Here is a 165779-nt window from a genome sequence, read left to right on the forward strand (position 1 = left end):
GCGGGCGCCGTCGAGGTCGCCGCCCAGCCGCTTGCGCAGCCGGTTCCACGCGACGCCCACGCCGATCGCGTAGGCGAGGCCATACGAGGCGGCCATGCCGGCCACGGCCCAGCGCGGGGGAAGCAGGAGGAAGCAGAGTGCTGAGGCCCCGGCGTTGACGGCGGCCACGATGACCGTGTTGTAGAACGGGGTCCGGGTGTCCTCGTACGCGTAGAAGGCGCGCAGCACGACGTACTGCACGGAGTACGGGATCAAGCCGAGGCCGAAGGCCATCAGCATGTAGCCCATGTTCGTGGCCGCGCCGGTGCCGGAAGAGCCGAAGATCAGCGTGCACATCGGGATGCCGAGCGCGACCAGGCCGAAGGAGATGGGCACGATCGCGACAGCGGTCGTCCGCAGCCCCTGGGAGATGTCGTCCCGGACCGCACCACTGTCGCCCTCGTGGGCCGAGCGCGAGAGCCGCGGCAGCAGGGCGGCCATCAGCGAGACGGTGATGATGGCCTGCGGGAGGCCCCAGATGAGTTGGGCGTTGGCGTAGGCGCTGAAGCCGGTGCCGGGGATATCCGTGTCCGCGACCGCCGAAGTGGCCAGCTGGATGACGAGGAGAGCGCCCGCCTGGTTGGCGAGGACGAACAGGATCGTCCACTTGGCGAGCATTGCGGCCTTGCCGAGACCGTGGCCCTTCCAGTCGAAACGCAGCCGCAGCCGGAACCCGGTCTCGCGCAGGTACGGGATCATCGCGAGGGCCTGCACGACAAGGCCAAGCAGCACGCCGATGCCGAGCAGGCGCTGGCCTTCCGGCGGGATGTTCTCGACGACCATCCCGGAGTTCGCCGAGGTGCCGTACACCCAGAGGAACAGACCGAGCGTCACGATGATGACGATGTTGTTGAGGACCGGGGTCCACATCATCGCCCCGAACTTGCCGCGGGCGTTGAGGATCTGCCCCATCACCACGTGGATGCCCATGAAGAAGATCGAGGGCAGGAAGTAGCGGGTGAAGGTGATGGCGACGTCGTTGGCCGCGGGGTCATTGGCGACCGGCACCGACAGCGCGCTGACCAGGAGCGGCGCTGCGAACATCGCGAGCGCGGTGAGCACACCGAGCGCCACCATGACGAGGGTCAGCAGGCGGTTGGCGTAGGCCTCGCCGCCGTCGTCGTCATCCTTCATGGCACGCACCAGCTGCGGTACGAAGACTGAGTTGAGGCCGCCGCCAACGGTCAGGATGTAGATCATCGTAGGCAGCTGGTACGCGACCTGGAAGGTGTCGCCCAGGAAGTTGGTGCCCAGTGCCGCGACGATCAGCGCCGAGCGGATGAAGCCGGTGAGACGGGACACCATCGTGCCGGCCGCCATTACGGCGCTCGACTTCAGCAGGCCCGACGCGCGCCCGCCCTTCTTCGCCGCGTGCGCGGGGGGCTCGGATGCCGGCTCCGAGGGCTGGGGCTCTGATGCCGGACCGTGTCCCGCGGGTGGTGCGTGTGCTGGCCCTGGCACGGACGGGGGCTCCAACGGCGACTGTGCGCCGCTCTGCTGCTGGTCCCGGAAGAGATACGCGAAAGCGTCTGGCTCGTGCCGCTCCTCGCCGGCCTGGGTCACCAGGTCGTCGACGCCGACGAATTGGGTTGTACGGGCGTCGTCGCCGTACGGGAGGTACTGCGTGGGGCCGTCGGGCTCGGGCGCCGGGGTCTGCGCCCACACACGTGGATCGGGGGCGTACGGGGACTGCGGCGGCTGGGCGTAGAGCGGCGGCTGCGGCTGATACGTGCCGGGCGGCGGCGGGGGATGCGCGGCACGGTCGTAGAGCGCCTCGGCGACGGGGTCCTGGGCGGAGAGGTCCTGCGCCCGGTAGGGATCCTGGGCGTAGGCGTCCTGGAAGTACACGTCGGCGGGGGGCTGCGGAGGAACCTCGCCCGGTTCCGGCGGGCCCTGCGGCGGGCCGTCGGGGTAGCCGGAACTCCCCGTGCCCTCACCGCGGTCACCGTCGTACGGCGCGTTCATGGTTACCCCACCTCATCGTCCCCGGGCCCACCGGCCACGACCTTGCTCAACGGTCCACTCTCTCACCCGTGCCGGACGGGTCGGTGATTTCCGGTGCGATGTCCGGTGAAGGGTCACTCGGGTGCTCCGGGTCGGCTGCCCTCGCCTCGGCGTCGGACGCCTCGGCTGGAGCGTCGTCGGCTTCGTCGCCCTCGTGGATGCTCTCCGATTCCTGATCGGCCTGGCGGGCCGCCGCTCGTTTGCGCTGCGTGTACATCCGGAATCCGGCGAGCACGAGCAGCAGGACACCACCGGCGATGACCAGCATGACCGTGGCGGTGATCTCGGTGACCTTCACGTCGAAGTCGATCTTGGGGCCGTACGCCTGGCCGTCCTCCGTGAAGAGCTGGGCCTCCACCCCCGTCTGGCCGTTGACGTGGGCGTTGGTGGTGAACTTCACCGACTGGCTGTGCCCTCCGGAGACCGCGACCGGCTGCTCGTCGTAGACGCCGTCACCGATGCTCAGGCGGCTCGGCTGCTTTGAGGTCAGACGCAGTACCAGATGATCGACGCCCTGGACGAGGTTGTTCTGCACGGTGACGGGGATCGTGGCGCTGCGGCCCGACAGCTTCGCGTCGGACTTGTCGATCAGTCTGACGCTCTCGGTGAGCCCGACGAGATACGTGTTCACACCGTCGCGGTACGCCGTAGCGTCGGTGGTACGGCCGCGCCAGGACGTGGACATCGCCCGGTCCAGGGCTCGCCCGAAGGGAGTGACCACGCGGGACTTGTCCGCGAGGATCACCTGGAAGCTGTCGAGCTTCGTCTGCGTGCCCTCGAGCTGCACGAAGGCCCACTTCGGCAGCTCCTGCTTAAGCAAAGAGGAGGGGTACGCGGACACCGACGGGACCTGTGTGGTGGCGCCTGGGTCCGGCTTGGCCTTCGTGGCCGTGGACAGGTCCGCCGACTGCGACCAGTTCCCGCCTTCGAGCCCCGTCAGCGCCTGCGCCATTGTCTGGGCCTGACTGGCGGTCGGCATGCGCTGGGGTGCGACAACGACGCTCCGCTGCTTGCCCGGATCCTGAAGCGTGATCATCAGGCTCTGCGCGAGGAACTTCTGCACGGCGAGCGTTGAGTTGCCGGCCATCGTCATGTCGCCCTGGAACGCCGTCGACAAGCGGGCGTCCGCGACCACCGCGGTGGTGCCGCCGCCGATCGGTCGGGCCGCGGAAGGCGTGTACAGCAGGCCGCCTGTCTCCTTCAGGCTGTCGCTGCGGGAAATCACGGTGTGCGCGCCGGCGGAGGTGGCGACCTTGACGATCGACGGGTCGATCGCGCCGTTCGCGGGCCAGGCGTAGTCCGTGCTGGGAGTTACGTGGAGGATCGACTCGACCGTGATCGAGGCCACAGTGGTGGCGTCCTTGAGATGGCTCAGTGACCCGGTGACGCTCTTTCCGTTGTGAGCCAGCGACGCCAGGTCCGGGTCGGCGAAGGGCAGGGCGACGACTTCCTGACCTTCGACCGCCTTCTCCAACTCGGCGAGCCACTGCTTGGCCACCGACTGATGCGTGCCCGCCGTGGTGGTCGTGCTGGAGCCGTTCACCTGGACCCGATAGCCGCGCGTCATCGCGTCGACGGAAGCCAGCAGGTCCGGGTCGATCACCCAGGTGACGTCGAGTTTCTTGCCGAGCGTCAGCAGCTGCTGCAGGCGGCCGCCGGGGGAGATCTCAGTGGCCAGGTCGTCGTCCTTGAAGACGGGGGTCTGCTGCTCGTTCGAACCCGTCTCGGCCGTCATGTGGGAGGTGGAGATGAGCGGCCAGAGGAATGTTGTCCTGGACTTCGTGTCCGCGGCGTCGGGCTGCCACGGCAGGAACGTCCGCTCGATGCCGAGGATTTGCTCGTACGGCGCGGCGGTGGTCCGGCCGGAAAGCGTGACACCGAGCTGGTAGACGCCGTCGGAGCCGAGGGCCAGCTTGTCGACGGGGACGGAGATGCTGAAGGTCTGCGCGACGCCCGGTGCCAGCTTGGAGACCTTCTCCTCGTATTTGTCGTCGGCTTCCGTGCCCGCGTAGGGGTTGTTCTGCGCGGCGTCGTCGATCGCCGAGCGGCCGTTCATCGTCGGGCCCACCCGCAGGCCGACATGCGCGTCCGTGACCGACTGCTTGCCCTTGTTGACGATCCTGCCGGAGACGGTGAGCGTGTCCCCGTCGGAGGGGACGCTGGGGGCGAGCGAGTTCAGGGAGACGTCGACCGTGTTGGACCCCGTGGCCTCGGCCGCCTCCGTACGTACGTCGGCGTACGCGGACGTCGACGCGGGCAGCTGGAGAATGCCGGCCAGCAAAGGCGCCCCGGCGAGCAGTGCTCCGGTGCGCCGGAGCCACCGGCGGGCAGGTGAGGGACTCGTCCCCTGGAAGTCTGCCGCCTCGGCCACGCGCTCGCCCGTCCCTCGTCGTCGTCAGTGGTCGTCGGAATGTGCGTCCACGCATGGTAACGATGCGCGCTGAGGGTAAGTGCCGCGGTCCGCCTCACAAGATCGGGCGAAGAGGGCGGACTGTCCTGCTATGTATACGTATCAAGGGTGGCGTCCCCGTACGGATCGGCGCAGACGTCTGTGCACGTTTAATGGAGGCGCCCGCGGTCGTCCGGGCCACGTACCCTTTTCTGTTGTGCCGAACGCCAACGAAGACAATCCCAGTGCACTGAGTCAGGTGCAGAGCCGCGCGGTGAGCGAACTGCTGCGGGTGTCCCCCGTCGCCGATGATCTCGCCCGCCGTTTCAAGGAGGCCGGGTTCTCCCTCGCCCTGGTCGGCGGCTCGGTCCGGGACGCCCTCCTCGGCCGGCTCGGCAATGACCTGGACTTCACCACGGACGCCCGCCCCGACGACGTACTGAAGATCGTGCGGCCCTGGGCGGACGCCTTGTGGGAGGTCGGAATCGCCTTCGGTACGGTCGGGGCGCAGAAGGATGCCCGCGTCGGCGATGTCGATCAACGCTTTCAGATTGAGGTGACGACGTACCGGTCGGAGGCCTACGACCGGGCGTCGCGCAAGCCCGAGGTGTCGTACGGCGACTCCATCGAGGAAGACCTGGTGCGGCGCGACTTCACGGTGAACGCGATGGCTGTGGCGCTCCCCGAGAAGGAGTTCATCGATCCGCACGGCGGGCTCGACGACCTCGCCGCCCGGGCTCTGCGTACTCCGGGCACTCCCGAGGAGTCCTTCTCCGACGACCCGCTGCGGATGATGCGCGCCGCGCGCTTCGCCGCGCAGCTCGACTTCGAGGTGGCGCCGGACGTTGTCGCGGCGATGAAGGGCATGTCCGAGCGCATCGAAATCGTCTCCGCCGAGCGGGTGCGCGACGAGCTGAACAAGCTGATCCTCTCCGCGCACCCCCGCAAGGGGCTGACGCTGCTCGTCGACACCGGTCTCGCCGAACGTGTGCTGCCCGAACTGCCCGCGCTGCGTCTGGAGCGGGATGAGCACCACCGGCACAAGGACGTCTACGACCACAGCCTGATCGTGCTGGAGCAGGCGATGGCCCTGGAGGAAGACGGTCCCGACCTCACCCTCCGCCTCGCCGCGCTGCTGCACGACATCGGCAAGCCGCGGACGCGTCGCTTCGAGAATGACGGGCGGGTCTCCTTCCACCACCACGAAGTGGTGGGTGCCAAGATGACCAAGAAGCGGATGGCCGCGCTCAAGTACTCGAACGACCTGGTGAAGGACGTCTCGCGGCTGGTCGAGCTGCACCTGCGCTTCCACGGCTACGGCACCGGGGAGTGGACGGACTCCGCGGTCCGCCGTTACGTCCGTGACGCCGGCCCGCTCCTAGACCGTCTTCACAAGCTGACCCGCTCCGACTGCACGACCCGCAACAAGCGCAAGGCCGCCGCGCTCTCCCGTGCCTACGACGGCCTTGAGGATCGCATTGCCCAGCTCCAGGAGCAGGAAGAGCTGGACGCGATCCGACCAGACCTCGACGGCAACCAGATCATGGAGGTCCTGGGCGTGGGGCCCGGCCCGGCCATCGGCCAGGCCTACAAGTTCCTGCTGGAGCTGCGCCTGGAGAACGGGCCGATGGAGTACGACGCGGCGGTGGCGGCGCTCAAGGAGTGGTGGACCGAGCAGGGCTGAGGGTGAAGAGCGGGGTCATGTTTCACGTGAAACATGACCCCGCTCCCCACAGAGCTGGACACGCCTAGGGGCGGTGTTTCACGTGAAACACCGCCCCTAGGCTTCGCATCAGGTCCTACTTGTTGTCCGCCAGGCAGAGCACGAAGGAGTCGGAGCCTTCCTTCCACGAGAGGGCAGCGGTTGCCCCCTCGACGGATTGGCAAGCAAGCTGCGACAGGCTGGAGCCGTCCTTCTTCTCCAGAACCTTGTGGGTGGCCTTGGAGTCGCCGCAGTCGAGCTTCTCGACCGTGGCGTCGGAGGCGGAGCCCGTGTTCCGCAGGCAGTCGCCCGCTTTGAGCTTTGTGGCGTCGTCGCCGCCGAAGAAATATGTGCCGGCAGCGATGGACAGGACAGCCACAGGGATTATGAACCGCAGGTACTTCTTGAAGCCCCCACGCGCCGGAGCTGCCGGAGGCGGAACCGGAGCTCCTTGATTGAAGTACGGAGACTGCTGGGGGTTCCCGGCCTGTGGCTGGCCGTACGGATTCCCACTCGGGGGCTGCCCGTACGGGTTCTGCCCCTGGGGCGGCTCGCCCTGAGCGTACGGGTTTTGGCCCTGGGGCGGCGGAGTGGTCACTTGGGGGTCCCCCTCGAACGTAGGAGCGCGTGGCGCGAAATAAGACGCACGTAAGGTACCGGCCACCACGGGCAATTCTGTAGCCCGAAGTGACTCTGTGGCATTGATGTGACACTTACTGCCGTTCAAAGCGGGCCATAAGCACAGCTACTGCCGCGTAGATAACGGCGACCGTGACCACCAGCGGGACTGAGCGGCCGTCAGGAGGCAGCATCAGGGCGGCCACTGCCGCGGCGCCGACGAAGGCGACATTGAACAGCACGTCGTAAACGGCGAAGATTCGGCCGCGGAAGCCGTCGTCGACGGACGACTGGACGACGGTGTCCGTGGCGATCTTCGCGCCCTGGGTGGTCAGACCCAGAATGAAGGCCGCGATCAGTATGGAGACCTCGGCGAACGGCAGCCCGAGCGCGGGCTCCAGAACCGCGGCGGATCCGGCGCAGGCGACGATCCAGCCGCCTGGCCCCAACCGGCCGGCCGCCGCGGGGGTCACCACGGCCGCGGCGAAGAAGCCCGCTCCGGAAATCCCCACGGCAAGGCCGAGGAGGGCAAGCCCGTCGTCGTCCGGGCCGGAGGACCAGGCGTACCGGCAGAGCATCAGCACCATGACCGTCAGGGCGCCGTAGCAGAACCGCATCAGCGTCATCGCGGTCAGCGCCCAGGCGGCCTCCCGCCGCGGTGGCTCGGACAGGTGGCGTGCGCCGGCCGCCAGGCCGCGCGCCGTGCCGACCAGTGCCGCCTTCAGGTGTGGCTGGACCAACTCCCTGTCCGGTCCGAGCAGTTCCGGAGGCAGGCGCAGCGACGCGAAGGCCGAGCACACGTACAGCGCCGCCCCGACGAGGACGACCGCCGCATCGGAGTCCGAGGCGACGAGGCGTACGACGAAGGCGAGACCGCCGCCGAGCGTCGCGGCGAGCGTTCCGGCCGTGGGCGAGAGGGAGTTGGCCATCACGAGCCGCTCGGAGTCGACCACCCGGGGCAGCGCGGCGGACAGGCCCGCCAGGACGAACCGGTTGACCGCGGTGACGCACAGCGCTGACGCGTAGAAGAGCCAGTCCGGCACGCCGCTCAGCATCAGCACGGCCGTCAGAGAGGCCAGCAGAGCCCGCAGCAGGTTGCCGTACAGAAAGACCTGGCGGCGCCGCCAGCGGTCCAGCAGGACGCCCGCGAAGGGGCCGACGAGGGAGTACGGGAGCAGCAGTACCGCCATCGCGGAGGCGATCGCGGCCGCCGATGTCTGTTTTTCCGGCGAGAAGACGACATACGTGGCGAGCGCGACCTGATAGACCCCGTCGGCGCCCTGCGACAGGAGCCTGACGGCGAGAAGGCGCCGGAAGTTCCGGAAGCGCAGGAGTACGCGCAGGTCACGTACGACAGCCATGGGGCACAGCCTCACACACGGGGAGGGTCCCCGGACCTACGACCCGGGGACCCTCAACAGACCTCAGCGCAAGCAGCCTTAGCGCTCGACCTCGCCCTTGATGAACTTCTCGACGTTGTCGTAGGCCTCGTCGTCGAAGTACTGGACCGGCGGGGACTTCATGAAGTAGCTCGACGCGGAGAGGATCGGGCCGCCGATGCCGCGGTCCTTGGCGATCTTCGCGGCGCGCAGGGCGTCGATGATGACACCCGCGGAGTTGGGGGAATCCCAGACCTCGAGCTTGTACTCCAGGTTCAGCGGAACGTCACCGAAGGCGCGGCCCTCGAGGCGGACGTACGCCCACTTGCGGTCGTCCAGCCAGGCGACGTAGTCGGACGGGCCGATGTGGACGTTGTCGGCGCCCATGTCGCGGTCGCGGATCTGCGAGGTGACGGACTGCGTCTTCGAGATCTTCTTGGACTCGAGGCGGTCGCGCTCCAGCATGTTCTTGAAGTCCATGTTGCCGCCGACGTTCAGCTGCATGGTGCGCTCGAGGCGGACGCCGCGGTCCTCGAACAGCTTCGCCATCACGCGGTGCGTGATGGTGGCGCCGACCTGCGACTTGATGTCGTCGCCGACGATCGGGACGCCCGCCTCGACGAACTTGTCCGCCCACTCCTTGGTACCGGCGATGAAGACCGGCAGAGCGTTGACGAAGGCGACCTTGGCGTCGAGGGCGCACTGGGCGTAGAACTTCGCCGCGTCCTCGGAGCCGACGGGCAGGTAGCAGACGAGGACGTCGACCTGCTTGTCCTTGAGGATCTGGACGACGTCGACCGGGGCCTCGTCGGACTCCTCGATGGTCTCGCGGTAGTACTTGCCGAGACCGTCGAGCGTGTGACCGCGCTGAACCGGGACGCCCTTGTTCGGGACATCGCAGATCTTGATGGTGTTGTTCTCGCTGGCACCGATGGCGTCCGAGAGGTCGAGACCCACCTTCTTCGCGTCGACGTCGAAGGCGGCGACGAACTCGACGTCACCCACGTGATAGTCGCCGAACTGGACGTGCATCAGACCCGGCACCTTGGACGCCGGATCGGCGTCCTTGTAGTACTCGACGCCCTGAACCAGCGAGGCGGCGCAGTTGCCCACGCCGACGATGGCTACGCGAACCGAACCCATTCCGGTTGCTCCCTGTGTGTTTCGGTGAAGCCCTGAGCGGACTTCACGTGGCAGTGTCATCGGACGGATCCGGCCCGGGAGTGTCCCCGGGCCGGGGCAGGCCGCCCGACTCCCCAGATGTGCTGTCCTGCTGAGCGGAGCCGTCGGATCCGGGACGCTGCTGGTCCCGTCCGGCCCGCTCGCTTTCGATGAGCTCGTTCAGCCAGCGCACTTCGCGCTCCACGGACTCCATTCCGTGGCGCTGGAGCTCAAGGGTGTAGTCGTCGAGGCGCTCCCGAGTACGTGCCAGAGAGGCACGCATCTTCTCCAGGCGCTCCTCGAGGCGGCTGCGACGGCCTTCGAGGACCCGCATCCGTACGTCCCGGGACGTCTGCCCGAAGAAGGCGAAGCGAGCGGCGAAGTGCTCGTCCTCGTACGCGTCGGGACCGGTCTGCGAGAGCAGCTCCTCGAAGTGTTCCTTACCTTCCGCCGTCAACCGGTAGACGATCTTGGCGCGACGTCCTGTGAGTGGCGCTGCGAGAGCGTCCTCAGGGGCGTTCCCCGGTTCCTCGATCAACCAGCCGTTGGCGACCAGCGTCTTGAGGCAGGGGTAGAGCGTCCCGTAGCTGAAGGCACGGAACACACCCAGTGATGTGTTGAGTCGTTTCCGCAGCTCATAGCCGTGCATCGGGGACTCGCGGAGCAGGCCGAGGACGGCGAACTCGAGGATCCCGGAACGCCGGCTCATCGTCGCCTCCTCTCTGTCGCGGCCTTGCCGAGACGGTCTTTATGCCGTGCTGATGTATCGACTCGATACATCAGCACGATAGATCGGTCCTTCACCTGCGACAAGAGGGGACGCCGTGAACGGCGTCACATCACCGATTCTCAGGAAGCAAGTTGCCTGTTTTGGGGTGACCTTCGGCCCTCGGCGGGTTTTGACGGTGCGTAGTCTGTGCGCCATGCAGACCACCGGGAACCGAGTGACGCCTGGGGACGTCCTCGTCCTCGGTGCAGTACGGGTGAATGCGAGAACGACCGCATCCGTACTTGGGGGGGACCGGAAACCAGTTGCCGTTTCCAGGCGCGCCAAGGTGCGCCTGCCCGAGGAGTAATCGTTCGATGAGCGAGCACCGTCGCAAACCGCCGCAGCCGCAGGGCGGCGGACGTGCCGCGGCCCGACGCGGCCAGACCGGTTCGTCCTCCAGCCGCCGTGCGGCACCGCGAAGCGCCACCGGGTCTCCTTCCGACTCCTATGGGTCGGGGGGTGAGGATCGCCCATTCGGTAGCCGTGCCGAGGCCCGACGGGCGGCACAGAGAAGCAGTGGCGTCGGCCGACGCAGAGCGGCCGACGGCGCGGGGCACGGTGGTGGCGGCCGCCGCGGTGGTCCCGGCGGGCCGAACGGGCCCGGACGGGGTCGAGGTCGTGGGTCCGTGCCGCCCAAGAAGCGGATCATCGACTATCCGCGGGCGGGCAAGTACGGGGCGGGACGTTGGGTGCCCTCGTGGAAGCTCGTGATGGGCACGTTCGTGGGCTTCTTCGGCAGCCTGATGGCCGTGGCGGGCATCGCGTACGCCATGGTGGGCGTCCCGACCGTGGCCGACACCGCGAAGGCGCAGAACAACGTCTACTACTGGTCCAACAACAAGCCGATGGTGTCCACGGGCGGTGAGACCAACCGCCAGATCATCAAGTACGAGCAGATCCCCAAGGAGATGCGGTACGCCGTCATGTCGGCCGAGAACAAGACGTTCGAGACCGACAGGGGCATCGACCCCATGGGTATCGGCCGGGCCTTCTTCAACATGGCCACGGGCGGCCAGACGCAGGGTGGCTCAACCATTACCCAGCAGTACGTGAAGAACGCGATGCTGGACGACCAGTCCCAGACGCTCTCCCGGAAGTTCAAGGAACTCTTCGTCTCCATAAAGGTGGGCGCTCAGGAGCCCAAGGAGAAGATCATGGCGGGGTACCTGAACACCGCCTACTACGGTCGCACTTCCTACGGCCTCCAGGCGGCCGCTCGCTCGTACTTCGGCAAGGACGCGACCGAGCTGAACGCGAGCGAGTGCGCCTTCCTCGCCGCCGTGCTGAAGGGCCCCACGTACTACGACCCCGCGGGAGCGGAGTCGATCGACCCGGCGGCCACGCGTGAGGCCAACACGGATCGGGCCAAGAAACGCTGGAAGTGGATCCTTGGGGAGATGGTCAAGGACGGGCACCTGAAGGCCTCGGACCTCGACGAGTACAAGGAGTTCCCCAAGCTCCAGAACCCACGGTCCAAGGCTGAGCTGGGCGGTCAGATCGGCTATCTCGTCGACCTGGCCGAGGGATACGTCATCAACAACGTCCCCGGCATGACCAAGGAGAAGCTCTCGAAGGGTGGCTACGAGATCCACACGACCTTCGACAAGAAGAAGGTCGACCAGCTCGAGAAAGCCGTGAAGAAGGTCCGCAAGGAGAACATCAACACGAAGTTGCGCCCCAAGACGGACACGCACGTCCAGTTCGGCGGGGCCTCCGTGGACCCGAAGACCGGCGCCATCGTGGCCATCTACGGCGGTGAGGACGCCACCAAGCACTTCACCAACAACGCCAACGACACCGGTGCCGCGGTCGGCTCGACGTTCAAGCCATTCGTCCTGGCGGCCGCCATGAATGACGGCAAGCGCGACCCCGACCTTGATCCCACCCAGGCGCAGGACGAGCGCACCAAGGTCTCACCGGACAGCTTCTACAGCGGCAAGAACAAGCTCAAGATCAAGAATTACGACGGCAGCATCTGGAAGAACGAGGACGACAAGGAGTGGCTGCAGACCAACGACGACGACGAGTCGTACGGCACTCCGCCGGACTACCGGATCGACCTGCGTGAGGCGATGAGGGTCTCGGCGAACTCCGCCTTCGTGCAGCTCGGCATGGATGTCGGTCTCGACAAGGTCAAGCAGGCTGCCATCAACGCCGGCCTCAGGCCGGACAGCCTGACAGGTACCAGCTTCCCGTCCTTCTCCATCGGTATCTCCGACCCCAGCGCGATCCGCATGGCCGGCGCGTACGCGACGTTCGCGACCAGCGGCGAGCAGAACGACCCGTTCTCCGTGAGGCAGGTCGAGCACGAAGGGGATGTGAAGTGGGAGCACAAGAGCCAGACCAAGCAGGCCTTCACCGAGGACGTCGCCGACAACGTCACCGACGTCCTGAAGACCGTCGTCGAGGACGGAACGGGTACCTCGGCCCAGCTGGAGGGCCGCGAGGTGGCCGGCAAGACCGGTACGACCGACGGCAACAAGTCCGCCTTGTTCGTCGGGTACACGCCGCAGCTCTCGACCGCGGTCAGCATGTACCGCATGGACGACGACGAGACCAAGAAGCGTGAGTTCCTGAAGATGTACGGCACGGGTGGCCAGAAAACGATCCACGGCGCCTCGTTCCCGGCCGAGATCTGGCACGACTACATGGAGCAGGCACTCAAGGGCGAGGACGCGATCGACTTCCCCGAAGCCAAGCCCATCGGGAAGGTGGTCAACGACGTTCCGAGCCCGACCCCGACCCCCACGCCCACCGAGACCGTCGAGGAGACGACTGAGCCCCCCGCGGAGCCCAGCGAGCCCGAGAACTCTCCGTCGCCCTCGGTGAGTGAGACAGTCTGCAACAACCCGTTCGACCCCAACTGCGTCGATGACACGGGTGGTACCGACTCGGGCGGAACGGACACTGGAGGCACAGACGGAGGGGTGTCCGCCTCACCTACGGAGTCCGACGACAGCGGCAACACCAGAGGCAACGGCAACGGCGCCATCTTCGGAGGACCGACTGGGTAGCCGCCACCGCGGGTGTTTCACGTGAAACATCCACAGTGAGGTGTTTCACGTGAAACGAGGGCCGCCGCACCGACTCGGTGCGGCGGCCCTCGACGTATCCCTAGGCGCGTACGGCAGGATGTGCGACATGCCCAGCGCAGAGACGACGCGAGCGAGCGCGCATGAGCCAGATCTGGTACGCCCGACCAAGGAGGACCCGGTCGCCGCGACCGGCAGTGAACTGTTCGGCGGCCCCATCGGACGGCGGGCACTGCTCGGGATGAACTGGTGGACTCCCGTGCGAGTCATCGCGCTCGTCGCGATCGGCGTGTTCGCCCTCGGCATGGTGCAGAAGCTGCCCTGTTATGACGGGGCCTGGTTCTTCGGGGCCAGCTCGCAGTACACGCACGCGTGCTACTCGGACATCCCGCACCTGTACCAGGGGCGAGGCTTCGCCGACGGGCTCGTGCCGTACTTCGACAAGCTCGAGGGCGACATGGAGTACCTCGAGTACCCGGTGCTGACCGGAGTGTTCATGGAGGTCGCCGCCTGGCTGACACCGGGCAGCGGCAGCATCCAGGACCAGGAGAAGGTCTACTGGATGGTCAACGCAGGGATGCTGATGGTGTGCGCGGCCGTCATCGCCGTCTGCGTGACCCGCACTCACCGGCGGCGGCCCTGGGACGGTCTGCTGGTCGCTCTGGCGCCCGCCTTCGCACTGACAGCAACCATCAACTGGGACCTGCTGGCCGTCGCTCTGACGGCCGCCGCGATGCTGATGTGGTCGAAGGGCCGACCCTTGGCCTTCGGCGTCCTCCTGGGGCTTGCTACAGCCGCCAAGCTCTATCCCGTCCTGCTGCTCGGGCCGCTGCTCATGCTGTGCTGGCGTGCGGGCAGGTGGCGAGAGTTCGGCACCGGCCTGCTCGGCGCGGCCGGCTCCTGGCTGGTCGTGAATCTTCCCGTGATGCTGCTGGCGCCCGAGGGCTGGTCGAAGTTCTACACGTTCAGCCAGGAACGCGGCGTCGACTTCGGCTCCTTCTGGCTGATCCTTTCCCAGCGTATGGAGACGCCGCTCGCCACCGACACGGTCAACACGTTCGCCACAGTGCTGATGCTCGCCTCCTGCGTGGGTGTCGCGGCACTCACGTTGACCGCTCCACGCCGCCCGCGCTTCGCCCAGCTGGCGTTCCTGATCGTCGCGGCCTTCATCCTCACCAACAAGGTCTACTCGCCGCAGTACGTGCTGTGGTTGGTCCCGCTCGCGGTGCTGGCCCGTCCCAAGTGGCGGGACTTCCTGATCTGGCAGGCGTGCGAGGTCGCGTACTTCCTCGGCATCTGGATGTACCTCGCTTACACGACCAGCGGCGACGCCCACAAGGGGCTGCCGACCGAGGGGTATCAACTGGCCATCGCCGTCCACCTGTTGGGGACGCTGTACCTGTGCGCAGTGGTGGTGCGCGACATCTTCATGCCGGAGCGGGACGTGGTGCGCCGCTCCGGTGACGACGATCCTTCGGGCGGGGTGCTGGACGGCGCGGAGGACGTCTTCGTCCTGGGCCCGGCGGCCCATCCGCCGCGGCACGCGGCGCACTTCGACGGGCCGTACGTGGAGTGGGGCAGCCGGAACGGCCATAAGGACAGCGGTTCGCCCTGAGCGAACAGGGCGTAGGCAAACCACGCAAAAGGCCGTACACGGACTCCGTGTACGGCCTCTTCGCTGTGGCCGGGTCTCTGTCGTCCCCTGCCGGTCAGCGCTCCACGATCCGGTCGAACTGCGTGGTGGTGTGCCGCAGATGGGCCACCAACTCCTCGCCGACCTTTGGTTCCGGGGCGTCCGAGGGCACGAACAGGATCGAGACCTGCATGTGCGGGGGCTCCGCGAACCAGCGCTGCTTGCCGCCCCAGACGAACGGCGAAAGGTTGCGGTTGACCGTGGCGAGGCCGGCCCGGGCGACGCCCTTGGCGCGCGGCATGACGCCGTGCAGCGCTTTCGGAGCTTCCAAGCCCACTCCGTGCGAGGTGCCGCCCGCCACAACCACCAGCCAACCGTCCGAGGCGACCTTCTGTTGGCGGTAGCCGAAGCGGTCGCCCTTGGAGACGGGAGAGACGTCCAGGACGGCTCCGCGGTACTCGGTCGCCTCGTGGTCACCCAGCCACAGCCGCGTGCCGATACGGGCGCGGAAGCGGGTCTGCGGGAACTGCTGCTGCAACCGCGCGAGTTCCTCGGCCTTGAGATGGCTGACGAACATCGTGTGCAGCGGCAGACGAGCCGCCCGTAGCCGGTCCATCCAGCCGATGACCTCCTCGACGGCGTCCGAGCCGTCGGTGCGGTCCAGGGGCAGGTGGATCGCGAAGCCCTCGAGCCGCACGTTCTCTATGGCGGTGTGAAGCTGGGGCAGGTCCTGCTCGCTCACTCCGTGCCGCTTCATGGAGGACATGACCTCGATGACGACGCGGGCGCCCACGAGGCCGTAGACGCCGTCGATCGATGAAACGGAGCGGATGACTCGGTCGGGCAGTGGTACGGGCTCCTCGCCCCGTCTGAACGGCGTCAGCACCAGCAGGTCGCCGCCGAACCAGTCCTTGATCCGCGCGGCTTCGTACGTCGTGCCGACAGCCAGGACGTCGGAGCCCAGGCGTGTGGCCTCGTCAGCAAGCCGCTCGTGGCCGAAGCCGTAGCCGTTGCCCTTGCAGACGGGGACGAGACCCGGGAACTGCTCGGACACGTGCTTGTGGTGCGCCCGCCAGCGCGCGGTGTCGACGTAGAGGGTGAGCGCCATGGCCGGACCTGGAACCTTTCTGGTGGCAGCGGTGTATCAGAGGTATGAAGGCACATTCTGGGGCGTCAGCGGCGCGACATGTAGATGTCGAGCGCCTTGTGAAGCAGCTTGTTGAGCGGGAAGTCCCACTCGCCGAGGTATTCAGCGGCCTGCCCGCCGGTTCCCACCTTGAACTGGATGAGGCCGAAGAGGTGGTCTGTCTCGTCCAGCGAGTCGGAGATGCCGCGCAGGTCATAGACGGTGGCGCCGAGCGCGTAGGCGTCGCGCAGCATCCGCCACTGCATCGCGTTCGAGGGCCGGACCTCACGACCAATGTTGTCGGAGGCACCGTAGGAATACCAGACGTGGCCGCCGACGACCAGCATCGTCGCGGCGGACAGGTTCACGCCGTTGTGGCGGGCGAAGTAGAGCCGCATACGGTTGGGGTCCTCGGTGTTGAGGGCCGTCCACATGCGCTGGAAGTACGAGAGCGGGCGGGGCCGGAAGTGGTCGCGCGCAGCGGTGATCTCGTAGAGGCGCTGCCACTCCTCCAGGTCGTGGTAACCGCCCTGGACGACCTCGACGCCAGCCTTCTCGGCCTTCTTGATGTTGCGCCGCCACAGCTGGTTGAAGCCCTTGTGGACGTCCTCCAGCGACCGGTTGGCGAGCGGTACTTGGTAGACGTAGCGGGGCTGTACGTCGCCGAAGCCGGCCCCTCCGTCCTCACCTTGCTGCCAGCCCATGCGGCGCAGCCGGTCGGCGACCTCGAAGGCGCGCGGTTCGATGAAGTCGGCCTCGATGTCGCGCAGGCGCTTCACGTCCGGGTCCTGGATGCCTCTCTTGATCGAAGTGGCCTCCCAACGCCGGATGATCACCGGCGGGCCCATCTTCACGGAGAAGGCGCCTTGCTGCTTGAGGTGCGCGAGCATCGGATCCAGCCACTCGGTCAGATTCGGCGCGAACCAGTTGATGACCGGGCCCTCGGGCAGATAGGCGAGGTAGCGCTTGATCTTGGGCAGTTGCCGGTACAGCACGAGACCCGCCCCGACCATCTCGCCGGTCCTGTCGTCGAACCACCCGAGGCTCTCGGAGCGCCACTCCGCCTTGACGTCTGCCCAGGCCGGGACCTGCATGTGGCTCGCCGCGGGCAGACTCTGGATGTACGCCAGATGCTGCTCTCGGCTAATGGTCCTCAGGGTCAGGCTCATTCGGGGCGCTCCTCGGGCTGGTGTGTCCCCATGGGAACAGGGGCTCCGGCTCTCGCGCCGAAGCCTACTGTGCCCTGCGAGCGCCCCGGCTGGCTGTATGAAACCGCCCCGGCCGATGCGTGGCCGGGACGACGAGGGGTGTTGTGCCGATGCTGGGCCGGTGGTTGGGAAGGCCTAGGGCAGGCGGCTCCCGACGGCCTCGGCGGCGGTCAGCCGATGACACCGCCGAAGAGGCCGCCGTGCGCCATGCCGAGAAGGAAGCCGACGGCCGCGGCCCCGAGGCCCACGATCAGCCCGAAGCGTTCCCGGGTCGTCTCGGAGACGAACTGCCCCGCCGCACCGGTGAGGATCCCCACCAGTCCCGTCCATGAGCTGAGCAGATGGAGGTTGTGGAACATCGCCGTGATGAAGGCCGTCGCTCCGAGCACCAGCGTCACGGCGAGCAGCGTGTCCTGGAGCGGATGGGGCTTGTGGTCGGTGGCGAACAGGGAACCGACGTTGTTGGGTCGCAATGCCTGTGCCATGGGGCACCTCCTGCGGAAGGCGGCGCATCGTAGCGCCATACACACCCGACGTGTACAGATTGGCGGTCCTCACCCCCGGATTTCAACCGGAAGCCCGGGTACGGGTAGTCTGTACGGTCTGCATCGGTGTCTACCCAGGCCACGGCACGATCCCCCGCTCAGTTCGCTGATCGACGGGCCCGATTGTCAGTGGCGGCCGATACCGTTGCGTACGCATCACAACCCTCCTGCCACGGAACGACCGTGGCCGTTGAGTCCAAAGGAGGTGGGTTCCACATGCGTCACTACGAAGTGATGGTCATCCTCGACCCCGATCTTGAGGAGCGCGCTGTCTCCCCGTTGATCGAGAACTTCCTCTCCGTTGTCCGTGAGGCCAACGGAAAGGTCGAGAAGGTCGACACCTGGGGCCGTCGTCGTCTCTCGTACGAGATCAAGAAGAAGCCCGAGGGCATCTACTCGGTCATCGACCTGCAGGCCGAGCCTGCGGTCGTCAAGGAGCTCGACCGCCAGATGAACCTGAACGAGTCGGTCCTCCGGACCAAGGTCCTCCGTCCCGAGACCCACTGAGCTCTCCCGCTCAGCTGATCTCGGGCATCGAGTAGCAGCACCAAGCAGCCAGCAGCAAACCCGCCGAGAGGTTCCCAATGGCAGGCGAGACCGTCATCACGGTCGTAGGCAATCTTGTCGACGACCCCGAGCTGCGCTTCACCCCTTCCGGTGCGGCGGTCGCGAAGTTCCGTGTCGCGTCCACCCCTCGCACCTTCGACCGTCAGACCAACGAGTGGAAGGACGGCGAAAGCCTGTTCCTGACCTGCTCGGTCTGGCGTCAGGCGGCGGAGAACGTCGCCGAGTCGCTCCAGCGAGGCATGCGCGTCATCGTGCAGGGCCGGCTGAAGCAGCGGTCCTACGAGGACCGTGAGGGCGTCAAGCGCACGGTCTACGAGCTGGACGTCGAGGAAGTCGGCGCCAGCCTGAAGAACGCCACGGCCAAGGTCACCAAGACCACCGGTCGAGGCGGCCAGGGCGGTTACAGCGGCGGCGGTGGCGGCGGCCAGCAGGGCGGCGGCTGGGGCGGAAGCTCCGGCGGCGGTCAGCCGCAGGGCGGCGGCGCTCCCGCCGACGACCCCTGGGCGACCAGCGCTCCTGCCGGTGGCAACCAGGCCGGCGGTGGCGGCGGCTGGGGCGGAAGCTCCGGCGGCGCCGGCGGTTCCGGCGGTTCCGGTGGCGGCTACTCGGACGAGCCCCCCTTCTAGGCCCAGTGCCGAAGGTGGGCCGTACCCACACTTCTTGATCACACAGGAGAAACACCCATGGCGAAGCCGCCTGTGCGCAAGCCGAAGAAGAAGGTCTGCGCTTTCTGCAAGGACAAGGTCACGTACGTGGACTACAAGGACACGAACATGCTGCGGAAGTTCATTTCCGACCGCGGCAAGATCCGTGCCCGCCGCGTGACCGGCAACTGCACGCAGCACCAGCGTGACGTCGCCACGGCTGTGAAGAACAGCCGTGAGATGGCGCTGCTGCCCTACACCTCCACCGCGCGATAAGGGAAGGGTGACCGACACATGAAGATCATCCTCACCCACGAGGTCTCCGGCCTCGGTGCCGCGGGCGACGTCGTAGACGTCAAGGACGGTTACGCTCGCAACTACCTGATCCCTCGGAACTTCGCGATCCGTTGGACCAAGGGTGGCGAGAAGGACGTCGAGCAGATCCGTCGTGCTCGTAAGATCCACGAGATCGCGACCATCGAGCAGGCCAACGAGATCAAGGGCCGCCTCGAGGGCGTCAAGGTCCGCCTGGCTGTCCGCTCCGGCGACGCCGGTCGTCTCTTCGGTTCCGTCACCCCGGCCGACATCGCCTCGGCGATCAAGGCTTCCGGTGGCCCCGACGTCGACAAGCGCCGCATCGAGCTGGGCGCGCCGATCAAGACGCTGGGCGCTCACGAGACGTCCGTCCGTCTGCACCCCGAGGTTGCCGCCAAGGTCAACATCGAGGTTGTCGCAGCCTGACGGCTGCGCTCGGCACATCTGAGAGAAGGGCCGCACCCCGAGTGGGTGCGGCCCTTCTTCGTTTTGGTCAGGTCTTCTTGGCTCGGGCTTGCGAGCTTGCTGTGAACTGACCTCGCAGACTGAGGGGTGCATGTTTCACGTGAAACGATGCGAACCCGTCCTCTGGAAGTGGTGATGTGGTGGAGCGTTGCCCCGGTTTCACGTGAAACAGTTACCGCGTGGCGCCCGTGACGATCCAGCGGCCCGAGCGGGTGCGTAGCCACAAGGTCAGCATCCGTACGGTCATCATCAGGGTCATCGCTCCCCAGACTGCGGTCAGTCCGCCGCCGAAGGCGGGCACGAGCAGGGCCACCGGGGCGAACACCGCCAGGGTGAGCAACATGGCCCACGCGAGATACGGGCCATCCCCCGCACCCATCAGCACGCCGTCGAGGACGAAGACGATGCCGCAGATCGGCTGGGAGAGCGCCACCATGAGCAGCGCGGGCAGTGCTGTGTCGTGGACGACCGAGTCGCTGGTGAACAGCGGGAGGAACAGGGGGCGGCTGGCGATTACCAGCCCGCCGAGTACGATCCCGACGGTGATGCCCCACTGCACCATGCGGCGGCAGGCCTCGCGGGCGCCCTGGGCGTCGTCTGCGCCGAGATAGCGCCCGATGATGGCCTGCCCCGCGATGGCGATGGCGTCGAGGGCGAAGGCGAGAAGGTTCCACAGTGACAGGATGATCTGGTGGGCGGCGACGTCGGCGTCTCCGAGGCGGGCGGCGACAGCGGTGGCGATCATCAGGATCGCGCGCAGCGAGAGCGTGCGGACCAGTAGCGGTACGCCGGCCTGAGCGCAGGCGCGTATCCCGGCGATGTCGGGCCGCAGAGACGCCCCGTGCTTCCGTGCTCCGCGGACCACCACGAGGAGGTACACGGCGGCCATGCCGCACTGGGCGATGACGGTGCCCCATGCAGAGCCGGCGATGCCGAGATCCGCGCCGTAGACGAGGCCCGCGTTGAGGGCGCCGTTGGCTACGAAGCCCGCGATGGCGACGTAGAGCGGGGTCTTCGTGTCCTGGAGGCCGCGGAGGACTCCGGTGGCGGCGAGTACGACCAGCATCGGGGGGATGCCCAGCGCCGAGATGCGCAGATAGATGGTGGCGTAAGGGGCGGCGGTGTCCGAAGCGCCGAAGAGTTCCACCAGGGCGGGTGCCGTGGGCAGGGCGATGGTGATGACGGCGGCGCCGAGCAGCAGGGCGAGCCAGATGCCGTCCATGCCCTGGCGGATGGCAGTTTTCATATCCCCCGCGCCTACTCTTCTGGCGACGGCGGCCGTGGTGGCGTACGCGAGGAAGACGAAGATGCTGACGGCCGTGACGAGGAGGGCCGAGGCGACGCCGAGACCGGCGAGCTGCGCCGTGCCGAGGTGGCCGACGATGGCGGTGTCGGCAATGAGGAAGAGAGGCTCGGCGATGAGCGCGCCGAAGGCTGGAACGGCCAGCGCGACGATCTCTCGGTCGTGCCGACGCCGAGCGGCCTTGGGCGCCGCGGAAGCCTGTGTCATGCGCATCAATCTAATCTTCCACAGGTAAGAGATGCAAGCGTCTTGTGCCCCTTACTTCCGATCTCCTGGAAGGCGTCGTCTCGCGCCTTCCGCGGAGATCTTGGCTCGACTGGGAAAGTTTTTCTTCTGCACAGCCAGTGGATGGTAAATCTGCAGGTCAGGGGCGATATTGAAAAGAGGCTGAGGGCTTGTTCACAGGCCTGTCCACCGGATCGTGCACAGGTTTCGCGGGGTTCTCCACAGCATCGGGGCCGTCGTCCACATGGCCTGTGGATAACCAGATTGGCTGAAGGTGCCCGCGGGCCTACCTTGGTGCGACGCCCACTCCCTCCTCCGCCCACGGAAACCTCGCAAAGCCGACGCGTCAGAACCGGAGTCGGGGCGTCTCAGTTGTCAGTGTCGTGCCGTAGGAATGAGGGGCACGGCGAGGTCCGCTCGGCGGACGGGAGGAGGTGGCCCGGTGAGTATTTCCGAACCCTTGGACGATCCGTGGGCCGACAGCGGTCCCAGTGATCGCCTGCCCGCCTCCCGCCAGCGCCGCGATGGTGGCCGGGGTCGAGACGATCAACACGACCGCGGTCCGGACAATGCCGCTTGGGACGGCGGAGGCTCGTCCTTCGAACGCGTGCCCCCGCAGGACCTGGACGCCGAGCAGTCCGTCCTCGGCGGCATGCTGCTCTCGAAGGACGCCATCGCCGATGTCGTAGAGGTCCTCAAGGGCCACGACTTCTATCGGCCCGCCCACGAGACCGTCTACGGCGCGATCCTCGACCTGTATGCGAAGGGCGAGCCGGCCGACCCGATCACGGTCGCCGCCGAGCTCACCAAGCGCGGTGAGATCACCAAGGTCGGCGGCGCCTCGTATCTGCACACCCTGGTCCAGACGGTCCCGACAGCGGCGAACGCCGAGTACTACGCGGAGATCGTGCACGAGCGCGCGGTGCTGCGCCGCCTGGTCGAGGCCGGTACGCGCATCACGCAGATGGGCTACGCGGCCGACGGCGACGTGGACGAGATCGTCAACAGCGCCCAGGCCGAGATCTACGCGGTCACCGAGCAGCGCACCACCGAGGACTATCTGCCGCTCGGCGACATCATGGAAGGTGCGCTCGACGAGATCGAGGCGATCGGTTCGCGGTCGGGGGAGATGACCGGGGTGCCGACCGGCTTCACCGACCTCGACCAGCTGACCAACGGGCTGCATCCCGGCCAGATGATCATCATCGCGGCCCGTCCCGCCATGGGTAAGTCGACACTGGCGCTGGACTTCGCGCGGACCTGCTCGATCAAGCACAACATGCCGAGCGTGATCTTCTCGCTCGAAATGGGCCGCAACGAGATCGCGATGCGTCTGCTGTCGGCCGAGGCACGCGTGGCCCTGCACCACATGCGATCCGGCACGATGACCGACGAGGACTGGACCCGTCTCGCGCGCCGGATGCCGGACGTCTCGGCTGCCCCGCTCTACATCGATGACTCCCCGAACCTGTCGATGATGGAGATCCGTGCCAAGTGCCGTCGCCTCAAACAGCGCAGCGACCTGAAGCTCGTCGTCATCGACTATCTCCAGCTGATGCAGTCCGGCGGCAAGAGGTCCGAGAGCCGACAGCAGGAAGTCTCCGACATGTCGCGAAACCTGAAGCTCCTGGCCAAGGAGCTCGAGCTGCCGGTGATCGCTCTGTCGCAGTTGAACCGTGGCCCCGAACAGCGCACGGACAAGAAGCCGATGGTCTCCGACCTGCGTGAATCCGGCTCGATCGAGCAGGATGCGGACATGGTGATCCTGCTGCACCGCGAGGACGCGTACGAGAAGGAATCGCCGCGCGCCGGTGAGGCTGACATCATCGTGGGCAAGCACCGTAACGGACCGACGGCCACGATCACGGTCGCTTTCCAGGGGCACTACTCGCGCTTCGTCGACATGGCACAGACCTGATCGCGGTGGTTGCAGGTTCTCAAAACCCGGGCCATTTCCAGGTGGAACGAGAAGAACGGGAGCTGGGCCACACCTTGATCGAACGAGCTCAGCGCGCCGCGGGATAGACCGGCCCCGTTCGGTGCCGAGGTCGCGGAGGCTGTCCCCACGGCCATGGCGCACTGCGGCAACGGCTGATCCGTAAGACGGTGGTGGGCAGAGGTGGCCAAGCGCTGCCTGCCCCAGGTGACCTGCCCGTACGTCGACCTTCCTGTCCGGTGTGCGGGCAGGGCCGTACGACGGTGCTTGGCCGATCGCCGCGATCAGTCGAGCGTCGTGGAAGACGCCGCCCGGGTCGCCTAGGACGCCCGGGTCGCCGAAGGCGTCGAGTCCGCGGACCTCAGCAGCGTCGCCGGCACCCCTACCTTCTTCATCAACGACCGCAGACACTGCTGGGGCTGCCGCGGCTGCCGCGCCAGCCCCAGTGGCTGGGCAGCTGGTTGCCTGGTCGTATTCGGTTACATTCAGCCGGGTTGGAAGAACGCGAGCATCTTCTTGCTGGCGTCCGGCGCCATCAGCAATTCCTGTATGTCCGCGGACATCCGGGCGGCAGCGCTGGTGCGTTCGAACATCTCGCGTTCGTATTCTTTGACGGCGGCGGGAAAGTCGTCCGGGTGCGCGGCCAGCGCGAGACCGAGCATGGCGCCGTCGAGCAGCGCCATATTGGCGCCCTCTCCCACCGGCGGCATCAGGTGCGCGGCATCGCCGAGCAGCGTGACGCCTGGCGCCGACGGCCAGGTCAGGCCGACCGGGAGAGTGGTGATCGACCGCGGCACGACCGTGTCGTCGCAGGCCGCGATCAGCGCGGTGAACCGTGAGTCCCAGCCGGGGAGCAGGTCGATCAGCCGCGCCCGGGCGGCGGCCGGGTCGTCGAACGGGATCCCGCTGGTAGCGAACCAGTCCTCGGCGGTGTTATAGAAGCTGAGGCCGATGCGAACGCGGCCGTCGCCGTTGCGCTGCGCCGCCAGGGACAGTCCGTTGCCGAGCACCCAGTAGTTGCCGCGCCCGACCATCGCCGAGAGGTCGGGGTGCGTACGGTCGATGTTGGGAATGCCGACCTCGACGACGTTATGGCCGATATGCGCCGGGCGGGCGTCGGTGACCAACGCCCGGACTCGGGACTGCGCGCCGTCCGCGCCAACCAGCAGGTCATACGTCGTACTGCTGCCGTCGGCGAAGTGCAGTAGGCCGTTGTCGGCGGATTTGAACGCGTGCCCCCAGCGCACCACGTCGTCGGGGAGGGATTCCAGCAGTAGGTTGCGCAGATCGGCGCGGTCGACCTCGGGTCGCTCAAGCGGAGCGTCGTCGGGCGTGTCCTCCTGGAGCAGGAGGGTGCCATCCGGCTCGAGAAGACGCATGTCCTGACCTTCGCCACGGGCAATCGCGTAGAACTGGTCGATCAGACCGGCCTCGAGCAGCGCCCGCTGGCCGGAGTGGATGTCGAGCATGCCGCCCTGACCGCGGGCACCGCGTGACGATTCACGTTCATACACGACGGAATCCATGCCGTTCACGTGCAGCACACGGGCGAGAACCAGGCCGCCGAGGCCGGCTCCGACGATGGCAATGGTCATGGTTGCTTCCCCTTCGATACGCCGTACTGTTCGATACACTGTATGATTCGATGCGATGTATTGTTAGCGGCATGTTGGTGTGGGAGAGGCCGGAGCCACCGAATCGACCCGTGCCGGCCCCGTTGAGCCGGGAGCGGATCGTGCGAGCTGCGATCCAGCTGGCCGACGCGGACGGGTTGGACGCGGTGTCGCTGCGCAAGGTCGCAACCGCGCTGGACGTCCGTCCGATGCGGCTGTACGGCTACATCGCCAGCAAGGAGGAGCTGCTCGACCTGATGGTCGACGCCGTTCACGCCGAGATTCGGCCGGGCGGAGACGGCTGGCGGGAGGTGCTCCGGTCTCTTGCCGAAGCCACTCGGCACGCCGCTCACGAGCACGAATGGCTCGCCGATCTACTGGGTGGCCGACCCCAGCTCGGGCCGCACGCGCTGGCCAGTGGGGAGACCGTGGTGGCCGCACTGGGCGACGTCGACGTGGACGCCATCATGCCGGTGGTCGCCGCAGTCAACGCGTACGCGATCGGCGCAGTGCGTCGGGAGGTCGCCGAGCGGCGTGCCGAGCGGGCCACCGGGATGGACGAGAAGCGTTGGCAGGCCTCACTCGGTCCCTATCTGGAGCGGACCTTCGCCACCGGCCGATTCCCCGTGCTGGCCTCGGTGGTGCGCGATGCCGCCCATCTGGACGCCGACCGCACCTTCCGGATCGGCCTCGACTTCGTGCTCGACGGCATTGAAGCCCGCATCTCAAGGTGACGCGCGACCGGAAGGACCGGACCGGTACCGCCCATAGCGCCAGGTCTGCGCTGACGCGTTGAGACGGCGCAACATCACCAAAGTGTGCGGAAACTGAAGAAATGCCACGGAACTGAGATTCCAGCCGCATCACATTCTTGAGACAACGAGGAATCCGCTGGTCAGCTGAGATCAACACGTCACGCGATTTGGGACCTATAGTCGTCGTTGCAGGGCCTCGTCAGTTGTTGTAGAGCAGCCCCCAGGCGACCGTCGCCAATCTGCGCCAGGCGGCCGGCTTCGACCCGACAACCCACGGCTGCGCGAACTCGTCCGTACCCTCACCGAGCACAGCACGGACTTCACCCGCCTTGCCCACCGTGCGCGCCAAGACCCAGGACGCCAAGCGATTTCTCCACCCGGACGTCGATCCCCTCACCCTCACCTACCAGGGCTTGGACGTACGCGACGCCCCGGCCAGCAGCTCGTCGTCCACCACGCCGAACCGGGCAGCCCCAGCACCCAGGCCCTCAATCGCCTCGGCTCCATCCACGCCACCCGGGGCCAGGCCGAACCCTGGCCCCACAACTGGTAGCCGACGCACATGGAGATCGGCAGCAATGGTGACCCGGCAATCTTCAGCTTGGCGCGACCGGGGTCAGAGACAAGGGCCCGGGGGCGATGCAGATGTTCGCGTGGTCTCAGGCACTGAGCAAAGAACCCAGGTCACAGCATCGTCACCCGACAACGAAGCTGAGGACCTACACGGTCGCCAGTCGAGGCGGAAATGCGCTCGACGCAGGACGTCCGAGCAGGTGCACTTGGGCCATGACGTCACCTCAGGAAAAGCTGCTTCCCGCCACGCGCCGGGCTCTGCTGCACCGGATCGCCACCGCTCAGGCCGAGGGACGGGCGCCGTCGCTGGTGGCGGCGGTCGTCCGGGGCGGGAAGGCGGTGTGGCACGGGTCTCGCACCTCGGTGGACGGGCACGGGCCGGACGAGAACGTTCAGTACCGGATCGGTTCGATCACCAAGACGTTCACCGCCGTCCTGGTGCTGCGGTTGCGCGACGAGGGCGTACTGGACCTGGGCGATCCGCTGGAGAAGCATCTGCCGGGCACCGGTGCGGGGGAGGCGACGATCGCCGAACTGCTAGCGCACACGGCCGGGTTGGCGGCCGAGTCACCAGCGCCCTGGTGGGAGCGCACCCCCGGATCGCTGCGCCCCGAACTCGCCGACGTGCTGGGCGAACAGCCGCACAGGCTCCCCGTAGGGCGGCGGTTCCACTACTCGAACCCCGGCTATACGTTGCTGGGCGCGTTGGTCGAGGAGCTGAGGGGCGCTCCGTGGGAGGAGGTCCTGCGGAGCGAGCTGCTCGAACCGCTGGGACTGCACCGTACGAGCGCCCAGCCGCAGGCTCCGCATGCGGGCGGTTGGGCTGTGCACCCCTGGGCGGATGTGATGCTGCCGGAGCCTGTCGAGAACCTCGGGCGGATGGCACCGGCCGGGCAGCTCTGGTCCACCGCAGGCGATTTGGCGCGCTTCGCAGTCTTCCTCGCCGAGGGGGACCCTCGCGTACTGAGTGCGGCGTCCGTGCTCGAAATGCGTACGCCCGCCGCGCCGGCGGAAGCCGAAGACGTGGCGGCCGGTGCCGCCTACGGCCTCGGCATGCAGATTCAGTACCGTGACGGCCGGAACCTCGTGGGGCACAGCGGGTCCCTTCCAGGCTTCGTCGCCTGTCTCACTATCAGCGTCGAGGACGACCTCGCCGCCGTCGTGCTCGCCAACTGCACCTCCGGCCCTCTGACGGCGACGGTCGCCGCCGATCTCGTACGCATCGTCGCCGAGGCCGAGCCCCGGATTCCCGACCCGTGGCGGCCGTTGCCCGAAGTCGACCAGTCCCTACTGGAGTTGACGGGCCCGTGGTACTGGGGCACTCACGTCGCCGCGCTACGCCTCGCGGCCGACGGGGGTGTCTCCTTCGGGCCTTTGTCGGGCAACGGTCGCCGCTCGCGCTTCCGGGCGAACGGTGACGAGACCTGGACGGGACTCGACGGTTATTACGCAGGCGAGCTGCTGAGGGCCGTGCGGCGTCCCGACGGGTCGGTGAGTCACCTGGACCTCGGGTCCTTCGTGTTCACGCGGCAGCCGTACGAAGAGGGGGCCCCGGTGCCGGGTGGGGTGGACCCCGAGGGGTGGCGCGGGATCCGGTAGGCGCTGCCTGCCGGGGAGCGTTGTGTATGAGGATGCTCCTTTGCGAGGAGAGGCGTTGTGTTTCACGTGAAACACAACGCCTCTCCTCGCAACAGGGGCGTATGGAGCGGCCGTCGCCGGGGTTCGCTCGCCTCAGAGCTGCAGTTTGAATCCCACGTGCGATGCCGTGAAGCCGAGCCGCGCGTAGAAGCGGTGGGCATCGGTGCGGGTGGCGTCGGAAGTCAGCTGCACCAACAGGCACCCCTCGCGCCGGGATCGGTCGACGGCCCACTCTATGAACCGTGTGCCCAGGCCGCTGCCGCGTTCGTCGGCATGAACGCGTACGCCTTCGATGATCGAGCGGGTCGTGCCCTTGCGGGACAACCCGGGAATGATCGTGAGCTGAAGGGTGCCAACGACGCGGTCCTCGCGCACGGCGACGACCAGGTGCTGGTTCGGATCGCCGGCCATGCGCTCCAGCGCAGTCAGATATGGAGTCAGGTCGTCCGGTGACTCCCGCTCGGCACCCAGCGGGTCGTCGGCGAGCATCGCGACGATGGCGGGGACATCGTCCGCGACGGCCGGTCGTATCTCGAGCTCTCCCATGACAGCAGCCTACGCACGCTCTGTGGACGCGTCCTATGCGGGCGTGGGCATGCTCGCCGACTCCACGGCGCGGACCAGTGGGGCCAGTTCGGAGTTCTTGGCCGCTTCGTCGAGCGCCTCGCGCAGGGCGGCGTCGTTGGTGGGCCGGGCCTCGGCGAGGAGCTTGAGCCCCGCCTCGCTGACGTTCGTGTAGATGCCGCGGCGGTCGGTCGGGCAGAGGTAGCGCGCGAGCAGCCCGCGGTCCTCGAGCCGGGTGACCAGGCGTGTGGTGGCGCTCTGGCTGAGCACGACCGCGTCGGCGACCTGCTTCATCTGTAGATGGCCGCCGTCGCCGTCGTGCTGGCGGCTGAGGACATCGAGCAGGGAGTACTCGCGCACGCTCAGCCCGTGCTTGGACTGCAGGGCGCGCTCGATGTGTGCCTCGATCCTGCCGTGGAGCAGGGAGAGAGCGCACCAGCCCTGGGCGAGGGCGGTGAGTGCGGGGTCCGTCGCTGTCATGGCGTTTTCCTCCGTCCCGGAGCGGCTGAGAACCAGGATAGAGCACAACGGCGATAGTGCGCGCTTGCATGTAGTCGGCGTATGCAACTATTGTGAGCGCACCTAAAGCGCTCCTGCAATCATCTGGAGGTTCTTCCCATGCCTCTCGCGCTTCTGGCCCTCGCGATCGGGGCCTTCGGAATCGGCACCACCGAGTTCGTGATCATGGGCTTGCTGCCCGAGGTCGCGAGTGACTTCGGGGTCTCGATCCCCACCGCCGGGTTCCTCGTGACCGTCTACGCGCTCGGCGTCATGTTCGGCGCGCCGCTCATGACCGTCCTCGGTACCAAGGTGTCCCGCAAGCGGATGCTGATGCTGCTGATGGGGCTGTTCATCGTCGGCAACCTGCTCTCCGCCGTCGCCCCCGCCTTCTCCGTCATGCTGGTCGGCCGCGTGGTCGCCTCACTGGCGCACGGTGCGTTCTTCGGCATCGGCGCGGTCGTTGCCGCTGACCTCGTCGCGCCAGACAAGAAGGCCGGGGCCATCGCGATGATGTTCACCGGGTTGACCGTCGCCAACGTCGTCGGCGTACCGCTGGGCACCTTCGTCGGGCAGTCCGTCGGCTGGCGCGTCACCTTCACGCTCGTCGCGGCACTGGGCGTCGTCGGCCTCGCGGGCATCGCCAAGCTCGTCCCCGACATGCCCAAGCAGGAAGGCGTGCACCTGCGCCACGAACTGGCCGCGTTCAAGAACGTCCAGGTGCTGCTCGCCATGGCGATGACCGTCCTCGGCTTCGGAGGAGTCTTCGCGGCGATCACCTACATCGCGCCGATGATGACAAATGTCGCCGGCTTCGCGGATGGCTCCGTCACCTGGCTGCTCGTGCTCTTCGGCCTAGGCATGGTCGCCGGAAACCTCGTCGGCGGCAGGTTCGCCGACCGCGCTCTGATGCCGATGCTGTACGTCTCCCTGGGCGCCCTCGCGGTCGTACTCGCCCTGTTCACGCTCACCGCACACAACAAGATCGCGGCGGCCGTGACCATCGCGCTGATCGGTGCCTTCGGGTTCGCCACCGTGCCACCGCTTCAGAAGCGGGTGCTCGACCAGGCGCACGGCGCTCCGACGCTCGCCTCGGCCGTGAACATCGGAGCCTTCAACCTCGGCAACGCACTCTCGGCCTGGCTCGGCGGCCTGGTCATAGCGTCCGGCCTGGGCTACACCGCCCCCAACTGGGTCGGCGCCGTCCTCGCCGCCGCTGCCCTGCTGCTCGCCGTGCTCTCGGCAGCGCTGGAGCGCCGCGACGAGGGGCCCAGTCTGGTCGTCGCGGGCGTGGAGTCGGTGGAACACAAGGCCGCCCTTCACCACTGAGCCACTGTCCGGCTGACCGCTGACCGCTGACCGCTGTCTGGCCGACCGGTTGTCGGGCTGTCGGGCTGTCGGGAGGATCTGCCCAGAAAAGAGCACAGGAGCTCCCGGAAACGTCGAAACGCCTGCCCCGCCGGGGCAGGCGTTTCCCTTCGGCAGTGCAGTTCACCCGCAGCTACCCCGCGGCCGCAAAGCCCTCCGCCGGCTCACCGCCGGTCGCCAATCGCCCTGGTTGCTCAGCCTGCCGCCACCGTGAGGGGAGCGAACCGCCGTGTCCAGTCGCCTGGCAGCTCCGCGATGCCGTACGTCATGACCGTGTTGAAACTCGTGGGAGCGAGTCCGCGTTCTTTCACCCACGCCAGCAATTCCTCGTGCCGTACGTCGATGTCGGTGCGCAGCAGGCGGTCGGTGTGAGCGGCCAGTGAGGCGATGAGCGCCTTCGCCGTCTCCGTGTCCTGGGCGATCAGTGGACCCACGACATGGTTGGTCATGTTGGGCCACGCGGCCGCGTACCCGATGATCCGGCCGTCCTCCTCAGCGACGCGCAACTGGTCGGCGAAGGCGGGCAGCCGTGCGATCACGTGCGTGCGGTCGGTGCCGAACACCTCCTCGTCTAGGCGAAGAATGGTGGTCAGATCCTCGGCCGTGGCCGGACGCGTGATGACCTCGGGATCCGGCCCGCCGGGAGTGAAATGCCCGCGGACCATCTCGGCCCGGCCGGTGGTCTTGAAGCCCAGCTCTTCGTAGAGGGGACGGCCGTACGGGGTCGCGTGCAGGGTCAGCGGGGTGGGTCCCAGTTCGGCGACGACATGACGCATCAGTCGGCGTCCGACACCCTGGCGGGCATGCCGCGCGGCGACCAGCACCATGCCGATCGCCGCGAGATCGGGGCGGTCCTGGGACCCGTACCTGGTCACCACACAGACGCTGACGAGGCCGCCGTCGGGGTCATCGATGCCGTAACCCATGCCGGCCGTGAGTAGCAGGCCCCACTTGTGTTCTTCGCGGGGCCAGCCCCGGTTCTCGGCGAGGTCGGCGCAGGCGGAGAGGTCGCGAGGGGTCAGACGTCGGATGGGCAGAGAGGCGGGGGATGGAGTCGACACGCAGGTCAGGCTGTCTGACGGGCGGCCCCGGCGTCCACCGGTTTGCGGGCAGCCGTACGGATCCTTTGCCCGCGTCGTGTCAGTCCCCAGGGCTTGAGGATCGAGATCACTGTCATGAAGAGGTACGCGGACAGCGAGACGATCGGCCCCATCAGTACGTCACCGGGGTCGGGCAGCGCTCCGCCCGCCGAGACGGCGGTAGCCGCGGAACCGACTCCGGGGCGCAGAGCGAAGACAGTGGCGGTGGTCGTGGCCAGGGTCAGCCAGAACTTGGTGTAGACCCACCGATGCTTCGCCAGGCCCCAGGGCGTGCCCAGAGACAGCAGTAGGCCGCTCAGGAGCGCAAGGAAGGCAAGGGGAAGCAGGAGCCAGTCGGCGAAGAGCTTCATGGCGCGGACGGAAGCCTCCACGGTCACCGGGGACCCGGTGGTGGTCGCGGTGATCCCGAGCGCGAGCAGCCCGAGCGTGAGCCCGAGCCAGCTCGCGGAGGCGGCTACATGGACGACTAGGGTGGCCCGGCGTACGGGGCGGCTTAGTTTCACGTGAAACACCGTGCCGGGTGCGAGCGGTCGGGGACGTCTGACAGCGGGAGTAACCCCACGTACTAGCCTCGGCGTACATGACGAGACTTCATCTCTTCGATCTGGACGGGACGTTGCTGCACGGGACCTCTGCGTCCGTGGAGATCTCCCGGCAACTCGGGCTGGAAGGCGAGACCCTGGCGCTCGACGAGGCGATCGGCGCAGGGCTCATAGGCCCGCCGGAGTACGCGACGCGGGTGCACGCCCTCTGGACGGACCTGACCGAGGCGCATGTGGCAGCGGCTTTCGCCGGAGCGCCCTGGCTGTCCGGCATCGAGGACGTCTGGGCGCGGATCAGGGGGAGCGGCGACTACTGCGCTGTCATTTCACTCTCGCCCTCGTTCTTCGTCGAGCGGCTGACGGGGTGGGGCGCGCACGCGGCATACGGATCGCAGTTCCCGGCGGTGCCGTTCACCGAGCCGGTGGATCTGGCGGGGATTCTGAGCTCGGCGGCCAAGGTGCGGATCGCGGACCGGCTCTGTGGAGAGTTCGGGGTCGACCGGGCCGACTGCGTCGCGTACGGCGACTCGATGTCGGACAGGGACCTGTTCGGAGTGGTTCCGGTATCCGTCGCGGTCAATGCGGATCAGCATCTGGCGGGCCTCGCCACCCACTCCTACGTGGGGCGGGATCTGCGGGATGCCTATGAATTGGTGCGGCCTGCCCGGTAATTGAAGGAATTGATGGTCCGGCCCCTACCAATTCCTGATGTAAGGCAGCAGGGACTTGTGCGGCGGACCGCGGCCGGTATGGTCGACTCCGGTTCGTGTCCGGGGTGATGTCCGCAGATCCCGCCAGGGCGAACGTGGGGCAATGCAGCCTAATGGGACGGAGAGATCGAAGACCTGCATTTCCGGTTACGCGGCCGGGGCGCTGGAGCGTGGTGGGAGGCTGCGATGGCGGTGGTGCGGCCAATGTCACATTCTCGGTCTACTTGTCCGTAGGGTGCAGGATTTTCGGGATTCAACGTGGCCGCATTGGCCGAGGATGCGAAACGGAAAAAAGCAAGCAGTCTGCGGGGGAAAGCAGGCAACTTCCGACCGAGGAAGTGCGCAGACCGACTGAAAGATGCTCGAGGCGAGGCACACCATGGACGCTCCGACCACCGCGTCGGCCGACAACGGCACTTCAGGGGGTAGCGGCGGAGGCGGCTGGTTCACGCCGCACAAGCCGCCGGAACCGCCCGCGGGCGGCGAGCAGGAGACGACTGAGGGCGGCCGCCGCCTGGCCGGGCTGCGCCCCGTGGGCAGGCCCGCGACGGACAACAGCGAAGTGGCGCGGCAACGAATATCGCCGGCGGCGGAGCCCGACTCGGACGCCGGCCCAGCCGATGCCGGCACCACCGATGCCGACGCCGACCATTCAGACTCCGTCGGCACCATTGCCGCCAGCGTTACTCCTGCCGGTCCGCCCGAGGCGCTACCCGTCATGCCGGCTCTTCCCGGGCCCCCTGCCCCACCCAAGTCGGACCAAGCACCCCGCGTCCCCGACCAGCGGTCCGCTCCCGGCGCTGCCTTCGCACCTGCCGCTGTCCCCGTTCCGGCCCAGGCCGCCTCCCCCGACGCCGTCCTCATCCGCCGCACCATGGCCGAGGTGGGCCCCGTCGCCGACAAGGTGACCTCGTACTTCTACGCGCTGCTCTTCGTGCGCCACCCGGATCTGCGCACGCTGTTCCCCGCCGCGATGGACACTCAGCGGGACCGGCTGCTCAAGGCGCTGCTGACCGCGGCCGAGCACATCGACAACACCGAGGTGCTGGTCGCGTATCTGAAGAACCTCGGCCGTGGCCACCGCAAGTACGGCACGCGTCCCGAGCACTACCCGGCCGTCGGCGAGTGCCTCATCGGGTCGCTCAGCCGGTTCGCTGAGGCGATCTGGGACAAGGAGACCGAGGCGGCCTGGGTCCGGGCGTACACGACGATCTCGCAGGTCATGATCGACGCCGCGGCCGCGGACGAGCTGCGCGCCCCGGCCTGGTGGTTCGCCGAGGTGATCTCGCACGATCTTCGAACTCCGGACATCGCCGTCGTCACGGTCCGCCCCGACCAGCCGTACCCCTTCCTCGCCGGGCAGTACACAAGCCTGGAGACCCCCTGGTGGCCGCGGATCTGGCGGCACTACTCGTTCGCCTCGGCGCCCCGCTCCGACGGTCTGCTGTCGTTCCACGTGAAGGCGGTTCCGGCGGGCTGGGTCTCCAACGCGCTGGTGCACCGCGCCCGTCCCGGCGACACCATCCGTCTGGGCCCGCCGGCCGGTTCGATGACCGTCGACCACACCACCGACAGCGGGCTGCTCTGCCTGGGCGGCGGCACCGGCATAGCCCCCATCAAGGCACTCGTCGAGGACGTCGCCGAGCACGGCGAGCGGCGCCCGGTCGAGGTCTTCTACGGAGCCCGCACCGATCACGACCTGTACGACATCGACACGATGCTCCGGCTCCAGCAGAGCCATCCCTGGCTCGCGGTGCGCCCCATCGTCGACCAGCAAGCGCACCTCCAGCTCCCCGACGCCGTACGCGAGTACGGGCCGTGGAACGAGTTCGACGCGTACCTCTCGGGCCCGCCCGGCATGATCCGCAGCGGTGTGCACGCGCTCAGAGACAGCGGGATCCCGTCGGAACGGATTCGGCATGACGCGGTGGAGGAACTTGTCACGACCGCGGAGTGACACAGGGCCACGCGGACCGGGAACGGTCCCGGGGCCACGCCAATACGGCGTCAGCCAAGGTCAGGCGCATGCATCGCCCGTACGCCCTCAATGTTCCCGTCGAGATAGTGCCGCAGCGAAAGCGGCACAAGGTGCACGGAGGCGATTCCCACCCGGGTGAAAGGGATGCGGACGATCTCGTACTCGCCGGTGGGCTCCTCGATCTCGGGACCGTGGCGCTGTGAGGGATCCATGGATTCCAGGCGGCAGACGAAGAAGTGCTGGACCTTCACACCGGTCGCGCCTTCGTCCTCGCCGATGTGCTCGACGGTGTCGACGAAGCAGGGCACCACATCGGTGATCTTGGCGCCGAGTTCCTCGTGCACCTCACGATGGAGCGCGTCGACGACAGTGGAGTCCTCCGGCTCGACCCCGCCACCGGGCGTCAGCCAGTAGGGATCGACGCCGGGCTTGGTCCGCTTGATCAGGATCAGGTCATCGCCGTCCAGCAGGACGGCACGGGCGGTGCGCTTGACCACGGGTCGGACGGTCATGGGAGAAATGTGGCCCGGTTGGTTCCACGTGAAACATCTCTCTCAGGACCAGTCGGTGGCGGCGTGCAACAACCACTCGTGTGCCCGCGCGATATGCGGCATGGCCAAGGTTCCGGTGCGCACTACCAGGAAGTACGTGCGTAATGGAGGCACCGCCGGTTCGATCAGTGCCACGACTTCCCCGCGCTCCAGGGCCGGTGTGCACAGATAACGAGGCAGCACGGCGAGCCCCGCTCCTGTGGTGGCGCAGGCGAGCACCGCACGCAGGTCCGGGACGATGACAGTGCCCGAGGCAGCCGGTCGGCAGTCAAAGACGGAGGCCCAGTAGCGGGCGACGAGCGGCAGCGACTCGTGCACCTCCACCACGGGGAGGTTCTCCAGCATGGGCGCACCCTTGCGGCGCAGCTTGCCGGAGCCGATCCGGGCGGCCCAGCGGGGGGCGGCGACCAGGACGTGCTCCTCGTCGCAGAGCGGAGTCGCCGTGAGCAGGGCGCCACGCGGACGGGCCGTACTGATGGCCAGATCGTGATGCCCGGCGGCGAGCCCTTCGAGCGTCTCCTCGGCGTTGCCGAAGGAGGCACGCAGCGCGAAGCCCTGGCCGTCGTCTCCGGTCAGCTCGGTGAGCGCGGGCAGAGCGCGTTCGGCGGTGAACTCCGGGGGCCCGGCGAGATGGAGGGTACGTAGGGAGGAGGCCTCGTCGAGCCCGGTTTCGGCGATCTCCACGAGCGCGTCGAGATGCGGAGCGGCCTTGTGGGCAAGCTCGTCGCCGATGGTCGTGGGGGTCACTCCGCGGGCCTGACGCAGGAAGAGGGGGCGCCCCAGCTGCCGTTCCAGGGTGCGGATCTGGGAGGTGACGGCCGGCTGCGAGAGGCCCAGGAGCGCGGCGGCGCGGGTGAAGGAGCCGGCCCGGTGCACGGTCACGAAAGTGCGCAGCAACGCCAGATCCACGGTGCCCCTCCCCTCGCCAGCTCCTCAGAAGCCCCCAACTATAAATAAGTCGATAGGTCTCTGTCGCTACTGTGATTGGACACTGACACAGAGTCAACTAGCCTTGGTCGCGCGGTTCTTCGCGCGCAGAACCGGGACGGTCCGAGCCACGAGGGGGGAGGCTCGGACCGTCCGTCGTACGTAGCGGCGCCACGGATCTGTCGCTTGATCGGCCGCTCGGCGAGCGCTGATCAACTGCTCGGAAAGCGTTTACTCCGCCGACTCGTCGAGAGCGCGCAGCACATCCGCCACCAGGTCCTCCGGATCCTCGGCACCGGCCGAGAAGCGGATGAAGCCCTCCGGGACCGCGTCGCCGCCCCAGCGGCCACGCCGTTCCGCCGTGGACCGCACCCCGCCGAAGCTCGTCGCCTCGTCCACAAGGCGCAGCGCGTGGAGAAAACGGTCGGCACGCGCGCGCGTGGGCAACGAAAACGAAACCACACACCCGTAGCGCCTCATCTGCTGCGCGGCGATCTTGTACGAGGGGTCTCCGGGAAGCCCCGGATAGCGGACCTCGATCTCCTCGGGCCTGTCCCTCAGAGCCTCGGCCAGCGCCAGCGCGTTGGCGTTCTGTCGGTCGACACGCAGTTGGAGCGTGGCGAGGGAGCGATGTGCGAGCCATGCCTCCATGGGGCCCGGAATCGCCCCGGCAATCTTGCGCCAACGTCGTACGGAGGCCATCGAGGAGGCGTCGCCGCCCGCAACGTACCCCAGGAGGATGTCCCCGTGCCCGGTGAGCTGCTTGGTGCCGCTGGCCACGGAGAAGTCGGCGCCCAGGTCCAGTGGGCGCTGCCCGAGCGGCGTCGCCAGGGTGTTGTCGACGGCCACCACACAGCCACGTGCGTGTGCCGTCTCGACGAGCCGCCGCACGTCGCACACGTCGAGCCCCGGGTTCGACGGGGTCTCGAGCCACAGCAGCTTCGCGCCGTCGAGAACCTTGAGCTGGGCGTCGCCGCCGGTCGGCGCGGTGCGCACCTCGATGCCGTACGTCTCGAGTTGCGCGCGGACGAGCGGCAGTGCCTGATAGCCGTCGCTGGGCAGCACGACTGTGTCGCCGGCGCGCAGCTGCGAGAAGAGGACCGCCGAGACGGCTGCCATGCCGGAGGCGAAGACGAGCGTCTCGACGCCGTCCCGACCCGGCGCCTCCAGGTCGCCGATGGCGCGCTCCAGGTGGGTCCAGGTCGGGTTCTCGTCGCGGCCGTAGGTGTAGGGGCCCGTGGGCTCGCCCGGCAGATGGAAGTGGGCGGCGAAGACGGGGCCGGGGAGGGTCGGCTCGTACTTGACGGGCTCGGGCAGCCCCGCTCGTACCGCGCGTGTGCCGTCACCTGCCCCTTCAAGGGAATCGGTCATGCTGCCTGTCCGCCCATTCGTTCCTGAACCGCGGCGAGCAGGCCGGGGCTCGCCGCCTCCACCATCTCAAGGCACTCCTCGAAGCGGTCCGAGCCGCCGTAGTAGGGATCGGGGACGTCGAGGTCGTGGCCTGCGGAAGGGTCGTACGAGCGCAGGAGCCGGACCTTCTCCGCGTCCGCCGGTGTGGGGGCCAGGCGGCGCAGGGCCTGCAGGTGGCCGGCGTCGAGTGCTATGACGAGGTCGAGCCGGGAGAACCAGTCGGCCCGGAACTGACGGGCCGCATGGCCGCTTTCGTAGCCGTTCGTCTCGAGGACGGAGACGGTGCGCGGGTCGGCGCCGTCCCCCTCGTGCCAGCCGCCGGTACCGGCGCTGTCCACCTCGACAAGGCCGTCGAGCCCGGCCTCCGCCACACGCGCGCGGAAGACGGCCTCGGCCATCGGGGAGCGACAGATGTTGCCGGTGCAGACGAAGCAAACGCGATAGGACATCAGGGTCGCTCAGTCCTTGTCGGGGAGGACGACGTTCAGCGCCCAGGAGACGATCGAGATGATCAGGCCGCCCAGGACGGCGGTCCAGAAGCCTTCGACGTGGAAGCTCAGGTCGAGCTTGTCCGCCAGCCACGAGGTGAGCAGCAGCATCAGGGCGTTGACCACCAGGGTGATCAGGCCGAGCGTGAGGATGAACAGGGGGAAGGTGAGTACCTTCACAATCGGCTTGACCAGGAAGTTCACCAGGCCGAAGACCAGCGCCACGAGCAGCAGGGTGCCTATCTCCTTGCCCGTGCTGTCGCCGGTCAGGGTGATCTTGTCGAGCAGCCATACAGCGACTGCCAGGGCGCCGGCGTTGGCGATCGTCTTGACTACGAAATTCTTCATGTGTCTGATCGTGACAGAAGAGATCGCAGACGAGCACTGGCAGAGGCGGACAAGGTCGATGAAGGCATTCCGGCTGGACGAACTGGAGGCGGAGCGCGCCGCCAACGACGGCGCGTATCTCCAGTTCCTGCGTGAGAAGAACATGTCGGTCGGCCTGTACGCGCTGGACGCGGGCGAGCAGGACCCGCAGCAGCCCCACCGCCAGGACGAGGTGTACTTCGTCGTGAGCGGCCGCGCCGCGATCACGGTCGGCATGGAGACGACCCAGGTGGCGCGCGGCAGCGTCGTGTACGTGCCCGCGGGAGTGGCCCACAAGTTCCACCACATCAGCGAGGATCTGCGGGTTCTCGTGGTCTTCTCTCCGCCGGAGAGCTGACGTCCGTCTCAGGGTTCCCTAAGGGAACGGTCAGGGGAGGACAAGGGGTGCGAGGCCCCCGCGGACACCCCTGTCGCCCATAACATCGGAGGCAGGACATTCAAGACCCGTCAGCATTCACAGCGGGCGGACACAGCACTCGGAAACGGGCAGAGAGACAAGGAACTAGGGCGATGCGAGACATCTTCGCGGGGATGCCGTGGTGGGTTAAGTGGGTCGCGGTGCCGGTCATCGCCCTGGTCGTGTTCGGCGGCCTGATAGCGAGCGTCGTCGGCTTCGTGATCGGACTGCTCTTCAAGCTGCTGGTCTTCGTGGCGCTGGTCGGAGGGTTGATCTACGTCGTGCGGAAGTTCATGTCGAGCTCGTCGTCCAGGGGCGACTGGTAGCGGCGTCGCGAGAGGGGACACGGGCCAGTTTGCGCCGGCAACCGGCCGCCGGTAACAGGAATCGATGGTTCCCTCGGCCGAGGGAAGTTTTCCGGACTGGCCGTCTGTGAGCGGTGACGGGCGGTTAAAGTCCGGAATTCGACGCGGGGTTGATCCCCGCGAGCGGCGCACAGACCCCTCCCGTGTTACCCCCGCACGGGCGGCCCCCCTCGCGCTCCGGGAGTGACCCTTGGCCACGGTTGACACCGCACCCGCAGGACCGCACACCCCGTCCGTCGATCCGCACCCCACGACGCTCATCGGATCCGTGCAACGCGCGATGCGCCTCCTGGAGTGCGTCGCCCACCATGAGCACGGTGCGCCCGCCAAGCAACTGGCCAGGGAGGCCGGGCTCGCCCTCCCCACGGCGTACCACCTACTGCGCACCCTCGCCCACGAGGGCTATCTGCGCCGCGAGAAGGGGCTGTTCTTCCTGGGCGAGGCGGCCGAGCTGCTGAGCAGCAGTGGCGCCCAGCAGAAACGTCGCAGCACCGTCTCCGAAGCACTTGCGCAATGGCGCGATTCGATCGGTGTGCCCGTGTACTACGCGGTCTACCGAGCCGGCGAGATCGAGCTCCAGTGCGTCGCCGACACCCCGGGCAATCCGGCTGTCGAAGAGTGGGCCGACTTCCGCGAGACGGGTCACGCCCACGCGATCGGCCAATGCCTGCTGTCCCAGCTCGACGAGGAGGACCGCCGTGACCACCTCGACCGCCATCCCGTGCAGTCCATCACTCCATACACGGTGCGTGACGGCCACGCCCTGCTGCAGCGCCTGCAATCGACGGGACGAATGCAGCCCGTGATCGAGCGTCAGGAGTACGCGCTGGGCACGGTCTGCGCCGCGATTCCGATCACCGCGGGTACTACGGCCGCCACGATGGCCATCTCCCTGCCTTTGCGTCAGGCAGACCGGCTGCTGCCCGCGGCACGGCGGTTGCAGAGCGAGATCGGAAGGCTGCTGGGGACACTCGCCATCTCTATCACCATCTGAAAACTCACTCCTTGTGATCTGGTGTGTACGTTCAGCAAGATGCCAGCAGTCAAGTGGATGATTCCCGGCCAGTCGACGGCAAACGACGGGGTAGGCGATGCGCGAGTCGGTAGTACAGGCAGAGGTCATGATGAGCTTCCTCGTCTCGGAGGAGCTCTCCTTCCGCATCCCGGTGGAGCTGCGCTACGAGACCTGTGATCCCTATGCCGTGCGTCTGACCTTCCACCTGCCCGGTGACGCCCCGGTGACCTGGGCTTTCGGGCGGGAACTGCTGATCGACGGAGTGGGCCGGCCGTGCGGGGACGGCGATGTGCACATTGCCCCCGCCGACACCGAGGGGTTCGGCGACGTACTGATCCGGCTTCAGGTGAGTGGCGATCAGGCGCTGTTCCGCTGCGGTACGGCGCCACTGGTGGCCTTCCTCGACCGCACGGACAGGCTGGTGCCGCTGGGGCAGGAGCGTTCCCTCGCTGACTTCGACACGCACCTCGACGAGGCGTTGGACCGCATCCTGGCGGAGGAGCAGAGCGCGGGATGAGGCGGTACGAAACTCGATGCGGCGCAACGCTTCCACGCCGTACGTCGACCTGCGCGAGCCCCATGCTTCGTGCCTCTGCATCGGCGTGCGGGAGCCCAACGCTTCCTCCACGACACCGTGGATTGCCGTAACGCATCTCCTCGGCCGGCCCCCGAGGCGGGGCGGCTTCAGTGCTTGCGGCGGCGGCCGCTCCCACCGCGCAGCGGTGCCTTGGTGCCTGGCTGAGGCTGCGGCAGGGGCTGTGCCGGGGCCGCGGAACCCGGGCGGTCCGCCGAGACGACCAGAGCCGCGAGAGCCGTGGTGACCGGCACCGAGGCGACCAGTCCGATCGAGCCTACGAGCGTGCGCACGATCTCCTCGGCGACCAACTCACTGTTGGCCACCGTCCCCACGCTGCTCTGCGCGATCGAGAAGAGCAGCAGCAGTGGCAGCGCGGCGCCCGCGTAGGCGAGGACGAGTGTGTTGACGACGGACGCGATGTGGTCGCGGCCGATACGTATACCCGCGCGGTACAGCCCGCGCCAGCCCATCGTTGGGTTTGCCTCGTGCAGTTCCCAGACCGCCGACGTCTGCGTCACCGTCACGTCGTCGAGCACACCGAGCGAACCGATGATGACGCCCGCGAGCAGCAGACCGCTCATGTCGATGGACGGATACAGACCGTGGATCAGACCGGTGTTGTCGTCCGTGTTGCCGGTCAGCGCGGCCCAGCCGATGAACAGCGAGCCGAGCAGCCCGATCAGCAGTAGCGACAGCAGCGTGCCGAGTACCGCCACCGACGTACGGGCCGAGAGCCCATGGCACATGTACAGGGCGATCAGCATGATGGCGCTCGCCCCGACCACCGCTACGACCAGCGGATTCGAGCCCTGGAGGATCGCGGGCAGGATGAAGAACGTCAGGATGAGGAAGCTGACGGCCAGTGCGATCAGCGCCATGACGCCACGCAGGCGGCCCACCACGACCACGGCGAGGGCGAAGATGCCGGCGAGGAGCGCCATGGGGAGCCTGCGGTTCACATCGGTGACCGAGTACTGGAGCTCCTTGGGGGCGTCGGGCGCGTACGCCACGATCACCTCCTGGCCCTGCTTCAGCTGCCGCGAGGAGTCCGGCTGGATGATCTCTGTGAAAGTACGGCCCTTGTCCTTGCCGGTGTCGACGCGGACCGTCGCTTTCTTGCAGGTGCCGGACGCCTGTTGCTGCGCGGATGAGCCCTCGGCGGTCGACGTGTCGCCGGTCGGGGGCACTCCCGATGCGTTCACGGACTTGCAGTCGACCTCGTCGACCTTGGTCACCGTGGCCTGCTGGGTCTGGCGGTCGAAGCCGACACCGGTGCGTTCGTGCCCGGGGGCGCCGCCCGGCCAGAGCACCGCGAGGCCGACGACGACCGCCGCCGCGAAGGGGATCAGCACCGCCGCGATGACCTTGCGCAGGTGCATCGAGACAGGCGTGGCGGGCCCGTGACTGTGCGAGTGGCCGTGACTGCCACCGCCGGGTCCCTCACCGCCGCCGGGTCCGTCGCCTCCGCCACCCGGTCCGGGCCCGTCGCTTCCGTGTCCATGTCCGCCCCCGTGCCCATGGCCGTCGTGGCCGTGTCCGTGTGGGGGTTCGGACGGCGGGCGTGGGGGCTGTTGCATCGTGGTCACCGACCGATCATCGCAAGAACAGCGGAGGCCCACTGTTCACCGCGCCACATCTGACGCTAGCGTGGAGGCACCTTTGCACACGCGGGAGCTCGGAGCACCGGGCTGAGAGGGCGCTGACCTCCGCATCCGCGATGTTTCACGTGGAACATCGCCGGGCGGAAAAATGCTGCGTCGACCGCCGAACCTGTTACCGGGTAATGCCGGCGTAGGGAGTAGGTCTCATGACCAACAAGGACGTACGCACGCCTGCCTCCAGCCAGACGAACGGGGCGGTCGCCCCGGACGACAGCGGTGAGGCGTCTGCCTCACCCGAGAACGGCGAGAGCGGGAAGTCCATCGGCTGGCACAAGGCGTATGTCGAGGGCTCGCGCCCCGACCTGCGGGTGCCGGTCCGTCAGGTGCACCTCACCAACGGCCAGTCGGTCACTCTGTACGACACCTCCGGCCCATACACAGATCCGACCGTCGACACCGACGTACGCAGGGGTCTCGCACCCCTCCGTGAGAACTGGATCATCGCGCGCGGCGACACCGAGGAGTACGCGGGCCGTCCCGTCCGCCCCGAGGACGACGGGATCAAGCACACCTCGCCGCGCGGCGGACTGCGCAACCTCGACGCGGTCTTCCCGGGGCGTCCGCGCCAGCCTCGGCGGAGTCGCGACGGGCAGGCTGTGACGCAACTCGCATACGCCAGGCAGGGCGAGATCACGCCCGAGATGGAGTATGTGGCCGTCCGGGAGAACATTTCGTCCGAAGTCGTACGCGAGGAGATCGCGGCGGGCCGGGCCGTTCTGCCGGCCAACGTCAACCACCCGGAGATCGAGCCGATGATCATCGGCAAGCGGTTCCTGGTGAAGGTCAACGCCAACATCGGGAACTCGGCGGTCACCTCCTCCATCGAGGAGGAGGTCGAGAAGATGACCTGGGCGACCCGCTGGGGGGCCGACACGGTCATGGACCTGTCAACCGGCCGTAACATCCACACGACGCGTGAGTGGGTGCTGCGCAACTCCCCTGTCCCCATCGGTACGGTCCCCCTCTACCAGGCGCTGGAGAAAGTCGACGGCCGCGCCGAGGAGCTGACCTGGGAGATCTACAAGGACACGGTCATCGAGCAGGCTGAGCAGGGCGTGGACTACATGACCGTCCATGCGGGCGTGCGCCTGCCGTACGTGCCGCTCACCGCGAACCGCAAGACCGGCATCGTCTCGCGAGGGGGCTCGATCATGGCCGCCTGGTGCCTGGCGCACCACAAGGAGTCGTTCCTGTACGAGAACTTCGAGGAGCTCTGCGAGGTCCTCGCCGCGTACGACGTCACGTACTCGCTCGGCGACGGTCTGCGGCCCGGGTCGATCGCGGACGCCAACGACCGTGCGCAGTTCGCCGAGTTGGAGACGCTCGGGGAACTCAACAGGATCGCGAAGCGTTTCAACGTACAGACCATGATCGAGGGCCCGGGGCATGTCCCGATGCACAAGATCAAGGAGAACATCGACCTTCAGCAGGAGATCTGTGATGAAGCTCCGTTCTATACGCTCGGCCCGCTGACGACGGACATCGCGCCGGCGTACGACCACATCACCTCCGGCATCGGTGCCGCGATGATCGCCTGGTGGGGCACGGCCATGCTCTGCTACGTCACGCCCAAGGAACACTTGGGCCTGCCCAACCGTGACGACGTCAAGACGGGCGTCATCACCTACAAGATCGCGGCCCATGCAGCGGACCTCGCCAAGGGACACCCGGGCGCACAGGAGTGGGACGACGCGCTGTCGGACGCCCGCTTCGAGTTCCGTTGGGAGGACCAGTTCAACCTGGCCCTGGACCCGGACACCGCCCGTGAGTTCCACGACGAGACGCTCCCGGCCGAACCGGCCAAGACGGCGCACTTCTGCTCCATGTGCGGGCCGAAGTTCTGCTCGATGAAGATCAGTAAAAGCATCACAGAGCAGTTCGGTGGTACGGCGGCTGCGGGTGCGTCGGCTGAGGAGGTCGCTGAGGGGATGCTGCAGAAATCGAAGGAGTTCGCGGCGAGCGGGAACCGGGTCTATCTGCCGCTGGCCGACTGAGAGCAGGAGGTGATGCCCCGAGGGCTGGGGCATCACCTCGCCTGCGACTCGGAAAGGCAGTCCTTCGGCTCTCCGAGCTGGGCAGACTGACCGCATGACAGCCAGATCAATGAGCAAGGGCGCCAACTTCCCCGTCAGTTCTTCCGCGGTGCGTGCCGAGCTCGCTTGGCACAAAGGGCCTGGCGTGCCTGACGCCGATGCCTCGGCACTGCTGCTCACCGCGGAAGGACGCGTTCGTGACGACGGTGACTTCGTCTTCTACAACCAGCCGCAGCATGCGTCCAACGCAGTACGGCACATCGGAAAAAAGACGGTCGCCGGTGTTACGACAGACACCGTTGAAGTGGATCTGCGTTCGTTGGAACCGGCCGTCGAGCGGATCGTGCTGTGTGCGTCGGCTGACGGCGGGACGTTCGGCCAGATGTCCGGACTGATGCTGAGGCTGCTCGACGCCGGGTCGCAGATCGAGCTTGCGCGATTCGGCATGGAGGCCACGACAGAGACGGCGTTCATCGGCGGCGAGCTATATCTGCGGGACGGCCGGTGGAAGTTCCGTGCCGTCGGGCAGGGATACGCTTCCGGGCTCGCCGGGCTGGCCACTGACTTCGGTATCACCGTCGACGATGATTCCTCGGCCACAGCCGCGTCCACTCGGCCGACCGCACCCGTGCCGGAACCGCCCGCCCCGTCGTCCGTGGCACCTACCGGTCCGCGACTGGGCAAGGGCGAGGAACAGCTGCCTGTGGATATGCGCAAGCGCCTGTCTCTGCGCAAGGAGCAGGTGGCGGTCAGTCTGCGAAAGCACGGAGCAGCTGGTGTCACAGCTCGGGTCATCCTGGTCCTCGATGCTTCCGGCTCCATGTCATTCCTGTACTCCAGGGGCGTCGTGGTCGACGTGGTAGAGCGCATGGCCGCCGTTGCCGCGCAGTTGGACGACGACGGTGAGATGCAGGCCTGGACGTTCGCCTCGCAGGCAGCCCGACTGCCTGATCTGCGTTTGGGGGAGCTGCCCGACTGGCTGCGGCTCCACGTCAGAGTCGGCGAACTGAGTCTCTTCCGCCGAAGCAAGAAACCGCGGAGGGGGCTGGAAGCCGGTCAGGTGGACATGCGGGCGGTCGGTATCCAGAACGAGGAACAGAAGGCGCTCGCCCAAGTCCGTGCGTACGTCCGTGAGAACCCGACCGCTGCCCCCACTCTGGTGCTGTTCTTCTCCGATGGAGGCGTCTACCGGAATGCAGCGATCGAGCGGGAGCTTCGGGAAGCGGTAGAGGAACCGATCTTCTGGCAGTTTGTGGGTCTCGGGCGGTCCAACTATGGCGTGCTGGAGCGATTCGACACCCTGCCGGGCCGTCGGGTCGACAACGTCGGATTCTTTGCTGTGGACGACATCACCACAGTCCCCGACCCGGAGCTGTACGACCGGCTTCTGTCCGAGTTCCCGGCCTGGATCGCTGCCGCCGGCCAGGCAGGCATCCTCTGATCCGGCCCTGTTGGGCAGTCGCTGGGGTGCAGTTTTCCTCGGGTTCGCGGCCGCGGGGAATTGGACGCACCTGCCATTGGCGGACTGAGACCGGAGGGCTGCCTGCCGCCTTCTCCGAGGCCTCGATCACGACGGCCGGGGCCTCGCCGGGGACCGCAATGCCCTGCCGCAGGCCATAACGGTAGAGCCAAGATCGCGCTTGGCGTGATCAACATCCCTACTCTGCCTGGCATGGGCGGTCGGCTGGCGAGCCTACGGTCCAGTACGGAGAGCCGCCCGGCCATCCTCGGCGTGAGAACACCAGATGATCATCATCGAACAGAACCACGCGAACCTTGTGACGGACTTCATATTCGCGACGATAGGCCTCTGGAATCGGGCGGAAGACCGATCCGACGACGCTACCTGCTCCGGGCAGGTATGCACGGCTTCTAGCCGGGCCTGGCAGGCGTGCGGCGTGCGGGATCCGGCCGCGGGCTATGGGGCAGGTCTCCAGGCGTGGGCGTGGCCAGGGCGCCGTCGGTACGAGGCCCGCCTTGGTCAGGCCGGCCCCGCATCCGGGCGGGCTAGGAGCAGGGCGCCGTACGCCAGTCGGCGGGATCAGCCGCTTGGGTGCGCCCCGGTCGGTGACACGGTTTCGCCGGGCGCAGTTGCGCGGGATCGACCAGGGCAGCGCTCCGGGCTCCGGTCCGCGGCCTCGTGTCGCGGACCGGGATGCCCGTGCGGCTGTCGTTCCGTCGAGGCGAGGCGTCGGCAGCCCGGGACTTGTCGGCGGCCCTCGCTCCCGCCGGTCTCCCCCTGGGCGGCCTGACCTCGCTCCCCTGCGGAACCCGGCCGGGCTTCGTCGCTGTTCGAAACCGGTCGGTCCTCGCTCCGCAACTGGAAACCGGCCAGGCTTCGCGCCCCTCTGCTCAGCCCCAGCCAGCCCCTGATTCCTGCTCGTACCCGGTCGGTCCTCGTGCCTCCGCTCGGACCCGGCCGCTCTCACCCTGCTGCTCGGACCCGGCGAAGGGCCGGGCCCCGGACCGTCTCAGTCCGGCTGGTGCTCCGGCCCCCCGAAGTCCGGGCTCGAGAAGTCCGGGCTCGAGAAGCTGGGGCGGGAGCCCTCTTCCGGGCCGCCGTCGGGGCTGCTGAAGCCCGGCCGGTTGTAGCCGAGTTGGGGCATTCGGCTGGTCGGCGCCGACGGCTTCCTACGGCTGAGGGCGGCTGTGCCGGGGTCGGCGAGTGCCTCCCTGAGGAACGGCAGGATGCCGCGCTCCAGGAGGGCTTCCCGCCAGGCGTCCCTGGCCCGGGACACTTCCTCGCTGCGTTCGCCGTGCGCGTCTGCGTGGAGTGAGCTCGAACCGTTGCGCAGGGCGGTGAGCAGAAGGCCGACCGCGGCCACCAGGATCGTGGCCGCGGTGATCGCGCCGAAGACCCACCCGGTGGTGAGGAGGGTCTGGGCGATCGCCGGCTCGGGGTCGAGCATTTTCAGGATGTAGCCGACGAGCAGGAAGATCGCCGCAGCCGTGCCGGCCAGGACGGGGGCGAGCACCGCGACGACGGCGGCGGCGCCCGCCCCGGCCGTCTCGGCGACCTCCCCCAGGGTGGTGGCGACCCCCACCGCGCCCGTGGCCGGATCCGTGGAACCGGTAGACCCTTCGCGGACGGGAGGGGTGGACGGCGCCGGCTGGCGCATTTCCTCGCGGACCTTCACATAGTGCTGGTACTCGGTCGCCGCGGCCGCCGAGATGAGAGCGGTGGCGTTGAGCGCCATCGTGCGCAGCTGTTCGGGGTTGAGTCGCTGGCCGACAGCGGCGAGTTCCGGACGGTGTGCTGCGGAGCGCAGCGCCTCATCGAGGATCCGCTCGTACTCTTGGCGGTCCTCGCTCAGCAGGTGCTGCGGAACGCTGTTCATGTGCATCCCCCGATGCTCCGTAGGGCTTGGGGCTCGGCATGCTGACGAGCCGTCGGGCAGAAACGGAGGGGAGCCTGCTACGGATAAGCCGATGGTAGAGCGGCGACGGCACGCGGTGACAGGGGGTTTCCAGAAATTGCCCCTACGTCCGCGCTGTCCTCCACGGGAGGACGCCTGCCCGATGAACGCTCAGCTATCCAGCGGGAGTTGCTGGACCAGCAACTTTCCGGCCATGGTCACGCCGCCGTCCATCGCGATGGCGAGCCCGTCGGCGTACACATGCGGTCCTTCGACCACGGGCCCCGCGGAATCCTCGCCGTCCTCCGACCCGACGTCGCCCAGTAGGTACGGAATGGGGCTGTGACCATGCACGATGCGGGATCCGCCGTACACGTCGAGGAGCTGGTGCACGGCCTGCGCGCCCCCGTCGTCGCGGAACGCGAAGCGCTTGGTGAACTTGCGGAAGAGGTCCCAGCACTCGTCCGCGTCGTTGCGCGTGAGCGTTTCGCGGACGGTGTCGTTGACCGCTTCGGTGGAGTCGCCGTAGTCGAGATAGGCCGTGGTGTCGGAGTGCACCAGGAGGTGCCCGTCCGCCACCTCCATCGCGTCGAGGCGGGACATCCACTGCAGATGATGGTCCTGGAGGCGCTCCATGTCGGTCTTCTGGCCGCCGTTGAGCAGCCAGGCCGCCTGGAAGGTGGCCGTACCCGCCCCGGAGTTGACGGGGGTGTCGCCGAACCGTTTGGCGCCGAGCAGCAGCAGCTCGTGGTTGCCCATCAGCGCCTTGCAGTAGCCGCCGGCCGCCGCGGCCTCCGCGGACAGCCGCATCACGAGATCGATGACGCCGATGCCGTCGGGTCCGCGGTCGGTGAAGTCCCCGAGGAACCACAGCCGCGCGGTCCCTGCCGACCAGCTGCCTTCGATGTCGATGAGCCCTTTTTCGCGCAGCGCGGCGACGAGCTCGTCGAGATAGCCGTGCACGTCGCCGACGACGTACAGCGGCCCCGGCCCTTCGGTGGGCTGGGGGACCGGTCCGGCCTCGGGATCGACCGTCACCTGAAGCGTGTCGCCGCGGTTGATGACGGGCAGATCGCGCTGCGTCGGCGTGTAGCCCTCCGCCTCCTCGGCCGGTCTTGCGACCTCGCCGGGAGGTGTCTGCTGCGCATAGGGATTCTGCCCGCCGTACGGATCGGCGGCCTGGTCGTACACGTCAGCAGATTGCGCGTACGGGCCGGGGGACTGCGCGTACGGACCGGCTTCGTGGACGTACGCCGGTACGCGGAAGTCGCGCACCGTCGGCGTCCGCATCTCGGGTCCCTGACCGGCCCCCTGAGTCATCGACCCCTCCACCACCATCGCGCCGCATCTGCACCGCATCGGACTGCCTGGTCGCAGCGGCCCGCGGTGTCGTCCGCCCATCATAGGAATGCGGATCGCGCCATGTGATGACCCAGGGGTGGTGAATACGAGCGGAACCCCAGTTCATCGTGGTTTTCTCCCGAATTGGGAGGGGCTTTCCCCGCCGGATGTCATCCCTTCTCCGGCGATCGAGGCGGGTTGACGGTCGTGCGCGGCGGCCGCCGCTCGGAAGACGTGCGCACGATCAGCTCCGTCGGTATCACCTGCTGGACCGGTTGGTCTGATTCGACCCCCTCGATCGCGTCGATGAGGAGCTGGACCACGGCCGTGCCGATCCGGCGTGGTTTCAGCGAGAGCGTCGTGATGGGCGGCTCGGTACTGGCGTAGACGGTGGACTCGCTGCAGCACACGAGGAGCAGGTCGTCCGGTACGCGCAGACCGTAACGGCGGGCCGCCGCGAGGAGGTCGGTGCCGTTCGGGTCGAACAGCCCGTACACGGCATCGGGCCGGTCGGGCCGGGCGAGCAGCCGGTCGGCGGCTACCGCTCCCGCACACGGATCGTGCGCGGGATAGGCCTCGTACACCGGATCCTGGCCCACGCGCTCGCACCATCGGAGGTACGCGGTTGTGGACAGGTGCGTGTATGTGTCCGTGGTCGTCCCCGTCAGCAGGCCGATCCTGCGTGCCCCGGCGGCGGCCAGGTGATCGAGGATGCCCAGGACCGCGGCCTCGTGGTCGTTGTCCACCCAGGCGGTCACCGGCAGCGAGCCGGCCGGGCGGCCGTCCGAGACCACCGGTAAGCCCTGGCGGACCAGTTCGCTGACGACCGGGTCGTGGTCGGAGGGGTCGATGACCACCGTCCCGTCCAGGGCCACGTTCGACCACACGTCGTGGCGCGATGTCGCGGGGAGGATGACCAGGGCGTAGCCCCGGGCGAGCGCGGCCGAGGTGGCGGCTCTGGCCATCTCCGCGAAGTACGCGAACTCCGTGAAGGTGAAAGGTTCATCCCCGTACGTCGTCACGGTCAGGCCGATGAGGCCCGACTTGCCGGTACGGAGGGTTCGGGCCGCGGCGGAGGGGCGATAGCCCAGCCGGTCGGCGACCTCGCGGACATGGCGTCGGGTGGCGTCCGGGAGCCGCCCCTTGCCGTTGAGCGCGTCGGACACTGTCGTAATGGAGACTCCCGCGGCCGCGGCCACGTCTCTGATGCCCGCCCGGCCCGGCCTGCCCCCCCGGCGTGAAGTCTCCGACCGGCTCACCTGGTGCTTCCCTGCTGCTGTCATGGCGAGCCGATAGTAGGGCTCATGCGGTGGGGTAGTGCGGACGCATATTCACTCGTTGACAGGCACGTTTCTGCATGGTCATAAACAGTCAATTGCCTTGGAAAACAAGAGAGTTGACCGTTGTGTGGGTGGTACGTCACTTGTCGGCGCGCATGAGCCTGCCAAATCGGCCATGTTTCGAAGAGGTCTCAACTCACCTTCACGAGGGATGCGCGCCACGGCGCGAGCCACCGGCGCGAGCCCCGACAGGGGGCACGCCCCCTCTTTCGTACGCCTTCGTGCGCTGATGCCCGGGAGTGCCTACTCGGTCGGTCCCGAGCCATACGCAGCGGCGCCGAATCCTCTTAAGGTGAGAAGCATTGGAAGCCGGTGATGGTCACGAGGAGGACTGCGGTGAGCGAGACGAGCCCCAAGCTGCGTGCCGAGCTGGAGGGTATCCCCACGTACAAGCCGGGGAAGCCTGCCGCGGTCGCCGGCGGTCCGGTGGCGTACAAGCTGTCCTCCAACGAGAACCCGTATCCGCCGCTGCCGGGCGTGATGGAGACCGTGGCCTCGGCCGTCGGGTCCTTCAACCGCTACCCCGACATGGCGTGTACGGCGCTGATGAGCGAGCTGGCGGACCGGTTCGGGGTGCCGCAGGCCCATCTGGCCACCGGCACGGGTTCGGTGGGCGTCGCCCAGCAGCTGGTGCAGGCGACCTCGGGACCGGGCGACGAGGTGATCTACGCCTGGCGGTCCTTCGAGGCGTACCCGATCATCACCCGGATCAGCGGGGCGACGTCGGTGCCGGTGCCGTTGACGCCGGGGGACGTGCACGATCTCGACGCGATGGCGGACGCGATCACCGACCGGACGCGGCTGATCTTTGTCTGCAACCCCAACAACCCCACGGGTACCGCGGTGCGCCGGGCCGAGCTGGAACGGTTCCTCGACCGGGTGCCGAGCGATGTCCTTGTCGTCCTCGACGAGGCGTACCGGGAGTTCGTCCGGGATCCCGAGGTGCCGGACGGCGTCCACTTCTACCGCGAGCGGCCGAACGTCTGCGTGCTGCGTACGTTTTCCAAGGCGTACGGGCTCGCCGGGCTGCGGGTCGGCTTCGCGATCGCCCATGAGCCGGTGGCGGCGGCGCTGCGCAAGACGGCCGTGCCCTTCGGCGTGAGCCAGCTCGCGCAGGACGCGGCGGTCGCCTCGCTGCAGGCCGAGGACGCACTCCTGGGCCGGGTCGGCTCGCTGGTGTGCGAGCGCACACGCGTGGCCGACGCGCTGCGGGGGCAGGGCTGGACGGTGCCGGACACGCAGGCGAACTTCGTGTGGCTGCGGCTCGGCGAGCGCACGCTCGACTTCGCCGCCGCGTGCGAGCAGGCCGGGGTCGTCGTGCGGCCGTTCGCCGGCGAGGGGGTTCGGGTGACGGTCGGCGAGACCGAGGGGAACGACATCTTCCTGAAGGTGACGGACGGGTTCCGCAAGGAGCTGTAGCCGGCTGATGAGCGGTTCGGGCTCTGGAGCGGTTGGCGGGCGTCCGGGAGGTGGGGGCGGGGTGGGTTAGGTGCGTCGAGGGGAGAGGTCGGGCCCAGGGCGAAGTCTCCTCCGTCACGTTGCCCGCCCCGCCGCATACCCTGGCCAGCCACTTCGCGCCAGAGGTCCAGTCGCGCACTCCTTGGGACCCCCCGCCTGTCAACAGTCGAACGGGTATGCGTCATAATTGCTTGTGAATGTGAACGCGTTCACAAGCGTGTCCCGGTTGATCCCGTGATGTCTGTGACAAGCGGGTCAAACTGCCGCTGTCGCCACGGCGATGTAAGGAGACTGACGACGTGGAATTGGCTCTGGCGCCGGAGACTCTGGCGCGATGGCAATTCGGCATCACCACCGTCTACCACTTCCTCTTCGTCCCCCTCACGATCTCGCTCGCCGCGCTCACCGCGGGCCTGCAGACCGCCTGGGTGCGCACGGAGAAGGAGAAGTACCTCAGAGCGACGAAGTTCTGGGGAAAGCTCTTTCTGATCAACATCGCGATGGGCGTCGTCACTGGCATTGTGCAGGAGTTCCAGTTCGGCATGAACTGGTCCGACTACTCACGCTTCGTCGGTGACGTCTTCGGTGCCCCCCTCGCTTTCGAGGCACTGATCGCCTTCTTCTTCGAGTCCACCTTCATCGGCCTGTGGATCTTCGGCTGGGACAAGCTGCCGAAGAAGATCCACCTGGCCTGCATCTGGATGGTCTCGATCGGCACGATCCTCTCGGCATACTTCATCCTCGCGGCCAACTCCTGGATGCAGCACCCCGTCGGCTACCGGATCAACGAGAAGAAGGGCCGGGCCGAACTCACCGACTTCTGGCTGGTTCTGACCCAGAACACCGCGCTCACCCAGGTCTTCCACACCCTCTCCGCGGCCTTTCTCACGGGTGGCGCCTTCATGGTCGGCATCGCCGCCTTCCACCTGGTCCGCAAGAAGCACATCCCCGTGATGAAGACCTCGCTGCGGCTCGGCCTGGTCACCGTGGTCGTCGGTGGCATGCTCACCGCGATCAGTGGTGACCTCCTCGGCAAGGTCATGTACGAGCAGCAGCCCATGAAGATGGCCGCTGCCGAGGCGCTGTGGGACGGTGAGGCGCCGGCGCCCTTCTCCGTCTTCGCCTACGGCGACGTCGACGCAGGCCACAACAAGGTCGCCATTGAGATCCCGGGACTGCTGTCCTTCCTCGCCAAGGACGACTTCAGCTCGTACGTCCCCGGTATCAACGACGTCAACAAGGCCGAGCAGGAAAAGTACGGGCCCGGCGACTACCGGCCCAACATCGCCGTTGCCTACTGGGGCTTCCGCTGGATGATCGGCTTCGGCATGACGTCCTTCGCCATCGGTCTGGCAGGACTCTGGCTGACCAGGAAGAAGTTCATGCTGCCGCAGCACCTGCGGGTGGGCGACGACGAGGTGCCGCATGTGGTGCTCCTCAAGAACAAGGCGCTCGGTCCGACGCTCACCAAGTGGTACTGGCGCATCGCGATCCTGACCCTGGGTTTCCCGCTGATCGCGAGCTCCTGGGGCTGGATCTTCACCGAGATGGGCCGCCAGCCGTGGGTCGTCTACGGCGTCTTCCAGACCCGCGACGCGGTCTCCCCCGGTGTCTCGCAGGGCGAGATCCTCACCTCGATGATCGTCTTCACGACGCTCTATGCGATCCTCGCCGTCATCGAGGTCAAGCTGCTCGCGAAGTACGTCAAGGCCGGTCCGCCCGAGCTCACCGAGGCCGACCTCAACCCGCCCACGAAGATCGGCGGCGACTCCCGAGACGCCGACAAGCCGATGGCCTTCTCCTACTAGGCCCAGGGAGCTGCTGAGTCATGGAACTTCACGACGTCTGGTTCGTCCTCATCGCCGTCCTGTGGATCGGCTACTTCTTCCTGGAGGGCTTCGACTTCGGGATCGGTGTCCTCACCAAACTGCTCGCCCGGAACCGGGCCGAGAAGCGGGTGTTGATCAACACCATCGGGCCGGTCTGGGACGGCAACGAGGTGTGGCTGCTGTCGGCGGGCGGAGCGACCTTCGCCGCCTTCCCCGAGTGGTACGCCACGCTCTTCTCCGGCTTCTACCTGCCGCTGTTGCTCATCCTGGTCTGCCTGATCGTGCGCGGAGTCGCCTTCGAGTACCGGGCGAAGCGGCCCGAGGAGCAGTGGCAGCGCAACTGGGAGAACGCGATCTTCTGGACCTCGCTCCTCCCGGCGTTCCTGTGGGGGGTGGCCTTCGGCAACATCGTGCGTGGCGTGAAGATCGACCAGGACATGGAGTACGTGGGCAACCTCTGGGACCTGCTCAACCCGTACGCGATCCTGGGCGGCCTGGTGACACTGACGCTGTTCACCTTTCACGGGGCGGTGTTCGCGGCGCTCAAGACCCTCGGTGACATACGGGAGCGGGCGCGGAAGCTGGCTCTCGGACTCGGCCTGGTGACGGCCGCGCTCGCGCTGGTCTTCCTGGGCTGGACCCAGGTCGACAACGGCGACGGCAAGAGCCTGGTCGCGTTGGTCGTGGCGGTGGCAGCGCTGGTCGCGGCGATCGGGGCGAACCAGGTGGGGCGCGAGGGCTGGGCGTTCGCGTTGTCCGGTATCACCATCGTCGCCGCCGTCGCGATGCTCTTCCTGACGCTCTTCCCGAACGTCATGCCGTCCTCGCTCAATGACGAGTGGAACCTGACGGTCACCAACGCCTCGTCGAGCCCGTACACGCTGAAGATCATGACTTGGTGTGCGGGGATCGCGGCGCCGGTCGTCGTGCTCTACCAGGGCTGGACGTACTGGGTGTTCCGCAAGCGGATCGGTACGCAGCACATCGCTGAGGCCGTGCACTGAGATCGCCGCTCACTCGGCCGATGAGTCCGAAGGCATGTTTCACGTGAAACATGCTTGTTGAGAAGATGGTGTGTTTCACGTGAAACGCACCGGCTTGAACCGAGGGTGTGTTTCACGTGAAACCGATCGACCCGCGACTGCTTCGATACGCCCGAGCCACCCGCCTCTTCCTGATGGCGGTCGTCGGCCTGGGGGTTGTCGGGGCAGTGCTGGTCATCGCTCAGGCGATGCTCATCGCCGAAGTGGTGGTCGGAGCCTTCCAGCACGAGTTGACGGTCTCCGAACTCCACGTGCCCCTCTTGCTGTTGGCGGCCGTCGCGGGCGGCCGGGCGCTTGTCTCCTGGCTCACCGAACTCGCCGCACACCGGGCGAGCGCGGCGGTCAAGTCGGAGTTGCGGGGGCGTTTGCTGGAGCGTGCGGGTGCACTGGGGCCGGGGTGGCTGAGCGGGCAGCGGACCGGGTCGCTGGTCGCGCTCGCCACGCGAGGGGTCGACGCCCTGGACGACTACTTCTCGCGCTATCTGCCGCAGTTGGGGCTCGCGGTGGTCGTGCCCGTGGCGGTGCTCGCGCGGATCGTCACCAAGGACTGGGTATCGGCGGCGATCATCGTCGGTACGCTGCCGCTCATCCCGATCTTCATGATGCTCATCGGCTGGGTCACCCAGTCCCAGATGGACCGTCAGTGGCGGCTGCTGTCGCGGCTGTCGGGGCACTTCCTGGACGTGGTCGCCGGACTGCCCACGCTCAAGGTGTTCGGGCGGGCCAAGGCGCAGGCCGAGTCGATCCGGCGGATCACCGGGGAGTACCGGCAGGCGACCATGCGCACCCTCCGCGTCGCCTTCATCTCGTCCTTCGCGCTTGAACTGCTCGCCACGATCTCGGTCGCCCTGGTCGCGGTGACCATCGGAATGCGGCTCGTCCACGGCGAGATGGCTCTGTACGACGGTCTGGTGGTCCTCATCCTCGCGCCCGAGGCGTATCTGCCGCTGCGGCAGGTGGGGGCGCAGTACCACGCGGCGGCCGAAGGGCTGTCCGCCGCCGAGGAAATCTTCGCGGTACTGGAGACACCGGTGCCGGCGTCCGGGAACGAGATCGTGCCGGCCTCCGGCGGGATGCGCTTCGAGGGCGTGACGGTCCGGTATCCCGGGCGGTCCTCGGATGCGGTGTCGGACGTGTCCTTCGCGGTCGAGCCCGGAGAGACCGTGGCGCTCGTCGGACCCAGTGGAGTGGGCAAGTCGACGCTCCTGAACGTGCTGTTGGGCTTCGTGGAGCCCGCGTCGGGGCGGGTGCGCATCGGGGGAGTCGATCTCGCCGACGCCGACCTGGAGCAGTGGCGCTCGCAAGTCGCGTGGGTGCCGCAGCGGCCTCATCTGTACGCCGGGTCCATCGCGGAGAACGTACGGCTGGCGCGGCCGGACGCGGACGACTCCGCGGTGCGGAGGGCCCTGGCCGATGCCGGGGCCCTCGAGTTCGTGGACGCGCTGCCCGACGGGGTGCGGACGGTACTGGGCGAGGATGGTGCCGGGCTGTCCGCCGGGCAGCGCCAAAGACTCGCTCTGGCACGGGCGTTCCTCGCGGACCGGCCGGTGCTGCTGCTCGACGAGCCGACGGCTTCCCTGGACGGGGCGACCGAGGGCGAGGTCGTGAAGGCGGTCCGGCGTCTGGCCGTGGGGCGGACGGTGCTGCTCGTCGTGCATCGGCCGGCGTTGCTGGGCGTGGCGGACCGGGTGGTGCGGCTGGAGCCGGGGGCGCCCGTCGAGGTGTCGGGCTCTGGGCGCTCCGGCGGTGCGGAGGTGCGAGGCTCCGACGTGGTGGCGACGCTGCCATCGGCCGGCGAGGAAGAGGCGCCTCTGCCTCCGGAGAGGCGGGACGGCGTGCTCGCTCGCGTGCGTGCCCTGGCCGGGCCTCGGCGCGGGCGGCTCGTACTGGCACTCCTGCTCGGCAGTCTCGCGCTCGGGAGCGCCGTCGGTCTCATGGCCACGTCCGGGTGGCTGATCTCCAGGGCCTCCCAGCAGCCCCCCGTGCTGTATCTGATGGTCGCCGTGACGGCCACGCGGGCGTTCGGGATCGGGCGGGCCGTCTTCCGGTACGCCGAGCGGCTGGTGTCGCACGACGCCGTGCTGCGGATGCTCGCCGACACCCGGGTCGCCGTGTACCGCCGGCTCGAACGCCTCGCGCCCGCGGGGCTGCGTACCGCCCGGCGCGGTGACCTGCTCTCGCGGCTGGTCGCCGACGTCGACGCGTTGCAGGACTACTGGCTGCGCTGGCTGCTGCCCGCCGGAGCCGGGGTCGTCGTGTGCGCCGGCTCCGTCGGGTTCACCGCCTGGCTGCTGCCCGAGGCCGGGGCCGTCCTCGCCGTCGGCCTGCTGGCGGCCGGGGTGGGCGTCCCGCTGGTGACCGGCGCCGTCGCGCGCCGTGCGGAGCGCCGACTGGCCCCCGCACGCGGTGTTCTGGCGACCCGAGTGGCCGATCTCCTCACCGGGACACCCGAGTTGACGGTCGCGGGTGCCCTGCCCGCACGTACCGCCGAGGCGCGGCGGGCCGACGCCGAACTCACCCGCATCGCCTCGCGCGCCGCCACCGCCACCGCGCTCGGCGACGGACTCACCGCACTCATCTCCGGGCTCACCGTGGCGGCCGCCGCGCTCGTCGGCGCCCAGGCGGTCGCCGACGGACGCCTCAGCGGCGTGACGATGGCCGTCGTCGTCCTCACCCCGCTCGCCGCCTTCGAGGCCGTCCTTGGGCTGCCGCTCGCGGTCCAGTACCGGCAGCGGGTGCGCAAGAGCGCGGAGCGCGTGTACGAGGTACTGGACGCTTCCGAACCGGTGCGCGAACCGGAGCGGCCGCGGGAGGCGTCCGAGTCGCCGTTCCCGCTCGTCGTGAAGGACCTGGCCGCCCGCCACGCCGGGCAGGACCGGGACGCGCTCGCCGGGGTCGACCTGACGCTCGAACGCGGGCGCAGGATTGCCGTCGTCGGGCCGTCCGGGTCCGGAAAGACGACCCTCGCGCAGGTGTTGCTGCGGTTCCTGGACGCGGATGCGGGGGCGTACACGCTGGGTGGCGTGGACGCGTGGGGCATGGACGGTGACGACGTACGGCGGCTGGTCGGACTGTGTGCCCAGGACGCGCACCTCTTCGACAGTTCGGTGCGTGAGAATCTGCTGCTCGCTCGGAAGGGTGCGACCGACGAGGAACTGCGGGATGCACTCGGGCGGGTGCGGCTGCGCGAGTGGGTCGACGGGTTGCCCGACGGGCTCGACACGCTGATCGGGGAGCATGGGGCGCGGCTGTCGGGCGGGCAGCGGCAGCGGCTCGCGTTGGCCCGTGCGCTGCTCGCCGACTTTCCTGTGCTCGTTCTCGACGAGCCCGCGGAACATCTTGATCTGCCGACGGCTGATGCCCTCACCGCTGATCTGCTGGCCGCGACCGAGGGCCGTACGACGCTGTTGATCACGCATCGGCTGGCGGGGCTGGAGGCCGTGGACGAGGTGATCGTGCTCGGGGAGGGCCGTGTCGTGCAGCGGGGGGCGTATGCGGAGCTGGTCGGGGTGGCTGGGCCCGTGCGGGAGATGTCGGAACGGGAGAGCGAGTCGGAGTCGTTGGCCGTCGCGAGGTAGGGCTTCGCGAAGGATGCTGTGCGCTTTCTGTGGGTCGGGTCGTGATGAGGCCGCGGGTTGTGGTGGTCCTACAGGGTGGTCGCGGAACAGGCCCGCCGGCTCTCGGAATCGGCGGCCGGGCTCATGCTTACGCGGCAGGCACGCAGCGCGACCCGCGGAAGTACCCCGGGCCAGGCCCCTGTCCGGCCCAGCGCGGTGCGCCATCCGTGACAACTGGTCCCTCAGGTGGACGACTTGAACAGGACCGGGGCGCCCCCGCGCGACACGATCCGTGTCATGCGCTCACTTCGCCGCCATCCTCTGTTCGTCCCGGCGCTGCTGTGCGCGCTGGCCGTCCTGGCGGCCCGGCCCCCGGCGGCCACAGGAGACGCCAACGGGTCGGGCGGCGTCAGCGCCGAGGTCGTGCGGCTGTACGAGGAGGCGTCCCTGGCGACGCAGCAGTACGAGGCGGGGCGCCGGGAAGCGGAGGTGCAGCGGGGCCGGGCGCAGCGGCTGGAACGGCTCCTCGCCCGCGAACGGCAGGCCATCGCCACGCTGCACGGGGACCTCGGCCGGATCGCGCGGGCCCAGTACCGCAACGGCGGCGGGCTTCCACACACCGCGCAGTTGCTGCTGGCGGACAGTCCGGAGGAGCTGATGCGCGGTCAGCGTGCCGTCTGGCAGGCCGATCTGGCGGTCAACAACGCCGTCACCAAGAGCCGCCGGGCCGAGGCACGGCTCGCCGCCGATGAGGAGAAGGCCGCGTCGGCCTGGCAGTCGCTGGAGCGGCGCACCGGCGAACTCGCCGAGATCAAGAGGGGGATCGAGCAGAAGCTCGAAGAGGCCCAGTGGACGCTCCAGAATCAGGCGGACACCTCGGTCGCGGCGGGCGCGTGCCGGGGCGCCGTCCGGCTCGACCAGCCGCGAACGGGCTTCACACAGCCGTGGGTCGCGCCGGTGGAGACGTACGGACTCTCCGCGGGATTCGGCAGCGGCGGTGAGCGCTGGGCGAGCCGGCACACCGGACAGGACTTCGCGGTGGCCATCGGCACACCCGTGAGGTCGGTGGGCGAGGGCCGAGTGGTGAAGGTGTCGTGCGGCGGCGCGTTCGGCATCGAGGTCGTGGTGCGGCATCCGGGCGGCTACTACACGCAGTACGCCCACCTTGCCGCCGTGACCGTCGAGCAGGGGGAGCGGGTGGCTACGGGGCAGTGGGTCGGCCAGTCGGGCACGACCGGCAACTCGACCGGGCCGCATCTGCACTTCGAGGTGCGCCTGACGCCGCAGCTGGGGTCGGCTGTCGATCCGCGAGAATGGCTGGCCGAGCGCGGAGTTCAGCTCTAGGTGCGGTAAGGGCGGCGGTGAGGAGCGGTCTCCGGGAGCCCGTCCATTACTTCCGTTACCGATGTGTCCGGTTACCGACGGGCCCTGTCACCGACAACTGGTTACCGACGCTCCGCGAGTATCCGCTCGATCACGACCGCCACGCCGTCCTCGTTGTTGGCGACCGTGCTTCCGGAGGCCGCGGCGATCACGTCGGGGTGTGCGTTGCCCATCGCGTATGACGCGCCCGCCCAGGTGAGCATCTCCACGTCGTTCGGCATGTCCCCGAAGGCGACGACCTCCTCGTGCGAGATGCCGCGCTCGGCGCAGCACAGCGCGAGCGTGCTGGCCTTGGAGACGCCGGGGCCGCTGATCTCCAGAAGGGCGCTGGGGCTGGAGCGGGTGACGTTGGCCCGGTCGCCGATGGCCAGGCGGGCGACTGTGAGGAAGTCGTCCGGGGCGATCTCGTGGTGGTACGCGAGGATCTTGAGCACCGGCTCGTCGGCACCGGGGGCGTCCGGCGCCAGGAGTTTCTCCGCGGGGGCGAGAGTGTCGGGGATCTCCATGTGCAGCTTGGGATAGGCCGGCTCCTGATAGAAGCCGTATGTCTGCTCGATGGCGAACACGGTTCCCGGCGCGGCCTCCCGCAGCAGCCGTACGGCATCGAGCGCGTTCTCCCGCGCCAACTCCCGGATCTTGACGAAGCGGTGGCTACCGGGGCCGCCGTGCAGGTCGACCACGGCGGCACCGTTTCCGCAGATGGCGAGGCCGTGACCGTGGACATGCTCGCTTACGACGTCCATCCAGCGAGCCGGGCGGCCGGTCACGAAGAAGACCTCGATGCCGGCCTCCTCGGCGGCTGCCAGAGCGGCGATGGTGCGCTGCGATACGGACTTGTCGTCGCGCAGCAGGGTGCCGTCGAGATCCGTGGCGATCAGCCGGGGCGGGAGGGTGGAGGCCGGGGTCCCGGGCCGTCGGGTCGCTGAGGTCACCTCGCCATTCTCCCGCATATACGCGCACGGGCGTGCGGCGGTCCGCACAGGTGAGTGACGTACGCCCTCACCTGCAACGGTCCCGTACCACCTCACCTGCGACTTTGTTTTCCGCGCCCCGGAAAGGGCAGCCCTGGGCGAGCCTCAGATCAGCTGCGCGACCGCCTCCATCGCGATGTGCTCGAAGACCTTCTCATCCGCCGCGAAGTCCGAGTCCGGGATGGGCCAGTGGATCACGATGTCGGTGAAACCCAGCTCCATGTGCCGGCCCGCGAAGTCGACGAACGCGTCGAGGGACTCCAGCGGACGACCGCGGTCCGGGGTGAAGCCGGTGAGCAGGACCTTGTCGAGCTCGGTCACGTCACGGCCGACCGCGTCGCACGCGGCGGCCAGCCTTGCGGCCTGGCCGCGAATGGCCTGAACAGACTGCTCGGGAGTGCCCGTCTCGAACAGCTTCGGGTCACCCGTCGTCACCCACGCCTGCCCATGCCGGGCGGCGAGCTTCAGCCCGCGCGGCCCGGTGGCGGCCACCGCGAAGGGCAGCCGGGGGCGCTGGACGCAGCCGGGGATGTTGTAGGCGTCGCGTGCCGAGTAGAACTCGCCGTCGTACGACACGGAGTCCTCGGTGAGCAGCCGGTCGAGCAGCGGTACGAACTCGGCGAAGCGGTCGGCCCGCTCGCGCGGTGTCCACGCCTCCTGGCCGCTGCTCAACAGCGTCGTGGCGTCGAAGCCGGAGCCGCCCGCGCCGATGCCCAACGTGATCCGGCCACCGGAGATGTCGTCGAGCGAGATCAGTTCCTTGGCGAGGGTCACCGGGTGCCGGAAGTTCGGAGAGGTCACCAGCGTGCCGAGGCGCAGCCGGTCGGTGGCGCCCGCGGCGGCGGTCAGCGTCGGCACGGCGCCGAACCACGGCCCCTCGCGGAAGGTCCGCCACGCCAGATGGTCGTACGTGAATGCGGTGTGGAACCCGAGCTGCTCCGCGCGCTGCCACGTAGCACGCCCTCCCTCGTGCCAGCGGAGGTACGGCAGGATCACGGTGCTCAGACGCAGACTCATGCCTCAGAGCCTAAGCGCAGTCGCGGGGCACTCCCGCGTCGGCAGATCGGTGAAGGCGGACGCCGCCGGAGAGTGAGGATCGGGCGCGACCGGGGTCGGGCAGAGCTGTGCGCGGCCGGTCAGCGCGGGGCGGGAAACCGTAGGTAGCGCGGCGGAACGGCGGCTGTAAGCCAGACGCCGTTGGCGCTGACGTGGAAGATATGGCCGTCGCGGTGCATGGCGGCGGCGTCCACGGAGAGCACGACGGGGCGGCCGCGGCGGGCACCGACACGGGTCGCGGTCCCGCGGTCGGGCGAGAGGTGCACGTCGTGCCGGTTCATGGGTCTCAGGCCCTCGGCGCGGATCGCGTCCAGGCTGCCGGCAGCGGTCCCGTGGTAGAGATACGCGGGCGGCGTGGCCGGGGGCAGACCGAGGTCGACCTCGACCGAGTGGCCCTGGCTGGCGCGGATCCGGGTGCCCTCGATCGCGAAGCGCCGCTTGTCGTTGTGGGCGACCACGTGGTCCAGCTCGTCCCGGGTGAACCGGAAACCATGCGCCGCCGCCGCGGTCATCAGTGTCTCGATCTCGACCCAGCCGCCCTCGTTCAGCGTGAGCCCGATCCGCTCGGGCTGATGCCGCAGATGCTTCGAGAGGTACTTCGACACCTTCACGGTGCGTCTTTCATCCATAACGCGTTCGGACATGGCGCTTTCATCCAAGGTGCTTTCGTTCCTGTCGCTTTCGTTCATCCCGCCAGAGTGCCTGGCGAGACGCTGATCACGCATTTGATTAAGTGCCGCAGGTTTGATCCACAGCCAAGTGCGTTATCCACAGGGCCAGTTGATGGTTCTGTGGACAACTCACAGGCGTTTTAGGATGGTGCGTTAATATTGTTCGCCTTGGCATGGTTTGCGGCGAGTGTGTCCAAGGCCCGTGCCTGGACCTCCCGTTCGGTGGCCACGGCGATGAACTCGGCCGCGTTCTCCGCGCCAACCAGCGCATCCACCGCGTCCATTGTCGCCGCGGGGATCGCCACCGATCGCGCCTCTTGCGTATGTACCTGGGGCTGCCCCGTGCCAAGATGCCGGCGCAGATGCCGGTTGGCGAACAGCCGCATCGCCCGGGCGAGTTCGGCGTCCACGGTCTGCCTTGCGAGCGGCCGCAGCCGACGTACGAGTGCGGCCGCCTCGGCCGCTTCGGCATCGCTCGGCGGATGCTCGCCGAGATAGCGGGCGAAGACATGCTCGGTCGTGAACTCCAGGAAGCGCGCGGCGATGTGCTCCACCTGGCCCCTCAACTCCCGCAGATGAACCGAGATCGCGGACAGCGGAACACCCGCCTCGTACAACTCGGCCGCCACAGCCAGCTCTTGAGGGCTCGGCACGAGGAACGTGTCTTCCTGCCCTGGAACGCGTTCGAGCACTCCGAGATCGACGGCGTCGGCCACCGCAGCGTCGTCCGGGGTGCCCCCGAAGCGCTCGTCGAGTTCGGCCCGCGAGATACGGACCGCCTCCTCGTCCGTCCACGGCCCGTCGACCTCGGCGACCAGGCCGAGCACGCCCCCGAGGCCCCGGCCCGCGTCCCACGCCTCCAGGAGCTCCTTGATGGAGGCCAGCGTGTAGCCGCGCTCCAGCAGGTCGGCGATCTGGCGCAGCCGTGCCAGATGCGCGTCCGAGTACACGTTGGCGCGGCCGCGCCGCTCGGGGCGGGGGAGCAGCCCGCGGTCCTGGTAGGCACGGATTGTCCGGACCGTGGCACCGCTGTGGTGCGCCAGGTCCTCGATCCGGTACGCGACGCCGACCGGCTCGTCGTTCACGGCCCCTGCCTTCCCGTGTCCCTACGCGATCGTTTCCCGTGTTCTTACGCGATCGCCGCCCGGCCGATCGCTCCCGCGGCCGCCCGAGCCGCTGGCGACCGTGCCAGATACTCGACCGCCCTGCGCATCGAGCCCTCCCGCGACGGATGGTACGAGCGCCGCAGATAGCGCGGTACGGCGGAGCCGAGCTCCTTCCACGTGGGCAGCAGCCCCCTGCGCACCGCCCGGTTGTGCGCGCCGAGCGAGTAGCGCAGCCGGCCCGCGAGCTGCGGGTCGTGGCGTACGAGACAGGCGGCGCCCCATGCCCACATGTAGAGCATCACGGGAGCCGTGACCGCCATGCCGGCGACCCGGCGCGCGTACCGGGCCGCGCCCTCGCCGCCGCGGTGCTGGTACATGTCGAAGGCGACCGCCCGGTGCTCCACCTCCTCCACGCCGTGCCAGCGCAACAGGTCCAGCATGACCTCATCGGCCCCCGCGCGGTCGAGCCCCTCGGAGGCCAGCACCCAGTCGCCCAGCACCGCTGTGAACTGCTCGATCGCCGCGATCACCGAGAGCCGCAGGCGCAGCCACTCCAGCGCCGCTATCGGTGCGCCGAGCGGTGGAGTCTCGCCGAGAATCTTCCGGAAGAGGAAGTCGACGTGCTTCGTGTACGCGGCCGTGTCCAGGCGCTGCGTGGCCAGGTGTGCCAGCACATAGGAGTGCTGCACGCTGTGGGTTGCCTCCTGACCCATGAAACCTTTGACGTCCTTGAGGAGTTCGGGGTCGCGAACCAGCGGCAGGCCCTCCTTGAAGATCTTCACGAACCACCGCTCCCCCGCCGGCAGCAGCAGGTGCAGCACGTTGATGACATGGGTAGCGGTCGGCTCGTCCGGTATCCAGTGGAGCGGAGTCCTGTCCCAGTCGAAGGACACCCGACGAGGCGTAATTTCGTAGTCGTCTCCGTTGTCACTCACAGCGGCGGCTCCATCCGTGCGATCGCGCGCAGTGCCCTGGGCGTGAAGCGGGACATGAGGTGGGCGCCGCGCGCCTCCGGGGTCACGGGCACCACCGCCTGATTGCGGACGACCGCGCGCAGTACGGCGTCGGCGACCTTCTCCGGCGGGTAGTTGCGCAGTCCGTACAGCCGCGCGGTCTTCTTCTGGCGCCGCTTCTCCTCGTCGGCGTCGACCCCGGTGAAGTGCGCGGTCGAGGTGATGTTGGTGTTGACGAAGCCCGGGCAGATCGCCGAGACCCCGATGCCCTGCCCCGTCAGCTCCGCGCGAAGGCACTCGCTGAGCATCAGCACCGCCGCCTTCGAGGTGCTGTAGGCGGGCAGTGCCTTCGACGGCTGGTACGCGGCCGCCGACGCGGTGTTGACGATGTGGCCGCCCTGTCCGCGCTCGGCCATCTGCTTGCCGAAGAGCCGACAGCCGTGGATCACGCCCCACAGGTTGACGTCGAGGACCCTCTTCCAGTCCTCCGGGGTGGTGTCGAAGAACGAGCCGGACAGCCCGATCCCCGCGTTGTTCACCAGCACGTCGACCACCCCGTACTCGGCGGCGACCTTCTCGGCGAGCTTCTCCATGGCCTGCTCGTCGGAGACGTCGACGGTCTCGGCCCAGGCCGCGGGGGCGCCGATGAGGCGGGACAGTTCCGCGGTGCGGGCCGCGCTCTCCGCGTCCCGGTCGACGGCGATCACCCGCGCGCCGGCCTCGGCGAACGCGAAGGCGGTGGCCCGCCCGATGCCGCTGCCCGCGCCGGTGACCAGCACGAGTTGCCCGCCGAAGCGGTCGGCGTACTTGCCGGTCGCCACCGGCGCGGGCCTCCCGCCCTCGACACCCCTCACGAACTCGGTGATCCAGGCGCTCAGTTGGTCGGGACGTGTGCGCGGCATCCAGTGCTTGGCCGGGAGCGCGCGGCGCACCAGCTGCGGAGCCCACAGTTCCAGTTCGTCGTAGAGCTTCTCCGACAGGAACGTGTCCTCCAGAGGCGTGATGAGCTGCACGGGCGCGTGTGCGTGCGCGTCGGTGCGCGGCTTGCGCAGCCGGGCTCGTAGGTTGTCCCGGTACAGCCACGTTCCATGGGCCGCGTCCCTGGGCAGCGACGGCGTCGGATAGTCACCCGCCGGCACCTTCTCGAGCCGACGCAGGATCCTCGGCCACTGCTTGCCGAGAGGGCCGCGCCAGGCGAGTTCGGGCAGCACGGGCGTGTGCAGCAGGTACACGTACCAGGATTTGGCGCTCTGGCCGAGCAGTTGACCGACCTTGCGCGGCGTCGGCCGGGTCATGCGCTTCTTGATCCAGTGCCCCAAGTGGTCGAGCGACGGCCCGGACATCGACGTGAAGGACGCGATCCGCCCCTCGGTGCGCTTGACCGTGATGAACTCCCAGGCCTGCACCGAGCCCCAGTCGTGCCCCACCAGGTGCACCGGCCGGTCCGGGCTGACCGTGTCCACGACCGCCAGGAAGTCGTCCGTCAGCTTCTCCAGCGTGAATCCGCCGCGTAGGGGCTGCGGCGCTGTGGACCTGCCGTGGCCCCGGACGTCGTACAGCACCACATGGAAGCGCTCGACGAGGCGTGACGCGACCTCGGACCACACCTCCTTGGAGTCCGGATAGCCGTGCACCAGCACCACCGTGGGCTGCGTGGGGTCGCCCAACTCGGCGACACACAGTTCGACTCCACCAGTGCGCACCCAGCGCTCGCGCGCCCCCTGAAGCGTCACTTGTCCTCCGCCCAGCGCCGCACGTGCGGCAGATCGTCGTCCAGCCAGAACGCGCTCTGATCAGGGTCCTTGGAGTCGGTGACCACCAGGATCTCCTCGAACTTCGCGCCCGTACCCCGGAATCCGAGATGCGGCTCGACCGCCCACAGACCCGGTTGGGGCGGATGGTCGGAGAACCGGTAGGGCGACCACAGGGGGGACCAGCCGTCGCGGTGACCGTGGATCGCGTCGCTCGCCAGGCCCTTGAGGGACTGCGCGCCGAACCCGAACAGGCGCGGCGACCAGCGCCGCTCCCTGACCCGGTCGACCTTGTGTGCGATCACCCCGAAGGGGTACGCGCGATGCCGGTTCGCGTAGCCCTGGCGGACCATGAGCCGGTCCACATCCTCGTAGATCTCGCGCAGCGGTCGCCGCTCGCGCACTTCGCGCAGGATCAGCTCGCGGTGCGCCTCCAGGTCGGCGAGCAGCCTGTCCTGCACCGGATTCAGCCCCAGCGAGCCCGAATACCCGATGTCCGCCGTGTAGCCCTTGTGGACCGGAGCCAGGTCGAGGATGAACGGCATCCCCGGCTCCAGGCGCTTGTTGGTGGGGAAGAACTGCAGCGGTATACGGAAGTCCACGAACGCCGTGCGGTCCCCGAACCAGGCGAAGGGCAGATGGAACCAGTCCCGCACCGAGCGCTCGCGCAGCCATTCACGCTGCATCCTCGCCGCCTCGCGCTCGGTCACGCCCGGCTTCAGCTCCGCCGCGACCGCCTCCGCGCACTCGTAGGCGAGGCGCTGCACTTCCCTGAATCCGCGCAGCTCCGCGGTGAGTTCGCCCGGTGAGGGTGATGGTGAGGCCACTGCCGCTGCGGCTGCTGAGGTCATGCCACCGTCCGTCCCATGTCCGGCGTGCGCGCTACGCGCTCGTAACTTGACACTGATGAATGTGACAATTGTTGGCGGCTGCGTCAATAGGCCCGCATGCGACCTGTGGAAAACCGGGCCTATGTGGACAACCGGGCCGACGCGACAACCAAGCGGACGGTGGCCGATCACCGCCGGTTGTTCGACCTCAGGGGGACCCTTACGGGCCCGTACGACTGGAGAGGGACGCCGATACAGCTCCCAGGTCTGACGACGGTTGTGGCCTGCGCCACTACCTTCGAAACGTGACTGTGATCGCGACCGAAAGCCTGAGCAAGCGGTTCCCGAGGGTGACCGCTCTTGACCGGCTCTCCGTGGACGTCGGACCCGGTGTGACCGGACTCGTCGGAGCCAACGGAGCCGGCAAGTCCACACTGATCAAGATCCTGCTGGGTCTGTCCCCCGCCACCGAGGGCCGAGCCGAAGTGCTCGGACTCGATGTCGCCACCAAGGGCGGCGACATCCGTGAGCGGGTCGGCTACATGCCGGAGCACGACTGTCTGCCGCCCGACGTCTCGGCCACCGAGTTCGTCGTCCACATGGCGCGCATGTCCGGTTTGCCCCCCGCGGCGGCTCGCGAGCGCACCGCCGACACCCTGCGCCACGTCGGCCTCTACGAGGAGCGCTACCGCCCCATCGGCGGCTACTCGACCGGCATGAAGCAGCGCGTGAAGCTCGCGCAGGCTCTCGTGCACGATCCGCAGCTGGTCTTCCTCGACGAGCCGACCAACGGCCTCGACCCGGTCGGCCGTGACGAGATGCTCGGTCTGATCCGCCGCATCCACACCGACTTCGGCATCTCCGTCCTGGTCACCTCGCACCTTCTCGGAGAGCTGGAGCGCACCTGCGACCACGTCGTGGTCGTCGACGGTGGCAAGCTCCTGCGGTCCAGCTCCACCACGGACTTCACCCAGAGCACGGCGATCCTCGCCATCGAGGTCACCGACACCGACGAGCACCCCGACGGCACCCGCGCGGTGCGCGACGTGCTCAACGCGCGCGGGATCGACACGCACGACGGCAGCGGACTGCCGGGCGCGGGCCACATCCTGCTGCTCACCGCGGAGGGCGAGGAGACGTACGACGTCGTACGGGACGTCGTCGCCGACCTCGGCCTCGGCCTGGTCCGCATGGAGCAGCGCAGGCACCACATCTCGGAGGTCTTCAAGGACAGCGACGAACAGGCCCTCAAGGACAGTGGCGCGCAGGCCCCCAGGGACGGCGACGAACAGCGGAAGGAGGCGGTCGGCCATGGCGGTTGAGCAGCCCCAGGCTCAGGCCCCGGTTCGCCCGGGCGAGCAGAGCCGGATCCACAACATCGGCTACCGCAACTACGACGGTCCGCGCCTGGGCCGGGCGTACGCCACCCGCTCGCTCTACTCGCAGTCCCTTCGCGGCGCGTATGGCCTGGGCCGGTCGGTCAAGTCCAAGGTGTTGCCGATGCTGCTCTTCGTGGTGATGTGCGTACCCGCGCTGATCATGGTGGCGGTCGCGGTGGCCACCAAGGCGAACGACCTGCCCGTCGACTACACGCGCTACGCGGTCATCATGCAGGCCGTCATCGGCCTGTACGTGGCCTCCCAGGGACCGCAGTCCGTCTCCCGTGACCTGCGCTTCAAGACCGTCCCGCTGTACTTCTCGCGCCCCATCGAGACCGTCGACTACGTACGCGCCAAGTACGCGGCCCTGGCCTCGGCGATGTTCGTCCTCACGGCCGCGCCGCTGCTCGTGCTCTACGTGGGCGCGCTGCTGGCCAAGCTCGACTTCGCCGACCAGACGAAGGGATTCGCACAGGGACTGGTCTCCGTGGCACTGCTGTCGCTCCTGTTCGCCGGCATCGGCCTGGTCATCTCGGCGATCACGCCGCGCCGAGGCTTCGGCATCGCGGCCGTCATCGCTGCCCTGACCATCTCCTACGGAGCCGTGTCCACCGTCCAGGCCATCGCCTTCGAACAGTCCAGCAGCTCGGCCGTGCCCTGGCTCGGCCTCTTCTCGCCCATCACCCTCATCGACGGAGTGCAGACGGCCTTCCTCGGCGCCAACTCCGCCTTCCCCGGAGGGGAAGGCCCCTCGTCCGGACAGGGTGTCGTCTACCTCATCGTCGTCCTGGGGCTCATCGCGGGCTGCTACGGCCTCCTGATGCGCCGCTACCGAAAGGTCGGACTGTGACCACGCTCACCATCGACCACGTCTCTCGCTGGTTCGGCAACGTGGTGGCCGTCAACGACATCACCATGACGATCGGCCCAGGCGTCACCGGCCTGCTCGGCCCGAACGGCGCCGGAAAGTCCACCCTCATCAACATGATGGGAGGCTTCCTCGCCCCCTCCACCGGAACCGTCACCCTTGACGGCCGGCCGACCTGGCGCAACGAACAGATCTACAAGCAGATCGGCATCGTCCCGGAGCGCGAGGCGATGTACGACTTCCTCACGGGCCGCGAATTCGTCGTTGCCAACGCCGAGTTGCACGGCCTCGGCAAGAAGGCCGCACAGAAGGCCCTCGCCACGGTCGAGATGGAGTACGCGCAGGACCGCAAGATCTCGACGTACTCCAAGGGCATGCGGCAGCGCGTGAAGATGGCCTCAGCGCTCGTCCACGACCCGTCCCTGCTGCTGCTCGACGAGCCCTTCAACGGCATGGACCCGCGCCAGCGCATGCAGTTGATGGGCCTGCTGCGGCGCATGGGCGACGAGGGCCGCACGGTGCTGTTCTCGTCCCACATCCTCGAAGAGGTCGAACAACTCGCCTCGCACATCGAGGTGGTCGTCGCCGGACGGCACGCGGCCAGCGGCGACTTCCGCCGGATCCGCCGCCTGATGACGGACCGCCCGCACCGCTACCTGGTGCGCTCCAGCGACGACCGCGCGCTCGCGGCCGCCCTCATCGCCGACCCGTCGACGTCCGGCATCGAAGTGGACCTCCAGGAGGGCGCGTTGCGCATCCAGGCGGTCGACTTCGGGCGCTTCACGGCACTGCTGCCGCGAGTGGCCCGCGACCACGGCATCCGGCTGCTCACGGTCTCGCCGTCCGACGAGTCCCTCGAGTCCGTCTTCTCGTATCTCGTCGCGGCGTAGGAGGCCAAGATGTACGACCCCACAGTCGCCCGGCTCACCTACCGCGGCCTCCTCGGCCGCCGCCGGGCCCTCATCCTGGGCGCCCTGCCCGTCCTGCTGATCGTCATCTCCGTGGCCGTACGCGGCTTCACCGGCGCCGACGACCAGGTGGCCGCCGACGTCCTGGGCGGGTTCGCGCTCGCCACGATGGTGCCCATCATCGGCGTCATCGCGGGCACCGGCGCGATCGGCCCCGAGATCGACGACGGCTCCGTCGTCTACCTGCTCGCCAAGCCGATCAAACGCCCCACGATCATCTTCACCAAACTGATCGTCGCCGTAGCCGTGACCATGGCCTTCTCGGCCGTCCCCACCTTCCTCGCGGGGATGATCCTCAACGGCAACGGACAGCAGATCGCCGTCGCCTACACGGTGGCCGCGCTGGTCGCCTCCATCGCCTACGCCGCTCTCTTCCTGCTGCTCGGCACCATCACGCGGCACGCGGTGGTCTTCGGGCTCGTCTACGCGCTCGTGTGGGAAGCCCTCTTCGGAACCCTGGTGTCCGGGGCACGCACACTCAGCGTCCAGCAGTGGGCGCTCGCGGTGGCCCACAAGGTCACCGGCGGAGACCTCGTCACCTCGGACGTGGGGCTGGCGACGGGCACGGTGCTGCTGGTCGTGGTGACCGTGGCCGCCACCTGGTTCGCGGGGCAGAAGCTGCGGACGCTGACGCTGGCCGGGGAGGAGTAACCGCTCCGGAGAGTCGGGGCGGCTCCACGCGCGCGTGACCGCTTTTCAGGTGCACGCGCGCGTGGAGCCTCTTTTGATCTTGAGATCGGCTTTACACGCGTCACGGCACACTTGTCCGAGGGGATGCACAGCGAGGAGGAACGGGGATGGCAGCGCAGGCACCGCGGAGCGACGGACAAGGGTCCGGCGACGGGCAGGGGGAGTCCGAGGACTCCTGGGACGACCTGGTCCTGGACGATGACTTCATACGGTCCGCCGAGACGGCCGAGCCGTCGGCGCGCGCCCGTATGCTCGCGGCCCGTTGGCGTGACGGCGGGCCCGATCCGCAGCCCTGGCGGTCCGATGAACCACCCGCGGGGTGGTTCTTCAGCAAGGCACGCCGACGCAGGTGGCGCCGCCGGTAGTGGTCAGTAGTGGTTCTGGGGGCGCCACTTGAGGTACGGCGCCCCTTTGGCCGTGGACGCTCTTTTATTCGGTGGCGTCCAACTCGGCGTACAGGCACAGTAGTTATGTCCGAGTCGCCGGGTTCCGCCGGCGCCGCATTCTGGGAGAGGAGCGCGACGATGCCCGTCAGCAGCAGTTCGTCGAGCTCCCAGCAGGGCAGCCCGCGGCGGCCTCCGGAGTAGTTACCCCTCCGTCGAGTCCGCTCCGCAACGGGGAGCTGCCCGGGGCGGCCGCTTCGAGCGCGTGTCTCGCGCGGGCCGCCTTCCCGGAGGATTGGCCGAGCGGTAAGGCACCGGCTTGCTAAGCCGTGGTCGGGGTTTTCCCCGCGCGTGTTCGATCCACGCATCCTCCGCAATCCGCACGACAAGCAGCATGAGAGCGACCCCGGCGCACAGCGACGACAGCTACCAGCCCGGCAGTCGTTGCCTAGCCCAGCAACCTCTCCAACACCACCGCGATCCCGTCCTTCTCATTGGACAGGGTCATCTCGTCCGCCACCGCCTTGAGTTCCTCATGGGCGTTGGCCATCGCCACCCCGTGCGCGGACCAGGCGAACATCGGGATGTCGTTCGGCATATCGCCGAAGGCAATCGTCTCAGCGGCCTTCACGCCCAGTCGGCGGGCCGCCAGGGACAGGCCCGTGGCCTTGGAGAGGCCGAGGGGGAGAATCTCCACTATGCCCTCGCCCGCCATGGTGATGCTCACCAGACCGCCCGCCGCCAGCTGTGCCGCGGCCGCCAGTTCGTCGTCGGTGAGGCGGGGGTGCTGGATGTACATCTTGGTCAGCGGGGCGGCCCAGAGTTCCGCGGTGTCGGTGAACGGGACGGTCTGCAAAAGGCCCTGCACCTGGTAGCCGGGGCCGATCAGCACGTCGCCGTCCAGGCCGTCGCGGCTCGCGGCGAGGGCCAGCGGGCCGACCTCCGCCTCGATCTTGGCGAGCGCCAGCCCGGCCAGCTGCCGGTCGAGGGTCACCGACGTGAGCAGACGATGCGCCCCGGCGTCGTACAGCTGCGCGCCCTGACCGCACACCGCGAGCCCCTCGTAACCGAGTTCGTCGAGGATGTGCCGTGTCCAGGGCACTGCCCGCCCGGTGACGACGAGGTGCGCGGCGCCCGCCACGGTGACCGCGGAGAGCGCTTCACGCGTGCGCTCGGAGACCGTGCCGTCGGAGCGCAGCAGCGTTCCGTCGAGGTCGGTCGCGACGAGCTTGTAAGGGAAGTCCCCGGACGAGGGGGCAGCGGCGCTCACTTGGCGACCGGCTCCAAGATCTCCCGGCCCCCCAGATACGGCCGCAGCACTTCGGGTACCCGCACGGAGCCGTCGGCCTGCTGGTGGTTCTCCAGGATCGCCACGATCGTGCGCGGTACGGCGCACAGCGTGCCGTTCAGCGTCGCGAGCGGCTTGACCTGCTTGCCGTCGCGCATCCGGATCGACAGGCGGCGCGACTGGAACTCGGTGCAGTCGGATGTCGACGTCAGCTCGCGGTACTTGCCCTGGGTCGGGATCCACGCCTCGCAGTCGAACTTCCGCGCCGCCGACGAACCGAGGTCGGCCGACGCCACATCGATCACCCGGAACGGCAGCTCCAGCGAGGTCAGCCACTGCTTCTCCCAGTCCAGGAGACGCTGGTGCTCGGCCGCCGAGTCCGCCGGGTCGACGTACGAGAACATCTCGACCTTGTCGAACTGGTGTACGCGGAAGATGCCGCGCGTGTCCTTGCCGTGCGAGCCGGCCTCGCGGCGGAAGCAGGGCGAGAAGCCCGCGTACCGCAGCGGCAGCCGGTCGGCGTCGATGATCTCGTCCGAGTGGTACGCGGCCAGCGCCACCTCGGACGTGCCGACCAGGTAGAGGTCGTCCTTGTCCAGGTGGTAGACGTCCTGCGATGCCTGGCCGAGGAAGCCGGTGCCGGCCATCGACTGCGGGCGGACCAGCGCCGGCGTCAGCATCGGCGTGAAGCCGGCTTCCGTGGCCTGCGCGATCGCCGCGTTCACCAGGGCGAGCTCCAGGAGCGCGCCGATGCCGGTCAGGAAGTAGAAGCGCGAGCCCGAGACCTTGGCGCCGCGCTCGACATCGATCGCGCCGAGCGTCGTGCCGAGCTCCAGGTGGTCCTTCGGGTCGAAGCCCTCGGCCGTGAAGTCGCGGATCGTGCCGTGTGTCTCGAGCGTGACGAAGTCCTCCTCGCCGCCGACCGGGACGTCGGGGTGCACGAGGTTGCCGAGCTGGAGGAGGAGCTCCTGGGTCTCTGCCGCGGCCTCGTCCTGCGCGGCGTCGGCCGCCTTGACATCGGCGGCGAGCTGGCCGGCCTTCTTCAGGAGCTCGGCCTTCTCGTCGCCGGAGGCCTTGGGGATGAGCTTGCCGAGCGACTTCTGCTCGGAACGGAGCTCGTCGAAGCGGACCGCGGACGACCTGCGCCGCTCGTCGGCGGAGAGCAGGGCGTCGACGAGTGCGACGTCCTCTCCACGGGCGCGCTGCGACGCACGCACACGGTCGGGGTCCTCACGGAGCAGGCGAAGGTCAATCACCCCTCAAGGCTACCGGTGCGGGGTTCCGGCTCACGACCCGGTATTCCGATCTGCCGCTTCTGTCACGCTTTGGGAGAATTGATACACTCTGTCAATAAAGGGAGCGCGGATCCCCGAAATGGGGCAGCCGGGATTCGGTGAGTTGACTCGATTCCCTTGTGGGGAACGGGACTTGGGAGCCGGGTTGTCCACAGAGAGCCATCCCTCCGAAGGGTTATCCACAGGCTGTGCGAAAGATCTGTGGACATCGGGAGTGATCACTCCGAAAGCTGTGTGCGGGGCGAGGAATTCCCGAGTCAAACCCTCTCCGCACCCACTTTCGAGTGGAAATCGTTCGCCCTAAGGGATTGGTCAACGGAAACGGGTGGACGAAGGGTGACCTGCGGGGCTGTGGACGCAGTTGCGGGTCGCAGGCCGATTTGTCGACTGAGTCATGCTTCGTTGTCGACTTGTCCCCAGGTCGAGAAGCGCGCCTGTGGATAACTTCTGTGGACAGAGACAATCTGCAGGTAGGACCGGCTAGAAACGGCCGTCCTGGCAGCGCGCCACCCAGTCCGCCGCCGTCACGAACTCGTCGTCCGACGTCCCCGGCAACGGAGTTCGCACGTCCTTCACTCCGATGTCCGCGCGCGGATACGAGCCGAGGTACCGCACCTGCAGGCAGACCCGCCTGAGTCCCATCAGGGCCTCGGCCACCCGCCGGTCGGAGATGTGGCCCTCGGCGTCGATGGCGAAGCAGTAGTTGCCGATGCCCTCGCCGGTCGGCCGGGACTGCAGCAGCATCAGGTTGACGCCGCGTACGGCGAACTCGCCCAGGAGATCGCGCAGCCCACCGGGGTGGTCGTCGCTCTGCCAGATGACCACGGACGTCTTGTCCGCGCCGGTCGGCGCCGCGGGCCGCGCGGGCCTGCCCACCAGGACGAACCGGGTCTGCGCGTTCTCCGCGTCGTGGATCCCGGTCTCCAGTGGCACCAGGCCGTACTTCTCCGCCGCGAACTCGCCCGCGAAGGCCGCGTCGTAGCGCCCTTCCTGCACCAGACGGGCGCCGTCCGCGTTGGAGGCGGCCGACTCCCAGATGACGTCCGGGAGGTTGTTCTTCATCCAGTTGCGCACCTGCGGCTGGGCTGCGGGGTGCGCCGTGACCGTCTTGATCTCCGAGAGCTTCGTGCTGGGCCGGACCAGCAGCGCGAAGGTGATCGAGAGGAGCACCTCGCGGTAGATCATCAGCGGTGCGCCGGCGACCAGCTCGTCGAGCGTGGTGGTGATGCCGCCCTCGACGGAGTTCTCGATCGGAACGAACGCGGCCTCGGCCTCGCCGTTGCGAACCGCGTCGAGCGCGGCGGGAACGGACACCATCGGGATGAGCTCCCGGGTGGCCGCCTCCGGAAGCGTCCGCAGGGCGACTTCGGTGAAAGTGCCCTCGGGGCCGAGATACGCATAGCTGGCTGGCATGGCCTCACCCTAATGGGCCTTGCGAAACCGGGCTCAAGCTTCCGGCCCAGGCGTCACAAGGCGTGGTTCTCATCCCTCCAGCAACTTCTGCCCCACGTACTCCCCCTTCGCGGCCCCGCCCGGCACCGCGAACAGGCCACTCGCCTCGTGCCGGATGAACGTGGACAGCGCGTCACCCCGGTCGAGCTTGCGCTGCACCGGAACGAAGCCGCGTACCGGATCAGCCTGCCAGCAGACGAAGAGCAGGCCCGCTTCCGGTACACCGTCCGCGTCGATGCCGTCGTGGAAGGAGAACGGCCGACGGAGCATCGCGGCGCCGCCGTTCTGGTCGGGCCGGGTGATGCGGGCGTGCGCGTTGATGGGGACGACCAGCTTGCCGTCGGCCCCGGTCTTCTCCAGGTCCATGTCGGTCGTCTCGGTGCCGCCGGACAGAGCCGCCCCGTCGGACTTCCGTCGCCCGATCACGTCCTCCTGGTCCTTGACCGAGAGCTTCTCCCAGTCGTCGAGGAGCATGCGGATGCGCCGTACGACGGCGTACGAGCCGCCCGCCATCCACGACGGGTCGCCCGCGTCGGGCACGAAGATCCGCTGGTCGAAGTCGGATTCCGATGGCTTCGGATTGCGCGTGCCGTCGATCTGGCCCATCAGATTGCGGGCCGTCATCGGGTGGGCGGTGGCGCCGGGCGAGCGGTTGAAGCCGTTCATCTGCCAGCGCACCCTGGCCGCCCGGCCCGCGTCCTTCTGGAGCGCGCGCAGGGCGTGGAAGGCGACGAGGGCGTCGTTCGCGCCGATCTGCACCCACAGGTCGCCGTTGCTGCGCGCCTTGTCGAGGTGGTCCGAGGAGAAGTCGGGCAGCGGGTCGAGGGCGATCGGGCGCTGCTTCTCCAGTCCCGTACGGGCGAAGAAGCTGTGGCCGAAGCCGAAGGTGACCGTGAGGGAGGAGGGTCCCGCGTCGCGCGCCACGTCCGTGTCGTCGCTCACGGCCGCCTCGCCCGCCATCAGCCGCTGTGCGGTCGCCGACCAGCGGCGCAGCAGGGCCGCCGCCTCCTTGCGGCCCGCGCCCGCCGACAGGTCGAAGGCGACGAGATGGCCGCGTGCCTGAAGGGCGGTCGTGATACCGGGTTGATGTTTCCCGTGAAACATCACCTCGTCCGCGCCGAGCGAGGTGAGGGGCGCGGCCTGGTCGGCGGAGGGCGCGGCGGCGTACCCGGCGGCCCCGCCCGCCGCGCCGAGCGCGAGCCCGGTAGCACCGGCGGTACCGAGCAGGCGGCGCCGCGAAATGACGCCCTTGGAAGAGGGCTCTTGTGAAACAGCCTCCCCGGGAGGGCCATTTTCGAAAGTCGTCTCCATAGGAGAGGCCTTTATACGAGTGGCCTCTTCGGCAGTGGTCCCCGATGGGGACGTCTCCGGAGTGGACTGGTCAGCCATGGTGTCGTTCAGCCGATCTGCGCGTTCTTGTCCACGGTCACCTGGTCGATGTCGGAGGTCCGTACGGTCACCGCGACCTCCCAGTTGCCCGCCATGGGGATCTGCACCCCGCTCGCCGTCCAGTGTCCGGTGGCGATGCGGTCGGGAACGACGGGCAGTGGCCCGATGTCCTTCGACTGAAGGGTGAAGGCGACCTTGACCTCGGGAATGTCGAAGGCCCTGCCGTTCGGCCGCTCCACGAAGAGGTGCATCTCGTTGGCGCCGACGCGGGCCGGGTCGAGTTCGACGCGTGCGACACCCTTGCCGTCCTGGCCGCCCGTGTCGAACGGGATGTCCAGGGACAGCGCTCCGGTCTCCGGCGACGCGGCGGCGGCGGTGGCGGCCTTGGCGTCCTCCTCCGTACGCCCCGGTTCGGTGGACGTCAGCACGGTGGTGACGGCGAGCAGGACCACGGCGACGCCCGCCTCGGCGAGCACCGAGCGGCGCAGGCCCGAGCGGAGCGGATCGGCGTCCCGGAGGCGCTTCTCGCGCGCGGTGGCCACCGCGGCCCGCTGTCGGGCCAGTTGGGCGGCACGCTCGCTGTCACCGCCACCCACCCGCGCGGCGGCCGGCTCCTTCTCCCTGGACTCCTTCTCGGCCGTACGCTCCTCGTCGGCTGAATCCACTGCATCCGCTGAATCCGTCGTGGCGGCCACCGTGGTCGCCACGGTCTTCGAAGCGGGTGCCTGCGCCAGCTGGGAGGTCCAGCGCCGCGAGATCCACGCGATACCGACGAGGACGACCACCAGGCCGACCTTGACGAGCAGCAGCTGCCCGTACGACGTCCCCGTGAGCGCCGACCACGAACCGACCTGCCGCCACGACTGGTAGATCCCGGTCGCGGCCAGCACGGCCACGCTGGCGAACGCCACGCGAGAGAAGCGGCGTACGACGGAGGGCTCGATGGACGGTGTGCGGTAGAGCGCCACGAGAAGCGTCGACAGACCGCCGAGCCAGACGGCGACGGCGAGCAGATGCAGCACGTCGACGGGCATCGCGATCCCCGTCTGGATACCGGCCGAGGCGTGCTCGGCCATCGCCCAGGTCGCGGCAAGACCCGCAGCCACGACGAACCCGCCGATGGCGAGCCCGAAGGCCAGATCGCCCTTCTCCTCGTCGTCGTCGCGCTTCTCATACGCCCCGAAGAGGACGGCGATGAACAGCGCGGCCGCGGCGAGCAGCAGCAGCCGCGAGACCAGCGCCGCGCCCGTCTTGGTCTGCAGCACCTGGCTGAGCAGGGTCAGGTCGAAGATCTCCCCGACCTTCCCCGAGCCGGTGTACGAGCCACGCAGCAGCAGCATGGCGAGCGTGGCCCCGGTGAGCGCGAGCCACCCGGACACCACGAGCCGTTGCACCGGCCGCACCCCGGCCCCCCGCTGCCAGCAGGCCAGCACGAAGGCCGCACCGCCGACCAGGAGGATGAATCCGGCGTAGGAGACGTAGCGCGCGAAGCCGTAGAGCCCGCCCACGACTCCGCCGCCCGCTCCCTGATCGGAGACCGAGACGGAGGTCTTGGAAGGCGCGCCCACGGAGAAGGTGAAGGCGCCGGCGACGGGGTGGCTGTCCGCCGACACCACTTGGTAGGTGACGGTGAACGTGCCGTCGGGCAGGCCCTCGTGCAGCCGCACGGAGTAGGTGTTCGTGCCCTGCTCGCCGGTCTTCCCGGTGTCGACGCGCTTGCCCTTGGGGTCGAGCACGCGCACCGAGCCGTCGGACATCGCGACGCTCTCGGAGAAGGTGAGCGACACCTGGGCGGGCGCCTCGTCGACCACCGCTCCCTGCGCGGGGTCGCTCCCGGTCAGCGCGGCGTGCGCGGAGACTGGCGCGGCCCCGGCGAGGAGCGCGCCGGTGACGGCGAGGAGCAGCAACAGCAGCGTCCGGACGCGGGGAGCGATGGTCTGACTCAACGGTGGCCCCTCCCTCAGTGGTGCGCCGTCGAAGACGACTTCGCGGACGACTTGGTGGACGCCGTCGGCCGGTAGGTGGCGGACTTCACCGGCATCTCGATCTTGATCGGCTCGGACTTCGTGAAGTGCAGCTCCAGGGACACCTTCTCGCCCTCCTTCGGCTTGCGCTTCAGCTTCTCGAACATCAGGTGGTTGCCGCCGCTCTCGAGGACGAGCTCGCCGTGGGCGGGGATGCCGAGTTCGTCGACCCGCTCCATCGACTGTCCGGTGGTTTTGTGGAGGGTGACCTCGCCGGCGATGTCGCTGGTTACGGAGGACAGCCCGTCCTCGTCGTCGCTCTCGTTGGCGACGACCAGGAAACCCGCCGCCATGGAGTCCGAGACCGGCTGCGGCATGTACGCCGAGCCGACGGACAGTTCGGGCCCCGACGGGCCGGAGTCCGCGTCGCCGCAGCCCGTCAGGGTCAGAGCGGCGGCTATGACGAGGGCACCCGCGTACGCCGTACGACGCGTCACGGCTTCTCGCCCTTGATCAGCTTGGGGAGGTCCTTGGTGTAGTCGTCGACGGTGGCGTCCTCGCCGTACAGCACGTAACCGCCGTCGGTCTTCGGCGAGAACGCGATGACCTGTGTGCCGTGCATCGAGACGGGCTTGCCGTCCTTGTCCTTCGTCGGCGCCTCGATGGAGATGCCGAGGGTGCGGGCGCCGCCCTGGATCGTGGGGAAGTCGCCGGTCAGGCCGACGACGTCGGAGTCGATGCCCTTGAGCCACTTGCCGAGCGCGGACGCGGTGTCCCGCTCCGGGTCGGTGGTGACGAACACGATGCGGAGCGAGTCCTTTTCGGCCTGGGACAGCTGCTTGTCCTGGGCGAGCTGCTTCTTGGCGACGGCGATGTTGTTCATCGTCAGCGGGCATACGTCGGGGCAGTTGGTGTAGCCGAAGTAGATCAGTGTCGGCTTGCCCTTGGTCTCCTTGCGGAGGTCGTACTTCTTGCCCTGCGTGTCGGTGAGGACGAGGTCCGGCTTCTCGAACGGCTTGTCGAGGACCGTCGCGGCCTTGGCCGCGCCGGACTCGGCGGACACGTCGGCTACGGCCGTGCCGCCGGCGTCATCGTCACCACTGCCGCAGGCGGAAAGGGTCAGAGCGGCCGCGGCGAACAGGGCGGCCATGGCGTACGTCTTCTTGCGCATAGAAAAATGTCCCAGATGTGAGAGCTCCGGTCCGCACCGGGGGTCGTACAAGACCGTACGACCCCGCGGCGCGCACCAGAGGAGTGCTTGGACGTCAGGCGCTGGTGCGCCGACGACCGGCCAGAACGCCGAACGCGACGCCCGCCACGCCGACGACGATGCCCACGACGCCCAGCACGCGGGCCGTTGTGTCGCTGCTGTCGGAGGAGGAGGCCTCCGTGGTGGACGTGTTGGCGGCGGCCTTCGCGTCGTCGGCGTCATCGGACGTGTCGGAGGCGGCGGCGCCGTGGTGATCGGCCTCGGCGGCGGACAGCGCGAGCACAGGAGCCGGCGCCTCGGGCTCTTCCTCGCCCTCCTTCGGGGTCTCGATCCAGCGCACGACCTCCTTGTTGTCGTACGTCTGGATCGCCTTGAACACCAACTCGTCGGCGTCCTCGGGCAGCGCGCCGATGGAGAGCGGGAACTTCTGGAAGTAGCCGGGCTGGATGCCCTTGCCGTCGGCGGTCCACGTGACCTTGCTGACGGCCTCGTCGATCTTCTCGCCGTGCAGCTCCAGAGGCTTGTCGAGCTTGCTCGTGGTGACCTTGGCGGTCCAGCCGTCCACGGCCTCGGGCATGACCGAGGCGAGGGGGTGGTCGGTCGGGAAGTTCACTTCGAGCTTGGTGGTCGAGGCATTGTCGCGCTCGTTCGGCACCTTGAAGTTGACCGTCGCGTACCCGCCCTTGGCGGCCGTGCCCTCCGGTTGCACGCTGACGTGCGCGAAGGCAGGGGCGGACAGGACGAGGACGGCCGAGGCGGCGGCGACGCCGGTGGCGGCGATGCGGGAAGCCTTCATGGCAGAGAGCACTCAACTTTCAGCACTGGTTCGGTGAAAGAACGGGGTTGCGCGTGCGAAAGAGCGGGCACGCGCGCGTGCCGCACGACGGCGTCCCCCAGGAGTGGTGCGTGAGGAGGTGTGCGTCGCGTCAGGCGGCGAGGGCGAGGACGTCGCCGGACGGCGGACCCCGCCGGATCACCGAGTGCTGAAGAGCGGTCGTACGCAGGACCGGTGGCGCGAGCTCCGGGGTGACCGCTGCGCGCGGTGCCGGCTCGGGCGTACCCGGGAGGCCCGCCAGAAGGGCGCGTAGGAGCGCGAGAGCCCCGCGCAGGGAGACGAGCGCCCCCTCGGCGACGCCGTGTGCCGAGAGCCGCAGCAGGCGCCGCAGCGCGATGTCCCCGCGGCGAAGCAACCACCCGGTGGCGACGGCCGCCAGAACGTGGCCGAGGAGCATCGGCAGCGACGGCAACACCGACGCGGCGGATCCGCCGGCGGTTGACAGGGCGCCCGCCTGCTCGTGCATGGCGTGCCCGGTGCCCGTCCCGCCTGTGCCTCCCGTCCCGCCCGTGTCGATCCGCGCGTCGGCGAGGATCCGCTGTGCCTGGGCGGGGCTGAGCGGCGCGAGGGACGCGCCGCACAGCAGCCGTGCGGCCCGGGCCATGAGCGAGGCGTCCACGCTCCCGGACGCCGTTGCGGAAGCTGTTGGCGTCGTCGCCATGCCGTGCTGGCCGAGCCCGAAGAGAATGTGCAGCGTGGCCTGGCCGACCGTGAGCAGCGCGGCGATGCCTGGCAGCGAGCACTCTCGCCGGGCGAGCGGCGCCGCGACGGCGAAGACGGCGAGGAATCCGACGCCGAGTGTCCACACCGGAACCGTGGCGCAGGAGGTGATCGCATGACCGGCAGCGGCCAGCACGACACAGGCCGCGGTGAACACCGCGGCCCTCAGAACCCGGAGATCACCTCCGGTGCGCGCGTGCTGGTGGGGGTCAGTCATGGCGGACTCATCATCGCACTGGGCTCACCCGCGCCACACGGCAGGTCCGCAAGGTCCCGTACGATCCGGAAGATCACATTCTGGCCTGAGTCGCCCCCTAAATACACCGACCGAAGTCGTCGGCACATCCCCCGTATGGGCGACATCACGTCAACTACGTGCTTACACCCGGCCCCTTGCGGCAATACGTAACGGTATGTCGAGCCGCGGCCAGGAGGCTGGAGCATGAGCATTTGGTGGTCCCTCCATCTCCGGCGTGAGGCGGCGAGCGTGCCGCTCGCCCGGCGCCTGCTGCTCGGCACGATGGAATCCGCGGGGGTGGATCCGGATATTTCCTATGATCTCTCCGTCGCGCTCAGCGAAGCCTGTGCCAACGCCGTCGAGCACGGGGGCGACTCCGCCCGTGACACGTCCACCGGGGCCTACAGGGTGACGGCCTATCTGGACGGCGAGACGTGCCGCATCGAAGTGGCCGACTCGGGACCCGGCTTCCCGTCCGGACGAAGTCGCGCCCCGCTCCGTCCCGCCCCCAGCGAGGCCGAGCACGGCCGGGGCCTGTGTCTGATCGAGGAACTGGCGGACCACGTCCACATCGGCAACAAGCCCGGCAGGGGCGGCGCGGTGGTCAGTTTCGACAAGATGCTCAAGTGGCGCGACGACAGGCCGCTGGTGGCCACGTGATGGGTGCCCTACCCGTTTCCCGAGGAGAGCGCTTCTCCGAGTGCCCTCCCTGAGGGCGACGGTTTTCCGCCGACTTCGGCTTCCCCGGCACTCTCAGCGTCCTCACAGCCGCTCCCCACGTGCTTGACGGTTGCCGTCCCTAACTTTCCCGGCATGACGGGAAGCCACAGACACCAGACGATCACCCGGCGCCGCGCGATCGCGGTCACCGGAGGCGCGGCCGCGGCCGGCGGGCTGGCGATCGCCGGATACCAGTCCGCGTTCGCCGACGAGACGGCCACCACGGCCACTACGGAGGCGGCCGCCACCAGCGCGCCCGCCAGTTCGACCAGTTCGAGCAGCGGTACCTGTGTCCTCATGTCCAGCGTCACGGAGGGTCCGTACTACCTGGACGGGGCCCTCGTGCGGAAGGACATCACCGAGGGCAAGAGCGGCGTCCCGCTGACGCTGCGCCTCACCGTGCAGGACACCACCGAGTCCTGCGCCCCGGTCGCGGGCGCGGCCGTCGAGATCTGGCACTGCGACGCCTGGGGTTACTACTCCGGCTACACGACGGCCAACCCCGGCGGCTCCGCGCCCGCCGAGAGCGAGGACGGCTCGACCGCCGACGACAAGACGTACCTGCGCGGCTACCAGATCGCCAACGCCAACGGGGTCGTCAAGTTCGAGACGATCATCCCCGGCTGGTACACGCCCCGGACCTGCCACATCCACGTGAAGGTGCACACCGGCGGCGAGAAGGAGGACGGCACCTACGAGGGCGGCAAGCTCAACTTCACCGGACAACTCTTCTTCGACGACGACATCGCGGAGCAGATCTTCGAACTGGAGCCGTACTCCGAGCACAGCGGCACCTGGACCAAGCTCGACGACGACATGGTCTACGACGGCGGAGGCGCGGCCGGCGGTCTGCTCACCCTGGAGCCCGTGCACAAGAAGGACCCCTCCAAGGGCTACAAGGGGTACCTCACGCTCGGCATCGACCCGGACGCGGAGAACTCCGGCGCGGGCGGCGGCGACGGCGGTGGTACGCCCCCGAGCGGTGCGCCCGGTGACGTCCCCAGCGACGCTCCGAGCGCGTCGGCCTCCTCCTCCGCCTCCTCCTCGTAAAGGCTCACGTCGATGAGCAGCCCCGAGGACGAGACGTTGGCGCGGGCCGCCGTGACCGCCCTGACCGGACATCTCGCGCTGGCCCCCAAACCCGGACTGCCCGACCCGCGCGACCTCGGCGTCCGAGCGACAGGGCAGGACCACTGCTCCCTGCGCTGGTCGGCCAAGGCGCTGGCGCCGGGCCTCGCGGCGATGGCGGCCGCCGCCCGCCGCACCGGCTCCGCGACGCCCGAACTCCGGGCGGAGCTGGGCGCGATCGGGCGGTCCACCGAGCACTCGGTGGCCCTGGCGGGTGGCGGGCACCGCGGGGCGCTGTGGGTGCTCGGCCTGCTGGTCGCCGCGGCGGCCCTGGAACCCCGGGCCACAGGGCGCGACCTCGCCGCGACCGCCAAGCGGATCGCGGCGCACCCCGACCGGCGGGCGCCGCGACGGCCCTCCCGTGGGTCGTCGGTCTCCGCGAAGTACGGCGCGGCCGGAGCGAGGGGCGAAGCGAGGGCTGGATTCCCGCACGTACGACGGGCGTTGGAGACGCTGGGCGCGGCCCGTTCGGCGGGCGTCCCCGAACCGTACGCCCGGCTCGACGCCCTGCTCACTGTCATATCCACACTCCAGGACACGGAGTTGCTGTACACGGCGGGCCCGCACGGGCTGCGACGCGTCCAGACGGGTGCCCGCGGCGTCCTCGAAGCGGGCAGCACGTCCACCGAGTCGGGCCGCGCGGCACTGGCCGCCTTCGACGACGACCTCCACGCGCGCGCGTGGAGCCCTCGCGGCAGCAGTGGGCTGCTCGCGGGGGCCCTGTTCGCGGACTCACTGCCGGCGGTGGTCAGTTCACCGGCACGGGTGGCTTGACGCGGGTGGCAGCGGGCTGGTTGTCGCCCGTCGCCAGGCGCACCATCGGCGTCATGCGTACAAGGCCGCCTGCATCAGCTCCCCGGGGCGAGCCGTTCGGCCGTGTACGCCCTTCCTCCCGAAGAGCCCGTTCGAGCTCGATACGGACACCGATGCTTCGGTACGCCTCGGGCACGGTCAGGTCGTCCGCCTGGCAGTACAGGCCCGGCTCGACGGCCAGGCAGATACCGGCTCCAGCGCGCCGTCCACGTACGCCTCCGTTCGCGCGGCCGCACACGCTCGACAAGCCCTTGACCAGACCCCCACTCGATCAGCTTCTCGGCCAGTACGCGCTGCGACGTCGCAGTACATGGCGCCCGGCCGCGATGAGGATTCCTGGGCCTCCAAGGGCGTGGAATATCGGACCACAGCCAGTCACAAGCCAGGTTTGCCCAGCGCATGGGAATCGGTAGCGGTGACGCGTCTCGGGGGCGCGGAGAGCATCAGTACTATGAGTGCGTCTTTGGTTGAGTCGTATGGCGCCTGTTCGGCGCTGGGAGGATCACGGATCCTAGCGACTTATCAGAGAAATTACCTGACGACCAAGAGGTGATATCAATGGAATCTTTGTTTCCTCAGATCGATTACCAGCCGCGTCTTTCGCGGTTGCGCGCGTCTCTGCAATTGGACGAGGGCTCCGCGTATCTGGCCACCGATCTGACAAACATTCGGTACCTTTCGGGTTTCTCTGGCAGTTCCGGGAAGCTCCTTATTACGGCCGATTCGGCGGTTATGTTCACCGATGGCCGATATGTCGAGGCAGCAGAGGCTGAGGTGCCGAGTGGATTGGTGTCCGTGCACGGCGGTGACCGGGCTGGCCAGTGGACCACCATGGTTGAATCCGTAAAGAATTTTGCGAAATTGTTCTTCGACGCTCACGACATGACTGTGGACTTCTTCCTGGATATTCGATCGGAGCTGGGCTCGGGGGTCGAAATGGTCGACTCCCGCCGCGCTGTGGAGAAGCTCAGGATTATCAAGAGTCCAGCCGAGATCGCACGCATGAAGGCGGCGGCCCAGATCTCCGGAACAGCCTTCTCCGCTCTGCCGTCCCTCCTGAAAGAAGGGGTAACCGAAAGGGGGGTGGCAAGTTTCCTCGAAAAACGAATGATCGATCTGGGAGCGGAAGCACTCGCCTTCCCCTCGATCGTCGCATCGGGCGAGAATTCAAGTCGGCCGCATGCGCATCCGTCGAATCGGAAGGTCCTGCCGGGAGAGCTCGTGGTAATCGATTTCGGTGCGCGAGTGGACGGTTACCATGCGGACATCACCAGAACGATCTGGGCGGGTTCACTCGACGATGCTCAACTCCGCATGCACCGAGCGGTCGTGGAGGCAAATGCCGCTGGAGTCGCGGCTGTTAGGCCTGGGGCCACTCACGCAGATATTTTTCGAGCGTGCCGTAGCGTACTGTCGGAGTACGGTTACCAAGAGCCGCCGGCTCATCCATTCGGTCACAATCTCGGACTCTTCATTCACGAGTTGCCGTTTCTCACCGACAGCGCGGACGAGCCGCTGATGCCGGGGCAGATCATAACGGTCGAACCCGGAATCTACTTCAAAGGATTTGGCGGAGTCCGGATCGAGGACATGGTACTGGTAACGCCCGAGGGTCACCAAATGGTTTCTGATGTTCCCGTCCAGACAGTCTGAATTCCCCGGCCCTCATTAGCGCCGATCGAAAACCAGTGCATAAATCGCCTGGTTGTCGGCGCTGTCGATGGTCCACTCGAAGGACTTGCGGGCGTCATCGGTCTCTACCGGCTGGACAGGGGAAAGCGTGCACGTACCCGAGTCCAGATCTGCGACGAAGCCACGAATGTATGAGGCCGGAGCCGCGAAATCCACCTTAACCGTCAGTCTGTCGACGTCGCGGGCGAACATGGCTGCGAAGGGGTACCACATAATGTCGGTACCGGGAGTCATGGCGCCGGGCCAATCGTGTTTGTGCTCAACTACGAAAGTCTCTCCCCGCTTCAGTACTGTGGGGAACATGATGTCGATGAGCTGCAGCAGTCCGAGGTCGAGGTTGGACCGAATTGCCAAAGCTACGTCCCCGGCGTCGCGCTTCAAGGATGCGGCGTTGACCGCGAACTCCGAGAAGTGAAGTACTGAACCGCCGATCAGCAACATAGGGCAGCTGTCGACATCGAGTTTTGATGAATTGCGGCCCTTGATGGTGATTACATTTTCCACGTCGCGCGCGGTTATGCTGCTCTTGCAGATTATTTCTTCAATGTGTAGAGATTTATTAGATCCCCAGTAGGCATCCACAGCTCTCTGGCTCAGTATCGTGGCGCGGATCCATGATTCCGTGAAGGGTACCTGGACGGTTTCAGAGATCGCCGAAATGAGTGCCTCTACCGGAGATGTTGCCATCTTCGTGGAGTATGCGACATAGATTGCTGCTGCCCACCCGGTGAGACCGCAAAACAAAAGTGCGCCTATAAGGAGCGGTACCGTTGGGATGATATCGCGCAACCCCAGCAGAGTTCCGATCAGGGAAATTGCGGCTATGGTGGCAGCGAGCAATCTTCCAACGAATGTCCGCAATACATTTTGTCTGCGCAAGCGTCCTGTACCCTGTTCTGGTCAGATATAGCTGTAACAGATACTCAGGAGAAGTAGCGGAGTTTCTACAGGACGTCGCTGATGGGGAATGATGGCGCTCTGGAAAGCGATACCGAGCCCAGGGCGGCTAAGTGGCAGGAGCATTCCACCTGGAATGAAGCCGCCTCCCGCCCTCGATAGAGTCAGCAGTTCATGCATGTCCTGCTGCTCGAGATGCGGATGTATCTCTACGGTTGTCGCCTCACCGGCGATTAAAAAAAGAAAATTGAGATCGCAGCCCGGACGGTCTGTGTGGCACCCTACAAAGGACCCGAGTCCGTACGCCAAGTACGTGGATGACGAGAATTTCACGTCCCTGCCGGCAGAAGATGCTACCTGTGCCATCATTGACGTCGATGTTGCCAATGTAGAGGCACATTCGTCGCCGGCCGCAGAAGCGAAATCGAAAGGCGAGGTGAGCCTACGGTCCTTGACTCTGATGCCATATCGAGGACTGGCAATGTGAGTGAAATTGCTAGACGCAGCTTCGACTCGAAGAGCCTGTAGGGTCGAGTCATTCAGGTGATGGCCACCCGAATGGGTGAATCGTTGCGGTGGAGGGGAATTCCTGCTCTCTACCGTCACTTAATCCACCACGATGTCCCAGTACTGCTCTGCTTCCTCGCCGAGTATTACTTCTGGACCGTTGGGGTTGAGTTGCAGATCTTGTCGATCTGGACTTAGTTCAGCGATTTTCAGGCTGAACTCTTCGAAAGTCACATCATCCATCGTGGCCCCCTCGACGTTGCTCCCTGGGGGGAGATTAGTGAGGGTATGACGATGCGTCAATACCATTTCCACTGGATCTAGGCGTATTTGACCGGTGCGTTGTTGACAGCCGACGGCCTTGAGTAGAAATTATGATCTTGATGAAGAGCCCATCACAGGCGGACGCTACGCCTGTGAGCTGCGGATGTACCCGGTGTCCATGAGGGCGGCTGGCCTCCCTGTTCGCACTCACCGGCGTTAGGCCGCCGAGGCTGAGGTGGGCCAGCCCGTCCGCTCCTGCCGCCCCGGGACACCCTGCACCCCATGCAGCCGTTGGTTACGGCCGGACATGCCATCCGGGAACCGGCGCCAGCCAGGCCCCTGGCGGGCATCGATCTCGCCCTGGTCTGCTCATCTCGACCGTGCACCGGATATTAGGTGCCGCAGCTTGTGCCGACTGGCTTCCTGGGGTGTCCCAACAGGCCCGGTAATCCGCCGCTACGAGGTCAGTGGCCCAGCAGTCTCAGCTGCCGGCTGGTCCTGTTGAGGATTTCGCCGCCGTCTTGGGTACACACCATGATGTCCTCAATCCTTGCCCCGTGGAGCCCGGGCATATAAATGCCTGGCTCTACGGAGAACGCCATGCCCGGCTCCAGCTCCAGATTGTTGCCAGAGACGATGTATGGATCCTCATGCGTCTCCATCCCGATACCGTGACCAGTGCGGTGGATGAAGTACTGCCCATAGCCGGCCTCGGTGATGATCTCCCTGCCGATATGGTCCAGCATCTCCGCGGTCAGCCCCGGACGCACGGCCTCTGTCTGCGCACGCTGCGCGCTCTGGAGCACGTCGTAGTACTTCCGGAACGCCGTGCTCGGCTCTCCGATGCAGTAGGTGCGCGTCGAGTCCGAGCAGTACCCCTGTGATGTCGTTCCGCCGATGTCGACGACGACCGGCTCACCCACGTTGATCGTTCTGTCGGACAGCTCGTGATGCGGGCTGGCACCGTTGGGGCCCGACGCGATGATGACGAAGTCGACGCTGCTGTGGCCCGCGTCGATGATCGCGGCAGCGACGTCTGCGCCAACCTCTCGCTCGGTCCGTCCCGCGACCAGCCATTGGGCCATGTTGTCGTGTACGTAGTCGATTGCCGAGGCCGCTTCACGCAGGGCGTCGACCTCGTCCGGAGTCTTTCGCATCCGGAGCTCACGCAGTACAACCCCGGCCAAAGACTGCTCGGCGGAGGGCATCGCGCTGCGGAAGGCGAGCACTTTCTCGGCCCACATATGGTTGTCGAGGCCGACGCGGAGGGCTCCGGTGGGGAGTCTCCCAGCGACCATCGCATAGGGGTCGTCGGTCTCGTCCCAGCTGGTGATCTCTATGCCCAGTCCGCCTGCAGGGGACGCCTCGGCGGCTGGCTTCTCCAACCTGGGTACAAAAAGAAACGGTTCCGGACCCGTAGTGGGGAGTACGAGACACGTAAGCCGCTCCAACGGGAGCGCGGCATAACCCGTCAGGTAACGGAGGTCAGGACCTGGAGAAACGAGCAGGACGTCAATACCTGCTTCGGCGGCAGCGTTCTGGGCTCGCCGAAGACGGTCTGGGGGGCGCCGATTGAGGGATCCGATCTTCACACGGTCACTATAAGACGCTTCGGTTTGCCGACCCCGACGCGCGGCTCGAAGCAGGCGTGAGGGCAGCTCGTGAGCCGCGACGACTACGCGAAGCGGGCCGCCAGCACGACCACGTCCTCCGAACCGCCAGCTCTGTCGAGCCCATTCGGTAGAACCGTACGCAGCACATGGTCGACCAGCATTTCCGGGTCTTCCCGGGCGGCGCGCGGCGCGGAGTTGGCCGCGGCGTGCAGCCGGGCGAAGGCGCGGTCCATGGGATCGCCGGTGTTCAGCAGACCATCGGTGTAAAGGAGCACTGTCTCGCCGGGCTCCACGGTCAGTTCGACGCTCGGCGCCTCCCAACAGGCGAGCATCCCCAGGGGCGCCGACAGTGACGTCTCCGCGAACTCCGTACGCCGCTCGCCGATCACCAAGGGCGGACTGTGCCCGGCCCCGGCCAGCGTGATCTTGCGCAGCGCGGGCTCGCAGTACGCGAACAGGGCGGTGGCGGAGCGGGCGGGCTCGGTCAGCCGCAGCAGCAGTTCGAGGTCGGACAGGACGGCGACCGGGTCCTCTCCCTCCATCACGGCGTACGCCCTCAGGGAGGCCCTCAGCCGTCCCATCGCGGCGATCGCGCTGGGCCCCGACCCGGTGACGGACCCGACGGCGAGGCCGAGCGCGGCGTCCGGCAGGGGCAGTGCGTCGTACCAGTCGCCGCCGCCACGCGGCCCCGTGCGGTGCCGGGCGGCGAGCTGCACGCCCGAGACCCGGGGCAGCCGCGAGGGAAGCAGCTCTTCGGAGATCGTCGCCATGCACGCGCGCGTGCGGTCCAGTTCGACCAGATGGGCCAGGTGCTCGGCCGCGTAGCGCGCGTACAGGCCCACGAGGTGCCGCTGGCGCTCGACGGGCTCTGCGGGCTCGTCGTAGAGCCACACAGCGGCGCCCAGGCGGCCCGCCGACTGTGTGGACAGCGGGAGCGCGTAGCTCGCGGCGTAGCCGAGCCGGGCGGCGACCTCGCGGTGCCGCGGGTCGAGCCCGTCCTCGGAGAGGAGATCGGGCTGGGCGATCTCGCCCTCACCCCCAGGGAGTCCGTCGAGGATCTTCCCGTACGACATGGAACTGCGCGGAACGGTCTCGATGTGACCGAGATCGGCTCGGGCCAGACCCAGGCCGATGGTCGTGTCCGGACCCAGGCCGTCGCCCGGTTCCAGGACTACGAGACCGCGCTGGGCGCCCACGAGGGCGGCTCCGGCGCGCAGCAATTCCTGGAGTGCGTCCGACAGTGAGGCGGTGCGGACCAGGCGCTCGGTGAGTTCGTGCAGGGTCGTGAGATCGGAGACCCAGCCTGCGAGTCTGTCCTGCAGAACGGCACCGGGGGCGTTTGGAGAAGTGGCCGAAGAGGTACCCGTGGCGGCAGGCGCGGGCGCGACAGTGTGTGTGGGTGACGGAACCGTGGCATCGATTCCGGCCACTTTCGGAAGGTGAGGGGCGTTCATGGCGTCCGGCTTTCCGACCGGTGCGTATTGCTCAATAGCATCGCAAACCCCCATGTCATTCTGCGCCGCTAGCAGTGTCTCCACATGTACACGCACTCGTGAGGGGATGTCCAGCATTGTCCTGCTGGGATTCCTGGTGTCCATGGGGCTACAGTTGAAATGTAAAGTTGGCTTAAAACCGCTTCGAGTCACGGCTTATTGCGGTCGACTGGCCTTGTTCGACGGAGCGTCACAGCGGTCGTGATGGGTACGTACTCGGTGAAGGCCAGGGGTGATGGGGATCGTCCCGGAACCTGGCGACGGACCCGGGCGTCTTAGCCACCGACGACCGTGCCCCATCCTCCCGTGGCGGAGGCGGCGAGAAAAACGCGGGACAGCAAAACGCCAGGCGCCGCCACCCCACGCCATGCCCGTGCTTTTGCCAGACGCAGTATGGCCGCGGACGCAGCCAATGCTCGGCCCATAGGGGTTCCCCTTGTCCCTGACAGGGGTGTGATGCGCCAGTAGGTACGCACAGTGAAGTGATCGACACATGGTGTGATGTGGTCCTCGGTGTTGCCAGGCGTGCAACGGAAAGGAACGAGCGCTCATGCGCGAGATCCTCGGAAGGCGACGCAGGCTCCTGTCCAAACAGAACGGCGGGAAGTCTGAGATGCTCAGCGCGGCCCTGACCTTCGCGACCGCATGGCAGTGGCCCGTACTCCCGGGTGTGGCACCGGATCCGCAGGGGCGGGCCCGATGCGCGTGCCCCGACCCGGAGTGCACGGTGCCAGGTGCCCATCCCTTCGACCCCGGCCTGCTCGCGGCCACCACCGACGAGCGCATGGTGCGCTGGTGGTGGACGAACCGGCCTGCGGCGCCGATCGTCCTCGCCACCGGAGGCCAGGCCCCGTGCGCGGTGAGCCTGCCCGCCCTGGCCGCCTCCCGCGCGCTCGCCGCACTCGACCACATGGGGATGCGTCTCGGCCCCGTGATCGCGTCCCCGACGCGCTGGGCGCTGCTCGTGAAGCCGTACTCCCTGGAGCAGCTGGGCGAGCTGCTCTACGCCAAGGACTTCGTGCCGGGCTCGCTGCGCTTCCATGGCGAGGGCGGCTATGTGGCCCTGCCCCCGTCCGAGACAGGCCTGGGCCAGATCCGCTGGGAGCGAGCACCGCTGCCCGGCTCCGCGGCTCCCTGGGTGCCCGATGTGGAGGCCGTGGTGGACGCTGTGGTGGAGGCGCTCACTCGTTCGGGTGTGAGCGCACCCGAGTTGTAGGGGAATCGGGCGCGCGGCGAACCGCGCGCCCGCCCTCGCTCGTTATCGTCCCCTCCATGAACCTTCGCCTGATGGCGCTGACGGGCGTCGTCGCACTCACGGCCGCGCTGCCGCTGGCCGTGGCCTCCGCGGGACCTGTGGGCGACGGGGGCCCCGCGGCAGCACGTACGTCCGGTCAGACCGTGCGTGCCCCCGAAGCGCGTACCGCCGACGATGCGCGTACCTCCGAACCAGGTGCCTCCGCCGACGTCCGTACCTCCGGTCGCGTCGACGGCAAGGCGCCCGAGCCGCGTTCAGCCTCGACCGTGAGCCCCCTGCTGCTCGGTCTGGGCCTCGCCACCGCCGCTCGCTGCGGCCCCGACCTCGCGTCTCCCAACGGCATCGAGGCGCAGACCTGCGTGTTGACGCAGGGGCGGGACACCTGGGCGCGTACGTACTACCGCAACGTGACGGGCGACGACCTCACGTCCGTACTGACCCTCATGGGGCCCGGTGGCCGCACCGTGCGGATGCACTGTGCGGTGGGCGCGGACGACGAGCCGGCGGTGTGCGAGACGCCGCGGGAGCGCACTACGGGGGACGCGCGGGCGTACACGGCGGTCGTGGAGTTCGCGGCGGCGGCCGACAGGCCGCTGCTACTGCGCTCGGGGAGCAACTCGCCTACGCAGACTGCGCGTTGAGGCATCCGTCGACGGCGGACCGGAATCCGGGAATGGAAAAACCCGGTTGCTGGCGACGGGGGATGCACCAGCAACCGGGCTGATGGAACGGTAACAAGAGATCGGCGGTTCGCAAATTCGAACTCCGCTATTCGGACACCGATTTACCTGTCCCAACGAGGAGTTGTGACAGAGGTCACCCCTCCAGCGAGACGTCTGACCGGCTGACCGGTCGGTCAGCCGGTTCTGCGGATCCGCTGTGTGTCAGCTGAGTGTGACCTGGCGGTTGGTGAGACCGCCGCGCGCCCGGCGCTCGTCCGCGGTGAGTGGCGCGTCCGTGGTCAGTGCGGTGGCGAGCCGCTCGGCGAACTCGGTCGCCGGCTTCTCCACGTCGTCGGCGGTGACACCGGTCGGCAGGTCCCAGACCGGCACGGTGAGGCCGTGGGCACGGAAGGAGCCCACGAGGCGCGTGCCTTCCCCGAGGCTCGAACGGCCGGCCGCGTGCAGCCGCGCGAGAGCGTCCAGAAGCCGCTCCTCAGGGTGCGGCATGACCCAGCGCAGGTGGTTCTTGTCGGGGGTCTCGCACCAGTACGCCGCGTCGACGCCGGAGAGCTTCACCGTCGGGATGGCGGCGGCGTTCGCCCGCTCCAGGGAGGCGGTCACCTCCGTGGTCGCGTTCTGTGAGTCCGGGACCCAGAATTCGAAGCCCGAGTGCACAACTGGCTCGAACGCGCCTTCGGGGTCGATGAGGTCCTGCAACCGCGGTCCGTCGGCCGGGGCGCGGCGGCCCTGGACCGGAGTGCCGGGCTCCGCGGTGAGCGCGCGCTGGAGGGTGTCGGCCAGATCGCGGCTGATGTCACCGGACGCGGTGTCGTTCTGCAGGCCGATGAGGACCGAGCCGTCGTCGCGGCGCAGCGCGGGCCACGCCATCGGCAGCACGGTCGCGAGCGTGACGGACGGGACGCCCTCCGGGAGGGACTCCCTCAGATGCAGCTCGACGGTGGCCGCCGGCACCAGCTCGCGCAGCGCGACCCAGTCGGCCTCACCCGGCAACCCCTCGAAGGGGCGCTGCACCAGCTCGGTCACGGCGTGCGAGGCGGCCCGCCCGTGACAGGCCTTGTAGCGGCGACCGCTGCCGCAGGGGCAGGGTTCACGTGCTCCGACCACTGGCACGTGCTCATTGGTGCCTCCGGCACGGGCGCCATCCTTCAGCTGAGGCTGCCTGGCCTTCGTCTGGGGTCGCTTCTTGGCCATCGTGGATGTCTCCCGGTTACGGCTCGTCTCGTACGGGCGCGAGCCTAGCCGCTCGTACGAGGAGCCACGGGACCCTGTGGACAACCCGCCGAGTCGTCCCGGAACCGGTACTGGTGCCTCGGTTCGTCCCGGAACCGATGCCTCAGTCCAGGTCGTCGAAGGCGCCCCCGAAGGCCAGGTCGGGTATCGCGGACACCGACGGGGCCGTGACACGCGCGGCGAAGTCGTCGTGGCGGTGCTCGGCGTGCGCGTCCTTGTGCACGACCACCCACACCGTGACCTCGCCCTGGGCGTCGTCCCGGACGCCCCAGTCGTCGGCCAGCGCCGTGATGATGTTCAGCCCGCGGCCGCCGTGCGCGGTGACCGAGGGCGTGGCCGGAACCGGACGGGTCGGACCACCGCCGTCCGTCACCTCGACCGTGAGCCTGCCGCTCGGTTCCACTCGCCACGCGGCCCGGACGTCACCGTCGCCCGCCAGGGCGTCGCCCAGCGGCCTGCCGTGTCGGCAGGCATTGCTCAGTAGTTCGGAAAGGATCAATACGGCATCGTCGATGACCGTTTCCGCCACACCGCCGGTCCGCAGCTGAGTCCGCATCCGGTGTCTCGCATCCCCCACGCCCGCAGGGCCATGGGGTACGGCCATGCTCGACGACGTGGGCACCTCTTGTGCCACCACCAACGCCACCCCCGAGACCTCCTTCGCCCCACGCCACGGTGTGGATGCCCCTCTGGACTGGACCGGAAACCGGCCAATGCACGTGCAGTGACGCACTCGTAACGATCGAATACGGACCGAACGCGCCGGAGCACTCCCTGTAACCAGGTGGCCGGATTTCGACAGTGTGGCCGAGATCTCAAGATCCAGGAAGTCCGGGACAGAGGAGGTCCCAGGTCAGTGGCTCAGCTGTCGCAGCACCGCGCGCGGGCGGTTGGTGATGATGGCGTCGACGCCCAGGCCGACACAGAGATCGACGTCCTGGGGCTCGTTCACGGTCCATACGTGAACTTGATGGCCCGCCCGCTTCAGGCGCTCGATGTACGCAGGGTGATTGCGCACGATCCGCATCGACGGGCCCGCGATCCGGACACCCGCGGGCAGCCGACCGTCACGCAGCCGGGGCGAGACGAACTGCAGCAGATAGACCGTCGGCAGCGTCGGGGACGCGGCGCGGACGCGGTGCAGCGAGCGAGCCGAGAAACTCATGACACGCACCGTCGATTCGGCGGCCGAGGGCGGGGCGTCCAGGCCGAAGTGCTTCAGAAGGACCAGCAGGCGCTCCTCGACCTGGCCCGCCCAGCGCGTGGGGTGCTTCGTCTCGATGGCCAGCTGTACGGGCCGGCCGGCGTCGGCGACGAGTTCGAGCAGGCGCTCCAGCGTGAGGACGGACTGCTGCTCCCAGGACGGGGGCCGCTGCTGCTCCCAGTCGGGCGCCTCGTCGCGGTTCTTCCAGGAGCCGAAGTCCAGGGCGGCGAGGTCGGCGAGCTCCAGGGCGGAGACGGCACCGCGGCCGTTGGAGGTGCGGTTGACGCGGCGGTCGTGGACGCAGACGAGATGCCCGTCCGCGGTCAGCCGTACGTCACACTCCAGGGCGTCGGCGCCGTCCTCGATCGCTTTCTCGTACGCGGCCAGGGTGTGCTCGGGGGCCTCTTCGGAGGCCCCTCGGTGGGCGACGACCTGGGGCAGGTGCTGTCGTGCGTGGGTCACCGCGTCATGGTGCCATCGTGAGCGGGTACGCGTGGGGGCAGCGGCGCTAGACGTGCGATGGTTTTGTCAGACCTGTCCGATATAAGTGAAGATCAAGGAGTCACAGGGACCGCTTATGGCGCCCTGACGTCCCGTGGGAAAAGCTGACGGCATACAACAAGCACCTGCACAGCTGAATCGCGCCGGGTCATGAACACGTGTGAGCGACGTCGTGAACGCACGTGAGTGAGCGTGACCGAATGCGACCTGAATGAACAGCCGTGGATCGAGAGGAAGAGCTGTGAGCACCGAGAACGAGGGCACTGAGGTACCCCCGGCCCCGTCTGCACCCCCTGTGCCGGTGGACACTCCCGCTGCTTCCGTGCCTCCGGAGCAGGCGGCTTCGCGGGAGGCGGGTCCTACGGGTCCCTATCAGGGAGAGCCGTCCCACGGGGCGGCCTCCTCCCGGGAGACGGCCGCTCAGGGGAGTTCTCAAGGCGGCGCACCGACGACCACGTTGCCGCCGGTGCCCCCCGGTGCGCCCGAGGGTGCCGCGCCCGCTCCCGAAGCGGGCGCTTGGCCGCCTCCTCCGCCGACCACGCCCTCGTACGCGGGCGGCGGTGGCTCTGGGGACGCCTGGGGCGCCTCGTACCAGCAGCCCGCGCCCAAGTCGGGCGGCGGGCGCGGCGGTCTGATCGCCGCCATCCTCGTGGCCGCGCTTGTCGCGGGCGGCGTCGGCGGCGGCGTCGGCTACTGGGCGGCGGACCGCAACGACACCTCCACGGATTCCACGACGGTGTCCGCCCCGCAGAGCGGCGGCGATCTCAAGCGCGACGCGGGCACCGTCGCGAGCGTGGCCGCCGAGGCGCTGCCGAGCACCGTCACCATCGAGGCCGAGGGCAGCAACGGCGAGGGCGGCACGGGAACGGGCTTCGTCTTCGACACGCAGGGCCACATCCTCACCAACAACCACGTGGTGGCGGAGGCGGTCGACGGCGGCAAGCTCTCGGCCACCTTCTCGAACGGCAAGAAGTACGACGCCGAGGTGGTGGGCAACGCCCAGGGCTACGACGTCGCGGTCATCAAACTCAAGGACGCCCCTTCGGACCTGAAGCCGCTGCCGCTCGGCGACTCGGAGAAGGTCGCCGTCGGAGACTCGACGATCGCCATCGGCGCCCCCTTCGGCCTCTCGAACACGGTGACCACGGGCATCGTCAGCGCCAAGAACCGTCCGGTGGCCTCCAGCGACGGCAGCGGCGGCACCAAGGCCTCGTACATGAGCGCCCTGCAGACCGACGCCTCGATAAACCCCGGCAACTCCGGCGGCCCGCTCCTGGACGCGAACGGCTCCGTCATCGGCATCAACTCGGCCATCCAGTCCAGCAGTGGCGGCCTGGGCGGTACGAGCCAGTCCGGCTCCATCGGCCTGGGCTTCGCGATCCCGATCAACCAGGCGAAGAGCGTCGCCCAGCAGCTGATCAAGACTGGCACGCCCGTCTACCCGGTGATCGGCGCCTCGGTCTCCCTGGAGGAGGGCACCGGCGGCGCGACGATCAGCAAGGAGGGCCCCGACGGTTCGGAGGCCGTCACCCCGGGAGGTCCCGCCGACAAGGCCGGCCTCAAGTCCGGCGACGTCATCACCAAGCTCGACGACCGGGTGATCGACAGCGGTCCCACCCTCATCGGCGAGATCTGGACCCACGAGCCCGGCGACACCGTCAAACTCACCTACACCCGCGACGGCAAGCAACAGACGGCCGAAGTGACCTTGGGCGAGCGCAAGGGCGACAGCTGACCCGTTAGTCTTGTCCCCGCGCCGATCTCGTGTCGGCGCGGGGTGGGTTGCCCGAGCGGCCTAAGGGAACGGTCTTGAAAACCGTCGTGGCAGCGATGTCACCGTGGGTTCAAATCCCACACCCACCGCGCAGGTCAGCCTGGGTGCTGGTCAGAGCTGGTCAGAAGGGGTGTCTCTCGGTGAGAGACACCCCTTCGGCGTTCGAATCAGGTCCACGGTTTTCTCTCCCCGTGCGGTTTCTCCTTCGTGCCGCGGGTGAACAAGTCGCAGATGGCGCGTCCACGACTGCTACAGCTCGTAGTCCCGGGCCAGCTCCTCCCAGGAAACGCCGCGGAGCGCGGGATCGGCGTCCTGGCCGGACGGGACGGTCGGGGTGGGCTGGAACCAGACGACCGTGAGGGCCGAGCGGTACAGCATGAGGTCGTGGTCCGGGTCCAGGGCGGTCGAGCGGCACGCTCCGATGCACGCCACGGGCGGCAGCACCTCGACGGGGCCGAACGGGCCGGCGTACTGCTCCGGGTACTCGCGGGGAGGCGGGACGAGGTGGACCGGCCCGGTGGAGAAGGCGCGTTCGGCGGTCCTCAGGAGGCTCTTGATCTTCATGTCGTTGACGGGCTTGCAGGGATAGCCCTCCAGCATCCCGCCGTACGTCGAGGAGAGCCGCAGCTCGGCGAGCTCGATCGAACGGCCGGACGAGAGGACGACGCGGGTCAGCGCCATGGGGCACACCCCAGGGCGGCACTTCGTCGGAGCTTCGGGGATTTCACGGCCGGTGTTGCCCTGTCATCCGTGCCGCCGAGGTGATCGTCGAGCGGGCCTCCCGTTCGGTGAGCCCGGTGCGGACGGCGGCGTCGACGAGCGCCTCGGTCAGCTCCGGGCCGATGCCGTTCTCGTACGCCCGGCAGGCGGCCCAGTAGAGGCGGGTGTTGCGCTGGCCCTCGTGGGCGGCGAGGACGAACTGGACGAGGCCCTGGCCCTGCTGGCCCGTTGAGGCGGGGGTGGAGTGGCGGGGGCGGGGCGGCGGCATGAGGAGGCGCAGGAGGGACGTCGGGCAGGGGGCGGGCGCCAGGTGGGCGGTGCCCGGAGCCGTGCTGTAGGCGCCGTGCTCGGTGCGTGAGCCGGGGCCGACGAGGTAGCCGCCGGCGCCGCGGATGTCGATGCCGGGGGCCAGGCGGCCCGCGGAGTTGGGGACGACGACGTCGGGCGGGCCACTCAGCCAGACGTGCCGACCGCCGCTGGGGGTCAGTACGACGACCGTGGCGGGGATCGTGAACAGGTGGCGCAGGGCCAGCTCCCGGAGGGCCGCTGACGAGTCCGTACCCGACTTGGTGTCGAGGTCGATGCCGATGAGGTGGTGCGGCTCCAGGCCGCAGGCGATGCCGTAACCGGTGGCCCAGGGGGCGGCGGTGAAGAGCTCGCGGATGCGCCGCGGATCGGTCGAGGCGTCGTACACACCGTGTCCGAAGCGGCCGCACTCGCCGTGGCAGGGCGGTGCCGTCGGGTCGTCGCGGTGTGGTGAGCGCAGCGCCGGGAGCTTGGTCCGGGACAGCGGGATGACGGCCAGTCCGCGTTCGGCGGCTGACAGGGCGTGTGCGAGGGCCAGCGTCGTGGCCTGCCGGTCGATGGTGGCCATGACTCCATTTTCGTACGAGTGTTCGAAAAAGGGAAGAGGGCGGCCCCGGTGGGCGGCGGGAGGTGGAAGGGGGTGGCGAAGGGGCTGTGGGAGGGGAGGGGAGCCGCCTGGAGAGATTGGCTGAAAATGTGCCGAAACGCTTCGTCCCTTGCGGCGTATGGGATTGAGATGCCCATGCCCTCCTGAGCTGCGGTTTCGGCGCTGCGATGGGGGTTTATCGACATGTCCTCACGCTTGCGAGCGAATAGTGGCTTCCGGGGTGGTTCGCCGGGGATTCGGTGGGCAATTCTGATGTCGCGACGTCGTGACCCACACCGAGGCGGTCGGCCAACTGCCTGGGAACAAGCCGTACTTGGCCGGCCCTGGCCGGTGCGTACTTCCGCTTCTGGAGGAATAGACATGGCAAGCATCCGTACCGCCCGCGTTCTCGCCGCCGTAGCCGCCTTGCCGCTCGCGGCCGCCCTCTTCTCGGGTGTTGCAACGGCCGACAACGGCGCCTTCGCGGACAACGGATCGAACGCGGCTGTGGCGACGGTCGATGGCGGCGGTGTCGGTGGTGACAACTACGGCACGTCGTCCACCACGCAGCAGCAGGCCGTCGGCTCCGGTGCCTCGAACCAGAGCAACACGGCTCAGGTGAACGGTTCCGCGTTCACGGCCATCGACCAGTCGAACGAGAACATCGCCGTCAACTTCACCGAGCTCTGGTGAGCCCGCGGCTGTCGGGGACTGGAGACCCCCGGCGGTCGTACGCCTCCCTAGTGGGGTGCTTTGTGGGGTGGTAACGCGTCTGTGCGGCGGTGCTTCGGTACCGCCGCGCAGGCGTTTTCGCGCATCTACGGGTGCCTGGCGCGTACGCGCACGCATGTGGCGCGTGGGTGTGCCGCATGTGGGTCGGGCGGGCGCCCCTGGCCCCGGCGGTCAAGGTCTCTGACCTTGACAGTCGACCTTATCTGACGGACAGTCAGAAACCCTTGTCGTGTGAGGTCCGGGAGGGCCGTCGTCGTGCATCTCGCCCCCACCGAGCGCCAGCGACGGCTGCGCGCCGAACTCCGTACGTACTTCCGGGCCGTGATGCCGGACGGGCCGCCCCCCGCCGACTCCGGGCGACAGCGTGCGCTGCTGCGCAGGATCGGCGCCGACGGGTGGCTGGGGCTGGGCTGGCCGGTCGCGTACGGGGGCCAGGGGCGCGGCGCCGAAGAGCAGTTCGTCTTCTTCGACGAGGCTTATCGGGCGGGCGCTCCGGTCTCCATGGTCACGCTGAACACGGTCGGGCCGACGCTCATGAAGTACGGCACCGAGGAGCAGAGGGGCTTCTTCCTGCCGCGGATTCTGCGCGGGGAGCTCGTGTTCGCGATCGGGTACAGCGAGCCGTCGGCGGGGACGGATCTCGCGTCGCTGCGGACGCGGGCTGTGCGGGTGGGAGAGGAGGGCGGCCTCGAGCGTGGCCTCGGGGCAAGTGGCTCCGAGAACGGCGACGAGAGCAGTGGCGGCGGTGAGTGGCTCATCGACGGGCAGAAGGTCTTCACCTCCAACGCCCAGTACGCCGACTGGATCTGGCTCGCCTGCCGTACGGACCCCGAGGCGCCCAGGCATCAAGGCATTTCGATCCTGCTTGTGCCCACCGACGCCCCCGGGTTCTCGTGGACGCCCATCGAGACAGTGGGTGGGCTGACCACAACGGCCACGTACTACGACGGAATCCGGGTACCGGCGGCCAACCTCGTCGGTGAGGAGAACGGCGGCTGGGGGCTCATCACCAACCAGCTCAATCATGAGCGGGTCGCGCTCGCGGCGATCGGCATGCAGGCCGAGGACTTCTACGCGGCCGCGCTGATCGCGGCCAGTACGCCCGATCCAGTGACGGGGCGGCGCAGGGTTGACGAGCCGTGGGTTCGGTCGAGGCTGGCCGAAGTGCATGCCCGGCTGGCGGCAACGCGCCTGCTCAACTGGCGTTTGGTGGGGGATGTCGGGGCCGGCCGGCTGGCCCCAGGCGATGCGAGCGGCGTGAAGTTCCTGGGAACCGAATCGGCGGTCGCGGTGTATCGAATGTGTACGGAAATTGTGGGAGCGGACGCGCTGGTGCGCTCCGGTTCGCCGGGTGTGTTCGGGGACGGCGAGCTGGAGCGGATGAACAGGGCGGCGCAGATCAACACGTTCGGGGGCGGGGTGAGCGAGGTGCAGCGGGAGATCGTGGCGACGATGCGGCTCGGCATGACGAGGGGGCGGCGGTGAGCGCGGGGACGGCTTCGGGCGCAGGCGCGGATGCGGCGGCGGCGCGTGCGAGTGGCGGCGCTGCCTCGAGCGGAGAGGGGGCTGCCGCTGCGAGCGAGGGCGGGCACGGGGAAGTGTACGAGGACGTGTACGCGCGGTTGAAGGCCTACGAGGGACGGGCGTCCGCCGTCGGGGGCGTGGGCAGGGATCGCGTCAACGAGCCGATGATCCGGCACTGGTGCGAGGCGATGGGTGACACGAATCCGGCATATGCGGGACCGGATGCCATAGCGCCGCCCACCATGCTCCAGGTGTGGACGATGGGGGGTCTGTCCGGGCACGGGGGACGTTCGGAGGCGTACGACGAACTGCTCGGGCTGCTCGACAGCGCGGGGTACACCTCGGTCGTCGCCACCGACTGCGAGCAGGAGTACCTGCGGCCGTTGCGGCCCGGAGACGAGATCACCTTCGATGCGGTGATCGAGTCGGTCTCCGAGCGCAAGACGACCAAGTTGGGCACGGGGTACTTCGTCACGACGCGGATGGACGTACGGGCGGGCGGCGAGCCTGCGGGGACGCATCGGTTCCGAATCCTCAAGTACGTGCCCGCGGTTCGGGGACGGAGCGGTTCGGGGGCAGCGACGGCGGTTCCGAGGGCAGCGGAGGAGGCGGCGCCGGGAGCGTCGGGGACTACGGCGGGACCGGCGACCGGGGAGAAGGGCGCGAAGGCTTCACGGCCCCGCCGGCCCCGTCCTGTCGTCAACCGTGACAACGCCGGCTTCTGGGAGGGCGTGTCCCGGCACCGGCTGCTCATCCAGCGCTGTGACGGCTGCAAGGCACTGCGCTTTCCCTGGCTGCCGGGGTGCAACGCGTGCGGGGGCCTGGAGTGGGACACGGTCGAGGCGGGCGGCGCGGGGATCGTCTACTCGTACGTGGTGATGCACCACCCGCCCTTCCCCGCCTTCACCGTGTCCGACCATGCCGCCGGCGAGACGGGACCGTACGCGGCCAGGCCGTACGCGGTCGGGCTGATCGAACTCGCCGAGGGCGTGCGGATGATCAGCAACGTGGTGGGGGTGCCGTACGACCGCATGCGGATCGGGATGCCGGTGCGACTGGAATTCGAGCGGGTGGACGAGGAGCTGGAGCTGCCGGTCTTCCGAGCCGTCGAGGGGGCCGGTGGCTGACATGGACTTCACGCCCACGGAGGAGCAGGCGGCGGCCCGCGACCTGGCCGCGAGGATCTTCGGCGACCTGTCCACGCACGAGCGGCTGACCGCCGTCGGGACCGGCAGTGACGCCGAGCTGTGGAAGGCGCTGTGCGAGGCCGGGCTGCTGGCCGCCGTCGAGGACATAGGGCTCCTCGGGCTGGTGCTCCTGCTGGAGGAACAGGGGCGGACGACGGCCCAGGTGCCGTTCGCGGCGAGCTGTGTGTACGGGCTGCTGGCGGTGTCGGCCCATGGTTCGGCTGAGCAGCGGGAGCGGCTGCTGCCGGGGATCGGGGACGGGACGGTGGTGGTGAGTGGGGCCCTGCCCGCAGCTGTCGTACGGGTGGGCGCAGACGGGGAGTTGAGCGGAGTTGTCCCTGTGGTGCCGTGGCTGCGCGACGCCACGCATGTCCTCGTCGCGGACGACGAACGGCGACTGTGGCTGGTGCGGACCGCCGACGCGATGAGGGTGCCCTCGCGCATGGGGGTCCCCCCGTTCGAGCGAAGTAGGGAGCAGGGGAGAAGCCGAGCGTGCGGGAGCGAGCCCGTCGAGCTGACGGCGCCGTGGTCTGCGGGGCGGCTGACACTGGACGGCACGCCGGCCGAGCGGCTCGGTGGCCCCGACGGGGACGACGCCGGGGCATCCGACGCTGCTGCGGCATACGACGACGTGCTCGCCACCGCTCGCATCGCCTTCGCCGGGCTGCAGGCCGGAGTGTGTGCGGGTTCACTGGCCCGGGCGGTGACGTACACCAACTCGCGCGAGCAGTTCGGGCGGCCGCTCGCGGCCAAGCAGGCGGTCCAACTCCGTGCGGCCGACGCGTACATGGACACCGAGGCGATACGGGTGACGGCGTACGAAGCCGCGTGGCGGCGGGACGAGGGGCTGGACTACGCCACGCACGCGCTGACCGCCGCCTGGTGGGCGTCGGAGGCGGGGCAGCGCGTCGTGCACGCGGGCCAGCATCTGCACGGCGGCATGGGGGCCGACCTCGACCATCCCGTGCACCGGCACTTTCTGTGGGGGCGGCAGCTGGACGCGTATCTGGGGTGCGGGAGCGAAGTGCTGCAGGAGTTGGGCGAGTTGATCGTGCAGGGAGAGGCGGAAGCATGAACACCGACGTCGGGCCGGTGCGGGTCGGGGACGCGCTGCCGCCGCTGGAGATCGAGATCACCCGCACGCTCATCGTCGCCGGGGCGATCGCGTCGCGTGACTACCAGGACGTGCACCACGATGCGGAGCTCGCGCGGCAGAAGGGTTCGCCGGACATCTTCATGAACATCCTGACGACCAACGGACTGGTCGGCCGCTACATCACGGACCACTTCGGTCCCAGGGCAGCGCTGCGGAGGGTGGCGATCAGACTGGGTGCGCCCAACTATCCGGACGACACGATGGTGTTGACCGGCACGGTGGAGGCGGTCGAGGGCGACACCGCGACGATCCGGGTCGTGGGAACCAATGGCATCGGCAGGCACGTCACGGGGACAGTGATGGTCACCGTCCCGGAGGAGGGCGCGGCGACCGGCGCGGCTTCGGGGGCTGTTCCGGCCAGGGGCGCGGTCACCGGCGGGACCTCAGGCATGGCTCCGGTGGGGGGCACGGTCGTCGGCGACGCGGCTTCGGGTTCGTCAGGGGGCCGACCATGAGCGTACGGACACGGGACACCCTTGGCGGGCGGGCGGCGATTGTCGGGATCGGGGCCACCGAGTTCTCGAAGGACTCGGGGCGCAGTGAGCTGCGGCTCGCGGTCGAGGCGGTGCGGGCCGCGCTCGACGACGCGGGGCTCACGGCGGCCGATGTGGACGGGATGGTGACGTTCACGATGGACACGAGCCCGGAGATCACCGTGGCGCAGGCGGCAGGCATGGGCGAGCTGTCCTTCTTCTCGCGCATCCACTACGGGGGCGGGGCGGCCTGCGCGACCGTCCAGCAGGCCGCGCTCGCGGTGGCCACCGGGGTAGCCGAAGTGGTCGTCTGCTACCGGGCGTTCAACGAGCGGTCGGGACGTAGATTCGGTTCCGGAGTGCAGCGGCGGGAGCCGTCGGCCGAGGGCGCGGCACTCGGCTGGTCGCTGCCCTTCGGACTGCTCACACCCGCGTCGTGGGTGGCGATGGCCGCCCAGCGCTATCTGTACACGTACGGGCTGACGCCCGAGGCGTTCGGGCATGTCGCGGTCGTCGACCGCAAGTACGCGGCCACCAACCCGGCGGCGTACTTCCACGGCAAACCGATCACGCTCGCCGACCACGCCGCCTCGCGCTGGATCGTGGAGCCGCTGCGGTTGCTGGACTGCTGTCAGGAGACCGACGGCGGTCAGGCCCTGGTCGTCACGTCGGTGGAGCGGGCGCGTCATCTGCGGCATTCGCCCGCCGTGGTCACCGCGGCCGCCCAGGGCGCGGGGCGGGCGCAGGAGCAGATGACCAGCTTCTACCGGAACGATCTGACGGGGCTGCCGGAGATGGGCGTGGTGGCACGGCAGTTGTGGCGCACGTCAGGGCTGACGCCGGCCGACATCGACGTGGGGATTCTCTACGACCACTTCACGCCGTTCGTGCTGATGCAGCTGGAGGAGTTCGGGTTCTGCAAACCGAGCGAGGCCGCTGACTTCGTCGCCGAGGAGCGGCTGCCGTTGAACACGCACGGAGGACAGCTCGGGGAGGCGTATCTGCACGGGATGAACGGGTTGGCGGAGGGGGTACGGCAACTGCGTGGGACGTCCGTGAACCAGATACCCGACGCCCGCCGGGTGCTGGTGACCGCGGGAACGGGGGTCCCCACGTCGGGGGTGATCCTGGGTTCGGACGATCGGGGCTGATTCGCGACGCGGTAAGGGAGGCGGGGGCGCTGGGCGCTCGGTCGGGGCCGGGGTTCTGCTCCGTGCCACGCGCGCCCGCTCGTGCACGGAGAGGTAGGGGCACACCTGGGCTTCCCGTAAGGTCCGGGGAGGTGCTTGGGCGGGCACCACCCGAGTGAGGTCTGGGAAGCGCGGGGCAGTATGGCTGACTGGCCTCGGCACGGACTGCCCCTCGGGCCCCACATTGCACGTGTGTACCGCGTGGCAACGGCACGCCTCTAGTCCTTTGGACCTGTTGCCGAACGAGGTCGTACTACTCCTGGACCACTCCAAGTTCCGGGCTACTGCCAGGGGAGCCGTCTCTCAGGGGTGAACCCTCAGGGGGCCGGGCCCCCGCGTCCACCTTCAGGAGGTGGGGCCAACCCCCTTCCTACAACCTGAGGCGGACACGGCTTCGGGACCTCCGGCCGATCCGCTGGAGTAGGGGGCGCTCCTAGCGTGGAGCCATGACCACAACCGTCTGCACCAGCGCTTCGAATGCGGCGACGCGGACTCTTGCGTACCCGTCGTTCTCCTCGTACGTGAGGGCTCGCCAACCGGTGCTGCTGCGTACCGCGCGCTCACTGACCGCGAACCCGAGCGACGCGGAGGATCTGCTGCAGACCGCGCTGACGAAGACGTACGTCGCGTGGGAGCGGATCGAGGACCACCGGGCGCTCGACGGTTATGTGCGGCGGGCGTTGCTGAACACGCGGACGTCACAGTGGCGGAAGCGGAAGGTCGACGAGTTCGCGTGCGACGAGCTGCCGGAGCCCGAGGCTCCGCCGGCCGGCGATCCGGCGGAGCAGCAGGCGCTGCACGATGCGATGTGGCGCGCGATCATGAAGTTGCCGGCGCGGCAGCGGGCGATGGTCGTACTGCGGTACTACGAGGACCTGAGCGAGGCGCAGACGGCGGAGGTGTTGGACGTGTCGATCGGTACGGTCAAGTCGGCCGTGTCGCGTGCGCTGGGCAAACTCCGCGAGGACCCCGAGCTTGGTCCCGTGCGCTGATTGGGGTGATCGACCTCGCGGTGATTGATCGCGTGCCGCGTGCGGTGATGGGCCTCGTGCGGTGATCGGCCTCGCGGCGATTTGGTCGCGCGGTGAATTGGTATGGCGGGGACCTGCTGCCAGGCGCCGCTCGGGACGGGACGGCCGAAGGCGGAGTCACGGCCGCGCTGCCACTGCTGATTTGGCACGGCGCCGTCAATGAGCACGGCAGCCTCGGCCTCCGCGGCAGGACGGGCCGGCCGCGGGACGAGCTGGCCGCCGGACGGGCTAATCAGACCGGCTCTTGATCGATCATCTCCGGGAGTAGTGACATACCGCACGGTATGTGAGCAGAATCAGGCCATCCCTTACCACCGCGTAGGCAATGTCGCCCCGGGAGGCCGCCCCGTGCAGAGCACGATGCAGGACGTACCGCTGCTGATCTCGAGGATCCTGACCCACGGGTCAACCATCCACGGAGCGTCGCAGGTGATCACCTGGACCGGTCAGGGAGAGCCGCAGCGGCGCTCCTTCGCCGAGATCGGTGTCCGGGCGGCCCGGCTGGCACACGCGTTGCGCGATGACCTCGGCGTCCGGGACGACGACCGGGTCGCGACGCTCATGTGGAACAACGCCGAGCACGTCGAGGCGTACTACGCGATCCCCGCCATGGGCGCGATCCTGCACACGCTCAACCTCCGGCTGCCCCCCGAGCAGCTCGTCTGGATCGTCAACCACGCCGCGGACCGCGTGGTCGTGGCCAACGGTTCGCTGCTCCCCCTTCTCGCGCCGCTGCTGCCGCACCTCAAGTCGGTCGAGCATGTGGTCGTCTCCGGCCCCGGTGACCGTTCGTTGCTCGACGGGGCGACAGTGCAGGTGCATGAATACGAGGACCTGATCGCGGTCAAGCCGGACAGCTACGACTGGCCCGAGCTGGATGAGCGCCAGGCCGCGGCCATGTGCTACACCTCCGGAACGACGGGCGACCCCAAGGGCGTCATCTACTCGCACCGCTCGGTCTACCTGCACTCCATGCAGGTCAACATGGCCCAGTCGATGGGTCTCACCGACCAGGACACGTCCCTGGTCGTGGTCCCGCAGTTCCATGTGAACGCGTGGGGGCTGCCGCACGCGATGTTCATGACCGGCGTGAACGTGCTGATGCCGGACCGTTTCCTCCAGCCCGGCCCGCTGGCCGAGATGATCGAGAGCGAGCGTCCGACGCACGCGGCCGCGGTCCCGACCATCTGGCAGGGTCTGCTCGGGGAACTCAAGGCCAAGCCCCGGGACGTCAGTTCGCTGACCCAGGTCACCATCGGCGGCTCCGCGTGTCCGCCGGCGCTGATGAAGGCCTTCGACGAGCTGGGCATGCGCGTCTGCCATGCCTGGGGCATGACGGAGACCTCGCCGCTCGGCACGATCGCGCGGCCTCCGGCCCAGGTGGTCGGCACGGAGGAAGAGTTCGCGTACCGCCTCACGCAGGGGCGTTTCCCGGCGAGCGTCCAGGCCCGGCTGACCGGCCCGGGTGGCGAGCGGCTGCCCTGGGACGGTGAGTCGGCGGGCGAGCTGGAGGTCCGCGGCCCGTGGATCGCGGGCGCGTACTACGGCGGCGCGGGCGCCGACGTCCTGCGCCCCGCCGACAAGTTCAGCGAGGACGGCTGGCTGAAGACCGGCGACGTCGGAACGATCAGCCCCGATGGCTTCCTCACCCTCACCGACCGTGCCAAGGACGTCATCAAGTCGGGAGGAGAGTGGATCTCCTCGGTCGACCTGGAAAACGCCCTTATGGCTCACCCGGACGTCACCGAGGCCGCCGTCGTCGCCGTCCCGGACGACAAGTGGGGCGAACGCCCGCTCGCCACCGTCGTGTTGAAGGAAGGCTCAACCGCCGACTTCGACTCCCTGCGTACGTTCCTCGCCGACGAGGGCAAGATCGCCAAGTGGCAGCTCCCTGAGCGCTGGACGATCATCGAGGCGGTGCCGAAGACGAGCGTCGGCAAGTTCGACAAGAAGGTGCTGCGCAGGAAGTACGCGGCAGGCGAGCTGGACGTCACGCAGATCTGACGGCTGACGGCTGACGGCGCGTAGGTTTGACGGCTTTGGTTGGTATGTGAGGTGGGGCGTTTTTTCCCGCGAAACAAAGCCCCACCTCACATGTGCGCACAATCCTGTTCGTAGCGTCGTGCGCGCTCAGTTCGTACCGATCCGCGCCAGCAGCTCGACGATCCGGCTCTGCACCTCGGGACTCGTCGACCGCTCGGCGAGGAACAGCACCGTCTCCCCCGAGGCCAGCCGCGGGAGTTCGGTCTGGTCCACGGCGGCGGTGTAGACGACGAGCGGAGTGCGGTTGAGCTGGCCGTTCGCACGCAGCCAGTCGACGATTCCGGCACGTCGGCGGCGTACCTGCATGAGGTCCATCACGACCAGGTTCGGCCGCATCTGCCCGGCCAGCGTGACGGCGTCCGCGTCGGACGAGGCCCGCGCGACCTGCATCCCGCGGCGCTCCAACGTCGAGGTCAGCGCGAGCGCGATCTCCGCGTGCTCCTCGATCAGCAGGACGCGCGGCGGGTGCTGGTCGCTGTCGCGAGGGGCGAGGGCCTTGAGGAGTACGGCGGGGTCGGCGCCGTACGCCGCCTCGCGCGTCGCCTGGCCGAGGCCCGCCGTCACCAGGACCGGCACCTCTGCGGCGACGGCGGCCTGGCGCAGCGACTGGAGTGCCGTACGCGTGATCGGGCCGGTGAGCGGGTCGACGAAGAGCGCGGCCGGGAAGGCGGCGATCTGCGCGTCGACCTCCTCGCGTGAGTGCACGATGACGGGCCGGTAGCCGCGGTCGCTCAGCGCCTGCTGGGTGGTGACGTCCGGCGCGGGCCAGACCAGCAGCCGACGCGGGTTGTCCAGCGGCTCCGGGGGCAGCTCGTCGTCCATCGGCTGCGGCTGGGGCCGGTTCGCGACCTCGACCGCGCCGCCGGGGCCGTCGAGCGGCTCGGGGCCTTCGTCGGCGTTCTCGTCGGGGGCCCCTATGGCGTACGAACGGCCGGTGCCCTCGGTGGCGTTGGCCAGCCGGGACTGCGGTCCCGTCTGCGGGTGCGGGCGAGCAGCCGCCTCCGGCTGCTCGGCGACGGGCTCGGGTCGGGTGCCGAGTTTGCGACGACGCCCGGAACCGTTGGTCGCGTGCGGGGGAGGCGTAGGGGCTTGGGGCTGCGGGGCGGCTCCCGCCTGCACCGCGGCCTGCCCCTGGGCCTGTGCGAGGCCCAGGCCCTGGGGCGGCGGCTGGGGCGCCATGGGGGCGGACTGACTCGGCCGGGGCTGCTGCGCGTCGTTCATACGGCGGCCGAAGGGGACGCCCTGCCCGAGCGTACGGACACTTATGGCGCGGCCTTGCGTCGAATTGGGGTCGATCGCCGGCGCCGCCGGCGCAGGCGCCTCGGCGGGGAGGGGCTGGGCCGCGCGCGGCTGCTCCGGGGCCTGCGCTTGCTCCGGGTCCGCCGCCGGGGTGTCGGCCGTGCCCGGCCAGGGTTGGGGAGCGGTGGCGTGTTCCGGCGGTGCGGGTACGGGGGCTCCGGCGCCGGTGGTGTCGACTGCTCCGGGCCAGGGCTGGGGTGGTGCCGGGGCCGCCGCGGGGGGTTGGGGCGCGGTCGCGGAGGGCTGGGGCGCTTGTGGTTGGGCGGTTTGCGCGTGCTGGGGCGATTGCGGTTGGGCCGGCTGGGCCTGCGCGGCTGTGGGAGCGCCCTGGGCTGGGGGGCCGGCTGTCGGAGTTCCGGCTGCCGGGGCTGAAGGGACTGAGGGGTTGGTGCTCTGGCCGAGGGCGGTTTGCGGAGGGAGGGCCTGGCCTGGGGCGTCCGGCTGGGGCTGGGGCAGGCCCTGGGCGGGAACCGCTTGCCCGGGGACAGGAACGCCCTGAGCGGGGACGCTCTGACCCGGGGTCCCCTGGGTGGGTACGGAGACGGGCTGGCCGGGGGCAGCCTGAGGGGGCGTGTCCTGTACGGGGACGCCTTGTGCGGGGGGCAGTTGTCCGGGCAAGGCGTGTGCAGGCATCGCCTGTCCGGGCGCCGCCTGTACGGGAACGCCTTGCGCCGGGCTCAGTTGTCCGGGCGTGCCCTGCGCGGGAACGTTCTGCGCGGGGCTCAGTTGCCCGGGCGCCCCTTGGCCAGGAACTCCCTGCCCAGGAACCGGCACGGCTTGCCCCGGAGCACCGGGAAACCCCTGCGCAAGCCCCTGTGTCACCGCTTGCTGTCCAGGAACTCCCGCCGCCGACACTCCCGCCGCCGCCGACACTCCCGCCGTCGCCGGCGCCCCGGCGGCCCCGTCCACCTCGTCCGGCCCTCGCCGAGCCCGTCGACGCCCACCGGGCGCCTGCACAGGATGCGGCTGGGGCGGGGTGTGATCTTCGGCAGGGTCGCGCAGGGCCACGTCGTGGCGCCCGTTGTCGGCTTGGTGACCAGGCCCCTCGGCCTGCTGAGCGGCGTATTCGGGAGAGCGGTCGGCCTCGGCCGGCGGCAGCGCGAACACCGCACGAGGCCCCGCCTCCTGGGCAGCCGCACGCTCCGCCGCGGCGGCCAGCGCCCGCCGACGCCTACCGGTCGGCTGAGCCCCGCCACTGTCGCCATCACCGCTACCGACACCACCCACACCACCGGTAGCACCGGCACCCGCATTCGCGTCCGGAGCCGCGGACGGAGCGGCGGGCAGCGCAGCCGGCAGCGCCTGCCGCTCGCCGTCGCGTCGCGCACGTCGGCCACCACCGGGCGCGGGTACCCCCGTGGGCACGCCCTGCGGAGGTACCGTCGCGCCGAGCCCCGTAGCCGCGGTACCGGCCGCATGCTCCGCCGCGGTCACGACCGCGCCCTCGGCGACTCCGCCCTCGGCGGCGACCTCGCCGCCCTCGGCCGGACTCGGCCGCCCGCGCCGTCGCCCGGTCCCGCCGGACGCCTCGGCGCCGTCATCGGCGGCGTCCTGCGCACCCTGAGCCGGAAGCGGCACCTGCGCCGCTTCTCCGGCGGCCCGCCTGCGCCGCCCCGTGGGCACGGCCGTCTCCGCCGAGGGCCCGACCTCGCTCTCCAGGAAGGCGTCGACGGAAGCCCGCCGAGCCCGCCGCCGCCCGCCCCCCTGCGGCGAAGCCGGCTCACGCAGCGCGACCGCGGACCCGACCCCACCGGAGGCGGAACCCCCGGCCTGGTCAGCACCCGAGTCGGAGACCGAGCCCGGATCGGAACCCGGGACAACGACCGCACTCGCGTCCGCTCCGGCCCCGGGAAGGGCCCCGGGAGCCGGAACCGCCCCGGCCCCACCCCCGATCGGCACCTCGAGAACGAACGCACTGCCGCTCATCCCCGGCACCTCATGCGTCTGCAGCACGCCACCGTGCGCGCGCACGATCCCGCGCACGATCGGTTCGTGCACCGGGTCTCCCCCGGTGTACGGCCCGCGCACCTCGATCCGTACGACCTCACCGCGCTGCGCCGCCGCCACGACGACCGTGTTGTCCATGTAGCCGCCGGCCGAGACCGGCGCGTTGCCCGTCGAGTCGACGCCCGCGACGTCCGCGATCAGATGCGCGAGCGCGGTCGCGAGCCGCTGCGGGTCGACCTCGGCCTCGATGGGCGGCGCGTGCACGGCGAACTGCACCCGACCGGGCCCGATGAGCTCGACGGCCCCGTCGACACCGGCGGAGACGACGGCGTCGAGCATCACTTTCGTACGCGTGACACCGCCGGTCCCGGAATCCAGGCTCTGGTAGGCGAGCACGTTGTCGACGAGTGTGGTGATGCGCGAGTAGCCGGCCGAAAGGTGGTGCAGCACCTGGTTGGCCTCGGGCCACAGCTGCCCGGCATCGTCGGCGGCGAGGGTCGCCAGCTCGGTCCGCAGCTGGTCGAGCGGTCCGCGCAGCGAGCGCCCCAGCACGGCGAGCAACTGCTCGTGCCGCGCGGCCAGCGCCTCGTACCGGTCCTTCTCGCGCTCGGCGAGCGCCGCGTACCGGTCGTCGCCCGCGGCCAGCTCCTCCTCATGCTGCTCGCGCAGCTCGGCGAGCTCCCTGGCGTGCTCGTCCCGGAGTGAGGTCAGCGCCTCGGCGTGCTCCTCGGCGGCCCGCTCGAGCTCCTCCTGATACCGCTGCGCCTCGGCTTCCTTCTCCTCGGCGAGCGTGTCGTAGGGCCGCCGGTCCATGAACGTCATCACGGCTCCGACGAGCTGGTCCCCGTCTCGTACGGGTGCGGTCGTCAGGTCGACCGGTACCTTCTCGCCGTTCTTCGCCCACACCACCTGCCCGCGCACCCGGTGCTTGCGCCCGGAGCGCAGGGTGTCGGCGAGCGGCGACTCCTCGTAGGGGAAGGGCTCGCCGTCGGCGCGCGAGTGCAGCATCAGCGGGTGCAGTTCCTGCCCGCCCAGGTCGCTGGCCCGGAAACCGAGTATCTGCGCGGCGGCCGGATTGACGAGTACGACCCGTCCCTCTGTGTCCGTCCCCACGACACCCTCGGCGACGGCCCGCAGGATCATCTCCGTCTGGCGCTGCGAACGCGCGAGCTCGGCCTCCGTGTCGACGGTGCCGGAGAGGTCTCGTACGACGAGCATCAGCAGCTCGTCGGCGGCGTAGCCGTGACCGTCGTACGCCTGCTGCCCGTTCTCCAGATGCGCGCTCGTGACCTCGACGGGGAACTCGCTGCCGTCGGTGCGGCGGGCGATCATCCGGGTAGGCCTGGTACGGCCGCTGGCGTCGACGATCTCGGGCCGCCGCATGGTGCCGGGGATGAGCCGGGAGTCGAACTGCGGCAGCAGATCGAGCAGTCCCCGCCCGACGAGCGCGGTGCCGGGGGCCTCGAAGGCCTCGAGGGCGATGGTGTTGGCGTTGACGACCGTTCCATTGGCGTTGACCAGCACCAACGCATCGGGAAGCGCGTCCAGTATGGCTGCGAGGCGAGCAGCGCCTCGGGATGGCCTGCTGCTCACGAGACGCTTCCTCCCTGTTACCGCACCTTTCCGACCGCGGGGGCCATCTTGCCAACCGGTCCGCGACGTGTCACGCGAGGGAGTCTACGGGCAGTGGTTGCGCCGGCGACCCCGGATGAGAGGGAGGTCGCACGCAGAACGGACGCAGAACGGACGCAGAAGACACGTAGAACCTGTGACCACGCATTTCGCCACCCGGAACACGGAACCATGCTCCGACCCGGTTTCGCCCGTCCTCCGCCTGTTCCTCCACTCGTCCCCCGTTTGCGTTCCGTCCGTGCTCCACCTATGAACCGAGCTTCGGAAGTACGGGAACGAGGGCGTCCCACCGCGCGATCTCGCACCCGTCACCGCGCTCGTACGTCGCGTCGACGGGCCGCCCGGCCCAGGTCCCCGTGACCCGCGCGGTGGCCGGACCGCCGTACTGCATCGTGCACATCCCACCAGGCGGGGCCGGCGCGAAGGGGTCCTTGCCCCAGGAGGTCCTCCGGTCCATCTCCTCGCAGGCGGCCTGTGCGTCGGGATGACTGCCGCCCACCGGATGACAGTCCAGCTCGTACGTCCCGTCGTTGCCGTCGCCCGCGTCGCGCACGGTCACGGTGAGGTGGTCGGTGTCGTCCGCGCCGCTCACCGGCGGGGGCATGAGGGGAAGCGATGCGGCGAACGCGGCCGAGGGCGCCGCGGACAGCGCGGCGAGGGACGCGGCGGCCGAGGCGACGGCGGTGAGGGCGAGACGGTGCAGCATGGGGAGCTCCACGGGGATACGGGTGGAATTGTGGGATGTGGGCGGAATCTTGAGGGACGTTGGCGGCACGGTTGGAGGCACAGGTGGAGCGGTGCCGGACGTCCTGACGGATCTCTGTCCGTCGGGTGCGCGTCGGGTGTCCGTAGGAGGACGTGCCCCATTCCTCTAACGGCCGTCCACCTCGTGACGTTGCGCCGCGAGAAGGGCTTTGCCCTTGGCCCTTTCCGCCTAGTACCGTGGGGGGCGATTGGTGACACCCCACTCGGCTGTGTCATCATCTGGACGCACCACTCGCGCTCGCGCGGGGGGTTGTGCTGGAGGCGTCGCCTAGTCCGGTCTATGGCGCCGCACTGCTAATGCGGTTTGGGACTTCAATCCCATCGAGGGTTCAAATCCCTCCGCCTCCGCCGAAGATCCCGAAGCCCCGGTCATCGCAGACCGGGGCTTCGGCCGTTCCTTGATCGTTTCCGGGTCGCGGCAGGCCTGCCCGCAGGTGGCGTCCGGGCGGCTTCTGGGCCGTTTTCGCAGGCCAGGCCGGGTGCGACAAACGGATTTCGCCTCACGCCGCCAGTCATGTAATGTTGTTCCCGCAACGCCGACCGGGCCGAAAAGCCCAAGAGGAAGAGCAAAGACAACAGAACACACAAGCACTCGTAGCTTAACGGATAGAGCATCTGACTACGGATCAGAAGGTTGCAGGTTCGAATCCTGCCGAGTGCACAGCAGGCCAGAGGCCCCGTGGAGGAATCCACGGGGCCTCTGATTTTTGCGTTGACGGCAGTGATTGACGGCAGTGATTGACGGCAACAGTCTCTAGCCGTGACTAGTGCGACTGTGAGTCGTCGGTGCACGCATCTTTTGTGGAGCGGTCGAGAGTGTGCGGCTGGCCGGTGCGTGCCCGCCCGCCTCCGGCTCTCATCACGGTCCTGACCGTGAGTCTGGATCATCGAGGGTCTGCGTAGGTGAGGGCCGCTGTCGCTTCGGAGTTCCTTCGTCTCCGTCGGGGCCATCCTCACTGTCAGTGGGCGTCGGTATCTTGGTGTTGAGCTCTTGCCTGAAACACATGATGTTGTAGTGGACTCCCCGTTTCCCAGTACATGTTGGGGTGTCCTTGCTTGCTGACGGATCGTCTGGGGTGCTTCACTTGATCCGCCAAACCAAAGCAGGCCCCAGCCGTGGCCCAACTTGAGGTTGGGCGCGTGGATGGGGCCTGATGTTGGTCGCGCCTTCGGACCCTATCGCCGTCTCTTGCTTCCTCCAGGATGGCCGTCCTGCACGTCCGATCTCGGAACGGATGTTTCATGACAGGGCAGCCCAACATTCGGGACGTGTCGAAGCGCGACGACGGCTGGGCAGTGACGAAGCCTGGGGCCGAACGAGCCAGCGCTGTTCTGCCGACTCAGGCTGAGGCGGCCGCGCGTGCCAAGGAGATCCTGACCAACGACGGTGGCGGAGAGCTGCGCATCCGGGGCACGAACGGTCAGGTGCGAGAGCAGAACACCGTCCCGCCGGGCAGTGACCCGAAGAAGTCGAAGGGCTGATCGCGATGGACAAGGGGCCGGGCTTGGTGCCCCTCCGCCTCTGCGCAGCGGCTGGCCGCTCAGCGCCGTCGGGTCGGCACGCCGAAAGGCTCACGAGCACTGGGCACTTCCGCCAGGCGGTGTTGCGCCCCGGTACGGCCTTGGGCTCGGGCGGCGGGCGGGGCGGACCGTGGTCCGCCCCCCCCGGCCGGTTCAGGGCTTCTCGCCGTCCCGGTCGACGAGGGACTGGGTCGTCTTCATCTCGCAGAATGTGACCTCGCCCTTCTTGCGCGAGGGCCCAGCCGGCGAGCCGTCCTCATGCTTCTCCTCGTAGTCGCGCACCGCGACCGACTGGTTCCCCTGGTACTGGAAGGTGTCGGGGTCGAGGAGGTACTCCCGGCGCTGAACGGCCTTGCTGCCCAGGTCCGGGTATATGGCGATGGCGTCATGCCCCATGGGGTCCTTCACCAGGTGCGGGACCACCTCGATCCCGGGGTCCGCGGCCAGGGCCCGGTACAGCTTGGCCATCCCCTGCGGATGCACGGGATAGGCCTCGTCGAGGGTCGCCAGGAGCGCGAAGGTCTCGAGCTGCTCACCCGTCAAGCCGGTGTCCTTGCCCATGGGGAACATGTCCGCCGCCTGCTTCCGGATCTCGGCGGGGTCGTCCGGCAGCGAGGCGAGCAGGCGATACAGCCGCCGCTGCGAGGGCTCGGTGTCGCCGTCCTTGTCGTCCTCCCTCACGGGGCTGTCGTACTGGACCCACTCCTCGCTCACCTCGGGCTTGGCATCGGGCGCCGCGTCCGACGCTCCGTATTGGCACTGCGCGGTCTTCAGGTAGACCCACTGGCCGTCGCGCGGATGCAGATCCCGCTGCTGCGACACCACTTCCGCCGCCTGCTCCAGGAGTGCCGTCGCGGACGTCAGGTCGGGCTTGGCAGGCTGCACCCCGCGCTCGGGTCCATCGCCACCGACGAGCATGGTCACCAGCACCGCGATGGTGATCACCGTCGCGGCGACCCCCGCAGTCGTCACGCGCCAGTCCAGCCGCATCCTGCGGGCAGAACCCTGCTGCGCTGCTCCCAGCAGCTTCTGGCGGCCGGAAACCAGCCGCACCCGGTCCGGCGTCGGCGCATCGGCGCGCAGCTCATGCATCTTGGTCATGTCATCCATGGGTTACCGCCCCGTTGTGGTCGCTTACGAGGGTGGGGTCGGCGCCGAGCGCCGTACGCATCTTGCGCCGCGCCCGGCTCAGCCGGGAGCGGACCGTGCCGACCGGCACCCCGAGGGCGTCGGCACACTCCTGGTAAGTGAAGTCCGCCCAGGCGACCAGCAGCAGCACGTGCCGGTCCTTCCCGGGCAAGGCCGCGATCGCCCCGGCCAGCGCCTGTTGCGAGGCCTCGGCGGTCACCCGCTCGTCGGCCCGTTCCGACCAGGACTCGGCCACCGGGTCGACGCCGGTTCGAGCCAGCGCCCGCAGCGCCCGCACTTCGGAGCGGCGGTGGCTGCCGATGAGGTTGCCGGCGATGCCGTAGAGCCACGGCCGGGCACTGGCGCGCGCGACGTCGTAGCGGGCGCGGTTGCGGAAGGCGATGAGGAAGGTCTGCGCCGTGATGTCGTCGGCGTGACTGTCGCCCAGCCGACGCATCACATACCGGTGGATCTCGGCGGCGTGACTGTCGTAAAGCCTGGCGAATACCTCCGGCCGCTCCAGGGATTCCTGGATGACCAGCGCGTCGTCGGTGGGTGGATCCCCCACGAGGCCCTCGCTTCTTCGTGTAATAGGAGTGGAGTGCATTCCATTCCCTGTTGTCCGAAGCGGCCAGGAGGGTTCACGCGCAGGTATTGAACCTGCCCATACCGGCGATCACCAGCGCGATGTCCAGCAGCTTTGCGGCGTTCGCACTCTCGCGGAGGAACAGCATCCCGCTGGCGGCGATGGGGGCGGTCCCGACGCCGGCCCAGATGACGTACACCGTCCCGACCTCGAGCGTCTTGAACCCCCGTAGAGATAGTTGTAACTCAGTGGACACGGACGCATGTGTGCAACCTCGTTTGATGCTTGACGGTTCCGTCTTCGGGTTGCTGTCGGGGAGCACGTTGGGGCGGAGTTGAGGCGGGCGGGCCGAAGAACCGTCGTGGCGGCGGTGCGCCGCCGTTCGGTGTTGACGGCAGCTCTGACGGCAACGACGGCACACAGTGGCCGATGATCACGAACCGCGGCGCGCATCTCATCCTCGCCGCCTCTGCGTGGATCTCCATCGGCATGCTTGTCAGCGGTTGCACCGAACCCGAGTGCGAGCCGTTCAAGCTGCGGGTCACGGAGGTCATCGCGACCATTCAGCGCGACGGTTCGTACAGCCTCGAACCGGCTCCTGTGCGGCCTGCGCCCAACGGTGGTACGGGGTACGTCATGCCGCAGGAGCTGGGCTGACGGCTCGGGACTGACGGCTTTCGGTTGGTGGCTTTCGGTTGACGGCGGGTGGCCGGCGTCGGATACGAGCCGCGTTGTCAGTGCCGACCTTTACGCTCGCAAGTGATGGCACAGGTGTGGAAATGCACGGGGCTTCGGTGGGTCGGGGAGAGCCCTGTGCTGGTGTGGGACGGGGGGGCGTCGTAGTGCGTTGTCGTGGGGGAAGAGGGTCGCGTTCGCCGTAGTCGAGGGCGGCGTGCGGAGGTGTGTGGGGGCGCGTGGGCATGGCTGTCCTGTGAAGGCCGTGGGCGGCGTGGGAGGTATGGGGGCCGTCGTGTCCGGGCGGAGCGTCGGCGCGCGGTGTGAGGAGTGCGGGCGGCTGGATCGGGCTCACTCGGTGGCGGCGGACACTCTTGCCGACGACCCCCGGCCCTACTCCGTCTATCTGGCGTGGTTCGGGCCCGGGATGGTCAAGGTCGGGATCACCGCGCTGGAGCGCGGGTCCGCCCGGCTACTGGAGCAGGGAGCCGTCGTCTTCAGCTGGCTGGGGGTGGGGCCGTTGATGGCCGCGCGACGGAGTGAGGAGTTGTTGCGTACGGCGCTGGGGGTGCCGGACCGGATCGCGTACGACGCCAAGCGGGCCGTGCGGAGTGCGTTGCCGGAGAGAGGGGTGCGGGTGGCGGAGGTTCGGGAACTGCATGCGCGGGCCGTGGAGCTCGGAGGGTGGCCGGAGGCGCTGGAGCGGATGCCGTTCGAGGCCGTCGATCACGGAGGAGTGTTCGGGTTGGGAGGGTTGCCGCCGGCCGTGGGTGTGGTCGGCGAGTTGGCGGCCGGCGGCGTCGTGAGTGGGGAACTGGTCGCCGTCGCCGGGCCCGATCTGCATCTCGTCACCGGGCGCGGGGTCGTCGTGCTCGATACGCGGCTCTTGGCCGGGTGGGAGTTGACCGGAGCCGAGCGGGATGAACTCACCATGCCCGTACGGGAGTTCGGTGGCATCCAGGATGGGCTGTTCTGAAGGGGCTGCGGGATCCGAGGCGGCGGAGGGAAGGAGGGCCGGGATGGTAAAGGGATCGATCCCTTGTGGATCCCCTTGCGCAAAGGCGCTGGACTCAGTGCGAGCGCCGGGCCCAGAGTGGGCGACATGAGCGATCAACTCATTGCGCCTGTCTCCGCACAGGAACCCCCGTACTACGCCGTCGTGTTCACCTCGGTGAAGAGGGAACGGGACAGCGGGTACGGAGAGACCGCCGAGCGGATGGAGGAGCTGGTCAAGGAGATCCCGGGCTACCTCGGAATGGACCAGGCGGGCTCCCCGGGCGGGCTGGCCATCACCGTCGGGTACTTCCGGGACGAGGATGCCATCAACGAGTGGCGGACCGACCTCGAGCACCGCGCGGCGCAGAAGCGCGGACGCGCAGAGTGGTACGAGAGATACACCCTGCATGTCGCCAAGGTCGAGCGAAGCCATGGGTTCCAGCGTGAGCCGGGCTGAGGACACGGAAGGGACAGAGTTCAAGGAAGGGGTTGAGGGAACAGAAGGGGCTGAGGACCTGGAAGGGCTTGCAGGCGCAGAGGGCGGTGCGGTCGCGAGCTGGGACGAAGTCGCAGGCGGGGATGAGGTCGCAGTCGGGCATGAAGCCGCCGGCGGGGGTGAGGTCATGGATGGGGATGAGGTCAGCGACGTACGCCGGTTCTGGGAGCAGCTCGGTCTCCCCGGGCTTGTCGACGTCCACACGCACTTCATGCCCGAGCGCGTGCTGCGGAAGGTCTGGGCGTACTTCGACGGGCTCGGGGCGCTGACCGGTGGCGTCGCGTGGCCCATCACCTATCGGGCGGAGGAGCTTGAACGGGTCGGGCTGTTGCGGGAGTTCGGAGTGCGCGCCTTCACGGCGATGCTCTACCCGCACAAGCCGGGCATGGCCGAGTGGCTGAACCAGTGGGCCGTCGACTTCGCCCGCGGGACGCCGGACTGCCTCCATACGGCGACCCTGTTCCCGGAGCCCGGCGTGGCGGCGTACGTGCGGAAGGCCGTGGACGAGGGGGCGCGGGTTTTCAAGGCGCACGTCCAGGTGGGCGCGTACGACCCCGGTGATGAACTGCTCGATCCCGCCTGGGGATTACTCGCCGAGGCCGGGATACCTGTGGTGATCCACTGTGGGTCCGGGCCCGCCCCCGGCAAGTACACCGGGCCGGAGCCGGTCGGGCGGGTGCTGGCCCGGCATCCGCGGTTGCGGCTGGTCGTCGCGCACATGGGCATGCCGGAGTACGAGGACTTTCTCGGTCTCGCGGAGCGGTACGGGGAGGTGCGGCTGGACACGACGATGGCGTTCACGGACTTCAGCGAGCGGTTCGCGCCCTTTCCGCGGCGGGCGCTTCCCCGGCTGGCCGGGCTCGGTGACCGGATCCTGTTCGGCTCCGACTTTCCGAACATCCCGTATCCCTGTGTCCATCAGCTCTATGCGCTGGAGCGGCTGGGGCTCGGGGACGAGTGGCTCCGGGCGGTGTGCCATGACAACGGGGCGCGGTTGTTCGGGGTGTGAGGGCGGGACGGGTCAGTCCGTGGCTATCAACAGGTCTTCCTCCTTCCCCTCGTCCTCTTCCAGCCAGCTGATGCTCACCGCCCCGTCGGCGATGTCACGGATGTCGAGCCTGGCGTAGGCGAGGTCCTTGGGCACGGTCAGGCCCGACAGCCGCAAGGTGTGGAGCAGGCGTCCGGTGTCCACGTCGAGGACGAGCAGCTCGGCCTGGGTCCGGCTGCCCCTGTCCGCGTTCTTGAGGATCGGCCGGCGTACGACGTACACACGGCCGTCGGCGATCGCGGGGGCCCCGTACTCCTGGCCGGAGGGTGCGCGCAGCCGCCAAGCGACGTGCCCGTCCTGGACGTCGTAGGCGCTCAGGAGGGTGTTCGAGTCGATGTGGTAGATCTCCGGGTCGATGTTGGACACCGCGACGCCGCCCGCGGCTGTGATCGAATGCGCCCACTTCACGGAGAAGTCGGCGCGCTGAGAGACCCCGTCGCGGTTCACGTCGAGCAGGTGGACGGTCTTCGGAGTGCCCGGGGCAGGATCGGGGACGACGAGCGTGTGGTCGTCGCCCCTGAGCGGCGAGTCCGCCGGTTCGGTGCGCCGCTGCCACAGGACGTCGCCTGTGCGGTTGTCCACGCCGAGCAGGAGGTCGTAACGCGTCTCGAGGCTCATCACGTTGCAGCCCACCAGCACGGTGCTCAGGTGGTCCGGGAAGTCGTACGCGTCGAAGACGCTCACGTCGGCACAGGACCTGGGTGTCTTCGCCGTCCACAGGCTCCGGCCGTCGCGCTCGGAGACGGCGAGCACAGCGCCCGTCGCGTCGGTGACGGCCCGGCCGTCGGCGAGACTCACGAACGTACTGCCCGTGCGGCGCTCCGTCTCCTTGCGCCACCGCGGTTTGCCCGTGCGCAGGTCGACGCCGACGAGGTTCCCGTCCCGGAACTCGATCACCACGGTGTGTTCCAACACGTCGAACGTCGGCGCGGTCGTTTCGAAGTCCGTGTACCGGTGCTCGTAGCGCCAGTACTCCTTGCCGGTCCGCAGGTTCACGGCCCTCACACCGAAGTCCGTCGACCGTATGCCCAGCCCATGCACCGGGACGTCGCCCGTCGTGCGGCGTATGACGTGGTCGGGCGCGACCGGCGCCTCGGCGGCGAACGCGGCGGGGAAGGGGCCCATTGCGCCTGTCACCACTTCGCGCTTCTCGTGGCTCTGCACCTCGCGCTTCTCGTGGCTCTCTGCCGGTTGGAACAGCGACGCCGCCGCCAGGACCAGGGCCATCTCCGCGGCCAGGATCACCCAGCGTGACGCATTGAGATTCGGCTCCGTCAGCAGACGCACAGGTCTGTCCCCACCAGCCACAGCAGCCCCCACAGGCCAACGCCCTGATCACCATGATCCGGCGGCTGACGGATCTTCCCCCACCGGCGTGCGCCCGGGCAAGGATTCCCAGGCGTTGCCTGAGAGACCCCTGTGTGTTTCTCAGGAAATTCACAGGTTCCCGAAAGCGTGCTCTCAGAGGCGCCCACCAGTGTGTGGGATATGACCACGACCTCGCCCCAGGGGCGCACCGAACTGCTGAGGCCGGACGGGAGCCCCGTCCGAGTGCTTGTGGTGGACGACGAGCTGTCGATCACCGAGCTGCTGTCCATGGCCCTTCGCTACGAAGGCTGGCAGATCCGCAGCGCGGGTGACGGAACGGGTGCGGTGCAGACCGCCCGCGAGTTCCGGCCCGACGCCGTGGTGCTCGACATGATGCTGCCCGACATGGACGGGCTGACCGTCCTCGGGCGGCTGCGCCGGGACCTGCCCGACGTGCCCATTCTCTTCCTGACCGCGAAGGATGCCGTCGAGGACCGGATCGCCGGGCTCACCGCGGGCGGCGACGACTATGTCACCAAACCCTTCAGTCTCGAAGAGGTGGTGGCGCGGCTGCGCGGGCTGATCCGCCGTTCCGGTGCCGCCGACCGGCGTTCCGACTCCATGCTGGTCGTCGGGGACCTCACCCTCGACGAGGACAGCCACGAGGTGTCGCGGGCCGGCGACAACATCCACCTCACCGCGACCGAGTTCGAGCTGCTGCGCTTCCTGATGCGCAATCCGCGCCGGGTGCTCAGCAAGGCGCAGATACTCGACCGCGTGTGGTCGTACGACTTCGGCGGCCAGGCCAACGTCGTCGAGCTCTACATCTCGTACCTGCGCCGCAAGATCGACGCCGGGCGTGAGCCGATGATCCACACGCGGCGCGGCGCCGGGTATCTGATCAAGCCCGCGACGTCGTGAGCGGGCGACGACGGCCGCGGACGCAGCGGCGCCGACAGCCTCTGTCGCACTGGCGCCGACAGCCTCTGACGCACTGGCGTCGACAGCCTCGGACCCTGCGGACGCGGCTCGTCGTCTCGGCGGTCGCGCTCATCGCGGTGGTGTGTGCGGTGATCGGTACGGTGACGACGATCGCGTTGGGCGAGCATCTGTACGATCAGTTGGACAGCCAGGTCAAGGACGCCGCCAAGCGCGCCGGGGGTCCCCCGCCGGATGAGCTCCCCGGGAACCCGAGTGACGCGGACGGCGACTCGTCGGCGAACTCCGCGGGCTTCTCGACGGGCGACGAACTCGTCGACTTCATCACCAAAGGGCCGACGCAGAAGGACACCATCGCCGCCGAGGTCGGCGCCAACGGCGGGATCACCAGGGCGGTCGTCGCCGAGGAGGAGTCCACCAGCGGCGCCTTCGAGCGCATGAAGGCCGAGGAGCTCAACGAGGCGCAGCTGGCCGCGCTCGGCTCCGTGTCCAAGACCGGCATCCACACCGTGGACATTCCGGGCATGGGCGAGTACCGCGTCAAGTACACCGGCGGCGGTATCAAGGGCGACTACTACGTCGCCCTGCCCACCGAATCCGTCACGAGCACCATCAACACCCTGATCCTCGTCGAGGTGAGTGTCACCGCCGCCGGCCTCGTCGCCGCCGGAATCGCCGGCTCCGTTCTCGTCACGGTCGCCCTCCGTCCCCTTCGCAAGGTCGCCGCCACCGCCACCCGCGTCTCCGAACTCCCGCTCCACAGCGGCGAGGTGACCCTCAACGAGCGCGTCGCCGAGTCCGAGACCGACCTCCACACGGAGGTCGGGCAGGTCGGCGCCGCCCTCAACCGCATGCTCGACCACGTGCACGGAGCGCTGCACGCGCGCCAGGAGAGCGAGACGCGGGTACGGCAGTTCGTGGCGGACGCCAGCCATGAGCTGCGTACGCCGCTCGCGTCCATCCGTGGATACGCCGAACTCACCAGACGGGGACGCGAAGAGACCGGACCCGACACGAGACACGCCCTCGGCCGGATCGAGTCCGAGGCGGGCCGGATGACCGGCCTCGTCGAGGACTTGCTGCTGCTCGCGCGGCTCGACGCCGGACGGCCCCTGAGTTACGAGCACACCGACCTGTCACCGCTGGTCGTGGACGCCGTGAGCGACGCGCGCGCGGCCGGGCGCGAGCACAACTGGCGGCTCGAGCTGCCCGACGAACCCGCGCTCGTGCTGGCCGACGCCGCCCGAGTCCAGCAGGTCATGGTGAACCTGTTCGCGAACGCGCGTACGCACACGCCACCGGGTACGACGGTGACCGCACGCGTGCGCGGGCAGGGTCCGTGGGTGTGCGTGGAGGTCCAGGACGACGGGCAGGGCATCCCGCCCGACCTCCTGCCGCACGTCTTCGAACGGTTCGCGCGAGGCGACTCGTCGCGTTCGCGCGCCTCCGGATCCACCGGGCTCGGACTCGCCATCGTGCAGGCCGTCGCCTACGCGCACGGCGGTGCCGTGACCGTCGACAGCGTGCCCGGACGCACGGTGTTCACCGTGCACCTGCCCGCGCTCGCGCCCGAAGCAGACGGAGCGCACGGAGTACACAGGGCCTCAGGAATGGGGGCACACGAGTCCTTCGGAGCGTTCGAAGACTCCCGCTCTCATGCGTCCTTCATGTCGTAAACGAATTCGCAACCGTACTCACAGGCACACCACAGCACGACCACATGGGTGCAACAGGGCGCTTGACGACAGTCGTTGTCATGCGAACCGAACCTTCTCCCGGCAATCTGCCGGCGCGGGAGCACCTCCCGGCCGGAACTGCCGGTACGCCTGTCCTGGACGTAGTGATCCCCGTTTACAACGAGGAGAAGGACCTCCAGCCGTGTGTGCTCCGACTGCATGATCACCTCGCGCGCACGTTCCCGTACGCGTTCCGCATCACCATCGCGGACAACGCGTCCACGGACGCCACATCGCTGGTGGCCGCGCGGCTGGAGGCGGAGATACCCGAGGTAAGGGCCTACCGGCTGGAGCAGAAGGGACGCGGCCGGGCGCTGCGTACCGTCTGGTCCACGTCCGACGCGCCGATCCTCGCCTACATGGACGTGGACCTCTCCACCGACCTCAACGCGCTTCTCCCGCTGGTCGCCCCGTTGATCTCCGGCCACTCGGACCTCGCGATCGGCTCCCGGCTGGCCCGCTCCTCCCGAGTGGTGCGGGGCGCCAAGCGGGAGTTCATCTCCCGCACCTACAACTTGATCCTGCGGGGTTCCCTGCAGGCCCGGTTCTCCGACGCGCAGTGCGGCTTCAAGGCCATCCGCCGCGATGTGGCGCAGGTGCTGCTGCCGCTGGTCGAGGACACCGGCTGGTTCTTCGACACCGAGATGCTGGTCCTCGCAGAGCGGGCCGGACTGCGCATCCACGAGGTGCCGGTGGACTGGGTCGACGACCCGGACTCCACGGTGCACATCGTGCGGACGGCCACCGACGACCTGAAGGGCGTCTGGCGGGTGGGCCGTGCGCTGGCCACCGGTTCCCTCCCGCTTGACCGGCTCGCCCGGCCCTTCGGCGACGACCCGCGCGACCGCGGGATCAGCGGCGTACCGAAGGGGCTCGCCCGCCAGCTTGTCGGATTCTGCGTCGTGGGCGCCCTGTCCACGCTGTTCTACCTGCTGCTCTACAGCGGCTTCCGTACGTTCTCGGGCTCGCAGATCGCCAACGCGCTCGCCCTGCTCGTCTCGGCGGTCGCCAACACGGCGGCCAACCGGCGGCTGACCTTCGGCGTACGAGGCCGAAGCGGCGCGGTCCGGCACCAGGCGCAGGGCCTGGTCGTCTTCGGTATCGGGCTCGCGCTCACCAGTGGTTCGCTCGCCGCCCTGAACGCGGCGACGACCGACCCGGGGCACTCCACCGAGCTGGCGGTGCTGATCGCCGCCAACCTCGCGGCGACCGTGCTGCGGTTCCTGCTCTTCCGGGCCTGGGTGTTCCCGGACCGGACCGGCGACATGCCTTCGACCGTCGCCGCCCACACCTCCGCCGCGCCCGTTTACGCGACGGCGCCTCGGTCTCCGTACGACGACAACCGCAACCGCACCTGGGGGGACGCGACGATGCAGATGCAGCCGGTGCGCCCGAACGACCACGATTCGAGGAACGCACGATGACGACGACTCAGCACGACCACTCGGGGACAGGGACACACGGTCCCACCTGGGCGCCACCGGCCCCGACCGCCGTACACGAGCCGGTTGTTCCGGCGGAGCCCACCGCTCCCGACGACGGCAGCCCCAAGCAGCCCTTCGCGCGCCGCCTCTGGCGCGGGCGCCCCGAGGACCACCGCTGGACGCGCCCCGCGTTCCTCGGCGCGCTGCTGCTGATCGGCGCGCTGTACACGTGGAACCTCACGTCCTCCGGGTACGCCAACTCCTTCTACTCCGCGGCCGTCCAGGCCGGCAGCCAGTCCTGGAAGGCCTTCTTCTTCGGCTCCCTCGACGCGGCCAACGCCATCACCGTCGACAAGCCCCCGGCCTCCCTGTGGCCGATGGCCCTGTCGGTGCGGCTGCTCGGCCTGAACTCCTTCGCCGTCCTGTTCCCGCAGGTGCTGATGGCAGTCGCCACGGCGGGCGTGCTGTACGGGGCCGTGCGCCGCCGGTTCAACGCCACGGCCGGCTTCATCACCATGGCGGTCTTCGCACTCACACCCGTCGCCGCGCTGATGTTCCGCTTCAACAACCCGGACGCGATGCTCGCGCTCCTGATGGCCGTCACGGTCTACTGCGTGCTGCGCGCCATGGAGAAGGCACAGACGAAGTGGCTGCTGTGGGCGGGCGCCGCGATCGGCTTCGCCTTCCTGGTGAAGACGCTCCAGGCGTTCCTGATCCTTCCGCCGCTCGCCCTCGTCTACGTGGTCTTCGCGCCGACGACCCTGCGCAAGCGCGTCGGCCAGGTCCTCCTCGCGGGCCTCGCGATGGTCGTCGCGGGCGGCTGGTGGGTGGCCATCGTCGAACTGTGGCCCGCTTCCTCCCGCCCGTACATCGGCGGCTCGCAGAACAACTCCTTCCTTGAACTGACCTTCGGCTACAACGGACTCGGCCGCATCAACGGCGAGGAGACCGGCAGCGTCGGCGGCGGTGCGGGCCGCGGCTGGGGCGAGACCGGCTGGGACCGGATGTTCAGCTCCACCAGCGGCGGCCAGATCTCCTGGCTGATCCCGGCGGCCCTGATCATGCTCGTGGCCGGCATCGTCCTCACCCGGAAGACCAGGAGGACCGACACGGCCCGCGCCGCGTTCCTCGCCTGGGGCGGCTCACTGCTGATCACCATGGTGATCTTCAGCTATATGCAGGGCATCTTCCACGACTACTACACCGTGGCCCTGGCCCCCTACATCGCCGCCGTGATCGGCATGGGCGCGAGCGTGCTGTGGGAAGAGCGCTCCCGGATATGGGTCTCGCTCACCCTGGCGGCCGCGACGACGGCCACCGCCGTCTGGGGGTACGTCCTCCTCAACCGCTCCTCCGACTACCTGCCCTGGCTGAAGTGGCTGGTCCTGGTCGGCGGCCTGGTCGCCGCGCTGGGCCTGATCTTCGTCTCGAGGCTCGGGCGCCGGCTCGCCCTGGGCGTCGTCGCACTGAGCTTCGCCGCGGCCGTCGCGGGCCCGGCGGCGTACAGCCTCACCACGCTGAACGAGGCCCACACCGGCTCGATCGTGACGGCCGGTCCGGCTGTCTCGGGCGGCATGGGGGGTATGGGCGGCCGGGGTGGCGGTCCCGGTGGCGGCGGTGGCTTCCCCGGTGGCGGGACGCCCGGCCAGAACGGCCAGACGCAGCAGAACGGCGGCGGCACGGCCCAGCAGCCCCCGACCGGCGGCAACGGTGGCGGCTTCCCCGGTGGCGGAACGCCCGGCCAGAACCAGCAGAACGGCAACGGCCAGAGCCAGCGAGGCGGCGGTACGGGCGACGGCGGAGGCACGGGAGGCGGTGGCGGCATGGGCGGCCTGCTCAACGGCGCGACCGTCGACTCCGAGGCCAAGGCGCTGCTGGAGAAGAACGCCGAGGACTACACCTGGGCCGCCGCGGCCATCGGCGCCCAGAACGCCGCGAGCTACCAGCTCTCCACCGGCGACCCGGTGATGGCGATCGGCGGCTTCAACGGCAGCGACCCCTCGCCGACACTGGCCGAGTTCAAGCAGTACGTGGAGGACGGGAAGATCCACTACTTCATCGCCGGCGGCGGCATGGGCGGCGGCAGCGACAGCTCCGGCACCTCGTCCCGGATCAGCGAGTGGGTGCAGGAGAACTTCGAGGAGGTAACGGTGGGTTCCTCAACCTTCTACGACCTGACGCAGCCGACGAGCTAGCACCGTTGCGGTACTAGGTGGAGCTTTCCTTCCGAACGCGGTGGCCCCGGGCACTCCTGCCCGGGGCCACCTTCTTTTTCACTATACGGCGTATAGGACCTGTTCTACGCTGTATAGCATGCCATCGCCTTCCCAAGCCCACTCGTGGTGGGCGCGGTGGCGGTGCTCCTCGGCGGACTGCTGGCCGCGGAGTTGCTGCGGCGTGCCGAACGGGCCGAGCGGGCAGACTCCGCGGTGACGGCGTCGGTGTGAGGCCCGCTTAGCATCAGGGAGGGGCGGACCCTGGTATTCCGGGTCGCCTTCTCCGCAAGAGTTCCGAGGAAGGTGCGCCATGGTGAGGGCAGCCGACCGGGCCAAGCGTCCGGCGCGGACCAGCGTCTGGTTGGAGGGCAAGGCCCCACGGGGCGGGGCCGCTCGGGGCGGCCAGCCGTCGTCTCTCGATCGCGACCGGATCACCGAGGTCACGGTACGGCTGCTCGACGCGGAGGGGCTGGCCAAGTTCTCCATGCGTCGGCTCGCCGCCGAGCTGAACGTCACCGCGATGTCCGTCTACTGGTACGTCGACACGAAGGACGACCTCCTCGAACTCGCCCTCGACGCGGTCTTCGGCGAACTGGAGCTGCCGGACCCGGACTCGCCTCCCGGCGAGGACTGGCGAGACCAGCTCCGTGGGATCGCCTCCGGCTACCGGAACCTGCTGGTGCGGCATCCCTGGGTGTCGCCGCTCGTCGGCACGTTCCTCAACATCGGGCCGAACTCGGTCGCCTTCTCGCGCACCGTACAGCGGGTGATCCGTAAGACCGGGTTGCCCACGCACAGGCTGACGGGGGCCATCTCCGCGGTCTTCCAGTTCGTGTACGGCTTCGGAACGATCGAAGGCCACTTCATGCTGCGCTGTGCGGAAGCCGGGATGAGCCTGGACGAGTACTTCCAGGAGGCCATGAGCAGCATCAAGCAGGCCCCCGAACTCGATGACGTCCTTCAGGAGTCCACCGAGATCATGGAAGCCCGGGGCGGGACGACGGTCGCGGAGATGTACGAGCGGGACTTTCACTTCGCGCTGGATCTGGTGATTTCGGGGATCGAGGCGATGGTGCTCCGCGAGGGGTAGTGAGTTGTGCGCGGGTCGGTGGGGGCTGGTCGCTCCCCACTCTCGGCTTCGCTCGAGCGGGGGGACCCCCGATCGCGGCGGAGCCGCACAATGTCCAGCCCCGCGCCCCTTCAAAAGGGGCGCTCCCCTTACTGGGCTACTCCTGTGAAGCCAGCCGTGCCGGGAAGCCGCCCGTCGCCACCGGTCCCCACCTCACCGGCGTCACCCGGATGATCGACTTGCCCTGCTTGAGCATCGCCGCGCGGTACTCGTCCCAGTCCGGGTGTTCGCCCGCGATGTTCCGGTAGTACTCGACCAGCGGCTCGACGGAGTCCGGCGGATCGATGACCTCGGCCGTGCCGTCGATCTGGACCCAGGGGCCGTTCCACTCGTCGCTCAGGACGATCAGGCTGACCCGCTCGTCCCGCTTCGCGTTGCGGGTCTTGGCGCGCTCCGGGTAGGTCGAGACGACGATGCGTCCCGAGTCGTCGACTCCGCAGGTCAGGGGCGAGCCCTGGGGGCTGCCGTCGGCCCGGCGGGTGAGGAGGATCGCGCGGTGGCGGGGGCGTACGAAGTCGAGCAGGTCGTCCAGCGATACGGAGGTGTTCGTTGCGATGTCGGGTGCCATGGCGCCAGCCTAGAGTCTTGGTGTCCCGACCAGGCTGACCGGCTGGTCCTACGCCTGTGTCCGTGCCTACCCCTGCGGCAGCGACTCCCCCTGCACCGCCTGCACGTCCAGCTCCACCTTCAGCGTCGTGCCGATTGCCGCGATGCCCGCCTGGAGGACCTGGTTGTAGTTCATGGCGAAGTCCTCGCGGTGGAGTTCCGTCGTCGCCCGGAACGCGGCCCGCGTCCCGCCCCAGGGGTCGGGGCCCGTGCCGAGGTAGGCGAGGTCGAGGTCGACGGGGCGTACGACTCCGTGCATGGTCAGTTCGCCGTGCAGGGTCCAGCGGTCGGAGCCGGCCGAGGTCAGGCCCGTCGAGACGTACGTGATCTCCGGGTGCCGTTCGACGTCCAAGAAGTCCGGTGACTTCAGATGCCCGTCGCGCATGCCGTTCCCGGTGTCGATCGAGTCGGCGCGGATCACCGCCTCCACCCGGGACTTGGTCACCTCGTCGGGTGCGATGTCGATGGAGCCGGCGAACTCCGTGAACCGTCCGTGGACGCTGGAGATGCCCAGGTGCTGGGCGACGGCGCTCACCGAGGAGTGCGCCGGGTCGATGGTCCACGGGCCGGGCGGCGGGAGCTCGGTGCCGCCCTGCCGGGCGAGGGTCACGGTGCCGATCTCGGCCCGGCCGCTCGCCGTGACGATCGCGCTGGAGGCGGTGGGCGCGTACCCGACCGCGGTGACGATCACGGTGTACGCACCGGGAGCGAGGGAGGTCGCGTCCCGCACGACACCTTCGCCGTCGGCTTCGGCCCGCGCCACCTGCGTGCCCGTCATGTCGGTCAGCGTGACGACCGCGTGCGACACGGCCCAGCCGTCCCGCGTACGGATCCGTGCGGTCAGTCCCATTTCACCTAACTCCTCGTAACTCCTCGCGATGACACGCGATGACACGCGATGACACATGATGGGACCGACCCGTGAAGCGCCCTCGCTCTGGACGCGCTCCACGGGCCGGAGTCCGAACTACTCGCCCGGGTGGGCGAGTTCGATGTCGTGGTCGTCCACGCCGCGGCCGTTGACGGTCAGCGCCGTGGCCACCGGCGGGTACCCGGTCGCGATGACCGTGTACTCCCCGCTGTCCAGGTCGGCGAAGGCGTACGCCCCGTCCGCCCCGGTGGTCGCGGTGCCGACCACGTTGCCCGCCGCGTCGACGAGCGTGACCCGGGCGTCGCCCAGCGGCCCGCCGGGTGCCCGTACGACGCCCTGCAGGTGAGCGCCGGAGCTGAGCTCGACCTCGATCCGGGTGACCCCGGTGCCGCCGACCTCCACCATCAGGGCCGAGGGCCGGTGCCCGGCGGCGTTCACCGCGACGGTCACGGGACCCGGCACCAGCTCGGCGAAGGCGAACTCGCCCTGCTCGCCGGTCGTTCCGGTGGCCAGCACGTCACCGCGGACATCGGTCACGATGACCATGGCACCCACGACCTGCTTGCCGCTGCCGGCGTCCTTCACCACACCGCTGAGCCCGCTCGTGCCGCTCAGCAGGATGTCGTACGTGACCGGCTCGCCGTTCACGACGATCGTCGAGGCCTGCGGCTGGAACCCGTCGGCGGAGGCGATCAGCACGTACGAACCCGTGCCGGGCGCGTCCACCGCGTAGGCACCGTCGCCCTGCGCGACCGAGCGGCCCAGCTGCCGGCCCGCGAGGGAGATCAGCGTGACGGCGGCCCGGGGGACGGGCGCGCTTTCGGCGCCGCGCACGAAACCGCGTACCGGAATCCCGCCGTTCCCACCGGGAGTGGACTCGTCGACGGCCACGGTGGCCACGGCGGCGAGCCTCTGCGTGCCGGTGGCGGTGCCGGTGCCGGTGGCGGTGCTCTCGGGCTCGGCCTTCGCCGAAGTCGAAGAGGAGGCGACGGCCCAGCTCGGCACCTTCTCCTCGACCGGGGTGGCAGCCGGGGCCGTGGCAGGAGCCGCGACCGGGGTCCCGGCCTTCTGCTCGGCGGCCTGCGCCAGTCCGCCCTTGGTCCGCAGCGGCACCTCCTTGATGAAGAGGCAGACGACGAGGGCGAGCAGCGCGGCCGGCGCCACATAGAGGAAGACGTCCGCGATGCCGTGGCCGTAGGCGCTCTCCACGAGTGAACGGACCGGTCCGGGCAGCGAGTCGACGTCCGGGATGCTGCTGGAGGTGCTGGAACCGGTGAGCGCGGACGCGTACTTCGGGTCGAGGGCGGACGCCCCGTCCTTGATGTAGTCCGTGATCCGGTGGCTCAGGACCGCGCCGAGCGCGGAGACGCCCACGGCACTGCCGAGCGAGCGGAAGAAGTTCACCGTGGAGCTGGCGGCGCCCAGGTCGCTGGGCTCCACCTGGTTCTGCGTGCACAGCACAAGGTTCTGCATCATCATGCCGACGCCGAGACCCAGCAGGGCCATGAAGACCGACACGCGCCAGTACGGGGTGTCGTACCGGATGGTGCCCAGCAGCCCGAGCCCCGCGGTCAGCAGCACACCGCCGGCGAGCAGCCAGCCCTTCCACCGGCCGGTCCGGGAGATGAACTGCCCGGAGACGGTCGAGGCGATGGCGAGGCCGGCGATCATCGGGATGGTCATGACGCCGGACATGGTCGGCGACTCGTCCCGGGCCAGCTGGAAGTACTGGCTGAAGAAGATGACGCCCACGTACATGGCGATGCCGACGAAGAGGGCGGCGATGGACGCCAGCGTGATGGTGCGGTTGCGGAACAGCCGCAGCGGGATGATCGGCTCGCGCGCCTTGGTCTCGACGAAGACGAAGATCGCGAAAAGGGCGATCGTGCCGCCGACCATCGCGTACGTCGGCGTGGACACCCAGTCGTACTTGTCCCCGGCGAAGGTCACCCAGACCAACAGCAGGCAGACCGCGGCGGTGATGAAGAAGGCGCCGGCCCAGTCGACCTTGGCCTCACGCTTGAGGACCGGCAGGTGCAGGGTCTTCTGCAGCACGATCAGGGCTATCACGGCGAAGGGCACGCCGACGTAGAAGGTCCAGCGCCAGCCGAGCCAGCTGGTGTCGGTGATGACACCGCCGATCAGCGGGCCGCCGACCATTGCGGTGGCGAAGGTGGCGCCGAGGTAGCCGCTGTACCGGCCGCGCTCACGCGGGGAGATCATCGCCGCCATGATGATCTGGGCCAGCGCGGTCAGACCGCCCATGCCAATGCCCTGGATCGCTCGGCACGCGATGAGCATGCCAGGGTTCTGGGCCAGGCCCGCCGCGGCCGAACCGGCCACGAAGATGACGAGGGCCAGCTGGACCAGGAGCTTCTTGGAGAAGAGATCCGCCAGCTTGCCCCATAGCGGGGTGGACGCGGTCATCGTCAGGAGCGACGCCGTCACGACCCAGGTGTACGCGCTCTGCCCGCCGCCGAGGTCGTTGATGATGTCGGGCAGGGCGTTGGACACGATGGTCGACGACAGGATCGCGACGAACATGCCGAGCAGTAGTCCGGTCAGCGCTTCCAGGATCTGCCGGTGCGTCATGGGAGCGCCGTCGGCGGCTCCTCCGCCCCCGTGCTTGGCATGAGCCCGCACACCGGCTGGTGTGGATGTTGCCATGGGCTTCCTTCTCTTCTTTCTCGTCGTGCTTATGCGGGTGTACGGGTGGTCCGCTCGGCAGGCGCAGGCGCAGGCGCAGGCGCAGGCGCAGGCGCAGGTGCGGGTGCAGGCGCAGGTACGGCCGTCGCGGTCGATGCGTGCGCTGGGGGCCGGCAGTCGTCGAAGCTGGCGCGCAGCCGTCCGAGCAGGGCGTTGAGCTGGTCGACCTCGTCGTCGGACCAGTCCGCCAAGTAGTGGGCGAGCGCCTTCATATAGCGCTCGGAGATATCGGCGAGCATGTCCCGTCCGGCAGGGGTGAGCCGCAGGATGCGCGACCGCTTGTCGGCGGGGTCGGGGGACCGGTCGATCCAGCCGAGCTCCGCGACGTGCGCCACGTGCCGGCTCGTCACGGACATGTCGATGGAGAGCAGCTCCGCGAGCCGGCTCATCCGCATCTCGCCGTGCCGGTCGAGCAGCGTGAGCACCGCGGCGGCCCCCGCCGGGCACTCCTGCGGGAGGACCCGGCCAAGGCCCCGCTTCACAGCACCGATGGCGCTGAGCTGTCGGGCCAGCTCCTCGTACTGACGCCGAGCGGCCATCGCACCTCCCTGCTTGCCTGATTCCCTGCGTGGGTCTTCGTTGCTTCAGGCAACCATATAAACTGTTGGTTGTTGCAGGCAAATGAAATTGGCGGGGGCGGCCCTAAAACCTTGGCAAAGGCAAGTATTGGCGAACGTAAACCCGCAGGTGACGCAGGCGGTGGGCAACTGAGCCGATCCGGCGCCTCCGGGGCACTCCCGGGCCGCCCAGGAACCCCTCCCCGTGCACCCGGCACTTGGGTGACCCCCAAACATTCGCTAGGGTCCTGCCCCATGGCAAACACCCAGGGCCCCGAGGGCACCAACGACCCCGCGGGTAGCACCCAGATGTTCCGAGCGTTCGTCGACGACCCGCAGAGCCGTCAGCAGCAGGCGGCCCCCAAGGGTCCCAATGTGGGCCTGATCGTCGGCGTGATCGTGGCCGTGGCGGTCGTGGCCGTGGTCGCCTGGCTCGCGTTCAAGTAGCCCGGGCGTGGAGTAACCAGGCATCGCGTGCCCGGGCTTTGGCGTACCAGGGCACGGCGTACCGGGCACAGTGAAGCCCTACTCCCACCGGACTGACACGTCCCGCGTCTCGATGCGCATGCCCAGCGGTACGCGCCACGCGTCGACGCACACCGTCCAGGTCTTCTCTCTCCGCGTGCCCGGAGCGATCGGCGCGGGAACCTTCTCGCTCGACTCGACGGTCGCCCAGTCGATCCCGAGTGCGCCGATGATGTGCGTCCCGAAGGTCACCGTGCCCGAACGCACCGCCGTGCCACCGGTGTTGCGGAAGCCGACGGTGACCTTCTCGCACCAGCGCTTGTCGGTGGGCTCCCGCTCGGGGTCGCCGACGGAGAGCGCGGCGGGCTCGGGTTCCGCGGGGCGTGCAGGGGAGCCGGTTGCCGCTCCAGGGCCGGAACTCCCGCTCGTACGGCCCGAGTCGCCCTCACCCGGTGACGTCGTACGACCGCCGCCGGGGGCGCCCGGTGCGGCGGCCGCCCCGGGCACGGGTGCGCCGCTCCCGCTCGCCGGGGCGTCGGTCGGTCCCGGACTACGGGACTCCCCGGGCCCCTCGGGGGCTGCCAGGCCCTCCAGCGGCACCAACTCCACGTCCCCCGTGGGCGCCACCGCCCCACCGGACGGAGGGCGCTGCACGGCGACGTAACCGTCCTCGCCGGCCCCGGCGCCGCAGGCGGCGAGCGCCATGGCTGTGGCGCTCAGACAGACGACAGCCGCCGAGGCGCCCCCAAGGGCACCTCGGCGACCACGTATCGACTCTCGGCTCAACCGTCGACGCATCGCGCCAGTGTGGCTGACGACCCGTCAATTATGAACCCTCCGCGGAGTCATCCGTGGAATCCTCCGAGGAGGGTTCAGTGGAGTCCTCCGTGGAGGGTTCAGTGGAGTCCTCAGTCGGAGATCAGGCCCTCCCGCAGCTGGGACAGCGTCCGCGTCAGCAGCCGGGAGACGTGCATCTGGGAGATGCCGACCTCCTCGCCGATCTGAGACTGCGTCATGTTCGCGAAGAAGCGGAGCATGATGATCTGTCGCTCGCGGGGCGGGAGCTTGGCGAGCAGGGGCTTCAGGGACTCGCGGTACTCGACGCCGTCCAGCGCCGTGTCCTCGTACCCGAGGCGGTCCGCGAGGGAGCCCTCGCCGCCGTCGTCCTCGGGGGCCGGCGAGTCCAGCGACGAGGCCGTGTACGCGTTGCCGACCGCGAGGCCGTCGACGACGTCCTCCTCGGACACGCCCAGCACGACCGCGAGTTCGGCGACCGTGGGCGAGCGGTCCAGCTTCTGCGAGAGCTCGTCGCTGGCCTTCGTCAGCGCGAGCCGCAGCTCCTGGAGGCGGCGCGGCACGCGCACCGACCATGACGTGTCCCGGAAGAACCGCTTGATCTCGCCCACGATCGTCGGCATCGCGAACGTCGGGAACTCCACCCCGCGCTCGCAGTCGAAGCGGTCGATCGCCTTGATCAGGCCGATCGTGCCGACCTGGACGATGTCCTCCATCGGCTCGTTGCGCGACCGGAAACGGGCGGACGCGTAACGCACCAGCGGGAGGTTGAGCTCGATGAGTGTGTCTCGTACGTAGGCACGCTCGGGGCTGTTCGCGTCGAGTGCGGCGAGCCGCAGGAACAGGGAGCGGGACAGGGTGCGGGTGTCGATGGCTTCCGACGTCGGGGTGAAGGCCGGGGCTTCCGGAGCCGGGAGATCTGGGGCCGGGAGGTCCGGGGCCGGAACGGCCAGTCCATCAACAACGACACTGTGAAGCGCGTCGGGCGCCGGTTCGCTCTTCGTGAGCGTGAGCACCTTCGAGCTGCCCTGGTCTGCGGACATGCCACCCCCTTTGGGTCGCGGACGGTCGCGGCGGCCGCTCCCGTCGAAGGAACGCAGCCTCCACCTGAATACCGGAGGTGGGGCTGCGGCAAACGCGTCACCGGAAGAATGTCACACGTCGGCAACACGATGTAGTGACATGTCGACACGGAAGAGGTGAATAGGCCCTGGATAAAGGGGGTCTGGCTGTTTTTTGACGCAGAACTGTCGGGAAATGGCCTTAGAGGCGATTCGCTCTCGCGAGCTACGCCTCGATCCTGTTTGCGGATCGCAGCCGGGCGAAGCTGCGGGCGAGCAGCCTTGACACATGCATCTGGGAGACACCCAGTTCGGCACTGATCTGGGACTGCGTCAGGTTGCTGTAGTAGCGCAGCAGCAGAATTCGCTGCTCCCGTTCGGGCAGTTGAACGAGCAGGTGCCGTACGAGGTCCCGGTGCTCCACGCCGTCCAGCGCCGGGTCCTCATAGCCGAGCCGGTCGAGGAGCCCCGGCAGCCCGTCGCCCTCCTGGGCGGCCTCCAGCGAGGTCGCGTGGTACGAGCGTCCGGCCTCGATGCAGGCCAGGACCTCCTCCTCGGTGATCTTCAGCCGCTCGGCGATCTCACCGGTGGTGGGTACGCGTCCGAAGTCCGTCGTCAGGTCCTCCGTGGCGCTGTTCACCTGCACCCACAGCTCGTGCAGCCGACGGGGTACGTGGACCGTGCGGACGTTGTCGCGGAAGTACCGCTTGATCTCGCCGACGACGGTCGGCATCGCGAACGTCGGGAACTGCACGCCGCGGTCCGGGTCGAACCGGTCGATCGCGTTGATCAGCCCGATGGTCCCGACCTGGACGACGTCCTCCATGGGCTCGTTGCGGCTGCGGAAGCGGGCGGCGGCGTACCGGGCGAGCGGGAGGTTCGCCTCGATCAGCGCGGCCCGCACCCGGCCGTGCTGGGGGCTGCCCGGCTCGAGGCGCTTGAGCTCGCCGAAGAGCACCTGCGTCAGCGCACGGGTGTCGGCCCCGCGTCGCCGCTGCGGGCCGGGCTCCTGGGCCTCGTCGGGCCCATCGAGTCTTTCGAGCGCTTGTGGCTTCTCCTGCGGGGTCTCCTGGGATGTCTCCTGCGGTTTCTCCCGGGGCATCTCGTGTGGCTTCTGCTGGGGCGGTGCTTGAGGCGCAGTACTGGCCGGCACGGTCAACTCCACCTCTGGGTCCGTCAAAAAAGTCCGTCAGATCAAATGCGTCAACTCATCGGTCAAAAGCGGTCATAGCATCACAAGACATGTGCACTGTGTGCAAGCACCGCATAGCGTCGTGTTGAGCGTGAGTTGTACGCGAATTGGACGCGAGTTCGGCTGGAGGGGATCTGGAGGAGAGCCGAAGGGGAGCTGGAGATGCAGCCTGGAGGCGTGGCCCAGGACGCGAAACAGCCCCCCGCGGTTCGGGCGAGGGGCTGGGAAGAGCCGGGAAAGGGCTGGGGAGGATCCAGGACTGAGTGCGGGGCCCGGCTCGGCCCGGCTCAGAACTCGTAGTCGGCGATCACCCACGTGGCGAACTCTCGCCACAGCGCGACGCCCGCCTGGTGCGCCGGGTGCTCGAGGTACCGCTTGAGCGCGTCCGTGTCCTCGACCGCCGAGTTGATCGCGAAGTCGTAGGCGATGGGGCGGTCGGTGATGTTCCACTCGCACTCCCAGAACCTCAGCTCGGGGACCTGCCCGCCGAGCGCGCGGAAGCGGGCGACGCCCTCGACGACGCGCGGGTCGTCGCGCTCGACGCCTTCGTTGAGCTTGAAGAGGACCAGATGGCGGATCACGGGCACTCCCGGGGAGTCGGCGGCGACCGCTCGCCCTCGGCTCCAGCCTGGCGCTAGTCCTTGGCCCCGTTGGCGATCCACGTCATGAAGTCACCGACGGACTGAGCGGCACTCGAAATGCCCTCGAACCCTATCTGGACGTAGTCGGCGGCCTTGGCGGGGTCGGTGATGATCACATACAGCGCGAAGACCACGAGCACAAAGACGGCGATCATCTTCGAATTCACCGCCATCGCGGCCTCCCTCGGTAGCTACCACGCCTGTTGGGACCCCTGTTGCCGGCGGCGAGTGTAACCCGAGCACTTGTCCGACGATCTTTTCGAGCACCGCCGAGCGTGGCCTGCGGTGGCTTGTGACCTTTCGCGGCGGCTTGGGGTGGAACGCACGAAGGGCCCCGTCTCTCGACGGGGCCCTTCCGAAGCGGTAGCGGAGGGATTTGAACCCTCGGTGACTTGCGCCACACTCGCTTTCGAGGCGAGCTCCTTCGGCCGCTCGGACACGCTACCGGGAGAGATCCTAGCCCACGTTGGGCCGTGCTCCGAAATCGATATACGGCCGACGATGTGTGGCCGACTGTGTCGGGCCGACGGTGTGGGGGACGACGGTTCAGCGGTCGCGGAAGAAATCCGTGAGCAGCCGGGCGCACTCCTCGTCGAGCACGCCGGCGATCACCTCCGGCCGGTGGTTGAGCCGCCGGTCGCGTACGACGTCCCAGAGGGAACCGGCCGCGCCGGCCTTCTCGTCGCGGGCGCCGTAGACGACGCGGTCCACGCGGGACTGCACGATCGCGCCCGCGCACATCGTGCAGGGTTCGAGCGTGACGACGAGCGTGCAGCCGCCCAGCCGCCATTCCCCGGCCTTCGCGGCGGCCCGGCGGATGGCGAGCACCTCGGCGTGCGCGGTCGGATCGCCGGTCGCCTCACGCTCGTTGTGCCCGGTGGCGAGCACCGTCGTGCCGTCCGCGGACAGCACGACGGCGCCGACGGGGACATCCCCGCCCCGGAGGGCGAGTTCGGCCTCGTCCAGGGCGAGTCGCATCGCGGCCCGCCAGCGGTCGCGTATGGGATCCCGATCCTCCTGGGTGCTCAGCGGACGGTCTCCAGGACCTCCGCCGCTCCCAGGACCTCGGCGATCTCGTTGAGCGCGTCGTTGCTTCCCAGGGCCAGCAGTTCCTTCTCGTCCACGCCGAGGTCGGCGAGGACCTCGCGGTCTCCGATGGGTCCGGACGGCACGGCCTCGCCCGTGGCGGGGGCGCCGACGTCGTCATCGTCGTCGGCCTCGTCCTCCTCGGGTTCACCGTCCTCCGTGCCGTCGAGGTCGAGGGAGTCCAGGTCGGCGACGTCGTCGTCGCCCGGGTCCCTTCCGAGTAGTTCGTCCGTGAGCAGGATCTCGCCGTACGAGCTGCGGGCAGCGGCAGAGGCGTCCGAAACGTAGATACGAGGGTCCTCCTCGCCGTCCACGCGGACGACGCCGAACCACGCGTCCTCCTGCTCGATGAGTACGAGCACCGTGTCGTCTTCGGTCGAAGCCTCACGGGCCAGGTCGGTCAGATCCGACAGGGTCTCCACATCGTCGAGCTCTGTGTCGCTCGCTTCCCACCCGTCTTCGGTGCGCGCGAGCAGTGCGGCGAAGTACACCGTGACTCTCCCACTGGTCATAGGCGTGCCGGTTGGGGGTCCCCCCGGCGGAGGTTGTGGGCGGGAGTGCTGCTCCGAGCCCCGCCCACTCGGAATCGTGGCAGAAACAGAGCGATCAGGAGAGGTCTTCGGCTCGCTGTGTCCCGGTCGCGTCTCCGCGACCGGACGCGTGGAGCGCGTGTCACGCCACCGCATGGCCTCACCTGGGCGCTCAGCACCCGCCGACAGCGGGATCGTACGCCGCGATGACCTCCGGTTCGTACGCGGCTTTCCGAAGGGATGCCGGTGGGTTGGCTTGCGTGGGCTGTGCGAGGGTTCCGATGGGGTGCGTGGTGTCGCCTGGACGGGGGTTTCGACGGGGGCGTGGTGGCTGCGTGCCCCTGGGTGGTGGGTGGGTGAGTGGGTCTTGAGGTCGTGCGCAGACTGTCGGCGCGTCGCGGGGCAGGGGGGGGTCCGCGTACTCGCGACTACCAGCGGAATGTGCGCATACGCATGGCGTGGCGCAGCCGGGCGGCCTTGGCGCGGCGCGGCTGCACGCGGTCGCGCAGCTCGCGTGCCTCCGTGAGTTCCCGCAGGAACTGGGCCCGCCTGCGGCGCCGCTCGGCGTCGGTTTCCGGTGGGGCGGCTCCGGCGGATGCCTGTGGGCCGGGGGCCGGGGCCGGCCGCTCACGGGCTCGGCGGGGCTCTTGCCGTGCGGACGCGGGGCGGGGCGTGTCGCGGGGGGCGGGGCCCTTGGCGTTGGTTTCCCGCAGGTCCGGGCCCGGACCTGCGCTCGGGGCCAGGCCGGTGTCCCGATGTCCGGGGGCGCCGCCGGAAGCCTCGCGTGGCATGGGCGGGGCGCCGGAGGCTTCGCGCGGGGCGAGTCCTTCGCGCGCCTCCCGCGGGTTGATGCCGCCGCGCGCTTCTCCCGGTGTGAGCCCTCCGGTGGTCTTCCGCGATTCAGGTCCGCCGGGTGATTCCCGGCGCGTGGGCCGGTCGGTGGGGCCCCACCGGGGACGGTCTTCCGAGTTCGCGTGCCGCATAGGTCACCACCCCAGTCCGTCCCTCCCACTTTCCCCCTGACGGGCGGTTTGATGCCAGCGCGCGACTGATGAGGGCCCCGATACGCTTGCCGCATGCGTCTCCACGTCGTCGACCACCCTCTGGTCGCTCATAAGCTCACCACGCTGCGCGACCGCCGCACCGACTCCGCGACCTTCCGGCGACTCGCCGACGAGCTGGTCACCCTGCTCGCCTACGAGGCCACCCGGGACGTGCGCACCGAGCAGGTCGACATCGTGACCCCGGTGGCCGGGACCACGGGCGTCAAGCTGTCCCACCCGCGCCCCCTCGTCGTACCGATCCTGCGGGCCGGACTCGGCATGCTCGACGGGATGATGCGCCTGCTGCCGACCGCCGAGGTGGGCTTCATGGGCATGGTCCGCGACGAGGAGACGCTCCAGGCGTCCACGTACGCGACCCGCATGCCGGAGGACCTCTCCGGCCGCCAGGTGTACGTACTCGACCCGATGCTCGCCACCGGCGGCACCCTCGTCGCGGCGATCCGCGAGCTGATCAAGCGCGGCGCCGACGACGTGACGGCCGTGGTGCTCCTAGCCGCGCCCGAGGGCGTCGAGGTCATGGAGCGCGAGCTCGCGGGCACACCGGTGACGGTCGTGACCGCGTCGGTCGACGAGCGCCTCAACGAGCACGGCTACATCGTGCCGGGCCTCGGAGACGCGGGGGACCGGCTGTACGGGGCTGCTGAGTAGCTTCCCTTACGGCTTCCAACGGGGGCTGTTCAGCAGCTCTGCTTCGTCTCTGAGGGCGTCGGCGCGGGCTTGGCCAGGGTGGTCAGGGCCTTGTCGGCGTCCTCCTTCTTCGTCAGCGCCTTGAAGGCGGTGCCGAGGATGAGGTCGACCTCGGCGGGCTTCGTACGGCCGTCGGTCTTCAGCTGGGCGCCGGGGAGCTGGGTGCCGAGGACGGGCAGCGCGGTGTCGGCGGCCGTCTTGGCGCCGAGCAGTATCCCGGTGCTCTTGACCTTCTTGTCGTACGCCTTCGTCGCGTTGCCGACCTCACCGACCTTGAAGCCGCGCTTCTTCAGCTCGTCCGCGGTGCTCTTGGCGAGGCCGCTGCGGGGCGTGGCGTTGAGGACGTTCACGGTGATCTGGCCGGGCTTGGGCACGGCTTTGACCGGGGTCGCGGACGGCGAGGGAGAGGCCGTGCAGTCCGCTGCCCGGCTTGCCGCCGAGGCGTTGTCGCCGTTGCCCGTGAAGACGTCGATGAGCTGCAGCGTTCCCCAGCCGATCAGTCCGAGCGCGGCGACAGAGGCGACGACCGCGAGCACGATCCTGCGGCGCCCCCGGTTTCTGCGCATCCGTGGGTACTTGTCCCCCGTGATTTTGTACTGGCCGCCCATGCCAGGGGGAGTCAGCATGCTCATGGGCGCAGCGTAGTGCGCTTGGGCGACGATGCCTACTAGATGATCATTGCCGGGCGCTCAGTCCAACCCGAAAGGGGCAACGGCCGCATGATGAGGGGTCGATTGTCTTCAGTGAGTGAGCCGAAGGGTCTCGACACAGGCTTCTGCGCCCCGGAGGCGAACCGAGCTCCAAAAAATCAGTCGAGTTCCAGGACGCGGGCGTGGAGTACCTGGCGCTGCTGGAGCGCGGCGCGGACCGCGCGGTGCAGGCCGTCCTCCAGGTACAGGTCGCCCTGCCACTTCACGACGTGCGCGAAGAGGTCGCCGTAGAACGTGGAGTCCTCGGCGAGCAGCGTTTCCAGGTCGAGCTGGCCCTTGGTCGTCACCAACTGATCGAGGCGGACCGGGCGCGGCGCGACATCCGCCCACTGCCGGGTGCTTTCCCGGCCGTGGTCGGGGTACGGCCGGCCGTTTCCGATGCGCTTGAAGATCACACGGAAAGCCTACCGGCCAAGAGCTTCCGGGCGCAGCCATGACGGCGGAGTGCACCGCTGGAAATGATGGAGCAAATACGGGCAAACCGGTGATTCTTCGAGATCGCCTGTTCATGATCGGTTCGGATGCAGAGTCGGGCCAAACGGGATTGATGGGTCGAAATGCCACGAACAGCTAGGAGCGAGGACGTCACGTGAGGACGTCACGTGACGCCGACATGCGACGGCGACACGCGACGGCGACACGTGACGACTTCGGGCCCGCGGGGAACCGCGCCACAAAAGCAGAGCCCCGGCGTATCCGCTTCAGAGCGACCGCGGAGCGTACCGCGCCCGCTTCCGCAGCTGTGCGGCCGTGATGATCTCGGTGATTCCGAGGGCGAGCAGCCAGCAGCCGCCGACGAGGGTCAGGACCGCTACCGACTCGAAGGGCGAGACGATCAGGACGACGCCGGCGAGGAAACTGAGGACGCCGAGGAGGATCTGCCAGCCACGGGCGGGTACCGAGGGGTCGGACGCGGCGGCCAGTGTCTGTGTGACGCCGCGGAACAGCCAGCCGATGCCGATCCACAACGCCAGCAGCAGGATCGACTGCATGGCCCCGCGGAAGCAGAAGAGGCCCAGCAGGATCGACAGCGCTCCGCTGATGAAGGCCATGACGCGCAGGGACGTCGCCGCGTGCGTACCGAAGGCGGAGACCAGTTGGAGTACGCCGCTGAAGACCAGGTAGAGCCCGAAGAGCACGCCCGCGGCGAGCAGCGTCGCCTTCGGCCAGACCAGGACCATGATCCCGAGCGCCAGTGCCGCGATCCCGGCCACCAGTACAGCCTGCCAGGCAGCACGCGCGAGGAGACGCAGGGGGCCTTCAGGCCCGTCGAGCCGGTCCGGCCGGTGGGGGTCGCGGGCCGCGTGGACTCGCCGGTCGTCGTATTCCGGCCCCCACGGGGCCCCGCTCGGTACCTCGGCCATGCCCCATGCTCAGTCCGCCACCGACCCCCCTGCCACTCGGGACAGCCAGGCGAGTTGCCGGGGGAGAAGGGAGCGGGCCGACGGGAGCCCTCTTGCCCTGAGCCCTACTCCCCCGGGGCCTGCCGGAGGCCTCCTCACACCGACTTGCCGGAGGACTTCGCCGCCTTGGCCGCCGCCTTCATCTCCTGTTTGTGGGCCCGCACCTTCGCCAGTGACTCCGGGCCGGTGATGTCCGCGACCGAGCGGAAGGACTTCGGTTCGCCGTACGGGCCGGCGGCCTCGCGCCAGCCCTGAGGGCGGGCGCCGAGTTGTTTGCCGAGGAGGGCGAGGAAGATCTGGGCCTTCTGGGGACCGAAGCCGGGGAGGTCCTTGAGGCGGCGGAGGAGTTCGTCGCCTGTCTCCACGCCTTCCCAGACCGCCGCCGCGTTCCCGGTGTAGTGCTCGACGAGGTACTGGCACAGCTGTTGGATCCGCTTGGCCATCGAACCGGGATAGCGGTGCACCGCGGGCCTCGTGGCGAGGAGTGCGGCGAAGGCCTCGGGGTCGTACGTCGCGATCTCGTGCGCGTCGAGATCATCCGTGCCGAGCCGCTGGGCGATCGCGTACGGGCCCGAGAACGCCCACTCCATCGGAATCTGCTGGTCCAGCAGCATTCCGACGAGCGCGGCCAGCGGACTGCGCCCGAGGAGTTCGTCGGCCTCGGGCTGCTGAGCGAGGTGAAGGGTCACGTTCATACCCCGATGATCGCCCCAGTCACACACTCCCGCACGAACGCACGCGGCTCAGCTCTCCCGCCAGTACCCCAACGCGCTCACCCGCTGCTTCGGCACCGACAGCTCCTACCGGCCGCCGATGCCGGAACCGAGGGGCGTCGCCGGGACGTGGATACGTTCCCGAAGGCGGTGCGGCGCTCGGCGAGACGCGCGGCGTCCCGTGTGCCGTGCCGCGCGTCCGGACCGGGATGACGCATCGACGACTCCTCGTGGGGCATGGTCGGTAGGTGGTCCATCACATCACTCCAGAAGCCCTGGCCGCCCACTACCAGTTGGAGCCCATCCCCAGGGAAGGCGGTCGCTTCCGCCAGACCTGGGCGGGCCCGGAACGGCCCGACGGCCGCCCCGAGGGGACCGCGATCGTGGTCCTGCTGACCTCGGAACCCGGTGACTTCTCGGCGCTGCACCGGCTCCCGTCCGACGAGACCTGGCACTTCTACCTGGGAGATCCCCTGGAGATGCTGCTGCTGTCCCCCGACGGCACGTCCCGTACGGGCGTTCTCGGCCCCGACGTCGTCGGCGGCCAGCATCTCCAGTTGACCGTGCCCGCCGGCACCTGGATGGGCGCGCGGGTCGCCGGGGACGGGGCCTGGTCGTTCTTCGGGTGCACGATGGCGCCGGGATTCACGTACGGCGGGTACGAGCACGGCGACGCGGCGGAACTCACCGCCCGCTACCCGGCGGAGGCCGCGCGCATCGCCGCGCTGAGCCGTCCGTGAGCGCGGTGAGCGGTGTCGGCGGCGGGCTGCTCGACGGGCAGGTGGCGCTGGTGACCGGGGCCGGCGGTGGCATCGGACGGGGGATCGCGCTGCGGTTCGCGCAGGCGGGGGCGGCGGTGGCCGTTCACTACCGCACGAACGAGGAGGCGGCGCACGACGTCGTCGGTCTCATCGCCGGCTCGGGCGGGCGCGCGGTGGCCCTGCGGGCAGATCTGACCGTGGAGTCCGAGTGCCGGCGCGTGGTGCGCGAGGCGGCCGACTGGGGCGGTGGTGTGCTCACGGCCCTGGTCAACAACGCGGGCGTACAGCCGGTTCAGGAGCTGCCCGGGATGACGGTCGACGACTGGCGGGCGGTGGTCGACGCCAACGTGTCGAGCGTGTTCGCGTGTACGCAGGCGGCGGCGGACGTGATGCGTGGCATGCGTGACGGGAGCGGTGAAAGGGGTCAGAGAGCTGAGGGGGGTGCGGTCGGCGGGCCTGTGGGCAGCGTCACCCACATCGCCTCCATCGAGGCCACACACCCCGCGCCCCTGCACGCCCACTACTCCGCGTCCAAGGCGGCCGTCGTCATGCACGCGCGCTCGGCGGCGCTGGAGTACGGTCCCTACGGCATCCGCGTCAACACCGTCTCTCCGGGGCTGATCGACCGCGAGGGCCTGGCGCAGGCCTGGCCGGACGGCGTACGCCGCTGGCAACAGGCCGTTCCGGCCGGAAGGTTGGGGCACCCGGAGGACGTGGGCGACGCCTGTGTGTTCCTCGCCTCGCCGATGGCCTCGTGGATCACGGGACACGACCTGGTCGTGGACGGAGGGGTGTCGGCACGACCGACGTGGTGAGCGTGCCCCTGACCGGGCGCGATGGGTGCGGGCGGCATTGAGCGAGGTGCCGCGTACATCCGTACTCCCGAACAGGCAGAGCGAAGGTGCACGGGAGAGGGCACGAGGAGAGGGAGAGGCGACGTGGGCCGAGTCCGCCGAGTCCGCCGAATACACCTGCCACAACGAGTACTTCGCGTACTTCGGGTGTCGGCGCCGCGCCGGGCGGTGGCCCTCGTCGCCCTGCTGGGCACGCTGTTCCTGCTCGGCGGCGCGGGCTCCGTGTCCGCCCACTCGGCCCTGCGCGACACCGACCCCCGTGAGGGAACCGTCCTCAAGTCCGCCCCGAAGCAGGTCACTCTGATCTTCACCGAGTCGGTCGGCCTCTCCGACGACTCGCTCCGCGTCCTCGACCCCGACAACCGCCGGGTGAACGCGGGCGACACGACGCACGTCTCCGGCCGCTCGGACACGGCGCGCGTACGGCTCCGCGACGACCTGCCCGACGGCACGTTCACCGTGGCCTGGCGCGTGGTCTCGGCGGACAGCCACCCCATCTCCGGCGCCTTCACCTTCTCCATCGGCGAACCCTCCGAGACGACGGCCGTCGTCCCCGTCGAGCCGGCCGTGAACCCCGCCTCGGGCGCGCTCTACGACATCGCCCGCTACGCCGCGTACGCCGCCGTCGCCCTGCTCATCGGCGTGGCCACCTTCGTCCTCGCGTGCCGCCCGCCCACCGTCGCGCCCCTCCGCACCCTGCTCCGCACCGGCTGGTGGACCCTCCTCCTGTCCACGGTCGCGCTCCTCTTCCTGCGCGGCCCGTACGCCCGCGGAACCGGCCCCGCCACCCTCTTCGACCTCCCCCTCCTCCAGAACACGCTGACCAGCAGGCCGGGTTGGGCCCTGCTGGCCCGGCTGGTGCTGCTCACGGGGGCCGCGGTCTTCCTCGTACGGGGCGTACGGGGCGTACGGGCGGACGTGGCCCCGAAGCCCGCCGTTCTCGCGGTTGGCGGGCTTCTCGCCGTGGGCCTGGCGGGCACCTGGGCCGCCGCCGAGCACGCCTCCGCGGGGATCCAGGTCCCGGCGGCGATCGCCTCCTCCGTACTGCACCTGCTGGCGATGGCGGTCTGGCTGGGCGGCCTCGCCGCACTGCTCACCACGCTCCAACGGTCGAAGACCCGACTCTCGGCCGCTGCCGTGACCCGCTTCTCGCGCCTCGCGTTCGTCTCGGTGACGGTCCTGGTGCTGACCGGTGTCTACCAGTCGTGGCGGGGACTCGGTTCGTGGGACGCGGTGTTCGGCACGTCGTACGGCAGGCTCCTGGCCGCCAAGGTGTGCGCGGTGGTGCTGTTGCTGGCGGCGGCGGGTTACTCGCGCCGCTGGACGACCGAACTGGCAGGAGCGGAACGGCCGTTGAGGGTACCGGTGCTGGAGACGGTGGGAGCGGCGCGTACGGGCACCGGTATGGACACGAGCACGGATACGGGCACCGGTATCGACACGGGCGCGGATACGGGCACGGATACCGGCACCGGAGACTCCACGCCTCCCCCGACCGAGCCCGACCCGGAACCCGGCGGCGGAACCGGCCCCCACCACCGGGCCCTACGCCGCTCCGTCCTCGCCGAAGTCCTCGTCGGCGTGGCGGTCCTGGTCATCACGACCATGCTCACCGGCACCCAGCCGGGCCGGGCCGAGGCGGAGACGGCGACAGCGACCGAGACCTCCGAGACCGCCGGCCGCACCGCCTCCACGACCCTGATCCCCTTCGACGTCGGCACCCCCAACGGCCAGGGCAAGGTCCAGCTCGTCCTGGAACCCGGCCGCGTCGGCGAGAACACGGTCCAGGCGGTCGTCTTCGGCCCCGACGGCGGCATCGCCACGGTCCCCGAGATCCGCCTCACCTTCACCCTCCCGTCCCAGAAGATCGGCCCCCTCGACGCCCGACTCACCGACAAGGGCGGCTATTGGGGCACGCAGTCGCTCGATCTCCCCCTCCCCGGCACGTGGACGATGAAGGTGACCATCCGCACGTCGGAGATCGACCAGGTGACGGTGTCGAGGCCGGTGAAGATCGCCCGCTGAGACGGGGCTTCGGCGTGGCCGTCGAGACCAGGGCGCGGCGCGCGCGGACAGCCCCGCGATCACCCCACGGCGGCAGGGCGCGGAGCGCCGTGAAAGACCTGCCGCGTGTGCCAGGAGCGGTGGGCGGCAGCGATCGGACGGATGCCCGGCTGGGGACCGGTGAGCGGGCGGCCCGCGAGCGCGACCACCTGCTCGCGGGCCGCCGCGCTCCGCCCGACGAAATTCGCGTCCAGCCGTTCTCCAGCCGCTCTCCGGCGGGTGGGCTATGCGGGCATGACGCTTTGGATGCGGGAGATCGTGAAGACACGTTCGTCGTTCCGCAGGTGACACCAGGCCTGCAGATAGGGCGGGTCCAGGTCCAGATCGCTGAGGCTCCGTACGGTGTGGCTGCCCGAGGCGGCGACGTACTCGATGGTGATCGTTCCGCCGACGTCGACGGCGTGGGCCAGCTGGCGTACGTCGGTGAGGGACAGCCCGCTCGCATGGCAGGCGATGATCTCCTCCGTGTCGGTGCCGAAGGGGATTCCGTTGTCCGGGTCCGGGTCCACCTCCGGGCTGGTCGGCGGGGCGGCCCGCAGCTTGACTGCCAGGGCCCGCAGACCGCCGGCCGACGCCCGATCGAGCTCCGCCCGGGCGGCGGCCGGCCGCTGCGTTCCGGGGGTGCCCCGCGCGGAGCGAAAGGACGCCGAGCCAGGAGAGGCCGACCGAGAGGACGCCGAGCGAGGAGAAGGGACCGATGCGGCGGCGCGACGCCGCTCGGCCTTTTCGATGCGGACGGTTCCGTCGGCGGCCTCGGCGACGGGCGCGTAGCCCTCGGCCCGGAGCGCCGCGAGGGTCTTGTCGAGTGAGGTACGGCTGACCAGCACGGTCGGTGCCAACTGCCGCAGGCCGAGCCCCGCGAGCTTGCGGTGGACGGTGAGTTCGGCCAGGAGCGCGGGCTCCGCACCGTGGATCACGCAGGCGGCGGGGGCGATACGAACGCGTCCGTGGCGGCGTGCGGTGTCGGAGATCAGGTACGACAGCGGCTGCGGCAGCGGCCCGGGCGCCACAGCGGCCAGATCGGCCGCGATGTCGTCCGCCGACCGCCCGGCGTCCAGGGCACGGCGGACGCTTCCGGGGCTGAACCGCCACACCGATGCCGTGCCGCCGGCTTCCCGGTCGGCGACGGAGTCCAGGAGCGTGGTGAGCCGGACGGCCGGGGTCCCGGTGGCGACGGCCGTGAGATCGGCGCCGAAGAGGGCCGTCCCGGTGGCCGCGGGCAGCAGCCGCCGCGTACTGACCGACAGTTCGTCCGCGTCGTCGGCCAGCAGGGCGGCGCCGATACCGGACAGGGCGCCGCGGGCGATGACGCCGAGCAGCTCCCCTTCCCGGACGACGGTGGCGAACGGCGTTCCGTCCTGCGGCAGTTGGTCGGCGAAAGGACGGTGCCAGGCGACCAGCGGTCCCAGATCCTCCGGCGCGTGCCGTACACCCCGGTCGGCCGGGAGGTCCGCCGCCGCGGTGAGCAGCCCTTGCCGGGCCTGTACGCAGCCGTTGCAGGGCGGTGCCCCGGCGAGGGCGGGAAGGGCCTTGCCCTCCTCGTCGCGGGCCTGGGCAGGAGTGAGCGGCAGCGTCCACCATGCCTCGAGCAGCAACGGGATCCGTTCCCCGGGTTCCAGCTCCGCCCAGGCGTCGTACGCCTCGGTCACCGGAACGAGATCGCCGTCCCGGGCCAGCAGCCCAGCCGCGTACGCCGTCTCCAACACGATGCGCAGCACGGTCTCGTCGCACTGCGCCGCCTTGCCGATACGTGCCAGTTCGCGCACGCCGATCCCACCGGACTTCAGCCTGGCCGGCGGCTTGGCCGCGCACACCGACAACACGGAGCCGGCCTGCGCGGCGAACGCCGTGACCGCGGCCGCCGCTTCCCGCTCCACCTCGTCGGAAGTCACCGGTTGCAGCCGCGCGACGGGCGGTACGGGTTCGAACGGCGCGTGCCACCCCGATCCGCGCAGGGCCAGCGCCACCTGGGCGGGCATACGGGAGGGTCCGTACCCGTACCGGTCCTGGACCAGCAGCCCCCTCTCCAGCGCCCACCGGGCTTCCCGTCCGGGGCCGGACTCCGGGGACCCGAACATGATGAACCGCTGACTCCGGGATCCGGACTTCGCCAGGCGTTCAAGCAGCTCGCGCGTAGCCGCAGGCGCCTGATCGACCAGTGCGCCAACGCGTCGCGGATCGCTGTGGTGGTCCACCAGGCACGCGAGCCGCTGCTGCTTGGTGCCGGGCGGCTTGGCGCCGAGTGCCGCCAGCATGCCGCGCAACGCGTCGGAGGTCACGCCCGCCAGCAACTCCGCCAGCGGCGGGTCCAGCCCCAACGGCGCGTCCCACGCCCCCTTCAACGGTGCCGCCATACGGAGCGCGCCGTCGCCGCCTGGCCAGACCAGCGCATGATCGGCCAGCACCTCCAGCGCCGTGTCCAGCCTGCGGTTGCCCTCCGCGTCCGCCACGCCCAGCAGGTTCGCGAGCGCGTCCCGTGTCGCGGGCACCCCCAACCCGGCCAGCGCCTCGGCCACCTGCAGATACGGCAGCGCGAGTCGGGGCAGGGCCAGCGCGACCGAACCCGGGCGCTGCAAGCGGTCCGCCAGCTCGCCCACCGATCGCGGCTCCGGAAGGGCCGCGGCATCCGAACGCGCCGCCAGCACCTGTTCCAGGCGCGGGACGTCCAGACCCCGCAGCCAAGCTGCCAGTGTTGATCCACCTGACTTACCGATGAGGACACCTCACCTCGTACGTACTGATGCTGCTTCCACTTGCTTACGACCGCATCGAACTCAGGGCAGGACGGCAGCGCAAGCCAGCCGTGTGGCGACTGACCAACGGTGGTCATCTCTTACCGAACGTGACCGAAATTCTTGGAAATCGGAAACAGAGAAACAGATGAGATCAAGGCTGAGCCGGAGAACGACGAAGGGCCCCACCGCGAACGGTGGGGCCCTTCGACATCGTGCCCGGTGAGGCACTGGCGGAGGATACGAGATTCGAACTCGTGAGGGGTTGCCCCCAACACGCTTTCCAAATGTTCGCCCGGGGGTTCGGCGGACGGGGTGCGTTCTGACCTGCGGTGGACCGGGTGATGTTGGGGGCTTCGAACGGCGCTGGACGGGGGCGAACGAGACCAAAACTGAGACCAGAGCGCCGTGTCACACCTTCTTGATGACGATCGACTCCGGGACCAGCTTCTCCAGGTCGTCCACGTCCGAGGTGAAGACGGTGACTTGCCCCTTCTGCTGTCGTGCGATGACGGCGAGCACCGCGTCGATCGCGTACTTGTGGCCGTGCAGCTTGGCGTCGGCCAGGAGCCGGCGAGCCTGTCGGGCCTCGTCCTTCCCGATGTCGGCGACTTTGAGCCGGGAGAGGACCCAGTCCCAGCGCTGCTCGGTGGTTCGGCCGTCGTATGCCTCGACCAGTGTCATCGGAGACGTCACCACCTCTGCCTCACCTCGGGCCGCAAGCTCGAGCCAGGCGATCATCGTCCGGTCGCCGCGCACGGCCAGGGACAGGGCTTCGCAGTCGAGTACGAAGACGCGCAGTGGCCGCTGCCTGTGCTCACCGGCCCGCTTCTTCACGCGGCCTCTCCGGCGTCGTGCTTTCCAGAGGCGCGGCGGCGCTCGTGCTCGGCGTCGAGATCCTCCAGCTCCTCGAACGCTGCCGTGCGCTCCTCCTCGCTGAGGGGGCCGTGTTCCTCCTGCAGCCAGTCGGACAGTTCCCGTAGCCGGTCGCGGTCGCGCTTGAAGCGCAGGGCCTCGGCGACGTATGCCGACAGGCCCCGTTCCGCCGCCTCCCCGCGGATCTCGTCCAGGAGATCCGCGGGGATCGTCACCGTCACCTTCTTGGTCGTCGCCATATAAGAGACCATACTCCTGGTGTTGTCCCCCTTACCAGGCTGCTCCACGAACAGTGGCGTGGCCGGACGGTTCGTCCTTCACGCTGCCGTGAGGTGCAGCAGCCGCGTGTTGGCCTCGTCCGGTGCGAAGCGGTCAGCGGTGAATTCCGTGGCGGATCGAAGTCCGAGCCACTCCAGCATGGTGTGGTGTTCCTCATGAGCCGGGTCGGCGAGGATCACTTTGAGATCGCTGTAGCCGGGGGCGCCGCCGCAGTCCTCGGGCGGGCACGCCCCGGCACCGTCCACGCAGTGCGGATAGTGGAGACCGGCTGAGGCTGTCTGGAACTGCTCCACCGTGATGAGGTGCTCCCAGGAGTCCCCGAAGTCGTACGTGTAAACACAGCGGGCGCCCGGTTTGAGCAGGGCGCCCAGTGTGGCGGTGTGCTCGTCGCGGAAGCCGAGTTCGCCGTCGGGACGGCCGTACTGGACGCCCTCGATGGTGAACGCGTGCATGTGGCAGTTCTCCCAGCCCATCACGACCTGGATCACTGAGTGAAGCCGGTCCAGGCGGATCACGGCGGGCACAAGCAGTCGCCGCCAAACCCGGGGGCCGTCCACGTCTGCCAACTCGACGAGGATCTGCAGCACCGCGTCTCCGGGCTTGGGCTCGCCGCGCATCCGGGCCGTCTCGGTGCGTCCGTCCGCGGTCAACTCGGTGCTTTCCTTGGTGAGATGGACAGCGCCCAGGGAGGCGAGGGCCTTCAGGACTCGCCGGATGTCGTGCTCGTTGGCGGTACGCAAATGCTTCAGGCGTTCGGGGGACAGGTCGTCGAGCACGTACAGCGGGCTGACCGCCTGCCACACCACCTCGTACAGGTCACTGAGCGGCACCAGGGCCGTGGCCGCGTACAGCTGCTGCAGCAAGGCTTGCAGGCCCCGGCCGTACTCGTGCGCGAACAGGGACTCCAGCCAGCCGGACGTCGTCACGGTCGGGCCGATGCGTGGTAGCGCGTCGAACAACGCGCGACGCAGTTCGTCGGGGCGGTCCAGCAGCTTGGCGTTCTTCTTCACCGGCAGCAGGCGCCCGCCCGCGGTCCGCAGCAGTCGTGCCGCCTTCGCCCACTCGACCAGCAGCGTGAGGTGGTACAGCTCCTCGCTGGACTTGGTTTTGAACGTACGGTCTCCGATCACCGGGTCCATCTGGTCGCCGGTGCCCAGAACCTCCACCAGCGCCCGCGCGTCAGTGAGCGTCACCCGGCCGGTCTGGGTCAGCTTGCGACCCGCACCGACCCAGCCGACCAGCGCTCGCACCTGCCCGACGGTCCTGCCTACTGCCTCACCCATGCTGATCCACGCGCTCCGGCTCGATTCCGCCCCGTTGCCACCAAGCCCAGGATGACAGCCGGCAGGCGGCTGGTCCGGAATGCACTCACGTGCACCCCGTAACGGGGCATGACGAGGGCTGGCAGACTACGACGGTGACCACGCACGATGAGGAACTGCTGGCCCGGGTACGGGAGATGAGGGAGCGCGGCAGCGCGCCGAAGCAGATCGCGAAGGCGCTGGGGCTGCGTCCGGCCCAGGCCACCGCGCTGGTGCGGCGGGTCGCCGAGGCGGCGCAGGCGCACACTCCACCATGTGAGCGGCCAGTGGTGGGCTGCTGGGTCAACGCGGGTTGGAGCGCGGGACTGGACATGACCGGGGCCCCGGACTGGGCGGCGGCCGATCCGATCGGCCAGGAGCCGGATCCAGACGCGGGTGGCTTCGCCCAGATCCTGCTGGCCCGCCAGGAACGGGCCAGCAGGGTGACCGTCACCGGTTTCCTGATCGATGTGTACTGCTTGGGGGTGAAGAACGTGACCGATCCGGAGGTGATGGGTTCCGGCTCCCTGACCACATACGTACCGATGTACTACTCGGCTTTCGACCACCCGCCGCTGTCGATCAGCGTGGAGCAGGCACAGACGATCGTGCGCGACGCGGTCACCTACGCCGCCGGTCTCGGCTTCGAGCCCGCGGCCGGCTTCAGTGACGCCGCTGTACACCTGGGGACCCCGCCCGGCGATCGGCCCACCATCGGCTTCGGCCGGAACGGCAAGCCGTTCTATTTCTCCGGTCCCTACGATGATCCGCGCAAGGTGGTGCAGACGCTGGAGCGCACCTGCGGGACCGGCAACTATCACTATGCCGCCCACCTGTAGGAACGGGACGTGAGCGGCACGAAGCAGGAAATACGCGCAGTGACACCGGTCGAACTGCAACAGGAGTCCACCGAAGCTCCGCGGGTCCGGCACACCGAGCATGAGGCGCAGGCCAGCCTGCTGGCGGTGCTGCGTCCGTGCGCCGCAGGGAAGGTGCGGTGCAGTGATGAAGACCCGTCGCCCCGGCGCCGCCACTGTCGCGGCGGTCGCCGACACCCTGGAGGGCGGCGACTTCTATGAGCGCGAGGCCATCGCCGCCTTCGCCTGGCCGATGCTGCTCCAGGCAGGCGGCCTCGCCCAGCTCACCGGCGGTCGGCTGGCGCTGACTCCGCGCGGACGGGCCGCGCTGACCCGGCCGGCGCACCTGACCATCGCCCGGCTGTGGCAGCGCTGGCTGAACAACAGTCTCCTGGACGAGTTCTCGGAGACTACGCCTCCACTCCAACAACGGCCGTCCCTTCGGGCAGGGTCACCGTCCTGGCGAACTTCGACATCGTCGCTCTCGACGGGCTGCCCTCGGCCGACGCACTTCTCCTGGGCACTTTCGCCGACAGGAAATCCGACCGGGTCTGGACGCTCAGCACCGCGTCCCTCCTGAGCGCCCTCGACCGCGGGCACACTCTCGACGAGTTCCGCCGCTACCTGGACCAGGCAGCCTCGCGCCCTCTGCCCCAGACCGTCACCACGCTGGTGGACGATACCGCCCGCCGCACCGGCCGACTCCGTGACGCAGGGCAGGTCCACCTCATCGAGTGCGCGGACGAGGCACTGGCAGCCCTCGTTGTCAGCGACCGCCGCCTGCGCGCGTTGTGCACCCGGCTTGGCGAACGCCACCTCGTGGTCTCCCTCGAGCAGCTACCGGCGTTTCGCAAGGCCACTCGCGCCCTCGGCTACCCGCTGGGATGAGGCGAGCAGACCACTTCGGGGCCCCCGGGCCCCGTCCCTGGCCTCGTGCGGTGTCGGCGATGAGATGGATCAGCGGCTGCGGCAAGGCCGTCATGGCGGAGCGGACTGCCAGGTCGGCCCCTCACCTTCGGTGACGGGCCGTGTCTGCCTGCAGCTACTCGACGAGCTCCTGTTGCCGGTCGCGGTCACGTTGGAAGTCCAGCACTTCGGCGACGTATCCAGAGAGACCTCGCTCTGCCGCGTCCGCGCGGGTCTGCAGGCTCCGGGCGGAGGCGGCGGTCGCAGTGTTCTGTGGCGGATGCCTACTGTTAACCCCCACTCTCGGATAGCTCAGGCTCGGCAGTCGCTTCTCGACAGAGAAGAGCGCAGGTACTCGCGTATGTAGTGCCAACTGTGCCTGGATGCAGTCGCCTTGTTGTTCAGCGTGGTGTATGCGCACCCGCAGTGCGCAGTAGAGCGCTCCGGCGGTTCAGCTCTACGGTTCAGGGGTCGAACACCGGGCAACACCAGATGGGGGAAGCATGGTTGCAGTGTCAGACGAGCGGGATCCGCTGATCACCCGGTCGGAGATCGCGTCGTACGCAGGAGTGGAACGGCCGACCGTATCCAACTGGGCGCGGCGCCATCAGGATTTCCCCATCCCGACGCGCTCTGGTGACGTGGAGTACTTCCGCCTCACCTCGGTTCTTCGCTGGCTTGGGGGTCGGAGGATCCCGCGGGCGCAACTGCGGGCCGACGAGCGCTTCGGTGCCACCTACCGAGAGCGTGTCCTGAGCGGTTGGCGGGTGCGGAACGGACCAATGGACCCCGTCAGCCGAGCGGAGAGCCCAGAAGGGAGTGGGGAGACCGACAAACAGTGTGTCAGCGAGCTGATGGGGCCGCTTTCTGATCGCGTTCGGGGCTCGGCTTCGATGGTGGACTACCTGACCCTGCTGCTTTCCCTCATCTTCCTACGTGGCAGTGAGCCCCGGTGGAGTGCCCTCCAAGCTGCCGCCGGAGCTGCTACGGGGCCGGAACACATCGCGGGCCTACTGCACCGGATTGGTGATGCGGCTGACGATGAACTACGGCGGTACGGAGCGTTGCCAGGGATGCGGGAGAGTCTCAGGCGGCTGGAGCCCCGAACCTATGGCGATCTCGCCCGGACGGTGCGACTGGCGGGAGAGCTCCATCGAGGAGCCTTCCGACTCATCCTTGACGAGTACGAATCCAGGGCCGGACTCCGTAGTGGGGAGTTCTTCACCCCGAAAGGGGTGGTGCGGCTGGCCGCCGAACTCGCCCTGGACGTCGGCGAGGGGGGCAAGTCGGTCTACGACGGGTACGCCCGTGGTGGTGAGATGTTGGCGGCGGCGGCCGAGTACGTGGGTGCGCAGACGCCCGGGTTCTCGGTGAGGGGTGAGGCGCCCGGTCGCGACACCCTGCGGTTTGCCGGGATGCACCTGGCTCTGCACGGGGTGTTGCCGAGGCTGCGCAGCACCGTGGACTCGCCATGGAGGGCGAGGACTGGATCGGAGCCGTTCGCCGACGTGGTCATGATGAATCCCCCGTTCAACATGACCGACTCGGCGGGGTCGGGTCGGCGGGACGGTGTGTGGGAGTTCGGAGCTCCACCCAGGGGCAACGACAACTTTGCCTGGCTGCAGCACGGGATGGCATACCTGAGAGACGAAGGGCGTGCCGTGGTGGTGATGCCGGTCAAGGCCGGCAACTCGGTCAATGCGGCCGAGCGCGAGATCCGCCGGAACATGATCGAGAGAGGAGCGGTCGAGTGTGTGATCGCACTGCCGCCCAACCTGTTCTCCGCAACTCCCGTGCCGGTGGCCTTGTGGTTTCTGCGGCGCACTGAACAACCAAGTCCCGAAGTCCTATTGGTCGATGCCCGACATCTGGGGACCAGGCAAGGCAACCGGAACGTGCTTGAAGCGAATGACCGGCAGGTCATCATGGATGCCGTCCGGCCATGGCTGTTCCGGCAAGTGCGACCAACTGCGGGCAGCAGCCTTGAGCCATACGCGGCGTTGATCCCGCGAGGCGCGTTCGCAGCTGCCGACTACTCACTGAGCCCCATTGATCACATCGCCACTAGGCGTCTTGAAGAGGGGGGCTCTCTCGACGCAGTCACAGCCGCGTATCAAGAGAGTGTCCACCTTCGTGAGGTGGTTGACACAGTGGACGAGGCGGCGGCTGCTCTCAGCTGGGACTGGGGCGTGAGCCAAACCGCGCTCCACGGGCGTCTGCCATCGGCGTGGGTTGAAACCACCCTGGCCGAGTTGTGCGAGATCCAGCCGGGGCCTTCCTATACCCGCCTGGGCAGGAACGAGCGCTCAGGTGAGGGGCTGGTGCCCATTGTCCTGCCACGTCAGCTCGAGGGCGGCAGGATTGTCGCTCTTGACGGCGAGAGGGTCTCCTGGGAGACAGCTGAGAAGCTGAAGAAGTTCTGCTTGCAGCCCCGGGACATCGTCTGTGTCCGATCTGGAGCCATCCGGGCCCCCGCGATGGCAACTGCGGAGCAGGAGGGCTGGTTGCTCAGCCCCAATGTGGTGAGACTCCGGCTGTACGAGCACTCCGTGGCGGTGGACCCCGAGTACCTCTTGGACTATCTCGCGTCGCCACGCTGCATGGAGTGGATGAGTAACCGCTCGGCAGCCACAGCCGCCCCTTCCCTCAGTCGTGATGCGCTTGGTCACTTGCCGGTCCGGCTCCCGCCGCTGGAGCAGCAGCAGCGGGCGGTGCAGATGATCAACACTCTCCGCGATCAGGTTTTGGCTCACCGGGAGTATGCGGAATCGCTCTCCAGGGCCCGTGTGGAGCTGGCGAAATTCCTGATGGACGGACCGGTGGATGCCTCGTGATCCGTAACAGCGTGTTCTCTCCCGACCCTTCGAAAGGAACCTTTCGTGTCCACGTCTCCGCCTCCGGCATCCTCACGCACCTGGGCTCTGTGGTTGGGGATCGCTGCTCTGCTGTCAACCGTCGTGGCTCTCTGCGTAGCCCTGGTCAAGGTTCGTGCCGGTGCTGACACGACTGACGTCGTGTTGTCCGCCGGTGCGGGGTTCGCGGCATCGGCCGGCCTGTGCCTTGCTGTGCCGGCAGCTGTACGAGAGCTGAAGCGGCTCGGATGATGCGTGACATCCGGTTCTCTGGGCTGACGAAGGATATGGGGTTACATATCCGCAAATGCCGTAATGGTTCAGGACATCACTGTCTGCGAGAACTGCTTGACTCGCTGACGAGCGTCACAGATGGGGAGGGGATTGCAGGATGCCGTTGGAGTTCGGGCTGTGGCGAGTGGATGGCCAGCCGGTGCGGGTTGCTACGCGACCGATGTCGGTGGAGTCGAAGCTGGAAGACCTCATTGAGGCCGATCCGGAGATCCTGGGGAGACCGCTCCTGCTGATTGGTCGGCAGGTACAGACCGACCACGGCAAGTTCATTGATCTGCTCGGCATAGACGCCGAGGGAGGCTTGCACATTCTGGAGCTCAAGCGGGACCGCACTCCCCGGGAGGTCGTCGCGCAACTGCTCGACTACGGTTCGTGGGTCCAAGCGCTCAGCAACGAGCAAGTGCGTGAGATCCACGGGGCGTACGCGCGTAAGCGCGGACTGGCGGAGGAACTGGACGAGGCGTTCGCGCTTCGCTTCGGCAGCAGTCCACCGGAGGCGCTGAACAGCACCCACACCCTCACCGTCGTCGCGAGCGAGGTCGACGCGGCGACCGAGCGGATCGTCACCTATCTGGCATCCGGCTATCAGGTGCCCCTCAACGTACTCTTCTTCCGCTGCTTCGAGGATGAGGGGCGTGTTTACCTGGCTCGCACCTGGCTGATCGACGACGCCGAGGTGGCGGTGCCGTCCACGGGGACCAAGGTGCGCGGGAAACAAGAGCAGTGGAACGGCACGGACTGGTACGTCTCCTTCGGTGACGAGTCAGGCGGCCGGAGCTGGGAAGATGCCCTCCAGTACGGCTTCGTGTCGGCCGGCGGTGGGGAGTGGTTCTCCCGGACGCTCCGTTCCCTGCCTGTGGGAGCGCGCGTCTTCACCCATATCCCCAAAGTGGGATACGTCGGCGTGGGTACGGTATCCGGCGAGCCGCAGCCCTTCACCAGCACTGCCCTCACCGTTGGTGATGAGGGCCGATGCATGGCCGATCTTCCCCTCAAGGGCGGTTACCGCCCGGACAGCGGTCCGACGCAGGAAGGGGACACCACGGATCGTCGCGAGTGGATCGTCCCGGTTGAATGGGAACAGGCCGTGCCACGGGAGAAGGCGTACTGGCGGACGGGCCTCTTCGCGAACCAGAACTCCGCCTGCAAGCTCCGCGCCCGCTTTACGATCGACGAGGTCTCCCGCCACTTCGGCATCGGTTGACAGTCCGAGGCCGACCTCAAGGCGGCGACGCTCATTGAGGCCGCCCTGGCTGCCCGAAAACCCAACGGAGACAAGAACTGGGCCTGACAACGACGAAGGGCCCCACCGCGAACGGTGGGGCCCTTCGACATCGTGCCCGGTGAGGCACTGGCGGAGGATACGAGATTCGAACTCGTGAGGGGTTGCCCCCAACACGCTTTCCAAGCGTGCGCCCTAGGCCACTAGGCGAATCCTCCGCCGCAAACAATACAAGACGTTGAGGAGTGCTCGCGAACTCGTTCCTCCCGCTCAGATCCTGTAGCCTGTGCGCAGCCCCTCACGTGGCGCTATCTGACTGAACTCCCCCAGGGCCGGAAGGCAGCAAGGGTAGGTTGGCTCTGGCGGGTGCGTGGGGGGCGCTTGCGTTTGCGGGGCGTTGGGGGACGGTCCGGCGGTGGTGTGGCGAAACAGGGCCCGGCGGGCGGTCCTCGTTGTCAGTGGGCGCCTATAACCTCGTAAGCGTGTCGTCTCTCGCGCTGTACCGCCGTTATCGCCCGGAGTCGTTCGCCGAGGTCATCGGGCAGGAGCATGTCACCGACCCGTTGCAGCAGGCGCTGCGGAACAACCGGGTCAATCACGCGTACCTGTTCAGTGGTCCGCGCGGATGCGGGAAGACGACCAGCGCGCGGATCCTGGCGAGGTGCCTGAACTGCGAGCAGGGACCTACGCCGACGCCCTGCGGTGAGTGCCAGTCCTGCCGGGATCTCGCGCGGAACGGGCCGGGTTCCATCGACGTCATCGAGATCGACGCCGCGTCCCACGGTGGTGTGGACGACGCCCGTGACCTGCGAGAAAAGGCCTTCTTCGGTCCTGCCAGCAGCCGCTACAAGATCTACATCATCGACGAGGCCCACATGGTCACGTCGGCTGGCTTCAACGCGCTGCTGAAGGTCGTGGAGGAGCCCCCGGAGCACCTCAAGTTCATCTTCGCCACCACGGAGCCCGAGAAGGTCATCGGGACGATCCGGTCGAGGACTCACCACTACCCGTTCCGGCTTGTGCCGCCGGGGACCCTGAGGGAGTACCTGGCCGAGGTGTGCGGGCGCGAGGGCATCCCCGTCGCGGACGGGGTGTTCCCCCTCGTCGTGCGTGCCGGTGCCGGGTCCGTGCGTGACTCCATGTCCGTCATGGATCAGCTGCTGGCGGCGGTCGGTGACGATGGTGTGACGTATGCCATGGCCACCTCGCTGCTCGGGTATACGGACGGGTCGCTGCTCGACTCGGTGGTCGAGGCCTTCGCCGCGGGCGACGGCGCCGCGGCCTTCGAAGTGGTCGACGAGATCATCGAGGGCGGTAACGACCCTCGGCGGTTCGTCGCCGATCTGCTGGAGCGCCTGCGTGACCTCGTGATCCTGGCGGCGGTGCCCGATGCCGGAGAGAAGGGGCTCATCGACGCTCCCGCCGACGTCGTGGAGCGGATGCAGGCCCAGGCCGGGGTCTTCGGCGCGGCCGAGCTGAGCCGTGCCGCCGACCTCGTCAACGACGGGCTCACGGAGATGCGAGGAGCCACCTCGCCCCGGCTCCAGCTCGAGTTGATCTGCGCGCGCGTGCTGTTGCCCGCCGCATACGGCGACGAGCGCTCCCTCATGGCCCGCCTGGATCGCATCGAGCGAGGGGTGAACTTCGCGGGAGCAGGCGCCGGCCCCGCCATGGGATACGTGCCCGCGCCTGACGCCCACCCCGGCATGCAGGCCGGCGCTCCGACGCCCGCTTCGGCACCTCCGGTCCCGCCGGGCAGTGGTCCGGCGGCGGCTCGGGCGGCTGTACGGGGGGCAGGGGCCCCCGGCGCGGAAACGGGTCCCGGCCCGGCCCAAGCCGCACCCGTGCCACCAGCTCCCACTCCCGCTCCGGCCGCGGTCACCCCCGCTCCTCAGCAGCCGTCCGCTCAGACTCCGGCCGCACCGGCTCCGCCGTCCCCCGGGGCCGGAAGCACCCCTGGCGCCTGGCCCACCGCAACACCCGCGGGCAGCGGCCGACGCCCCGGCGGATGGCCAACCGCGGCACCGGCAGGCGGGGGACACCCCGGGCGACAGCCACAGACCGCGCCCAGTCCGCAGACGGCCCCCGCACCCTCAGCCCAGTCCTCACCGCCGTCCACTCCCCCTGCCCCTCCGACCGGCGCGGCACCCTTCACCCCCGCCGCCCCGCCCGGTGGTCCCGACCCCCGCATGCTGTGGCCGAACATTCTGGAGGCGGTCAAGAACCGCCGCCGCTTCACCTGGATCCTGCTCAGCCAGAACGCTCAGGTGACCGGCTTCGACGGCACGACCCTCCAACTCGGCTTCGTCAACGCGGGCGCACGCGACAACTTCGCGAGCAGCGGCAGCGAGGAGGTACTGCGGCAGGCGCTGTCCGAGCTGTTCAACGTGCAGTGGAAGGTCGAGGCGGTCGTCGACCCGTCGGGCGGTTCGACCCCGCCGCCCGCGCCGGGCCCCGGTTATGGCAGCGGTTACGCCCCGGCGGGACCCGTCGCGCCATCCGCCCCGGGCCCCACTCAACAGCAACCCGCGCCTCCTGCCCCTCGCGCCGCCGCTCCCCAGTCCCAGTCCACACACCCGTCCACATCCACATCCCCAGGGTCCTCACCACCCTCATCCCCGCCCCGCCCCTCGGCCCCGGCGCCACCACCCATCTCCCCCGAGGACGACACCCCTGAGGACGACGACCCCGACCTCGACGAGTCGGCGCTGTCGGGCCACGAACTGATCGTGCGAGAACTGGGAGCGACAGTGGTGGAGGAGTTCTCGAACGAGTAGCCCCGGACGGCGCGGCCACCTGCACTCCCACCGGGCCGCAGCCGGCCGTCCGGCGTGAAGGGAAGTGGCGGGACCGACTGTCCACGTGGGATGTCCCGGGCGGGATGTCCCGGTGCGCGCCTGCCCCACCCCGAACCTCAGGGGCGCGCGGAACTGCGTGACCAGTCCTCACCAGCCCTCATCAGTCCCCATCAACCCCCACCAAACAACCCACCCGCACCCAACCAGCCGCGCAACCGCCTGAGGCACCCGGCTAGGCTGACCCCCGTGAAGGTCCTAGTCATCGGCAGCGGTGCCCGCGAACACGCCCTGTGCCGCTCCCTCTCCCTCGACCCCGACGTCACCGCGCTGCACTGTGCCCCGGGCAACGCGGGCATTGCCGAGGTGGCCGAGCTGCACCAGGTCGACGCCCTGGACGGCAAGTCCGTGGCCAGGCTGGCCACGGACCTCGGCGCCGAGCTGGTGATCGTCGGCCCGGAGGCCCCCCTTGTGGCCGGCGTCGCCGACGCCGTACGGGAGGCCGGCATCCCGGTCTTCGGCCCGTCGAAGGAGGCCGCCCAGCTGGAGGGTTCCAAGGCCTTCGCCAAGGAGGTCATGGCGGCAGCGGGCGTACCCACCGCCCGCTCGTACGTCTGCACGACCCCCGACGAGGTCGACGAGGCACTCGACGCCTTCGGCGCCCCGTACGTAGTGAAGGACGACGGCCTCGCCGCGGGTAAGGGCGTAGTCGTCACCGGCGACCTCGACGCGGCGACGGCCCACGCCAACGCCTGCGACCGCGTGGTCATCGAGGAGTTCCTCGACGGTCCCGAGGTCTCCCTCTTCGCGATCACCGACGGCGTGACCGTCGTCCCGCTGCAGCCCGCCCAGGACTTCAAGCGCGCCCTCAACAACGACGAGGGCCCGAACACCGGCGGCATGGGCGCGTACTCACCCCTCCCGTGGGCGGACCCGAAGCTGGTCGAGGAGGTCATGCAGACCGTTCTGCAGCCGACCGTCGACGAGATGCGCCGCCGCGGCACCCCGTTCTCCGGACTCCTCTACGCGGGTCTCGCGATCACGTCGCGCGGCGTACGGGTCATCGAGTTCAACGCCCGTTTCGGCGACCCCGAGACCCAGGTCGTCCTCGCCCGCCTGAAGACCCCCCTCTCCGGCGTCCTACTGGCGGCGGCGGACGGCACCCTCGCCCACCTCGAACCCCTCCGCTGGAGCGACGACGCGGCCGTCACCGTGGTCATCGCCTCGCACAACTACCCCGGCACCCCGCGCACCGGCGACCCCATCGAGGGCCTCGCAGAGGTGGCCGCACAGGACGCCCCGCACGCGTACGTCCTGCACGCGGGCACGAAGCGCGACGGCGACGCGATCGTCAGCGCGGGCGGCCGCGTACTCTCCGTCACGGCGAGTGGTACGGACCTCACCCAGGCCCGCACCCGCGCGTACGCAGCCGTCAACCGAATCCACCTCGACGGCTCCCAGCACCGTACGGACATCGCGGCCAAGGTGGCGGAGGCCGCGGAGGCGTAACCCTCGGTTACGTCCAGCCACCTGCGTCATCGTCCGCCACGCGGCACCATCGGGCCCCGAATCCAGCACAGGATTCGGGGCCTGTTCGTCAGCCACCTCTACCCAAGGCCATTCCATCGAGTGACCGATCCCCCATCCGGCTGACGAGGGCCGAGGCCCCAACTAGGGTGCGGCGCAAGCGTTCCGGCACTTGGCCCACCGGCATTGCGATGTCAGTCGTGGGTGCCACAGTGGGGGAGTGAGCAACGCCATGGACGTCTGTCGGCGGTGGCTGGGTATGCACGCGCCGGGCGGGCAATAGGGGGTGACACCGGTCGTGTCAGGTATGGGTGTGGAGGTGGGCGCGCAGGCCGCGCGCTCCCGGGCTCTCGCCGTGCTGCGCATCCGCAGCAGGGCCCTGGCCGTCGCCCTGCTGCCCGCGGCCGTCGCCGTCGTGCTGCTCGTCGGCGGGTCGACAGGCCAGATCGACGGCGAGGGCTGGAGCCCAGTGCGCTGGCTCGTGACCGGCCTGGCCCTGCTCGTGCTCCTGGCCGCCACAGGCGTCGCGCTGGTCGTCGCCCGCGCCCGGCCGGCGCTGAGCCCCACGGTCCCGATAGCCGAGGAGTCGGCGCCGGACCTGTATCGCATGGTGCGGGACCTGGCCGACCGCCTCGAGGTGCCCGCACCCTCCGCGATAGCGCTCACCCCGGACTGCGACAGCTGGCTGGAGGACCGCACCCATCCGGCCCACGGCCCGCCCCGGTCGGAGTTCCGGGACGAGATAGAGGGGGTGCAGGGCGGACGAGGCCTGCCGTCGGCCCACCGTCGTACGGACGCCGCGCCCGTCCTCGTCATCGGCTCCCCCTTCCTGTGGTGGATGCGGGTCGGCGAGCTGCGCGCGGTCCTCGCGCCGGTCGTCGCCGGTACGGGCCCGTCCGCGCACCCCGACATAGCCGCGGCCCGTCGTTTCGTACGAGGGCTCGACGCGGCGGTGGCGGTGACCGCGGCGCCCAAGCGTGGACCTCTGTCCACGACGGTCCTCGGCGGCATCGGCTGGGTCGCGCGTCTGCTCCTACGCAGCTGCCGGGGCCACGCGGCCGAAATGGAACGGGGAGTGGCGGCCGCGGCGGCGGAGCGTGCACAGGCTGTGGATTACGGGCTGCGGATCGTCGCGCAGGAACAAGTGGGACTCGCGTACGCGGGCTGGGACCGCCTCCTGACCCGGGTCGCGCTGCCCGCCTGGCGCATGGGCCGCTGGCCGTCCCGTCTCGACGCGGGCGTCGTAGCTGCCCTCACCGAACTCTCCCGCCGCGACCGCCTCGCCGAGGGCTTCGCCTCCCGGCTCGGCGAACGCCCCGCCTGCGACCTCCTGGAGGAGCCCGGCGCGGTCGACGAGGCGGCGTCCCTGCTGGCCGCCCGTCTCTTCCACGGTGGGCCGGCCGAGTCCGGGCCCGACTGGGCCCCGGTCGACTGGGACGAGTACCCGGACGAGGTCGTCGACCGCAAGTGGCGTACGGACGCGGCGCGGCTCCATCGTGTGCTGGACGCGCTGGGCGTGAGGCGTTCCTCCGGCCCGGCGGGCTCGGATCCGGATGGGCCGACGTTGACTCGGGTGATGGATCACTTGACGGGGATGGGGATTTACGGGAGCGGCGAGGCCGTGGACAGCGCCGCCCCCGAATCCGAATCCGCCCCCGCTTCCACCTCAGCCGCTGCCTCCCCCTCCGAATCCGCCCCCGACTCTGCCGCCGTCGACCGCGAGGCCCTTGCCTCGGCGGCGGCCGATGCGGATGCGGCGTACGAGGAGGACGGTGGGCCCGGGAACGAGCGGAGTGCCGCACTGGCGGCCGGCCTCAGTGCGGAGTTGGCGCGCGAGGAGGCAGCCGTAGCGGTGGAACCGTCTGCGCCACCACCGGCTTCCACCAGCCAGACCGGCCCGGGCACGGCGCTCTGGGACGACGGCATACTGCCGCTCTTCCCCCTGCAACCGCCGCGCACCGGTCGCGAGTTGCTGGCCGATCATGTGACGGCGATGGTCTGCTGTGCCGCGATGGACACCGCGGGTGCGACGCCGGGCCTCGACTGGCTCGACGGCCCGTCTCTCCTGGTCAACGGCGAACGTTCCGCCGACCTGGGCCCCCGAGTCCTGAGCCTCATCGAGGACGGCAACCCCGCCCCCCTCCGGGCCTGGCTCCTCCACCTGGGCATACGCCCAGAAAAACCAGTACGCCTGGTCTGACCCCGACTTCTCCCACCCCTCGATCCCACCCACCCACCTAGGGGCGCGGGGAACTGCGCGCTCAACCCCCA

Annotated in this window: 140 protein-coding genes, 6 tRNA genes, 1 other RNA gene and 4 pseudogenes (1 of these 151 cut by a window edge); 72 read left to right on the forward strand and 79 right to left on the reverse strand. The window is 68.9% G+C overall.

Features of this window, described 5'->3' with window-relative positions; genetic code table 11:
- Together murJ and ACTWQR_RS03910 are read right to left on the reverse strand one after the other, a co-directional pair.
- On the reverse strand, positions 1–2004 hold the 5' portion of the coding sequence (gene murJ / locus ACTWQR_RS03905; protein ID WP_443225440.1) for a murein biosynthesis integral membrane protein MurJ. 234 nt of this gene lie to the left of the window's left edge; the window shows 2004 of its 2238 coding nt (coding positions 1–2004); its start codon is at positions 2002–2004; its stop codon lies off the left edge, out of view.
- Positions 2005–2050: 46 nt separating this feature from the next.
- Complete coding sequence (locus ACTWQR_RS03910) at positions 2051–4414, reverse strand: DUF6049 family protein (RefSeq protein WP_443225441.1); 2364 nt, start codon at positions 4412–4414, stop codon at positions 2051–2053.
- A 235-nt stretch (positions 4415–4649) separates the two neighbouring features.
- Here ACTWQR_RS03910 and ACTWQR_RS03915 point away from each other — a divergent pair, with 235 nt between their 5' ends.
- Positions 4650–6116, forward strand: coding sequence for a CCA tRNA nucleotidyltransferase (locus tag ACTWQR_RS03915; RefSeq protein ID WP_443225442.1), 1467 nt, complete (start codon positions 4650–4652; stop codon positions 6114–6116).
- A 115-nt stretch (positions 6117–6231) separates the two neighbouring features.
- Here ACTWQR_RS03915 and ACTWQR_RS03920 read toward each other — a convergent pair whose 3' ends face one another.
- The 4 genes from ACTWQR_RS03920 to ACTWQR_RS03935 all read right to left on the reverse strand — a co-directional run bounded on the left by ACTWQR_RS03920 (position 6232) and on the right by ACTWQR_RS03935 (position 10001).
- Positions 6232–6513, reverse strand: a complete 282-nt coding sequence (locus tag ACTWQR_RS03920) for an LppU/SCO3897 family protein (protein ID WP_443225443.1) — start codon at positions 6511–6513, stop codon at positions 6232–6234.
- 334 nt (positions 6514–6847) lie between these two features.
- Positions 6848–8113 (reverse strand): MFS transporter, encoded by a 1266-nt coding sequence (locus ACTWQR_RS03925; RefSeq protein ID WP_443225444.1) that lies wholly within the window; start codon positions 8111–8113, stop codon positions 6848–6850.
- A gap of 78 nt (positions 8114–8191) precedes the next feature.
- Entirely contained in the window at positions 8192–9274 is a 1083-nt protein-coding gene (locus ACTWQR_RS03930; RefSeq protein ID WP_443225445.1) for an inositol-3-phosphate synthase, read from the reverse strand.
- Positions 9275–9317: 43 nt separating this feature from the next.
- Positions 9318–10001, reverse strand: coding sequence for a helix-turn-helix transcriptional regulator (locus tag ACTWQR_RS03935; RefSeq protein ID WP_443225446.1), 684 nt, complete (start codon positions 9999–10001; stop codon positions 9318–9320).
- Positions 10002–10375: 374 nt separating this feature from the next.
- Between ACTWQR_RS03935 and ACTWQR_RS03940 the strand changes: the two genes are divergently transcribed.
- The gene (locus tag ACTWQR_RS03940) at positions 10376–13075 is read left to right on the forward strand and encodes a transglycosylase domain-containing protein (RefSeq protein ID WP_443225447.1); all 2700 of its coding nucleotides are present in this window, start codon (positions 10376–10378) and stop codon (positions 13073–13075) included.
- A gap of 118 nt (positions 13076–13193) precedes the next feature.
- Positions 13194–14708, forward strand: coding sequence for a glycosyltransferase family 87 protein (locus ACTWQR_RS03945; RefSeq protein WP_443225575.1), 1515 nt, complete (start codon positions 13194–13196; stop codon positions 14706–14708).
- A gap of 94 nt (positions 14709–14802) precedes the next feature.
- Here ACTWQR_RS03945 and ACTWQR_RS03950 read toward each other — a convergent pair whose 3' ends face one another.
- The 3 genes from ACTWQR_RS03950 to ACTWQR_RS03960 all read right to left on the reverse strand — a co-directional run bounded on the left by ACTWQR_RS03950 (position 14803) and on the right by ACTWQR_RS03960 (position 17545).
- Complete coding sequence (locus tag ACTWQR_RS03950; protein ID WP_443225448.1) at positions 14803–15834, reverse strand: alanine racemase; 1032 nt, start codon at positions 15832–15834, stop codon at positions 14803–14805.
- 65 nt (positions 15835–15899) lie between these two features.
- Positions 15900–17021, reverse strand: a complete 1122-nt coding sequence (gene femX / locus ACTWQR_RS03955; protein ID WP_443225449.1) for a peptidoglycan bridge formation glycyltransferase FemX — start codon at positions 17019–17021, stop codon at positions 15900–15902.
- A gap of 209 nt (positions 17022–17230) precedes the next feature.
- A complete protein-coding gene (locus tag ACTWQR_RS03960; protein ID WP_443225450.1) occupies positions 17231–17545 on the reverse strand; it encodes a hypothetical protein in 315 nt (104 codons plus the stop codon).
- Positions 17546–17821: 276 nt separating this feature from the next.
- Between ACTWQR_RS03960 and rpsF the strand changes: the two genes are divergently transcribed.
- The 4 genes from rpsF to rplI all read left to right on the forward strand — a co-directional run bounded on the left by rpsF (position 17822) and on the right by rplI (position 19557).
- The gene (rpsF, locus tag ACTWQR_RS03965) at positions 17822–18112 is read left to right on the forward strand and encodes a 30S ribosomal protein S6 (protein WP_052578287.1); all 291 of its coding nucleotides are present in this window, start codon (positions 17822–17824) and stop codon (positions 18110–18112) included.
- Between the two features lie 77 nt (positions 18113–18189).
- Positions 18190–18798: a single-stranded DNA-binding protein gene (locus ACTWQR_RS03970; protein ID WP_443225451.1), complete on the forward strand. Its 609-nt coding sequence runs from the start codon at positions 18190–18192 to the stop codon at positions 18796–18798.
- A gap of 57 nt (positions 18799–18855) precedes the next feature.
- Entirely contained in the window at positions 18856–19092 is a 237-nt protein-coding gene (gene rpsR / locus ACTWQR_RS03975) for a 30S ribosomal protein S18 (RefSeq protein WP_003949403.1), read from the forward strand.
- An 18-nt stretch (positions 19093–19110) separates the two neighbouring features.
- Complete coding sequence (gene rplI / locus ACTWQR_RS03980; protein WP_443225452.1) at positions 19111–19557, forward strand: 50S ribosomal protein L9; 447 nt, start codon at positions 19111–19113, stop codon at positions 19555–19557.
- A gap of 211 nt (positions 19558–19768) precedes the next feature.
- Here rplI and ACTWQR_RS03985 read toward each other — a convergent pair whose 3' ends face one another.
- On the reverse strand, positions 19769–21106 hold the full coding sequence (locus tag ACTWQR_RS03985; RefSeq protein ID WP_443225453.1) for an MATE family efflux transporter: 1338 nt from the start codon (positions 21104–21106) through the stop codon (positions 19769–19771).
- 460 nt (positions 21107–21566) lie between these two features.
- Between ACTWQR_RS03985 and dnaB the strand changes: the two genes are divergently transcribed.
- Entirely contained in the window at positions 21567–23042 is a 1476-nt protein-coding gene (gene dnaB / locus ACTWQR_RS03990; protein ID WP_443225454.1) for a replicative DNA helicase, read from the forward strand.
- A 503-nt stretch (positions 23043–23545) separates the two neighbouring features.
- Here the strand turns inward: dnaB and ACTWQR_RS03995 are convergent.
- Positions 23546–24655, reverse strand: coding sequence for an FAD-dependent oxidoreductase (locus ACTWQR_RS03995; protein ID WP_443225455.1), 1110 nt, complete (start codon positions 24653–24655; stop codon positions 23546–23548).
- A 71-nt stretch (positions 24656–24726) separates the two neighbouring features.
- On the opposite strand from ACTWQR_RS03995, the gene ACTWQR_RS04000 reads away from it, so the two are divergent.
- The 3 genes from ACTWQR_RS04000 to ACTWQR_RS04010 all read left to right on the forward strand — a co-directional run bounded on the left by ACTWQR_RS04000 (position 24727) and on the right by ACTWQR_RS04010 (position 27600).
- Positions 24727–25407 carry a TetR/AcrR family transcriptional regulator gene (locus ACTWQR_RS04000; protein ID WP_443225456.1) on the forward strand — a complete coding sequence of 227 codons (681 nt, stop codon included), beginning with the start codon at positions 24727–24729 and terminating at the stop codon, positions 25405–25407.
- A 298-nt stretch (positions 25408–25705) separates the two neighbouring features.
- On the forward strand, positions 25706–25981 hold the full coding sequence (locus ACTWQR_RS04005; RefSeq protein WP_443225576.1) for a hypothetical protein: 276 nt from the start codon (positions 25706–25708) through the stop codon (positions 25979–25981).
- Positions 25982–26214: 233 nt separating this feature from the next.
- Positions 26215–27600 carry a serine hydrolase domain-containing protein gene (locus ACTWQR_RS04010; RefSeq protein ID WP_443225457.1) on the forward strand — a complete coding sequence of 462 codons (1386 nt, stop codon included), beginning with the start codon at positions 26215–26217 and terminating at the stop codon, positions 27598–27600.
- 132 nt (positions 27601–27732) lie between these two features.
- Here ACTWQR_RS04010 and ACTWQR_RS04015 read toward each other — a convergent pair whose 3' ends face one another.
- Both ACTWQR_RS04015 and ACTWQR_RS04020 read right to left on the reverse strand, forming a co-directional pair.
- The gene (locus ACTWQR_RS04015; RefSeq protein WP_443225458.1) at positions 27733–28185 is read right to left on the reverse strand and encodes a GNAT family N-acetyltransferase; all 453 of its coding nucleotides are present in this window, start codon (positions 28183–28185) and stop codon (positions 27733–27735) included.
- Between the two features lie 33 nt (positions 28186–28218).
- A complete protein-coding gene (locus tag ACTWQR_RS04020; RefSeq protein WP_443225459.1) occupies positions 28219–28683 on the reverse strand; it encodes a MarR family winged helix-turn-helix transcriptional regulator in 465 nt (154 codons plus the stop codon).
- A gap of 138 nt (positions 28684–28821) precedes the next feature.
- Here ACTWQR_RS04020 and ACTWQR_RS04025 point away from each other — a divergent pair, with 138 nt between their 5' ends.
- The gene (locus ACTWQR_RS04025; protein WP_443225460.1) at positions 28822–30030 is read left to right on the forward strand and encodes an MFS transporter; all 1209 of its coding nucleotides are present in this window, start codon (positions 28822–28824) and stop codon (positions 30028–30030) included.
- Positions 30031–30263: 233 nt separating this feature from the next.
- Here the strand turns inward: ACTWQR_RS04025 and ACTWQR_RS04030 are convergent, their stop codons facing one another.
- Together ACTWQR_RS04030 and ACTWQR_RS04035 are read right to left on the reverse strand one after the other, a co-directional pair.
- Complete coding sequence (locus ACTWQR_RS04030; protein ID WP_443225461.1) at positions 30264–31130, reverse strand: GNAT family N-acetyltransferase; 867 nt, start codon at positions 31128–31130, stop codon at positions 30264–30266.
- Positions 31131–31135: 5 nt separating this feature from the next.
- A complete protein-coding gene (locus ACTWQR_RS04035) occupies positions 31136–31672 on the reverse strand; it encodes a DUF2269 domain-containing protein (protein WP_443225462.1) in 537 nt (178 codons plus the stop codon).
- Positions 31673–31749: 77 nt separating this feature from the next.
- On the opposite strand from ACTWQR_RS04035, the gene ACTWQR_RS04040 reads away from it, so the two are divergent.
- Together ACTWQR_RS04040 and ACTWQR_RS04045 are read left to right on the forward strand one after the other, a co-directional pair.
- Positions 31750–32382 (forward strand): HAD family hydrolase, encoded by a 633-nt coding sequence (locus tag ACTWQR_RS04040; protein ID WP_443225463.1) that lies wholly within the window; start codon positions 31750–31752, stop codon positions 32380–32382.
- 418 nt (positions 32383–32800) lie between these two features.
- Positions 32801–34378 carry a globin domain-containing protein gene (locus tag ACTWQR_RS04045; RefSeq protein WP_443225464.1) on the forward strand — a complete coding sequence of 526 codons (1578 nt, stop codon included), beginning with the start codon at positions 32801–32803 and terminating at the stop codon, positions 34376–34378.
- A 50-nt stretch (positions 34379–34428) separates the two neighbouring features.
- Here ACTWQR_RS04045 and ACTWQR_RS04050 read toward each other — a convergent pair whose 3' ends face one another.
- The 5 genes from ACTWQR_RS04050 to ACTWQR_RS04070 form a co-directional block, all read right to left on the reverse strand.
- Positions 34429–34911, reverse strand: a complete 483-nt coding sequence (locus tag ACTWQR_RS04050) for an NUDIX domain-containing protein (RefSeq protein ID WP_443225465.1) — start codon at positions 34909–34911, stop codon at positions 34429–34431.
- Positions 34912–34953: 42 nt separating this feature from the next.
- Positions 34954–35859 (reverse strand): LysR family transcriptional regulator, encoded by a 906-nt coding sequence (locus ACTWQR_RS04055; RefSeq protein ID WP_443225466.1) that lies wholly within the window; start codon positions 35857–35859, stop codon positions 34954–34956.
- Positions 35860–36108: 249 nt separating this feature from the next.
- Positions 36109–37248 (reverse strand): cystathionine gamma-lyase, encoded by a 1140-nt coding sequence (locus ACTWQR_RS04060; RefSeq protein ID WP_443225467.1) that lies wholly within the window; start codon positions 37246–37248, stop codon positions 36109–36111.
- Entirely contained in the window at positions 37245–37736 is a 492-nt protein-coding gene (locus tag ACTWQR_RS04065; RefSeq protein WP_443225468.1) for a low molecular weight protein-tyrosine-phosphatase, read from the reverse strand. Before ACTWQR_RS04065 ends, ACTWQR_RS04060 begins: the two co-directional genes overlap by 4 nt.
- A gap of 9 nt (positions 37737–37745) precedes the next feature.
- On the reverse strand, positions 37746–38123 hold the full coding sequence (locus tag ACTWQR_RS04070) for a phage holin family protein (protein WP_443225469.1): 378 nt from the start codon (positions 38121–38123) through the stop codon (positions 37746–37748).
- 58 nt (positions 38124–38181) lie between these two features.
- Here ACTWQR_RS04070 and ACTWQR_RS04075 point away from each other — a divergent pair, with 58 nt between their 5' ends.
- From ACTWQR_RS04075 to ACTWQR_RS04090, 4 genes are all read left to right on the forward strand, one after another.
- Positions 38182–38499: a cupin domain-containing protein gene (locus tag ACTWQR_RS04075; RefSeq protein WP_363104539.1), complete on the forward strand. Its 318-nt coding sequence runs from the start codon at positions 38182–38184 to the stop codon at positions 38497–38499.
- Between the two features lie 173 nt (positions 38500–38672).
- Positions 38673–38885, forward strand: a complete 213-nt coding sequence (locus ACTWQR_RS04080; protein ID WP_443225470.1) for a DUF5326 family protein — start codon at positions 38673–38675, stop codon at positions 38883–38885.
- Between the two features lie 307 nt (positions 38886–39192).
- The gene (locus tag ACTWQR_RS04085; RefSeq protein WP_443225577.1) at positions 39193–39918 is read left to right on the forward strand and encodes an IclR family transcriptional regulator; all 726 of its coding nucleotides are present in this window, start codon (positions 39193–39195) and stop codon (positions 39916–39918) included.
- A 97-nt stretch (positions 39919–40015) separates the two neighbouring features.
- Positions 40016–40456, forward strand: a complete 441-nt coding sequence (locus tag ACTWQR_RS04090; RefSeq protein WP_443225471.1) for an SsgA family sporulation/cell division regulator — start codon at positions 40016–40018, stop codon at positions 40454–40456.
- Positions 40457–40623: 167 nt separating this feature from the next.
- On the opposite strand, the gene ACTWQR_RS04095 is transcribed toward ACTWQR_RS04090, so the two are convergent.
- Positions 40624–42102, reverse strand: coding sequence for a YibE/F family protein (locus tag ACTWQR_RS04095; protein WP_443225472.1), 1479 nt, complete (start codon positions 42100–42102; stop codon positions 40624–40626).
- Positions 42103–42323: 221 nt separating this feature from the next.
- Between ACTWQR_RS04095 and thiC the strand changes: the two genes are divergently transcribed.
- Both thiC and ACTWQR_RS04105 read left to right on the forward strand, forming a co-directional pair.
- Positions 42324–44171: a phosphomethylpyrimidine synthase ThiC gene (gene thiC / locus ACTWQR_RS04100; RefSeq protein ID WP_443225473.1), complete on the forward strand. Its 1848-nt coding sequence runs from the start codon at positions 42324–42326 to the stop codon at positions 44169–44171.
- Positions 44172–44265: 94 nt separating this feature from the next.
- Entirely contained in the window at positions 44266–45651 is a 1386-nt protein-coding gene (locus ACTWQR_RS04105; RefSeq protein WP_443225474.1) for a VWA domain-containing protein, read from the forward strand.
- Positions 45652–46681: 1030 nt separating this feature from the next.
- On the opposite strand, the gene ACTWQR_RS04110 is transcribed toward ACTWQR_RS04105, so the two are convergent.
- From ACTWQR_RS04110 to ACTWQR_RS04120, 3 genes are all read right to left on the reverse strand, one after another.
- The gene (locus ACTWQR_RS04110) at positions 46682–47554 is read right to left on the reverse strand and encodes a hypothetical protein (protein ID WP_443225475.1); all 873 of its coding nucleotides are present in this window, start codon (positions 47552–47554) and stop codon (positions 46682–46684) included.
- 183 nt (positions 47555–47737) lie between these two features.
- Positions 47738–48886, reverse strand: a complete 1149-nt coding sequence (locus tag ACTWQR_RS04115) for a metallophosphoesterase (protein WP_443225476.1) — start codon at positions 48884–48886, stop codon at positions 47738–47740.
- A gap of 191 nt (positions 48887–49077) precedes the next feature.
- On the reverse strand, positions 49078–50190 hold the full coding sequence (locus ACTWQR_RS04120; RefSeq protein WP_443225477.1) for a LacI family DNA-binding transcriptional regulator: 1113 nt from the start codon (positions 50188–50190) through the stop codon (positions 49078–49080).
- 393 nt (positions 50191–50583) lie between these two features.
- Here ACTWQR_RS04120 and hisC point away from each other — a divergent pair, with 393 nt between their 5' ends.
- The 5 genes from hisC (at position 50584) to ACTWQR_RS04145 (ending at position 59478) form a co-directional block, all read left to right on the forward strand.
- Positions 50584–51666 (forward strand): histidinol-phosphate transaminase, encoded by a 1083-nt coding sequence (gene hisC / locus ACTWQR_RS04125; RefSeq protein ID WP_443225478.1) that lies wholly within the window; start codon positions 50584–50586, stop codon positions 51664–51666.
- Between the two features lie 338 nt (positions 51667–52004).
- Positions 52005–53513, forward strand: coding sequence for a cytochrome ubiquinol oxidase subunit I (locus ACTWQR_RS04130; protein ID WP_443225479.1), 1509 nt, complete (start codon positions 52005–52007; stop codon positions 53511–53513).
- Between the two features lie 20 nt (positions 53514–53533).
- On the forward strand, positions 53534–54538 hold the full coding sequence (gene cydB / locus ACTWQR_RS04135; RefSeq protein WP_443225480.1) for a cytochrome d ubiquinol oxidase subunit II: 1005 nt from the start codon (positions 53534–53536) through the stop codon (positions 54536–54538).
- Between the two features lie 116 nt (positions 54539–54654).
- Positions 54655–58155, forward strand: coding sequence for a thiol reductant ABC exporter subunit CydD (gene cydD, locus ACTWQR_RS04140; RefSeq protein ID WP_443225481.1), 3501 nt, complete (start codon positions 54655–54657; stop codon positions 58153–58155).
- Between the two features lie 276 nt (positions 58156–58431).
- Positions 58432–59478 (forward strand): M23 family metallopeptidase, encoded by a 1047-nt coding sequence (locus ACTWQR_RS04145; RefSeq protein ID WP_443225482.1) that lies wholly within the window; start codon positions 58432–58434, stop codon positions 59476–59478.
- 101 nt (positions 59479–59579) lie between these two features.
- On the opposite strand, the gene ACTWQR_RS04150 is transcribed toward ACTWQR_RS04145, so the two are convergent.
- The 7 genes from ACTWQR_RS04150 to ACTWQR_RS04180 all read right to left on the reverse strand — a co-directional run bounded on the left by ACTWQR_RS04150 (position 59580) and on the right by ACTWQR_RS04180 (position 66876).
- A complete protein-coding gene (locus tag ACTWQR_RS04150) occupies positions 59580–60449 on the reverse strand; it encodes a Cof-type HAD-IIB family hydrolase (protein WP_443225483.1) in 870 nt (289 codons plus the stop codon).
- Between the two features lie 144 nt (positions 60450–60593).
- Positions 60594–61505 carry an LLM class flavin-dependent oxidoreductase gene (locus ACTWQR_RS04155; RefSeq protein ID WP_443225484.1) on the reverse strand — a complete coding sequence of 304 codons (912 nt, stop codon included), beginning with the start codon at positions 61503–61505 and terminating at the stop codon, positions 60594–60596.
- Between the two features lie 119 nt (positions 61506–61624).
- Positions 61625–62173: an RNA 2'-phosphotransferase gene (locus tag ACTWQR_RS04160; protein WP_443225485.1), complete on the reverse strand. Its 549-nt coding sequence runs from the start codon at positions 62171–62173 to the stop codon at positions 61625–61627.
- Between the two features lie 182 nt (positions 62174–62355).
- Positions 62356–63300: a MerR family transcriptional regulator gene (locus ACTWQR_RS04165; protein ID WP_443225486.1), complete on the reverse strand. Its 945-nt coding sequence runs from the start codon at positions 63298–63300 to the stop codon at positions 62356–62358.
- Positions 63301–63344: 44 nt separating this feature from the next.
- Positions 63345–64256 carry a metal-dependent hydrolase gene (locus tag ACTWQR_RS04170; protein ID WP_443225487.1) on the reverse strand — a complete coding sequence of 304 codons (912 nt, stop codon included), beginning with the start codon at positions 64254–64256 and terminating at the stop codon, positions 63345–63347.
- The gene (locus ACTWQR_RS04175) at positions 64253–66007 is read right to left on the reverse strand and encodes an SDR family oxidoreductase (protein WP_443225488.1); all 1755 of its coding nucleotides are present in this window, start codon (positions 66005–66007) and stop codon (positions 64253–64255) included. The genes ACTWQR_RS04170 and ACTWQR_RS04175 overlap by 4 nt, the downstream gene beginning before the upstream one ends.
- On the reverse strand, positions 66004–66876 hold the full coding sequence (locus tag ACTWQR_RS04180) for a M24 family metallopeptidase (RefSeq protein ID WP_443225489.1): 873 nt from the start codon (positions 66874–66876) through the stop codon (positions 66004–66006). The genes ACTWQR_RS04175 and ACTWQR_RS04180 overlap by 4 nt, the downstream gene beginning before the upstream one ends.
- A gap of 290 nt (positions 66877–67166) precedes the next feature.
- On the opposite strand from ACTWQR_RS04180, the gene ACTWQR_RS04185 reads away from it, so the two are divergent.
- The 6 genes from ACTWQR_RS04185 (at position 67167) to ACTWQR_RS04210 (ending at position 71517) form a co-directional block, all read left to right on the forward strand.
- Positions 67167–68177: an ABC transporter ATP-binding protein gene (locus ACTWQR_RS04185; RefSeq protein WP_443225578.1), complete on the forward strand. Its 1011-nt coding sequence runs from the start codon at positions 67167–67169 to the stop codon at positions 68175–68177.
- Positions 68167–69084 carry an ABC transporter permease gene (locus tag ACTWQR_RS04190; RefSeq protein ID WP_443225490.1) on the forward strand — a complete coding sequence of 306 codons (918 nt, stop codon included), beginning with the start codon at positions 68167–68169 and terminating at the stop codon, positions 69082–69084. The genes ACTWQR_RS04185 and ACTWQR_RS04190 overlap by 11 nt, the downstream gene beginning before the upstream one ends.
- Entirely contained in the window at positions 69081–69992 is a 912-nt protein-coding gene (locus tag ACTWQR_RS04195) for an ABC transporter ATP-binding protein (protein WP_443225491.1), read from the forward strand. Before ACTWQR_RS04190 ends, ACTWQR_RS04195 begins: the two co-directional genes overlap by 4 nt.
- A 9-nt stretch (positions 69993–70001) precedes the next feature.
- Positions 70002–70721: an ABC transporter permease gene (locus ACTWQR_RS04200; RefSeq protein ID WP_443225492.1), complete on the forward strand. Its 720-nt coding sequence runs from the start codon at positions 70002–70004 to the stop codon at positions 70719–70721.
- 146 nt (positions 70722–70867) lie between these two features.
- Positions 70868–71125 carry an SGM_3592 family protein gene (locus tag ACTWQR_RS04205; RefSeq protein WP_443225493.1) on the forward strand — a complete coding sequence of 86 codons (258 nt, stop codon included), beginning with the start codon at positions 70868–70870 and terminating at the stop codon, positions 71123–71125.
- Positions 71126–71432: 307 nt separating this feature from the next.
- Positions 71433–71517: transfer RNA gene (locus ACTWQR_RS04210), tRNA-Ser, on the forward strand.
- Positions 71518–71591: 74 nt separating this feature from the next.
- Here ACTWQR_RS04210 and ACTWQR_RS04215 read toward each other — a convergent pair.
- The 9 genes from ACTWQR_RS04215 to ACTWQR_RS04255 all read right to left on the reverse strand — a co-directional run bounded on the left by ACTWQR_RS04215 (position 71592) and on the right by ACTWQR_RS04255 (position 81513).
- Complete coding sequence (locus tag ACTWQR_RS04215; RefSeq protein ID WP_443225494.1) at positions 71592–72413, reverse strand: HAD family hydrolase; 822 nt, start codon at positions 72411–72413, stop codon at positions 71592–71594.
- Positions 72410–73687 (reverse strand): serine--tRNA ligase, encoded by a 1278-nt coding sequence (serS, locus tag ACTWQR_RS04220; protein WP_443225495.1) that lies wholly within the window; start codon positions 73685–73687, stop codon positions 72410–72412. The genes ACTWQR_RS04215 and serS overlap by 4 nt, the downstream gene beginning before the upstream one ends.
- Positions 73688–74206: 519 nt before the next feature.
- On the reverse strand, positions 74207–75139 hold the full coding sequence (pheA, locus tag ACTWQR_RS04225; protein ID WP_443225496.1) for a prephenate dehydratase: 933 nt from the start codon (positions 75137–75139) through the stop codon (positions 74207–74209).
- Positions 75140–75208: 69 nt separating this feature from the next.
- Complete coding sequence (efeB, locus tag ACTWQR_RS04230; protein WP_443225497.1) at positions 75209–76567, reverse strand: iron uptake transporter deferrochelatase/peroxidase subunit; 1359 nt, start codon at positions 76565–76567, stop codon at positions 75209–75211.
- An 8-nt stretch (positions 76568–76575) separates the two neighbouring features.
- A complete protein-coding gene (locus tag ACTWQR_RS04235; RefSeq protein WP_443225498.1) occupies positions 76576–78513 on the reverse strand; it encodes a copper resistance CopC/CopD family protein in 1938 nt (645 codons plus the stop codon).
- A 14-nt stretch (positions 78514–78527) separates the two neighbouring features.
- A complete protein-coding gene (locus tag ACTWQR_RS04240) occupies positions 78528–79028 on the reverse strand; it encodes a copper chaperone PCu(A)C (protein WP_443225499.1) in 501 nt (166 codons plus the stop codon).
- Complete coding sequence (locus ACTWQR_RS04245) at positions 79025–79702, reverse strand: SCO family protein (protein ID WP_443225500.1); 678 nt, start codon at positions 79700–79702, stop codon at positions 79025–79027. The genes ACTWQR_RS04240 and ACTWQR_RS04245 overlap by 4 nt, the downstream gene beginning before the upstream one ends.
- Positions 79703–79796: 94 nt before the next feature.
- The gene (locus ACTWQR_RS04250; protein WP_443225501.1) at positions 79797–80537 is read right to left on the reverse strand and encodes a YcnI family copper-binding membrane protein; all 741 of its coding nucleotides are present in this window, start codon (positions 80535–80537) and stop codon (positions 79797–79799) included.
- Positions 80538–80667: 130 nt separating this feature from the next.
- Positions 80668–81513 carry a hypothetical protein gene (locus ACTWQR_RS04255; protein WP_443225502.1) on the reverse strand — a complete coding sequence of 282 codons (846 nt, stop codon included), beginning with the start codon at positions 81511–81513 and terminating at the stop codon, positions 80668–80670.
- Positions 81514–81738: 225 nt separating this feature from the next.
- Between ACTWQR_RS04255 and ACTWQR_RS04260 the strand changes: the two genes are divergently transcribed.
- The 3 genes from ACTWQR_RS04260 to ACTWQR_RS04270 all read left to right on the forward strand — a co-directional run bounded on the left by ACTWQR_RS04260 (position 81739) and on the right by ACTWQR_RS04270 (position 84156).
- Positions 81739–82194: an ATP-binding protein gene (locus tag ACTWQR_RS04260; RefSeq protein ID WP_443225503.1), complete on the forward strand. Its 456-nt coding sequence runs from the start codon at positions 81739–81741 to the stop codon at positions 82192–82194.
- Between the two features lie 153 nt (positions 82195–82347).
- Positions 82348–83304, forward strand: coding sequence for an intradiol ring-cleavage dioxygenase (locus ACTWQR_RS04265; protein ID WP_443225504.1), 957 nt, complete (start codon positions 82348–82350; stop codon positions 83302–83304).
- 12 nt (positions 83305–83316) lie between these two features.
- Positions 83317–84156 carry a triphosphoribosyl-dephospho-CoA synthase gene (locus ACTWQR_RS04270; RefSeq protein ID WP_443225505.1) on the forward strand — a complete coding sequence of 280 codons (840 nt, stop codon included), beginning with the start codon at positions 83317–83319 and terminating at the stop codon, positions 84154–84156.
- A 73-nt stretch (positions 84157–84229) separates the two neighbouring features.
- Here the strand turns inward: ACTWQR_RS04270 and ACTWQR_RS04275 are convergent.
- Positions 84230–84494 (reverse strand): annotated as a pseudogene (locus ACTWQR_RS04275) (aminopeptidase P family protein); the annotation flags it as partial.
- Positions 84495–84753: 259 nt separating this feature from the next.
- Here ACTWQR_RS04275 and ACTWQR_RS04280 point away from each other — a divergent pair.
- Positions 84754–85848: a M24 family metallopeptidase gene (locus tag ACTWQR_RS04280; RefSeq protein WP_443225506.1), complete on the forward strand. Its 1095-nt coding sequence runs from the start codon at positions 84754–84756 to the stop codon at positions 85846–85848.
- 15 nt (positions 85849–85863) lie between these two features.
- On the opposite strand, the gene ACTWQR_RS04285 is transcribed toward ACTWQR_RS04280, so the two are convergent.
- The 4 genes from ACTWQR_RS04285 to ACTWQR_RS04300 all read right to left on the reverse strand — a co-directional run bounded on the left by ACTWQR_RS04285 (position 85864) and on the right by ACTWQR_RS04300 (position 90739).
- Positions 85864–86727, reverse strand: coding sequence for a hypothetical protein (locus tag ACTWQR_RS04285; protein ID WP_443225507.1), 864 nt, complete (start codon positions 86725–86727; stop codon positions 85864–85866).
- 663 nt (positions 86728–87390) lie between these two features.
- Positions 87391–87534 carry a hypothetical protein gene (locus ACTWQR_RS04290; RefSeq protein WP_443225508.1) on the reverse strand — a complete coding sequence of 48 codons (144 nt, stop codon included), beginning with the start codon at positions 87532–87534 and terminating at the stop codon, positions 87391–87393.
- A 485-nt stretch (positions 87535–88019) separates the two neighbouring features.
- Positions 88020–89141 carry a M24 family metallopeptidase gene (locus tag ACTWQR_RS04295; protein WP_443225579.1) on the reverse strand — a complete coding sequence of 374 codons (1122 nt, stop codon included), beginning with the start codon at positions 89139–89141 and terminating at the stop codon, positions 88020–88022.
- An 89-nt stretch (positions 89142–89230) separates the two neighbouring features.
- Positions 89231–90739 (reverse strand): PP2C family protein-serine/threonine phosphatase, encoded by a 1509-nt coding sequence (locus ACTWQR_RS04300; protein WP_443225580.1) that lies wholly within the window; start codon positions 90737–90739, stop codon positions 89231–89233.
- Between the two features lie 472 nt (positions 90740–91211).
- Between ACTWQR_RS04300 and ACTWQR_RS04305 the strand changes: the two genes are divergently transcribed.
- Together ACTWQR_RS04305 and ACTWQR_RS04310 are read left to right on the forward strand one after the other, a co-directional pair.
- Positions 91212–91877 (forward strand): bifunctional DNA primase/polymerase, encoded by a 666-nt coding sequence (locus ACTWQR_RS04305; protein ID WP_443225509.1) that lies wholly within the window; start codon positions 91212–91214, stop codon positions 91875–91877.
- 56 nt (positions 91878–91933) lie between these two features.
- Positions 91934–92557 (forward strand): hypothetical protein, encoded by a 624-nt coding sequence (locus tag ACTWQR_RS04310; protein WP_443225510.1) that lies wholly within the window; start codon positions 91934–91936, stop codon positions 92555–92557.
- A gap of 243 nt (positions 92558–92800) precedes the next feature.
- Here the strand turns inward: ACTWQR_RS04310 and ACTWQR_RS04315 are convergent, their stop codons facing one another.
- The 3 genes from ACTWQR_RS04315 to ACTWQR_RS04325 all read right to left on the reverse strand — a co-directional run bounded on the left by ACTWQR_RS04315 (position 92801) and on the right by ACTWQR_RS04325 (position 95495).
- Positions 92801–93790: a DUF5926 family protein gene (locus ACTWQR_RS04315; RefSeq protein WP_443225511.1), complete on the reverse strand. Its 990-nt coding sequence runs from the start codon at positions 93788–93790 to the stop codon at positions 92801–92803.
- Positions 93791–93932: 142 nt separating this feature from the next.
- On the reverse strand, positions 93933–94562 hold the full coding sequence (locus ACTWQR_RS04320) for an ATP-binding protein (protein WP_443225512.1): 630 nt from the start codon (positions 94560–94562) through the stop codon (positions 93933–93935).
- A gap of 120 nt (positions 94563–94682) precedes the next feature.
- Entirely contained in the window at positions 94683–95495 is an 813-nt protein-coding gene (locus ACTWQR_RS04325; RefSeq protein ID WP_443225513.1) for a glycerophosphodiester phosphodiesterase, read from the reverse strand.
- Between the two features lie 280 nt (positions 95496–95775).
- Here ACTWQR_RS04325 and ACTWQR_RS04330 point away from each other — a divergent pair, with 280 nt between their 5' ends.
- Positions 95776–97269 (forward strand): S1C family serine protease, encoded by a 1494-nt coding sequence (locus ACTWQR_RS04330; RefSeq protein WP_443225514.1) that lies wholly within the window; start codon positions 95776–95778, stop codon positions 97267–97269.
- A 41-nt stretch (positions 97270–97310) separates the two neighbouring features.
- A tRNA-Ser gene (locus ACTWQR_RS04335) sits at positions 97311–97397 on the forward strand.
- A 160-nt stretch (positions 97398–97557) separates the two neighbouring features.
- On the opposite strand, the gene ACTWQR_RS04340 is transcribed toward ACTWQR_RS04335, so the two are convergent.
- Positions 97558–97989: a hypothetical protein gene (locus ACTWQR_RS04340; RefSeq protein ID WP_443225515.1), complete on the reverse strand. Its 432-nt coding sequence runs from the start codon at positions 97987–97989 to the stop codon at positions 97558–97560.
- Positions 97990–98032: 43 nt separating this feature from the next.
- Complete coding sequence (locus ACTWQR_RS04345; RefSeq protein WP_443225516.1) at positions 98033–98902, reverse strand: bifunctional DNA primase/polymerase; 870 nt, start codon at positions 98900–98902, stop codon at positions 98033–98035.
- A gap of 399 nt (positions 98903–99301) precedes the next feature.
- Between ACTWQR_RS04345 and ACTWQR_RS04350 the strand changes: the two genes are divergently transcribed.
- The 8 genes and pseudogenes from ACTWQR_RS04350 to ACTWQR_RS04385 all read left to right on the forward strand — a co-directional run bounded on the left by ACTWQR_RS04350 (position 99302) and on the right by ACTWQR_RS04385 (position 108217).
- Entirely contained in the window at positions 99302–99613 is a 312-nt protein-coding gene (locus ACTWQR_RS04350) for a hypothetical protein (RefSeq protein ID WP_443225517.1), read from the forward strand.
- Between the two features lie 294 nt (positions 99614–99907).
- On the forward strand, positions 99908–101137 hold the full coding sequence (locus ACTWQR_RS04355) for an acyl-CoA dehydrogenase family protein (RefSeq protein ID WP_443225581.1): 1230 nt from the start codon (positions 99908–99910) through the stop codon (positions 101135–101137).
- A 113-nt stretch (positions 101138–101250) separates the two neighbouring features.
- Positions 101251–102303, forward strand: coding sequence for a bifunctional MaoC family dehydratase N-terminal/OB-fold nucleic acid binding domain-containing protein (locus ACTWQR_RS04360; protein ID WP_443225518.1), 1053 nt, complete (start codon positions 101251–101253; stop codon positions 102301–102303).
- A gap of 1 nt (position 102304) precedes the next feature.
- Complete coding sequence (locus ACTWQR_RS04365; protein WP_443225582.1) at positions 102305–103438, forward strand: acyl-CoA dehydrogenase family protein; 1134 nt, start codon at positions 102305–102307, stop codon at positions 103436–103438.
- 17 nt (positions 103439–103455) lie between these two features.
- Positions 103456–103836: pseudogene (locus tag ACTWQR_RS04370) on the forward strand (MaoC family dehydratase); the annotation flags it as partial.
- A 134-nt stretch (positions 103837–103970) separates the two neighbouring features.
- Complete coding sequence (locus tag ACTWQR_RS04375) at positions 103971–105143, forward strand: lipid-transfer protein (protein ID WP_443225519.1); 1173 nt, start codon at positions 103971–103973, stop codon at positions 105141–105143.
- Between the two features lie 485 nt (positions 105144–105628).
- Positions 105629–106174 (forward strand): SigE family RNA polymerase sigma factor, encoded by a 546-nt coding sequence (locus tag ACTWQR_RS04380; RefSeq protein WP_443225520.1) that lies wholly within the window; start codon positions 105629–105631, stop codon positions 106172–106174.
- A 399-nt stretch (positions 106175–106573) separates the two neighbouring features.
- Entirely contained in the window at positions 106574–108217 is a 1644-nt protein-coding gene (locus ACTWQR_RS04385; RefSeq protein ID WP_443225583.1) for a long-chain fatty acid--CoA ligase, read from the forward strand.
- 126 nt (positions 108218–108343) lie between these two features.
- Here ACTWQR_RS04385 and ACTWQR_RS04390 read toward each other — a convergent pair whose 3' ends face one another.
- Both ACTWQR_RS04390 and ACTWQR_RS04395 read right to left on the reverse strand, forming a co-directional pair.
- Positions 108344–113095 (reverse strand): PAS domain-containing protein, encoded by a 4752-nt coding sequence (locus ACTWQR_RS04390; protein ID WP_443225521.1) that lies wholly within the window; start codon positions 113093–113095, stop codon positions 108344–108346.
- A gap of 286 nt (positions 113096–113381) precedes the next feature.
- Positions 113382–113840 carry an SSI family serine proteinase inhibitor gene (locus tag ACTWQR_RS04395; protein WP_443225522.1) on the reverse strand — a complete coding sequence of 153 codons (459 nt, stop codon included), beginning with the start codon at positions 113838–113840 and terminating at the stop codon, positions 113382–113384.
- 316 nt (positions 113841–114156) lie between these two features.
- Between ACTWQR_RS04395 and ACTWQR_RS04400 the strand changes: the two genes are divergently transcribed.
- From ACTWQR_RS04400 to ACTWQR_RS04410, 3 genes are all read left to right on the forward strand, one after another.
- Positions 114157–114247, forward strand: a tRNA-Ser gene (locus ACTWQR_RS04400).
- Between the two features lie 240 nt (positions 114248–114487).
- Positions 114488–114560: transfer RNA gene (locus tag ACTWQR_RS04405), tRNA-Arg, on the forward strand.
- A 581-nt stretch (positions 114561–115141) separates the two neighbouring features.
- Positions 115142–115381 (forward strand): DUF2188 domain-containing protein, encoded by a 240-nt coding sequence (locus tag ACTWQR_RS04410; protein ID WP_443225523.1) that lies wholly within the window; start codon positions 115142–115144, stop codon positions 115379–115381.
- Positions 115382–115573: 192 nt separating this feature from the next.
- On the opposite strand, the gene ACTWQR_RS04415 is transcribed toward ACTWQR_RS04410, so the two are convergent.
- From ACTWQR_RS04415 to ACTWQR_RS04425, 3 genes are all read right to left on the reverse strand, one after another.
- The gene (locus tag ACTWQR_RS04415; RefSeq protein ID WP_443225524.1) at positions 115574–116521 is read right to left on the reverse strand and encodes a CU044_5270 family protein; all 948 of its coding nucleotides are present in this window, start codon (positions 116519–116521) and stop codon (positions 115574–115576) included.
- Position 116522: 1 nt separating this feature from the next.
- A complete protein-coding gene (locus ACTWQR_RS04420) occupies positions 116523–117116 on the reverse strand; it encodes an RNA polymerase sigma factor (RefSeq protein ID WP_443225525.1) in 594 nt (197 codons plus the stop codon).
- Positions 117117–117189: 73 nt separating this feature from the next.
- On the reverse strand, positions 117190–117390 hold the full coding sequence (locus ACTWQR_RS04425) for a DMT family transporter (RefSeq protein ID WP_443225526.1): 201 nt from the start codon (positions 117388–117390) through the stop codon (positions 117190–117192).
- A 173-nt stretch (positions 117391–117563) separates the two neighbouring features.
- On the opposite strand from ACTWQR_RS04425, the gene ACTWQR_RS04430 reads away from it, so the two are divergent.
- From ACTWQR_RS04430 to ACTWQR_RS04445, 4 genes and pseudogenes are all read left to right on the forward strand, one after another.
- Entirely contained in the window at positions 117564–117791 is a 228-nt protein-coding gene (locus tag ACTWQR_RS04430) for a hypothetical protein (protein ID WP_443225527.1), read from the forward strand.
- A 105-nt stretch (positions 117792–117896) separates the two neighbouring features.
- A pseudogene (locus ACTWQR_RS04435) lies at positions 117897–118785 on the forward strand (DUF2797 domain-containing protein).
- A 126-nt stretch (positions 118786–118911) separates the two neighbouring features.
- A complete protein-coding gene (locus ACTWQR_RS04440) occupies positions 118912–119262 on the forward strand; it encodes an antibiotic biosynthesis monooxygenase family protein (RefSeq protein WP_443225528.1) in 351 nt (116 codons plus the stop codon).
- 166 nt (positions 119263–119428) lie between these two features.
- A complete protein-coding gene (locus ACTWQR_RS04445; protein ID WP_443225529.1) occupies positions 119429–120310 on the forward strand; it encodes an amidohydrolase family protein in 882 nt (293 codons plus the stop codon).
- A 12-nt stretch (positions 120311–120322) separates the two neighbouring features.
- On the opposite strand, the gene ACTWQR_RS04450 is transcribed toward ACTWQR_RS04445, so the two are convergent.
- Complete coding sequence (locus ACTWQR_RS04450) at positions 120323–121636, reverse strand: outer membrane protein assembly factor BamB family protein (protein ID WP_443225530.1); 1314 nt, start codon at positions 121634–121636, stop codon at positions 120323–120325.
- 201 nt (positions 121637–121837) lie between these two features.
- Between ACTWQR_RS04450 and ACTWQR_RS04455 the strand changes: the two genes are divergently transcribed.
- The 5 genes from ACTWQR_RS04455 to ACTWQR_RS04475 all read left to right on the forward strand — a co-directional run bounded on the left by ACTWQR_RS04455 (position 121838) and on the right by ACTWQR_RS04475 (position 129062).
- Positions 121838–122578, forward strand: a complete 741-nt coding sequence (locus ACTWQR_RS04455; RefSeq protein WP_443225531.1) for a response regulator transcription factor — start codon at positions 121838–121840, stop codon at positions 122576–122578.
- Positions 122575–124272 (forward strand): sensor histidine kinase, encoded by a 1698-nt coding sequence (locus tag ACTWQR_RS04460; protein ID WP_443225532.1) that lies wholly within the window; start codon positions 122575–122577, stop codon positions 124270–124272. The genes ACTWQR_RS04455 and ACTWQR_RS04460 overlap by 4 nt, the downstream gene beginning before the upstream one ends.
- An 80-nt stretch (positions 124273–124352) precedes the next feature.
- Entirely contained in the window at positions 124353–125756 is a 1404-nt protein-coding gene (locus tag ACTWQR_RS04465) for a glycosyltransferase (RefSeq protein WP_443225533.1), read from the forward strand.
- Positions 125753–127951, forward strand: coding sequence for an ArnT family glycosyltransferase (locus tag ACTWQR_RS04470; protein WP_443225534.1), 2199 nt, complete (start codon positions 125753–125755; stop codon positions 127949–127951). Before ACTWQR_RS04465 ends, ACTWQR_RS04470 begins: the two co-directional genes overlap by 4 nt.
- 331 nt (positions 127952–128282) lie before the next feature.
- A complete protein-coding gene (locus ACTWQR_RS04475; protein WP_443225535.1) occupies positions 128283–129062 on the forward strand; it encodes a TetR/AcrR family transcriptional regulator in 780 nt (259 codons plus the stop codon).
- 136 nt (positions 129063–129198) lie between these two features.
- Here the strand turns inward: ACTWQR_RS04475 and ACTWQR_RS04480 are convergent, their stop codons facing one another.
- The 4 genes from ACTWQR_RS04480 to ACTWQR_RS04495 all read right to left on the reverse strand — a co-directional run bounded on the left by ACTWQR_RS04480 (position 129199) and on the right by ACTWQR_RS04495 (position 133823).
- Positions 129199–129669, reverse strand: a complete 471-nt coding sequence (locus ACTWQR_RS04480) for a PPOX class F420-dependent oxidoreductase (protein ID WP_443225536.1) — start codon at positions 129667–129669, stop codon at positions 129199–129201.
- Between the two features lie 66 nt (positions 129670–129735).
- The gene (locus ACTWQR_RS04485; RefSeq protein ID WP_443225537.1) at positions 129736–130557 is read right to left on the reverse strand and encodes a YceI family protein; all 822 of its coding nucleotides are present in this window, start codon (positions 130555–130557) and stop codon (positions 129736–129738) included.
- Positions 130558–130674: 117 nt separating this feature from the next.
- Entirely contained in the window at positions 130675–133245 is a 2571-nt protein-coding gene (locus tag ACTWQR_RS04490) for an MFS transporter (protein WP_443225538.1), read from the reverse strand.
- A 29-nt stretch (positions 133246–133274) separates the two neighbouring features.
- Positions 133275–133823 (reverse strand): MarR family winged helix-turn-helix transcriptional regulator, encoded by a 549-nt coding sequence (locus tag ACTWQR_RS04495; RefSeq protein ID WP_443225539.1) that lies wholly within the window; start codon positions 133821–133823, stop codon positions 133275–133277.
- Between the two features lie 273 nt (positions 133824–134096).
- On the opposite strand from ACTWQR_RS04495, the gene ACTWQR_RS04500 reads away from it, so the two are divergent.
- Positions 134097–134288 (forward strand): hypothetical protein, encoded by a 192-nt coding sequence (locus ACTWQR_RS04500; RefSeq protein WP_443225540.1) that lies wholly within the window; start codon positions 134097–134099, stop codon positions 134286–134288.
- 78 nt (positions 134289–134366) lie between these two features.
- Here the strand turns inward: ACTWQR_RS04500 and ACTWQR_RS04505 are convergent, their stop codons facing one another.
- The 9 genes from ACTWQR_RS04505 to ACTWQR_RS04545 all read right to left on the reverse strand — a co-directional run bounded on the left by ACTWQR_RS04505 (position 134367) and on the right by ACTWQR_RS04545 (position 140402).
- The gene (locus ACTWQR_RS04505) at positions 134367–135011 is read right to left on the reverse strand and encodes a hypothetical protein (protein ID WP_443225541.1); all 645 of its coding nucleotides are present in this window, start codon (positions 135009–135011) and stop codon (positions 134367–134369) included.
- A gap of 203 nt (positions 135012–135214) precedes the next feature.
- Positions 135215–136144 carry an RNA polymerase sigma factor SigF gene (locus tag ACTWQR_RS04510; RefSeq protein WP_443225542.1) on the reverse strand — a complete coding sequence of 310 codons (930 nt, stop codon included), beginning with the start codon at positions 136142–136144 and terminating at the stop codon, positions 135215–135217.
- Between the two features lie 244 nt (positions 136145–136388).
- Positions 136389–137264 carry an RNA polymerase sigma factor SigF gene (locus ACTWQR_RS04515; protein WP_443225543.1) on the reverse strand — a complete coding sequence of 292 codons (876 nt, stop codon included), beginning with the start codon at positions 137262–137264 and terminating at the stop codon, positions 136389–136391.
- A 377-nt stretch (positions 137265–137641) separates the two neighbouring features.
- The gene (locus tag ACTWQR_RS04520; RefSeq protein ID WP_443225544.1) at positions 137642–137935 is read right to left on the reverse strand and encodes a Dabb family protein; all 294 of its coding nucleotides are present in this window, start codon (positions 137933–137935) and stop codon (positions 137642–137644) included.
- A gap of 53 nt (positions 137936–137988) precedes the next feature.
- Positions 137989–138168 (reverse strand): hypothetical protein, encoded by a 180-nt coding sequence (locus tag ACTWQR_RS04525; RefSeq protein ID WP_443225545.1) that lies wholly within the window; start codon positions 138166–138168, stop codon positions 137989–137991.
- 188 nt (positions 138169–138356) lie between these two features.
- Positions 138357–138441: transfer RNA gene (locus ACTWQR_RS04530), tRNA-Ser, on the reverse strand.
- A 100-nt stretch (positions 138442–138541) separates the two neighbouring features.
- Positions 138542–138973 (reverse strand): tRNA adenosine(34) deaminase TadA, encoded by a 432-nt coding sequence (gene tadA, locus ACTWQR_RS04535; protein WP_443225546.1) that lies wholly within the window; start codon positions 138971–138973, stop codon positions 138542–138544.
- A 47-nt stretch (positions 138974–139020) separates the two neighbouring features.
- Positions 139021–139572, reverse strand: coding sequence for a tRNA adenosine deaminase-associated protein (locus tag ACTWQR_RS04540; RefSeq protein ID WP_443225584.1), 552 nt, complete (start codon positions 139570–139572; stop codon positions 139021–139023).
- A gap of 467 nt (positions 139573–140039) precedes the next feature.
- Complete coding sequence (locus ACTWQR_RS04545) at positions 140040–140402, reverse strand: hypothetical protein (RefSeq protein WP_443225547.1); 363 nt, start codon at positions 140400–140402, stop codon at positions 140040–140042.
- Positions 140403–140687: 285 nt separating this feature from the next.
- On the opposite strand from ACTWQR_RS04545, the gene upp reads away from it, so the two are divergent.
- On the forward strand, positions 140688–141323 hold the full coding sequence (gene upp, locus ACTWQR_RS04550) for a uracil phosphoribosyltransferase (protein WP_443225548.1): 636 nt from the start codon (positions 140688–140690) through the stop codon (positions 141321–141323).
- A 29-nt stretch (positions 141324–141352) separates the two neighbouring features.
- Here upp and ACTWQR_RS04555 read toward each other — a convergent pair whose 3' ends face one another.
- The 4 genes from ACTWQR_RS04555 to ACTWQR_RS04570 form a co-directional block, all read right to left on the reverse strand.
- A complete protein-coding gene (locus ACTWQR_RS04555; RefSeq protein WP_443225549.1) occupies positions 141353–141994 on the reverse strand; it encodes a LytR C-terminal domain-containing protein in 642 nt (213 codons plus the stop codon).
- A 176-nt stretch (positions 141995–142170) separates the two neighbouring features.
- Positions 142171–142467, reverse strand: a complete 297-nt coding sequence (locus ACTWQR_RS04560) for a type II toxin-antitoxin system VapB family antitoxin (RefSeq protein ID WP_003999914.1) — start codon at positions 142465–142467, stop codon at positions 142171–142173.
- A 306-nt stretch (positions 142468–142773) separates the two neighbouring features.
- A complete protein-coding gene (locus tag ACTWQR_RS04565) occupies positions 142774–143436 on the reverse strand; it encodes an HdeD family acid-resistance protein (RefSeq protein WP_443225550.1) in 663 nt (220 codons plus the stop codon).
- A 134-nt stretch (positions 143437–143570) separates the two neighbouring features.
- Positions 143571–144170: an HhH-GPD-type base excision DNA repair protein gene (locus tag ACTWQR_RS04570; RefSeq protein WP_443225551.1), complete on the reverse strand. Its 600-nt coding sequence runs from the start codon at positions 144168–144170 to the stop codon at positions 143571–143573.
- 278 nt (positions 144171–144448) lie between these two features.
- Between ACTWQR_RS04570 and ACTWQR_RS04575 the strand changes: the two genes are divergently transcribed.
- The 3 genes from ACTWQR_RS04575 (at position 144449) to ACTWQR_RS04585 (ending at position 147828) form a co-directional block, all read left to right on the forward strand.
- Entirely contained in the window at positions 144449–144928 is a 480-nt protein-coding gene (locus tag ACTWQR_RS04575; protein WP_443225585.1) for a cupin domain-containing protein, read from the forward strand.
- Positions 144925–145764: an SDR family NAD(P)-dependent oxidoreductase gene (locus ACTWQR_RS04580; protein WP_443225552.1), complete on the forward strand. Its 840-nt coding sequence runs from the start codon at positions 144925–144927 to the stop codon at positions 145762–145764. The genes ACTWQR_RS04575 and ACTWQR_RS04580 overlap by 4 nt, the downstream gene beginning before the upstream one ends.
- Before the next feature lie 186 nt (positions 145765–145950).
- A complete protein-coding gene (locus ACTWQR_RS04585; protein WP_443225553.1) occupies positions 145951–147828 on the forward strand; it encodes a copper resistance CopC/CopD family protein in 1878 nt (625 codons plus the stop codon).
- Between the two features lie 59 nt (positions 147829–147887).
- On the opposite strand, the pseudogene ACTWQR_RS04590 reads toward ACTWQR_RS04585, so the two are convergent.
- The 5 genes and pseudogenes from ACTWQR_RS04590 to ACTWQR_RS04610 all read right to left on the reverse strand — a co-directional run.
- Positions 147888–148049: pseudogene (locus ACTWQR_RS04590) on the reverse strand (phosphorothioated DNA-binding restriction endonuclease); the annotation flags it as partial.
- 42 nt (positions 148050–148091) lie between these two features.
- Positions 148092–150464, reverse strand: coding sequence for a helicase-associated domain-containing protein (locus ACTWQR_RS04595; protein WP_443225554.1), 2373 nt, complete (start codon positions 150462–150464; stop codon positions 148092–148094).
- 546 nt (positions 150465–151010) lie between these two features.
- Positions 151011–151436: a PIN domain-containing protein gene (locus tag ACTWQR_RS04600; RefSeq protein ID WP_443225555.1), complete on the reverse strand. Its 426-nt coding sequence runs from the start codon at positions 151434–151436 to the stop codon at positions 151011–151013.
- Entirely contained in the window at positions 151433–151714 is a 282-nt protein-coding gene (locus ACTWQR_RS04605) for a CopG family transcriptional regulator (RefSeq protein WP_443225556.1), read from the reverse strand. The genes ACTWQR_RS04600 and ACTWQR_RS04605 overlap by 4 nt, the downstream gene beginning before the upstream one ends.
- A gap of 78 nt (positions 151715–151792) precedes the next feature.
- Entirely contained in the window at positions 151793–153037 is a 1245-nt protein-coding gene (locus ACTWQR_RS04610) for a plasmid pRiA4b ORF-3 family protein (RefSeq protein ID WP_443225557.1), read from the reverse strand.
- A gap of 134 nt (positions 153038–153171) precedes the next feature.
- On the opposite strand from ACTWQR_RS04610, the gene ACTWQR_RS04615 reads away from it, so the two are divergent.
- The 4 genes from ACTWQR_RS04615 to ACTWQR_RS04630 all read left to right on the forward strand — a co-directional run bounded on the left by ACTWQR_RS04615 (position 153172) and on the right by ACTWQR_RS04630 (position 159168).
- Complete coding sequence (locus tag ACTWQR_RS04615; RefSeq protein WP_443225558.1) at positions 153172–153894, forward strand: hypothetical protein; 723 nt, start codon at positions 153172–153174, stop codon at positions 153892–153894.
- A gap of 381 nt (positions 153895–154275) precedes the next feature.
- Positions 154276–154800: a helicase-associated domain-containing protein gene (locus tag ACTWQR_RS04620; protein WP_443225559.1), complete on the forward strand. Its 525-nt coding sequence runs from the start codon at positions 154276–154278 to the stop codon at positions 154798–154800.
- Between the two features lie 1091 nt (positions 154801–155891).
- Positions 155892–157652, forward strand: a complete 1761-nt coding sequence (locus tag ACTWQR_RS04625; RefSeq protein WP_443225560.1) for an N-6 DNA methylase — start codon at positions 155892–155894, stop codon at positions 157650–157652.
- 409 nt (positions 157653–158061) lie between these two features.
- Entirely contained in the window at positions 158062–159168 is a 1107-nt protein-coding gene (locus ACTWQR_RS04630; RefSeq protein WP_443225561.1) for an endonuclease NucS domain-containing protein, read from the forward strand.
- A 148-nt stretch (positions 159169–159316) separates the two neighbouring features.
- Here the strand turns inward: ACTWQR_RS04630 and ACTWQR_RS04635 are convergent.
- Positions 159317–159404: transfer RNA gene (locus ACTWQR_RS04635), tRNA-Ser, on the reverse strand.
- 71 nt (positions 159405–159475) lie between these two features.
- On the opposite strand from ACTWQR_RS04635, the gene ffs reads away from it, so the two are divergent.
- The 4 genes from ffs (at position 159476) to ACTWQR_RS04655 (ending at position 165708) form a co-directional block, all read left to right on the forward strand.
- Positions 159476–159574, forward strand: an RNA gene (gene ffs, locus ACTWQR_RS04640) — signal recognition particle sRNA small type.
- A gap of 94 nt (positions 159575–159668) precedes the next feature.
- The gene (locus tag ACTWQR_RS04645; RefSeq protein ID WP_443225562.1) at positions 159669–161963 is read left to right on the forward strand and encodes a DNA polymerase III subunit gamma and tau; all 2295 of its coding nucleotides are present in this window, start codon (positions 159669–159671) and stop codon (positions 161961–161963) included.
- A 267-nt stretch (positions 161964–162230) separates the two neighbouring features.
- Entirely contained in the window at positions 162231–163490 is a 1260-nt protein-coding gene (purD, locus tag ACTWQR_RS04650; protein ID WP_443225563.1) for a phosphoribosylamine--glycine ligase, read from the forward strand.
- Between the two features lie 325 nt (positions 163491–163815).
- A complete protein-coding gene (locus ACTWQR_RS04655; protein WP_443225586.1) occupies positions 163816–165708 on the forward strand; it encodes a hypothetical protein in 1893 nt (630 codons plus the stop codon).
- The last annotated feature ends 71 nt before the right edge of the window (positions 165709–165779 follow it).

It is taken from the genome of Streptomyces sp. 2A115, assembly GCF_052245575.1.
In the GTDB taxonomy this organism is placed as follows: Bacteria; Actinomycetota; Actinomycetes; order Streptomycetales; family Streptomycetaceae; genus Streptomyces.

Excerpts from the sequence above, each read along its gene's own strand:
- ACTWQR_RS04350 (WP_443225517.1), top strand. The coding sequence starts at position 99,302 with ATGGCAAGCATCCGTACCGCCCGCGTTCTCGCCGCCGTAGCCGCCTTG.
- ACTWQR_RS04155 (WP_443225484.1), bottom strand. The coding sequence starts at position 61,505 with ATGAGTCTGCGTCTGAGCACCGTGATCCTGCCGTACCTCCGCTGGCAC.
- ACTWQR_RS04655 (WP_443225586.1), top strand. The coding sequence starts at position 163,816 with ATGGGTGTGGAGGTGGGCGCGCAGGCCGCGCGCTCCCGGGCTCTCGCC.
- ACTWQR_RS04250 (WP_443225501.1), bottom strand. The coding sequence starts at position 80,537 with ATGAAGGCTTCCCGCATCGCCGCCACCGGCGTCGCCGCCGCCTCGGCC.
- ACTWQR_RS04505 (WP_443225541.1), bottom strand. The coding sequence starts at position 135,011 with ATGGCGCTCGCCGCCTGCGGCGCCGGGGCCGGCGAGGACGGTTACGTC.
- ACTWQR_RS04510 (WP_443225542.1), bottom strand. The coding sequence starts at position 136,144 with ATGTCCGCAGACCAGGGCAGCTCGAAGGTGCTCACGCTCACGAAGAGC.
- cydB (WP_443225480.1), top strand. The coding sequence starts at position 53,534 with ATGGAACTTCACGACGTCTGGTTCGTCCTCATCGCCGTCCTGTGGATC.
- femX (WP_443225449.1), bottom strand. The coding sequence starts at position 17,021 with ATGAGCCTGACCCTGAGGACCATTAGCCGAGAGCAGCATCTGGCGTAC.
- ACTWQR_RS04440 (WP_443225528.1), top strand. The coding sequence starts at position 118,912 with ATGAGCGATCAACTCATTGCGCCTGTCTCCGCACAGGAACCCCCGTAC.
- rpsF (WP_052578287.1), top strand. The coding sequence starts at position 17,822 with ATGCGTCACTACGAAGTGATGGTCATCCTCGACCCCGATCTTGAGGAG.
- ACTWQR_RS03940 (WP_443225447.1), top strand. The coding sequence starts at position 10,376 with ATGAGCGAGCACCGTCGCAAACCGCCGCAGCCGCAGGGCGGCGGACGT.
- ACTWQR_RS04490 (WP_443225538.1), bottom strand. The coding sequence starts at position 133,245 with ATGGCAACATCCACACCAGCCGGTGTGCGGGCTCATGCCAAGCACGGG.
- ACTWQR_RS04255 (WP_443225502.1), bottom strand. The coding sequence starts at position 81,513 with ATGACTGACCCCCACCAGCACGCGCGCACCGGAGGTGATCTCCGGGTT.
- ACTWQR_RS04495 (WP_443225539.1), bottom strand. The coding sequence starts at position 133,823 with ATGGCCGCTCGGCGTCAGTACGAGGAGCTGGCCCGACAGCTCAGCGCC.
- ACTWQR_RS04020 (WP_443225459.1), bottom strand. The coding sequence starts at position 28,683 with ATGACAGCGACGGACCCCGCACTCACCGCCCTCGCCCAGGGCTGGTGC.
- ACTWQR_RS04050 (WP_443225465.1), bottom strand. The coding sequence starts at position 34,911 with ATGACCGTCCGACCCGTGGTCAAGCGCACCGCCCGTGCCGTCCTGCTG.
- ACTWQR_RS04305 (WP_443225509.1), top strand. The coding sequence starts at position 91,212 with ATGCGCGAGATCCTCGGAAGGCGACGCAGGCTCCTGTCCAAACAGAAC.
- ACTWQR_RS04485 (WP_443225537.1), bottom strand. The coding sequence starts at position 130,557 with ATGGGACTGACCGCACGGATCCGTACGCGGGACGGCTGGGCCGTGTCG.
- ACTWQR_RS04270 (WP_443225505.1), top strand. The coding sequence starts at position 83,317 with ATGAGCAGCCCCGAGGACGAGACGTTGGCGCGGGCCGCCGTGACCGCC.
- ACTWQR_RS04260 (WP_443225503.1), top strand. The coding sequence starts at position 81,739 with ATGAGCATTTGGTGGTCCCTCCATCTCCGGCGTGAGGCGGCGAGCGTG.
- ACTWQR_RS03960 (WP_443225450.1), bottom strand. The coding sequence starts at position 17,545 with ATGGCACAGGCATTGCGACCCAACAACGTCGGTTCCCTGTTCGCCACC.
- ACTWQR_RS04300 (WP_443225580.1), bottom strand. The coding sequence starts at position 90,739 with ATGCTGGACATCCCCTCACGAGTGCGTGTACATGTGGAGACACTGCTA.
- ACTWQR_RS03935 (WP_443225446.1), bottom strand. The coding sequence starts at position 10,001 with ATGAGCCGGCGTTCCGGGATCCTCGAGTTCGCCGTCCTCGGCCTGCTC.
- ACTWQR_RS04310 (WP_443225510.1), top strand. The coding sequence starts at position 91,934 with ATGAACCTTCGCCTGATGGCGCTGACGGGCGTCGTCGCACTCACGGCC.
- ACTWQR_RS04345 (WP_443225516.1), bottom strand. The coding sequence starts at position 98,902 with ATGGCCACCATCGACCGGCAGGCCACGACGCTGGCCCTCGCACACGCC.
- ACTWQR_RS04060 (WP_443225467.1), bottom strand. The coding sequence starts at position 37,248 with ATGACCGATTCCCTTGAAGGGGCAGGTGACGGCACACGCGCGGTACGA.
- ACTWQR_RS04205 (WP_443225493.1), top strand. The coding sequence starts at position 70,868 with ATGGCAGCGCAGGCACCGCGGAGCGACGGACAAGGGTCCGGCGACGGG.
- ACTWQR_RS04500 (WP_443225540.1), top strand. The coding sequence starts at position 134,097 with ATGGCAAACACCCAGGGCCCCGAGGGCACCAACGACCCCGCGGGTAGC.
- ACTWQR_RS04160 (WP_443225485.1), bottom strand. The coding sequence starts at position 62,173 with ATGGATGAAAGACGCACCGTGAAGGTGTCGAAGTACCTCTCGAAGCAT.
- ACTWQR_RS04455 (WP_443225531.1), top strand. The coding sequence starts at position 121,838 with ATGACCACGACCTCGCCCCAGGGGCGCACCGAACTGCTGAGGCCGGAC.
- rplI (WP_443225452.1), top strand. The coding sequence starts at position 19,111 with ATGAAGATCATCCTCACCCACGAGGTCTCCGGCCTCGGTGCCGCGGGC.
- upp (WP_443225548.1), top strand. The coding sequence starts at position 140,688 with ATGCGTCTCCACGTCGTCGACCACCCTCTGGTCGCTCATAAGCTCACC.
- ACTWQR_RS04340 (WP_443225515.1), bottom strand. The coding sequence starts at position 97,989 with ATGGCGCTGACCCGCGTCGTCCTCTCGTCCGGCCGTTCGATCGAGCTC.
- ACTWQR_RS04385 (WP_443225583.1), top strand. The coding sequence starts at position 106,574 with ATGCAGGACGTACCGCTGCTGATCTCGAGGATCCTGACCCACGGGTCA.
- ACTWQR_RS04545 (WP_443225547.1), bottom strand. The coding sequence starts at position 140,402 with ATGCCACGCGAGGCTTCCGGCGGCGCCCCCGGACATCGGGACACCGGC.
- ACTWQR_RS04610 (WP_443225557.1), bottom strand. The coding sequence starts at position 153,037 with ATGGGTGAGGCAGTAGGCAGGACCGTCGGGCAGGTGCGAGCGCTGGTC.
- ACTWQR_RS04145 (WP_443225482.1), top strand. The coding sequence starts at position 58,432 with ATGCGCTCACTTCGCCGCCATCCTCTGTTCGTCCCGGCGCTGCTGTGC.
- thiC (WP_443225473.1), top strand. The coding sequence starts at position 42,324 with ATGACCAACAAGGACGTACGCACGCCTGCCTCCAGCCAGACGAACGGG.
- ACTWQR_RS04365 (WP_443225582.1), top strand. The coding sequence starts at position 102,305 with ATGGACTTCACGCCCACGGAGGAGCAGGCGGCGGCCCGCGACCTGGCC.
- ACTWQR_RS04375 (WP_443225519.1), top strand. The coding sequence starts at position 103,971 with ATGAGCGTACGGACACGGGACACCCTTGGCGGGCGGGCGGCGATTGTC.
- ACTWQR_RS04465 (WP_443225533.1), top strand. The coding sequence starts at position 124,353 with ATGCGAACCGAACCTTCTCCCGGCAATCTGCCGGCGCGGGAGCACCTC.
- ACTWQR_RS04040 (WP_443225463.1), top strand. The coding sequence starts at position 31,750 with ATGACGAGACTTCATCTCTTCGATCTGGACGGGACGTTGCTGCACGGG.
- ACTWQR_RS03925 (WP_443225444.1), bottom strand. The coding sequence starts at position 8,113 with ATGGCTGTCGTACGTGACCTGCGCGTACTCCTGCGCTTCCGGAACTTC.
- ACTWQR_RS04290 (WP_443225508.1), bottom strand. The coding sequence starts at position 87,534 with ATGGATGATGTGACTTTCGAAGAGTTCAGCCTGAAAATCGCTGAACTA.
- ACTWQR_RS04045 (WP_443225464.1), top strand. The coding sequence starts at position 32,801 with ATGGACGCTCCGACCACCGCGTCGGCCGACAACGGCACTTCAGGGGGT.
- ACTWQR_RS04470 (WP_443225534.1), top strand. The coding sequence starts at position 125,753 with ATGACGACGACTCAGCACGACCACTCGGGGACAGGGACACACGGTCCC.
- ACTWQR_RS04445 (WP_443225529.1), top strand. The coding sequence starts at position 119,429 with ATGGATGGGGATGAGGTCAGCGACGTACGCCGGTTCTGGGAGCAGCTC.
- ACTWQR_RS04115 (WP_443225476.1), bottom strand. The coding sequence starts at position 48,886 with ATGACTCAGGGGGCCGGTCAGGGACCCGAGATGCGGACGCCGACGGTG.
- ACTWQR_RS04430 (WP_443225527.1), top strand. The coding sequence starts at position 117,564 with ATGATCACGAACCGCGGCGCGCATCTCATCCTCGCCGCCTCTGCGTGG.
- ACTWQR_RS04080 (WP_443225470.1), top strand. The coding sequence starts at position 38,673 with ATGCGAGACATCTTCGCGGGGATGCCGTGGTGGGTTAAGTGGGTCGCG.
- ACTWQR_RS04070 (WP_443225469.1), bottom strand. The coding sequence starts at position 38,123 with ATGAAGAATTTCGTAGTCAAGACGATCGCCAACGCCGGCGCCCTGGCA.
- ACTWQR_RS04265 (WP_443225504.1), top strand. The coding sequence starts at position 82,348 with ATGACGGGAAGCCACAGACACCAGACGATCACCCGGCGCCGCGCGATC.
- ACTWQR_RS03930 (WP_443225445.1), bottom strand. The coding sequence starts at position 9,274 with ATGGGTTCGGTTCGCGTAGCCATCGTCGGCGTGGGCAACTGCGCCGCC.
- ACTWQR_RS04075 (WP_363104539.1), top strand. The coding sequence starts at position 38,182 with ATGAAGGCATTCCGGCTGGACGAACTGGAGGCGGAGCGCGCCGCCAAC.
- efeB (WP_443225497.1), bottom strand. The coding sequence starts at position 76,567 with ATGGCTGACCAGTCCACTCCGGAGACGTCCCCATCGGGGACCACTGCC.
- ACTWQR_RS04570 (WP_443225551.1), bottom strand. The coding sequence starts at position 144,170 with ATGAACGTGACCCTTCACCTCGCTCAGCAGCCCGAGGCCGACGAACTC.
- ACTWQR_RS04630 (WP_443225561.1), top strand. The coding sequence starts at position 158,062 with ATGCCGTTGGAGTTCGGGCTGTGGCGAGTGGATGGCCAGCCGGTGCGG.
- ACTWQR_RS04315 (WP_443225511.1), bottom strand. The coding sequence starts at position 93,790 with ATGGCCAAGAAGCGACCCCAGACGAAGGCCAGGCAGCCTCAGCTGAAG.
- ACTWQR_RS04410 (WP_443225523.1), top strand. The coding sequence starts at position 115,142 with ATGACAGGGCAGCCCAACATTCGGGACGTGTCGAAGCGCGACGACGGC.
- ACTWQR_RS04280 (WP_443225506.1), top strand. The coding sequence starts at position 84,754 with ATGGAATCTTTGTTTCCTCAGATCGATTACCAGCCGCGTCTTTCGCGG.
- ACTWQR_RS04015 (WP_443225458.1), bottom strand. The coding sequence starts at position 28,185 with ATGGGAGAGCTCGAGATACGACCGGCCGTCGCGGACGATGTCCCCGCC.
- ACTWQR_RS03950 (WP_443225448.1), bottom strand. The coding sequence starts at position 15,834 with ATGGCGCTCACCCTCTACGTCGACACCGCGCGCTGGCGGGCGCACCAC.
- ACTWQR_RS04245 (WP_443225500.1), bottom strand. The coding sequence starts at position 79,702 with ATGCGCAAGAAGACGTACGCCATGGCCGCCCTGTTCGCCGCGGCCGCT.
- rpsR (WP_003949403.1), top strand. The coding sequence starts at position 18,856 with ATGGCGAAGCCGCCTGTGCGCAAGCCGAAGAAGAAGGTCTGCGCTTTC.
- ACTWQR_RS04025 (WP_443225460.1), top strand. The coding sequence starts at position 28,822 with ATGCCTCTCGCGCTTCTGGCCCTCGCGATCGGGGCCTTCGGAATCGGC.
- ACTWQR_RS03985 (WP_443225453.1), bottom strand. The coding sequence starts at position 21,106 with ATGACACAGGCTTCCGCGGCGCCCAAGGCCGCTCGGCGTCGGCACGAC.
- ACTWQR_RS04000 (WP_443225456.1), top strand. The coding sequence starts at position 24,727 with ATGTTGGTGTGGGAGAGGCCGGAGCCACCGAATCGACCCGTGCCGGCC.
- tadA (WP_443225546.1), bottom strand. The coding sequence starts at position 138,973 with ATGCGACTCGCCCTGGACGAGGCCGAACTCGCCCTCCGGGGCGGGGAT.
- ACTWQR_RS04090 (WP_443225471.1), top strand. The coding sequence starts at position 40,016 with ATGCGCGAGTCGGTAGTACAGGCAGAGGTCATGATGAGCTTCCTCGTC.
- ACTWQR_RS04190 (WP_443225490.1), top strand. The coding sequence starts at position 68,167 with ATGGCGGTTGAGCAGCCCCAGGCTCAGGCCCCGGTTCGCCCGGGCGAG.
- ACTWQR_RS04475 (WP_443225535.1), top strand. The coding sequence starts at position 128,283 with ATGGTGAGGGCAGCCGACCGGGCCAAGCGTCCGGCGCGGACCAGCGTC.
- ACTWQR_RS04105 (WP_443225474.1), top strand. The coding sequence starts at position 44,266 with ATGACAGCCAGATCAATGAGCAAGGGCGCCAACTTCCCCGTCAGTTCT.
- ACTWQR_RS04180 (WP_443225489.1), bottom strand. The coding sequence starts at position 66,876 with ATGACCTCAGCAGCCGCAGCGGCAGTGGCCTCACCATCACCCTCACCG.
- ACTWQR_RS03995 (WP_443225455.1), bottom strand. The coding sequence starts at position 24,655 with ATGACCATTGCCATCGTCGGAGCCGGCCTCGGCGGCCTGGTTCTCGCC.
- ACTWQR_RS04010 (WP_443225457.1), top strand. The coding sequence starts at position 26,215 with ATGACGTCACCTCAGGAAAAGCTGCTTCCCGCCACGCGCCGGGCTCTG.
- ACTWQR_RS04110 (WP_443225475.1), bottom strand. The coding sequence starts at position 47,554 with ATGCACATGAACAGCGTTCCGCAGCACCTGCTGAGCGAGGACCGCCAA.
- ACTWQR_RS04565 (WP_443225550.1), bottom strand. The coding sequence starts at position 143,436 with ATGGCCGAGGTACCGAGCGGGGCCCCGTGGGGGCCGGAATACGACGAC.
- ACTWQR_RS04120 (WP_443225477.1), bottom strand. The coding sequence starts at position 50,190 with ATGACAGCAGCAGGGAAGCACCAGGTGAGCCGGTCGGAGACTTCACGC.
- ACTWQR_RS04200 (WP_443225492.1), top strand. The coding sequence starts at position 70,002 with ATGTACGACCCCACAGTCGCCCGGCTCACCTACCGCGGCCTCCTCGGC.
- ACTWQR_RS04515 (WP_443225543.1), bottom strand. The coding sequence starts at position 137,264 with ATGCCCCGGGAGAAACCGCAGGAGACATCCCAGGAGACCCCGCAGGAG.
- ACTWQR_RS04415 (WP_443225524.1), bottom strand. The coding sequence starts at position 116,521 with ATGACCAAGATGCATGAGCTGCGCGCCGATGCGCCGACGCCGGACCGG.
- ACTWQR_RS03970 (WP_443225451.1), top strand. The coding sequence starts at position 18,190 with ATGGCAGGCGAGACCGTCATCACGGTCGTAGGCAATCTTGTCGACGAC.
- ACTWQR_RS04065 (WP_443225468.1), bottom strand. The coding sequence starts at position 37,736 with ATGTCCTATCGCGTTTGCTTCGTCTGCACCGGCAACATCTGTCGCTCC.
- ACTWQR_RS04625 (WP_443225560.1), top strand. The coding sequence starts at position 155,892 with ATGCGGGAGAGTCTCAGGCGGCTGGAGCCCCGAACCTATGGCGATCTC.
- ACTWQR_RS04555 (WP_443225549.1), bottom strand. The coding sequence starts at position 141,994 with ATGAGCATGCTGACTCCCCCTGGCATGGGCGGCCAGTACAAAATCACG.
- ACTWQR_RS04480 (WP_443225536.1), bottom strand. The coding sequence starts at position 129,669 with ATGGCACCCGACATCGCAACGAACACCTCCGTATCGCTGGACGACCTG.
- ACTWQR_RS04395 (WP_443225522.1), bottom strand. The coding sequence starts at position 113,840 with ATGCTGCACCGTCTCGCCCTCACCGCCGTCGCCTCGGCCGCCGCGTCC.
- pheA (WP_443225496.1), bottom strand. The coding sequence starts at position 75,139 with ATGCCAGCCAGCTATGCGTATCTCGGCCCCGAGGGCACTTTCACCGAA.
- ACTWQR_RS04605 (WP_443225556.1), bottom strand. The coding sequence starts at position 151,714 with ATGGCGACGACCAAGAAGGTGACGGTGACGATCCCCGCGGATCTCCTG.
- ACTWQR_RS04525 (WP_443225545.1), bottom strand. The coding sequence starts at position 138,168 with ATGGCGGTGAATTCGAAGATGATCGCCGTCTTTGTGCTCGTGGTCTTC.
- ACTWQR_RS04380 (WP_443225520.1), top strand. The coding sequence starts at position 105,629 with ATGACCACAACCGTCTGCACCAGCGCTTCGAATGCGGCGACGCGGACT.
- ACTWQR_RS03945 (WP_443225575.1), top strand. The coding sequence starts at position 13,194 with ATGTGCGACATGCCCAGCGCAGAGACGACGCGAGCGAGCGCGCATGAG.